The organism is Paraburkholderia atlantica (assembly GCF_000092885.1).
Lineage (GTDB): Bacteria > Pseudomonadota > Gammaproteobacteria > Burkholderiales > Burkholderiaceae > Paraburkholderia > Paraburkholderia atlantica.
Map to the genome: position 1 here is coordinate 1 of NC_014118.1, position 227151 is coordinate 227151.

211 protein-coding genes and 5 pseudogenes (1 of these 216 only partly in view) are annotated in these 227151 nt (G+C 63.9%); 128 read left to right on the forward strand and 88 right to left on the reverse strand.

Annotated features, from left to right (window positions below; translation table 11 throughout):
- The first annotated feature begins 432 nt into the window (after positions 1–432).
- On the forward strand, positions 433–990 hold the full coding sequence (locus BC1002_RS15975; protein WP_238537977.1) for a hypothetical protein: 558 nt from the start codon (positions 433–435) through the stop codon (positions 988–990).
- 182 nt (positions 991–1172) lie between these two features.
- On the opposite strand, the gene BC1002_RS15980 is transcribed toward BC1002_RS15975, so the two are convergent.
- Positions 1173–3554 (reverse strand): TonB-dependent receptor, encoded by a 2382-nt coding sequence (locus tag BC1002_RS15980; RefSeq protein WP_013091036.1) that lies wholly within the window; start codon positions 3552–3554, stop codon positions 1173–1175.
- Between the two features lie 179 nt (positions 3555–3733).
- On the opposite strand from BC1002_RS15980, the gene BC1002_RS15985 reads away from it, so the two are divergent.
- On the forward strand, positions 3734–4732 hold the full coding sequence (locus BC1002_RS15985; RefSeq protein ID WP_013091037.1) for a histidine kinase: 999 nt from the start codon (positions 3734–3736) through the stop codon (positions 4730–4732).
- On the opposite strand, the gene BC1002_RS15990 is transcribed toward BC1002_RS15985, so the two are convergent.
- From BC1002_RS15990 to BC1002_RS16045, 12 genes are all read right to left on the reverse strand, one after another.
- Positions 4702–5364: a response regulator gene (locus BC1002_RS15990; protein ID WP_013091038.1), complete on the reverse strand. Its 663-nt coding sequence runs from the start codon at positions 5362–5364 to the stop codon at positions 4702–4704. The genes BC1002_RS15985 and BC1002_RS15990 overlap by 31 nt on opposite strands.
- On the reverse strand, positions 5361–6599 hold the full coding sequence (gene pqqE, locus BC1002_RS15995) for a pyrroloquinoline quinone biosynthesis protein PqqE (RefSeq protein WP_013091039.1): 1239 nt from the start codon (positions 6597–6599) through the stop codon (positions 5361–5363). The genes BC1002_RS15990 and pqqE overlap by 4 nt, the downstream gene beginning before the upstream one ends.
- A gap of 4 nt (positions 6600–6603) precedes the next feature.
- Positions 6604–6882 carry a pyrroloquinoline quinone biosynthesis peptide chaperone PqqD gene (gene pqqD / locus BC1002_RS16000; RefSeq protein ID WP_013091040.1) on the reverse strand — a complete coding sequence of 93 codons (279 nt, stop codon included), beginning with the start codon at positions 6880–6882 and terminating at the stop codon, positions 6604–6606.
- The gene (gene pqqC / locus BC1002_RS16005) at positions 6879–7637 is read right to left on the reverse strand and encodes a pyrroloquinoline-quinone synthase PqqC (RefSeq protein ID WP_013091041.1); all 759 of its coding nucleotides are present in this window, start codon (positions 7635–7637) and stop codon (positions 6879–6881) included. The genes pqqD and pqqC overlap by 4 nt, the downstream gene beginning before the upstream one ends.
- A 76-nt stretch (positions 7638–7713) precedes the next feature.
- Positions 7714–8628, reverse strand: a complete 915-nt coding sequence (gene pqqB, locus BC1002_RS16010; protein ID WP_013091042.1) for a pyrroloquinoline quinone biosynthesis protein PqqB — start codon at positions 8626–8628, stop codon at positions 7714–7716.
- Positions 8625–9662 (reverse strand): alpha/beta fold hydrolase, encoded by a 1038-nt coding sequence (locus BC1002_RS16015; RefSeq protein ID WP_013091043.1) that lies wholly within the window; start codon positions 9660–9662, stop codon positions 8625–8627. Before BC1002_RS16015 ends, pqqB begins: the two co-directional genes overlap by 4 nt.
- A complete protein-coding gene (locus tag BC1002_RS16020) occupies positions 9659–10243 on the reverse strand; it encodes a cytochrome b (protein ID WP_420798762.1) in 585 nt (194 codons plus the stop codon). The genes BC1002_RS16015 and BC1002_RS16020 overlap by 4 nt, the downstream gene beginning before the upstream one ends.
- Positions 10244–10324: 81 nt before the next feature.
- On the reverse strand, positions 10325–11161 hold the full coding sequence (locus BC1002_RS16025; protein ID WP_013091045.1) for a formylmethanofuran dehydrogenase subunit C: 837 nt from the start codon (positions 11159–11161) through the stop codon (positions 10325–10327).
- The gene (gene fhcD, locus BC1002_RS16030) at positions 11158–12129 is read right to left on the reverse strand and encodes a formylmethanofuran--tetrahydromethanopterin N-formyltransferase (protein ID WP_013091046.1); all 972 of its coding nucleotides are present in this window, start codon (positions 12127–12129) and stop codon (positions 11158–11160) included. Before fhcD ends, BC1002_RS16025 begins: the two co-directional genes overlap by 4 nt.
- 10 nt (positions 12130–12139) lie before the next feature.
- Positions 12140–13864: a formylmethanofuran dehydrogenase subunit A gene (locus tag BC1002_RS16035; protein WP_013091047.1), complete on the reverse strand. Its 1725-nt coding sequence runs from the start codon at positions 13862–13864 to the stop codon at positions 12140–12142.
- Positions 13861–15240: a molybdopterin-binding domain-containing protein gene (locus BC1002_RS16040; protein ID WP_013091048.1), complete on the reverse strand. Its 1380-nt coding sequence runs from the start codon at positions 15238–15240 to the stop codon at positions 13861–13863. Before BC1002_RS16040 ends, BC1002_RS16035 begins: the two co-directional genes overlap by 4 nt.
- 296 nt (positions 15241–15536) lie before the next feature.
- Positions 15537–16286: a HisA/HisF-related TIM barrel protein gene (locus BC1002_RS16045; RefSeq protein ID WP_013091049.1), complete on the reverse strand. Its 750-nt coding sequence runs from the start codon at positions 16284–16286 to the stop codon at positions 15537–15539.
- A gap of 16 nt (positions 16287–16302) precedes the next feature.
- On the opposite strand from BC1002_RS16045, the gene BC1002_RS16050 reads away from it, so the two are divergent.
- The 3 genes from BC1002_RS16050 to BC1002_RS16060 all read left to right on the forward strand — a co-directional run bounded on the left by BC1002_RS16050 (position 16303) and on the right by BC1002_RS16060 (position 19187).
- A complete protein-coding gene (locus tag BC1002_RS16050) occupies positions 16303–17346 on the forward strand; it encodes an ATP-grasp domain-containing protein (RefSeq protein WP_013091050.1) in 1044 nt (347 codons plus the stop codon).
- Entirely contained in the window at positions 17343–18452 is a 1110-nt protein-coding gene (locus tag BC1002_RS16055; RefSeq protein WP_013091051.1) for a hydantoinase/oxoprolinase family protein, read from the forward strand. Before BC1002_RS16050 ends, BC1002_RS16055 begins: the two co-directional genes overlap by 4 nt.
- A gap of 144 nt (positions 18453–18596) precedes the next feature.
- Positions 18597–19187, forward strand: a complete 591-nt coding sequence (locus tag BC1002_RS16060) for an amino acid kinase family protein (RefSeq protein ID WP_013091052.1) — start codon at positions 18597–18599, stop codon at positions 19185–19187.
- A 7-nt stretch (positions 19188–19194) separates the two neighbouring features.
- Here BC1002_RS16060 and BC1002_RS16065 read toward each other — a convergent pair whose 3' ends face one another.
- The 3 genes from BC1002_RS16065 to pqqA all read right to left on the reverse strand — a co-directional run bounded on the left by BC1002_RS16065 (position 19195) and on the right by pqqA (position 20810).
- Entirely contained in the window at positions 19195–19938 is a 744-nt protein-coding gene (locus BC1002_RS16065) for a (5-formylfuran-3-yl)methyl phosphate synthase (RefSeq protein ID WP_013091053.1), read from the reverse strand.
- Positions 19939–19961: 23 nt separating this feature from the next.
- Positions 19962–20561: a DUF447 domain-containing protein gene (locus BC1002_RS16070; protein WP_013091054.1), complete on the reverse strand. Its 600-nt coding sequence runs from the start codon at positions 20559–20561 to the stop codon at positions 19962–19964.
- Between the two features lie 105 nt (positions 20562–20666).
- Entirely contained in the window at positions 20667–20810 is a 144-nt protein-coding gene (gene pqqA, locus BC1002_RS39730) for a pyrroloquinoline quinone precursor peptide PqqA (RefSeq protein ID WP_063822910.1), read from the reverse strand.
- Between the two features lie 420 nt (positions 20811–21230).
- Here pqqA and BC1002_RS16075 point away from each other — a divergent pair, with 420 nt between their 5' ends.
- The 8 genes from BC1002_RS16075 to rpe all read left to right on the forward strand — a co-directional run bounded on the left by BC1002_RS16075 (position 21231) and on the right by rpe (position 30319).
- Positions 21231–22730, forward strand: coding sequence for a form I ribulose bisphosphate carboxylase large subunit (locus BC1002_RS16075; protein ID WP_013091055.1), 1500 nt, complete (start codon positions 21231–21233; stop codon positions 22728–22730).
- A 116-nt stretch (positions 22731–22846) separates the two neighbouring features.
- Positions 22847–23275: a ribulose bisphosphate carboxylase small subunit gene (locus BC1002_RS16080; RefSeq protein ID WP_013091056.1), complete on the forward strand. Its 429-nt coding sequence runs from the start codon at positions 22847–22849 to the stop codon at positions 23273–23275.
- 61 nt (positions 23276–23336) lie between these two features.
- Positions 23337–24332 carry a CbbX protein gene (cbbX, locus tag BC1002_RS16085; protein ID WP_013091057.1) on the forward strand — a complete coding sequence of 332 codons (996 nt, stop codon included), beginning with the start codon at positions 23337–23339 and terminating at the stop codon, positions 24330–24332.
- Between the two features lie 27 nt (positions 24333–24359).
- The gene (locus BC1002_RS16090; protein ID WP_013091058.1) at positions 24360–25463 is read left to right on the forward strand and encodes a class 1 fructose-bisphosphatase; all 1104 of its coding nucleotides are present in this window, start codon (positions 24360–24362) and stop codon (positions 25461–25463) included.
- 66 nt (positions 25464–25529) lie between these two features.
- Positions 25530–26402, forward strand: coding sequence for a phosphoribulokinase (locus tag BC1002_RS16095; RefSeq protein WP_013091059.1), 873 nt, complete (start codon positions 25530–25532; stop codon positions 26400–26402).
- Between the two features lie 56 nt (positions 26403–26458).
- Entirely contained in the window at positions 26459–28507 is a 2049-nt protein-coding gene (gene tkt / locus BC1002_RS16100; protein ID WP_013091060.1) for a transketolase, read from the forward strand.
- Between the two features lie 44 nt (positions 28508–28551).
- On the forward strand, positions 28552–29589 hold the full coding sequence (fba, locus tag BC1002_RS16105; protein ID WP_013091061.1) for a class II fructose-bisphosphate aldolase: 1038 nt from the start codon (positions 28552–28554) through the stop codon (positions 29587–29589).
- A 22-nt stretch (positions 29590–29611) separates the two neighbouring features.
- Positions 29612–30319: a ribulose-phosphate 3-epimerase gene (gene rpe / locus BC1002_RS16110; RefSeq protein WP_013091062.1), complete on the forward strand. Its 708-nt coding sequence runs from the start codon at positions 29612–29614 to the stop codon at positions 30317–30319.
- A gap of 13 nt (positions 30320–30332) precedes the next feature.
- Here rpe and BC1002_RS16115 read toward each other — a convergent pair whose 3' ends face one another.
- The 3 genes from BC1002_RS16115 to BC1002_RS16125 are packed head-to-tail and all read right to left on the reverse strand — an operon-like array spanning position 30333 to position 34374.
- Positions 30333–31715 carry a DUF6513 domain-containing protein gene (locus BC1002_RS16115; RefSeq protein WP_013091063.1) on the reverse strand — a complete coding sequence of 461 codons (1383 nt, stop codon included), beginning with the start codon at positions 31713–31715 and terminating at the stop codon, positions 30333–30335.
- Positions 31694–32314, reverse strand: coding sequence for a flavoprotein (locus BC1002_RS16120; RefSeq protein WP_013091064.1), 621 nt, complete (start codon positions 32312–32314; stop codon positions 31694–31696). Before BC1002_RS16120 ends, BC1002_RS16115 begins: the two co-directional genes overlap by 22 nt.
- The gene (locus BC1002_RS16125; RefSeq protein WP_013091065.1) at positions 32311–34374 is read right to left on the reverse strand and encodes a sigma-54-dependent Fis family transcriptional regulator; all 2064 of its coding nucleotides are present in this window, start codon (positions 34372–34374) and stop codon (positions 32311–32313) included. Before BC1002_RS16125 ends, BC1002_RS16120 begins: the two co-directional genes overlap by 4 nt.
- Before the next feature lie 387 nt (positions 34375–34761).
- On the opposite strand from BC1002_RS16125, the gene BC1002_RS16130 reads away from it, so the two are divergent.
- Positions 34762–35268: a dihydroneopterin aldolase gene (locus BC1002_RS16130; RefSeq protein WP_013091066.1), complete on the forward strand. Its 507-nt coding sequence runs from the start codon at positions 34762–34764 to the stop codon at positions 35266–35268.
- A 47-nt stretch (positions 35269–35315) separates the two neighbouring features.
- Here the strand turns inward: BC1002_RS16130 and BC1002_RS16135 are convergent, their stop codons facing one another.
- From BC1002_RS16135 to BC1002_RS16175, 9 genes are all read right to left on the reverse strand, one after another.
- Positions 35316–35693 (reverse strand): hypothetical protein, encoded by a 378-nt coding sequence (locus BC1002_RS16135; RefSeq protein ID WP_013091067.1) that lies wholly within the window; start codon positions 35691–35693, stop codon positions 35316–35318.
- Positions 35694–35830: 137 nt separating this feature from the next.
- Positions 35831–36340 carry a formaldehyde-activating enzyme gene (fae, locus tag BC1002_RS16140; protein ID WP_013091068.1) on the reverse strand — a complete coding sequence of 170 codons (510 nt, stop codon included), beginning with the start codon at positions 36338–36340 and terminating at the stop codon, positions 35831–35833.
- Between the two features lie 184 nt (positions 36341–36524).
- Positions 36525–37427: a triphosphoribosyl-dephospho-CoA synthase gene (locus tag BC1002_RS16145; protein WP_013091069.1), complete on the reverse strand. Its 903-nt coding sequence runs from the start codon at positions 37425–37427 to the stop codon at positions 36525–36527.
- Between the two features lie 5 nt (positions 37428–37432).
- Complete coding sequence (locus BC1002_RS16150) at positions 37433–38431, reverse strand: ATP-grasp domain-containing protein (RefSeq protein ID WP_013091070.1); 999 nt, start codon at positions 38429–38431, stop codon at positions 37433–37435.
- Positions 38428–39465, reverse strand: a complete 1038-nt coding sequence (gene mch, locus BC1002_RS16155) for a methenyltetrahydromethanopterin cyclohydrolase (protein ID WP_013091071.1) — start codon at positions 39463–39465, stop codon at positions 38428–38430. Before mch ends, BC1002_RS16150 begins: the two co-directional genes overlap by 4 nt.
- On the reverse strand, positions 39431–40651 hold the full coding sequence (locus BC1002_RS16160) for an ATP-grasp domain-containing protein (RefSeq protein ID WP_013091072.1): 1221 nt from the start codon (positions 40649–40651) through the stop codon (positions 39431–39433). The genes mch and BC1002_RS16160 overlap by 35 nt, the downstream gene beginning before the upstream one ends.
- 11 nt (positions 40652–40662) lie before the next feature.
- On the reverse strand, positions 40663–41589 hold the full coding sequence (locus BC1002_RS16165; protein ID WP_013091073.1) for an NAD(P)-dependent methylenetetrahydromethanopterin dehydrogenase: 927 nt from the start codon (positions 41587–41589) through the stop codon (positions 40663–40665).
- A gap of 103 nt (positions 41590–41692) precedes the next feature.
- Entirely contained in the window at positions 41693–42718 is a 1026-nt protein-coding gene (locus tag BC1002_RS16170) for a beta-ribofuranosylaminobenzene 5'-phosphate synthase family protein (protein ID WP_013091074.1), read from the reverse strand.
- Positions 42719–43003: 285 nt separating this feature from the next.
- Positions 43004–43402 carry a 4a-hydroxytetrahydrobiopterin dehydratase gene (locus BC1002_RS16175; protein WP_013091075.1) on the reverse strand — a complete coding sequence of 133 codons (399 nt, stop codon included), beginning with the start codon at positions 43400–43402 and terminating at the stop codon, positions 43004–43006.
- 418 nt (positions 43403–43820) lie between these two features.
- Between BC1002_RS16175 and BC1002_RS16180 the strand changes: the two genes are divergently transcribed.
- From BC1002_RS16180 to BC1002_RS16235, 12 genes are all read left to right on the forward strand, one after another.
- A complete protein-coding gene (locus tag BC1002_RS16180) occupies positions 43821–45638 on the forward strand; it encodes a methanol/ethanol family PQQ-dependent dehydrogenase (RefSeq protein WP_013091076.1) in 1818 nt (605 codons plus the stop codon).
- 164 nt (positions 45639–45802) lie between these two features.
- Positions 45803–46222, forward strand: a complete 420-nt coding sequence (locus BC1002_RS16185) for a c-type cytochrome (RefSeq protein WP_013091077.1) — start codon at positions 45803–45805, stop codon at positions 46220–46222.
- A 31-nt stretch (positions 46223–46253) separates the two neighbouring features.
- Positions 46254–47165, forward strand: a complete 912-nt coding sequence (locus tag BC1002_RS16190; RefSeq protein ID WP_013091078.1) for a substrate-binding domain-containing protein — start codon at positions 46254–46256, stop codon at positions 47163–47165.
- Entirely contained in the window at positions 47162–47938 is a 777-nt protein-coding gene (locus tag BC1002_RS16195; RefSeq protein ID WP_013091079.1) for a hypothetical protein, read from the forward strand. The genes BC1002_RS16190 and BC1002_RS16195 overlap by 4 nt, the downstream gene beginning before the upstream one ends.
- Before the next feature lie 7 nt (positions 47939–47945).
- A complete protein-coding gene (locus tag BC1002_RS16200) occupies positions 47946–48950 on the forward strand; it encodes a LysR family transcriptional regulator (RefSeq protein WP_013091080.1) in 1005 nt (334 codons plus the stop codon).
- 266 nt (positions 48951–49216) lie between these two features.
- On the forward strand, positions 49217–50239 hold the full coding sequence (locus BC1002_RS16205) for an AAA family ATPase (RefSeq protein WP_013091081.1): 1023 nt from the start codon (positions 49217–49219) through the stop codon (positions 50237–50239).
- A gap of 20 nt (positions 50240–50259) precedes the next feature.
- Complete coding sequence (locus tag BC1002_RS16210) at positions 50260–51171, forward strand: DUF58 domain-containing protein (protein WP_013091082.1); 912 nt, start codon at positions 50260–50262, stop codon at positions 51169–51171.
- Positions 51168–52091, forward strand: a complete 924-nt coding sequence (locus BC1002_RS16215) for a hypothetical protein (RefSeq protein ID WP_013091083.1) — start codon at positions 51168–51170, stop codon at positions 52089–52091. The genes BC1002_RS16210 and BC1002_RS16215 overlap by 4 nt, the downstream gene beginning before the upstream one ends.
- A complete protein-coding gene (locus tag BC1002_RS16220; protein ID WP_013091084.1) occupies positions 52088–53074 on the forward strand; it encodes a vWA domain-containing protein in 987 nt (328 codons plus the stop codon). Before BC1002_RS16215 ends, BC1002_RS16220 begins: the two co-directional genes overlap by 4 nt.
- The gene (locus BC1002_RS16225) at positions 53071–53616 is read left to right on the forward strand and encodes a hypothetical protein (RefSeq protein ID WP_013091085.1); all 546 of its coding nucleotides are present in this window, start codon (positions 53071–53073) and stop codon (positions 53614–53616) included. Before BC1002_RS16220 ends, BC1002_RS16225 begins: the two co-directional genes overlap by 4 nt.
- Positions 53613–54608: a vWA domain-containing protein gene (locus BC1002_RS16230; RefSeq protein ID WP_013091086.1), complete on the forward strand. Its 996-nt coding sequence runs from the start codon at positions 53613–53615 to the stop codon at positions 54606–54608. The genes BC1002_RS16225 and BC1002_RS16230 overlap by 4 nt, the downstream gene beginning before the upstream one ends.
- 321 nt (positions 54609–54929) lie before the next feature.
- Complete coding sequence (locus tag BC1002_RS16235) at positions 54930–55469, forward strand: hypothetical protein (protein WP_238537978.1); 540 nt, start codon at positions 54930–54932, stop codon at positions 55467–55469.
- A 32-nt stretch (positions 55470–55501) separates the two neighbouring features.
- Here the strand turns inward: BC1002_RS16235 and BC1002_RS16240 are convergent, their stop codons facing one another.
- Positions 55502–56476, reverse strand: coding sequence for a GlxA family transcriptional regulator (locus tag BC1002_RS16240; protein WP_013091088.1), 975 nt, complete (start codon positions 56474–56476; stop codon positions 55502–55504).
- A 502-nt stretch (positions 56477–56978) separates the two neighbouring features.
- On the opposite strand from BC1002_RS16240, the gene BC1002_RS16245 reads away from it, so the two are divergent.
- From BC1002_RS16245 to BC1002_RS16255, 3 genes are all read left to right on the forward strand, one after another.
- On the forward strand, positions 56979–57401 hold the full coding sequence (locus BC1002_RS16245) for a hypothetical protein (protein ID WP_013091089.1): 423 nt from the start codon (positions 56979–56981) through the stop codon (positions 57399–57401).
- A gap of 39 nt (positions 57402–57440) precedes the next feature.
- The gene (locus BC1002_RS37725) at positions 57441–58391 is read left to right on the forward strand and encodes a M35 family metalloendopeptidase (RefSeq protein WP_013091090.1); all 951 of its coding nucleotides are present in this window, start codon (positions 57441–57443) and stop codon (positions 58389–58391) included.
- A 206-nt stretch (positions 58392–58597) separates the two neighbouring features.
- Positions 58598–59053, forward strand: a complete 456-nt coding sequence (locus BC1002_RS16255; RefSeq protein WP_041734867.1) for a hypothetical protein — start codon at positions 58598–58600, stop codon at positions 59051–59053.
- Between the two features lie 460 nt (positions 59054–59513).
- On the opposite strand, the gene BC1002_RS16260 is transcribed toward BC1002_RS16255, so the two are convergent.
- From BC1002_RS16260 to BC1002_RS39735, 3 genes and pseudogenes are all read right to left on the reverse strand, one after another.
- Positions 59514–60245 (reverse strand): hypothetical protein, encoded by a 732-nt coding sequence (locus BC1002_RS16260; protein ID WP_013091092.1) that lies wholly within the window; start codon positions 60243–60245, stop codon positions 59514–59516.
- Positions 60246–60353: 108 nt separating this feature from the next.
- Positions 60354–60854 carry a hypothetical protein gene (locus BC1002_RS16265; protein WP_238537979.1) on the reverse strand — a complete coding sequence of 167 codons (501 nt, stop codon included), beginning with the start codon at positions 60852–60854 and terminating at the stop codon, positions 60354–60356.
- Positions 60851–61300: pseudogene (locus tag BC1002_RS39735) on the reverse strand (hypothetical protein). Before BC1002_RS39735 ends, BC1002_RS16265 begins: the two are co-directional and overlap by 4 nt.
- 465 nt (positions 61301–61765) lie before the next feature.
- Between BC1002_RS39735 and BC1002_RS37730 the strand changes: the two are divergent.
- From BC1002_RS37730 to BC1002_RS16285, 3 genes are all read left to right on the forward strand, one after another.
- Entirely contained in the window at positions 61766–62050 is a 285-nt protein-coding gene (locus BC1002_RS37730) for a hypothetical protein (protein ID WP_157874702.1), read from the forward strand.
- Between the two features lie 313 nt (positions 62051–62363).
- The gene (locus BC1002_RS16280; protein ID WP_013091094.1) at positions 62364–63041 is read left to right on the forward strand and encodes a DJ-1/PfpI family protein; all 678 of its coding nucleotides are present in this window, start codon (positions 62364–62366) and stop codon (positions 63039–63041) included.
- 107 nt (positions 63042–63148) lie between these two features.
- Positions 63149–63589: a zinc-finger-containing protein gene (locus tag BC1002_RS16285; protein WP_013091095.1), complete on the forward strand. Its 441-nt coding sequence runs from the start codon at positions 63149–63151 to the stop codon at positions 63587–63589.
- Positions 63590–63608: 19 nt separating this feature from the next.
- Here the strand turns inward: BC1002_RS16285 and BC1002_RS16290 are convergent, their stop codons facing one another.
- From BC1002_RS16290 to BC1002_RS16300, 3 genes are read right to left on the reverse strand one after another with little or no spacing between them, the layout of a single operon-like run.
- Positions 63609–64346 (reverse strand): ABC transporter ATP-binding protein, encoded by a 738-nt coding sequence (locus BC1002_RS16290; RefSeq protein ID WP_013091096.1) that lies wholly within the window; start codon positions 64344–64346, stop codon positions 63609–63611.
- Positions 64343–65209, reverse strand: coding sequence for an ABC transporter permease (locus BC1002_RS16295; protein WP_013091097.1), 867 nt, complete (start codon positions 65207–65209; stop codon positions 64343–64345). Before BC1002_RS16295 ends, BC1002_RS16290 begins: the two co-directional genes overlap by 4 nt.
- Before the next feature lie 28 nt (positions 65210–65237).
- Positions 65238–66308 (reverse strand): aliphatic sulfonate ABC transporter substrate-binding protein, encoded by a 1071-nt coding sequence (locus BC1002_RS16300; protein ID WP_013091098.1) that lies wholly within the window; start codon positions 66306–66308, stop codon positions 65238–65240.
- A 237-nt stretch (positions 66309–66545) separates the two neighbouring features.
- On the opposite strand from BC1002_RS16300, the gene tauA reads away from it, so the two are divergent.
- The 9 genes from tauA to BC1002_RS16345 all read left to right on the forward strand — a co-directional run bounded on the left by tauA (position 66546) and on the right by BC1002_RS16345 (position 75645).
- Positions 66546–67595: a taurine ABC transporter substrate-binding protein gene (gene tauA / locus BC1002_RS16305; protein WP_013091099.1), complete on the forward strand. Its 1050-nt coding sequence runs from the start codon at positions 66546–66548 to the stop codon at positions 67593–67595.
- A complete protein-coding gene (locus BC1002_RS16310; RefSeq protein WP_013091100.1) occupies positions 67592–68371 on the forward strand; it encodes a taurine ABC transporter ATP-binding protein in 780 nt (259 codons plus the stop codon). The genes tauA and BC1002_RS16310 overlap by 4 nt, the downstream gene beginning before the upstream one ends.
- Positions 68371–69255: an ABC transporter permease subunit gene (locus tag BC1002_RS16315; protein ID WP_013091101.1), complete on the forward strand. Its 885-nt coding sequence runs from the start codon at positions 68371–68373 to the stop codon at positions 69253–69255. The genes BC1002_RS16310 and BC1002_RS16315 overlap by 1 nt, the downstream gene beginning before the upstream one ends.
- Positions 69256–69403: 148 nt before the next feature.
- Positions 69404–70222, forward strand: coding sequence for an ABC transporter substrate-binding protein (locus tag BC1002_RS16320; RefSeq protein ID WP_013091102.1), 819 nt, complete (start codon positions 69404–69406; stop codon positions 70220–70222).
- Positions 70223–70311: 89 nt separating this feature from the next.
- The gene (locus BC1002_RS16325; RefSeq protein ID WP_013091103.1) at positions 70312–71058 is read left to right on the forward strand and encodes an amino acid ABC transporter permease; all 747 of its coding nucleotides are present in this window, start codon (positions 70312–70314) and stop codon (positions 71056–71058) included.
- Complete coding sequence (locus BC1002_RS16330) at positions 71058–71795, forward strand: amino acid ABC transporter permease (protein ID WP_013091104.1); 738 nt, start codon at positions 71058–71060, stop codon at positions 71793–71795. Before BC1002_RS16325 ends, BC1002_RS16330 begins: the two co-directional genes overlap by 1 nt.
- Before the next feature lie 40 nt (positions 71796–71835).
- Entirely contained in the window at positions 71836–72852 is a 1017-nt protein-coding gene (locus BC1002_RS16335) for a succinylglutamate desuccinylase/aspartoacylase family protein (protein WP_013091105.1), read from the forward strand.
- Positions 72853–73133: 281 nt separating this feature from the next.
- Positions 73134–74555 (forward strand): MmgE/PrpD family protein, encoded by a 1422-nt coding sequence (locus BC1002_RS16340; protein ID WP_013091106.1) that lies wholly within the window; start codon positions 73134–73136, stop codon positions 74553–74555.
- A gap of 283 nt (positions 74556–74838) precedes the next feature.
- On the forward strand, positions 74839–75645 hold the full coding sequence (locus BC1002_RS16345; RefSeq protein WP_013091107.1) for an HAD family hydrolase: 807 nt from the start codon (positions 74839–74841) through the stop codon (positions 75643–75645).
- Between the two features lie 203 nt (positions 75646–75848).
- Here BC1002_RS16345 and BC1002_RS16350 read toward each other — a convergent pair whose 3' ends face one another.
- Positions 75849–76868 carry a zinc-dependent alcohol dehydrogenase family protein gene (locus BC1002_RS16350; protein WP_013091108.1) on the reverse strand — a complete coding sequence of 340 codons (1020 nt, stop codon included), beginning with the start codon at positions 76866–76868 and terminating at the stop codon, positions 75849–75851.
- 123 nt (positions 76869–76991) lie between these two features.
- Between BC1002_RS16350 and BC1002_RS16355 the strand changes: the two genes are divergently transcribed.
- On the forward strand, positions 76992–77900 hold the full coding sequence (locus BC1002_RS16355; protein ID WP_013091109.1) for a LysR family transcriptional regulator: 909 nt from the start codon (positions 76992–76994) through the stop codon (positions 77898–77900).
- Between the two features lie 145 nt (positions 77901–78045).
- Here BC1002_RS16355 and BC1002_RS16360 read toward each other — a convergent pair whose 3' ends face one another.
- Positions 78046–79338: an MFS transporter gene (locus BC1002_RS16360; RefSeq protein ID WP_176136613.1), complete on the reverse strand. Its 1293-nt coding sequence runs from the start codon at positions 79336–79338 to the stop codon at positions 78046–78048.
- A gap of 180 nt (positions 79339–79518) precedes the next feature.
- Between BC1002_RS16360 and BC1002_RS16365 the strand changes: the two genes are divergently transcribed.
- From BC1002_RS16365 to BC1002_RS16375, 3 genes are all read left to right on the forward strand, one after another.
- Entirely contained in the window at positions 79519–80241 is a 723-nt protein-coding gene (locus BC1002_RS16365; RefSeq protein ID WP_013091111.1) for a GntR family transcriptional regulator, read from the forward strand.
- Positions 80242–80302: 61 nt separating this feature from the next.
- A complete protein-coding gene (locus BC1002_RS16370; protein ID WP_013091112.1) occupies positions 80303–81595 on the forward strand; it encodes an MFS transporter in 1293 nt (430 codons plus the stop codon).
- A gap of 51 nt (positions 81596–81646) precedes the next feature.
- The gene (locus tag BC1002_RS16375; RefSeq protein WP_013091113.1) at positions 81647–82522 is read left to right on the forward strand and encodes an amidohydrolase family protein; all 876 of its coding nucleotides are present in this window, start codon (positions 81647–81649) and stop codon (positions 82520–82522) included.
- Between the two features lie 104 nt (positions 82523–82626).
- Here BC1002_RS16375 and BC1002_RS16380 read toward each other — a convergent pair whose 3' ends face one another.
- Entirely contained in the window at positions 82627–83544 is a 918-nt protein-coding gene (locus BC1002_RS16380) for a LysR family transcriptional regulator (RefSeq protein ID WP_013091114.1), read from the reverse strand.
- 92 nt (positions 83545–83636) lie between these two features.
- Between BC1002_RS16380 and BC1002_RS16385 the strand changes: the two genes are divergently transcribed.
- Positions 83637–85058 (forward strand): carboxymuconolactone decarboxylase family protein, encoded by a 1422-nt coding sequence (locus tag BC1002_RS16385; RefSeq protein WP_013091115.1) that lies wholly within the window; start codon positions 83637–83639, stop codon positions 85056–85058.
- 137 nt (positions 85059–85195) lie between these two features.
- On the opposite strand, the gene BC1002_RS16390 is transcribed toward BC1002_RS16385, so the two are convergent.
- Entirely contained in the window at positions 85196–85984 is a 789-nt protein-coding gene (locus tag BC1002_RS16390) for a hypothetical protein (protein WP_041735261.1), read from the reverse strand.
- A gap of 217 nt (positions 85985–86201) precedes the next feature.
- Complete coding sequence (locus BC1002_RS16395) at positions 86202–88181, reverse strand: PhoX family protein (RefSeq protein WP_041734873.1); 1980 nt, start codon at positions 88179–88181, stop codon at positions 86202–86204.
- Between the two features lie 350 nt (positions 88182–88531).
- On the opposite strand from BC1002_RS16395, the gene BC1002_RS16400 reads away from it, so the two are divergent.
- The 14 genes from BC1002_RS16400 to BC1002_RS16465 all read left to right on the forward strand — a co-directional run bounded on the left by BC1002_RS16400 (position 88532) and on the right by BC1002_RS16465 (position 102518).
- Positions 88532–89083 carry a GNAT family N-acetyltransferase gene (locus BC1002_RS16400; protein WP_013091118.1) on the forward strand — a complete coding sequence of 184 codons (552 nt, stop codon included), beginning with the start codon at positions 88532–88534 and terminating at the stop codon, positions 89081–89083.
- Between the two features lie 40 nt (positions 89084–89123).
- Entirely contained in the window at positions 89124–90053 is a 930-nt protein-coding gene (locus BC1002_RS16405; protein ID WP_013091119.1) for an ABC transporter substrate-binding protein, read from the forward strand.
- A 43-nt stretch (positions 90054–90096) separates the two neighbouring features.
- Positions 90097–91098: an MsnO8 family LLM class oxidoreductase gene (locus BC1002_RS16410; protein ID WP_013091120.1), complete on the forward strand. Its 1002-nt coding sequence runs from the start codon at positions 90097–90099 to the stop codon at positions 91096–91098.
- A gap of 38 nt (positions 91099–91136) precedes the next feature.
- Entirely contained in the window at positions 91137–92516 is a 1380-nt protein-coding gene (locus BC1002_RS16415) for an LLM class flavin-dependent oxidoreductase (RefSeq protein WP_013091121.1), read from the forward strand.
- A 19-nt stretch (positions 92517–92535) separates the two neighbouring features.
- Positions 92536–94344 (forward strand): amino acid ABC transporter permease/ATP-binding protein, encoded by a 1809-nt coding sequence (locus BC1002_RS39380; protein WP_013091122.1) that lies wholly within the window; start codon positions 92536–92538, stop codon positions 94342–94344.
- A 19-nt stretch (positions 94345–94363) separates the two neighbouring features.
- Positions 94364–95317, forward strand: a complete 954-nt coding sequence (locus BC1002_RS16430; RefSeq protein ID WP_013091123.1) for an ABC transporter substrate-binding protein — start codon at positions 94364–94366, stop codon at positions 95315–95317.
- A 152-nt stretch (positions 95318–95469) separates the two neighbouring features.
- Positions 95470–96366, forward strand: coding sequence for a TauD/TfdA dioxygenase family protein (locus BC1002_RS16435; protein ID WP_013091124.1), 897 nt, complete (start codon positions 95470–95472; stop codon positions 96364–96366).
- A 55-nt stretch (positions 96367–96421) separates the two neighbouring features.
- On the forward strand, positions 96422–97465 hold the full coding sequence (locus tag BC1002_RS16440; RefSeq protein ID WP_013091125.1) for an ABC transporter substrate-binding protein: 1044 nt from the start codon (positions 96422–96424) through the stop codon (positions 97463–97465).
- Positions 97466–97550: 85 nt separating this feature from the next.
- Positions 97551–98381 carry an ABC transporter ATP-binding protein gene (locus BC1002_RS16445; protein ID WP_013091126.1) on the forward strand — a complete coding sequence of 277 codons (831 nt, stop codon included), beginning with the start codon at positions 97551–97553 and terminating at the stop codon, positions 98379–98381.
- Positions 98378–99256 (forward strand): ABC transporter permease, encoded by an 879-nt coding sequence (locus tag BC1002_RS16450; RefSeq protein WP_013091127.1) that lies wholly within the window; start codon positions 98378–98380, stop codon positions 99254–99256. Before BC1002_RS16445 ends, BC1002_RS16450 begins: the two co-directional genes overlap by 4 nt.
- Positions 99257–99470: 214 nt before the next feature.
- On the forward strand, positions 99471–100877 hold the full coding sequence (locus BC1002_RS16455) for a selenium-binding protein SBP56-related protein (RefSeq protein ID WP_013091128.1): 1407 nt from the start codon (positions 99471–99473) through the stop codon (positions 100875–100877).
- Positions 100878–100885: 8 nt separating this feature from the next.
- The gene (locus tag BC1002_RS16460) at positions 100886–101557 is read left to right on the forward strand and encodes a hypothetical protein (protein WP_013091129.1); all 672 of its coding nucleotides are present in this window, start codon (positions 100886–100888) and stop codon (positions 101555–101557) included.
- Positions 101558–101672: 115 nt separating this feature from the next.
- Complete coding sequence (locus BC1002_RS38455; protein WP_013091130.1) at positions 101673–101825, forward strand: hypothetical protein; 153 nt, start codon at positions 101673–101675, stop codon at positions 101823–101825.
- A gap of 30 nt (positions 101826–101855) precedes the next feature.
- A complete protein-coding gene (locus BC1002_RS16465; RefSeq protein ID WP_013091131.1) occupies positions 101856–102518 on the forward strand; it encodes a UdgX family uracil-DNA binding protein in 663 nt (220 codons plus the stop codon).
- On the opposite strand, the gene BC1002_RS16470 is transcribed toward BC1002_RS16465, so the two are convergent.
- Complete coding sequence (locus tag BC1002_RS16470; protein ID WP_013091132.1) at positions 102510–103421, reverse strand: DUF72 domain-containing protein; 912 nt, start codon at positions 103419–103421, stop codon at positions 102510–102512. The two genes, BC1002_RS16465 and BC1002_RS16470, sit on opposite strands and share 9 nt — an antisense overlap.
- Positions 103422–103479: 58 nt before the next feature.
- Positions 103480–103713: a DUF2795 domain-containing protein gene (locus BC1002_RS36335; protein ID WP_013091133.1), complete on the reverse strand. Its 234-nt coding sequence runs from the start codon at positions 103711–103713 to the stop codon at positions 103480–103482.
- A 148-nt stretch (positions 103714–103861) separates the two neighbouring features.
- On the opposite strand from BC1002_RS36335, the gene BC1002_RS16480 reads away from it, so the two are divergent.
- Entirely contained in the window at positions 103862–104800 is a 939-nt protein-coding gene (locus BC1002_RS16480) for an NADP-dependent oxidoreductase (protein ID WP_013091134.1), read from the forward strand.
- A gap of 24 nt (positions 104801–104824) precedes the next feature.
- Here the strand turns inward: BC1002_RS16480 and BC1002_RS16485 are convergent, their stop codons facing one another.
- Positions 104825–105325, reverse strand: coding sequence for a MarR family winged helix-turn-helix transcriptional regulator (locus BC1002_RS16485; RefSeq protein WP_013091135.1), 501 nt, complete (start codon positions 105323–105325; stop codon positions 104825–104827).
- 187 nt (positions 105326–105512) lie between these two features.
- Between BC1002_RS16485 and BC1002_RS16490 the strand changes: the two genes are divergently transcribed.
- Positions 105513–106613: an aromatic ring-hydroxylating oxygenase subunit alpha gene (locus BC1002_RS16490; protein WP_013091136.1), complete on the forward strand. Its 1101-nt coding sequence runs from the start codon at positions 105513–105515 to the stop codon at positions 106611–106613.
- Positions 106610–107575 (forward strand): PDR/VanB family oxidoreductase, encoded by a 966-nt coding sequence (locus BC1002_RS16495; RefSeq protein WP_013091137.1) that lies wholly within the window; start codon positions 106610–106612, stop codon positions 107573–107575. Before BC1002_RS16490 ends, BC1002_RS16495 begins: the two co-directional genes overlap by 4 nt.
- 195 nt (positions 107576–107770) lie before the next feature.
- Here BC1002_RS16495 and BC1002_RS16500 read toward each other — a convergent pair whose 3' ends face one another.
- Positions 107771–108040 (reverse strand): hypothetical protein, encoded by a 270-nt coding sequence (locus BC1002_RS16500; RefSeq protein ID WP_013091138.1) that lies wholly within the window; start codon positions 108038–108040, stop codon positions 107771–107773.
- Positions 108037–108573 carry a DUF2778 domain-containing protein gene (locus tag BC1002_RS36340; RefSeq protein ID WP_337999506.1) on the reverse strand — a complete coding sequence of 179 codons (537 nt, stop codon included), beginning with the start codon at positions 108571–108573 and terminating at the stop codon, positions 108037–108039. The genes BC1002_RS16500 and BC1002_RS36340 overlap by 4 nt, the downstream gene beginning before the upstream one ends.
- Before the next feature lie 203 nt (positions 108574–108776).
- On the opposite strand from BC1002_RS36340, the gene coxB reads away from it, so the two are divergent.
- Genes coxB through BC1002_RS16525 form a run of 5 tightly spaced genes read left to right on the forward strand, consistent with a single transcriptional unit; the run spans position 108777 to position 114290 of the window.
- Positions 108777–109880, forward strand: a complete 1104-nt coding sequence (gene coxB / locus BC1002_RS16505) for a cytochrome c oxidase subunit II (RefSeq protein ID WP_013091140.1) — start codon at positions 108777–108779, stop codon at positions 109878–109880.
- Between the two features lie 28 nt (positions 109881–109908).
- Positions 109909–111906: a cytochrome c oxidase subunit I gene (gene ctaD / locus BC1002_RS16510; protein WP_013091141.1), complete on the forward strand. Its 1998-nt coding sequence runs from the start codon at positions 109909–109911 to the stop codon at positions 111904–111906.
- Between the two features lies 1 nt (position 111907).
- A complete protein-coding gene (locus BC1002_RS16515) occupies positions 111908–112549 on the forward strand; it encodes a cytochrome c oxidase subunit 3 (protein WP_013091142.1) in 642 nt (213 codons plus the stop codon).
- Positions 112546–112962 carry a hypothetical protein gene (locus BC1002_RS16520; RefSeq protein WP_013091143.1) on the forward strand — a complete coding sequence of 139 codons (417 nt, stop codon included), beginning with the start codon at positions 112546–112548 and terminating at the stop codon, positions 112960–112962. The genes BC1002_RS16515 and BC1002_RS16520 overlap by 4 nt, the downstream gene beginning before the upstream one ends.
- Positions 112962–114290, forward strand: coding sequence for a cytochrome c (locus tag BC1002_RS16525; RefSeq protein ID WP_013091144.1), 1329 nt, complete (start codon positions 112962–112964; stop codon positions 114288–114290). The genes BC1002_RS16520 and BC1002_RS16525 overlap by 1 nt, the downstream gene beginning before the upstream one ends.
- Before the next feature lie 16 nt (positions 114291–114306).
- Here BC1002_RS16525 and BC1002_RS16530 read toward each other — a convergent pair whose 3' ends face one another.
- Together BC1002_RS16530 and BC1002_RS16535 are read right to left on the reverse strand one after the other, a co-directional pair.
- Positions 114307–114789, reverse strand: a complete 483-nt coding sequence (locus BC1002_RS16530) for a Fis family transcriptional regulator (protein ID WP_238537981.1) — start codon at positions 114787–114789, stop codon at positions 114307–114309.
- Between the two features lie 107 nt (positions 114790–114896).
- Positions 114897–115637 (reverse strand): 3-ketoacyl-ACP reductase, encoded by a 741-nt coding sequence (locus BC1002_RS16535; protein ID WP_013091146.1) that lies wholly within the window; start codon positions 115635–115637, stop codon positions 114897–114899.
- Positions 115638–116013: 376 nt separating this feature from the next.
- On the opposite strand from BC1002_RS16535, the gene BC1002_RS16540 reads away from it, so the two are divergent.
- Together BC1002_RS16540 and BC1002_RS16545 are read left to right on the forward strand one after the other, a co-directional pair.
- A complete protein-coding gene (locus BC1002_RS16540; RefSeq protein WP_013091147.1) occupies positions 116014–117705 on the forward strand; it encodes a Na/Pi cotransporter family protein in 1692 nt (563 codons plus the stop codon).
- Between the two features lie 272 nt (positions 117706–117977).
- The gene (locus tag BC1002_RS16545; protein WP_013091148.1) at positions 117978–118250 is read left to right on the forward strand and encodes a hypothetical protein; all 273 of its coding nucleotides are present in this window, start codon (positions 117978–117980) and stop codon (positions 118248–118250) included.
- Between the two features lie 248 nt (positions 118251–118498).
- Here the strand turns inward: BC1002_RS16545 and BC1002_RS16550 are convergent, their stop codons facing one another.
- The 4 genes and pseudogenes from BC1002_RS16550 to BC1002_RS16565 form a co-directional block, all read right to left on the reverse strand.
- Entirely contained in the window at positions 118499–118900 is a 402-nt protein-coding gene (locus BC1002_RS16550) for a DUF3597 domain-containing protein (protein ID WP_013091149.1), read from the reverse strand.
- A gap of 114 nt (positions 118901–119014) precedes the next feature.
- Positions 119015–119604: pseudogene (locus tag BC1002_RS16555) on the reverse strand (isocitrate lyase/PEP mutase family protein).
- 47 nt (positions 119605–119651) lie between these two features.
- Positions 119652–121058: pseudogene (locus tag BC1002_RS16560) on the reverse strand (MFS transporter).
- On the reverse strand, positions 121043–121381 hold the full coding sequence (locus BC1002_RS16565) for an FCD domain-containing protein (RefSeq protein WP_420798788.1): 339 nt from the start codon (positions 121379–121381) through the stop codon (positions 121043–121045). The pseudogene BC1002_RS16560 and the gene BC1002_RS16565 overlap by 16 nt, the downstream one beginning before the upstream one ends.
- 565 nt (positions 121382–121946) lie before the next feature.
- Here BC1002_RS16565 and BC1002_RS16570 point away from each other — a divergent pair.
- The 4 genes from BC1002_RS16570 to BC1002_RS16585 all read left to right on the forward strand — a co-directional run bounded on the left by BC1002_RS16570 (position 121947) and on the right by BC1002_RS16585 (position 125807).
- Positions 121947–123302, forward strand: a complete 1356-nt coding sequence (locus tag BC1002_RS16570; RefSeq protein WP_013091151.1) for an MFS transporter — start codon at positions 121947–121949, stop codon at positions 123300–123302.
- Between the two features lie 71 nt (positions 123303–123373).
- Complete coding sequence (locus BC1002_RS16575; RefSeq protein ID WP_013091152.1) at positions 123374–124399, forward strand: amidohydrolase family protein; 1026 nt, start codon at positions 123374–123376, stop codon at positions 124397–124399.
- 2 nt (positions 124400–124401) lie between these two features.
- Positions 124402–125085, forward strand: coding sequence for a 4-carboxy-4-hydroxy-2-oxoadipate aldolase/oxaloacetate decarboxylase (gene ligK / locus BC1002_RS16580; RefSeq protein WP_013091153.1), 684 nt, complete (start codon positions 124402–124404; stop codon positions 125083–125085).
- A gap of 5 nt (positions 125086–125090) precedes the next feature.
- Entirely contained in the window at positions 125091–125807 is a 717-nt protein-coding gene (locus tag BC1002_RS16585; protein ID WP_013091154.1) for a substrate-binding domain-containing protein, read from the forward strand.
- Between the two features lie 34 nt (positions 125808–125841).
- On the opposite strand, the gene BC1002_RS16590 is transcribed toward BC1002_RS16585, so the two are convergent.
- Positions 125842–126858, reverse strand: a complete 1017-nt coding sequence (locus BC1002_RS16590) for an ATP-grasp fold amidoligase family protein (protein ID WP_013091155.1) — start codon at positions 126856–126858, stop codon at positions 125842–125844.
- 59 nt (positions 126859–126917) lie between these two features.
- Positions 126918–127850, reverse strand: a complete 933-nt coding sequence (locus BC1002_RS16595; RefSeq protein WP_176107584.1) for a helix-turn-helix domain-containing protein — start codon at positions 127848–127850, stop codon at positions 126918–126920.
- A gap of 809 nt (positions 127851–128659) precedes the next feature.
- Here BC1002_RS16595 and BC1002_RS16600 point away from each other — a divergent pair.
- The 6 genes from BC1002_RS16600 (at position 128660) to BC1002_RS16625 (ending at position 137285) form a co-directional block, all read left to right on the forward strand.
- The gene (locus BC1002_RS16600; protein ID WP_013091157.1) at positions 128660–130981 is read left to right on the forward strand and encodes a polysaccharide biosynthesis tyrosine autokinase; all 2322 of its coding nucleotides are present in this window, start codon (positions 128660–128662) and stop codon (positions 130979–130981) included.
- A gap of 59 nt (positions 130982–131040) precedes the next feature.
- A complete protein-coding gene (locus tag BC1002_RS16605; protein WP_013091158.1) occupies positions 131041–132156 on the forward strand; it encodes a glycosyltransferase family 4 protein in 1116 nt (371 codons plus the stop codon).
- Between the two features lie 6 nt (positions 132157–132162).
- On the forward strand, positions 132163–133632 hold the full coding sequence (locus tag BC1002_RS16610) for a hypothetical protein (protein ID WP_013091159.1): 1470 nt from the start codon (positions 132163–132165) through the stop codon (positions 133630–133632).
- 69 nt (positions 133633–133701) lie between these two features.
- On the forward strand, positions 133702–134712 hold the full coding sequence (locus tag BC1002_RS16615) for a glycosyltransferase family 2 protein (RefSeq protein WP_013091160.1): 1011 nt from the start codon (positions 133702–133704) through the stop codon (positions 134710–134712).
- Positions 134713–134728: 16 nt separating this feature from the next.
- Positions 134729–136045, forward strand: a complete 1317-nt coding sequence (locus BC1002_RS16620) for a lipopolysaccharide biosynthesis protein (protein ID WP_013091161.1) — start codon at positions 134729–134731, stop codon at positions 136043–136045.
- A 49-nt stretch (positions 136046–136094) separates the two neighbouring features.
- Complete coding sequence (locus BC1002_RS16625; protein WP_013091162.1) at positions 136095–137285, forward strand: glycosyltransferase family 4 protein; 1191 nt, start codon at positions 136095–136097, stop codon at positions 137283–137285.
- On the opposite strand, the gene BC1002_RS16630 is transcribed toward BC1002_RS16625, so the two are convergent.
- A complete protein-coding gene (locus tag BC1002_RS16630; protein WP_013091163.1) occupies positions 137261–138568 on the reverse strand; it encodes an O-antigen ligase family protein in 1308 nt (435 codons plus the stop codon). The two genes, BC1002_RS16625 and BC1002_RS16630, sit on opposite strands and share 25 nt — an antisense overlap.
- Before the next feature lie 631 nt (positions 138569–139199).
- On the opposite strand from BC1002_RS16630, the gene BC1002_RS16635 reads away from it, so the two are divergent.
- From BC1002_RS16635 to BC1002_RS16650, 4 genes are read left to right on the forward strand one after another with little or no spacing between them, the layout of a single operon-like run.
- The gene (locus BC1002_RS16635; RefSeq protein ID WP_013091164.1) at positions 139200–140720 is read left to right on the forward strand and encodes a mannose-1-phosphate guanylyltransferase/mannose-6-phosphate isomerase; all 1521 of its coding nucleotides are present in this window, start codon (positions 139200–139202) and stop codon (positions 140718–140720) included.
- Positions 140721–140761: 41 nt separating this feature from the next.
- On the forward strand, positions 140762–142144 hold the full coding sequence (locus tag BC1002_RS16640) for an undecaprenyl-phosphate glucose phosphotransferase (protein WP_013091165.1): 1383 nt from the start codon (positions 140762–140764) through the stop codon (positions 142142–142144).
- Between the two features lie 2 nt (positions 142145–142146).
- On the forward strand, positions 142147–143232 hold the full coding sequence (locus BC1002_RS16645) for a sugar-transfer associated ATP-grasp domain-containing protein (protein WP_013091166.1): 1086 nt from the start codon (positions 142147–142149) through the stop codon (positions 143230–143232).
- A gap of 35 nt (positions 143233–143267) precedes the next feature.
- Positions 143268–143603, forward strand: coding sequence for a hypothetical protein (locus BC1002_RS16650; RefSeq protein ID WP_013091167.1), 336 nt, complete (start codon positions 143268–143270; stop codon positions 143601–143603).
- 22 nt (positions 143604–143625) lie between these two features.
- Here BC1002_RS16650 and BC1002_RS16655 read toward each other — a convergent pair whose 3' ends face one another.
- The 4 genes and pseudogenes from BC1002_RS16655 to BC1002_RS36350 form a co-directional block, all read right to left on the reverse strand.
- Entirely contained in the window at positions 143626–144039 is a 414-nt protein-coding gene (locus tag BC1002_RS16655; RefSeq protein WP_013091168.1) for a hypothetical protein, read from the reverse strand.
- 19 nt (positions 144040–144058) lie between these two features.
- Positions 144059–144234, reverse strand: a pseudogene (locus BC1002_RS37735) (RraA family protein); the annotation flags it as partial.
- Between the two features lie 24 nt (positions 144235–144258).
- On the reverse strand, positions 144259–144591 hold the full coding sequence (locus BC1002_RS16665; RefSeq protein ID WP_013091169.1) for a hypothetical protein: 333 nt from the start codon (positions 144589–144591) through the stop codon (positions 144259–144261).
- A 165-nt stretch (positions 144592–144756) separates the two neighbouring features.
- The gene (locus BC1002_RS36350) at positions 144757–145071 is read right to left on the reverse strand and encodes an Lrp/AsnC ligand binding domain-containing protein (RefSeq protein WP_083788736.1); all 315 of its coding nucleotides are present in this window, start codon (positions 145069–145071) and stop codon (positions 144757–144759) included.
- On the opposite strand from BC1002_RS36350, the gene BC1002_RS38895 reads away from it, so the two are divergent.
- Positions 144953–145363 (forward strand): LysE family translocator, encoded by a 411-nt coding sequence (locus tag BC1002_RS38895; protein ID WP_238537982.1) that lies wholly within the window; start codon positions 144953–144955, stop codon positions 145361–145363. The genes BC1002_RS36350 and BC1002_RS38895 overlap by 119 nt on opposite strands.
- Positions 145364–145483: 120 nt before the next feature.
- Here the strand turns inward: BC1002_RS38895 and BC1002_RS16680 are convergent, their stop codons facing one another.
- The 3 genes from BC1002_RS16680 to BC1002_RS16690 form a co-directional block, all read right to left on the reverse strand.
- The gene (locus BC1002_RS16680; RefSeq protein WP_013091170.1) at positions 145484–146842 is read right to left on the reverse strand and encodes an MFS transporter; all 1359 of its coding nucleotides are present in this window, start codon (positions 146840–146842) and stop codon (positions 145484–145486) included.
- Positions 146843–147214: 372 nt separating this feature from the next.
- Positions 147215–148201, reverse strand: coding sequence for a M14 family metallopeptidase (locus BC1002_RS16685; RefSeq protein WP_013091171.1), 987 nt, complete (start codon positions 148199–148201; stop codon positions 147215–147217).
- Between the two features lie 204 nt (positions 148202–148405).
- On the reverse strand, positions 148406–149488 hold the full coding sequence (locus BC1002_RS16690) for a tartrate dehydrogenase (RefSeq protein ID WP_013091172.1): 1083 nt from the start codon (positions 149486–149488) through the stop codon (positions 148406–148408).
- A 244-nt stretch (positions 149489–149732) separates the two neighbouring features.
- Between BC1002_RS16690 and BC1002_RS16695 the strand changes: the two genes are divergently transcribed.
- The 4 genes from BC1002_RS16695 (at position 149733) to BC1002_RS16710 (ending at position 152716) form a co-directional block, all read left to right on the forward strand.
- On the forward strand, positions 149733–150503 hold the full coding sequence (locus BC1002_RS16695; RefSeq protein WP_013091173.1) for a hypothetical protein: 771 nt from the start codon (positions 149733–149735) through the stop codon (positions 150501–150503).
- Entirely contained in the window at positions 150500–150982 is a 483-nt protein-coding gene (locus BC1002_RS16700; RefSeq protein WP_013091174.1) for a hypothetical protein, read from the forward strand. Before BC1002_RS16695 ends, BC1002_RS16700 begins: the two co-directional genes overlap by 4 nt.
- 923 nt (positions 150983–151905) lie before the next feature.
- On the forward strand, positions 151906–152292 hold the full coding sequence (locus BC1002_RS39740) for a glycoside hydrolase family protein (RefSeq protein ID WP_420798763.1): 387 nt from the start codon (positions 151906–151908) through the stop codon (positions 152290–152292).
- Positions 152240–152716 carry a hypothetical protein gene (locus tag BC1002_RS16710; protein ID WP_013091175.1) on the forward strand — a complete coding sequence of 159 codons (477 nt, stop codon included), beginning with the start codon at positions 152240–152242 and terminating at the stop codon, positions 152714–152716. The genes BC1002_RS39740 and BC1002_RS16710 overlap by 53 nt, the downstream gene beginning before the upstream one ends.
- A 33-nt stretch (positions 152717–152749) precedes the next feature.
- On the opposite strand, the gene prpR is transcribed toward BC1002_RS16710, so the two are convergent.
- Positions 152750–154708, reverse strand: coding sequence for a propionate catabolism operon regulatory protein PrpR (prpR, locus tag BC1002_RS16715; protein WP_013091176.1), 1959 nt, complete (start codon positions 154706–154708; stop codon positions 152750–152752).
- Positions 154709–154952: 244 nt separating this feature from the next.
- Here prpR and prpC point away from each other — a divergent pair, with 244 nt between their 5' ends.
- The 5 genes from prpC to BC1002_RS16740 all read left to right on the forward strand — a co-directional run bounded on the left by prpC (position 154953) and on the right by BC1002_RS16740 (position 161868).
- A complete protein-coding gene (gene prpC, locus BC1002_RS16720) occupies positions 154953–156122 on the forward strand; it encodes a bifunctional 2-methylcitrate synthase/citrate synthase (RefSeq protein WP_013091177.1) in 1170 nt (389 codons plus the stop codon).
- Positions 156123–156304: 182 nt separating this feature from the next.
- On the forward strand, positions 156305–158902 hold the full coding sequence (gene acnD / locus BC1002_RS16725; protein ID WP_013091178.1) for a Fe/S-dependent 2-methylisocitrate dehydratase AcnD: 2598 nt from the start codon (positions 156305–156307) through the stop codon (positions 158900–158902).
- 109 nt (positions 158903–159011) lie between these two features.
- Entirely contained in the window at positions 159012–160196 is a 1185-nt protein-coding gene (prpF, locus tag BC1002_RS16730; protein ID WP_013091179.1) for a 2-methylaconitate cis-trans isomerase PrpF, read from the forward strand.
- A 10-nt stretch (positions 160197–160206) separates the two neighbouring features.
- Complete coding sequence (locus BC1002_RS16735; protein WP_013091180.1) at positions 160207–160416, forward strand: hypothetical protein; 210 nt, start codon at positions 160207–160209, stop codon at positions 160414–160416.
- Between the two features lie 210 nt (positions 160417–160626).
- Complete coding sequence (locus BC1002_RS16740) at positions 160627–161868, forward strand: MFS transporter (protein ID WP_013091181.1); 1242 nt, start codon at positions 160627–160629, stop codon at positions 161866–161868.
- Between the two features lie 13 nt (positions 161869–161881).
- On the opposite strand, the gene copM is transcribed toward BC1002_RS16740, so the two are convergent.
- Positions 161882–162277, reverse strand: coding sequence for a CopM family metallochaperone (gene copM, locus BC1002_RS16745; protein ID WP_013091182.1), 396 nt, complete (start codon positions 162275–162277; stop codon positions 161882–161884).
- A 191-nt stretch (positions 162278–162468) separates the two neighbouring features.
- On the opposite strand from copM, the gene hmuQ reads away from it, so the two are divergent.
- Both hmuQ and BC1002_RS16755 read left to right on the forward strand, forming a co-directional pair.
- Positions 162469–162783: a heme-degrading protein HmuQ gene (gene hmuQ / locus BC1002_RS16750; protein ID WP_013091183.1), complete on the forward strand. Its 315-nt coding sequence runs from the start codon at positions 162469–162471 to the stop codon at positions 162781–162783.
- Positions 162784–162881: 98 nt separating this feature from the next.
- Positions 162882–163889, forward strand: coding sequence for a zinc-dependent alcohol dehydrogenase family protein (locus tag BC1002_RS16755; RefSeq protein ID WP_013091184.1), 1008 nt, complete (start codon positions 162882–162884; stop codon positions 163887–163889).
- 50 nt (positions 163890–163939) lie between these two features.
- On the opposite strand, the gene BC1002_RS16760 is transcribed toward BC1002_RS16755, so the two are convergent.
- Complete coding sequence (locus BC1002_RS16760) at positions 163940–164563, reverse strand: ABC transporter ATP-binding protein (protein ID WP_013091185.1); 624 nt, start codon at positions 164561–164563, stop codon at positions 163940–163942.
- A 106-nt stretch (positions 164564–164669) separates the two neighbouring features.
- Positions 164670–165518, reverse strand: a complete 849-nt coding sequence (locus tag BC1002_RS16765) for a shikimate dehydrogenase family protein (RefSeq protein WP_013091186.1) — start codon at positions 165516–165518, stop codon at positions 164670–164672.
- Positions 165519–165726: 208 nt separating this feature from the next.
- Here BC1002_RS16765 and BC1002_RS16770 point away from each other — a divergent pair, with 208 nt between their 5' ends.
- The 8 genes from BC1002_RS16770 (at position 165727) to BC1002_RS16805 (ending at position 176445) form a co-directional block, all read left to right on the forward strand.
- Positions 165727–167514, forward strand: a complete 1788-nt coding sequence (locus tag BC1002_RS16770) for an FAD-dependent oxidoreductase (protein WP_013091187.1) — start codon at positions 165727–165729, stop codon at positions 167512–167514.
- A gap of 99 nt (positions 167515–167613) precedes the next feature.
- Entirely contained in the window at positions 167614–169401 is a 1788-nt protein-coding gene (locus BC1002_RS16775; RefSeq protein ID WP_041735276.1) for an FAD-dependent oxidoreductase, read from the forward strand.
- Positions 169401–170012 (forward strand): NIPSNAP family protein, encoded by a 612-nt coding sequence (locus tag BC1002_RS16780; protein ID WP_013091189.1) that lies wholly within the window; start codon positions 169401–169403, stop codon positions 170010–170012. The genes BC1002_RS16775 and BC1002_RS16780 overlap by 1 nt, the downstream gene beginning before the upstream one ends.
- Positions 170013–170027: 15 nt before the next feature.
- A complete protein-coding gene (locus tag BC1002_RS16785; protein ID WP_013091190.1) occupies positions 170028–170879 on the forward strand; it encodes a sugar phosphate isomerase/epimerase family protein in 852 nt (283 codons plus the stop codon).
- 115 nt (positions 170880–170994) lie between these two features.
- The gene (locus BC1002_RS16790) at positions 170995–172392 is read left to right on the forward strand and encodes an MFS transporter (RefSeq protein WP_013091191.1); all 1398 of its coding nucleotides are present in this window, start codon (positions 170995–170997) and stop codon (positions 172390–172392) included.
- An 89-nt stretch (positions 172393–172481) separates the two neighbouring features.
- On the forward strand, positions 172482–173336 hold the full coding sequence (locus BC1002_RS16795; protein WP_013091192.1) for an IclR family transcriptional regulator: 855 nt from the start codon (positions 172482–172484) through the stop codon (positions 173334–173336).
- A 363-nt stretch (positions 173337–173699) separates the two neighbouring features.
- Entirely contained in the window at positions 173700–173909 is a 210-nt protein-coding gene (locus tag BC1002_RS16800; protein ID WP_157874706.1) for a hypothetical protein, read from the forward strand.
- Positions 173910–174546: 637 nt separating this feature from the next.
- Positions 174547–176445, forward strand: a complete 1899-nt coding sequence (locus tag BC1002_RS16805) for an ATP-dependent metallopeptidase FtsH/Yme1/Tma family protein (protein ID WP_013091194.1) — start codon at positions 174547–174549, stop codon at positions 176443–176445.
- Positions 176446–176461: 16 nt separating this feature from the next.
- On the opposite strand, the gene BC1002_RS16810 is transcribed toward BC1002_RS16805, so the two are convergent.
- Complete coding sequence (locus BC1002_RS16810; RefSeq protein WP_013091195.1) at positions 176462–176722, reverse strand: hypothetical protein; 261 nt, start codon at positions 176720–176722, stop codon at positions 176462–176464.
- An 89-nt stretch (positions 176723–176811) separates the two neighbouring features.
- Entirely contained in the window at positions 176812–177957 is a 1146-nt protein-coding gene (locus BC1002_RS16815; RefSeq protein WP_013091196.1) for an acyltransferase family protein, read from the reverse strand.
- Between the two features lie 329 nt (positions 177958–178286).
- Here BC1002_RS16815 and BC1002_RS16820 point away from each other — a divergent pair, with 329 nt between their 5' ends.
- Together BC1002_RS16820 and BC1002_RS16825 are read left to right on the forward strand one after the other, a co-directional pair.
- Positions 178287–179402: an OpgC domain-containing protein gene (locus tag BC1002_RS16820; RefSeq protein WP_013091197.1), complete on the forward strand. Its 1116-nt coding sequence runs from the start codon at positions 178287–178289 to the stop codon at positions 179400–179402.
- Between the two features lie 35 nt (positions 179403–179437).
- Positions 179438–181093 (forward strand): tannase/feruloyl esterase family alpha/beta hydrolase, encoded by a 1656-nt coding sequence (locus tag BC1002_RS16825; protein ID WP_420798789.1) that lies wholly within the window; start codon positions 179438–179440, stop codon positions 181091–181093.
- A 100-nt stretch (positions 181094–181193) separates the two neighbouring features.
- On the opposite strand, the gene BC1002_RS16830 is transcribed toward BC1002_RS16825, so the two are convergent.
- Positions 181194–181652 carry a hypothetical protein gene (locus tag BC1002_RS16830; protein ID WP_013091199.1) on the reverse strand — a complete coding sequence of 153 codons (459 nt, stop codon included), beginning with the start codon at positions 181650–181652 and terminating at the stop codon, positions 181194–181196.
- 61 nt (positions 181653–181713) lie between these two features.
- Positions 181714–181995, reverse strand: a complete 282-nt coding sequence (locus BC1002_RS16835; protein WP_041734884.1) for a hypothetical protein — start codon at positions 181993–181995, stop codon at positions 181714–181716.
- Positions 181996–182003: 8 nt separating this feature from the next.
- Between BC1002_RS16835 and BC1002_RS16840 the strand changes: the two genes are divergently transcribed.
- From BC1002_RS16840 to BC1002_RS16850, 3 genes are all read left to right on the forward strand, one after another.
- Positions 182004–183935 carry a hybrid sensor histidine kinase/response regulator gene (locus BC1002_RS16840; protein WP_013091200.1) on the forward strand — a complete coding sequence of 644 codons (1932 nt, stop codon included), beginning with the start codon at positions 182004–182006 and terminating at the stop codon, positions 183933–183935.
- A gap of 218 nt (positions 183936–184153) precedes the next feature.
- A complete protein-coding gene (locus BC1002_RS16845) occupies positions 184154–185080 on the forward strand; it encodes an ABC transporter ATP-binding protein (RefSeq protein ID WP_013091201.1) in 927 nt (308 codons plus the stop codon).
- Positions 185077–185838 carry an ABC transporter permease gene (locus BC1002_RS16850; protein WP_013091202.1) on the forward strand — a complete coding sequence of 254 codons (762 nt, stop codon included), beginning with the start codon at positions 185077–185079 and terminating at the stop codon, positions 185836–185838. Before BC1002_RS16845 ends, BC1002_RS16850 begins: the two co-directional genes overlap by 4 nt.
- A gap of 84 nt (positions 185839–185922) precedes the next feature.
- On the opposite strand, the gene BC1002_RS16855 is transcribed toward BC1002_RS16850, so the two are convergent.
- On the reverse strand, positions 185923–186924 hold the full coding sequence (locus BC1002_RS16855; protein ID WP_013091203.1) for a helix-turn-helix transcriptional regulator: 1002 nt from the start codon (positions 186922–186924) through the stop codon (positions 185923–185925).
- A gap of 182 nt (positions 186925–187106) precedes the next feature.
- Here BC1002_RS16855 and BC1002_RS16860 point away from each other — a divergent pair, with 182 nt between their 5' ends.
- From BC1002_RS16860 to BC1002_RS16870, 3 genes are all read left to right on the forward strand, one after another.
- Complete coding sequence (locus BC1002_RS16860; protein WP_013091204.1) at positions 187107–188018, forward strand: helix-turn-helix domain-containing protein; 912 nt, start codon at positions 187107–187109, stop codon at positions 188016–188018.
- Between the two features lie 278 nt (positions 188019–188296).
- A complete protein-coding gene (locus BC1002_RS16865) occupies positions 188297–188722 on the forward strand; it encodes a DUF3830 family protein (protein WP_013091205.1) in 426 nt (141 codons plus the stop codon).
- 121 nt (positions 188723–188843) lie between these two features.
- Positions 188844–189878: an SGNH/GDSL hydrolase family protein gene (locus BC1002_RS16870; RefSeq protein ID WP_013091206.1), complete on the forward strand. Its 1035-nt coding sequence runs from the start codon at positions 188844–188846 to the stop codon at positions 189876–189878.
- A gap of 75 nt (positions 189879–189953) precedes the next feature.
- On the opposite strand, the gene BC1002_RS16875 is transcribed toward BC1002_RS16870, so the two are convergent.
- The 3 genes and pseudogenes from BC1002_RS16875 to BC1002_RS16885 all read right to left on the reverse strand — a co-directional run bounded on the left by BC1002_RS16875 (position 189954) and on the right by BC1002_RS16885 (position 193070).
- On the reverse strand, positions 189954–190082 hold the full coding sequence (locus tag BC1002_RS16875; protein WP_013091207.1) for an MFS transporter small subunit: 129 nt from the start codon (positions 190080–190082) through the stop codon (positions 189954–189956).
- A 10-nt stretch (positions 190083–190092) separates the two neighbouring features.
- Positions 190093–191496 carry an L-lactate MFS transporter gene (locus tag BC1002_RS16880; RefSeq protein WP_013091208.1) on the reverse strand — a complete coding sequence of 468 codons (1404 nt, stop codon included), beginning with the start codon at positions 191494–191496 and terminating at the stop codon, positions 190093–190095.
- 412 nt (positions 191497–191908) lie between these two features.
- Positions 191909–193070 (reverse strand): annotated as a pseudogene (locus BC1002_RS16885) (MFS transporter).
- Between the two features lie 278 nt (positions 193071–193348).
- On the opposite strand from BC1002_RS16885, the gene BC1002_RS16890 reads away from it, so the two are divergent.
- The 6 genes from BC1002_RS16890 to BC1002_RS16915 all read left to right on the forward strand — a co-directional run bounded on the left by BC1002_RS16890 (position 193349) and on the right by BC1002_RS16915 (position 199497).
- Positions 193349–193603, forward strand: coding sequence for a hypothetical protein (locus tag BC1002_RS16890; protein ID WP_420798769.1), 255 nt, complete (start codon positions 193349–193351; stop codon positions 193601–193603).
- Complete coding sequence (locus tag BC1002_RS16895) at positions 193581–194300, forward strand: GntR family transcriptional regulator (protein ID WP_013091210.1); 720 nt, start codon at positions 193581–193583, stop codon at positions 194298–194300. The genes BC1002_RS16890 and BC1002_RS16895 overlap by 23 nt, the downstream gene beginning before the upstream one ends.
- Positions 194301–194740: 440 nt before the next feature.
- Positions 194741–196501 carry a thiamine pyrophosphate-binding protein gene (locus BC1002_RS16900; RefSeq protein WP_013091211.1) on the forward strand — a complete coding sequence of 587 codons (1761 nt, stop codon included), beginning with the start codon at positions 194741–194743 and terminating at the stop codon, positions 196499–196501.
- A gap of 24 nt (positions 196502–196525) precedes the next feature.
- Positions 196526–197773 (forward strand): formyl-CoA transferase, encoded by a 1248-nt coding sequence (gene frc, locus BC1002_RS16905; protein WP_013091212.1) that lies wholly within the window; start codon positions 196526–196528, stop codon positions 197771–197773.
- A gap of 9 nt (positions 197774–197782) precedes the next feature.
- Complete coding sequence (locus BC1002_RS16910) at positions 197783–198598, forward strand: fumarylacetoacetate hydrolase family protein (RefSeq protein ID WP_013091213.1); 816 nt, start codon at positions 197783–197785, stop codon at positions 198596–198598.
- A 53-nt stretch (positions 198599–198651) separates the two neighbouring features.
- Entirely contained in the window at positions 198652–199497 is an 846-nt protein-coding gene (locus BC1002_RS16915) for an NAD(P)(+) transhydrogenase (Re/Si-specific) subunit beta (protein ID WP_013091214.1), read from the forward strand.
- Between the two features lie 90 nt (positions 199498–199587).
- Here the strand turns inward: BC1002_RS16915 and BC1002_RS16920 are convergent, their stop codons facing one another.
- Together BC1002_RS16920 and BC1002_RS16925 are read right to left on the reverse strand one after the other, a co-directional pair.
- A complete protein-coding gene (locus BC1002_RS16920) occupies positions 199588–199908 on the reverse strand; it encodes an HAD family hydrolase (protein ID WP_013091215.1) in 321 nt (106 codons plus the stop codon).
- Between the two features lie 96 nt (positions 199909–200004).
- The gene (locus BC1002_RS16925; protein WP_013091216.1) at positions 200005–200952 is read right to left on the reverse strand and encodes a LysR family transcriptional regulator; all 948 of its coding nucleotides are present in this window, start codon (positions 200950–200952) and stop codon (positions 200005–200007) included.
- Positions 200953–201319: 367 nt separating this feature from the next.
- Here BC1002_RS16925 and oxlT point away from each other — a divergent pair, with 367 nt between their 5' ends.
- The 3 genes from oxlT (at position 201320) to BC1002_RS16940 (ending at position 205233) form a co-directional block, all read left to right on the forward strand.
- Positions 201320–202669, forward strand: coding sequence for an oxalate/formate MFS antiporter (gene oxlT / locus BC1002_RS16930; protein ID WP_013091217.1), 1350 nt, complete (start codon positions 201320–201322; stop codon positions 202667–202669).
- A 30-nt stretch (positions 202670–202699) separates the two neighbouring features.
- Positions 202700–203689, forward strand: coding sequence for a LysR family transcriptional regulator (locus BC1002_RS16935; protein ID WP_013091218.1), 990 nt, complete (start codon positions 202700–202702; stop codon positions 203687–203689).
- 92 nt (positions 203690–203781) lie between these two features.
- On the forward strand, positions 203782–205233 hold the full coding sequence (locus BC1002_RS16940; RefSeq protein WP_013091219.1) for an aldehyde dehydrogenase family protein: 1452 nt from the start codon (positions 203782–203784) through the stop codon (positions 205231–205233).
- 84 nt (positions 205234–205317) lie between these two features.
- On the opposite strand, the gene BC1002_RS16945 is transcribed toward BC1002_RS16940, so the two are convergent.
- The 4 genes from BC1002_RS16945 to BC1002_RS16960 all read right to left on the reverse strand — a co-directional run bounded on the left by BC1002_RS16945 (position 205318) and on the right by BC1002_RS16960 (position 208640).
- Positions 205318–206295 carry a 2-dehydropantoate 2-reductase gene (locus BC1002_RS16945; RefSeq protein WP_013091220.1) on the reverse strand — a complete coding sequence of 326 codons (978 nt, stop codon included), beginning with the start codon at positions 206293–206295 and terminating at the stop codon, positions 205318–205320.
- Between the two features lie 127 nt (positions 206296–206422).
- Positions 206423–207073: a LysE family translocator gene (locus BC1002_RS16950; RefSeq protein ID WP_013091221.1), complete on the reverse strand. Its 651-nt coding sequence runs from the start codon at positions 207071–207073 to the stop codon at positions 206423–206425.
- Positions 207074–207181: 108 nt separating this feature from the next.
- Positions 207182–207730, reverse strand: coding sequence for a hypothetical protein (locus BC1002_RS16955; protein WP_013091222.1), 549 nt, complete (start codon positions 207728–207730; stop codon positions 207182–207184).
- A 268-nt stretch (positions 207731–207998) separates the two neighbouring features.
- Complete coding sequence (locus BC1002_RS16960) at positions 207999–208640, reverse strand: IMPACT family protein (protein WP_013091223.1); 642 nt, start codon at positions 208638–208640, stop codon at positions 207999–208001.
- A 114-nt stretch (positions 208641–208754) separates the two neighbouring features.
- On the opposite strand from BC1002_RS16960, the gene BC1002_RS16965 reads away from it, so the two are divergent.
- Positions 208755–209381, forward strand: a complete 627-nt coding sequence (locus tag BC1002_RS16965; RefSeq protein ID WP_013091224.1) for a LysE family translocator — start codon at positions 208755–208757, stop codon at positions 209379–209381.
- Positions 209382–209410: 29 nt separating this feature from the next.
- Positions 209411–210040, forward strand: a complete 630-nt coding sequence (locus BC1002_RS16970; protein ID WP_013091225.1) for a 2-hydroxychromene-2-carboxylate isomerase — start codon at positions 209411–209413, stop codon at positions 210038–210040.
- 16 nt (positions 210041–210056) lie between these two features.
- On the opposite strand, the gene BC1002_RS36360 is transcribed toward BC1002_RS16970, so the two are convergent.
- Positions 210057–210311 carry a DUF2866 domain-containing protein gene (locus BC1002_RS36360; protein WP_013091226.1) on the reverse strand — a complete coding sequence of 85 codons (255 nt, stop codon included), beginning with the start codon at positions 210309–210311 and terminating at the stop codon, positions 210057–210059.
- A gap of 345 nt (positions 210312–210656) precedes the next feature.
- Between BC1002_RS36360 and BC1002_RS16975 the strand changes: the two genes are divergently transcribed.
- Positions 210657–211772, forward strand: a complete 1116-nt coding sequence (locus BC1002_RS16975) for a GGDEF domain-containing protein (RefSeq protein ID WP_013091227.1) — start codon at positions 210657–210659, stop codon at positions 211770–211772.
- 27 nt (positions 211773–211799) lie between these two features.
- On the opposite strand, the gene BC1002_RS16980 is transcribed toward BC1002_RS16975, so the two are convergent.
- Both BC1002_RS16980 and BC1002_RS16985 read right to left on the reverse strand, forming a co-directional pair.
- Positions 211800–213539: a peptidoglycan D,D-transpeptidase FtsI family protein gene (locus BC1002_RS16980; protein ID WP_013091228.1), complete on the reverse strand. Its 1740-nt coding sequence runs from the start codon at positions 213537–213539 to the stop codon at positions 211800–211802.
- A 322-nt stretch (positions 213540–213861) separates the two neighbouring features.
- Positions 213862–215403, reverse strand: a complete 1542-nt coding sequence (locus BC1002_RS16985; protein WP_013091229.1) for a methyl-accepting chemotaxis protein — start codon at positions 215401–215403, stop codon at positions 213862–213864.
- A gap of 551 nt (positions 215404–215954) precedes the next feature.
- On the opposite strand from BC1002_RS16985, the gene aepX reads away from it, so the two are divergent.
- Genes aepX through BC1002_RS17000 form a run of 3 tightly spaced genes read left to right on the forward strand, consistent with a single transcriptional unit; the run spans position 215955 to position 219933 of the window.
- The gene (aepX, locus tag BC1002_RS16990) at positions 215955–217682 is read left to right on the forward strand and encodes a phosphoenolpyruvate mutase (RefSeq protein WP_013091230.1); all 1728 of its coding nucleotides are present in this window, start codon (positions 215955–215957) and stop codon (positions 217680–217682) included.
- Positions 217679–218842, forward strand: coding sequence for a phosphonopyruvate decarboxylase (gene aepY, locus BC1002_RS16995; protein ID WP_013091231.1), 1164 nt, complete (start codon positions 217679–217681; stop codon positions 218840–218842). The genes aepX and aepY overlap by 4 nt, the downstream gene beginning before the upstream one ends.
- 23 nt (positions 218843–218865) lie before the next feature.
- A complete protein-coding gene (locus BC1002_RS17000; RefSeq protein WP_013091232.1) occupies positions 218866–219933 on the forward strand; it encodes a 2-aminoethylphosphonate aminotransferase in 1068 nt (355 codons plus the stop codon).
- 41 nt (positions 219934–219974) lie between these two features.
- On the opposite strand, the gene BC1002_RS38460 is transcribed toward BC1002_RS17000, so the two are convergent.
- Positions 219975–220127, reverse strand: coding sequence for a hypothetical protein (locus BC1002_RS38460; RefSeq protein ID WP_008921009.1), 153 nt, complete (start codon positions 220125–220127; stop codon positions 219975–219977).
- Positions 220128–220254: 127 nt separating this feature from the next.
- Positions 220255–220962, reverse strand: a complete 708-nt coding sequence (locus BC1002_RS17005) for a PIG-L family deacetylase (RefSeq protein ID WP_013091233.1) — start codon at positions 220960–220962, stop codon at positions 220255–220257.
- A 392-nt stretch (positions 220963–221354) separates the two neighbouring features.
- Between BC1002_RS17005 and BC1002_RS17010 the strand changes: the two genes are divergently transcribed.
- Complete coding sequence (locus BC1002_RS17010; protein WP_013091234.1) at positions 221355–222998, forward strand: fatty acid--CoA ligase; 1644 nt, start codon at positions 221355–221357, stop codon at positions 222996–222998.
- A gap of 195 nt (positions 222999–223193) precedes the next feature.
- Here the strand turns inward: BC1002_RS17010 and BC1002_RS17015 are convergent, their stop codons facing one another.
- The 4 genes from BC1002_RS17015 to BC1002_RS17030 form a co-directional block, all read right to left on the reverse strand.
- Positions 223194–223781, reverse strand: coding sequence for a nucleotidyltransferase family protein (locus BC1002_RS17015; protein ID WP_013091235.1), 588 nt, complete (start codon positions 223779–223781; stop codon positions 223194–223196).
- A gap of 132 nt (positions 223782–223913) precedes the next feature.
- Positions 223914–226127 (reverse strand): xanthine dehydrogenase family protein molybdopterin-binding subunit, encoded by a 2214-nt coding sequence (locus tag BC1002_RS17020; RefSeq protein ID WP_013091236.1) that lies wholly within the window; start codon positions 226125–226127, stop codon positions 223914–223916.
- Positions 226124–227125, reverse strand: a complete 1002-nt coding sequence (locus BC1002_RS17025) for an FAD binding domain-containing protein (protein WP_013091237.1) — start codon at positions 227123–227125, stop codon at positions 226124–226126. Before BC1002_RS17025 ends, BC1002_RS17020 begins: the two co-directional genes overlap by 4 nt.
- Positions 227126–227136: 11 nt before the next feature.
- A protein-coding gene (locus BC1002_RS17030) for a 2Fe-2S iron-sulfur cluster-binding protein (RefSeq protein WP_041734892.1) crosses the window boundary here: on the reverse strand, positions 227137–227151 show its 3' end. Its footprint extends 702 nt past the window's final position; the window shows 15 of its 717 coding nt (coding positions 703–717); the start codon falls outside the window, past its right edge; its stop codon occupies positions 227137–227139.

Below are 227151 nucleotides of genomic sequence, written 5' to 3' on the forward strand. Positions count from 1 at the left end.
TTGGAACGGCGATAACGAACACAAATCCGGATTCATGCGTGGCAGTCCAATCGGGCAGACTCTGCAAACCTTGGCATGTTAGTCCGGAAGGATTGTCCTTTACTGCCGTATGGGAGTCCGGTGTATTAAATGGCGTATACCAGGGGCACCAAGTTACAGAAGGGTTCATCTTAAAAGCCTATTTGGATAACGTTGGAATTCCCACGGTTGGATGCGGACATCGCATTATTGTGGCTGATCATATTGAGGTTGGACAGGTAATTAGCCTCGAGCGTGCGAGAGAATTTAGACGGCGCAATGTCGCTGAGGTCGAAAGACGACTTAATTCCGGTATTCATGTTCCCCTGTTTCAATATGAATACGATGCACTTGTCAGCATTGTATATAACAGCGGGCCGGGTCGCGGTGCGGACGGGATTATCGGAAAAATTAATGCAGGAAATTATCGGAACATGCATGATTTTATCCTTACGTATCGAATTGGAGGCAATCGCGGCGTTAGAAATCGCCGAGTTGGCGAGGCTCGCTTATTTTCGTCGGGGGTTTACGATGCGTCGCACTAAGATTGGGTTTTTCTGTTTAATCGCAGGAATGCTATTTCCTATTTTTGCGACAGCAAAATCAAATTATGATTTTTCGGTGACAATTTCAAATTCTGATTGTCTGCAACACTTGGGAGGCGGCTATGGAGACGTTGAATGCTATTCAGAATTGCAAAAAAAACTGGTGGCCGATAGCCAAATCTTATATAAAAAGCTGCGTGCAACCATACCAAAAGGCAATATTCATGCGAAATTGCTGGACGAATACATGGCAACGCAGAATGCATCTGTCAAGTATTGCGAATTGCCGCGCAATGCGGGGGCGGAGTGGGAAACGGAGCACGGGGGCTCGATGTTTCCTGCCTTGCAGGCGGAGTGCATTTACAATCTGCGCAAGACACAAAACGAATTCTTAAAGGGCTTGCTTGACATGGCGGACGGAAAATAACGAATGCCTGGTGGGATCAGAGGCAGGACTGCAGCATTACCCTATTTCAAAAAGGCGCAGGCGAACTGGTTGCTTGATAGCGAAGACGACTGGTCCGCGCCTCTTTGCCGGCATTGCGCTCGTGCAGAACCCTCAAGCGACCGCAAGACCGAAGCCATCCGATCGCACCACGCAATCCACCACTACTCCCACGCATATCTCATCCCCACCCAAAACCCCCTCGGCGCCCCCGGCCCGACGAACTGCTCGTTGACTGGACTCGCGCCATTGAACGTATTCCCCGGCCCGGTAAAGAAGTTCGCCCCCAGCGCGCCGAAGCTCGCATAACGCTTATCGAGCAGGTTCGACACCGATGCGAACACCTGCAACTGTTTCGTCACCTGATACGAGGTGTCCATATCGATCAGCAGATAGCCGGAGATCTTGCCGTTCACGTCCTGGTTGTTTTCGTCGCCCTGCGCGTAGATGCTGCCGCGCCACGTCAAGTTCGTGCCGATTCGCCATTTCGAGGTGGCCGCGTAGTCGAGCCGCAGTTTGACGGTCGTCGCCGGAATGCTCGGGATGTGGTCGCCCGGATGCACGGTGATGTTGCCGTTCGCGTCGGCGCTCGAATTGCTGGGGCTGCTTTCGACCCATGTCGACTGGTAGGTCGCGTTGACGTAGCTATAGCTGCCGGTCACGGTGAGCGGACCATATTTCGTCTGCCCGGCCAGTTCGACCCCTTGCCGGCGCGTGCGCCCGACGTTCTGGAAAAAGCCCTGCGAACTGCCCGCGCCGTTGCTGCTGATGAACTGGATGTCGTTGTCGAGCGTCGTGCTGTAAGCGGCGGCGCTCCATGTCGTGTTGCCGCCGATCCTGCCGCGCGCCCCGACTTCATAAGTCTTCGAAATGACCGGCTGCAATGGCGGATCGGAGATGAAGTCGTTCGGCAGCGAACATGGCGCGTTCGGATCGGCGCAGGCCAGCTCGATCGCGGTCGGCGAGCGCATGCCCTCGTTGTAGGTCGCATAGGCGGTGAAGGCCGGCGTCGGATTCCAGTTGATGCCGACCGCCGGATTGAAGCGCGAGAACGTATGGTGGCCGTTGAGCTGCGGCTGCGTGCCGGATTCGTCGCCGATCGTCGCATCGGCCCAGTTGTAGCGGCCCGACAGCGTCAGCGACCACTGCGGCGTCAGCGACAGCGTGTCCGTCAGATAGATGCCGTAGTTCGTGTTGTGCGTGTTCGCGTTGGTCTGCGGTTCGAAATTGCCGATGCCGACCGTCGCGCGCGAATCGGTGAACGCCGCATCCTGGGACGACTGCGTGAAGTGCGAATTGGCGGCATCGACGGCCATGCCCGCGATGAACTGGTTCTTCATGCCGCCGAGCTTGCCGAGCAGCGTCAGTTGCAAGCTCGCGCCGTAGCTGTCTGTCGACACCACCGACTGGAGGTTGGTCGCCTGCAACGTATCGACGTCGCCATCCCCCTCGATCTCGCCGAAGTTTTCGTTGACGTTACTGCTGGTGTTCGAATTGCGAAAGTGCCGGTAATACGCGTTGCCGCTCAGCTCGACGTTGTCGTTGAAGTAATGATCGCCCGACAGCGTCAGGTAGCCGACGCTGTTCTGATTCCGGTCGGGATACGTGTACGGTTGCTTGGGATTGTTGAGGAACGAGCGCGGAATGGTTTGCACGCCGTGCAGATCGTTGTCCGCGCCACCCGCCGACAACGACAGAGTGGTATCGGCGTCGGTATAGCGCAGCTTACCGAACGCCTGACGGATGCGGCTTTCGTTCTGCTCGGCCCAGCCGTTGTCGTTCGCGGCGTTGGCGGTGAAGTAGTAATCGAGGTTCTGGCCGATCGTGCCGCCCTGTTCGATCTGCGCGGCCTTGCGTCCCCACGAGCCGCCCTGTATTTCTGCCTCACCGACCGGATTGTCCTTGCCGTTTTTCGTCGTGATCGCCAGTGCGCCGCCGAGCGTGTTGAAACCGAAGGTCGGATTGGAGCCGGGAATCAACTGCATTGTGTCGATCGCCTGTTGCGGTATCAGGTCCCAGTTCACGACGTCGCCGAACGGCTCGTTCACGCGCACGCCGTCGACGAATACCGACAAGCCCTGCGGCGTGCCCAGCAGCGGTGATGCGGTGAAGCCGCGATAGAACAGGTTCATCTGATACGGATTGCCCTGCGCGTCGGAGATCGTGACGCTAGGCAGATTCGCCGCGAGGAAATCGGTAAGCGTCTGGCGCCCCTGCCGTTGGATATCGGCCGCGTGTACGGTCTGCACGTTGGCCGGCACCTGCGTAAGCGGCGTGCCGATGCCCAGCAATGGCGTGGTACCTACGACGACGATCGGCGCGAGTGTCGTAGTGGGTGTCGTGTTGCTGTTGGCGCTGTCGTCGGGCGCCCTGGAAGGGGCAGCGGAAGACGCCGAAGCCGGCGCCGACGCCGCGACCGGCGGCTCGGCTTGCGCCTGCGCCCACACGCTCGTGGACAAACCGGCGAGCGCCCCGCCGACGCAGAAGGTGATGCCGGCGCGCCGCTGAAGCCGGCGTTGGCGGCGTGCTTGAGATCGCATGCTCATCGTTGTTGTCTCCTGCCGGCTTGTTATGCGCGCGCGTCGCGCGTTGTTTGACGTTGTTGTAAAGCTTCGCATGCGCGTCTGTAAGCCGCGCGGGAGCTTTTCCCGATCTGCCTGGGAAGCGTTCCCAAACTCGCGCAAAACCCGCTGCGCGTGCTGGCGCTGAGTAGAATGCAAGCGTCATGTCAAGCGAACCGATCCATTCCTCCTCTGCTGGCCGCGCACCGCCATCGTCACCGATATGGCGCGACCTCGGCTGGGTCGTCGCCGTGACCGCGCTAGCTGCGGCGCTCGGCGCCGCCTTCGATCTGAGCGAGAAGATCTATCGGTTCACGCGCGGCGTGGAGCGCTTCCAGCTCGACGAGTTGCCGGGCACGTTGTTCGTGCTGTCCATCGCGCTCGCGTGGTTCGCATGGCGACGCTATAGCGATGCGCGCCGCGAAGCGCGCCATCGCCGCATGCTCGAGGAACAGGCCGAACAGCTGCTCGCCGACAACCGGCGCCTCGCCAGTCAGGCGCTGCAGGCGCAGGAACTCGAGCGCCGCCATATGGCGCGCGAGCTGCACGACGAGCTGGGTCAATACCTGAACGCGATGTCGCTCGACGCGGTGCGCATCCGCGATCTATCGGGCGAGCGCGAGCCGGAGATTCATCGCATCGCGCTCGGGCTGATACAGAGTGCGACGCATGTGTATCGCGAGATCGGCGGCATGATTCGCCGCCTGCGGCCGATCGGTCTCGACGAGTTCGGCTTGCCGACCGCGCTCGAACATTGCGTCGACGGCTGGCGCGAGCGCTTGCCCGAGGCGTCGTTCTCGGTCACGATCGAAGGGGATTTCAGCGGCCTCAGCGATGCGCTGACGATCACGCTATATCGGCTCGTGCAGGAAGGGCTGACGAACGTGTCGAAGTTCGCGCGCCGCTCGCGCGTCGAACTGTTCATGGTGCGTGCGCCGCGCGAACACGACGGCACGCAGATCGACGAGATCGTCGTCACGATGGCCGACGACGGCCCCGGCACCGATCTGACCGGGCCGCGCAGCGGACTCGGGCTGATCGGCATGCGCGAGCGCGTCGAGGCGCTCGGCGGCGAGTTTCACGTCGCGAGCGAGCCGCAGCGCGGTTTTCTGTTCTGCGCGCGCTTATCCGCTCATGCGGGGCTGGCCGAGCCCGTGAACTGAAGTCCGAGGCGGCTCGCCATCTGCGCGAGCTGCACGCCGTTGTCGGCACCGAACTTCTGCCGGATCACCGATTGATGGTTCGCCACCGTCTTCTGGCTCAAGCCGAGCTTTTCGGCGATGCTCGGCAGCGTATAGCCCTGCACGAGCAGCCGCAGCACCTCGAACTCGCGCGCGGACAACTGACGCCCAGGCGGCCCTTCGTTGAACGCGGTGCGCAGCGCAAGCGCCTGCGAGATGTCCGGACTCAAATAACCAGCACGCCGGGCAATCGAGCGCACCGCTTCGACCAGCACATCGGGCGCGCTCGCCTTGGTCACGTAGCCGAGCGCGCCCGCGTCGAGCGCGCGCCGTACGAAAATCGATTCCTCGTGCACGCTGAAGATCAGCACGCGCGCATCCGGCTCGCGCGCGAGCATGCGCCGCATCGCTTCGATGCCGCTCGCGCCCGGCAGCGACACATCCATCACGACCACGTCGGGCCGCAAAGCGCAAAAACGCTGGTAGGCCTGCGCGGCGTCGGCCGCTTCGCCGCACACCTCGACGTCGTCGTTCAGTTCGAGCAGACGCCGGTAGCCTTCGCGCACGACCGCATGATCGTCGACGAGCAGAACCGAGATGGTGTCGGCACTCATGATTGGGCTCCGGGTGATGCTCGATTGTCGCCGGCGGCGCCGGGCTCGCGGGCAGCCGCCGCGAGCTTGCGCGAGTTGGCGTCGTTGCGGAACAGGATCGGCTGTTCGCGGGCCGCTACTGTCGCCTCGGTTTGCGACGCCGCTTGCCGCACGATCTTGACCACGTTCTCGTGAAACGGCGATTTGTCGCAAACGGGGTCGGCGTTGGCCGCGTCGCCGGTCAGCAGAAAGGCCTGGCAGCGGCAGCCGCCGAGGTCGTGCTCCTTCTCGTCGCAGCTGCGGCACGGCTCCTTCATCCACTGCAAACCGCGGAAGCGATTAAATGCGTCGCTTTCGTACCAGATCTCGTGCAACGGCATGTCCTTCACGTTCGGCAGCGTCAGGCCGGGCAGGCCGCGCGCCGCGTGACACGGCAGCGCGGCGCCGTCGGGCGCGACGCCGAGGAACACTGCGCCCCAGCCGTTCATGCAGCGTTTCGGACGCCGCTCGAAGTAGTCGGGCACGACGAAGAAGATCTTGCACCGCTCGCCATGAGTCCGGCGATAGCGCGCGACCACCGCTTCGGCTTCTTCGAGCTGCTCGCGCGTCGGCATCAGTTGCGCCTGGTTCTCGCGCGCCCAGCCGTAGTACTGCGTGTTGGCCAGCTCCAGATATTCGGCGCCGAGAGCCAGTGCCATCTCGATGATCTTGTCGACGTGCGGCAGGTTGTAGCGATGCAGCACGCAGTTCATCACCATCGGAAAGCCGTGCCGTTTGAGCGCGGCGGCGACGCGCTGTTTCAGCTCGAATGTGCGCGTGCTGCTCAGGAAGTCGTTCAGCTGCTGCGTCGAGTCCTGGAACGACAACTGGATGTGATCGAGCCCGGCGGCCTTCAGGTCGCCGAGGCGTTGATCGGTGAGACCGACGCCCGACGTGATCAGGTTCGTGTAAAAACCGAGCCTGTGCGCTTCTTCGACCAGCACTTCGACGTCGTCGCGCACCAGCGGCTCGCCGCCCGAAAAGCCGAGTTGCACCGCGCCGAGCGCGCGCGCCTCGCGCAGCACGTCGAGCCATTGGCCGGTGGTCAGTTCGCGGTTGTGATCGGTGTAGTCGAGCGGGTTGTAGCAGAACGCGCAATGCAGCGGACAGCGATAGGTCAGCTCCGCGAGCAGCCACAGCGGCGGCGGCACCGCGGCGGCCGTGCTGGTTTGCGGTTGCGCGCCGGATTGAGAGCCTGGTTGAGAAAGATCAGTCATCGCGCTACTCCAGCCAGCCGCGCCCATGCGCGTCGGCGATGAAGGCCCGCACCTCGTTGCCGATGCCGGTCGCGTTGAACGCCTGTTCCAGTTCGGCGATCAGCGTATCGATGTCGCGTGTGCCGTCGCAGCGCTTGAGGATCTCTCCCGCGCTTTGGTTGAGTTTCACCATGCCCTCCGGGTACAGCAGCACGTGCGCGTTCTGCGCGGGCTCCCATTGCAGACGGAATGGCTTCGCGATTGCGAGCGGCGTGGCGGGTTGGGCGCGGGTCGTGTCGTTCATTGCGGAAACGCCTTCTCGATCGAGTCGAGCATGGTCCACAGAATGTCGAGCTTGAACTGCAGGATTTCGAGCGCCCGTTCCTGCTGATCGCGTCGCGTGAAATGCGCGAGCGTGACTTCGAGTCCGTGTTGCACGTCGCGCTGTGCTAGCGAAATGCGCGAACGGAAGTACGCGAGACCCTCGGGTTCGATCCACGGATAGTGCTCGGGCCAGCTCGCGAGCCGGTCGCGATGCACCTGCGGCGCGAACATTTCGGTCAGCGACGAGCACACCGCTTCCTGCCACGGTGCACGGCGTGCGAAATTCACGTAGGCATCGACGGCGAAGCGCACCCCGGGCGTCACATGTTCGAGCGACCACAACTCGTCGCGCGTGAGGCCGACCGCATCCCCGAGACGCGCCCAGGTTTCGATGCCGCCTTCCGAGCCCTCGTAGCCGTCGTGATCGAGAATGCGCAACACCCAGCGGCGGCGCGTCGCGCGGTCCGGACAGTTCGACAGCACAGCCGCATCCTTCAGCGGGATGTTGATCTGATAGTAGAAGCGGTTCGCGACCCAGCCGCGGATTTGCTCGCGCGAGCAGCCGCCGCTATTCATCTTCACGTTGAACGGATGGTGGATGTGATACGCGGTGCCCTTCGCGCGCAACTGCGCCTCGAATTCCTCACGGCTCCAGGCGGGCCGGTCGATGACCTGGGTTCCCGCTGCACTTGCATCGCGTGTTGGTGTCGTGTCCTGAATGTCTTTCGCGTTCATGCCGTCCGTCTCCGTTTTATCGTCGTTCACAGCCGCGCCTGGCTACCTCATCTCTGCGCACTCTTTACTGCGCACTTCAAAGCTCGAAGCTCATTCCGTCGTACGCGACCTCGATTCCATGCTCGCCTAGCATGCGCCGCTCGGGGCCGTCTTCGATCAGGATCGGATTCGTGTTGTTGATATGGATCAGCACTTTGCGCTTCGCGTTGAGCGAGTCGAGCGTTTCGATCATGCCACCCGCGCCGCTCTGCGGCAGATGGCCCATATCCGCCGAGGTCTTCTTCGACAGGCCGAGGCGGATCATTTCGTCGCCGGTCCACAGCGTGCCGTCGACGAGCAGCAGATCGGCCTCGCGCATCGCCGCCAGCACGTGCGGCTCGATCACGCCGAGCCCCGGCGCGTAGAACACGCGCTGGCCCGATTGCAGATTCGTCAGCACGAGCCCGATGTTGTCGCCGCGCTCGGGCGCCTCGCGATGCGGCGAGTACGGCGGCGCCTTGCTCGATAGCGGCAGCGCGTCGATGCGGATGCCGGGCAGCGCGTCGACGGCGAGCGGCGCGCCGTCGAGCGCGATACGGCGATGCTCGACACCGCAGTAGTGCGACAGGATCGGCGCGACCGGAAAGCCGGAGCGCAGGTCTTGCCAGACCGCATCGGTTGCGTACAGCGGCAGCGGCGTGTCGCGTTCGCGCAGCATCAGAAGGCCGGTCACGTGGTCGATCTGCGCGTCGATCACGAGTACCGCGGCGATGCCGCTGTCGCGCGCGCGCCGTGCCGGCTGAAGCTCGGGATGCGCGGCGATCTGCGCGAGCAGATCGGGCGACGCATTGACGAGCAGCCAGTCCTCGCCGTTCGCGCTGACCGCGATCGACGACTGCGTGCGGCGCGTCGCCTTCACCGTGCCGCGCCGCACGCCGTCGCAATTGCGGCAATTGCAGTTCCACTGCGGAAAGCCGCCGCCCGCCGACGAGCCGAGTACCTTGATCTTCATGCCGCGTGACGCATGCTGCTGCGCTCCTCGTCGATGGTGGGAGTGAACATCGCGGCGAGCACCTGCGCGACGCGCGCATGCAGCGCGGGGTCGCTCGCCAGATGACCGGCCGCGCTTACGGACTCGACGCGCGCGGAAGGAACCGCGCGCGATAGACGCCGCAGATTGCCGTGCGGACACACCGGATCGCGCGCGCCATGCACGGCGGCGATCGGCACGCCGGCCGCCGCCGCGCGGCGCGCGAGCGACAGCAAACGCGTTTCGCCGAGCCAGCAGCGATGCGCGAGGTAGTGCGCCTGAATCCGGTATTTGCCGATCAGCTTGCGGGCGTGGCGTTGGGATTCGTGTGTATTTCGCTGGACCCCGCGTTGTTGCGCCGCGGAGCCTCGCGGCGATGCACTCGCCAGCACCGCGTTTTCATAGCCGCGCCAGGCCAGTGCGAGCGAACGTTGCCGCGCTTCGTTCGCGCCGTATTGCAAGCCGGAGCCGCATCGCGCGGCCAGCGTCGCGGGCTGCTCGCAGCGGGCAGCGGCACGCAGTCTCGACCACGCACGCGGCGCACGCTTGCGCGACGCGATGAACAAACCGCGTACTTCGCGCGCGGAAGTCAGGAACAGGCCGCGCACCACGACGCCCGTGACCGACTGCGGACACTGTCCCGCATACGCGAGCGCGAGCGCCGCGCCCCACGATCCGCCGAGCACGCCCCAGCGCGCGAAACCGAGCCGCGCGCGAATCGCTTCGAGGTCGGCGATCAGATAGTCGGTGCGGTTGTGGCGCACGCTGCCGTGCGGCGTCGACGCACCGGTGCCGCGCTGGTCGATCAGCACGACGCGAAAACGCCGCAGATCGAAGAGACGCAGCACGCCGGGCTGACTGCCGCTGCCCGGGCCGCCGTGCAGCACCGCGACCGGCACGCCGTCGCGCGCGCCGGCGAGCGCATACCACACCCGATGACCATCGCGCGTGCGCAGCGTATGGACTTCGAGCGCAGCGGCTGCCTGCGTGTGGTGCGACGAGCTTCGCATCGTCATGGCAGCATCCTCGCGAGCAGGTTGTCGCGATCGATCCACTGATGCTTGAATGCGCCCGCCACGTGCAGCACGATCAACGCGATCAGCGCATAGCCGATCGCCTGGTGAAGGCCGAAGAACAGCTCGCGCAGATGCGCGTCGTCCCAGCCCCACTTCGGCAGCAGGATGCCCCAGAAGCGCGTGCCGTAGCGGTTGAACGACGAGCCGAGATACCCGGCGAGCGGCATCGCCACCATACACACGTATAAAAGACCCTGCGTAGTGCGCGCGGCGGCGCGTTGCCACGTTGGCATCGGCGGCAGGGGAGGCCGGTGAAGGACTACCCGCGCGACGATGCGCAAAAGCACCAGCAGGAAAACCGTCAGTCCGAGCGACTTGTGCAGATTGATCAGCGTCGCTTTGACAGGCAAGCCCTTCGGCAATCCGACCATATAGAGGCCGAGCGCCAGCAGACCGATGATGCCGAGCGCGATCAGCCAGTGCAGCGCCATCAGCAGCCCGGCATAGCGCGGGCCGCCGGCGCTGGCAGTTGCGTTGACGTCGATATCAGGCTTCGCGTTTCGAGAATCCGCTGTCGTCATGCCCTGTCTCCATGCAACATCGTGGCGGGACGTTTCTTTTTTGCCGAACACCGTCTCAGTCCTGGCTGACATAGCGCTGCCTCATCCGGCGATGAGTATTTCGCCGCGGCCGTCGACCGCGAGGTCGCCCGTAAAGCGAACCGGCAGACGGTCCGCGCGCCACTGCGAAAACGGCGCGATTTCGGCCGCGAGGCTGCGTATGAGCAATGACCAGAATACGTCGAAACCGTGTCCGCCGCCGGTGAACGTCGGGGGTGGCAAACCCTCGGGTCGTTGCCCGAGCAGCAGCGTGCCGCGCCTCATCGCATAGGCATAGTGTGCGCCCAGTTGCCCCGCCACGCCGACGGTCCCCGCCACCAGCCGCGACGCCGCGAAGTCGCCCGCGTTGCCGCCGACCAGCACGAGGCCGCGGCGCATCCGGTCGGCGAGCCGCGCGCCCGCGTTGCCATGGATCGTCAGCGTTCCGCCGCTCATGCCTTCCATGTCGCCCGTCAGTGCGCCGGCGGCGAAGTCGCCGCTGTCGCCGCGCACCGTCACGCGTCCGCCGCGCATTTCGCAACCTGTGAAGTGCCGCGCGTCGCCGTCGATTTCAAGCAAGCCGCCGCTCATCCTGAAGCCGCTGTAGTCGCCGACCGCGCCGCGCGCGACGAGCCGTCCGCCGTCCATCTGCGCGCCGAGCCGGTCGAGCCACCGCGCGGCGCCGTCGATCAGCAGCGTGGCCATGTCGTCGCCGGACGCGGGCGCGTCGTCGCGCGATACCTCGAAAACGTCGCCGACCACGCAGCGCTCGTTGCCGGCCGGCAGCACGATGCGCTCGACCTCGGCCACGCTCATGCTGGCCAGCGCCGCCGGCGACAGCGCGGCCGCATCGACGCGAAAGCCGGGCGGTGTCTTCACGCGCAACGTGGTCGTGCTCATGCGCGTCCCCCGTTGAGTCCTGCGGCCAGTTCGTGCAGATGAAAGTGGTACGGCCCGAGCTTGCCGCCGTAGTTGCCCGCCGAAATGCGCAGCACGCCGGCCGCGCGCCCGAGTCCGGTCGCCGCGCCGATACCGGCCGTCATCGCCGCGCCGACGTCGGCGTCGGTCAGACCGTCGATGACGATCTCCAGCACGCGGCCCACGTCCGCGCTCAACTCGCTGCGCGATGCGAGGCCGATCAGGCTCGGACAGAACGCATCGTTGGTCGACGCGGTCGCGCCCGCGTATTTCGAGCCGATCTTCGAGCCCGACCGCACGATGCCGCCGGGAAACGGCATGATCACGTTCGGTAGCCGGCGCATCGCGGCGACCGCGGCTTCGGCGGCGGCGAGCGCGGCGCCCTGGTCGCGCGCGAGCAGCAGCAGGTTGCCGCCGCCGACGGCCTTGACCGTCGCCGCCGTGTCTTCGCAGACGAACTCGCCGTCCATCACCGGCACGCGCCAGTAACGCGTGGGGCCGTTTCCTGTGTCGATCATCTTGGCGATCTGCCAGCCGTCGCCGAAAAAGCGCAGCCCGCTGCCGAGCGGCGCCGGGTCCGACAGCGGCGCGCGGCTCGTGGCCGGATCGATGCCGCTGTAGACGGCCGTGCTCGGACAGGTGAGCACGCACTGGCCGACACGCCGCCCGATCTGCTTCGCCAGTTCCTTCGTCGACACCGCGAACAGCAGCACCGCGACGCCGGGCCGGCCGTCGGGCGTTGCCTCCGGCGCGAGCGTGCGTTCGATGCCCGCCTCGCAGCCGCAGCCGATCACCGAGGTCGCGAAGCCCGACAGCGAGTTCGCCGCGTGCATCGCCCAGGTCGGCGTGTGCGCGGTGATCACGAGCCGGGTCGCTTTCATCGGAAAGGCTTCGGCGAAGGTCGCGTCGATCGCGGTGCCGTTGATTTCGAGCGGGGCGGGAGCGTTCATCGTGGCCGCGTCAGGTTAGGCATTCGACGGGCAACAGCCGTCCGCCGCGGCAGCAGCGGCAGGCTTCGTCGTCGCTGATTGCGGCGTGCGCGAAGTTGCTCGCGAGATTCGCGTCGCTATACGCGCGCAGCGTTCTCTCGATACCGCGATCGAACTCCGGCGCGACGAAATGGATACCGCCCGTCGGCGTCGCGACCAGCGTGCCGTCGCGCGCGACCAGTTCGCCGTCCTTGAACACATAGGCGGGCGACGTGAACATCCGCTCGCGGTCCGGCTCGTCGCGATAGACGGCGATGTCCGCCGCCGCGCCCGCGCCGAGATGGCCGCGATCGCGCAGACCGAGCAGCCGTGCCGGACCGGCGCGCGTGATGATCGCGATCTCGTACAGTGAAAATTCGCGCTTGAGTTCCGGCAGCGCGCTGGCGACTTGCGCTTCGGGATGCAGCTTCGCAAGCTGCTCATCGCGAAACGTTTTGTCCATCAGCAGGCGGATCAGATGCGGATAGCTGGTGAACGGTCCGCCGTTCGGATGATCGGTGGTCATCGCGACGCGCCACGGGTCGTCGACGAGCAGGAAGATTTCGAGGCCGATGATCCATTGCAGCGCATTCACGTAGCTCTGTTCGCGATAGCGGAACGGCAGGACGCCGCAACCCGCATCGCACTCGATATCGCCGACCACCCACTTGTGCGGCCGCGCGAGCGGCGCGTTGCGGAACTGCATCATCGTGTCACCGGAGGCCGTGACGGTCTGTCCGAAGATGATCTGACCGACGTCGATCGACACGTTCGGCCGCGCGTTCACGGCCTCGGCGATTTGCCGCGCGCCCGACGAAAACTTGCGTGAACCTTCGGTGCCATAGCTGTGAAACTGGATATGCGTCAGATGGATCGGCAGGCCATCGGCGGCGTCCATCGTCGCGATCGTCGATGCGAGGTTGCCGGGCACGCCGAGGTTGCTGGTGTGCACATGCAGCGGATGCGGCACGCGCAGCTCGGTCAGCGCGCGCGTCAGCGTGCGCAGCACCTCGCGTGGCGTGATGCCGTAGTGCGCGTGCGGTTCGTCGACGTCGAGCGAGCGCTGGTTGAACTTGAACGCCGAGATGCCGCCCGGGTTCACCACCTTGACGCCGAGCGCCTTGCTTGCGTTGATGGTCCAGCCGACGTAGTCGCGCAGTCGCTCGAAGTCGTCGCGCGCGGCGAGCATTTGCAGGAACAGTTCGTCGTTGCCGAGCATTACGTACGCGCCGTGATCGATGATCGGCGTGTCGCCCATTTCGAGGTGCGTGTGGCGCGCGTTCGACGGCATCATCGCCGGTTCGAACGCGGCCGTGTAGCCCATTTCGGCGTAGCGGTAGCCGGTCGCGAGCGTGCCCGGCGTGCAGACGCCGCACGAAGGCAGACGCAGATAGCGGCCGTTGTCGTCGCGCGCGGCTTCGTAGGCGGCCTCGCGGGGCGCAACGGCGCCCGGCGCAACGGCGCCCGGCGCGTCGGCGCGATGGTCCTCGGGCAGCAGCAGGCGCGACAGATTGGTCTTGCCGCCGCCGATATGCGAATGCAGATCGATGCCGCCCGCCATCACGATCATGCAGGTCGCGTCGTATTCGCGATCGACGGGTGTGGTGGCCGGCACGTCGACGATGCGGCCGTCACGGAACGTCAGGTCGCGGCGCTCGCCGTTGACGTTGTTGATCGGGTCGAACAGCGTGCCGCCTTTGAGCCGGACGAGAGTCATGGCTGATCCTCGCGCGGATTCAATCGTTCGCTCAGTCGTTCGTTCAACTGCGCGGCAAGCGACGCCACCGTCTCCAGCGCAGCGCCACGCGCGGCGGCGAGCGGCATCACGGCCGTACCGTCGACGCGAAACAGATGCCCACCGCTATCGATGCCCGGTGTCGCGACTGGCACGAACACGGTGTTGGCACCGCGTGCCTTGGCTGCATCAGCGAGCGCCGGATGACCGAGCACGATCAGCGGAAGCGCGGGATCGAGCGACGCGGGCCATGCGTGCGGCGCGAAGCTTGCGATCCACACCAGCGCATCGACTTCGCGTTCGGCAAGCAGCCGCGCCGTCCGATAGCGGTACGGATCGTGATCGAGCGGCGCGGCGCCGGTGACGCGCGCCGGCATCGACACGCGCGTGCGCAGCGGCAAGCCGGACAGCCACGTGACGGTCTGATTGACCGTCAAAGCGCCGTCATCGCCGCCGAGCGCGAGACATGCCGCGCGCGTCGTGCGATTCACGGCCTTGACGATCCGGTTCAGCGCTTCGATCAGCAGCGCCGCGTGCGGCGCGGGCAGCGCGGCCGGTTCGTAGACGACCACCGTGTAGCGCGCGCTGGCGATGCGTGCGTGCAGCGACGCGAGGGCGGTTGCCACGTTGGCCTGGCTGCCAGCGCCGTGACTTAGCGCGGCCGCGTCGCGTCCTTCCGCGAGCGCCGACCACAGCGCGAGCGTGTCATAGGGATCGGCGTCGCGCAGCAGCGGGTCGATGCGCGTTTGCGGCAAGCCGGCCGCCGCCGGGTCCGCGTCGCAGCCGACGAAGACCAGCTCGCGCGCGAGTTCGGTGCCGCCCAGCGCGCGCGTGTAGAAGCGCGGGTAGCGCCGCGACGGCTGACAGCCGAAGAACACCAGCAGGTCGGCGCGCGCGCGCACTTCGGAAAGCGTCGTGAAGAACGCGCCGCGATCCTGCAACGCGAGCGTCGCGGGTGTCAGCGCATCGCCGTGCAGATGATCGAGGATCGCGCCGCAGGCGGCGGCGAGCGGATACAGCGCGCGGGTGCCGGCGACGTCGGTCGCGAGGCCGCCGAACAGCGGACGGCGCGCGTTCGCGAGCCACTGTGCGGCGCTGGTCAGCGCGGCATCGTGGTCCGCTTCGCTGCCGTCGACCACGCATCTGCATTGCGCATCCGCCGCGCCGTACCGGGTGAGCGCGTGAGCGAGCCGCGAGCATTCGGTGTCCGGTACTTCGAGCGTGCCGTCGTCGTGGGAAGCGGCGACAAGGTCGTCGCACAGCAATGGACAGAACGGACAGATCCAGTCGCGTGTGAGCGCCGCGGCGCGCGTTGCGCTCGAGCTTGGGGTCGATGGATCGATGGCGGAGCTATGCATGGGCCAGGTTTTAGCAAGCTCCATGCCGATTTTTCGACGACGCTTCGGCGAGCAAGCGTCGCGCGGAAGCAGGCCGCGCTTACGGTCGCACAGCTTTGCATTCGGCGGATCGACATGCGCGACGCCCTGGCGACAAGCGTGCCCGATCGTGCGTCGGCGGGCGGGTTCAGAGACCTGCTGCGCCATACAAAATGTGTGCCGTTCTGGAGCAGAGTGTCACACGCAAACTGTCCGGCTTATGTTGCGTTTACAGACAGCGCTGTCAGAACGCGTGGCATGGAAATTGTATGGAAGGCCTACGCTGAATCGGAAGGCGCGCAGTCGATCTGCCGATCGTGCAGCGCGGACGCCACCAGCCAGGCGCTGGCGCCGGTGCCGGCCGCAGCGGCCAGATCGTCGCGATTGCGGATGCCGCCCGCGCCGATCAGCGTGGTATGCGCGGCGGCTTGCGCGCGCAGGCGCTCGAATGTCGCGAGATCGGGGCCGGCGTAGCTGCCGACCTGGTCGAGCGTCATCGCGATCACGCGCGACGGCCACCATGCCGACGAGCGATCGAGCGCCGTCGCGGCGAGCAGTTCGCCGGCGCGATGATCGAGCGATAGGATCGGCGCGAGGCCGGCGCGCTGCGCCGCGTGCAGGGCATGGATTTCGCGAAGCGTCTCCGAGCCGAAGACCGGCACGAGGGTCGCCAGGTTTGAATTGGCAGCAGGGCGGTCGAGTTGATCAACAGCAGCGTCGATGCGCTCGAACAGCGCGCGCATCGATGCGTAGTCCGCGAAACCCGCGTCGAGCCACAGTTCGATGCCGGGCAGCGCGGCGCGCAACGCGGCGAGCGTCGAAGCATGCGCGCCGCGCTGCAGGATGGCGCCGAGATCGGCGATATAGAGCGTGCGCGCGCCGCTGGCTTCGAGTAGCGCGTGGGCGGTAGCAAGTGGGTCACTCGTCGCGACGAGGCGGGACTGGATGGGCCGATAGGCGCTCCGCTCGCCGCGCACCGCGCGGACGACCTGGCCGTCGAGCAGATCGAGAACAGGTATTACCTGCATAGAGGGGCGCTTTCCTTTGACCAAGATCTTTGTTTATGAGTATCTCACCGGCGGCGGCATCGACCCCGAGTTCGCCGGCGCGGGCAGTCTCGCCGATTTGAGCGCGCTGATCATCGAAGGACGCGTGATGCGCGACGCGCTGGTCGCCGCTTTGCGTGAACTGGACGGCGTGCAGGTCACGTTCGCGACCTCGCGCTTCGAAACACCAGCCGCGGGCGACGCTCATTGTATGGCCGCGCCCGGCGAATCGATGACGGCGTTCGTCGCGCGCGCGGCGCGCCAGCATGACTACGCGTGGGTGGTCGCACCGGAATGTGACGGCCTGCTGCTGCGCTTTCACGATGCGGTCGGCACTGTCCGGTGGCTCGGCTGCGCGAAGGAAGCGATCCGCGTCGCGTCGAGCAAGAGCGCGACCGCGGCGTGTCTTGCCGCGCATGGCATCGCGACGACGCCGGCACTCGAACCCGGCGGCCCAGCCGCGCAGCACGACGGCCGCTGGGTCGTCAAACCGGACGACGGCGCGGGCGGCCTCGACACGATCGTCTACGAACGCTTCGCCGATGCTTGCGCCGACTACGACGCGCGCGCGGCGGCCGGGCGCAATCCGGTGCTGCAGGCATGGGTCGACGGCGAGCCGTTGAGCCTGTCGCTGATCTGCCGCGGCGACGCGACCAAGCTCCTCAGCATCAACCGTCAGCAGATCGGGCTGAGCGGCGGCGACGCGTCGGGCGAGGTTGCGCGGATCGTCGAGTTCGACGGGGTGCTGGTCGATCAGATCGACCAGCACAGCGACATGGGCCGCGCGCTGGACACGCTCGCGCATCGCGTCGCGCGGGCCATCCCGGGTTTGCGCGGCTTCGTCGGCATCGATGTCGTATGGCATCCACAGCGAGGGCCGGTCGTGATCGAGGTGAATCCGCGTTTGACGGTCGCCTATGCGGGCCTGTCGGCGGTGCGCGGCAGCGGCCTGACGCGCGCGCTGCTGGCCGCGCATGGCGTGCGACTCGAGCGCTGCGGCGCGGCGCGCGCCAATCCGCCGACGTACGAGGTGCGCCCTTGAGCCCCGCCCGCGCGAACCCGGCGGTGCGGTTCGGCTGGGACGTCGGCGGCGCGCACGTGAAGGTGTCGCTCGTCGACGACAGCGACGCGGTGCTCGACGTCGTGCAATGGCCGTGTCCGCTGTGGCAGGGCCTCGACCATCTGCACCGCACGATCGACCTCGTGTTCGAGCGCTGGCCACAGGCGCGCACGGACGCCGCGCAGCATGCGGTGACGATGACCGGCGAGATGGTCGACCTGTTCGCGGACCGCGCCGAAGGCGTGCGCGCGATCGTGGCCGCGCTCGCTCAGCGGCTCGGTTCGTCACTGCGCTTTTACGCCGGCGACGCCGGCTGGCTCGCCGCCGGCGACTGCGCGGCCGGCTGGCGCCACGTCGCGTCGGCCAACTGGCTCGCGACCGCGAGCTGGGTCGCTACCCGCATGCCGAACGCGCTGCTGATCGACATCGGCAGCACCACCACCGACATCATTCCGATCGTCGACGGCCGCGTCGTCGCGCGTGCCGCGACCGATGCGGGCCGGCTCGCGAGCGGCGAACTCGTGTATCACGGCGTCGTGCGCACGCCGTTGTGCGGCGTCGCGCATCGGATCGAATTCGGCGGCGCGATGCGGAACGTGATGAACGAATGGTTCGCGACCACCGCCGACGTCTACCGGCTGACGGGCGAACTGGACCCGCTGCACGACGTCCAGCCGAGCGCCGACCAGGGGCCGAAGACGCAGGCGGCGAGTCGCGCGCGGCTCGCGCGCATGATCGGGCACGACGCGCACGACGCGTCGGACCTCGAATGGCTGCACTTTGCGCGGCGCTGGCGCGCGCTGCAGGTGCGCGAAATCGGCGCAAACCTGATGCGCGTGATCGCCGCGCAGCCGGCGCTCGCGGCGGCGCCGCTGGTGGGCGCGGGTTGCGGCCGCTTCCTCGTCGCCGCATTGGCGCGCGACGAAGCGCGCGGCTATATCGACTTCGGCGCATTGGCGGGCGTGCCCGATGCTAGCGCGGCGTGGGCGGCGACCTGCGCGCCGAGCGTGGCGGTCGCGCTGCTCGCGGCGCGCGAACCGCGAGCGCAGCGGCGAAGCGCGCGTGGCGTGGCCGCGCGCGCGGCATGAGCTGACCGGCGCGGCGCCGGCGCACGAGTAGCGCAAAGCAGGACAGTGGGGACGATTGGGCGAGCGGGACAAGTTCGGTGATGAACGAGGCTGCGAAACGACGCGACTCGGCCGGGCACTCAACTGGACGCGAGGACAACAGTCATGTGGGTGGTCAAGATCGGAGGCAGTCTGAGTCACGACCCGGCACTGCGCCACTGGCTCAGCGAGCTATGCGAAGTCGGCGGCGGACGCGTGGTGATCGTGCCCGGCGGCGGCGATTTCGCGGACAAGGTGCGCCAGTACCAGGGCGAGTGGAACTTCGACGATCTGGCCGCGCACAACATGTGTCTGCTCGCGATGACGCAATACGCGCTGCTGATGCAGGGCGTGTCGCCCGAACTGGTGATCGCGTCGAGCGAGGCGAAAATCCGGCGCACGTTGCGCGACGGCCACGTCGCCGTGTGGGTGCCGACCGCGCTGATGCGCGACACGCCCGACACGATGAGCAACTGGGACACGACCTCCGACAGCCTCGCCGCCTGGCTATCGACGATGCTCAACGCGGAGCGGCTGATCGTCGTCAAATCCTGTCCGATCGCCGCCGACGATCCGCTCGAAACGCTGGCCGCGTCGGGCGTAGTCGACCGCAAGTTCGTCGACTACGTGACGGATGCCAACTATGTGGTCGAACTGCTCGACAAGAGCAACGTCGCGCTGATGCGCGACCGTTTGCTGAATATTCCGGTGATGTGAGCGGCGGCTATAGCCGCGTCGCGCCCGTCGAATCCGGCAGCGGCGCGCCGCCATCGACGCGTATTTCCCCAGCCGGCCGATGCAACGCGCTCGCCCATTGCGCGACGCGCTCGGGGTCGAGCCGCGAGCGGCGCCCGTCGGCGCACAGCGCGGTGCGAAAACCGGCCACGTCGGGCGCCAGCGCACGGATCTGCGGCAGTTGCGCCCAGCCGAGCGCACCGGCGATGCCTACCATCGCGCCGCGTTGACGCGCGAGCCGCAACCAGCGCGCGAGCGAGTCGACATCGACGTGATCGAACAGCGTGCCGCCGTCCTTGCTCGCGGTATCGAACATCAGGCCGGCAAAGCCGAGCGCCGCGGTGTGGCTGACCAGTTCGTCGTCCATGCCGCCGTCGCACAGCAGCACCGGCACGACGGTGGCCGGCAGATTCGCGAGCTGCTCGATGCAGCGGCGCGCGGCCGGTCCGCGCGCGACGCCGACCTTCACGTAGTCGACGCCGGCGTCGCTGACGTCGATCACGCGCGCGGCGATCTCGTCGAACGCGTCGGCCGGCACGTCGCCGATCGCTGCGCTGATCGGCTTGACCGGATAGCGGGCGCGCAGCTGTCGCGCGATGTTCGTAATGGCGCCGATCGACAGGCCGCCGAGCGCGCCGTCGTCAGGTTCCTTCAGGTCGATCAGCTCGGCGCCGGCGCGTGCGGCGTCGAATGCTTCCTCATCCGAGCGGACGCTCGCAAGCAATGCGGTCATCAGGGTTCTCCCGGCAAACGGGTTCAGTGATGGGCGGACGTGACGGCCTGTCGGGCCGCCTCTTCCAGAGTCGCGCGGTATCGCGCGACCGCGGCGACGAGCCAGCCCCAGGCGGTGCGCTCGTTGTCGCCGGCGGTTTTGTCGATCGCGATCTGCAGATAGGCCATTTCGCGATCGACCTTGTCGGCCGGCAGCATGAAGAGCCGGCTTACCAGAATGGCGCCTTCCACGACCGCCGACTGCGCGCGATTGAAGCCCGCGAACGGCGCGTGGTTTTCGCGGTGCACGCATTTCATCACCAGCACCGGGCGCTCTTTGTCGTCGCGCAGTTCGTCGAGTTCGAGCTCGGCGTGGGCCAGCGATTCGGTCAGACGCACGCTCGCGACACGGCTTGCGGCCACGGTCGGCCAATCGGTCGCGCAGTGCGTGACGCAGCCCGCGAAGACGCGTACGTCGGTGGTGAAATTGAGCACGGCAGAGCGCGTCGCGACGATATTGTCGAGCGTGACCGACGGCCGGAAAGGCGAAAGGATGATGCGCTCACCCTCGTAGCGCGCGCCCATCGGCGCGATATGAGGACGGCCATCGCACGCTGCCGTGGTGACGATCGTTTCGTGGATCATGGTTGGGAACGTTTGTCCCGACAGCGCCGGAAGGCCGGCCGTCAGCAGAGGTCAAACACACACGGGAACCGCAAAGGGGCCGCGGCGTGCGGCCCGGTTGCGGGCTTAACGCGTAGCGACATACATCACGATTTCAAAACCGAGGCGTACGTCGGTGTAGCTCGGAGTCGTCCATTGCATATGTGCTTCCTCCTTCGGTTGAAACTGCGGTTGGAACTGCGTTACGCCGCCGGCACGGCGAAAGTTCATGCCCAATGTCGGCGGCAGCCGGCATCACGCAATCTCCATGCCCGTGCGTGTACCGGCCGGCCAGGCGGGCGTGCATTCGAGGGCTAATACAGCGCTCAGCGAATTGCGCCACGCCATGGCGCTCGCGCGGGTTGCCAGACGCAAGCGTCCGCGCGGTGTGGCGAAAACGAAGCAAAGTGTTCCATCGCGATTCGCTGATCCGATTGCGCTGTCACGCCGTACCCGCGTCGCACACTAGCCAATTCTGCTCCGATTGCCGTTTCATGGCGTGAAAAAGAAACTAACGATGTGATAGCGATAATCGATCCATTAAGTCTGCCAAATAAAATCGTGAATTCCCCTTGGGCGTGTCCGTGCCTACAGTGCAACTCAAGCGCTTCGTTCTTCCGGCAGTGCGCTTGCCACTTTCGAGGACAGGTCATGAACGATTTCAGTCAACCGCCGATCCAGCCTGAACATCAAGCGCGCGATCCGCACAATCCGCGCGAGCGGTACGCGGCAGGCGTGATGAAATACCGCGAGATGGGTTACTGGCAACCGGACTACGAACCGAAAGAGACCGACGTGATCGCGCTCTTTCGCATCACGCCGCAGCCCGGTGTCGAACCCGAGGAAGCCGCGGCCGCGGTGGCCGGCGAATCGTCGACCGCGACGTGGACGGTGGTGTGGACCGACCGGCTGACCGCCTGCGACATGTATCGCGCGAAGGCGTATCGCGTCGAGCCGGTGCCGGCGTCGCGCGCCGACGAGCCTCAGTATTTCGCGTACATCGCGTACGAACTCGATCTGTTCGAAGAGGGCTCGGTCGCGAACCTGACCGCGTCGATCATCGGCAACGTGTTCGGCTTCAAGCCGCTGAAGGCGTTGCGGCTCGAAGACATGCGCATTCCAGTCGCGTATCTGAAGACGTTTCAGGGACCGCCGACCGGTATCGTCGTCGAGCGCGAACGGCTCGACAAGTATGGGCGGCCGTTGCTCGGCGCCACGGTCAAGCCGAAGCTCGGCCTGTCGGGCAAGAACTATGGGCGGGTGGTCTATGAGGGCCTGCGCGGCGGCCTCGATTTCCTGAAAGACGACGAGAACATCAACTCGCAGGCCTTCATGCATTGGCGCGACCGCTTCCTGTTCGCGATGGAAGCGGTGAGCCGCGCGCAGGCGGAAACCGGCGAGGTCAAAGGCCACTACATGAACGTGACGGCCGGCACGATGGAGGACATGTACGAGCGCGCCGAATTCGCGAAGGAGCTCGGCTCGTGCATCGTGATGATCGATCTCGTGATCGGCTGGACCGCGATCCAGTCGATGTCGCGCTGGGCCCGCAAGCACGACATGATCCTGCACCTGCATCGCGCGGGGCATGGCACCTACACGCGGCAACGCAACCACGGCATCTCGTTTCGCGTGATCGCCAAATGGCTGCGCATGGCGGGCGTCGATCATGCGCATGCGGGCACCGCGGTCGGCAAGCTCGAGGGCGATCCGCTGTCGGTGCAGGGCTACTACAACGTGTGCCGCGACGCGCACAACGCGGTCGACCTGTCGCGCGGCCTGTTCTTCGATCAACCGTGGGCCGGCTTGCGCAAGGTGATGCCGGTCGCCTCGGGCGGGATTCACGCGGGGCAAATGCACCAACTGCTCGACCTGTTCGGCGACGACGCGATCCTGCAGTTCGGCGGCGGCACGATCGGCCATCCGGCCGGCATCCAGGCCGGCGCGACCGCGAACCGCGTCGCGCTCGAAGCGATGGTCAAGGCGCGCAACGAGGGCCGCGACATTCTGCGGGAAGGGCCCGACGTGCTCGAAGCCGCCGCGCGCTGGTGCACGCCGCTCAAGCAGGCGCTCGATACGTGGCGCGACGTGACCTTCAACTACGCGTCGACCGATACGCCCGATTTCGCCGCCACGCCGACTGCGGCTTAAGAGAGCCGACTTTACCCGCGAGCGCTTCACGAGCGCATCCGCAACGCGGTGCCACGGCACCGCGCGGGGCACCGTTGACGCCGTTCTGAACGCGACATTCATCAACGAGGTTCGTCATGCGTATTACTCAAGGAACGTTTTCTTTTCTGCCCGAGCTGACCGACGAGGAAATCGGCCTGCAAATCGACTATGCGCTGCGCCAGGGCTGGGCCTGTTCGGTCGAATTCACCGACGACCCGCATCCGCGCAACACGTACTGGGAAATGTGGGGCCTGCCGATGTTCGACCTGCACGACGCGGCGGGCGTCTTGCAAGAGGTTCGGGCCTGCCGCGAGGCGCGGCCGCAGCACTACATCAAGGTCAACGCATTCGATTCGGTGCGCACCTTCGAGACGATGCGCCTGTCGTTCATCGTCAACCGGCCGGACGTGGAGCCGGGCTTCCGGCTGCTGCGCCAGGACGCGCAGGGGCGCACGCAGCGCTACAGCATGGCGGGCTATGCGTGCGATCGGCCAGCGGGCGAGCGTTACGGCGCGACGGGCTGAGCCGTTGAGCGCGCACGAGGGTGCAAGCCAGGCACACGACAACCCGCAGCAAGGAGGAGCAATGACTGACGCCGCCATCGTGGACGCACTGCCCGCGTCCACCGCGCACAGCGACGACGCCACGCCCCACATCGACCTCGCGGCGCTGTACCGCGACTCGGGCATCGGCGACGTGCTCGGCGAACTCGATCGCGATCTGGTCGGGCTCGCACCCGTGAAGACGCGTATTCGCGAGGTCGCCGCGCATCTGCTGGTCGAACGCGCGCGGGCGTCGCTGGGTCTCGCGGGCGGCGCGCCGACCTTGCACATGTGCTTCTCCGGCAACCCCGGCACCGGCAAGACGACGGTCGCGCTGCGCATGGCCGAGGTGCTGCACCGGCTCGGCTACATCCGCCGCAATCATCTGGTGTCGGTCACGCGCGACGATCTGGTCGGTCAGTACATCGGTCACACCGCGCCGAAAACGCGCGATGTGCTGAAGCGCGCGATGGGCGGCGTGCTGTTCATCGACGAAGCGTATTACCTGTATCGCCCGGAGAACGAGCGCGACTACGGGCAGGAAGCGATCGAAATCCTGCTGCAGACGATGGAGAACCAGCGCAGCGACCTGGTCGTGATTCTGGCCGGCTACGCGTCGCGGATGGAAGTGTTCTTCGAGAGCAATCCGGGTTTCCGCTCGCGCATCGCCCATCACATTACCTTTCCCGATTACGAGGAAACCGAACTGCTCGAAATCGCCGAGCGGATGCTCGGCACCATGCATTACCGCTTCGATGCCGCGTCGCGCCGCGCGTTCGCCGACTATCTGGCACGCCGCATCCGTCAACCGAATTTTGCCAACGCGCGCTCGGTGCGCAATGCGCTCGACCGCGCGCGGCTGCGCCAGGCGAACCGCCTGTTCGCGAGCGCGTTGCAAGGCGGCGAGCCGATCGACGCCGCCACGCTGACGCTGATCGACGCCGCCGACGTGCGCGCGAGCCGCGTATTCGACGAGCCCATGCAGCCGTCCTCGCCACCGCCTTCCACCGCGCGCGCCGTTACACCGCCGCCGGGCTGAATCACGACACCATCGAAGGAGAACGCCATGCAGGACGGACGCACGACACTTTCGAAGTTCCTGATCGACACGCTCGATCGCCCGCCGTGTACGGACAACGCGCGGGACACGGCGGGACTCTCCGCGCTCCTGATCGACGTGGCGGCCGCCATCAAATCGATCTCCGCGATGCTGACCAAGGGCGCGCTGGGCGGCAACTACGGTTCCGCGCAAACGCTGAACACGCACGGCGAGGAGCAGAAGAAGCTCGACGTCTCGACCAACGACATCTTCGTGCAGCAATGCGAGTGGGACGGCTTGCTGGCGGCGATGGTGTCCGAGGAAATGGAGCACGTGTACCCGATTCCGCCCGAGTATCCGCGTGGCGAGTATCTGCTGGCGTTCGATCCGCTCGACGGCTCGTCGAATATCGACATCAACGGCGTGGTCGGCTCGATCTTCTCGGTGCTGCGCACCCGCGACCCGGCGGAGGATGCCAGCAGCGAAGCCGCGTTCCTGCGGCCGGGCTGCGAACAGGTCGCGGCCGGCTACGCCGTGTACGGACCGTCGACGATGCTGGTGCTGTCGGTCGGCAACGGCACGCATGGTTTCACGCTGGAGCGCGACATCGGCAACTTCGTGCTCACGCATTCGAACATCCGGATTCCGGAAGAAACCGGCGAGTTCGCGATCAACGCATCGAACGAGCGCTTCTGGGAGCCGCCCGTGCGCCGCTACGTGCAGGAGTGCAAGGACGGCCGCAGCGGCTGCCGCGCGCGCGACTTCAACATGCGCTGGATCGCATCGATGGTCGCGGAAGTGCATCGCATCCTGATGCGCGGCGGCGTGTTCATGTATCCGCGTGATTCGAAAACACCCGCGATGGAAGGGCGCCTGCGGTTGCTCTACGAAGCGAACCCGATGAGCTTTCTGGTCGAGCAGGCGGGCGGCCTCGCGATCACCGGACGCGAACGCATTCTCGACGTCGCGCCGCGCGCGCTGCATGGCCGCGTGCCGGTGATTCTCGGCTCGAAGAATGAGGTCGAGCGCATTGCGCGCTATCACGGCGAATACGACCGCGGCGAGGACAAACCGTTCTCGTCGCCGCTGTTCGGCACGCGCTCGCTGTTCCTGCCGGATTTCACGGCGTGATCAGCGACTGAGCGCAGGTGCGTACAGCGCACGGCACCAGAAATACCGTCATCCGGAGACAAACGCATGTCAGTCAAACATCCGATCATCGCGGTGACCGGCTCGAGCGGCGCGGGCACCACCACCGTCATGAAGAGCTTCATGCATATCTTCAGACGCGAGCACATCAATGCGCAGATCGTCGAAGGCGATGCGTTCCATCGCTACGACCGCAACGGCATGCGCGCGGCGATGCAGGAGCGCGAACGCGACGGTGTGCCGAATTTCAGCCACTTCGGACCGGAAGCGAATCTGCTCGAAGAACTCGAAACGCTGTTCACGCGTTACGGCGAAAACGGCAGCGGGCAGTTTCGCCACTACGTGCACGACGCGGCCGAAGAGTTGCTCTACAAGCAGGACGGCGGCACCTTCACGCCGTGGGAGGACGTCGCGGCCAATACCGACCTGATGTTCTACGAAGGGCTGCATGGCGCGGCCGTGACTGACAAGGTCAACATCGCGCGGCATGCGGATCTGCTGATCGGCGTCGTGCCGATCATCAACCTCGAATGGATCCAGAAGCTGCACCGCGACCAGACGATGCGCGGCTACACGCACGAAGCGGTGGTCGACACGATCCTGCGGCGCATGCCCGACTACGTGAACTACATCTGCCCGCAGTTCTCGCGCACGCATGTGAACTTCCAGCGGGTGCCGACCGTGGACACGTCGAATCCGTTCACCGCGCGCGAGATTCCGCAGCCCGACGAGAGCTTCGTGGTGATCCGCTTCGCGCGGCCGAAGGGCATCGACTTCCAGTATCTGCTGACGATGCTGCACGACTCGTTCATGTCGCGCCCGAACGTGATCGTCGTGCCGGGCGGCAAGATGGGACTCGCGATGCAGCTGATCTTCACGCCGATGATCCTGCAACTGATCGACCGACGCTCGCGCGCTTGACGTTCTTCGAAGCGCACCCGGCCCCTGCAGACGTTCATTTCGCAAGGAGAATTTCGATGAGTGCAGTCGCGCACCCGCTTGACGCACCCGCCACGCGCCCGATGGCCGACGCGCTGCGCATGCTCGCGATCGACGCGGTGGAAGCCGCGAAGTCGGGACACCCCGGCATGCCGCTGGGCATGGCCGAGATCGCGGTGGCATTGTGGGACCGGCATCTGAAGCACAGCCCACGCAATCCCGCGTGGCCCGACCGCGACCGGTTCGTTTTGTCGAACGGACATGGTTCGATGCTGCTGTATGGACTGCTGCATCTGACCGGCTATGACCTGCCGATCGACGAACTGAAACGCTTTCGCCAGTTGCACAGCAAAACGCCGGGGCATCCCGAGGTGGGCGTCACACCCGGCGTCGAGACGACCACCGGGCCGCTCGGCCAGGGGCTCGCGAACGGCGTCGGCATGGCGCTCGCCGAAGCGTTGCTCGCGCGCGAGTTCAACCGGCCCGGGCATCGAATCGTCGATCACCGCACCTACGTGTTCGCCGGCGACGGCTGCCTGATGGAGGGCATCTCGCACGAAGCGGCGTCGCTCGCGGGCACGCTGAAGCTCGACAAGCTGACGGTGCTGTACGACGACAACGGCATCTCGATCGACGGCCACGTCGCGCAATGGTTCGCCGACGACACGCCCGCGCGCTTCGCCGCCTACGGCTGGCATGTGGTGCGCGAGGTGGACGGCCACGACGTCGATGCCGTCGATCGCGCATTGCACGCGGCGCGCGCGACCGGACGGCCGACGCTGATCTGCTGCCGCACGGTGATCGGCCACGGCGCGCCGAAGGCTGGCACGCACGACGTGCATGGCGCGCCGCTCGGCGCCGACGAGGTGGAACGCACAGGCCGCGCGCTCGGCTGGCCGCATCCGCCATTCGAGATTCCCGACGAGATTCGCGCGAACTTCGACGCGAGCGCGCGTGGTGCCGCCGCGGAAGCCCAATGGCGCGCGCGTTTCGATGCATATCGCCAGCACTATCCGGTGGAGGCCGCCGAATTCGAGCGGCGTGTGCAGGGCCGCTTGCCCCCGCATTGGTACGACACGGTTCGCGCGCTGCTGCGCGATGCGGATTGCGCGGCTGAATCGATCGCGACACGCAAGGCTTCGCAAAAGGCGATCGGCGCGCTCGCGCGCAGCCTGCCGGAACTGCTCGGCGGCTCGGCCGACCTGACCGGTTCGAACCTGACGGACTGGCCGGGCACGGTCGACGTGCGCAGCGACGAAAACGGCTTACGCGGCGGCAACTACGTGCACTACGGCGTGCGCGAGTTCGGCATGAGCGCGGTGATGAACGGCATCGCGCTACATCGCGGCTATCTGCCGTTCGGCGGCACGTTCCTGACCTTCTCCGACTATGCGCGCAATGCGTTGCGAATGGCCGCACTGATGAAGACGCGCTCGGTCTTCGTGTTCACACACGACTCGATCGGCCTCGGCGAAGACGGACCCACACATCAGGCGGTCGAACACGCGGCGAGCCTCCGGCTGATTCCGGGGCTCGACGTGTGGCGTCCGTGCGATACCGTCGAGACCGCGCAGGCGTGGGTCAGCGCGGTGGAGCGTGAGGGACCGTCGTGCCTGTTGCTGAGCCGGCAGAACCTGCGCTTCGTCACGCGCTCTGCAGTACAGATCGCCGCGATTGCGCGGGGCGGGTACGTGTTGCGCGACTGGCCCGATGAAGAAGGGCAACAGCAACCGGCGCGTGTCGTTCTGATCGCCACCGGCTCGGAAGTGTCGCTCGCGCTCGACGCGATCGCGCCGCTCGCGGCGGCCGGCATCGCCACGCGCATCGTATCGATGCCATCGACCACCGCGTTCGACCGGCAACCGCGCGCCTGGCGCGACGCGGTGCTGCCGCCGGGTGTGCCGCGTGTCGCGATCGAGGCGGGCGTGCGCGCGTTCTGGCGGCAATACGTCGGGCTCGACGGCGGCGTGGTCGGCATCGATACGTTCGGCGAATCGGCCCCCGCCGCCGCGTTGTTCGAGCACTTCGGACTGAACGCTCAGGCGGTGATCGACGCAGCGCGACGCGTCGCGGACCGCGCGCGTTGAGCACGCCGCTCGACAAGATTTCATTTCATATCGAGGAGCACGCAATGGCCTTCATCACCCTGCGGCAACTGCTGGATCACGCGGCCGAACACGACTACGGCGTGCCCGCGTTCAACGTCAACAACATGGAGCAGATTCACGCGATCATGCGCGCGGCCGAGGCCACCGATAGCCCGGTGATCCTGCAGGCGTCGGCTGGGGCGCGCAAGTACGCGGGTGAGCCGTATCTGCGCCATCTGGTGCTCGCCGCGCTAGAAGCGCATCCGGACATCCCGCTGGTGCTGCATCAGGATCACGGCGCGAGCCCCGCGGTGTGTCAGCAGGCGATCCGCTCGGGCTTCACGTCGGTGATGATGGACGGCTCGCTGCTGCCCGACCAGAAAACGCCCGCCGCGTACGACTACAACGTCGAAGTCAGCCGGCGCGTGGTCGATGCTGCGCATGCGGTCGGTGTGTCGGTGGAGGGGGAGCTGGGCTGTCTCGGCTCGCTGGAAACCGGCACGGCAGGCGAAGAGGACGGCGTCGGCGCGGAAGGCAAGCTGACGCGCGAGCACCTGCTGACCGACCCGGACGAAGCGCGGCGCTTCGTCGAGGCGACCGGCGTCGATGCGCTCGCGATCGCGATCGGTACTTCGCACGGCGCGTACAAGTTCAGCCGCGAGCCGACTGGCGACATCCTCGCGATCGACCGGATCGCCTCCATTCATTCGCGGATTCCCGACACGCATCTGGTGATGCACGGTTCGTCCTCGGTGCCACAGGAATGGCTCGCGGTGATCCGGGAGTACGGCGGCGAAATTCCGACCACCTACGGCGTGCCCGTCGACGAAATCCGCCGCGGCATCGCGCACGGCGTGCGCAAGGTCAATATCGACACCGACATCCGTCTCGCGATGAGCGGCGCGATGCGTAAATCGCTCGCCAATGCGCGCTCGGAGTTCGATCCGCGCGCGGCCCTGAAGGCCGCCACCGCCGCGGCTAGCGCGATCTGCATCGAGCGTTTCGAGGCGTTCGGTTGCGCGGGGCAGGCGGCGCGCATCAAGCCGTTGCCGCTCGACACGATGGCGAGCCGCTATCACTGACGCTACTGGTACGGAGAACGCAATGCGCGAATTCCTGATTGCTCCGTCGCTGCTGTCGGCGGATTTTGCCCGGCTCGCCGACGAGATACGCGACGTGACCGTGGCCGGTGCGGACTGGATTCATCTGGACGTGATGGACAACCACTACGTGCCGAACCTGACCGTAGGGCCACTCGTGTGCTCGGCGATCCGGCCGTACACGTCGCTGCCGTTCGACGTGCATCTGATGACCACGCCGGTCGATCCGCTGGTGTCGGCGTTTGCCGAGGCCGGCGCGAACCTGATCAGTTTTCATCCGGAGGCGACGCTGCACGTGCATCGGACCATCGAGTTGATCCGCTCGCACGGCGCACGCGCTGGGCTCGCGCTGAATCCGGCGACGCCGCTCACGGTACTCGATCATGTGCTGGAGATGCTCGACGTCGTGCTGGTGATGTCGGTGAATCCGGGCTTCGGCGGCCAGGCGTTCATTACCGAAACGCTCGATAAGCTGCGGCTGCTGCGCGAGCGCGTCGAGACGACGATGCAGCGCACCGGGCGGCCGTTGCTGATCGAGGTGGACGGCGGCGTGAAGGCGTCGAACATCGCGCGTGTCGCCACCGCGGGCGCGGATGTGTTCGTCGCGGGATCGGCCGTGTTCGGCGCGAGCGATCGCGCGCAGGCGATTCGCGGCATGCGCGGCGAACTGGCTACCGTCGACGAACACGCGGGTGTGGCCGCCATGCAGTGACGGCGCGGCGGGTTCAGCGCTTCTTCATCGTCTCGCCCGGTCCGCACCAGACGCTGAGATCTTCTTCAGGCCGGTCGACCGCGCAGCCCCAGTCGAGCGGCTGATCCTGATCGAAGCGCTTGCCGAGCCGCCACGCGATTTCCGCGCGGGCAAGCTGCACGCCCATATAGAACGCGTGGCCGCCGTCGGTTTCGAGGTTCAGCTGTGGGTACAGCGCGAACGGATCGTCGCCGCGTCGATGGCCGTCGCGGTTGTACACGTGAATGCCGTCGGCGCTGATCTGCACGCGGAAATTCGGATCACGCACGGCGCGCGCGAATTCGTCGATTTCTTCGGCGCTGTACGGAAACGGCCTTTTCGCATGGACCGTTGCGAGTTCGGTGCTGATGCCCTTGGGCAGCACTTGCGCATCGCGTGCGGCATGCATCACGCGGCGCGCGACATCGGCTTCGCGCAGCGCGCGCCGCGCGTGCAGGCTCACCGACGTCGTCAGCACCGCGCCAACGCGCAATTCCGCCGCCATGCCGAGCAGCACCGCATTGATGCCGCTCGTGTCGGCCTCGGTCAACTCCGTCACGTTGCCGATGCCCATCATGATCGCGATGTCGGGATAGCGCTCGCGCAAACGCACATAGCGCGCAATCGACGTGGCCAGCCCGAACGGAATCGGATCGAGAATAGGATCGGCGAGAAACGCGCGGCCGCGCGCGGAGAGCGCTTCAATCGCGGCGTCGAGCGAGGCTGTGTCAGCGGGTTCACGCGCGACGAGGATCGGCGTCGACGGCACTTCATCGGCGATCCATAGCGTGTCGAGATTCAGGCTCATCAGATAGTCGGCGCCGGCGCGGCCGCCGCGCAGCAGTTCGTCGTTACGCATCGAATCGACGCTGACGCGATAGCCCTCGGCCTTCAGCCGGCGCACCGCGTCTTCGAGATGCGGAAACGGCGTATCCGGCAGACAGCCGATGTCGATCACGTCCGCGCCCTGGGCCGCATACTCGCGCGCCCTTGCCGCGATGCCGTCGAGGTCGAGCCTCGGCGCATCGACGATCTCCGCGAAAATCTCAGTGTCGTAGCGGCTCAGGTCGAACGGCTTCGCCTTGTGGCCGAAAAACTGCGGCAAATCCTTGACCTCCTCGGGACCGCGTTCGAACGGCACGCCGAAGTGCGCGCTCAGCGCGTCGAGATCGCCGCGGCAACGGCCCGGCACGATCACGCGATGCGCGGCGAGCGGCGTGGGCAAGCGGCGCTGGATCATGTCAGCGGTCATCAACGCGGCGACTTGCAGGCCGATTTCGCGCACCTCCCAACTGAACGGCGTCGGCGCCATGCCGTCGAGCACGCGCCGCAGGCTCGGTTCGGCAAGCCGGCCGGTCAGGAAGAGGATGTGGTCCATGCGAGATCGAGGGTCGCGAGGCGATTGGCGAGCGCCGCTTCGAGTTCGTCGAGCGAGCGCGCGAGCGTCGTGTATTCGAAGCGTGCCAGACGCTCGACGTTGTCGAGTTCGATCGCCCGTGGCCGCAGTTCGACCCATTCGTCCGGGCTATGCGTGATCACGCTCGGTTCGGTGTCGCACGCAAAGACGATGCCGGGGATGCATTGCTTGCCGGCCTGCGCGTACATGTTGGTCGGCAGAGTGTCGGAGATGCCGTACGCGCATTTGGCGACCGTGTTGCTGGTGGCGGGCGCGATCACGACCGTGTGATAGACGCCGTGATACAGCATGCCAACCGGCACGCCGCTCGCGCTGTTGTCGCGCAGCACGCGGAACTGTTCGCGCAGCTTGTCGAGCGACCAGCCGTACAGCGGCAGCACTTCCTCGGCCGCCGCCGACAGAAACAGATCGACGCGCGGCAAGCGCCGCGCGAGCGCGATCGACTCTTCGAGCATGTGACCGGAGCCGGTCACGCACCACGCGAAGCGCGCATCCGGCTTGAAGGCGGTGAGATCGCGGGCGGCCTTGGGCGCTGACTCGTTGGCGGACGACTGGGTCATGCGTCGAGATCGAGCGGCATGCCGTCCGGCGGCGAGCCTTCGTGCGACAGCCGGATATGCAGCCGGCGCATCTTGCGGTACAGCGTGTTGCGGCTGATGCCGAGCGCCTTCGCGACGTTGCTGACGTTCCAGCGATGCTCGTCGAGCAGTGACAACACCGTTTCGCGCTCGTTCAGCTGGATCGCGTTCAGCGAAGAAATGTCCGCTTCGTCGGCGAGCTGCCCGTCCATGTCCGCGTTCGCGAGGCGCAGCGCGGTCGGCAGGTCGACCGCCGACGTGCGTTGCGTGACCTCGGGCGGCAGATGCTCGCAGCGGATCGGCTCGCCGTCGGACAGCGCGATGGCCATCTGCAACACGTGACGCAGCTGACGGATATTGCCGGGCCACGCGTAGGTCAGTAGCGCGTATTCGGCTTCCGGCGTCAGCTCGGGCGGATCGTCGGTTTCGTTGGCGAGCAGATGATGGATCAGCGGCAGTTTGTCGACGCGCTCGCGCAGCGCCGGCAGATTCAGCTCGACGCCCTTGAGCCGGTAGTACAGGTCCTCGCGGAACTGACCGCTCTGCACGAGTTCGAGCAGATTGCGGTGGCTCGCGCTGATCAGCTGGAAATTCACCTTGACGGTGGTCTCGGCGCCGAGCGGCGTGACCTCGTGTTCCTCGATCACGCGCAGCAGACGCGCCTGCAGCACGAGCGGCATGTCGCCGATCTCGTCGAGGAACAGCGTGCCGCCGTTGGCCTGCACGATCTTGCCGCGCCGTCCTTCGCGCTGCGCGCCGGTAAATGCGCCCGCGCGATAGCCGAACAGCTCGCTCTCGATCAGGTTCTCCGGCAGCGACGCGCAGTTCACCGGCACAAATGGACCGTCGGCGTGCGGGCTGATGCTGTGCAGCGCCTGCGCGAAGACTTCCTTGCCGGTGCCGGTCTGGCCGCGCAGCACGATCGGAATCTTGCGCTGGATCACGCGCGCGGCCAGTTGGATCTGCGAGGCCATGCGCGGGTCGCCGAATTCGAGGTGCGCGATTTCGTCGAGCTTCGGCACCGGTGCGTGTTTGTCGTGTTTCTCGTGTTTTTCGGCGGTGCTGCTGCGGATCGCGGAGTCGGTGACGATCACGCGCGTCACGCGCCCGGTGCCGTTCTGCGGCGTCTGCGCGACGAGGAAAAAGCGGTTCGTCGCATTCGCGCTGTAGACGGTGACCGGATGGAACGAGCCGCGAATGCTGCGCGCAATCATGTCTTCGAGCGACGCGTTGAACGCTTCCTCGATGCGCCGACCGCGCAGCTCGCTCAGCGAGCGGAAGCCGAGCTGGAACAGCGCGCTGCGGTTCGCGGCGAGCACGGTGCTGTCGTCGCCGACCGCGAGCTTGCCGCCGTGCAGCGTACCGACGAATTCCGGGCGGCTGTGGAAATGGATCATGTTGGCGTGCCGGTAGCGCGCATCGAGCAGACGGTTTTCGATCATCTGCCGCGACATGCCGACCAGCACCAGCGAATGCTGCTGCAGCAGCTTCGAGCGACTCGTGACGTCGAGCACACCGGCGATTTCGCCGCCGTCGTCGAAGATCGGCGCGGCCGAGCAGGTCAGCGACGTATAGCGCGGATAAAAATGCTCGTGCTGACAGACGGCGATGCAGTCGCGCTCCGCGAGGCAGGTGCCCATGCCGTTGGTGCCGGCTTCGCGTTCGCTCCACAGCGCGCCGACGCGAAAGCCGTCGACGGCGACCGCCTCGGCGAACGGCACGGACGACACCTGATGCACGATCACGCCGCCCGAATCGACGAGCACGACCGCGAGCTCGGGATCGGCCAGTTGCTGATAGAGCGTCGTCATCTCGAGCTTCGAACACGCGATCAGATCACCGAGCGCCTCGCGGCGCGCGCTGAGTTCGTATTCGGTGAGCACCGGCGGCGGCACGAAACGCGCGGGGTCCAGCTGGAATTCGTTGATGCAGCGCGTCCACGACTGAGCTACGGGTTCGCTTGTCGGGCGCGTGGTCAACTGATGGTTGACCACGTTCAGAACTTCCCGGACGTGCGTACTGCTGTCAGCGAGCAACGACATGGGATTCGTCTCCGTTGCGTCATTTCGGAAGCGTGACTGCTTTGCACGCTGCGAATGGCGCTTTATCAAGCCTGTCTGCCCTTGGTGCGGCGGATTCTTGGTCCGTCTGCTCCCTCGCGACCGGCCCTGCTACGAGGCGGGTATTTAAAACTGTACGCCCGATGCAAGATTGGTTCAACAGAAAGTGACTGTGGGTTTACCTCACCGTGCCCGGAACTTGCTTTTCTCGATGCGCGATGCGTTGTACGTTTTGCAGATTGCATGCCTGTCGCAGCTTCGGAACAGAGTGTGCCGCGCATCGCTCAGTTCTGCTGCTCAACTGTTGCACCGTTTGCTCTCTTCATCAAAGCTTGTTCAATCTTGGGCCGCGCCGCGGCGGAGACCATCATGGATCGTATCGATACTGTTCGCCTTGCCGCATTTTCCAGCCTCGGCGCCGATCCCGGCTCGCAAGCCGGCGCGTTGCCCGAGCGCCTCGACATCGTGTTCATCGAGAACTTCATCGGCCAGACGGTCATCGGTATCGACAGCAGCGAGTTGCATGTTGCGCAACCGGTGCGCGTGAATCTGGCGATCGGCGTGCCCGCGATCCGCGCGTGCGCGACGGACCGGATCGAAGATACGGTCAACTATGCGGCCGTGCGCGAGGCGCTGCTCGAGCTATTCGCGTCGCATCGCGTGCGGCTGCTGGAGGCGCTTGCCGAGACGATCGCGCAACTGCTGATCGCCGACTTCGGCGCGCACTGGGTGCGCGTGTCGCTCGCGAAGCCGGCCAAGTTCGCGGACCTCGCGGCTGTCGGCGTACAGATCGAGCGGCGTCGCGGCGATGGCCCGGCTACCTCCGTGGGTCTCGCGTGTTACGCGTCGCTGGGCGAGGGGCTGGTGCCGAATTGAGAGGGAGAGCCGAGCGGGCCGGACGCCCGGCCCGTCTCGACCCGTAGTTATTTCGCCACGGTCGACGTTTTCTGCGGACCGAGTCCGCACGCCTGATACGCGCTCGTTTGCAGCGCGCGGAATTTTTTCGTTTGAGCCTTGGCGTGATCGACGCGGAATTCCGCGCCGCCTTCGCCGCCGAGCGTCGCGTACTTCGAGAAGGTCGACTGGTCGACGAATTCGTCGTACGGCAACGACGCGGCCATCTTGTCGATCACGCACGAGCACTTGTAGACGTTCGCGAAATCATGGCCGTTATCGTCCATGCAGCTCAGCACGTATTCGACGCGGCCCTCGGTCGGATAGTTATAGCCGGCCGCCCACGCGAGCGGCGCGGCGAGCATCAGCGTGGTAAAGGCGAGAAGCGCGCGACATCTAGTAGTCATTGAATGCCTCTGCGAGAGCATTGAACCCGCTTCGCGAACCGCTGCGCGAGGTGCATGCCTTGCGGCCGCGAGGCGACGGGATGCGCGAGGAGGCGGGGCCGCCGACGGCGCCGCGTCTCCTGCGCTGGCATGCGCCGTCAGTTCGGCGCGAACGGATGCGCGACGCTGCCTTTCTTCGCCACCACCTCGGACGCGGTCGGCTCGCCGCTGACCGCGCGCTTGATGGCCTCGCGCGTCGCCTGATAGTTGAACTGCTGGATCTTCTTGTCGTCCTCCGCCTGCCAGTGGATGAAGACGCCGACGCAGAGGAACAGATCGTCGGCTTCTTCCTGCGGGATCGTGCCGTCCTCGACACTGTCGGCCACCGCGAGCGCGACCGCGTGCTGCGCCGGGCCGAACATCTGCACGGCCTGCTTGGCGCCTTTGATCGTCACCTTGTTGAACAGGATCGTATTGGGCTTCGTGATGAGATTCGGCGCGACGACGGCGAGCAGCGACGTGAAGCCGTCCTTGTTGTTGGTGAGGGCGTTGCAGAACGCGGTTTCCGCAGCCGAACCTCGCGGTCCGATCAGCAAGTCGATATGCGCGACCTCGTTGCCGTCGCCGACTAGCGACTCCCCGATCATGACGCGGTTGATCTTGGCCATTCTGTTCCTCCAATGAGTAGGTATGGACCTGCTGACGAGGCGCCGCCCGCGATCGTGTCCAGATCAGCATCGCGAGAGCGGTGCGGGATTGCACGGCGGTACTAACTAACAGGTTCCGTGCCAGTTGTGGCACCCGGCATGCTGACGCGCCTCATCGGATCGGTTCAGTCCAGACGATTCAGGGTTAACCGCGACCTTGGACGCAGCGCGCAACAAATAGCGTGGCCACCGCGAGGTCCCCGCTGGTGCCGGGATTGATTGCGCGGGCTTTCAATTCGACATCCCAGGCATCGAGTTGCGGATCGCTTGCCGAGCGGCGCGCGGCGGGTCGCGTTTGGCGCCAGCGTGCGTGCTGTTCGCGTGCCACGAGCGTGACACTCTGCGCCAGTGCGAGGCCGTGCTTGCGCACAATGTGAGAGTCGGGCCAGCCGCCGAGGAATGCCAGAAACACGTTGAGCATCGCGATTTCGCCTCGATTGACGGGCGCGGGTTCGGGCGCTGGGGTCGAGGCTTCGAAGCAGGCCGCGAGGCCGGTGTCGAACAGGTCCGCGAAACCGTTCGCGTACTGCCGCGCGATGCTGTCGCGCTCGCTGGCGAGCCGCATCGCGTCGCGCAGGCCTATCGTCGGCGGCGCGTGGACCGATTGCTCGGGCGCGTCGCCGAGGCCGCCGGGATTGGCGAGCGCGATCGCGCGATAGGCGAGCCGCGCGTCTTCGACGTCGAGCCGGCTCAGCACGTCGCCGACGGCCGCGCGCCACGCTTGCGCCGTCAGCGGCCGTTCGCCGGTTTCGTCGAGGGTCGCGGCGAGCGGCGCGAGCAGCAGCACGATGCCGAGATTCGTGTTGCAGCCGACCGCCGCGCGCGTGCGCGTGACCGCGTCGAGAATGCGCTGTCCGACACGGGCGCCGCGTGCGAACAGCGCGTCGAGCGACGCGTCCGCGCTGGCGAGGAACTGCGCCGCGTGCATGCCGTGGCCGGGGCTTTGGATGCTGACGTTGCCGGGTTTCGGCGTGGTGACGTCGAGCGCGCAGGCTTCGAGGAAGGCCGCGCGCGCGTGCTCGACGGAGATTGGATGAGTGCCGGGCATCGCGCTTAAGCCCGGCGCTGCGGAGACGGCTCAGGCAACCCGGCGCTAGCGGCTTGCTCGTCTTGTCGGTTCGCGCGCCGTTGCGCCGCGAGCTTGCGATCGAGCAGGTCGTCGACCAGCGCCGCCGCGACATCGAGCGGCACGACCGACTGCAAACCGCGCCACGCGGCCACGCCGTTGACTTCGAGCACGAGCGGCAGCGCGGCGTCGTCGGGATTCGGGATCAGGTCCACGCCCGCGTAGTCGAGGCCGAGCGCGGCGGTGGCGCGCACGGCGGTCTGCGCGAGCGGGACCGTCAGCTCGGCGGCCTCGCAGCGCGCGCCTTGCGCGACGTTGTGAATCCAGCCCTTGCCGCCGCTGCGCCGCATCGCCGCGACCGCCTTGCCGCCGATCACGAGCACGCGCCAATCGAAACCGGGCCCGCTGCTCGCGACGAAGCGCTGCAGATACGCAACCTGCCGATAACGCGCGAGCGACGGCAGCGGCGCGAGCAGCCCGCCGCGCGCGCCGAGCCGTTTGAGCCCGTGGCCTTGCGAGCCGAACAGCGGCTTGAGCACGACCTGGCGGCCGGCGGCCGCTTCGCGCATCAGTACGCGTTGCGCGAATGCGGCGGACTCGACGGCCCACGTGGCCGGTGTCGGCACGCCCGCGCGATGCAGCAGGAAGCTCGTCATCGATTTGTCGACGCTGCGCTCGATCGCGCGGGCGTCGTTGTAGACCGGCACGCCTGATTCACGCAGCGCGTGCAGGATGCCGAGCCGCAGCGTCACCTGCTCGAAGGTGCCGCCGGCGATGCCGCGCACGAACACCGCATCCGGCAGCGTGCGGCCGAAGCCCGGGATCACGAGGCCGTGCGGCAGCCACGTGGTGTCGATGCGGCAATCCGCGAGATCGACGCAACGCGCTTCGGCGCCGCGCGCACGGAACGCTTTTTTCAGCCGGCCAGTGTGCCAGCCGGTTTCGTCGCTCATGATCGCGATGCGCAGACCCGATGTGATCATCATCGCGCGACCGGCTCGCCGCCCCACTGTTTGCGCAGCAGGCCGCCGTCGAGTCTGCCGCCGTGGTAGGTCGCGCCGCTTTCGAGGCTGCTGACCCACACCTCGGCGGGCGCGAACAGCGCCGGGTCGATCTGGTAGAAGTCGAAGTTGACGGCCGTGAAAACGTCCGCGAACGGCCGGCCGTAGTCGCGCGAATTGGCGGAGGGCAGGGTGTCGGCGAGACGTCGCGCGATCTCGTCGTGCTGGACGGTCAGATGCACGCGGCCGCCGTACAGGATCGCGTCGTTGGTGCGGCCCATCGCCTGAATGCCGTCGGGCGCGGGCGGCGGCAGCGGCGCCGAGCCCGTGCCTGCGACGATCTCATCGAGCGGCACGCCGAGCACGTGCACCTTGTGCAGCGCCACTTCGACGACGCGGGCCACGACCTGTACCGTTCCCGCGACAGAGTGTGTCGGCGTGACGATCAGCGTCAGGTGTTCGGGCGCGAGGCCGCAATCGTGCAGCACCTTGTCGATCACGACCTGTGGCGGCAGCCGGTCCACTTCGAGCACCAGCGCGCCGCGCTCGTGGCGGTCGCGATAGCCGAGCTCGTCGAATAACGGCTCCTTGACCGCGAGCGCACGCGCGGGCCCCGAGCCCAGCGAAAAGAACTTCTTGCCGCCGGTCTGCTCCTTGGTCGCCGACAGGCTCCAGCCCGCGTACTGGCTGCCGAGGCAGGCCAGCACCGGCGCCGAGGTGCTGACTTCGAGCATCGTCGGCCACAGCGGCGCGGCGTCGAAGTTCCCGCGTACCGCGACGCTGCCGAGACCACCCATGCAGATGCGCGCGATCAGCACGCCGGCGTCGAGGCTGCCGCGTGCGTCGACGCCGGCGTCGGCGATCATGGTGCCGGCGGGCGTGCGTGTGAGCGCGACGCCGAGCTGTGCCGCCTGATCGACGAGCCGTGTGACGAGGCGCTCTGAAAGCGCATTCACGCTCGGCGGCGCGGCGGGCGGGGGGGGCTCAGTGGGCGTGGAGGCAGGCATGGTCGGGTTCATCGCAGGTTTCGATTCGTTGGACGACGCGTTCGTGCTGCGCGTCGAGCGCGGTGCGCACCCCGTCCACCGACGCCGCTCGCACGAGCAGCGTGCAGACCGGCTGCCCGACGTCGATACGGGTGCCCGGCATCGGCACGTCGCGGCATTGCGGATCGCGCAGGCAGGCGTCGGAGAAGGCCGCGGAGACGTTGAACGGCCGCTGCGCGAACAGCACCCGCTGGCCGGCGCGCCAGCGCGGCGCGCGGGCCAGCGCGAGGCTCGCGGCCGACGGCGCGCGGCCGTGGCGGCACGCGTCGAGGTGGCAGGCGAGCAGGCCGGCTGGCCACGCATCGGGCGACGCGGTTTCGTAGAGCGCCATCGTCGACGAAGGGCGCGGGTTGATTTCGAGCACGTCGAACGAGGCGCCGTCCGACAGGAAATCGCAGCTGTTGATACCGACGAGGCCGGTGTTTGCGCAAAGCGCATCGAGCGCTTGCTGCACGTGCGCGACGAACGCCGGCGACAGGTCGATCGGCCCGAACGAGCCCGCATGCACGAAGCGCAGATCGCCGATCGCGCAGGTGAGTTGCTCGGCGAAACCGATCAGATGCGCGCCGCCGTGCGCGCCGATGAACAGCGCCGACAGCGAGCGGCCTTGGCCAAGGCGCTGGAAGTAGCCGTGCGCGGAGGCGCTCGTCAAGTCGAACGAGTCGGCCGCCTGGATATGCGTACCGCCGCAACCATCCGCCTGCTTGAACAGCCAGCCCCCGGCCGTCGCGGGCCGTTCGAACGACACAGCCGGATGCCCGATCCGCAACGCGTCGAGCAGCGCGAAGAAACGCCGCGGCTCGCGTACGGCCGCGACCGCGTCGGCATCGTTGCCGAGGAAGCGCGGCAAGCCGGGCTCCCGGCACAAGTCAGGCATCAAAGCTTCGAGCCCGCTGCCGCCGATCCAGCCAAGCAGACGAGGTAAGCGCGCGACCCGCGCAAGCGCATCGACGAGCCGCGCCCGGTCGATCCCGAGCGCGCCATCACTGCGGCCGATGTCGAACCATAGCTCTGCGGCCTCGCGCGTGTCGCAGTCGCCGAAGATATCGAGCGCGGCGACATGCAGACCGGCGCGCGCCGCGGACTGCGCGAGCAGGCGCGCGGACTGCCCGACGACCGCGACGATGGGCGCATGCATGAGCGGCCGGTGCGGCTTCATGACGACCGCTCTCAGCCGAGACCGGCCGCGACCGCGCGGGCCTCGTCGTAGGCTTCCGGGAAGCCCAGGTAGACCGGCTTGCCGCCCGTGCGCATGCGCATGAACAGGCGATGCTCGACCTGATACTTGACGTTGCCGATCGCCAGCGCGCCGATGCCGACCGCGCCCGCGTTCGGCACGCCGTCGATCGGCTTGCCGTCGTTCATCACGTTCACGCCGGCGATGCCTTCCGGCGGCACCGCGTTGACGTCGGCGGCGACGAGCAGGCGCTTTGCATGCTCGAGGTCGTCGCGGCCGACCACCTGCACGCCCGCGACCGCGGTGGCGAGCACGATTTCCGCGTCGGCAAGCGCGCCGCGCAGTTCCTCGGGCGTCGCGGTGCCGATGCCGCTGGTGACGATGCCGAAGCGCTCGTTCAGTTCGGCCGACGCGCCGAGCGCACGACTGCGGTCGGTGTGGCTCGCGATCGTCACGTCGGCGCCGCGCGACGCGGCGATCGCCGCCGCGATGCGTCCGACCGCGCCGGCTCCGCCGAGAATCAGCACGCGCTTGCCGCCCAGCTCCACGCCGTGCTGCTTGCCCAGATGCCGCTCGACCAGTGCGACCAGCGCGGCCGCGGTCGTGTACGAACCGCTCGGATCGGCGAATACGGAGACCTCGAATGGCGGGACCATCGCCTTGCGCGCGGTGTCGAGCATGTCGACGGCCTGCATCACGTCGCGCCCGCCGATGAAGATGCCGGTGCGCGACACCCCTTTCGGGCCGCGCGAGAAGATCGCGTCCTGCGTGAGGTTCGCGACCATGCCGGCCTCGACGTTGCAATACGGCACGATGACCTGGTAGCCGGCGTCGGCGGCCATGTTGACGTCGAACGGACTCATCTGCGGCGTGGCCGTGAACATGTGCAGGATGTAGGGCCTTTCAATGGTTTCTGACATGGCAGGGGCTCGTTTTAGTGGCAATCTCGGGGACGGCGCAGGGCAAGGCCGCGCCGCGCGTGGCAGCGCCTGAGGTAAGCGGCGGCCTCGGCGGGGCCGCGCATCATGCGGCGTCGATGTGCGGCGCGCGCGCCTCGGCGCCGCTGATCGCCGCGCCGCTATTGCGGCCCGCGACGACGCTGCATTCGATATGCGGCAGCGCGCTTGCGACGGCGCGCGCGGTCGCGAGCGCGCGCTCGGCCTCGCGTGCGCTCGCGAGCACCGCGAAGCCTGTCGGGCCCCATGAGGTCTGGCCGATGCCGGCGGTGCGTTCGGCGGCGACCGCGCGCAGCACGCGCTCGACGTCGGGACTCGCGAACACGCCGCCTTGCGCGCTCGCGAAGTATTCGCCGATGGTCTGCTGCAGTTCGGTGAGGCCGTGCGCGAACGGCGCGAAGTTATGTTCGGCGGCGCCGGGCAGGATCTGCATCAGCACCAGATGGCACAGATGCGCGGCGAGCCGCTGCGGAAACGGCGCGAGCGATGCGAGCGCGCTGCGTTCGTCGGCGCCGTGCAAGCCCTCGCGGCTGTTGTCGCTGACGAGCAGCACGCGCCACGGCTGCGGAAACGGCTGGCGCGACAGCAGCGGCGGCATGCTCTGGCGCAGATCGCCGGGCGGGCCGCCATCGAGCAGCAGGCCGCCGCACTCGAAGCCGAGTATGCCGATGCCGGAGCGCGCGCCGCGCCCGAGCAGGCTGGCGATCTCGGCGCTCGTCGCCGGCTGGCCGATGAGGCGCGTGAACGCGGTGCCGACCGCGAGCGCCAGCTGTGTGCCTGAGCCGAGGCCGGTATGCGCGCGTGGCGCCTCCAGCACGTCGATCGCGAGGCTCGCCGGTCCGTAGGCAGCCTGCAGCCGCGCGAGACTCAGCGCGATCCGCTCGCGCTCGGCCTCGCTCGCCAAGCCGCCGATCTGCTCGCGCTCGGCGAGCCGCGCCTGAATTCGCGTGCCGTGCGTATCGATGACGAGCCCCAGGCTGCCGAACGCGCGCCCGAGCGACGCGTTCGGATCGAGAAAGCCCAGATGCAGCCGCGCGGGCGCATCGATCGTGATGGGGGAGCGTGGCGGCAGGCGGCGGAGCTGAAGCGGCATCTCGAGTGTCCTCAGGTGTCCTTGCGGGTGCGCGAAACCGGGTTCGGCCGCGGGGTTGTGCGCGACGCGTCGTATCGCGTCGCGGGTTCAAGCGACAGTGCGCCCGGCGACGTCAAGCGAAAGCCGTACCAGGCGCGCGCAACGGCCGCCGCAGCGGATTCGGCCCACTGGAACATCTGAATGGGGCGCGCCCCGCGCCACCCCGTTTCGCCCCCGCATGGACGCTGTGTGACGCCGAAGGCGCACTGTGTCACGCGCTGTTTCATCCGGCGGCAGGCGCGCGCGTCAACTGCCTTGCGCGGGTTTCGGCGCGTCGTACTTGATATAGCGGAAGCGCTGATCGTCGGCCGGCGTGCCTTCTAGCGGGCCCTCCTCGAGGGCGGGCTGCCAGTGGACCACCGATTCGATCTTCGTCGCGAGCGCAAAGTCCTTGTCGGTGATGCCCTTGGCGGTGTGCGTTTTGAGCTTCACGATCACGAACGCGTACGAGACCGTCAGATCGGGGTGGTGCCACGCGGCTTCCGCGAGGTGCCCGACGGCGTTGACCACCATCAGCGTTCCCTTCCAGCCCTCGGTGCGGTATTTGCGCCGCAGCCAGCCATCTTCCAGATACCAGTGCTGCAGCGGACCGACGAGGCGCTGCTGGATCTCTTCGTCGGTATAGACATGCTCGGTGTTTGCCATGGCGGTTAGCTCCTGGAATGCGCGAATCGTTCGCCGAACGAAGCTTCGTTGCAAGTGACAGGTCCGTGCTGCGGCGCGTGATTCGCAAAGGACACGATTCGTATCACGCAAGTGACACAGTATGTGCCGCATCGCGTGACGCAACCCCTTCAGCTTACCGCCGTGCAAGCATCGGCGTGCAACGCCCGAGTGCCGCGACAGGTCGCGCGTGCCGGGTCGGCGGGCCGGCGCACGCAAGAGCGGCAACGTTGCCGCTATTCCGGCATGGAATATGCGTTGGCCGTTCATGCGTCGCGAAGCCCGACATCGAATCGGGATAGCGCGTTAATCGTTACCTGCAATCGAGAAGGCGCGCACGATGCGATGAGGTAGCGTGGGTCATTCGTGAGTTGAACAGCAGGACAATTCTGGAGGAGACATGAACTTACGCACTGTAGTTCTTGGGCTCGCGATCCTCGCATCCGCAGCCTTTAGCTCTCTGGCTGCGCAGGCCGATTCGCAGCTCGACGGACTGATGAAAAACCCAGCCAACTGGGCGGCCCAGGCGGGCGATTATGCGAATCACCGCTACAGCCCGCTCAAGCAGATCAACGAGAACAACGTCGGCAAACTGCAGGTCGCATGGACCATGTCGACCGGCGTGCTACGCGGCCATGAAGGCGCGCCGCTCGTGATCGGCGACACGATGTATATCCACTCCCCGTTTCCGAACAAAGTTATTGCAGTCAACCTGAAGGATCAGACGTTCCTCTGGCAGTATCAGCCGAAGCAGGATGAACAGGTCGTCTCCGTGATGTGCTGCGACACCGTCAACCGCGGTCTTGCATACGGCGACGGCAAGATCTTCCTGCAGCAGGCCGACACCAAGCTCGTCGCGCTGAACGCGAAGACGGGCGAGGTGGTGTGGACCGCGCAGAACGGCAATCCGAAAGCCGGTGAAACCAACACCAACGCGCCGCACGTATTCGGCGACAAGGTGCTGACCGGTATCTCGGGCGGCGAGTTCGGCGTGCGCGGGCGTCTGATCGCGTACGACATCAAGACCGGCAAACAGGTCTGGACTGCGTACAGCACGGGCCCCGACAACGAAATGCTGCTCGACCCGCAAAAGACGATGACGTACTCGAACGGCCAGATGGTGCCGGTGGGCGCGGATTCGTCGGTGAAGTCCTGGAAGGGCGATCAGTGGAAGCTCGGCGGCGGCACCACGTGGGGCTGGTATGCGTGGGACCCGAAACTCAACCTTGTTTACTACGGTACTGGCAATCCGGGCACATGGAACCCGACGCAACGTCCGGGCGACAACAAATGGTCGATGTCGATCTTCGCGCGCGACCTGAATACCGGCACGGCCAAATGGGTGTACCAGATGACGCCCCACGACGAATGGGACTATGACGGCGTCAACGAAATGATCCTGTCCGACCTGACGATCAACGGCAAGAAGGTGCCCGCGATCGTGCACTTCGACCGTAACGGCTTCGGCTACACGCTGAACCGCGAAACCGGACAGCTGCTGGTCGCGCAGAAGTACGACCCGGCGGTGAACTGGGCCGATCGTGTCGATCTGCAAAGCGGCCTGCCGATTCGCAACGCGGCGTACTCGACGCAGGCGGCCGGGTCCGACCACAACGTGAAGGGCATCTGCCCGGCGGCACTCGGTTCGAAGGACCAGCAACCGGCGGCGTTCGATCCGAAGACGAGCTTGTTCCTCGTGCCGACCAACCACGTCTGTATGGACTATGAGCCGTTCGATGTCGACTACGTGTCGGGACAGCCGTATGTCGGCGCCACGCTGTCGATGTATCCGGGCCCGAACGAGGGCAACGCGATGGGCAACTTCATCGCGTGGGATGCGAGCAAGGGCAAGATCGTCTACTCGAAGCCGGAGAAGTTCTCGGTGTGGTCGGGTGTGCTCGCGACCGGCGGCGGCATCGCGTTCTACGGCACGCTGGAAGGCTACCTGAAGGCGGTTCGCATCTCGGACGGCAAGGAACTGTGGCGCTTCAAGACGCCGTCGGGGATCATCGGCAACGTCTTCACGTATGAGTATCAGGGCAAGCAGTACGTCGGCGTGTACTCGGGCATCGGCGGCTGGGCCGGCATCGGCATGGCGGCGGGTCTCGAGAAGCCGACCGAAGGTCTGGGCGCGGTCGGCGGCTATAAAGATCTCGCGAAGTACACCGCGCTCGGCGGCACGCTGTTCGTGTTCGCTATTCCCAACGAAAAGAGCTGAACGAACGGCTGAAATGAAAGGCTGAACGAGCGGGGCGGCTTGAACTGGCACAGCCGCCCCGTCAGCCTCGCGCAAGCATTGAATTACCCCCAAGATCGCGCCGTTGGTAGATGCGTCGATGAAACGCATCGGGGCGCGGCTTTTTCCCAGATGGAGACATGTGCATGAAAGGCCGATCTATCCTGTTGCTCACCGCGTTGCCCGTAGCGCTCGTCATGCTGCCCGTCGGATACGCGCAGAACAATCCTTCGATTGCGCAGGTCGCGTACAAGGTAGTCGACGGTAACAAGGTCGACAGTAATACGCTGCAGGGCTGGAAGACGTGGCGCGCGCTCGCTTGCGAACGCTGCCACGGCGCGCAGCAGCAGGGCATGGTCGGGCCGTCGCTGATCGACGCGTTCAAGACGCTGGACAAGAATGAGTTTCATCGCACGGTGTTCGGCGGCCGGGTGGATAAGGGTATGCCCGATTTCAGCGCGAGCCAGATGATGCAGAAGAACTGGGAAAATCTCTATGCGTATCTGAAAGGACGCTCCGATGGGCAGATCAAGCCGGGCGATCTGCATGCCATCGACTCGAATTAACGCCGCGCCGTCATTCTTCCGGAGGCTCACGATGCGTGATAAGAGAAGCATGTCCGTGCATGTCAGCGTGATCGCGGCCGCATTGTGTGGCGCGGCGCTCGCGAGCGCCGCGGTCCGGGCGGATGGCCCCGCGCTTCCGAACAACGACGGCGCGGACGGCGTGCTCAGGGTATGCGCGGACCCGAACAACATGCCGTTGTCGAACGACAAGGGCGAGGGCTATGAGAACCGCATCGCGGCCCAGATGGCGAGCGACTTCGGCTACAAACTCGAATACACGTACTTTCCGCAGCGCATGGGCTTCGTGCGCCACACGTTGCGTGAGAAGGCGGAGGGCAGCGAGCGCTATCGCTGCGACCTGATCATCGGCGTGCCGAAGGGCTATGACATGACGTCGACGACGCAGCCGTATCTGCGCTCGACCTACGCGATGGTGCTGCCGAACCGCCCCGAGTTCGCGAGCATCAAAACGCCCGACGACCTGCTGAAACTGCCGCCCGATCAGCTGCACAAGCTGCGTTTCGGGATCTTTTCGCAAACCCCGGCGGTGGACTGGCTGCTCGGCCACAACCTGATCGACCAGGCGGTGTCGTATCAGGTGCAAAGCGGCGATCCCGGCGTATACCCTGGCCAGATGATCGAACACGACCTGGCCGCGGGCAACGTCGACGTGGTGTTCCTGTGGGGGCCGATTGCCGGCTACTTCGCGAAGCGCGCAGGCGACTCGGTCAGGCTCGTGCCGTTCCCGCCGCAGCCCGGCATCCGCTTCGACTACACGATTTCGATGGGCGTGCGCTACGGCGAGAAGGACTGGAAGGACAAGGTGGATCAATGGATCGGCGCGAATCACGACAAGATCGACAGCATCCTCGCGACCTACCAGGTGCCGATGCTCAAACCGGTCGACGCGCCGGCGGGCAAGCCTGGCGACGCATCGCAATGACGCGCGCCCGCGGCGCGTGGCTGCGCGTGGCACGCGCCGCGCTGATGGGGACGCTGTGCGTGCTGTGCCTCGCGCCGGCAGCGACCCGTGCGGCCAGCCCGGCGAGCGCCGCGTCGGCGCCGGGCGGCGACGATATCACGGCCGCGGAGCGGCTGATCTTTCTGACCGATCATCTGCACGGCGTCGCCGCGCAGACCGAGCTCGACTACGCGCTGATCGATTCCGGGCAGCCGTCGCGCAGCGCCGATGTCGTCAAGGTGCTGGTGCAGAGCGAGAACAACGCGAAGGGCGACGCGCAGGTGTCCGACCACAGCGGCAGCGTGAACCTGCCGATCGGCGGATTGCAGTGCAATCCGGCGATCATTTATTTCCTCGAACGCGACATCGCGGAGATGCAGGGTCTCACCGGCGGCCAGCGCCGCTATTTCCAGCAGCGTCTGCGTCTCGCCCTCGCCGCGGGGCCGCAGATCGAGAGCGTGCCGAGCGAGGTCGGCGGCAAGCCGGTCAACGCGCGGCGCATCGTCGTGCAGCCTTATCTGAACGATCCGAACGCGGCGCGCTTCGCGCAATACACGGGCAAGCGCTACACCTTCCTGCTCGCCGACGGCGTGCCGGGCCAGGTCCTGCAGATTCGCACCGACGTGCCGGGCCCCAACAACGACTTCGCGCATCCGGCGCATTCGGAGTCGTTGAGCTTTCAATCCGCACTGAACAAGTTGCCATCGGGCAAGGTGCCGGCGAAGCCGTCGAATGCACCGCGGGCGAGCCGTTGAGTTTTCGATGCAGAACGCGAGTTTCGCGACGAACCGGGTCAAGCTGAATTTCGTTCGCACGCTGACCCTGCGGCAGTTGCAGATCTTCGTCGTCGCGAGCCGCTATACGAGTTTCGCGCGCGCGGCCGAGGAGCTGCATCTGACGCAGCCGGCTGTGTCGATGCAGATTCATCAGCTCGAGGAGGCGGTCGGCCTGCGGCTGTTCGAGCGCGTCGCGCGCAAGCTCACGCTGACCGAAGCGGGCGAGGTGCTGACCCATCACGCGAGCCGCATTCTCGGCGAAATCAAGGACACCGAAGACGCGATGATGTCGCTGAAGCAGGCCGACAGCGGCTCGATCAACGTCGGCATCGTCAGTTCGGCGACCTACTTCGCACCGAAACTGCTGGCGATGTACTCGCATCTGTACCCGAAGGTCGACGTGCATTTCTCGGTCGGCAATCGCGACGCGTTGCTGCGTCTGTTGCAGGACAACGCGATCGATCTCGCGATCATGGGCCGTCCGCCGCCTGAACTCGATACGACGGCCGAGCCGCTCGCGAGTCATCCCCAGGTGGTGATCGCGCCAGTGCATCATCCGTTGTGCGGCGCGCGCCGCTTCGATCTGCAGGAGTTGAGCAACGACACCTTTCTGCTGCGCGAGCCGGGCTCAGGGACGCGCATGGCCGCCGAGGCGATGTTCCGTCAGCATCTGTTCACTCCCGCGAAAACCGTCACGCTCGGCAGCAACGAAACGATCAAGCAGGCGGTGATGGCCGGCATGGGCGTGAGCCTGATCTCGCTGCATACGTTGCAGCTGGAGTTGCGCACCGGCGAGATCGCGCTGCTCGACGTGAACGGCACGCCGATCGTACGAACTTGGCAGATCGTGCATCTGCGCACCAAGCAGCTTTCGCCGACCAGCGTGATGTTCCGGCAGTTCCTGCTCGAACATGCGGCGGTGCATCTGGAGCAGGAATATGCGCAGTTTGCGGGGGTGTTTGCGAAACGGCAGATCGGGGCGCAGCGGTAGCGTGATGCGTGCGTTGCGTGCGGCGCGGCGCAAGCGCGCTCGTCGGCTTGCTGATTAACGGCGCGTGATAGACGGCATCGATGGCACAGTCTGTACCCGGCTGTCGTGACAGGCTGCCAACTTTTCGCATTCGATTTAACTGTTGCGTCCCGCGCGCGCGATCGGCATAAACCGTGCTTGAACGGAAGGCTGGCGAGTCTTGAAGCGCGTCGACGTTCGGGCGTCGCGCAAAAAAACGCCAGCCACCACGGAAGGGGATCGCAGCGATGGTTTCTGGCGAGCAGCTTCAGGACTGGCGTTCTCACGCCCAGCAGATCGAAAACGAAGTGGCGAGGGTCGTCGTCGGTCAGCAGCAAACGCTGAGGCTCATCAACGTCGCGCTGTTCGCACGCGGCCACGTGCTGCTCGAAGGCGGCGTCGGGGTCGGCAAGACGACCGTGTTGCGGGCGTTCGCGCGCGTGGTCGGCGGCGACTTCGAGCGCGTCGAAGGCACGATCGATCTGATGCCGGGCGACCTCGTCTATCACACCTACGTCGATGCCGACGGCAAGCCGCGCATCGAGCCCGGCCCGCTGCTGCGCCATGGCGAACAGCTGACCACCTTCTTCTTCAACGAGATCAATCGCGCGCGCCCGCAGGTGCAATCGCTGTTGTTGCGCGCGATGGCCGAGCGTTCGGTGTGGGCGTTCGGCCGCGAGCATCGCTTTCCGCATATGACCGTGTATGCCGACCGCAACAAGGTCGAGAAGGAAGAGACCTTCGAGCTCGCTTCGGCGGCGCGCGACCGCTTCCTGTTCGAACTGAACATGCCGACGCCGACCGACGAGGAGGCGCGGCGCAGCCTCGTGTTCGACACGAGGTTCCATGACGTCGACGGCCTGCTCGCGCAACTGACACCGTCGATCGTGCCGTGGGAACAATTGAACCGGATCGGCGCGGCGATCCAGCAGGGCGTGCAGGCCAGCGAGACGATCGAGCGCTACGTGCACGACATCTGGCAGGCGACGGAAACGCCGGCGCGCTTCGGCATCGCGCTCGACGGCGTCGACATGGAGCAGCTGATTCTCGCCGGCGCGAGTCCGCGCGGCATGAGCGCGCTGTTGCGGGCCGCGCGCGTGGTCGCGTGGTTCGCGGGACGCACGCATCTGCTGCCGGAGGACATCCACGAAGTGCTGCTGCCGGCGCTCGGTCATCGCGTGTTCTTCACGCCGATCTACGAGCTGCGCCGCCAGGAGCTGGCCGAGGCGCTGATCTCGCGGATCGTCGCGAACGTCGCGGTGCCTCGCTGAACGCCGGCGCGCGCACCACGATGAACGGCACCGCGGAATTCCACTATCGTCTGCCGATGCGCGCGGCCGGTGCGCGGCCCGGCTCGCATCCGGGCTCCAGCTTCGGCTCGGGCCAGCAGTTTGCGATGCACGGCCGGCTGTTCGACTATCCGGACCCGCGCCGGCTCGATCTGCGTGCGAGCTTGCGCGCGGCGCGCGACGAGTGGCTGGTGCGCGTGCATTTGCAGCGCGTCGCGGTGTCCGTGTTCGTGATCGTCGACGTGTCGGCGTCGATGCAGTTCGGTACGCATAAAACGAAGCTGCAGGTCGTCGCTGATTTCGTCGAAGCGCTCGGCCATAGCGCGTTCCGGGTCGGCGACCGGCTCGGCATGCTCGCTTTCGATAGCGGCGAACGCGACGATCTGTTCATGCCGGCGCGCACGGGACGGGGCACCGGCTCGCTGCTCGCGAGCATGCTGCGCGAAGGCGTCAGTGATATCGCTGATCATCAGGCGAATGGTCAGGCCGGTCGTCACGCCGACCGTCAGGCTGAACGCGGGTCCGTCGAAGGATTGCGGCGTTGTGCGATCCGTATCGCCGGACGCCAGGCGCTCGTGTTCGTCGTGTCCGATTTCCACTGGCCTCTCGCGCGATTGTCGCCGGTGCTCGACATGCTGGTGCATGCGTGCGTGGTGCCGATGGTCGTATGGGATGCGGCCGAGACCACACCGCCGCAGCACGCGTCGCTGCTGGCCGTCAACGATGCGGAGTCCGGCGAGGAGCGTCGCGTGTGGCTCTCGCGCGGCGCGCGCGAGCGCTGGCGCGCAGGCGTCGCGCGCCGTCGCGACGAACTCGCCGCGGTGTTCGGCGCGCGCGGCATCCAGCCGTTCTATGTCGAAGGCGCGTTCGATCCGGAAGCGATGTCGCGCTACTTTCTGGAGCTGACGGTATGAGCGCGCGCGAGGTGCGCGGTGTCTGCGCGTGTCGGGCGGCGCTGTGCGTGCTGATCGCGTCGCTAGGCGGCGCCGCGTGCGCGACGGCCAGCGCCGCCGAAGTGGCCGCGCTCGTTCAGGAGCCGCGCGCGTTCGGCTATGTGCTCGGCGATGTGCTGACGCAGCGCGTGCTGCTGGAGGCCGACGGTCGCGACGTCGGCGCGGTCACGCCGCCTTCGGTCGGACGCACGGGCGTGTGGCTCGAACGCCGGCCCGTGACGCTCGAAACCGATACGAACGGCCGTAAGTGGATGGTGATCGGGTATCAGGTCATCAATGCGCCACAGACGCTCACGCAGATCACGTTGCCCGCGTTGACGCTGACGTCGGCGGCGGGCACGCAGTTGCAGATCGCCGAATGGCCGGCGAGCATCGGACCGTTGACGCCGCAAACCGCGTTCGCCGCAGGCGACTTGCAGCCGCTGCGGCCCGACCGACAGGCGCCGATGCTGGCCACGTCCGGCTGGCGCCGGCAGATCGCGTGGGCGCTCGGCCTGCTGTTCGCGACGCTGCTCGTTTGGGCGAGCTGGTGGTGGGCGCGCAACCGGCGCGAGGCGGCGCGGCTGCCGTTCGCGCGGGCGTGGCGGCAGATGCAACGGCTGCCGGAGGCGCCCGGCGCTTCGTCGAACGATGCGTGGGTCTGCCTGCATCGCGCGCTGAACGAAACCGCCGGCGAGGTCGTGCATGCGGCTTCGCTATCCGCGTTGCTGGCGCGTGCGCCGTATCTGCAACCGCTGCGCGCGCAGCTCGAACGTTTCTATCTGGCGTCGGCCGAGCGCTTTTTCGCGCCGGCGCCGCACGCCGTCGAGAATCCCGGCGAGCTTTCGTTGCACGCGCTGTGCCGTGCGTTGTATCGAGCGGAGAGGCGCCATCAGCGATGACCATGAACCTCGACTTCGCCCTTCCGTGGATGCTGGTGCTGCTGCCGCTCGCCGCGCTGCCGCTGCTGCGGCGGCGCAGCGACACGCTGGTGTTTTCGAGCGTCGCGTGGCTACCCGCCGACGACCTCGGGCGCGTGGCGGGCTGGCTCGTCCGCGGCGGCGCGGCGCTGGCGATCGCCGCAATCGTCGTCGGGCTGGCGGGGCCGGGGCGCTCGCAATTGCAGGTGCTGCGCACCGGCAGCGGCGCACAGATCCTGATCCTGATGGACCGCAGCCAGAGCATGGATGAGCCGATGGGCAGCAAGGGCGTCGAGTCGCCGCGCGGCGACTCCAAGAACCACGTGGCGCGCGAAGCGCTGACGCGGTTCGTCGGGCAGCGGCCGAACGACCGGCTCGCGTTCATGATGTTCGGCACCAACCCCGTGCTGGCGATGCCGTTCACGTACAACCATCGTGTGATCGAGGCTGCGGTCGCGGCCACGGCGATTGGCCGCGGCATGCCGGACACCGAGCTCGATCGCGGCATGCTGGCGGCGATCGCGCAGTTCGACGGGCGCCTGTCGTCGGGCCGCCGCGCGATCGTGCTGGTCTCCGACGGCGGCGCGTTGCTCGACGAAAGGATGCAACGGCGCATCGAAGAGGGACTGCGCCGCGACCGGATCGCGCTGTACTTCATCTACCTGCGCAGCAGCGTCTTCAGTCCCGATCTGAACGCGACGCAGCCGGCCAGCGGAAGCTCGGCCGAAGCGCAGCTGCATCGCTTCTTTCTGACGCTGAAGACGCCTTACAGGCTGTTTCAGGCGGAAGACCCGAAGGCGATGATGGCGGCAATCGCGGAGATCAACCGGCAACAGAACGCGACGACGACGTTCTTCGAGCATCTGCCTCGCCAGGACCTGAGTCCGTATTGTTTCGCGCTCGCGCTGTTCTGTGCGGCGCTGCTGGTGCTATTGCACCAGTTGCAGGTCAGGAGCTGGGCATGAAGCGCACGCTGATCCACACGCTGTTCGGCACCGTGGCGATCTGTTGCGCCGCGTGGGCCGCGTATGGCTTCGTTCGTCTGCAGCACGCGGAGCGCGTCAATCAGGCCATTGTCGCGACGAACGCCGCCGCGCGTGAGCAGCAAGCCGGCGGCGACGCGCGCGAGGTTCAGCTGGCCCGCGCGATAGCGCTGTCGAAAGCGGGCGCCTACGACGCGGCCGCGCGGCTCTATAACGGTCTGCTCCCCGAGGGCGGCCCGCCTGATGAAGTCGGCCGCGCCGCGCTGTTCGATCTCGGCAACCTGTACCTGCGCGAAGGCAGCGGCGACAACGCGCAGACAGTCAGGTCTCTCGCGATGATCGGCGAGGCCAAGGCGCGCTACCGGCTCGCGCTGCGCGCGGCGCCCGACGATTGGGACGCGCGCTACAACCTCGAACGCGCGCTGTGGCTCGCGCCGGAAACTCCGTCCGCGCTCGCCGGACCCGATGTGAAAGAGCAGCACAATGTCACAGTGCGCGACGCGCGCAGCCAGGACCTGCCATGAGCGGCGTTCAGCGCGAGCGCGGCTTCGCAAAGTGGCGTCACGCGTTGACGCCGCTCGCGCTCGTCGCGTTGATCGCGGCGGTCGCAATGCCGGACGTTACTTTGCCGCGCAACACGTTTAACTACATCGTCACGTTCGACATCACGCAAAGCATGGATGTCGAGGACATGGTGCTCGACGGCGCGCCGGTCAGCCGGCTCAAATTCGCGCAGGCCGCGATGCGCGACGCGCTCGGGCGTGTGCCGTGCGGCTCGAAGGTCGGCTGGAGCGTCTTTACCGGGCAGCGGGTGTTGCTGTTGATGGCGCCGGTCGAAGTCTGCGGCAACTACGACGCGCTGCTGGTGTCGCTCGACGGCATCGACGGGCGTATGCGCTGGACCAACTGGAGCCGCATCGCCGAAGGCGGTGTGTATTCGGCCGTGCGCGTCGCGCAGGACGTCGGCGGCGGCGCGGCGATCGCGTTCGTCACCGATGGGCAGGAGGCGCCGCCGTTGTTGGCGTCGCGACCGCTGATGGAGGGCATCAATGCGGCGCGGATCAGCGGCTGGCTGATCGGCGTCGGCGGCGACCAGCCCGCGGCCATTCCGAAGACCGATGCCAACGGCAACCGGATCGGCGTCTGGCAGGCCGACGACGTGATCCAGGTGCCGCCTACACCAGGCTCCGGTGTGGCGGCGCAAACGCACGAGGAGTTGTCCGAATTGCGCGGTGAGTACCTGGCGTCGGTGGCTCGGCAGACTGGCCTCGACTACCGGCGTCTGCTGAACGTGACGTCGTTCGGCGATGCGCTGCTCGAAACGCGCTTCGCCCGCCGCGAACCGGTGCCGACCGATCTGCGCGGGTGCCCCGCGTTGCTCGCGTTGCTGCTGCTCGTCGCGCGCTTCATGCCCGACGCCGTTCTCGCATGGCCGCGCGCCTGGCGAAAGCGCATTCAAACGATCGCTTTGCGCATCGCGCCGGCATTCAATGGCCGGCCGACACGCGCCGACTGACTACCGCGAGCGCGACCGTTGACGCTGCAACGGTTGAAGATGCAGGTATTCGATCGAACCGCATGATCGCTTGCGAAACCTCGCAAGAGTTGCCGGGATTGTTCGACTCAGGACGCTTGCGCCAGAAGCTTTTGCCGGTCTTCGCCACACGCGCGAGATAGCTCACACATTGACCTACCGGTACGCAAATCACTGACTACAATGTCTGAATGCAAGCGACGCTGCCTGGCGCGCGGTTCGAGTGACGCGCCGTGTCATGTGACGTTTCAATTCCTTCACGGAGGCATGCCGATGACGTGCCAAAACGAGAGGATTGTCGGAGTGGTACTCGTCTTGATGAGCGGCTACGCGTTTGCGGGAGGCCCCTTCGGCGATGTGCCGCAAGCGATGATGGTCGCCAACATCGTCGCGTCACCCGTCGAAGTCGTGCCGCCCATTCCCGAGCCTCGGCGCTACTTCGAGCAACAGCGGCAGCAGCGTTATGCGATGGAGTATCAAGGGGATCGGGGCAAGCCGTTCTACGCGCAAATGGAGAATTACTATAGCGTGGACCTTGCGCGCGATGTCCAGCTCGGCACCGCGAAGGCCTTGGTGTCGTCCGGACCGGCGTTCGCACCGGTGTCCGAACCGGGCGCAAATGCTGGCGTGCAGAGTGCTTCCAATTCTCTGCGTATGGGTCCATCTACCGCGCCGCAAATATCCATCGTTCAGATGAACAGTTCGGTGTTGTCGATTGGCCAGTCACCGCAGCGACGCTTGTCCTTGACGGTCGACAACTGGGTGTTCTCCGGCACCGCGCGCGTCGCGATACTGCATTCCCACGATACGGGCGCGACGCTGATCGTCAAACGCCGCTACTGAGTGATGTCGAGCGGGTGCGTCGGCCGCGCATGTCACGTCGACGAAAAGCGCTCGCGATACACCTGCGGCGGCACGCGCAGCTGACGCACGAAGCTGCAGCGCATCGTTTCCTCGCTGCCGAATCCACATCGCAGCGCGATCCGTTTGATCGACAAGGATGTTTCGCTCAGCAAGCGTTGTGCCGCCTCGATGCGTAGCTGCTCGACCGCGCGCGCTGGCGTGCGGCCCGTTTGCGCCTTGTAGTGGCGCATGAAGCTGCGCTCGCTCATATGCAGCCGTTGCGCGAGCGCGGGCACCGACAGGTCGGCTGCGAGGTGCGACGTCATCCATGCATGCAATTCGCCGAAACGGTCGTCGGCATGTTGCAGCGACAGCGCCGCGCTGAATTGCGACTGACCACCCGGGCGCTTCAAAAACACGACGAGTTCGCGCGCGACGTCGAGCGCCAATGCGCGCCCGTGATCGTCTTCGAGCATCGCTAGCGCGAGGTCGATGCCGGCGGTGACGCCCGCCGAGGTCCAGATATCGCCGTCGCGAATGAAGATCGGATCGGCTTCGACTTGCAGTTGCGGATAGGCCTGCGCGAGTTCGTCGCAACGCGCCCAATGCGTGGCGACGCGCCGGCCGTCGAGCAAGCCCGCCTCGGCGAGCAGGAACGCGCCCGAGCAGACCGACGCGACGCGTCTGCAATGCGGCGCGTGTCGTTGCGTCCAGCGGATCAGGCGTCGATCGGCCGATGCCTCGCGAACGCCCCGGCCGCCCGGAACGATCAGCGTATCGAGCGGCGTTTTCACCGAGCGCAGTGAGGCGGCCAGCACCATTAGTCCCGACGACGATATGACGGGCCCGGCTGAGGCCGCCACGACGCGGGGCGCGTAAAGCTCGTCGAGCCCGCGCTGCGCGACGAGTTCATTGGCGGACGCAAATACCTGCAGCGGACCGCTGATGTCGAGCAGTTGCATGTTCGGGAAGGCGAGCAGCACGATGGGGCGGGGAGCGCTGGACATGTAGGAATGGGTGGCAGGAATCAAGGGGGAAACGGCAGTCTTGCCAAACACTACGCGCAAAGAATCGATCCGTCCAGCTGGCCTGCGTCTGATCGCAATAGACAACGACCCACGGGGAGGGAGTCGCAAGGTCTAGTGACCGCTGCGATCAGCAACTGTTCACGGCGCTTGCGCTCGACGCAAGGGGCTACGCCAGCGCCAACTGTCACCGGAAGACGCGGCAGCGATTCTCGCTGACTCTACGGAAGGCGTAAACGCGAAACTGGCGGCTATGGATGCTTCATGGACGCAACACTAACCAGTTTCGATCCCTGACGATAAAGGCGGCTCAGTGCCGCTTTTTTTTTGTCCCGCACTAGCAGGAATATGCAATAGAAATTGAGATAACCGACACCATCGTAAATAGTTGTCAAAACGGGCTTATCCCGAATTAATGCGATTGACCGTGGTCCGTTTCGATGGTTAGTTCGCGAGGAATCGCGTGAAACTCTTGAGGAGAGTAATGGAGCAACTGAACCAGCAAAGCAGTGGGACAGATTCGACAGTCGAGGAAGAATGCGACCTTTGCCGTATCACCTATTCGATCTACTCAAAGTTCCCGCCGATGCCGCACGCACAGGCCCTGAACGCCGAAACCGGCGAGTTCTTTCCGTTTGACAGGGTTCGCAAGATGAAATCCGGTTACGCCATGGCCGAAGCCCTGGGTTACGGATGGGCATGCAATTGTCGCGGACGCCCCCCCAAACGGTTCAATGAGCAGTTCGAGCTAAGAGAATCCACCGGCAAGCGACTGGCGGGGGTGCGTTACAGGATTCGCGTCGGTTCAAGGGTCATCGCGAAAGGTGTCACCGATTCCCAAGGGCGCACCCAGCGTGTTTCGACAGATAGCGCAAACCAGGTTTCCATCGAAGTTGCCGGGCAATAGCGGTAGACAGCAGGTAAGTCTTTTACCACCGGTGAACACATGACAAATGAATTTCTGAACAAGAATAGCCAATACTTCAAGACCGACGAGAATGAAGAATGGACCGAGGTCGGCACAGCCCTTACCAATACCACTCACGGGTCGATATCCAATGTCGTAATCAACACGACGCCTATCTGTCCAAATATGAGCAATAAAGAATTTAGAGGGTTAATAATACGTTTGCGAGATACAGCGTTAACTCTCATAAAGGAGCGCACTGCAGATGTTGCACGTTGGGATATGTCAGCACAGGATCGCGCAAAATTTTGGTTTGGCCGGAGCGATCAATATACCCGCGATAAATTGAATATCGGCCTGCCAAGGCTTGCAGCCGCGATGCGAGAACTGCAACCTGAGAAAATAATTCGTTGGGACAAACAGAAGGTTGTACAGCTTTCCTGTGCGATAGTTCCCGATAGGGGCACGAACGATGCTGCTGCCAAATCGAATTCAATCAAAAGAAGATCTGGTGATCCCATGAAGAAATTCGCCTTCGCCGTCCTTTCGGCTTTTTGGTTCGCCGCTTCTCAGCAGGCGGCTGCATGTACTATTTCGGAAGATTTGACAGAAAGTGTTCCGCTTAACTTTCAGGGAATTCCTAATTCCTATCGTCTTAAAATGGTGGACTTAGTATCAAATGCGCGCAGGTGGCCCGATGTTGAAATTCAAGCTCAAATCGTCACAAACGCTTACGTCGGCGAAAAGAACGCAGAAGAATTAGCAAAGTCGAGGGGGCAACAGTTGAAAGAAATCCTAATTCAACTTGGAGTGAAGTCGCAATATATATATGTCGACACCCATCTGGAAGAGTCGCCCTATCCGCAAGACAACAGCGGATTCAATGGATACCTACAGCTAAGCGTTGGTCTCATGCCGCTTTGCAAGGGCGGCTGCGAACGACTATGCGACGATCCGCGCATAACGCCGACGAGCAAGACCGTCAAATAGAAATTCGCCCCGCTTCGGCGGGGCTTTTACCTTCGGCGCGTCGACGCAGCAGATCGTGCGCAGTTGTTTTTTGTCAAGACGGACAGCACGACGGAGCGGGCAGCGCTGGACATGTGACAAGGCGTGGCAGGAATCAAGGGGACAATGGCAGTCTCGCCAAAGACTACGCGCATGGAATCGATCCGTCCAGCTGGAAGAAATGACAGATGGCGTGTTTCGAATTTTCCTTCGACAAGGTATCCCTAGATATCGCGCGTATAGCCTGCCTGCTCGACATTGACGCCCATCGCGAAGCCGCCCGCCGCCTGGATGCTCGAAAGCGGACCGATCACAAGGTCGCCGTCCGTTCGCGCTCGGCGTCAGCACGAGGCGAATACCTCGTGTATCTCGTCAGCACTGGCATTTTCGCGGATGACGGTCAGCCGCCGCTGGCCGAATACACGGTGGCCGATGACACGATGCCGCGTTTCCGTCCCAAGGCGTTCATTGCGCAGAACGGCGACGCGGGCGCGGAGGTGTCGAATGCCCAGGCGCTATGGGAATGCAACCGGCGCATCGGGCGCGGTAATGTTCTGAGCGTCACGGCCATGTCATGGCGCGACAGTGACGGCGTGCTCTATAGGCCTAACACGGGCGGCGCTCGTTGCCACAACTCAAGGTGAGTGACGGCCCAAATAGACGATTGGCGAGCTCACCTACCGGCGCGACATGCGACAGGCAGGGGCAGCAACTTCAACACCCCCGTTCTCACATGTCCAGCGCTCCCCGCTCCATCGTGCTGCTCGCCTTGACGAAAAACAACACATATATATCGCCCTTTGACTAGCTAACCCAATCATTCCGATCCGTCCCGAGCGGTCGGTGTGGAACTAACGCAGGTTCTGTCCATTCCTGTGGCAGTCGCGGACGAAGGTCGCGACCAGGCCATCGAGCAGGGACCGATATGGCGCTGCAATCGACTCGATCCTGGCCCCGCTTCGGCGAGGCCCTGATCGGATTTTCTGCAACAGTGCTGGCATGCCATCGTAGGATGCTCACATCATCTGCAAGTGACAGTCCTCAGATCGGCAACCCGGTACCGGCTCTGTAAGTAAGCCGGCGTGAGGGGAGATGGTCGGTCGCTTAGTCCTTGTCCTCAACCGAAAATTGAAACGGTATCTCTGGCTGCGCAAATCTAAGCCGAAGTTGCTTTAAAGCTGAGACCGGGACAAATCGCCGATTCTCAAACGTGTAGTACGACACTAACAAGCCAACGCGGGATTCTTGAGCATCATCGAAAACGTAACCGTTCTTCGGAAAGGCAAGCTTGCCGTCCTTCGTCGCGACTACGGCCCGACATGACGAAAGTAAACTCGGCAGATGCAGAAACGTTGGCTTGCGAGCCAGAGGGTTCACCAGGAGGGCGATCTGCCTGTATCGACTTGCGGCTTCGCCCGAACCGCTGCTGTGCCCTTCCACGCACAGTAGGGGCGGATGGGTCTTGGTTCGCGGTGCAATGAATACATTGGCTGACTGCGGAAAGATTTCCGACACATGCTCTCCGGGAAATGTCGTAGCGTCCGCAAAGCGATAGGATTTGCCGTTGACTGTCAGGCGATTTCCCCAGAGTTCAATATTCAGCGTTTTCCGTTCCAGTTTGGCTTGAAGCTTGGTAAAAGTGCCTGGCTGGCCTGAGTAGGAATAGACTACGCCGGTGTTTTGGTTGGTCGGGTCACCGGTTTCCTTGATCGGGTCGGCAAACACTGCCCCCGGTTGAGCAACGTAGAAGGTTTCGTAGCTGTCGTAAGACTGAGCAGCATATACGCTGCTAGACAGGACGACCAAAGCCGCCACCCGTATCGTTGTGATTTTCATCGGTATGCTTTCGCGCCTGTCGCTTTCAAGTAGTCGGGGTTAAGCGTCCAGAAAATCGTGCTTCCGTGGGCAGCAGTGGAAATCCACACCGAGTCGTAACGACCTCGTTCAGCCCCATCGACGATTTTTCCGGTCTTCTTGTTCAGAACTTGCCATCGCATGATGAACAAGCGTTTCTTCTCCTGCACCTCGAAATGTTGTGGGACGGATCGCCCCACTTGAAACCGACTTGGACCTTTGGACGAGTCGCGTAGTCGGTCTGGAAGTCGAGGCCGTCCCCCCAAACGCGCCGTTAGCCGGGTCCGGTCCTTCGTTTTCCAACGCTTTTCGAGCCCATTCGACGGCGAGCTTCATGCCAAAATCGGCATCGAGTTTTTCGTCGGAAGTGGACATTAGTTTATTGAAGCGCTGATTCGAACCATTCCACGCGTAAGCATAGTTCGGGTCCACTGTGCGCAATTCAGACACCGTTTTCCCGCCCCATGCCCGGCACCTGTTGGCGACCGCAAACGCGATTCCTCCGATTTCGTTCGAATAATTCGCCGTGGATGCCTCTCCGTAGGCGATCGCCGCCAGCAATCGCAGATCCATACTGATCGGATCACTCATCGCACATCCCCCGCACGCCAGACCACGACGGTCAGATTCGGATGGTCCTTCACTGGAAATGAACGCGTTTTACCATCTGCAAGCGGCGCGTCCCTAACGAGCGTGCGTCCGTCGCTCACTAGCTCGTAGGTCATGCCTTCAACGGGAACCCCAGTCTTCGCGTCAACAAGCTCGAAATATTGCTCGAGTTCCTCAAACTTAGGCGCTGCCTTGCGTCCGCGACAGCTGCACGCCTATGCGTAACCCAGCGCTTCGGCCATGTCGTAACCGGATTTCAGCTTACGAACCCTGTCAAACGGAAAGAACTCGCCGGTTTCGGCGTTCAGGGCCTGTGCGTGCGGCATCGGCGGGAAATTTGAGTAGATCGAATAGGTGATACGGCAAAGATCACATTCTTCCTCCACTGTCCAATCCGTCCCACTGCTTTGCTGTTTCAGTTGCTCCATTACGCTCCTCAAGAGTTTTCAGGCGAAACCTCGCGAATTAATCATCGAAACGGACCGCGGTCAACCGCTTTAATTCGGGATAAGCCCCCTTTGACAACTATTTACGACTGTGTCGAATATCTCGATTTCTATTGCACTTCCCGCCGATGCCTGACGCTCAGGCCCTGAACGCCGAAACCGGCGAGTTCTTTCCGTTTGACAGGGTTCGTAAGATGAAATCCGGCTACGCCATGGCCGAAGCCCTGGGTTACGCATGGGCGTCGAATGTCGCGGACGCTCACAAACCCCGCCGCAAAACCTGGATAACGCGCAAGCGTTCGAGTACACACCGCATGCGAAAAATGGTGACGCGGTAGAACTGGCGGGCAGCCAGGGAACGCCACGCAACAATCAGGCGAAAAATAGACAGACCGATGATGTCGCCAGAATCTTGCTTAACTCCCGGTCAATCCCGGCAGCTACACGATGAAATTTCAGGCCAAGGCCTCGGCTTTCATGAAATCATGGAGCGGGCAAAAGACATGTTCAACCTGTGGTAACGCACGCCGTATAGGAAGGGATGATTCGATGATTGATACTCGAAGCGAAATTGAGCGGCGTCTGTCAGTGCTACGAGGCTTGGAACTGAGCGGATTTAACCATGCCGCTGACATGCTGACGCTGAGCTTTGGTCCGTTGCGGCAAGTTACTAACTTTAAAGGGACGGTGAAATATGTGGGTGCGTGGTCCTTGCAGCAGTTGAGGCAGTGACAGCGGACGAGGCCGGCAAGGGCATCCGTAGCCTTATCGCTTCGGTCGAAAATGGGAAAGGCTTCCGTTAAGCGGCGCTCTGGACGGATCGAGGCTTACTGGGGCCAGTTAGTCAAGCGTGGATATATATGCGTCGTTTTTCGGCAGGCGAGCAGCACGATAGAACGCGGAGCGCTGAACATGCGACAAGGCGTGGCAGAAATCAAGGGAACAATGGCAGTCTTGCCAAACACTACGCGCATAGAATCGATCCGTCCAGCTGGAAGAAATGACAGATGGCGTATTTCGATTCCTCCTTCGACAAGGTATCCCTATGAGCCTCCAAATCGGTTTTCTGGTGTTCCCGAAAGTACAGCAGCTCGATCTGACCGGCCCGCATGACGTGCTCGCATCGTTGCCGGACGCCACGATGCATCTGGTCTGGAAGACGCGGGAGCCGGTGGTGTCGAGCAACGGCCTCGTGCTGACGCCGAGCGCGACGTACGAAAGCTGCCCGCCGCTCGACGTGATCTGTGTGCCAGGCGGAAGCGGCGTGACCGCGCTGTTGCAAGACGAGCAAACGATCGACTTCGTTCGCCGCCAGGCCGCGAGCGCTCGCTACGTGACGTCGGTCTGCACCGGCGCGTTGCTGCTGGGTGCGGCCGGTCTGCTGCGCGGGCGGCGCGCGACGACTCACTGGGCGTTTCACTCGTTGCTGGAACCGCTCGGCGCGATTCCGACGCATGCGCGTGTGGTCCGCGACGGCAATCTGATTACCGGCGGCGGCGTGACGGCGGGCATCGATTTCGGGCTGACCGTGGCTGCCGAACTGGCGGGCGTCGAAGAGGCGCAGGCGATCCAGCTCGAACTCGAATACGCGCCAGCGCCGCCGTTCGACGCGGGCGATCCGGCGATGGCGCCGCAAGCGGTGGTGGAGTTGGTCCGGCAGAGGTCGGCGGAAACTTTGGCGTCGCGGCGTCGCGTCGTGATGGAGCTCGCGGAGAGAAGCTAAGTCTTGCTTGCGGGTGCGAGCATTCCATTAAACTGTGAGCTTCCACCCGTTTTCGCCAGTCGGATCGATGCGATGAAGTACCGCGATTTGTCCCGGGAGCACTCCCCATGCGCGTAGGCAAGCCCGTCAAGGCACTGCCGCAGCCGTCATGCGACTACTGCGGCAACCGCGCGTTGCTCGCGCGTTACGGCGACGAGTCCTACCCGTATCGCAGCGATCAAGGCCCGTTGTGGATCTGCACCGGCTGTCAGGCGTGGATCGGCGTGTATTCGCGCAGCAAACACAACCTGCCGCTCGGCCGCCTCGCCGACACGACGTTGCGCGAGTCGAAGAGCAAGCTGCACGACGCGCTCGAACCGCTCGTTGCCGCGAAGGTGCGCCGCGACGGCGTCAACGCATTCGAAGCCCGCGCGAAAGCGATCCGGTGGGTCGCGACCGAGCTTGGCTTCGATCCGGTTCCGGCGAGCATTCACGCGTTCACGCCCGAGCAGTGCGAACAGGCGCTGCGTTATGTCGAGGCGTTTGTCGAAGCTCGGCGTGCGAGATAGCGTGATTTTCCGCAGCCCGCTACATCTCCAGCAAAACATCGCGCAGCGCATCCAACGACGCATCGCGCGGATTCCTCGGCCGTTGTAACGCAATCGGCAGTTCACGCGCGATGCGGCTCGGGCTACCAACGCCCGCCGGAGACAACAACAGCACGCGATCTGACAGACTCAATGCTTCGTCGAGATCGTGCGTGACGAGCAGCACCGTCGTGCCGCGCGCGTGCTTCAACGCGAGCAGCAACTGCTGCAGTCGCGCCCGCGTGATCGCATCGACGGCGCTGAACGGTTCGTCGAGCAGCAGCAGTTCCGGCTCGTTGAACAGCCCGCGCGCGAGCGCGACGCGCTGCGCCATACCGCCGGACAGTTGCTTCGGCAGCGCGTCGCGCACGCCAGCGAGACCCACCTCGGCGAGCAACGCATCGACGCGCGGATCGTCTCCCGCGTGCGGCCCCGCGGCAAAGGCGATGTTCTCGGCCACGCTGAGCCACGGCAGCAGGCGCGGTTCCTGAAAGATCATGCCGACGCGCGGCGACGGCGCGAGCAAGGGCACGCCGTCGATCAGCACGGTACCCGTCGCTATGCGATCGAGTCCCGCCACCGCGCGCAGCAGTGTGCTTTTACCGCAGCCGCTAGGACCGACCAGACTGACGATCTCGCCGCGCGACAGCGCGAACGATACCTTGTCGAACACGTTACGCTCGCCAAAGCGCCGCGTCAGTCCACGTACTTCGAGTAACGGAGCAAGTTCCCGATTCATCGCGCGGCCTCCGACACCTGATGCGCATCGCGCCACGACAGCGCGCGTACCTCGATCGCTTTCAGCATGCCGTCGCTCAGTTTGCCGAGCAGCGCGAGCAACAGGATCGCGCCGAACACCAGATCGGGGCGGCCGGTTTCGCGTCCATCGCTGAGTAGATAGCCGAGCCCGCGCGTCGCCGCGATCAGTTCGGCAGCCACCATGAACATCCACGCGAGGCTCAGTCCGGTGCGCAGTCCGGTGAAAATCTGCGGCATCGACGCGGGCAGCAGTATGCGCGTGAACAGCGCGCGTCGACTCAGCCGGTTCAACTCGCCAAATTCGATCAGCTTGCGGTCGACGCCGCGAATTCCCGCCACCACGCTCAACTGCACCGGAAAAAATGCGCCGATCGCGATCAGCGTGATCTTCGGCGCTTCGTCGATGCCCATCCATAGCAGCAGGATCGGCACCCACGCAAGCGACGGAATCGCGCGCAAGGCCTGAAACGCGGGGTCGAGCAAGGCATCGACGCGCCGGCTGAGGCCCATCGCCGCGCCGATCAGCAGCGCGAGCGCGGCGCCGATCGCAAAGCCGCCGTACACGCGGATCACGCTCGCGCCAACATGGCGCGCGAGCCGCGCCGCGCCGAGATCCCATAGCGTCTGCGCGATCGCGCTCGGCGCGGGGACCAGATGCATCGGCAGAATCGACGCGCGCACCAGCAGCTCGATGACAGCCAGAAACGCGACCGGCAGCGCGAGACCGGCATAGCGCCACAGTCGTAACGGGTCGATCGCGCGCGGCGGTTGCGCGAGTTCGCTACACGACGGACAGGACGAATCCCTCCGTGCGAGCGTGAAAAAGTTCTTCGCGGCGCTCATTGGCAGGCTCGGGTCTGATGCGTGTGTTTCATTTCGTGCCGTTGCTCGCCGTCGCAATCACCGGCTGCGCGACTTTGGCGTCGACCAGCGCATCGATGATCGCGTTCAGATCGGTGCCGCTCTTCACGAGTTGCTCGTCGACCAGAATCGGCGCAGCGGTTTTGAGCGCGGCAATCTGCCGGGCGCCCGGCTGAGGCTGGCTGAAATCGTTGCGGCTCAATTGCAGTTTCGCGACCGGCAGCGATACCTTGGATTCTTCCGCGACGATCCTGGCGGTGTCGTCAGGGTGAGCGGCGATCCAGACGCGGGCTTTTTCATAGACCTTCAGCACTCGCGCGAGCGCGTCCTGATGGTCGCGGATGAAGTCCTCGCGCGCATTCAGGAAGCCCCACGTGTTGAAGTCGACGTTGCGATACAACAGCCGCGCGCCATCGTCGATCTGCGCGGCCGCCATGTGCGGATCGAGCCCGGCCCACGCGTCCACCTGGCCGTTGGCGAGCGCGGTGCGGCCATCGGGATGCTGCAGGTTGACGATCTCGACGTCGTCGCGAGACAGCCCCGCCGTATGCAGTGCGCGCAACGTGAACAGGAACGGATCGGTGCCTTTGGTGGCCGCGATCTTTTTGCCCTTCAGATCGGCGACGGTTTTGATCGGCGAGTCCTTGCGTACGACGAGCGCGGTCCACTCGGGCCGCGAATAGATATACACGGCGCGAATCGGATTGCCGTTCGCTTTGCCGAGCACGGCGGCGAGGCCCGCCGTCGAGCCGATGTCGATCGCGCCGCTGTTCAGGTATTCGAGCGCGCGGTTGCTGCCGAGGCTCAGTACCCACTTCACCTGCGTGTGGTCGGCGGCGAACTCCTGTTCGAGCCAGCCGTTGCGCTTGATCACGAGGCTTTCCGGCGAATAGTACGCATAGTCGAGTTTCAGCTCGTCGAGCGGCGCGGCGTGGGCGGTGTGGGCTGCGCCGAAGATCCCGAGTGCGAGCGCGGCCGCGGCGGTCTTCAGCCAAGCGCGTCTGCTGCGGTTGCGTTCGCCGACGGTGGCGATTGCGTTGCGCGCTGTCGTGAAGAATGAAAAGCCCCGGATCGGTTTCATCGATTGTCCTTGTGGTCGCGTGTGGTGGTGGTCGTTCAATGTAACCAGAACGGTGGCGCGAGCGAACCAACAAATGCTCAGAATCAAAGCAGTTTTGGCGCTATGGCGGATAGTCGCGACGCAATAGCAATGCTGCGTTCCAGTGATTTGCTATGCATGATTCGTTGGAACCGCGCCGGTCGAAAATGCCTATAGTCGAAACCTTCTTCGTATCCCAAACCCACCCGAAGGCTTCCGATGAATCACTCTCTCCGTCTGGTGCGACGTGCGTTGCGCGCCGCTGCCTTCGTCGCGGCGTCGGCCGGCATTGCCTCGTTTTCGCCGTTCGCTTCGTCCGCGCACGCGCAAAGCCGCGAAGTCGTGATCGGCTATCAGGACATGGTCGTGCCGTGGCGTTACGCGCAAGCCACCGGCGCCGTCGAAAAAGCGACCGGCTACAAGGTCACCTATCGCAAGCTCGGCAGCGGCGCGGATGTGGTGCGCGCGCTGGCGTCGGGCTCGATCCAGCTGGGCGAGGCGGGTTCGAGCCCGATCGCGGCGGGTCTGTCGCAAGGCGTCGACCTGTCGCTGTTCTGGATTCTCGACAACATCAACGACGCGGAAGCGCTGGTCGCGCGCGACGGTTCGGGTGTCACGAAGATCGCTGACCTGAAGGGCAAGACGATCGGCGTGCCGTATGTGTCGACGTCGCATTTTCATGCGCTAGTCGCATTGCAGCAGGCGGGCGTCGATCCGTCGTCGGTGAAGATCCTGAACCTGCGTCCGCCTGAGGTCGCCGCCGCCTGGCAGCGCGGCAATATCGATGCGACCTATATCTGGGACCCCGTGCTCGCGAAGGTCAAGCAGAACGGCAAGGTGCTGATCACGTCGGGCGAAGTCGCGAAGGGAAGCGGCAAGGCAACCTTCGACGGCTTTATCGCGACGCGGCAGTTCGAGCGCGACAACGCGGCCTTCATGGCGGGTCTCGTCAAGGTGCTCGCCGACACGGACGCGCTGTATCGCGATCACAAGGCCGACTGGACCGCAACTTCGCAGCAGGTGCAGGCGGTTGCGCAGGAGTCGGGCGCGGCACCGGCCGACGTGCCCGCGAGCCTCGCGCTGTACGCGTTCCCGAGCGCCGCGGAGCAGGCGTCGCCGACCTGGCTCGGCGGCGGCAAGCAGTCGGGTGCGGCGCAATCGCTCGCGGCCACGGCGGCGTTCCTGAAGACGCAGGGCACGATCCAGAACGTGTTGCCCGATTACTCGGCGGCCGTGAATCCGCGCTTCGTGCAACAGGTCTCGCGATGAGCATGCTCGACATCCGCGGACTGCGCGTGACCTACGCCGGTGCGAGCGAGCCGGCGCTCGCGGGTGTCGATCTGTGCATCGAGCGCGGTGAGTTCGTGGTCGCGCTCGGGGCGTCGGGTTGTGGCAAAACCACGTTGCTGAACTGCATCGCCGGCTTCGTCGATCCGAGCGAGGGCGAGGTGCGGCTCAACGGCACGCCCATCGACGGACCGGGTGCCGAGCGCGGCGTCGTGTTCCAGAAGCATGCGCTGATGCCGTGGCTCGACGTGCTCGACAACGTCGCGCTCGGCTTGCGGTTTCGCGGCATCGCGCGTGCGCAGCGACACGAGATCGCGCGGCGCACGCTGGCGCTGGTCGGGCTCGAACGGCATGCGAACGCGAAGATCCATGCGCTGTCGGGCGGCATGCAGCAGCGCGTGGGCATTGCGCGCGCGTTGGCGAGCGATCCACAGATCTTGCTGATGGACGAGCCGATGGGCGCGCTCGATGCGCTGACGCGCGAGACGGTGCAGGAACTCGTGCTCGACGTGTGGGCGCGCACGCACAAGACGGTGTTCTTCATCACGCACAGCGTCGAAGAAGCGCTGTTTCTCGCGACGCGTCTGGTGCTGATGACGCCGGGCCCTGGTCGCATCGCCGAAGTCCATGAACTGCCGTTCGCGCGTGAATATCTGGCGACTCGCGATGCGCGCGCGGTCAAGTCGTCGCCGGCTTTCATCGAGTGGCGCGAGCGCCTGACGCGGCGACTGCACGATACATTGCGGGAGGCCGCCTGATGAGCGTGATCGAATCGTCGCAACAACACGCGCCGACACGTCCGGACACCGCGCGTGACTCGACCCGGGCGCGCAGCGCGGCGCACGGCCGCAGACCTTATCGCGGTATGCCGGGCGAAGGCCCGACCGCGTGGCTCAGTGTAATCTGCGTTGCGGCGTTTGCGCTGCTGTGGTGGGTTGCGACTCATCTGCACTGGATACCACCGCTGTTCCTACCCGCACCGGACGCGGTTTGGCATGCGTTCGTCGATGCATGGCACGGCCGCATCCAGGGCGGCTTGCCATTGTCCGAGCATCTGCTGTGGAGCGCGATCCGCGTGTTCGGCGCGTTCGCGCTCGCGAGCATCACCGCGATACCGGTCGGCATTCTGATGGGCGTGAGCCGCGTCGCGCGCGGACTGCTCGATCCGCCGCTGGAGTTCTACCGCCCGCTGCCGCCGCTCGCGTATCTGCCGCTCGTCGTGATCTGGTTCGGTATCGACGAGACCGCGAAGATCGTCGTGATCTGGCTCGCGTGTTTCGCGCCGATCGCGATGGCCGCACGTGCCGGCGTGCGCAGCGCGAGCGTCGAGCAGGTCAACGCAGCGTGGTCGCTCGGCGCGAATTTCCGCCAGGTGGTATTGCACGTGGTGTTGCCTGCGGCGTTGCCCGAAATCCTGACCGGCCTGCGCATCGCGATCGGCTTCGGCTGGACCACGCTGGTCGCGGCCGAAATGGTCGCCGCCACTGCCGGACTCGGTCAGATGGTGCTCAACGCGTCGAGCTTCCTGCGCACCGACGTGGTCGTGATGGGGATCGTGCTGATCGGTCTGATCGCATGGCTGTTCGATCTCGGCATGCGCGCGCTCGAACGCAGGCTCGTGCCTTGGAAAGGCAAGCAGTAAGCACCTGCCGCATATCTGATTCGCCGCTTAGCTCGTGACGATTCGTTGGTTCGCCATCGCGCGGCGCGTTGTTACAGTCTGCGGGTCGTTGTCGTGAGGCAGTCGTGAATCACGTCGTACATAAAACATCCAATACAAAGGCCTAACCATGAAAATCAAATTCGTTGGCGCAGCAGTGATGGGGTTGCTGCTCGCGATTTCGGGCGCCGCGCACGCCGATCGTCTCGACGACATCAAGAAGGCGGGCGTGCTGCGCGTCGCCACCTTCGACAGCAACGCTCCTTTCGGTTTCGCCGATCCGAAGACCAATCAGATCGTCGGGCTCGACGTCGACTATGCGCGTGCGGTCGCGAACAAGCTCGGCGTGAAGCTCGAAATCCAGCCGACCAATCCGGCGAACCGCATCGCGTTCCTGAAGTCGGGCAAGGTCGACCTCGTGTTCGCGAACTTCACGATTACCGACGAGCGCAAGAAGGAAGTCGATTTCAGCACGCCGTACTTCGCGTCGGGTACGCAGTTCATCGCGAAGAAGGGCGTACTGACGTCGCCGCAGCAGGTGAACGGCCTGCGCGTGGGTGCCGACAAGGGCACGACCAACGAACAGCAGGTGCGCGCGCAATTCCCCAACGCGACGATCGTCGCCTACGACGACACGCCGTTCGCGTTCGCCGCGCTGCGCGCCGGCAACGTGCAGGCGATCACGCAGGACGGCCCGAAGCTCGTCGCGCTGCTCGCGAACGTGCCCGACAAGGCGAACTACGAGATCCCGCCGTTCACGATCTCGAACGACTATGAAGGTGTCGGCGTGCCGAAGGGCGAGACGCGTCTGTTGAGCGTCGTCGACGATACGCTGAAGGGCCTCGAAGCGAACGGCAGCGCAGCGAAGATCTACGACCACTGGTTCGGACCGGAGAGCCGGGCGCCGTTGCCGCGTCTGTTCAAGATCGGCGATCCGCAGAAGAGCTGATCCGACGGAAACTTTAGAGCCGGCCTGCCGTGTGAAAACGGCGGGCCGCTTTTCATTGCATAACGAAAGCGCTTGAGTAGAAGGGCAGAATGAACGGCTGGCTGGAACCGAAGTACCTTGGGTGGATCGCGCATGGCTTTCTGATGACGCTGGTGTTGTCGGCCTGCGCGGGCGCGGCGGCGACGCTCGCCGGTTTCGGGCTCGCGCTCGCGCGCAATGCGCGCAACGGCATGCTCGCGCGTGCGGCCGCGCTCTACGTACTGGCGTTTCGCAATTCGCCGTTGCTCGTGCAATTGCTGTTCTGGTATTTCGGCGCTGCGACGCTGTTGCCGCAGCCGTGGATGGAATGGCTCAATGCGTCGCACACGGTGTCGCTATCTGGCTGGACGATTGCGTGGCCGTCGTTCGAATTCGTCGCGGGCTGGGTCGGGCTCACGTGCTATACGACCGCGTTTGTCGGCGAGGAATTTCGCGCCGGTATGCGCGGCGTCAACGACGCGCAGCATCAGGCCGCCGCGGCGCTGGGGCTCACGCCGCTCGCGGCGTTCCGTTACGTAATCCTGCCGCAGGCGATCCGGATAGCGACACCGCCGCTCGCGGGGCAATACATGAACCTCGTGAAGAACTCGTCGCTGGCGATGACGATCGGGCTCGCGGAACTGTCGTATGTATCGCGGCAGGTCGATACGGAAACCTTCAAGACGTTTCAGGCATTCGGCGCGGCGACGGTGCTCTATATCGCGATCATCGCGGTCATCGAAGCGGTGTTGCTGGTGTGGAAAAGGAGCGCCGCGCCGCACAGCGGCGCCCGGCGGCTCTGGCAAGGAGGGCATTGATGAGCGAGCTCGAATGGCTGCCGACGCTGCGCTATCTGCTGCTCGGCACCTTCCCCGATGGGCCACTCGGCGGCGCCGCGCTGACGGTCGTGATGTCGATGGTCTCGGCGTTGCTGTCGGCTTTGGTCGGTCTCGCTGGCGGCATTGCATTGTCGATGACGCGCGGCGCCGCGCATCTCGCGCTCACTGCCCTGGTCGGCTTCTTTCGTGCGATCCCGGTGCTGATGCTGATCTTCTGGACCTTCTTCCTCATGCCGATACTGTTGCATATCGACGTGCCCGGCCTCGCAACCGTGGTTTGTGCGCTCGCGCTGATCGGCGGCGCGTATCTGTCGCATTCGGTGCAGGCAGGCATCGCGGCGGTTGGCGCCGGACAGGCGCAAGCGGCGGCGTCGCTCGGCATGACGCGCTGGCAGGCGCTGCGATATGTGCAATTGCCGCAGGCGATACGGATCATGATGCCGTCGTTCGTCAATCAGTGGGTCACGCTGATCAAGGACACGTCGCTCGCTTATATCGTCGGCGTGCCCGAGTTTACGTTTCTCGCCAATCAGGTCAATAATCGGCTGATGGTGTACCCGGTGCAGATTTTTCTATTCGTTGGCGTCGTTTATCTGCTGCTTTGTTCGACGCTGCAGTACGGTGCGACGTGGCTGCTGAAGCACCGCTTTCGTGCGGGCCATTCGGCGGCGAACAGCGAAACGAAGATCAAATGGCAGTTTCCATTTGGCGTCTAGCTGCAACGGCTAGAAGGTGGCTACTTCCGCGAGCGAAGCAATGAGTTCAACCCTTACGCCGAGCAACCCGATTCGCAGTGAAATCAATCTGGATGCGCAGGGCAAGCATGCCGGCTATCTGCGGCTGCCGCATTCCGTGCATCGGTCCGCGTATGGATGGCTGCCGATCCCGATCGCTTCGATCCGCAATGGCACGGGTCCGGTCGTGCCGATCATGGCCGGCAATCACGGCGACGAGTATGAAGGACAGATCCTCGTGTCGACGCTGATCCGCGAAATCGACGCGGCTCAGGTTGCTGGTCAACTGATCCTGTTGCCGCAAGCGAACGCGCCAGCGGCCGAGGCGGGTCTTCGCACGTCGCCGCTCGACGACGGCAATCTCAACCGCGCGTTTCCAGGCAATCCGCAAGGTTCTCCGACGCAAGTGATCGCGCATTACATCGAGCATGTGCTGCTCGCGCGCGCGGATTATCTGATCGATCTTCATTCCGGCGGCAGTTCGCTGCTCTATCGTGGCAACAACATGCTCGCGATCGATGCGCGTGACGAGGGCGAGAATGAGCGGCTGCAACGCGCACTACGCGCGTTCGGGTTGCCGAATGCGTTTTTGCATGCGGAAAACCCGGTGCATGCGGCGACGGCTGCGCGCAGGCAAGGGGCGCTGTCGATCACGGCTGAACTGGGCGGTGGGGGAACCGTCGATGCGGCGTTACTCCGCGAAGCGCGCCAAGGCCTGCTGCATTTTCTCGGCGCGATCGGCGCATTGAGCGGTCCGCTCGTGCCCGAGGCGCCGCCTGCCGATACACGTTTTCTTCGCGTCGCGGGCGCCCGTCACTATGTGTACGCATACGATAACGGTCTGTTCGAGCCGCTGGTCAAACTCGGCGATCGGGTAGTCGCAGGGCAGCCCGCGGCGCGCGTCCATTTCCCAGACACGCCGCTCAAGGAACCGGTGACCTGTCATTTCGCGAGCGATGGCGAGGTCGTTTGCAAGCGCGTGCCGGCGCTCGTCAGGCGAGGGGATTGCCTATTTCATCTCGCGGGAGAAGTGGTCTGATGAAGCGGGTGGGGGCGCGCCTGGATTTGCCGAGTTCGTGAAGGCCAGGTCTCGAATCATGCGATCGCTGCCTGAAGGCCCACGATTTTCATGCGACGAATCAAAAAATATCGGTTCTTCGCGGATTTCCGGGGAGACCGATTGCGGACAGGCTGTAGTCGGCCAGGAAGTGTCAGTTCAGCGGCAACCCTGCTCCGGATGAGGCACTAGCTATAATGCAGCAGCGACTCGTTACCATGTCCCGATAGCCCGCGGTATGCGGTAGTGGGAGGTAATAATTCATGGCGACTCCAACCCCCAAGCCCGACGTGCAATCAACCGTCGCGCAGACGTTCGCCCGCTTCTGCACCAGCCTCGAATTTGAGGCGCTGCCACCTCTCGTGGTCGAGCGCGCCAAGCATTTCTTTATCGACTACATTGCCATTGCGCTGCGCGGTTCCATTCTGGATTCAAGCCGACCCATGCGCATGTTGGCTGCCGCACGGCCGATCCCCGGTGGGGCCACGCTGCTCGGCCGCCCCGACCCGGTGCACGCGGCGTGGGCCGCGCTGGCAAACGGAATGGCCGCGCACAGCATGGAACTGGATGACACATTCCTTCCAGGCTCGATTCACAACGAGTCGTTCGTCTTTTCGTCCGCATTGGCGTTGGCGGAAGAACGGGGCGCTAGCGGAAAACGCTTCATTACCGCCGTCGTCGCTGGGTTCGAGGTTGCCTGCCGCGTCGCCGCCGCTCTTAAGCCGGCAGTGACTAACGCGCGCGGCTTCCATCCTACCGGCACCACGGGCGCGCTGGGCGCCGCCGCTACCTCTGCCACGCTCCTCGGGCTGGATGCAGCGCAGGTTACAAATGCACTCGGAGTCGCATGCAGCCAGGCGGCGGGGTTGCTCGAATTCGTCACTGACGGGGCCTGGACCAAGCGCTTTCATGGCGGCTGGGCCTCGCATGCCGGCATGATCGCCGCGGAACTGGCGCAGCACGGAATCACGGCGCCGCCTACTTCGATCGAAGGCAAATATGGCTACCTGCATGCTTATTCCGGCGATCCGTTGCCGCAGGCGCTGGCTGTGGGCGAAGGCGAGATGCTTGCCATCGCGCAGACGGCGCTAAAGTACTATCCCTGCAACTACTATATCCAGTCGATCAACGATTCCGTGCTGCAGCTTGCCGTGCGTGCGGACCTTACTCTTGAAGCCATCGAAAGCATCGTCGTTCATACGGTGCAGGCGGCAATGCCGCTGGTATGCGAGCCAATCGAACAGAAGCGTCGCCCGAGGCTGATGATTGACGCGCAGTTCAGCGTGCCGTTCAACGTCGCACTCGGTCTAGTCAAGAGACGTGTCTCTTTCGTGGATTTCACGCCGGCAGAATTCACCAACCCGGCGATCGAGCGGCTGATGGATAGGGTAACGTGCTGCGTCGATCCGGGGCTGGACGCACAATATCCAGCGGCGTGGCCTGCACGCGTTGAGATCACACTTGTCGACGGCCGCACGCTCGCAGTTGCCACCCAGTATGCCAAGGGCGATCCGCGGAATCCGTTGAACCTGGACGAGGTGATTGCCAAGCACCGCAGCATCGTCGCTGGTGTTGTAGACGAGAGCACCGACGACGCGATCCTCGATTTCATTCTGCGTCTTGAGACAAAATCGGATTTCAGCGAGCTGACCCGCGTCTTGAAGAGGTTCGTGCTGCCACGTTAAAGGATCACGAAGAGACGGCCGTTGGATTTGAAAGCGCTCGGTGCCTCGAGTTGAATGACGGGATGGGGTCGTGCGGAGTCGGTCGCGTGAGGCAGAGGTCGGCCAACAAGGGGCGCAGGCTTGTGCGCCCACCGACGTCTGGTTCGAAGGCGTTACCGGACACAGCAAAGGTCAACCCAATGGCCCGCTATCAACAAATAGCGATAAGCATTTGCACAATTCGTCAAAACGGCTATCCGATAGCCCCTCATAATTTGCGGCTGTCCTATGCTAAGTGCTCACCATGCAACCCCTTTCCCAGGCAGCAGCAAATCAATTTTCGACAGTCCGATTCGTGCTAACGGACATGGACGAGACGTTGACCTATCAGGGCCGCCTGCCTGCCTCGACGTACGCTGCGCTGGCACAACTGGAAGCCAGCGGCATTCGCGTGGTGCCGGTCACCGCGGCCCCTGCCGGATGGTGCGACCAGATGGCTCGCATGTGGCCCGTCGATGGTGTCATTGCCGAAAACGGCGGCTTGTTTTTGCGGCGGAGTTCGGACGGGCACCGCGTCGAACGACACTACTGGCATTCGCCCGATAGCATTGAACACGTACGCGAACAACTGAAGTACATTGCACAGGTCGTCGAAAAGGCGGTGCCTCAGGCACAAGAGGCTGATGATCAAGTGTTTCGTTTGACGAGCCTCGCATATCGCCGTACAAGAACCGACGCCGATCACCACATCGTCGATGCGCTCAGACAGGCGGGAGCAGATGCGACGATAAATAACCTTTGGGTTCTCGGCTGGATTGGGGGCTACGACAAGTTGACCATGTCATTGCGAGTACTAGCCAGCACATATGGCATTGACATTGGAGCAGCCCGCGAGTTAGTCGCCTATTCCGGAGACTCCACCAACGACGCGCCGATGTTTGAGTTTTTCAAACACACCGCGGGAGTGAGCACGGTGATCGATTACCTACCGCAATTGCCGACTCCCCCTCGATGGATTACGCGCAGTCCAGGGGGAGCCGGTTTCGTGGAATTCGCGAACGCCATTCTCCAGTCAGGTGCAACAAGCGCTCGCGACGCGTCCGCTCTGTAGGCGTCGAACGGCTGCTCTTAGACTTGCAGCCGACCTTTCCGGCGAACCGGGCGATGGACCGCTCAGGGTCGTACTGGGCCTTTCGAAGCGCTCCACACACCGGCCATTCAGCGTCGATCACTGCCGCCCACTTGGTTCGACAACATCCCCAGGCCTCATGCCCGCGTATCCAGACATCGCCGAACCCTCATCAGTACAGGGGTTCAGGCGTCTATCCGGACCACCACCTTACCGAAGTGCTGTCCGGACTCAAGATGCCTGTACGCGGCGGGCGCGTCGTCAAAGCCAAAGACGTGATCGACCACCGGCCGGATTCGATGCGCGGACACGAGCCTGACAACCTCGTCGAGCATCGAGCGGCTGCCCACCATGATTCCATGCAACCGCTTGATGCCCCCGATCACCGGCAGGAGTCCAAGCTCCGGTCCACTAAAGCCGCTCACACCACCGATGACCGACACGAGGCCGCCCATTTTCGTCGCGGCCACCGAGCGCGGCAGTGTGTCCCGTCCACCGATCTCCAGCACGATATCCGCGCCTACCCCATCGGTCAGCCGGAGAACCTCGTTCTGCCATTCCGGCCTGGCGCGGTAGTTGATCGTCTCATCGGCGCCGAGTTTCCGCGCGCGTTCCAGTTTTTCATCGCTCGACGACGTGATGATCGTGCGCAGACCCGCCGCGCGCGCCAGCTGCAGCGCGAAGATCGACACCCCGCCTGTGCCGAGCAGCACCACCGTGGAACCGGGTTTCGCGTCGCCGTCCACGAATAGCGCGTTCCATGCGGTGACGCCGACGCACGACAACGTGGAGGCTTCTTCATAACCCAGGTGTGCCGGGATCGCCGCAAGAGCCGTTTCGTCGACGAGGAACCGCTCGGCCAGCACACCGTTGACTTTGGCGCCTGGTGAACTGTCGACTTTCCACGGTGCCGGAGCGCCGTCGATCCAACGCGGGAAATATGTGTTGACCACGCGATCGCCCGATTTGAAGCGGCTCACGTCGCGGCCGGTCTCGACGACTTCGCCCGCGCCATCGCACAGCGGGATCAGCGGCGCATCGCCAATGCCGAGATAGTCACCGCGGGCGAACATCAGGTCCCGATAGTTCAGCGACGCCGCGTGAACCTTGACAACGACCTCGGTCGGCCCCGGCGATCGCATGGTCGCGTCGCTGCGCTTCAGGCCGGAGATACCGGCGCCGGGTTTCAGTTTCCATGCGTTCATAGCAACTCCTCATCGGGTAGAAGCACCTATGTTAGTGTTGCGGGAAAGGACGCATTGACGAGATTTTGACGACTTATCGTCGCCTGGCAGGAAACATAAACCGCGGTATCGGGAGCTCGCACGATGGACGATCGGCTAAGAGGCATTGCGGAATTTGTGGATGTCGTGGATGCCGGCACCTTCGCCGCAGCGGGCGAACGCCTTGGTGTCACGCGCTCGGCGATCGCGAAGATTGTCGCGAGGCTCGAGCAGCGTCTCGGAGTGAGACTGCTGCAGCGAACCACCCGCCATCTGAGCCTAACCGACGAAGGGCATGCATACTATGAGCAGTGCCGACGCGTGATGGCCGAACTCGGCGCGGTCGAGGCGACGCTGGAGGCGGGCCGCCGCGATCCGTCCGGGCGGCTACGCATCACCGCGCCGGTGCTGTTCGGCAGGCAGTGCGTCGCACCCGTGATGCTGAAGCTGGTCGAGCGCCATCCGTTGCTCGACGTCGAGATGTCGTTCAGCGATCGCGTTTCGGACCTGGTCGAGGACGGCTTCGATATCGCCGTGCGGATTGGACCGCTGCCAGACCATGCAACCCTTGTCGGGCGCCGGCTCGGCGTTCAGCGGATGGGCATTTGCGCGTCTCCGGCCTGGCTCGATCGACACGGGCGGCCGTCGGGCCTCGCCGAACTCGGCTCGCACGTCAGCATCGCTTACGGCCGCGGTGGACAGAGCACACCATGGCGAGTGCTCGGTGCCGACGGCGAGGTGCAGGAGTGCCGACTGTCCGCGCGCCTGCGTTATGACGACCTCCAGGCCATCGCCGACGCAGCGGCTGCGGGCGCAGGCCTCGCCTGGTTACCATGCTGGCTCGTGGCGCCCTATCTGCGCGACGGCCGGCTGTCGCTCGTGATGGATAGCAACAGCGTGCAGGGCGCCGAGGTTCACGTCATCCGCCCGCAATCGCGACATCTGCCCTCGAAGGTACGCGTCGCAATCGACGCGCTTGTAGACGAGATACCACGAGTGCTTGCCCGGGTCTGAGCCGTAGACCGCATTGAATCTGTCAACGTTGCGACGATAAATGTGTCAATGCGCGTGCTCGCCCATCCGCAACGCGCAAAACCCACCGTCGACGCTATAAGCGACGCACGCCATGCCACCATCCAGCACGTGCGTCGCAAGATAATTACTGCCGCGCCGCTATCCGCACGCGCTCGCCCGCTTTGGTTCGCGCCGACGCGATCGACATGCCCAGGCCGAGCAACGTCAGGCAGACGACGGGCACGAGCATCGGAGCGCTTGCGTTGCCCGCGACCTTTCCTATGTAAGGCATCAGGTTCTGCGCGAAGAAGCCTCCGAGATTGCCAATCGAATTGATCGCCGCGATGCTGGCTGCAGCGCGGGCGCCCGTGAAGTATCGCGGGGGCAGCGACCAGAAGCATGGATAGAGCAGGGGAATGCATGCGCCGCCCAGCACGAGCGCGGCAAATTGCAGCGGCAGACCCGGCAGCACGAGACTTAGCGCGAAGCCGATCACGCCGACGCCCGCAACCAACGCCATCGAACTGAGCACCACACCCTCGCGTTTCAGCTTCGCGGGCAGCCACAGCAGAAGCAGCGCGGAGAGCATCCACGGAATCATGTTGAGCAGGCCATTGAGCGACGAATGCGAGACGCCGCCGCTTTTCAGCAGCGTGGGCAACCAGTAGGTCACGCCGTAGAGCGAGGTGGACATCAGCATGTAGCCGCACGCGAACATCAGCACACGTTTGTCGACGAGCGCCCGCCACGGATGCCCGGCGGCCGCTTGCGCCGGCGCCTCGCGCCGTAGCGCCGCGATCATCAGGGCCTTTTCTTCGTTCGACAGGAACGGGGCGCGTTCGACGGACTCGGGCAGAAAGCGCAACGCAACGAGTGCGACGAGGACAGCAGGTATCCCGGTTGCCACGAACACCCATTGCCAACCGGCGAGACCCAGATTGCCGTCCAGCGACAACAGCAAGCCGCCCGCGAGTGAGCCGAGCATGTTGGCGAGCGCGCTGCCGAGCGTGAAGAAGCCGAGCATGCGTGTGCGATGACTCTGCGGAAACCAGAGCGTCAAATAGAAGATCACGCCCGGATAGAAGCCAGCTTCGGCGACGCCCAGTGCGAACCGGAACACATAGAAAAGTCCCGTTGAATGTGTGAATGCCATCGCCACGGTAATGGCGCCCCAGGTCGCCATGATGCGTGCGAGCCAAAGGCGAGCGCCGAAACGATGCAGCGCAAGCGTGCTCGGCACCTCGAACAGCAGATAGCCGATAAAGAAGAGCGACGCGCCCAGACCATATGACGCTTCCGACATTCGCAGCGCGTGCACCATCTGCAGCTTGGCAAAGCCGACGTTCTGCCGGTCGATAAAGGCGATCAGGAACATCACGATCAACAGCGGCATGAGCCGCCAGGCGACCTTTTTCACGACAGCCTGCTCGGCACTCATGGTTCGGTTCACGATCAATCTCCGTTCAAAATTCATATATATGTTCAGGTGGAACTGTTTTCTCGACAATGGGTACAAACCCGCTGGAAGCTAAATCTGAAGGCATGTATAGGGTTATCACCGATCTACCGTCGGCCTTGATCATGAAATCATATAGATGAATTGAACTGAGAGACTACGATGCCTGCCGATGAACGGTTGCCCCGCTACCAGCGTTTGCGCGACGAAATGGTCGCTCTGATCGCGGCCCGCCATTGGCGGCCGGGTGAAGCGATCCCTACCGAGCAGGCGCTCGCCAAAAGCTACGACGTGGCGGTCGGGACGGTCCGCAAGGCTGTCGATCTGCTCGTCGCGGAAGGGCTGCTGGAACGTTTTCAGGGCAGAGGGACGTTCGTGCGCCGCGCGAGCTTCGACAGCTCCCTGTTTCGTTTCTTCCGCTTCCAGACACGGCAAGGCGAACGACGCATTCCAGAGAGCCGCATCTTGCGACGCGAGGTCGTCGATGCGCCGTCGGCTGTCGCCGCGATCTTGCAGATTTCGAGTAGCGCGCGCGTGATCCAGATGACTCGCCTGCGGCTGATCGACGACGTGCCGATGCTCGCCGAAGAAATCTGGCTGCCCTATGTCCGTTTTGCGGCGTTTGCGCAGATGGACCTGAATGAAGTCGGTGACTTGCTGTATCCCGTGTACGAGGCGCAATGCAATCAGGTCGTGGCGTCCGCCACGGAAACACTGACCGTCGAAGCCATTGGCCCGTTGCATGCTCGACTGTTGCGCATCGAGCCGGGTACGCCCGCCGTCGTCATCGAGCGTCTTGCATACGGCTACGACAGACAGCCGCTCGAATGGCGCCGCTCACGCGGGCCTGCCAGCGAATTCATCTATCAGGCCGAGATCCGCTAGCGATCGCGCGCCCTCACAAACACGTTGTTCCCACGCAGGAACGACGACGTTGGAGACTGGAATGTTCAAGTGGTTCAGCCAGATTTCAGGCAATGAACGCCGGACGTTTTGGGCGTGCTTCGGCGGATGGGCCCTTGATTCGCTCGATGTGCAGATGTTCAGCCTCGTGATTCCGGCGATCATCGCCGAGTGGTCGATCAGCCGCACGCAAGCGGGGCTCGTCAGCGGCGTCACGCTGGTGGCGTCGGCGCTGGGTGGCTGGATTGCGGGCATGATGTCGGACCGGCTGGGGCGCGTAAAGACGCTGCAATGGACCGTCGCGTGTTTTTCCGTGTTCACGTTCCTGTGCGCGTTCGCGCAGAACTATCCGCAGTTCCTCGTGCTGAAGACACTGCAGGGGTTCGGCTTCGGCGGAGAATGGGCGGCGGGCGCCGTGCTGATGGCCGAGACCATCCGCAATGAGCATCGCGGCAAGGCGATGGGCAGCGTACAGAGCGCATGGGCGGTCGGCTGGGGCGCAGCGGTGCTGCTGTATGCACTGATGTTCTCGCTGCTGCCTGCGGATACTGCGTGGCGCGTGATGTTTGGGGTTGGCATCGTTCCGGCGCTTCTGATTCTGTACGTCCGACGCGGCGTGCAGGAGCCTGCCGCGCCGGCCCGCGCAGCGCGCAATGCGCGGGCGCGTCAGCAGCCGACGCCTGGCCTTGTCGTCGGCATCTTTTCTCCGCAAGTGCTGCGCATGACGCTGCTCGGCGCACTGCTCGGCGTTGGTGCGCATGGCGGCTACTACGCGCTGATGACCTGGCTGCCGACGTTTCTGAAAAGCGAGCGCCATCTGTCGGTCTTGAGTACGGGCGGCTACCTCGCCGTCGTGATCGTCGCGTTCTTTTGCGGGTGCCTCGTGAGTGCGCAGCTGCTGGATCGCATCGGACGCCGCAAGACCATACTCACGTTTGCGATCTGCTGCGTGATAACGGTGATCGCCTATCTGTTCCTACCGCTCGGCAATACCGCGATGCTGTTCTTCGGCTTTCCGCTAGGCTTTTTTGCAGCGGGGATTCCGGCAAGCATGGGCGCGCTGTTCAACGAGCTGTATCCGCGCGGGATGCGTGGCACTGGCGTCGGGTTTTGCTACAACTTCGGCCGCGTCGTGTCGGCGGGATTTCCGGTGCTCGTCGGGCACATGTCCGCGACCATGTCGCTTGGAACGGCGATCGGCATCGATGCGGGACTCGCATACGCAATTGTCGTCCTGTCCGTGCTGATGTTGCCCGAGACACGCGGCCGCATGCTGGACGAAGCCACGCTCGAGCCCGAACACGCAGGCGCGCTTTCTCACGCGCAGAGGCATTGACGCGCGAGACACTCGCCGTAACCGCGCAAGAATGGTGATGAAGGAACGTCCATGATGGAGAAGTCGGGGATAGAGGCGAGCCACCGGCAGGCTGTGCATCGTCCAGCCCACATTGCATCTGTCGATACTCATGCTCATGTATTCGAGCGCAGCCTGCCGCTCGCCGAAAAGCGTCGCTACGTGCCCGACTACGACGCCACGCTCGACGCATACCTTGCCCAACTCGACACGCACGGCGTATCGCACGGCGTGCTTGTGCAGCCCAGCTTTCTCGGCACCGATTGCAGCTATATGCTCGATGCGTTGCGCCGCGCGCCGCAGCAGCTACGCGGTGTCGCGGTGATCGAGCGTGATTGTCGGATCGACACACTGACGGAGATGGCGAATGCGGGCATTGCAGGGATTCGGCTGAACCTGATCGGACATCCCGATCAGCCGCTCGACAGATGGGTGAGCGCGCAAACGCTCGCCCATGTCCGCGATCTGAAATGGCATGTCGAAGTGCATGCGGAAGCTGCGCGGCTGCAGGGCATCGTCGAGCCGCTTCTGGACGCGGGCATGAATGTCGTCGTCGATCACTTCGGCAGGCCCGATCCGGAGATCGGTGTAAGAGACGTAGGCTTTCGCCGTCTTCTTGAACTGGCTGACACGCAGCGTGTGTGGGTGAAGATATCGGCCGCGTACCGGAATCGACGGCAGCTTCGCCCGGATGACCATGATGCGCGGGAGGCATTTCATTTTCTGAAAGCGGCCTTCGGCGTGCATCGCCTTATGTGGGGCAGCGACTGGCCGCATACGCAGTTTGAAGCAGACGAGGATTTTACTCACGCGCTCGAACTTCTGCGCGTGCTTCTCCCGGTTGACGAAGAGCGCACGGTTGTCCTGGCAGACACGCCTGCAAGACTTTACAGGTTCGATATCGCGTGATCCACATGGCGCATCGCAAGGGCAGGACTGGCTAAACGGGTTGCCGAGCCGCACAGCGGCAACCAGGTTTCAGTGCGGCCCATAAGCGGACGAATGTGACGTGGCTATTCCATGCCCCGAGGCAGCAACGCCGTTTTGCGCCGCGCGATGCGTAACAACGCATCCAACTCTGGCCCGTGTTGCGCATCCCTGTAGGCGAGGCCAAATCCGATCCAGAATTCCCTTTCCTTGAGTGGCCTGAAAGTCGCACCGGCGCGCCGCATCTTCGTCATCGACTTAGGTATGAAGCCGATGCCCCGTCCGTTTGCCACTTCGGCCAGCAGGAGGTGGTGATCCGCGGGTTCCAACAGTCTGCGGCTCGGCGCATGTCCGAGCTTCGCGAACACTTCCTCGTAGTAATCGAAGAATCCGGGATTTGTTCGGCGCTGCGGCCAGAACACGGGTTGGTCATTCAACTGCGCGATCGACAGGACTTTGTGCCGCGCGAGCGGATGCCGTGCAGGGATTACCGCGACCAGCGGCTCTTTGTGCAGCGGTTCAACCACCAGCTCCCCTGTTGCGCTGGGCAGTCCGATCAAGGCGACATCGAGCGCGCCACGCCGCAGGCGACGGATGAGCTCGATGGAAATGGCGGCAACGAAGACCAGCGACCCGCCACGAACCGCTTTCTTGAAGGCAGGCTCGAGGGAGGGAAATATCTCCGGGTCGAAGACCTTGGAATAACCGACCCTGAGCTGCCGGGGCCTTCCCGTTGAATGCCGTCGTGCGGTTTCGATCGCCTCTGCGGCCTGAAGCAGCGTCTTCCTGGCCCCCTTCAGGAAGGCGCGGCCCGCCGTCGTAAGTTCCGCGCCCGCCGAATCGCGAGTGAGCAGTGTCACCCCGAGTTCGCTCTCGAGCTGTTTGATCTGGCGGCTTAAAGGCGGCTGTGACATGTGCAGTCGTTCGGCCGCGGCGCGGAACGTGCCTTCCTCCGCCACTGAAACGAAGCACTCCAGCTGGCGTAGATCGATTCGTAGTCTCATGCAGAAAAGGTATCACGAATTTGGTCTTGGCCTGTTGCATCTTCCTGCCCGTATGCTCCGTTCCGCTGACTTCGAGAAGGAGCAAATCAGACATGGATACGTGCAAGCGCAGAGGCATTCTGCAGAGGAACACAGCAGCCAGAACGCTGGCAGCCGCCGCTTTCGCACCGATTGAAGCGGGTCGACAAATCACCGATGGCAAAGCACAGATGAACGGATCTACGGCTCAGACAGGCATGACGGCCCTCTTGGGCGCATCCGCTGGCGAAACCAGTGCAGAACGTTTTACCCGCGGTATCGAGGTGCTGAAGAGGATCGGTGGCACGGGCTACGATATCCCTGTTAACCGTCTGGCGCAGGTTGCCCCGGATTTGGCACGACTCACGGTCGAATTTGGCTATGGAGACATCCTGTCGCGGCCGGGGCTCGACCTGGGCCTTCGCCAGATCGCCACCGTTGCCGCGCTGATGGCCCATGGCAGCGTGCAACCGCAACTGAAGTATCACATGACCGGCTTCCTCAATGCCGGCGGCGAGCCCGCGGAACTGGTCGAAATGCTGTTCCTGGCGATTGCCATCCTTGGGTTTCCGGTCTCGATCAACGCAGTAGGTATCGTTCGCGAGATCTTTCGGGAGCGCGGTCTGGCTTTCGATCCGATCGCCCCGGTGTCCGACGATGGCACTGCGCGATATCAGCGGGGTCTCGAGGTACTCGACGGCTTGATGGCCAATCCGGAGAAGTACGTGGAAAAGCTGGCAAGCACTTCACCCGAGCTCGCCCGCTGGTCGGTCGAGTTCGCGTTCGGTGAGATCTTCGTTCGCGAAGGACTCGATCCAAAGGCAAGACAGATCGCGAGCATCTCGATGCTTGCGGCAGCCGGCAATCGCTGCGATCTGCTCCGCCTTCATATCGAAGCTGGGCTCGAGTCGGGCCTGTCCCGCGCCGAGATCACCGAAGCCCTGATGCAACTGGCCGTGTATGCCGGGTTCCCGAGCGCTCTCAATGCCTTTGGCGTTGCGGACGCCGTCTTCACCAAGCCGGAGCAGAAAGAGAAAGAAGGGGCAGGCGGCCGGGTAAGCGCGAATGCCATCGTCTCCGAAACTCGCAAGGCTCGCAGCGAACGCGGATTGGCGACACTCGCCAGGACTTCTGCCCAGGCGGGCGAGGCCGTGGTCAACAGCTTCAACGACCTGGCTCCGGATATCGGCCGCGCGATCGTCGAGCACTCCTACGGCGACATCTTTAGCCGTGCCGGGCTCGACGCGAAGACGCGCGAGCTTGCCGCATGCTCGGCGCTCGCCGCGGTGGGAAGCAAAGCGACGGAGACGCCGCTGCGGGTCCATGCGAATGCGGCGCTGACGGCGGGCGCGACGCAGGCGGAAATCGTCGAAACGCTGCTAAACGTCCTTCCGTATCGCGGATATCCCGCAGTCGAGGAAAGCATGCGTGTCGTCGGCGAGGAATTCAGAAAGCGCAGCGATCACGCCCAAAAAGCGGCGGGAGAACGGCAATGAATGCCACACGCTTTCGGACACGCGGCCGGCCCGACTGCGGCACCATCGGTGGCGCTATCTCACGCTAACTTTCAATGCCGCTACTCCCAGGTGGCGGCGTCTGCCGCGCGAAAAACAATTCACGGTTCTTTACTTCTTTACTTCGACAGATGCAGCTTCTTCGATAGCACGATACCCCGCTGTGGGCTCACGAGCCAGATGGCGTGAATGTTGGTGTAGAGGGTCGAGGTTCTTGTTGTGATGTCTGTGGGCTCGTCGTTGGTGGGATCGCTATGTTCGCGTCGGTCGGTCAGGTAAGGCGGCGCCATGCTACACATCAGCACAATCGCGAAGTCTCCATTCGCTTCGTGGAACGCCGTCTGCGAGAGTGTCACGCGTCCGCGAACCCTGGTTTTGCTCCGTTCGCCCGACTTGAGCTCAATCAGATCGATATGTTGGATGTACCCCTTGGCCTTCGCCTCTGGCGCCACCACGAGCCCTCGACCGCGTTGTCCGGTGATGGTTTTCTTGAGTAGGATCGCTCCCGGATTGTCGTCATCGGACAGATCGATGTCTACCGTCAACAGGTGCGTCTTTGACTGATATCGTATTCCGTAGGGTGCAGGTACGACGAAAGCCAGGTCGCGCCCGAGACTGGCTTTCGTCGAGTCGAGCCCGCTTGGCGCCTTAGGGACAGGGACGTGGATCAGCTTCCTGATGCGATCGCTCAACGAAGGCGAGTTGGCATTCAAGCTCTGGCCCGCCAAAGCGTCCCTGATGGCAACCGGGTCGTCGCCGACGAAAGGCCGAGTCGACAGGACATCTGCAGAGGCAGAAATTTCAGGCTCAGTCGTATTGGGAACAGCGGCCGAGTCTGCCGACATCTCGGCGTGCGCCAGCAGCGACATGCAAACCAGGGCGCAAGCGACATTCGAACGGACCAGCATAGATTTAAGATCAGCCACGACACTCCTCCAGGATCATGGCAGTCTATCGCAAAGCCTTGCATGGCCAACTCGACCGGCTTTCCATGTGCGACAGCGCATTGACTGCTACCTGCCTTCGCATGCAGAGCGGACGCGAACTCGGACTTCATCCGCTCGGCCCGACGAGTAAAGCTGCCCGCTAACCAAACCTTTGGGGAAATCCCCGTGAACCTCGCCGTCACACCAGCTTGATCGATGTCGGGTCTGCCGTCAGATAACCGACCGCTGAGCCGAAGCGATTCCGGTAGTTCGCGCGTACGAGCGGATCGAGCGTGGCCTGCACTTTCGAGTGCAGGGAAGTCCAGTCGCCCGCATGCTGGAAATTGCTCATGATGTAGGTCCAGCCATTGATTTCATCGACGGCATGCAGGCCTGTCGACTCCGCACCTGCCGGACACGACAGCACGCGCGACAACGCCTTCGTGTCGACGTTATAAGCCCACAGGAAATTGTTGACATGCATGCCGCTGTCCTCACCGATGAACAGAGTACGCAGCTTTTCCGAGAACTTCAGGTTGTCCGGATTCGCGATCTTCTCCGGATTCGCGGTATTGCCGAGACCGTCCGCACTCGCCAGGTCTTCGCCAACCAGTTCAGCCGGCGCGCTCATATCGATGGGAACCCATTCGCTGTCAATCGCGGCGCCCTCGAGATCGCGCTGCCCGCCCTTCATATTCAGCGCGTAGACGGCGCCCGATGTAATGGCCTTGTCGAGCGCGACATCGGTCGAATGGTCATTGCCCCGCACCATCGACGCCGTAATCTGCGACATGGCCGAATAGAGAATCTTGTCTTTCGCGTTGACCGTCGTACCTTCGAGTTTCGTGAAACCCATGCTCGCGCCGCGCAGTGCGGCGTAGCGGTGCGTCTCAAGAAATGCGGCGGCTTTCTCCATGCCAGGCTTCAGGCGGACCCAGTTGAATTTGCCTCCGAAGTGAATCCGGGTGAACGTCGGATCGGTCGGCGGGTTCTTCTCGTCGGTGACGACGTCCATGATGTCCGTGATCGTCAGCGTATCGGCGAGCGCCTCGATTTGATCGCTGGTCGCGTGACCGATTTTGAGCCACGTCAGCGTCGCGGCGCCGGCACCGGCCGACGAGCTTTGCGCCCACTTTGCGACATACAGCGTGCCCGCCGACAGGTCGGCTTGTTTGTCCGCGATGAACATGAACAGGCCGCCGTTGGTCGCGTCGTCGCCCATCAGCACGGTGCGCTTATCGGGCATCACCTGAATCAACTCATGCGAGATGCGGCCGAGGCAGTAATGCTTCTTGACCGTCCCCGTGCCATCAGGATGCACGGTCACTTCCGGCAGATGGCCATAGTGATACGGCCGCGCCGCTGATGCACTGCCGTACAGATTCCGGCTGTACGCCTGGAACTGCGTGTTCGTCGCGATCGTCGCGGCATCCGGCTCGTACTCTTCGCTCGACAGATGCGTATTCCACGGCGACAGGCTCGCGCCGCACGTGATCCACAATCCATGCGCGCCCGATGTATCGACGTTCGAATAGCTGACCAGCGTGAGCTTGCCGGTCGTCGGGTCCTGATCGAGCGTCAGCACGGCAATCGGCGACGGCAGCTTGCCGTACATGTCGCCCGCGGCTGTTTCCGTCTGGTCGCGCGTCGCGTATTCGAACTGCACGACGGCGAACACCGCGTTCCCCTTGACGCCCTTCACCACCGGCTTGTCGAGCCGTATCAGCGAGGTGCCGTCCGGGCAGTCGGAGAAGAACTGGCGCTCCTTGCCCGGTACCGATGTGTCCATGATCGGCTGGTTGTTGATGTCGAAATACCCGCCTGCCACGATCACGCCGCCCGTCGTGTTGACGACCGTGTCGCCCGTCACGAAGAACGGCTGATACGCGAGTTTGTAGGTACGGCTGCTGCCGTCGCTGTACCGCGTGGTCAGCGTCGATCCGACCGTGGTCGCCGCCATCGCAGCAGGATTCGCCAGCGAGGGCGCTGCCATCCCGGCGAACGACGCTGCCGTGAAGGTCGCTGCCGTGGGGGCGGGCGTGTTGCCCGCTGCAAGGTCGCTACTGCCGCCGCAGCCCCCGAGAATCGTTGTCGCGGCGGACGCACCGAGGGGCAGCATCGGCGCGCCTGCGATGATCCTGAGAGCCCTGCGGCGTGAGTAGTCGAATGATTGCACCATGTTCTCCTGGTTCCTTGTTGTGGGGATGTACCGGGGACTCAGGATCGGGATGACCATGGCGCGCCGGATTGACGCGTTACTTTATGGAATGAATATGAAACGTATTTGACAGCAGCCTGTAATGTGTTCGGCGGACCGTGCTGACGTAGGTCGCCGGTATCCTTCGCGCGTACGTTTTTATGCATCTCAACGTAACATGGGCGTTGCGCTACGCAATTGCAGCGCGTTTGCCGCGATCGCAGCCAATCGCGAGACCAGATAAAGATAGAGAAATTGCTTGGTTAGCCGCAAAGCGGCTGCACGCTATCGTATGAGCTCCTGACTATCCGACGACCTCGTGTCGATCGTTCATGAGCACTCTCGTCGTTGACACCACGCCGCTCGATCCCCGTTCGCAACCACTGCTCGACGCGCTGCTGCACGAATACGCGAGCCGCTACGAAGATTATCGAAAGGACGGCGGTGCGGCCGCCGCGCAAGAGATGGCGCGCTATCCGGCCGACCTGTTCGCACCGCCGCACGGCGCATTCATTCTGCTGGTCCGCGACGGCGAGACCATCGGCGGCGGCGCGTTCAAGCGCTACGACGCGCGTACGGCGGAACTCAAACGCATCTGGACGCGTGACGATCTGCGCCGCCAGGGACTCGCGCGACAGGTCGTGCAGGAACTGGAAGCGCGTGCGCTCGCGCAGGGCTATTCGCGCATCTATCTGACTACCGGCTTCAAACAGCCGGAAGCATGGGCGCTGTACGAACGAACCGGCTATACGAAGTTGTTCGATACCGCGTTGCCTCCCGAAGTGCACGTGCATCTTCGCTTCGGCAAGAACCTGCTCGCGCCGCAACGCCTCGACACGCTCGACGACCTGCGCGCGAAAGACGCCGATCTGGCTGCCCGATAAACGGCGCACTCTTATCTCCTCACACTTCAACGGATATCACATGAAGACAGGTCTACAGTTGTCGTCGCTCGTGTTGGTGGTCATGTTTTACGTCGGCGGCAACGCGTTCGCCGCGACGGGCTTCGATCTGAGTCCCGACCAGCACGGCCGCGTCCGTGCCGAACAGGATGCGGCCGCGACGAAGGCGGTGCCCGCCAACTTCCCATTCGTCGCGAAAGACGAGCTGACCGTCGGCATCGTCGTCGCGCATCCGCCGATCAGCACCTATGCAACCGATGCGAAGACCGTGGTCGGCTTCGATCCCGATCTCGCGCAACTCGTCGCGGACAGCCTCGGCCGCAAGCTCAATGTCGTGATCCTCGCGTGGCCGGATTGGCCGCTGGCGCTCGCGTCCGGCAAGGTCGACGCGGTGATTTCGAACGTGACCGTGACCGAGGAGCGCAAGGTGAAGTTCGACTTCTCGACCTACCGGCGCGACGAGGTCGGCTTCTTCGTGAAGACCGATAGCCCGATCAAATCGATCCGCGAACCCAAGGATGTCGCGGGCCTGCGCGTGATTACCGACGCCGGCACGAATCAGGAAAAGATCCTGCTCGAATGGGACAAGCAGAACGTCGCACATGGATTGAAGCCGATCCAGGTGCAGTACTACGACGACGATGCGGTCAAATCGGTGGCGCTGCAATCGGGGCGTGCCGACGCGATCTTCAGCGTCAACGCGGCGCTGCTCTACGACTCTGCTACGCATGGCAAGACGCGCCAGGTGGGCACGGTCAGCGGCGGCTGGCCGCGTACCGCCGAAGTCGCGGTGACGACGCGCCGCGGCAGCGGTCTCGCCGCGCCGGTAACGATCGCGCTGAACGATCTGATCGGCAAAGGCCAGTATCGCGCGGTGCTCGAGCGCTGGAATCTCGGCTCCGAAGCGATCGACAAGGCCGCGACCAATCCGCCGGGATTGCCGAAATCCTGAGTGCGTCAGCGCCTTTGATCTTTCTTCGTCGATCTGCCATCCCATGACCTTTTCGCTATCGCTGCTGGATAAAAGCCCGATTGCCGCCGGTGCGAGCGCGGCCGAGGCGTTGCGCTTCACAGTGTCGCTCGCGAAGCGCGCCGAAGCGCTCGGCTTCAAACGCTTCTGGATCGCCGAGCATCACGGCGCATCCAACCTCGCGAGTTCGGCGCCGGAGATCGTCGTCTCCCATGTGCTCGCGCATACGTCGCGGATTCGCGTCGGCTCGGGCGGTGTGATGTTGCAGCACTACAGCCCGTTCAAGGTCGCCGAGACGTTCAGGCTGCTCGCGGCGCTCGCGCCCGGGCGCGTCGATTTCGGCATCGGCAAGGCGCCCGGCGGACTGCCGCAGACCACCCGCGCGCTGCAATGGCTGCACGACAAGAAGAACAAGCCCGGCTTCAACACGCAGCTTGCGCAACTCGATGCGTTTCTCGGCGCGGGCGTCGAACCGGACCATGCGCTCGCGGGCGCGTTCGCGTTTCCGGCTCCGCCCGCGCTGCCGGAGCGCATTTTGCTCGGCGGCAGTCCGGATAGCGCGGCGCTTGCGGCAAAGCAGGGCTGGCAGTTCTGCTACGCCGGACACTTCAACGGCGACGAGGCGAACATCGAGCGCACCGTGCAGACCTACCGCGCTGCGAGCGGCCGCGCGCCACTGCTCGCGCTGTACGCGGTCGCCGCGGCGACGCGCGACGAAGCCGAGCGGCTCACCGGGCCGCTGCGCATCTTCAGGCTGCAACTGGCCAGCGGCCAAAGCCTGAATCTGGCGACGGCCGAAGCCGCGGAAGAATACGCGCGCCAGGCGGGCGCGAGCGGCTACACGATCGAAGAGCGCCATCCGCACGTCGTCAAGGGCACGGCCGACGATGTACGCGACCAGCTCGACGCCTTGAGCCGCCGCTACGGCATCGACGAATTCGTCATCGATTCGCCGTTGCAACACTATCCGGCGCGCCTGCGCTCGGTCGAGCTGCTCGGCAGCACGATCGAGCCGGCCTACGCGTGATCTTTCCAACGAACACTCAACGATTGGCGGACTATCCGATGAGCCATCGCAAACTCAATTTCGGCATCATGCTGCAGGGCGCCGGCAGCCATATGAATTCGTGGAAGCATCCGGCCGGGCCCGCCGATGCGAGCGTGAACCTGAACTTCTTCGTCGATACGGTGCGCAAAGCCGAGGCACACGGCATCGCGTTCGCGTTCGTCGCCGATGGTCTGTATATCAACGAGAAATCGGTTCCGCACTTTCTGAACCGCTTCGAACCGGTCTCGATCCTGTCGGCGCTCGCGACGGTCACGTCGAAGATCGGACTAGCGGGCACCGTGTCGACGTCGTACAGCGATCCATTCACCGTCGCGCGCCAGTTCGCTTCGCTCGATCTGATCAGCGGCGGGCGCGCGGGCTGGAACGTCGTCACGACGCCGCTCGAAGGCACCGCGAAGAACTACGGCGGCTCGCATCCCGAACATGCGCTGCGCTACGAGATCGCCGACGAATACCTGAGCGTCGCGCAAGGCCTGTGGGATAGCTGGGACGACGACGCGTTCGTGCGCGACCGTGAGCGTGGTGTGTTCTTCGAGCGCGACAAGCTGCATACGCTCGACCACGAGGGCAAGTTCTTCCAGGTGGCGGGGCCGCTCAATATCCAGCGCTCGGCGCAGGGTCAGCCGGTGATTTTCCAGGCGGGCTCGTCGGACGCCGGCATCGCGCTCGCCGGCAAATACGCGGACGCGGTATTTACGCATTCGGTGTCGATCGAAGAAACGCGCGCGTTCGCGCAGCGCGTGAAAGACAGCGCGGTCGAACATGGCAGAAGCCGCGACGACGTGAAGATCTTCCCCGGCATCAGCCCGATCGTCGGCGCGACAGTCGAGGAAGCGGAAGCGAAATACCGCGCGATTCGTGAGCTTTTGACGATCGACGAAGCGCTCGCCTATCTCGGCCGCTATTTCGATCATCACGACTTCACGCAGTATCCGCTCGACGAACCGTTCCCCGAGCTAGGGGAGATCGGCCGTAACAGTTTCCGTTCGACCACCGACCGCATCAAGGCGGAAGCGCGCAGGAAGGGCTCGACATTGCGCGAGGTCGCGCTCGAAGTCGCGACGCCGCGCACGCATTTTCTCGGCACGCCCGCGCAAATCGCGGACGAGCTGATCCGTTGGCTCGACGCCGGCGCGGCCGACGGTTTCATCCTCGGCTTCGCGGTGCAAGCGCAGGGGCTCGACGATTTCGTGCGCTACGTGCTCCCCGAACTCGAACGACGCGGGCGCTACGAGCGCACGTTGACGGGTTCGACGTTGCGCGACCATCTCGGTTTACCACGCAAGGCAAGCCGCTATGCGGCGGCGGCGGAGTTGGCAGACCCGGCAGACCCGGCAGACCCGGCCGACACGGCCAACGCGGCTGCCGTGGCCTGAGAGCGCGGAGCAGACGACGATGAACGACACCGCTGAACTCGCGAATCCGCAACTCGCCGCCGCGCACGCCGACGCGTTGCGCGAGCGCGCCGACTATCGCATCGTGCCCGCGAAGAACCGCGCGCGCCTCGCCGGTACCGTGGCGGCCGTGCTACTGATTGGCATCGTGCTCGAATCGGTATTGGGCAATCCGCGCTGGGGCTGGAATGTCTTCGCGGAATGGTTTCTGTCCGAGCCGGTATTGTCCGGGCTCGGCCGCACGCTGTTGTTGACCGCGCTCGGCGCGGCGTTCGGCTTTGCGCTCGGCGTCCCGATCGCGCTCGCGCGCGTGTCGCGTTCGCCGCTGCTCGCGGGCTGCGCGTGGGCGTTCGTGTGGCTGTTTCGCTCGATTCCGCTGATCGTGCTGCTGTTGATCCTGAACAATCTCGGCTATCTGTACGAGACGGTGCATCTAGGCTTGCCGTTCACGAGTGTCGTCGTTCTCGATGTGCCGACCACCGAGCTGATCAGCCCGTTTCTCGCTGCGGTGCTCGGCCTGACGCTCAATCACGCGGCGTTTTCGGCGGAAGTGATTCGCGGCGGCATTCAGTCGGTCGACCACGGTCAGCTCGAAGCGGCCGCCGCGCTCGGCTTGCCGCGCGAGCGCCAGGCCCGGCGCATCGTGCTGCCGCAGGCGATGCGTGCGATTGTGCCGACCGCGTTCAACGATCTGATCGCGCTCGCGAAGGGCTCGTCGATGGTCTATGTGCTCGCGATGCCGGAGCTGTTCTACACGGTGCAGATCATCTATCGACGCAATCTCGAAGTGATTCCGCTGCTGATGGTCGCGACGGTCTGGTATCTGATCATTCTGACCGTGCTGTCGGCGATACAGGTTTATGTGGAGCGGCATTTCTCGCGCGGCGTGAAGCGTAGCGCGGTGCCGTCCGCTTTCGGCGCGCTGCTGAAAAGCATGGGCATTGCGCGCGGTGGCGACGTTGCGCACGTCGAGCCGTTTGGAGATGCAAAAGACAATGCACGTGCAGGCGCCTCCGCCTCCCTGGATCAACGCTGGGCCGATCAACGCGACGGCGCACGCATCACGATCCAGCAAGTATCGAAGAGCTTCGGCACGCTGAAGGTGCTCGACAACGTGTCGCTGACGATGCGCCCCGGCAGCGTCACCGTGATTCTCGGTCAATCGGGCTCCGGCAAATCGACGTTGCTGCGCACGATCAATCATCTGGAGCGCGTGGACGGTGGCCTGATCGATATCGACGGCGAGCTGATCGGCTATCGACGCGACGGCGATACGCTGTACGAGCTCAAGGAGAAAGAGGTCCTGCGACGCCGCGTCGAGGTCGGCATGGTGTTTCAGAGCTTCAATCTGTTCCCGCATCTGACCGTGCTGGAAAACATCATCGAGGCGCCGGTCGCGTTGGGACGTCTGTCGCGCGCGGAAGCGGAGAGCCTTGCGCTCAGTCTGCTTGCGCGTGTCGGTCTCGAAGCGAAGGCGCATGCGTGGCCGCGTCAGTTGTCGGGCGGGCAGCAGCAGCGCGTGGCGATTGCGCGCGCGCTGGCGCTGAAACCGAAGGTGCTGCTGTTCGACGAGCCGACCTCGGCGCTCGATCCCGAACTCGTCAACGAAGTGCTCGACGTGATCAAGGCGCTCGCGCGTTCCGGCACGACGATGGTGATCGTCACGCACGAGATCGGCTTTGCGCGCGAAGTGGCTGACACGATCGTGTTCATGGATCGCGGACGCGTGATCGAGTCGGGCCCGCCCGCGCAAGTATTGAACGAACCGCGCCATGCGCGCACGCGCGAGTTTCTGTCACGCGTCCTGTGAATGCAGACTGATCCTCTCAATGACCAATCGACGACAATTCATTCTCGCCGGTACGGCGCTCGGCGCGCTGCTCGTGCGCAACGCGCTCGACGTAGCAAACGCGGCGCAGGCGCCGCACGGCACGGTGGACCTGAGCCCGGAACAGCCGGGCCGCATTCGCGTGCCGAAGAATCCGGCAGCGATCGCGGCTATCGGCAACCACTATCGCTTTGCGAACGACGGCAACTTCACGGTCGCGATTTCGCCGCACCTTCCGCCGACCGCGACCTATGCGGCCGATGCGCGTACCGTAGTCGGCTCAGATGCCGACTATGCGCAACTGATCGCCGATTCGCTTGAATTGAAGCTGAACCTCGTACCGATCGCATGGGCCGACTGGCCGCTCGGCCTCACCTCGGGCAAGTACGACGCGGTGATCTCGAACGTCGGCGTGACCGAGCAGCGCAAGGAGAAGTTCGATTTCACGACCTACCGGCAAGGTCTGCACGGCTTCTATGTGAAAACCGCGAGTCCGATCAGGAAGATCGCGCAGCCGCAGGATATTGCGGGCCTCCGGCTGATTACGACCTCGGGCACGAACCAGGAAAAGATCATCCTCGAATGGAACCGGCAGAACATCGCGAAGGGTTTGAAGCCGGTCGAGTTCCAGTACTTCGACGATGACGCCGCGAGCCGCATCGCGTTGCTGTCGGGCCGCGCCGACGTCGTATTCAACCCGAACGCGCCGCTTGCCTACGATGCGGCCACTACCGGCGCGATCCGCGAGGTGGGTACGCTGAACGCCGGCTGGCCGGCGCGCGCGGATGTGGCGATCGCCACACGCAAGGGCAGCGGCTTGATGGATGCGCTGACGGTCGCGACGAACGGACTGATCGCGAATGGCGTCTATCAGCGGTCGCTCGCGCACTGGGGTATCGAGTCGGAAGCGTTGCCGCGCTCCGAAAGCAATCCGCCGGGTTTGCCGAAGTTCTGATGCGTCGAAGGACATTGCAGCATCGGGTTTATCACTCCAGCAGATAACCGTATCGGATTTGCTTCGTTGGCATTGCGCGCGCGGGCCGGTACATTCGTCGCACTGACCGCGCCGTTCGGCGCCCGCTGAATAGTTTCGACGAAGAGACGCCTGTGACGACTACCGCCGCTGCTTTTACCGCTCCCGCTATCCCGACGCAATCCTTCGAGATTCGCGCGTTCGATGCGCCGCTCGGCGCCGAAGTGCTCGGCCTCGATCTCGGCCAGCCGCTCGGCGACGACGATTTCGCGCGCATCCACCGCGCGCATCTGGACCACCACGTCCTCGTGTTTCGCGACCAGCGCATCACGCCGGAGCAGCAGATCGCGTTCAGCCGCCGCTTCGGTCCGCTGCAGATTCACGTGCTGCATCAGTTTGGCCTGGCAGGTTATCCCGAGGTGCTGGTCGTATCGAACGTGATCGAGAACGGCAAGCCGGTCGGCCTCGGCGACGCCGGCCACTACTGGCACTCGGACCTGTCGTACAAGGAAAAGCCGAGCCTCGGCTCGTTGCTGCACGCGCAGGAGCTGCCGGCCGAAGGCGGCGATACGCTGTTCGCGAACATGCATCTGGCGTGGGATACGTTGCCCGCGCGTCTGCGCAGCGCGGTGGAAGGGCGCAGCGCGGAGCACACGTATCTGGCGAAATACGCGGAGCTGCAGAAGCGCAGCCCGTGGCGGCCGAATCTGTCGGCCGAGCAGATCGCGCAGGTGAAGCCGGTCGTGCATCCGATCGTGCGCACGCATCCGGAGACAGGGCGCAAGGCTTTGTTCGTCAGCGAGCACTTCACGACGCGCGTGATCGGTTTGCCGGAAGACGAGAGCCGCGCGTTGCTCGACGAACTGTTCGCGCACAGCGTGCGGCCCGAACATCTGTATCGGCATCGATGGGCCGAACACGACATGGTGTTCTGGGACAACCGCTCGTTGATGCACCTCGCCGCCGGCACGCCCGACCACCTGCGCCGCAAGCTGTATCGCACGACGATCGAGGGCGACGTGCCACGCTGAGCGACGCTTTCCATCACAACGACACCGATCACACCGCACGCCGACTGGAGTTTCAATGCTGAGCCGATTTCGTCCGACCGCCGCACGGCCGTCGTCTTTCCGCCGTTTGACGGCACTACTGCTGAGTCTGTCGATGGGCGCCGTCGTCAGCGCTCCCGCGCATGCCGAGGGCGAGATTCGCGTGGCCGAGCAGTTCGGTATCGTGTATCTGCTGCTGAACGTGGCGCGCGATCAGCATTTCATCGAAAGCGAAGGGCGCAAGCAGGGCCTCGACATCAAGGTCGACTGGGTCAAGCTGTCGGGCGGCGCGGCGGTCAACGACGCGTTGCTGTCGGGCGCGGTCGATATCGCCGGCGCGGGCGTCGGCCCGCTGCTGACGATCTGGGATCGCACGCACGGCAAGCAGAACGTGAAGGGCGTCGCGTCGCTCGGCAATCTGCCGTACTACCTGGTCAGCAACAATCCCGACGTGAAGACGATCGCGGACTTCACGCAGAAGGACCGCATCGCGCTGCCGGCGGTCAACGTGTCGGTGCAATCGCGCGTGCTGCAATACGCGGCCGCGAAGCGCTGGGGCGACAAGGAATACGACCGGCTCGACAAGTACACGCAGGCGTTGCCGCATCCGGACGCGGCCGCGGCGATCATCGCGGGTGGCACTGAAATCACCGGGCATTTCGGCAATCCGCCGTTCCAGGAGCAGGAACTGGCCGGCAATCCGAAGGCGCATATCGTGCTCAATTCGTACGATGTACTCGGCGGCCCGAGTTCGGCGACGGTTCTCTATGCGACCGAAAAATTCCGCCATGACAACCCGAAGACGTATCGCGCGTTCGTCGATGCGCTCGCCGATGCGGCGAAGTACATCAACGCCAATCCGCAGGGCGCGGCCGATATCTATATTCGCACCAATCAGTCGAAGATCGATCGCGAATTGCTCGTGAAAATCATCACGAACCCGCAGGTCCAGTTCAAGATCGTGCCGCAGAACACGCTCGGGCTCGCGCAGTTCATGCATCGCGTCGGCGCGATCAGGAACGAGCCGTCGTCGTGGAAGGACTATTTCTTCGACGATCCGGCGACGGCGGCGGGGAGCTGAGCATGACGTCTCGCGCATTCGTGGCGCTGCGCGGTACGCGGCAACACTGGCCGGTTGAGCCGGTTTACTCGCAGGGAGCGCTTTGATGGTGGCCAATCCCACGCTTCTGTTTCCACACGACGCCGACCGGAGCGCCGCGGCAACCAGCGGCAAGCTGCTCGCAGTCGAGAACGTGAACCTCGAATACCGCACGCGCGAGCGGATCGTGCGCGCGACTCACGACGTCAGCTTCGACGTCTACGGCGGCGACCGCTTCGTGCTGCTCGGGCCGTCCGGTTGCGGCAAGTCGACACTGCTGAAGGCGGTAGCCGGTTTCATCGAGCCGAGCGCGGGCAGCATTTCGCTCGACGGTCAGCGCGTGCGCGGACCGGGCGCCGATCGCATCGTCGTGTTTCAGGAGTTCGATCAGTTGCCACCGTGGAAGACGGTCGTGCAGAACGTCGCGTTTCCGTTGCGCGTCGCGAAGAAGCTTTCGAAGGCCGAAGCTCATGAACGCTCGCTGCATTACCTCGACAAGGTGGGCCTCGCAGCGTTCGCGGATGCGTATCCGCATACGTTGTCGGGCGGCATGAAGCAGCGCGTCGCGATCGCGCGTGCGCTCGCGATGCAGCCGCGCGTACTGCTGATGGACGAACCGTTCGCCGCGCTCGACGCGCTGACGCGCCGCAAGATGCAGGAAGAACTGCTGCGGCTATGGGAAGAAGTGAACTTCACGCTGTTGTTCGTCACGCATTCGATCGAAGAGGCGCTGGTCGTCGGCAACCGGATTCTGCTGCTGTCGCCGCATCCGGGCCGTGTGCGCGCGGAGCTGAACAGCCACCAATATTCGCAGGACAGCTTCGGTCGCGCCGATTTTCAGCGCAGCGTCGCGCGGATTCATCACCTGCTGTTCGAACAGACGGAGGCCGTGCAATGAGTACGCCTGTCACGTTGCTGCCGCCGGTGCGCGACGAATACGAACGTCCGCTCGAAGCACCCGGCGATCTCGCGATCGAAGCGCCGTTGCCCGCGGCCGGGCGGATCTTCGCGCACGGCTGGCTGCGCAAGTCACTGATCGCGCTCGTGCTGATCGCCGCGTGGGAAATCGCCGCGCGCGTGATCAACAACGATCTGCTGCTGCCGACCTTCGGCGCGACCCTGAGCGCATTCGTGCAAGGCGTGTGCTCCGGCGAACTGCTCGCGAAGACCGCGGTATCGATGTCCGTGCTGCTGCGCGGCTATCTGCTCGGCGCCGGGTTTGCATTCATGCTGACATCGCTCGCGGTGTCGACGCGCGTGGGCCGCGATCTGCTGTCGATGCTGACCGCGATGTTCAACCCGCTGCCGTCCATCGCGTTGCTGCCGCTCGCGTTGCTGTGGTTCGGGCTCGGCACCGGCAGCCTGCTGTTCGTGCTCGTGCATGCGGTGCTATGGCCGCTCGCGCTCAATACCTATTCGGGCTTTCAGTCGGTGCCCGCGACGCTGAAGATGACCGGACGCAATTACGGTCTGACGGGCCTGCGTCATGTGCTGTTGATCCTCGTGCCGGCGGCGCTGCCGTCGATCCTGGCCGGCCTGCGCGTGGGCTGGGCGTTTGCGTGGCGCACGCTGATCGCCGCGGAGCTCGTGTTCGGCGCGAGTTCGGGCAGCGGCGGACTCGGCTGGTACATCTTCCAGAATCGCAACGAGCTATACACGGATCGCGTTTTCGCGGGGCTCGCGGCCGTGATCGTGATCGGTCTGCTGGTCGAGCATCTCGTGTTCGATACGCTCGAACGCGTGACCGTGCGGCGCTGGGGCGTGCAGCAGTAGCGCGTTCCATCGGAGCGAATCCGCGCTTCGCGGCGTCGGCGCGAGCGCTTGCGGCGCGGTGCGCCTGGTCGTCGGATCGCACCCTGCGTTCGGGTGCAAATATCCGGTTGCGTCCGTCGCTGTCGTGAACTACAAATGTAAGGTTACGCGCTGGCTCGATTTTTGGCGGGCCGGGCTTCCGTTCAGAACCGTTCAGAACGACAGGAGTGCCGTCATGGGAATGCGCCCCGATCCTACCTTTCATGCATCGCCGAAGCTCGCGATGGATGCGCCGGCGGAAGAATACGCGTACACGGTGCTGTTGAGTCCGGATTCCTCGCAGCCCGACGCGCTTGCCGTGATCGACGTGAAGCCCGGTTCGGCGAGCTATAGCCAGGTGGTGCACACGGTGCCGATGCCTAACAAGGGCGACGAATTCCACCACTTCGGCTGGAACGCGTGTTCGTCCGCGTTGTCGCCATTGACGGGCCACGCATTTCTCGAGCGACGCTATCTGATCATTCCGGGCATGCGCTCGTCGCGCATCTATATCGTCGATACGAAACCGCATCCCACCCAGGCGAAGATTCACAAGATCATCGAGCCGGAGGAAATCTTCCGCAAGACCGGCTATTCGCGTCCGCACACCGTGCATTGCGGACCGGAGGGCATCTACGTGAGCACGCTCGGCGGTGGCGGCAAGGACGGCACCGACGGGCCGCCCGGAATCTTCATCATGGATTGCCAAACGTTCGAGGTGCTGGGACGCTGGGAAATCGAGCGCGGCGCGCAGGAAAAGCACTACGACTTCTGGTGGAATCTGCCGCGCGATTACATGGTGTCGACCGAATGGGCGTTGCCGCCGCAATTCGAAAACGGCATCGTGCCTGAAGACCTGCTTTCGAACAAATACGGCCACCGCGTGCACTTCTGGGATCTGCGCGCAAGACGCAACGTGCAGACGCTCGATCTCGGCGCGAACCATCAGATGGCGCTCGAAGTGCGGCCCGCGCACGATCCGAGCCGCGAGTACGGATTTATCGGCGTCGTGGTCGACACCACCAATCTGGAAGGATCGATCTGGACCTGGTGGCGCGAAGGCGGCCACTTCCACATCGAAAAGACCGCGACCATTCCGCCGGAGCCCGCGCACGCCGACGAATTGCCGCCGTTGCTGCAAGGTTTCGGCGCGGTGCCGCCGCTCGTCACCGATATCGATCTTTCGATCGACGATAAATTCCTCTACGTCTCGTGCTGGGGTACCGGCGAGATGCGCCAGTACGACGTGACCGAACCGCGCAAGCCGAAATTGACCGGCTCGGTGCGCATCGGTGGGATCGAACGTTGTACGCCGCATCCGAGCGGCAAGGCTTTCGCCGGTGGTCCGCAGATGGTCGAGATCAGCCGCGATGGCAAGCGCGTCTACTGGACCAACTCGCTCTATTCGACGTGGGACGACCAGTTCTATCCGGATGGCGTGCCCGGCGTGCAAGTGATGGCGCATGCCGATCCCAATGGCGGTCTCAAGCTCGCCGAAGATTACTTCGTCGAATTTCCCGCCGGCTATCGCGCGCACCAGATCCGTCTCGAAGGCGGCGACTGCTCGACCGATTCTTTCTGCTATCCGTCGGTGGGCGTTTGAGCGGCGCGGTGTCGCCGCAAGCGGCACTGTGGCTCGCCGTCGTCGCTAGCGGCGTGTATCACGGACTCAATCCGGCGATGGGGTGGCCGCTCGCGGTGTCGAACGCGCTGATGCAGCGGCGCTCGCAAGCGCTGGTCGTCGCGCTTCTCTATCTCGCGGCCGGGCACGCGCTCGCGATACTGCTGATGATGCTGCCGTTTGCGATGCTATCGAGCGTGCTCGCCTGGCAGCGTCAGATGCAGATCGGCGCGAGCGTGCTGGTGATCGGCTTCGGTCTGGTGCTGCTGATGCGCCGCCGTCATCCGCGCGTGCTGGCGAGAATTCCGCCGTCGCGGCTCGCGCTGTGGTCGTTCGCGGTGGCGATCGCGCACGGGGCCGGCTTGATGCTGGTGCCGATCTATCTCGGTCTGTGCCGCGCCGACGCGATGGACAGCGCGCACAAAGCCGCCCAGGCGCTGATCGAAACGAGTCTGCGCATGGCGCTGTCGGTCTCCGCGGTGCATGCGGCCACGATGACGGTGGCCGGCGGCGTGCTCGCGTGGCTCGTTTATCGCTACCTCGGGCTCAGGTTCGTGTCGCGCAGCTGGTTCAATCTCGATGCGGTGTGGGCGTCCAGTCTGATTCTGGTGGGGGGCGTGTCGCTGGGGTTGAATGCGACGGCAACGGGCGTTTCCGGGTGATTTTGGCGAGGCCGACGAGGTCGCGGGCACAGCGTATGCTGCGCAGTCTCGGTGCAGGAACGCCATTCCGTGCGGGTCCTGATTTTTCCTCTCGTCATTTACACCGGAGAAGATCATGCCGCTGAAGAAAGGTACGTCGAAAGAGACCGTGTCGCACAACATCAAGACCGAGTCGAAGCATGGCAAGCCGCACAAGCAGGCTGTCGCGATCGCATTGAATCAGGCGCGCAAGTCGGGCGGGAAAATTCCGAAGAAGAGCGAGAAATAGGCTGCTGCTTCAGCACGCACGGTCGCACCCATGACCGACAGGCCGCAGAAAAAGCGCGCGCGTGGCGACGCGCAATCGGAGCCAGCGGATGTCGAACCCGATCAACATCCGGCGAAGCTCGGCGATTGCCGTCGTTGCGCGCTCTGGCGCAACGCGACTCAGGCCGTGCCCGGCGAAGGGCAGCGGCACGCGTCGATCGTGCTGGTCGGCGAGCAGCCCGGTGACATGGAAGATCTGCAGGGCAAGCCCTTCGTCGGGCCGGCCGGCGCGTTGCTCGACAGAGCGCTAGAAGAAGCCGGCGTCAAGCGTAACGACGTCTACGTGACGAATGCGGTCAAGCATTTCAAGTGGATTGCGCGCGGCAAGCGTCGCTTGCACAAAACGCCCGCTCAGCGCGAAGTCGATGCATGCAGCTACTGGCTCGAGCAGGAACTCGACATGCCGGATGTGCGGGTGGTCGTGGCACTCGGCGCGACTGCGTTGAAAGCGGTTGTCGACGATCCGCACGCGCGTTTGCAGGATGCGTTCGATAAAACGCTCGAACGCGGCGAGCAACGTGTGGTCGCGACGTATCATCCGTCGTTTGCGCTGCGCGCGCCGGACCCTGAAACGCGTCGCGAGGTGTACCAGCGAATCGTCGCGGCGCTGCGCACCGCACAGAAGCTGGCCCACGGCGGCAAGCGATCAGGGTAACGCCGGCGCGTGCGTCGCTTGCAACCTGAGGTTTTTCATCAGCCGTTGCGCGTCGAACGGCGCTCGCGCTTTCACATCGTTGTCGAAGTAGCAGTAGACGTCTCGCGCGGCTCGGCGACGCGGCGCGAGTTGCGGCGCGATCAATCGCGCGTCGGCCGGTTGTGAGCCGCCGCGCCATGCATCGATTCGCTCGGCCCATCGTTGTAGAGCTTCGTCCCCATATGAACCCGAGTATTTGGCTTCGCTGCCGTGCAGCCGGATGTAGACGAAGTCCGCTGTCAGATCTTCGGCGACGGGCCACGGTTCGGTGGAATCGGAAACGACGAGTGCGACGCCGTATTGCCGCAGCAGCGTCACGAACGCGGGGTCGACAAAGCTCGCGTGGCGCACTTCGACCGCGTGACGCAACATCCGATTGCGATCGATGTCGACGTAGGGCGTTTTGACACGTTCATCGTGTTGCCTGGCGAGCGCCATTGCGCTCGCGGTATCAGGCGGCAACTCGCGCAGAAAGCGCTCCATTGCGTCGGGCTCGAATCGGAACGACGGCGGAAATTGCCACAGGATCGGACCGAGCTTTTCGTTCAACGCGAGTAGACCCTGCGCGAAGAAGTTCGCGATGCCGGCGCGCGCGCTCGCATCGCGAAACCGCAGCATATGAGTCAGATAACGCGCGCCTTTGATGCCAAACACGAAGCCGTCAGGCGTTTGCGCATACCAGCGTTGCCAGCTATCGAGCGATTGAAGGCTGTAATGCGTGCCGTTGATTTCGATCGTGCCGAATAACGCCGATGCGTACTGTAATTCCGCCGCATGTTTCAGATGCTCGGGGTAAAAGCTGCCGCGCCATCCTTGGTAGCGCCAGCCGGAAATGCCGATACGCGCGTCGCCGGTCTTCTTCATTCGCGAAAGCCTGGTGGATGATCTTTTGAAGTGCTCTCCATGATGCTCTGCCGGGGAGTCATTGAATACGCGCGATTTCCTTCGCGACCGCGGCTGGGCTGTCGAAATTGTGATCGGGCAGACGGTCTACCAGATCGACGATGTCGGTATTCGCGTGATTCTTGCGTGCTTGAGCGACAAGCTTTTCGCGTGTGGTCGGGTAATTCACGCCACTGAGTGCTTTTTCGATGTCAGCGGGATTCGGCTGGCCGGGATGACGATGATCCTGGGAATGAGCGGGGTGCTGTGACATGGTTCCTCCTTGAATGAGTACATCACGACTGCGCGCCTATCGGTACGTGTCGCATATGTCGTGCCGCGGCTCGCGGGCTCGCTGAGGAACGCGGCTTGCGCGCAGCGGGAAACGCAGCGCCACGCGACCTTTCAAGGAGAAGGCCATCATGAGCACGATGCTCGCTTATCGCATTCACAGCTTCGGCGGTCCCGAGGTGTTCAAGGCCGAGAGGATCGAGGTCCCCGAGCCAGGCGCCGGCGAAGTGCTGGTGCGCGTGCGCTCGGCCGGCGTCAATCCTGTCGACCTGAAAACCCGCTCGGGGCAGTACCCGTTGATCCGCGAAGAACAACTGCCCTTTACGCTGGGGCGTGATTTTTCCGGTGTGGTCGAACGGGTCGGCGAGGGCGCCGCGCAATGGCGCGCGGGCGAGCAGGTATATGGCTTCGTTGGCCAGGGGCAGGGTGCGTACGCGGAATTCGTCCTCGTGCCCGCGAGTGCGCTAGCGCGTGCGCCCGAAAAACTGGACGCGGGGACCGCGGGCGCCGTGCCGCTCGCCGCGCTGACCGCGTGGCAGGGCCTGTTCGATCATGGCTGCCTCGAAGCGGGCGGCCGCGTGCTGATTCATGCCGGCGCGGGCGGCGTGGGGCATTTTGCCGTGCAGTTCGCCAGGCAGAAGGGCGCGCAAGTGTACGCGACGGCGTCTGGCGACGGCATCGAGTTCGTGCGCTCGCTCGGTGCGGATCGGGTGATCGACTATCACGCGCAGCGCTTCGAAGACGTCGCGCGAGATATGGACCTCGTGTTCGATCTGATCGGCGGCGATACACAGCGCCGCTCGTGGTCGGCGGTCGCGACCGGCGGCGCGCTGATCTCGACGCTCAACGAGCCGTCGCAGACCGAGGCGTCGAGCCACGGCGCGCGGGCCGCGCGTTATACCGCGCGGCCCGACGGACGGCAATTGACGGAGATCGCGTCGTTGATCAATAACGGCAGCGTGCGTGTCGCGGTCGCCGAACGGTTCTCGTTCGATGCGACGGCCAAGGCGCTGGAACGGCTCGCCAAAGGCCACGTGCGCGGCAAGATCGTGGTGGACATCGCGCCGTAGCGCGGAGAGCGAGGACGCTGCGTGCTAGCTCGGCGTCGCGTCGTCGCTCGCACTGCGCAGTGGCGCGCGGCTCTGATCGTTATTCAGATGCACGAACTTTCTCAACAGCCTCAATAGCTCGCGCGCATCGTCGTCTCCCATCCCGTCGAGCAGACCGTGATTGAGCGCGTTGACGCCGGGGATCAATTCATCGAGCAACTGCTCTCCAGCCGGCGTCAACAACAGACGACGCTGGCGGCGCGGCAGAACTTCGCGCACGATCCAGCCTTTCGCTTCGAGCCGCACCGCGATGTCGGCGGTGGTCGACGTGTCGAGGCCGACTCGCTGCGCCAGCGTGACCTGATCGAGTCCGGGCAATTCCTGCAGCATTCTGAGCACCGCATATTGCACGGGCGTCACCTCACGCCCGATCAGATCATGAAACATGGACACGGAAATCTGATGCGCGCGTCGGATCAGATGGCCGGGCTGGTCGTACAGATCAATGCTGATCGCGGAAGTGCTGGTTTCGGTTGAAGTGACCATATTCGTTCTGAAGACCTCGCGCCTTTTCGTAGCGAATGGAAAGGGCAATTTGGCCTTCGTGTTACCTGATTGAAAGTTCGTCTAGGGGAAAACCTTCATTTAATCATTAAAGGCGCATTGAGTACACTGAATCTCAATGAGTGAACTGAATGAAGTGCGCGAACTAACAACAAGGAGTGAGACTGACATGTTTCCTAAGAATGCCTGGTACGTCGCATGTATGCCCGATGAAGTCGCGGATAAGCCGCTCGGCCGGCAGATCTGCGGCGAGCCGATGGTTTTCTATCGCAACGCGGAAGGCGCCGTGGTGGCGCTCGAAGACTTCTGTCCGCATCGCGGCGCGCCGCTGTCGCTTGGTTTCGTGCGCGACGGCACGCTCGTGTGCGGCTATCACGGTCTCGAAATGGGCTGTCAGGGCAAGGCGACCGGCATGCCGGGGCAACGCGTCAACGGTTTTCCATCGATTCGCAGTTTTCCGGTGATCGAGCGCTACGGCTTCGTCTGGGTGTGGCCCGGCGATGCGGCGAAGGCCGATGCCGCCAAGCTGCATCATCTGGAGTGGGCCGAGAGTGCTGAGTGGGCGTATGGCGGCGGTCTTTATCACATCCGCTGCGATTACCGGCTGATGATCGACAACCTGATGGATCTGACGCACGAGACCTATGTGCACGCGAACAGCATCGGGCAAAAGGAAATCGACGAAGCCGCGCCAAAGACGGTGGCCGAAGGCGATACCGTGCGCACGAGCCGTTTCATGGAGAACGTAGCGGCACCGCCGTTCTGGAAGATGGCGTTGCGCGGCAATGGTCTCGCCGACGACGTGCCCGTCGACCGTTGGCAGATCTGCCACTTCACGCCGCCGAGTCACGTGCTGATCGAGGTCGGCGTCGCGCATGCCGGACATGGCGGCTACCACGCGCCGGCTGATAAGAAGGCGTCGTCGATCGTGGTGGATTTCATCACGCCGGAAACGGAAACGTCGATCTGGTATTTCTGGGGCATGGCGCGTAATTTCCGTCCCGATGATGCCGCGCTGACCGCAAGCATCCGCGAAGGGCAGGGCAAGATCTTCAGCGAAGATCTGGAGATGCTCGAACGTCAGCAGCAGAACCTGCTGCGCTGGCCCGAGCGCAATCTGCTGAAACTCAATATCGACGCGGGCGGCGTGATGTCCCGTCGCGTGATCGATCGGCTCGTCGCGCAGGAACGCGCGGAGACGGGCGCACCGCAGGCTGGCGCGCCCCGTGCTGAAGTGACGCGTGTAATTCCGGTGCGGACAGCAACATGAATCAACCCGTGCTGAATGTGGTGGTCGCGCGCCGGCGCGACGAAGCGCTCGGTATCGCGAGCTTCGAACTCGCGAGCGAAAACGGTCAGGCGTTGCCCGCTTTCGACGCCGGCTCGCACGTCGACGTGCATTTGCCCAATGGGCTCGTGCGTCAGTACTCGTTGTGCAACGATCCGCGCGAAACGCATCGCTATCTGATCGCGGTGCTGCGCGATGAAGCGGGACGCGGTGGATCGAAAGCGGTGCACGATTTGCTTCGCGAGGGCGATCGCCTGCAGATCAGCGCGCCCCGCAATCATTTCGCGCTCGCCGACGACGCGGCACATCATCTGCTGCTGGCGGGCGGGATCGGCGTCACGCCGATTCTATGCATGGCCGAGCGGCTTGCCGCCACGGGCGCTTCGTTCGACATGCACTATTGCACGCGTTCGAAGCAACGCACGGCGTTCGTCGAGCGTCTTGCGCAGGCGGGTTTTGCGAATTCGGTCCAGCTTCATCACGATGACCATTCTGGCGGCTCGACGTTCGATATCGAGCAGACGCTGAGCGATGCGCCAGCGGGCACGCATCTGTATGTGTGCGGTCCGCGCGGCTTCATGGACCTCGTGCTCGAGACCGCGCGCGCGAACGGCTGGGCGGAAAACAGGCTGCATTACGAGTTTTTCGGCGCCGCCGCGAATCAGCCGGCGACGGGCGGCAGCTTCCAGGTGCGTATCGCGAGCAGCGGCGCGACGATCGACGTGCCACCCGAATGCACGGTCGTGCAGGCGCTGGCCGCGCATGGCGTCGAAGTGATCACGTCGTGCGAGCAGGGAGTGTGCGGTACCTGCCTGACGCGAATTCTGTCCGGCGAGCCGGATCACCAGGATTCCTATCTGACCGACGAGGAACGCGCGGCGAACGATCAGTTCCTGCCGTGCTGCTCGCGCGCGAAATCGCCGCTGCTGGTGCTCGATCTGTGATCTTCCGCGGATGACGGGCGGGTCGCCCGTCATACCGCTTATTTCCCTTTCCCCTCGGAGTCCGACGAACTAACCGTGCGCACACTCAATGCCGGGTCGCGTCCGATCGCTTCTTCGGAAAATGCCGGCCGGGGGACGTTGAGCGGTGGTGGGCGTGGGCGCAATCGCGAGCTTGGCGGGTAGTTGAAAGGTGGGTCATGGTTTTCGCTGACTACGCTTCTTGCTTCGCCAGACAAGCACAATTGCTGCGGCGAAACCTAGCACGATTCCCGCCGACGACATGAGGAAGGCCAGGTCGGATTCTTGATATGCCGTCTTGACCCCGTACATACGAACCGCCAATTTCCATACCGGATTCGAAAAGTTCAAGGGCGCTTCTGGATTCAACATCCACCACAGCGCATTGGCAAAAATTGCGAGTAGTAAGTTGAAGCCGACCGCGAGGCAGATTAGGAGTTTTTTCATCTCACAATCACTTCGCCGTACGCTTTAAGTTCAGATCCAGGAACGGATACTTTCGGCGTGCTGGTAAATATTGAACGGATATGATGCCAGTCTGCGAGTCGGTCGATAGTAATGCAGCCCTCGCTCTTCCCCAATCTTCCCTTTGGATGCAATCTGAATCGGCCGCGAATGATGCCGTCGCATAAGACTTTATCGTCGTCAATGTCGCCGTCAATAGCGTGGAGCGCGAACCATTCGCTCTTGTGATTGCCATTCAGGTCAAGCCGATCTTTCCATGGTCCGAGAAGGCCCCCGGATCTTCGGTCAAAAATATAATATCTGCCGACGGGAATGGCGCCATATCTCGGCGTGCACGTTCCAGCCGCCTTATTGATATAACTCCCCTGCCCAGAGTACGCGGGAAACGATAGGGCGCCAATCCGAAATTCGCTCATTGGCTTACCATTCAATTCGAACTTGCATTGAAACATCAGTCCTCCAGATCGACCGATAACAGTGAATTCGTAAATAATCACGTTATGCCGAGCCGGCATTCTAAAGGCGCTTTTTTTTGAGAAAACAACTATTAAAATAAATTTTTCACGGCAACAGTTCCCGCCTACACAGCAGCTCGCCTGACCGAGCGAATCCACCCGGCTACTGACCTGCTCCCGCGAGCGCGAGCCCCCGCTTGCGTCCTCGGCACACGCGGCCTGATTTTTGCTGACCTGCTTGGGCGTCGCCTCGTTCGCAGGGGATGGCGCGCATTAAACGGTCATCACTATCAGCGGGGTCCCCAGTGGCAGCAGCGGAAGCATCCGGAGAGTCAGGCAGGCGCATCAGGCGCGGCCGCGTCACGCTGTTACCGGCGCTGGCTATCGGCTCCACGAACTCCGCGCACGCAAACCCGGTGGCACCGCTGAACTATTTCCTGCACGCGGCCGGACCGGCGGCCCGTCCGACGCTTTACCTCGGCTGGGTTTTCACCGCGATCGTCACGCTGGTCACGCTGATCGTTGCTGGCCTGTTGATCGGCGCGATGGTCCGCAAGCGTCCCGCGGCGCAGCCGGATGCGCTGAGCGCCGAGCCCGGCGGCATCCGCTGGGTGTTCATCGGTACCGCGGTGTCGTCGGTCGTGCTGCTGGCGATGCTGGTCTATGCACTGATCACGCTCGAATCGGTGGCGTCTCCCGCGTCGTCTCCGCAACTGACGATCACCGTGACCGCTTACGACTGGTGGTGGAAAGCCGATTACAGCGATGATCCGAACCCGGCCCGCAACTTCAGTACCGCGAACGAGATCCACATTCCGGTCGGTGAACCGGTGAAGATCCAGCTCAAAAGCGCGGACGTCGTGCACGCGTTCTGGGTACCGCAACTCGCGGGCAAGACGCAGACGATTCCAGGCCAAACCAACGAGCAGTGGATTCAGGCGGACCATCCCGGCATTTATCGTGGGCAGTGCTCGCAGTTCTGCGGCGCGCAGCACGCGCATATGGCGTTCGAAGTGATCGCACAGGACGCCGCCGCCTTCAACGCGTGGCGCGACGCCCAGGGACGCGCGGCCAGCGTGCCCACCGGCGACGCGGCGGTCGCGGCCGGTCAGCATCTGTTCGAAGAGCGCTGCGCGGGTTGTCACACGATTCGCGGCACCAAGGCCACCGGCCTGCAGGCGCCCGATCTGACGCATCTCGGCTCGCGCCGCACGATCGCGGCAGGCACGCTCAGCAACACGCCCGACCACCTGCTCGACTGGATCGAGCACGCGCAACGGATCAAACCCGATGGATTGATGCCCAGTATCGCGCTGACCACTAGCGAGGCCGCCGCGTTGTCGGCGTATCTGGCGACGCTGCATTGAAGCGCATCGCACTCGAGGAGCCTGTTCAATGTCCGATCAACCAGCTTCCGCTTCACCGCCCGCATTGACTCGCACGCCGCGGCGCGGCCGCGTCGAGCCCGGCAGCGAGCAGGAAAAGCGGCTGCGCGAAATCTGGGAGTCGCGGCCCGGCTGGCGCGGCTGGTTCTCGACGGTCGATCACAAGACCATCGGCCTGCGCTACCTGGTGAGCGCATTCGTCTTTTTGCTGATGGGCGGCGTCGAGGCGCTGATCATGCGCGTTCAACTGGCGCGTCCCGACGCAACGGTGCTCACGCCCGAACAGTACAACCAGCTGTTCACGATGCACGGACTGACGATGATCTTTCTGTACGCGCTGCCCGTTCTGTCCGGCTTCTCGAACTACCTCTGGCCGCTCGTGCTCGGCGCGCGCGACATGGCTTTTCCGCGCCTGAACGCGCTGTCGTACTGGGTGTTCCTGTTCGCCGGCATCTTCCTGTATGCGAGTTTTCCGACCGGCCAGGCCCCCGACGCCGGCTGGTTCAACTACGTGCCGCTGTCCGGTCTCGAGTACAGCCCCGGCCCGAACATCGACGTGTATGCGCTCGGCATGGTGCTGCTCGGCATTTCGACGACGGTCGGCTCGATGAACTTCGTCGTCACGCTGCTGAGGATGCGCGCGCCGGGCATGTCGCTCGATCGCGTACCGGTGCTCGTATGGGGCACGCTGACCGCGTCGGGCGGCAATCTGTTGGCGGTGCCTTCGGTGAGCCTCGCCTTTCTGATGCTGTGGATGGACCGCCGCATCGGCACGCATTTTTTCGACGTGCTCAATAGCGGGCGGCCGCTGCTGTGGCAGCACCTGTTCTGGATTTTCGCGCACCCGTGGGTCTACGTGGTCGTGCTGCCGGCGATGGGCATCGTGTCGGATGCGTTGCCGGTTTTTTGCCGCCGGCCGCTGGTCGGTTATGGGCCGGTCGCGTTGGCGACGGTCGCGACGATGGTGATCGGCTTTGCGGTGTGGATTCACCATATGTTCGCGACCGGTATCCCCGCGCTCGCGCTGTCGTTCTTCGGCTCGGCCAGCATGGTCATCGCGGTGCCGAGCGCGGTCGCGACGTTCGCGTGGGTCGCGACGATCTGGACCGGCCGCCCGGTGTATCGCGTGCCGTTCCTGTTTTTCGCGGGCTTCGTGCTGCTGTTCGTGATCGGCGGCGTGTCTGGCGTGATGACGGCCGCGGTGCCGTTCGACTGGCAACTCACCGACACGTACTTCGTTGTCGCGCATCTGCACTACGTGCTGCTCGGCATCAACGTGTTTCCGGTGATCGGCGGCATCTACTTCTGGTTTCCGAAATTCACCGGCCGTATGACGAACGAGCGTCTCGGCAAGCTCGCGTTCTGGGTGCTGTTCATCGGCTTCAACGTCGCGTTCTTTCCGATGCATATCGCCGGACTGCTCGGCATGCCGCGCCGCATGTACACGTATCCCGCCGACATGGGATGGAACACGGTGAACCTCGTCACGTCGCTCGGTTCGTTCCTGTTTGCGGCCGGCGTGCTGCTGTTTCTGATCGATATCGCCGTGAGCCTGAAGCGCGGCAAGCTCGCCGGCAACAATCCGTGGGATGCGCCGACGCTCGAATGGTCGGTCAGCTCGCCGCCGCCGCCGTACAACTTCGCGGTGGTGCCGACGCTCGCGAGCCGGCATCCATTGTGGGAGGGGCGCGTCGAAGAGCCGGGCGAGGCGGTTCAAGCGCGCTCGCAACTCGACGAAGGCTATCTGCTCGCGCAAGGCCGCGAAGCGTTGGGCACGACGGCGCTGGAGGCGAGTCCCGACGTGATCCTGAAGATGCCGGAAGACTCGTACGCGCCGTTCTGGCTCGCGGTCTTTGCCGCGCTACTGTTCGCGGGGCTCGCGTTGACCGCCTGGGTTTTCGTGGGCGCGATGCTGGCCGGCTGCGCGGTGTCGATCATCACGTGGCTGTGGCCCGAGCGCGCGCTGATCCAGCGCGAACCGGTCGCGGTCGAGGATGCGGGAGGCTGACATGAGCGATGCATTGAATTTCGATCGAGCGTCGAGCGAACCGGACGAGACCGCGCGTGCGTTGCCGGTTGGCAGTGCGGGCGAGCGATCGAGCGGCTGGTGGGGCTGCTGCACGCTGATCGCGACCGAAGGCGCGCTGTTCGGCTATCTGATCTTCTCGTATCTGTATCTGGCGTCGCAGAGCCAGCAGCCTTGGCCGCCCGAGGGATTGCCGAAGCTCGGGCTTGGCAGCGCGAATACCGTCATTCTGCTGTCGAGCAGCGTGTTCGTCTGGTTCTGCGAGCGCTGCGTGCGCCGGCGGCGGTTGCGGCTGGGTGTCGCGTCGATGGCGGTGAGCATCGTGCTGGGCTGCATCTTCATGGGCATTCAGTTGCGCGAATGGCACAACCACCCCTATGGCCTGACCTCGCATCTGTATGGCTCGCTGTACTTCACGATTACCGGCTTTCACATGGCGCACGTGCTGGTCGGGATCGTCGTGCTGACCTTGCTGGCGATCTGGACCGCGCTCGGCTATTTCGACGACAAGCGCTGCGCGGCGCTGTCGATCGGCGGGCTGTATTGGCACTTCGTCGATATGGTGTGGCTGTTCATTTTCAGCACGCTGTATCTGACGCCGTATCTGTTCCGGGAGTGGTCATGACGACGGTGCCCCGAGACTCGCACATCTCGATGCGCTACGTGCTGATCGGTCTGCTCGCGGCGCCGTTCGCGTGGCTGTTGCAGATGATGCTCGCGGAAACGCTCGCCGCGCAGGCCTGCTATCCGCACAACCATCCGCTCGGCGCGCCGCTGGTGTCGTGGATGCGTCCGGCGATCGTCGCGCTCGGCGCGGTGTGTATGATCGCGGGCGCGTTCGGCACGTGGGTCGCGTGGCGCAATCTGCGCCGCGTCGCGCCGCTGAAACCCGGTGCGCTGAACGGCGAGCGCCGCACGCGTGCCGAACTCGACTGGTTTCTGACGCACGTCGCGGTGATGACTAGCATGCTATTTCTGTTCGCATTGATCGCCACGGATGTCGCGGTCGCGATCGTGTCGCCGTGCAGGTGGTGGTGATGACGCGCGACGTTCCCAACACGGTCAGATACGCCATCGCGGCCGCATGTGCGCTGACGATAGCAGCGACGGCAAACGCCACCAGCGCCTCCACCGACGCCGCGCAGATCGCACGCGGCGCATATCTCGCCAAAGCCGCCGATTGCGCCGGTTGCCACACCGCCGCGCCGCGCGTCCCGCATCCGGGCGCGACGCCTGAAGCTACGTCGCCGTTTGCCGGCGGGCTCAGCATGGGATCGCCGTTCGGCACGATCTATACGTCGAACATCACGCCGGACCCGCAATACGGCATCGGCCGTTATAGCTATGACGACTTCGCGCGCGCGTTGCGCGAGGGCATCGCGCCCGGGGGCAAGCGGCTTTATCCGGCGATGCCGTACCCGTCGTTCGCGAAGATCACCGATGACGACATGCACGCGCTCTACGCTTACTTCATGCACGGCGTGCAACCGGTCGCGGTGCCGGCCCCGCAAACGCGCTTGCCGTTTCCATTCAATCAGCGTTGGGCATTGATGTTCTGGGACTGGGCGTTCGCGCCCAAAGGCCAGTTCAAGGCCGATGCGAAACATGATGCGCAGTGGAATCGCGGTGCGTATCTGGTGCAATCGCTTGGCCATTGCGGTGCCTGCCACACGCCGCGCGGGCCCGCCTACGAAGAGCGCGGCTATGACGAGTCCGCGTCGGCCTATCTGACGGGCGGCACCAACGACCACTGGTTCGCGCCGAACCTGAGCGCCGACCCGGGCTCGGGGCTCGGCCGCAGTTCCGCGACCGACATCGTCGACTTCCTTCGAAAGGGCCACGGCGGCGGACTGATTACGTTCGGCAGCATGGTGCAGGTCGTCGAAGACAGCACGCAGTACCTGAACGACGACGATGTCGCGGCGATCGCCGCGTATCTGAAGAGCTTGCCGCCGAGCGCGCCGAGCGGCTATTTCAACGCACGCTCCAGCGCCGCCCAGCAAACCGTGCAGGCGCTGAGAACCGGCGATGTCGAAAGACCCGGCGCGGGCATCTATGCGTCGTATTGCGCGCGCTGTCATCAGATGGACGGGGCAGGGGTGCCGCACAAGTATCCGCGGCTCGCGGGCAACCCTGCGGTGCTGTCGGCATCGAGCGCGTCACTGGTGCGGTTGCTGGTCGAGGGCGGCGGCAGTCCGCATACCGAGTCGGGACCGGAGCCGCACAAGATGCCGTCTTTCGCCGGCAAGCTGACGGACACCGAAATGGCCCGCGTGCTCACGTTTGTTCGGACCACATGGGGAAATACGGCCGGACCGGTCACGCGAAACGATGTATCGAATGTGCGCGGCGCATTGCACAAGTAAATGGCAGCTCGCGTCGTTATGCGGGGTTCTCGTCGCCGTTGCCGTTGCGGTCGCAGTGGCCATTGGCGGTGCTGAACAGCGTCTTCAGCTTCGCGTTGACCGCGATCAACTCCCCAACTGGCGTCACCGCGAGTTGCTGATCGAAGAGCGTGAGGACCTGACCGAGCAGCGCGAAGGCGTCGTGGTCGACCACGCAGATGCCGGTTTCGAGTCCCGCCTGGCGGCAGCGCAGAATCACGCCCTCCGCGTCGCGAAACAACTCGGGTACGGCCGGACCATAGCCGCGCTGATTCAGCAGCATCGCCATATAGATGGCCTGCGCCATGCTGCCTACGTGATATTGATTGGCGACGCCGCTGCGTAATGCTTCGAGCGTCATGTGATAGTCGAGCGAGATTTCGCCTGCTTTGGCAGGCACGATCGGGCGCAGCATCGCCTTCGGGCGGGTGCGCGGCGACTTCGCGGGTGCAGCGCGAGTAAGGCTCGCTTTTCTGGTCATATGCTCACTGAGGCGGCCGGCTCGCGCCGGGCCGCTACACCATCACGGAACCTGACAACGTCTATAACGCAAAACGGCGGCGCCGCATACACGCGGCGCCGTTCCCGTTAGCCCATATGCAGACCGCCGTTCAGCGAGAAATCCGCCCCGGTCGCAAAGCCCGCTTCGTCCGACGCGATCCACGCGACGATCGACGCAATTTCGTCCGGTGTACCGAGACGCCGTACCGGAATCGTCGCGACGATTTTCTCCAGCACCTCCGGACGGATAGCCTTGACCATGTCGGTGCCGATGTAGCCCGGCGACACGGTGTTGACCGTCACGTTCTTGGTGGCCACTTCCTGCGCGAGCGCCATCGTGAAGCCGTGAATACCGGCCTTGGCCGTGGAGTAGTTGGTCTGCCCGAACTGGCCTTTCTGGCCGTTGACCGACGAGATGTTGATAATGCGCCCAAAGCCCCGGTCGACCATGCCCTCGATGACCTGTTTGGTCACGTTGAACAGGCTCGTGAGATTGGTGTCGATCACCGCTTGCCAGTCTTCGTACGTCATCTTGCGGAACATGCCGTCGCGCGTAATGCCCGCGTTGTTGACGAGCACGTCGACTTCACCCACTTCCTTCCTGACCTTTTCGAACGCTTTCGCGGTGGACTCCCAATCCGCGACGTTGCCTTCCGATGCGATGAAGTTAAAGCCAAGCGCTTTCTGATCTTCCAGCCATCGGGCTTTGCGCGTCGAGTTCGGTCCGCAGCCCGCGATGACGGTGTAGTTCTCTTTGTGCAAGCGCTGGCAGATGGCGGTTCCGATACCACCCATGCCGCCGGTTACGTATGCAACACGATTTGCCATAAGTCCTCCTTCTTGTTTGGGGTGGGTTGAGCAAGTTTGATTGGAGGATGGACCTATTATTGGCAGCGGCAATCGGCCGGGACGATGGGCATTTTCACCTACGGGTTAACTGCCAAACCGGTTGCTGGAAACGTTGTTTGACGAAGCAATGAATTACGTTAATTGACGGTTGAATGCTTTGCGAACTCTGGGGTCCCGATGCTGCCGGCGGCTTTCCCGTCCTTGCCTGCGCGCCAGCTTCCTCATACCCTTAGCGTTAGCCTTAAGTAGCTGCCCCGGAAACAGCGCGGCAGACCGCCGCCACGGTCGTCGATCCGGGCCGCGAAGCCGTCCCTTGCTCCCGCATCTATTCGTGTGATCATCAGAGGCACATCGGATGACTGATTATCTTGCTGACATCGATCCCGACAAGTTGAACATCCTTGGGATCTTCGGGCTGTTGATCGGCGGCCTCGCGCTGTTTCTTCTCGGGCTCGAGTTCTTGACTGGCGGGCTTAAGGCGATCGCGGGATCGAAGTTGCAGTCGTTGATCGGCGTGCTGACCGCGAACCGGTTTCGCGGCGTGTTGGCGGGTGCCATCGTGACCGCGCTGCTGAACTCGTCGACCATCACGACGGTGCTGATGGTCGGCTTCGTGTCCGCCGGCCTGATGACACTTGCCCAGTCGGTGCCGATGATCATGGGCGCGAACATCGGCTCGACCATCACCGCGCAGATCATCGCCTTCGACGTTTCGCGTCTGACGCCCTACATGCTGTCGATCGGCTTCGCACTGCACGCGTTTGCCCCGCGCGAGGTGCTGCGGCAGATCGGCCGCGTCGTGCTGGGGCTAGGGCTGCTGTTCATGGGCATCCAGCTGATGGGCGAATCCACGCATCCGTTGCGCACGTACCAGCCGTTCATCGACGCGATGCAGGACATGCGCAATCCGTTCGTCGGTGTCATCGTGGGGGCGGTCTTCACCGCTATCGTGCAAAGCTCGGCGGCGACGCTCGCGGTCGTAATTGCGCTGAGCGGGCAGGGTCTGATGCCGCTCGAAGCCGCTATCACGCTGATTCTCGGCGCGAATGTCGGCACCTGCGGCACGGCATTGCTCGCCTCGATCGGCAAGCCACCGGAGGCGGTGCAGGTCGGCATCGTGCATCTGGTGTTCAATGTGCTCGGCGTCGTGATCGCGCTCTTCCTAATTCCTCAGATGGCGGAATTCGTGCGCTGGATATCGCCGTCGCATCCGGACTTGCAGGGCCTCGAGCGCCTCGCGGCCGAGGCGCCGCGCCAGGTAGCCAATGTGCATACTTTGTTCAGCGTCGCAAATACGCTGCTATTGATCTGGTTTACCGGTCCGATCGCGCGGTTCGCGCAACTGGTCGTGCCGGAGCGCGCGAAGCCCGCCAAGCCCGCGGGCGATCCGCAGTATCTCGACGAGTCGGTGTTGACGGTGCCGGCGCTTGGATTGCAGCGCGTGCGTATCGAGCTGACCCGGCTCGGCATGCAGGTGCTCGAAGTCGTGCAACGCGGGTCCCAGATGGTGTCGACGGGCACGATGGAAGAGATCAATCAGATGCTCGATAAGGACAAGGAAAGCGACCGGCTCTCCTTCGAGATTCTTCAATATATCGGCCGCCTGTCGAAGGGGGAGCACTCGGAGGAGGAAGGTCAGCAGATGGTCGGCTATACGCAGGTCACGAGCCACCTCGAAAGCATCAGCGGCATTGTCGGCACGACGCTGCTGAGCGTCGCGCAGCAGCGAATGACGCAGCAGATCGACCTGTTGCGCTTGCGCGATGCGGCGACCACGCAGTTTTCCGAGGCGGTGATCCGCAATCTCGAGCAGGCGATCCGCACGATCGAGGCGCCCGATCCGGAGGAGGTCGCGAAGGTCATCGACGCGAAGGCCGGCATCGAGAAACTCGCCGCGACCGCGCGTCAGGTCGTGCTCGCGAAGCTTCAGTTGGCCGACAAGGCGGACGTCGTCACGTTCCGGCTCGCGATGGATCTGATCGAGCAGGGCCGACAGATCGCGCAGTTTGCGCGGGCCATTGCGAAAAACGTGGCGGCGCTTCAATAGATGCAATAGGGATCGAATATTCGCGCGGAACTGATCGCCAGCACACGTAGGTGCGGGTTGCACGACGGTTAAACTTGTGGCGTGTCATCCTCGTGACACGCTTTCAAAGAGAGTGGGATTGCCCGCCTTTGCTGTGCGGGCTTTTTTCTTGTCGCGCGGGTTGTGGTATCAGTAGTGAAGCGTGCAACGCCTGTAACGATTTAACACACGCCGCGTCCATAATTTGATAGCCTTTGCCGCAGCAGAGCATCGAACTCAAGGAGGGATTCACCATGATAAGGTGGCTTGCTAACTGGGCTTCACAACATGCTCCTACTCCCGAGAAACAGGCCGAACGCGCGCTGAACAACTTGCGCATGGAACTGTTTCAGGCCGAACAGCTCGTGCTCGACGCACAGCTGCGTGCCGACTACTATCGGGCTCGCCTGACCTTCCTCGAAGAAGTCACGAGAAAGGGAATCGAACAGGTATCGGACGAACGCAAGGCTCCTCTAGAGCCACCCCAGCCGTTGCGGCCGGGACTCAAGCTCACCGCGGCGCAATAGCCGCGTGTATTCCATCGCAATGTGTTCGGTCAACCGCGTTTCAATCCGTGCGCTGACGGCAATCGTGTTGCCCAGGGCGCGTACAGTGCGCGTTCTTGCCAGCCGATTGCGCGAGCATTGATTGCCGCGCGGAGAAGGTTCGAGTTGCCCGGTCGTGCTTCGACCGGGCAACTTCATCTGAGCGATTGATTGTTACTGCAGGACTTCCACTGCGCTTCGCTTTCTGCGAAACGCCTCCGTTGTCGTGCTTAACTTGCCAGATCGGGCGGCAGCTTGCCGCCGTTTGCCACGAGCGCCTGCATCACCTGCTTGTGCAGCCAGATGTTCATGCTCGCCGAGTCGTTCATGTCCCCGCTGTACTTCAATTCCTGCGCAAGCTGCTTGCGGTGTTCGAGACTGCTGTCGACGCCGAGTGCCTTCATCGTGTCGACAATCGAAGTACGCCAGTTCAACTTTTGTCCGCTTTCGCTGACGAGTTGATCCATCACGGCAGCCACGTCGACGTCGGACAGCGGCGCGGGTGCGGCCGGCGCGTTGGGCGTTGCTGCTGATGCGGCGGTCGGGTCGGGGGTGGGTTCCGTCGCGGGGGGAGGTTGGTCCGGCTTCGCTTTGCCGAACAGCTTGTGCACGATGTCACCAAAAATACTCATTTCCGAATTCTCCGCGGTTGAATGACGAATGCGAGTGGGGGTGCTCGCGGGACATGCCCCCGATATGCTACGCGTCTAGCACGCTGAAAAACGTAATATTTTGTCAGCCCGTCGTCATTCGGCGTGCTCACGGTCGAACTGCCATACCGCCGGGAAGCCCATCAGATTGCACATTTCGGAGAACGGATACATGGTGTTTTCCGCGTGCATGGTGCCGCGCTGCGCCTTGATCTGGCCGTAGATATCGTGCAGTGCTTTCGCGACCGCGAGAAAGCCCAAAGCCGGATAAATCGCATTCGAAAAACCGAGATTCTGCAATTCGGTGGGCATGAGCTGCGGTGTGCGGCCACCTTCGACGATGTTCACGAGCAGAGGCTTATCGAACGTGCGTGCGATCGTCTCCAACTCTTCGAGCGTTTCCGGCGATTCGATGAACAACACATCGGCGCCCGCTTTGGCGAACGCATCGCCTCGTCGCAACGCTTCGTCGAGTCCGAGCGAACCATGTCGGTATAAGTGGCGAGGCCCGCATCGGGCAGACCGAGGTAAGACGCGACCGTGCCGAAGCCCGTGATGTACAGGCAATCGAATTGCATCGGGTCGGTCATCTTCGCGGAGATCAGATCGAAGATGCCGGTCGCGGTGATGATTTCCGGTTGTGCGAGACGTGCCTTCAATTGCTGACGTTTGTGCTGTGCGTTCATGCTATTTCCGTTTGATGACGATGAATGTGCGCCGATTCGAAGTTGGCTCATTGACGCGGTTCGCGCGCGACCGATGCGCCGGCGAGCGCGGTGTCAATATCGTCCGTGGGTGGCGGCGCGATGTCTTCGAGCGAGCGCTGATTCGTTTCGATGCCGAACACCGCGAGAATCGCGGCCATCGCGACGAGCACGCCGACGATCACCGACAGCACGTCGCGCACACCGAACGCCGCATACATGACGACCACGAGTTGCGGCGCGAGAATGCCGGCGATGCGGCCCGCGCAACCCGCGATGCCGTTCGCGCGCATGCTGTTTTCAGTGGCGAACAGTTCGGGGACGTAAGTCGCGATGCCGAGCGCGACCATCAGATAGGTGAGCGTGAAAAGCAGCAAGCCGAGCACGGTGGCGGTCGCGACGTTCGTCGAGTGTCCGTACAGCCAGCCGACCACGGCGGCGCTCACCGCGACCGCAATGAGCCCATTCTTACGGCCGATCCGGTCCGCGATCAGCACTCCGAGGAAGGCGCCGGCGGGACCGCCGAGCGACATCAGCATCGTATAACCGAGCGACGACGCCATGCCAAGACCTTGCTTGATCAGGAAGGTCGGCACCCAGACGATGAAGCCGTAAATCACGACGTTGACGGCGATCTGCACGCAGATCGCGAGCAGCGTGCGGCGAATCTGCGGCCCCTTTGAACAATTCGAAGAGCGTGGTGGAGCGCGGTGCGGCACAGGCCGATTCGAACGAAGGCGTGAAGGGCGGCAATGGCTGACCCTTTGCCGATTCGGCTTCCGCCGCGCGAAGAATCGCATCGGCTTCGGCGTAGCGGCCCTTCGATTCGAGCCAGCGCGGCGACTCCGGCATCTTCTTGCGCATCACCCAGACGATCAACGCGCCGATGCCGACGATCGCAAACATCGCTCGCCGTGGACCGACGGAATGATCAGATAGCCGATGAGCGTCGAGAAGAACAGCGCGGAGTTCGTGATCAGCGACAGGTACGCGGACCACTTGCCGCGCACGGCCGGCGGAATGAACTCGCCGACCGATCCATAGCCAACGACGATTTCCGCGCCGAGCCCGAGGCCCATGAAGAAACGGCAGACGATCAGCCACGTCATGTTCGGCGCGAGCGCGCCGGCGAACGACGCGAGACCGAAGATCGCGAGATTGAATTGATAGGTGAACTTGCGGCCTTTTGCATCGCCAAGCAAACCCGCCGTGAATGCGCCCAATAACATACCGACGAATGTCGACGATAGAAACGCCGCATTCAATCGCATCGTCGACCAACCGCTCTTCGCGAGCGCGCCGAGCACGCCGCCGGCGAGGTAGATATCGAACGAATCGAGAAACATGCCTCCGCCGATCAGCCAGAGGATGCGCCGGTGAAAACCGGAGAGGGGCAATCTGTCCAGTCTTGGACCAGCGTTCACGGTACTCGGCATTTCACGTCTCCTGCGTCGTTATGGGACGGCTGTTCGTGTGGTGCTTCGATGCGTGGGCTACGGCCGGCTACGACGAAGGGTGCTCCCCTTTGATAACGGTCGAGCACCGCTTTCTCGGCGGCGAGGATATGACAACGGGTGATCGCCTCGGCCCAGGCCGCATTGCGATTTTCTAGTGCCTGCACGATTTCGAAGTGCTGGCGCGCGCTGCTCGCGCGGTGTTCGTCGTTATAGGAGTCGAAGGTCCACTTGATCAGCGGCGTTTCTTTCATCGACGTCAACGAACGATCGAGGCGCGCATTGCCCGCCGCGACCGTGATGATCGAATGGAACTCGCCATTGGCGGCGAACCTTAAACCGGGTCTTGCACAGCGCTCATTGAGTACGAACCGGTCCGCGAGGCCGGCTGATCCCGAAGCGGGATGGCCTTGGCGCGGTCATGCCGGTTTTTTATTGAGCCCTTTTCGCGGAGTAGATCCGCCACCAGCGCGGTGCATTCACGTCGATCGCAAAAGCGGGGCGTCTCGCTGCCGTTGTATGCGAGTTCGTTCCCGCATCATCTGTTTTGTTTATCAGTTGCTGCACCAACTGGCGTTCGGCAGGGCCGCTTCGAGGGGCGTGGGACCTGGGTTGAACGCCTGTCCGGCGCGGCTTTGCACGAATCGGACGAGCTCCGACGATGCTATGCGGAACGCTGAATATGCGGATACTCGCTCCGACCATATGGTTAACCCGCGCTTTGGCCCACGAAGGACGAACCGTACCGTCACGCCAGTTGTTTGAGTATGCCGTGTAGGGGCCCCATCGCCACCATGGTTACGACGTACTTTGCGAAGCAACCCGCGTCGAGCGCGTGATGAGGCCAGTGAAGGAGACAGGAGAGTTTTGATGAGTACTACCAGCGGTAACAGAATTGATATCAAGAAGTTCATCGATGAACGGCCGATTTCACCCTACCAGTGGCTGCTGGTAGTGCTGTGCTTTCTGATCGTGACCGCCGACGGCATGGACGTCGCGATCATGGGTTTCGTCGCGCCTTCCATCATTCATGATTGGGGTATTTCGCGTCCCGAATTCGGTCTCGTGATGAGCGCGGCGCCGATCGGTCTCGTGATTGGCGCATTGTTCGCGGGTCCTGCATCGGACCGCATCGGCCGCAAGTGGGTGCTGATTACGTCGGTGTTTCTGTTCGGCGTGTTCACGATTGCGACTGCATTCACGCAATCGCCGTTCTCGATGGCGGCACTGCGTCTGTTGAGCGGTGTCGGCCTCGGCGCCGCCATGCCGAACTCGACGACGCTGCTGTCCGAGTACGCACCGCAACGCAAGCGCGCGCTGCTGATCACCGTGATGTTCACGGGCTTCAATCTCGGCTCGGCTTTGATCGGCTTCGCGGCCGGCTGGCTGATTCCGGTTCACGGCTGGCGCTCGGTGCTGATTTTCGGCGGCGCTCTGCCGCTCGTGCTGATCCCGTTCCAGATCTGGCTGCTGCCTGAGTCGGCCCGTCTGCTCGCGGTGCGCGGCGCGCCTGCACAGCGTATCGGCAAGGTGCTCGGCCGTGTGTGCGGCGTGCGTTTCGCCGGCAATGAAGTGTTCGTGTCGAACGAACCGCCGCTGCCGACGCGCAAGCCGATCGGCGTGCTGTTCTCGCAAGGCTATGGCTCGATGACGATCGCGCTGTGGGTCACGTATTTCATGGGCCTGCTCGTGATCTATCTGCTGACCGGCTGGCTGCCGACGCTGATGAAGGATGCGGGTCTGTCGGTCACGACCGCGGCCAACGTCACGGCGATGTTCCAGATCGGCGGCACGATCGGCGCGGTCCTGGTCGGCTGGATCATGGACAAGGCGCGTCCGGCGCCGGTCATCAGCGCCGCGTATATCGGCGGTGCAGTGTGCGTGCTCGGGCTCGGCTACATCGGCGCGATGTCGTCGTCGCTCGCATTGCTGGTGTTTGCCGCGGGCTTCTGCATGAGCGGCGCGCAAACGGGTCTGAACGCATTTGCGCCCGGCCGCTACCCGACCGTTGCGCGTGCGACCGGCGTGAGCTGGATGCTCGGCATGGGGCGCTTCGGCAGCATCTTCGGTTCGGCGATCGGCGGCGCGCTGCTCGGCTTCGGCTGGCAGTTCGGCGCGATCCTCGCAATGCTTGCGATCCCGGCTACGCTGGCCGCTATCGCCATCCTGGTGAGCCAGCGCGTGGGCAGCACCGAAACGGCGGCGCAGCCGAATACCGCGCATTGACGCACGCAGTGACGTGGCGCGCGTGCGGTTCGCGCGCGCCGCTGGTTAAATTCATCTACTGAGGAATCACGGTGATCATCGACATTCACGGCCACTACACCACCGCGCCCAAAGCGTTGGAGACGTGGCGTAACCGCCAGATCGCTGGCATCAAGAGTCCGTCCGAGATGCCGGCGGTGTCGGAATTGCAGATCAGCGACGACGAGCTGCGGGAGTCGATCGAAAACAACCAGTTGAAACTGATGCGCGAGCGCGGCCTCGATCTGACGATCTTCAGTCCGCGTGCGAGCTTCATGGCGCACCACATCGGCGACTTCGAAGTGTCCAGCACCTGGGCCGCGATCTGCAATGAACTGTGCTATCGCGTGAACCAGCTGTTTCCCGAGAACTTCGTGCCGGCCGCGATGCTGCCGCAAAGTCCGGGTGTCGATCCGGCCACCTGTATTCCTGAACTCGTCAAATGCGTCGAGCAGTACGGCAACGTCGCGATCAATCTGAATCCCGATCCCTCGGGCGGCCGCTGGACCAGCCCGCCGCTGTCGGACCGCTCGTGGTATCCGATCTACGAGAAGATGGTCGAGTACGACATTCCCGCGATGATTCACGTGAGCACGAGCTGCAACGCTTGCTTTCACACCACCGGTTCGCACTACCTGAATGCGGATACCACCGCGTTCATGCAATGCCTGACCTCGGACCTGTTCCGCGATTTCCCGACGCTGCGTTTCGTGATTCCGCACGGCGGCGGCGCGGTGCCGTATCACTGGGGCCGTTTCCGCGGTCTCGCGCAGGAAATGAAGAAGCCGTTGCTGAAGGACCATCTGTTGAACAACGTGTTTTTCGACACCTGTGTCTATCATCAGCCGGGTATCGATCTGCTTACGCGCGTGATTCCCGTGGACAACATCCTGTTCGCGAGCGAGATGATCGGCGCGGTGCGTGGCATCGATCCGGAAACCGGTCACTATTTCGATGACACGAAGCGCTACGTTGAAGCCGCGGATATGAACCCGCAGCAGCGCTACAAGATCTACGAAGGCAACGCACGGCGCGTCTATCCGCGTCTCGATGCCTTGCTGAAAACGAAGGGGCTGTAATCATGTACGAAATCGGAGTCGTCTATCGCAACATCCAGCGCGCGGATGCGGACGTGGCCGCCAAACTCGGCGCGCTCGGTTCGGCCACCGTGCATGAGGCCATGGGCCGAACGGGCCTGCTCCAGCCGTATGTGCGTCCGATCTATACCGGCGCACGGGCGAGCGGCACGGCTGTCACGGTGCTGCTGCAACCGGGCGACAACTGGATGCTGCACGTCGCGGCCGAACAGATCCGGCCGGGTGACGTCGTCGTCGCGGGCGTCACCGCGGAGAGCACCGACGGCTACTTCGGCGATCTGCTTGCAACGAGCTTCCAGGCGCGCGGCGCGCATGCGCTGATCATCGACGCCGGTGTGCGCGACGTCAGCGTGCTGACCGAAATGAAGTTCCCGGTCTGGAGCAAGGCGATTTCCGCGAAGGGTACGGTCAAGGCGACGCTCGGCTCGGTGAACATTCCGGTCGTGTGCGCGGGCGCACTGGTCACGCCGGGCGACGTCGTCGTTGCCGATGACGATGGCGTAGTCGTGGTGCCGGCGGCCGTCGCGCAAGCGGTGCTCGACAAGGCCGCGGCGCGCGAGGCGAACGAAGCCGAGAAGCGCGCGAAACTTGCCTCCGGTGTGCTCGGTCTCGACATGTACAACATGCGCGGGCCGCTCGAGCAGGCCGGACTGCGTTACAAGGACTGACGGGCGTGGTCGCCGAGATCAACGGTCAAGCCGCGCGCGCGCCGATCACCGGCATTTCGTCGATGGCGACACGCCAGGTGCTCGCCGAACTCGCTGCGTCGTACGAGCGGCGCACGGGGCAGAGCGTCGCGATCGAATCGGTCGGCGGCGTCGATGCGGCGCGCCGCGTCGAGAATGACGAAGTCTTCGATATCGTCGTGCTCGCCGCGGACGCGATCGAGCGGCTCGTGGTGACGGGCTACGTCGAGGCGGCGAGCCGCGTCGGGCTCGCCCGCTCGGGCATCGCGGTCGCGGTCGCGGCCGGAGCAACGCAGCCGGACATCGCGACCGAAGCGGCACTGCGCGACGCGATTCTCGGTGCGCGCAGCATCGGTTACTCGACCGGGCCGAGTGGCACGCATCTGCTAAAGCTGTTCGAACGCTGGGGCATTGCCGGGCAGATCGCTTCGCGTATCGTGAAGGCGCCGCCGGGAGTGCCGGTCGGCACGCTCGTCGCGCGCGGAGAAGTCGCGCTCGGCTTTCAGCAGATGAGCGAATTGATTCACGTGCCGGGCATCGACGTGCTCGGCGAGCTTCCTGCCGCCATCCAGTCCACCACGACTTTCACCGCCGCGGTCTGCACGGCGGCGCGCCACCGTGAAGCGGCGCGGGCGTTGTTGACGTTTCTGGCCTCGCGCGAGGCCGACGGCGCAAAACTGCAAAACGGCATGTTGCCGGCTTGATGGCGGAATCCAAACGCTGCGATTGAAAGCGGGTTCAAGCCATCAGCTTGCCCCACTCGTAATCGATACTGTCCGGCGTGAAGGGCAGCACACCCGCGCCGGGCGTAAATGTCAGCTCGCCGAAATAAACGCGGTCGTCCGGCGCATACAGGTCGACGCGCACATAGTCGAAGTCTTCGCACAGACGGGCCGCGATATCGAGCACGGCATCCAGATTCGGCGGGCGCGGACCGGGTGCCGCGCTGCGCTTGTAGTCGCCGATTGCGATATCGAGGTGATTCCAGTCGACGTCGTACACGTCGCCGTGCGTCGCGTTACCGAACCGGTCGGAGATCACGAGGATATAGATGATCGGACCCTCGGGCCGACCGCCGAAGCAGTGCATCTTGAGATCCGCCGGAATCTGGCCGCGCTGATCGAGCAGCAACTGCTCGAAGAAGATGCGCGGCTCGATCGAACGATAGTGCCGCTCCCGCCCCACGTAATAGAATTCGGTGCGCAACCACTGGTCGGCGAGCTTCTTCAGCTTCTCGAACGAGGTCTCCGATTTGTTTCTCACCACTTCGACGAAGCTGCTGCCGTGATTGGCTTTCATTACGAAAGCATCGGGTAGCGCGTCGAACACCTCGGGCGTGAATGCGTCGGGCGCTGAGATCAGCGGTATCAAATGCTTATCACCGATCTTCCGGGCAATATAGTTCCGCACCAGCAGCTTGTCGGTCAGGTCGATATAACGCGGATCAGGGCGAAGATTGCGTTGCAGGATCTTCTCATTGAACGTCACTGGACGAATCAGGTTCGGATAACGGCCAGTGCATTTGTGATGTAACAGGCTTAGGAAAACGGCATCCGGCAATAAGGTTTTCGCCGCTTCCTTGATCTTTCTGACAGTAGATGGCGCTTGTCCCTGCGCGGAATGCGCGCCTGCGTGCAGACCCGGCCGCTCGCCACGCGCCGCCACGGCACTGTCACCGGATTGTAGGGAGGCCATGTTTTCCGGCGCGACGGCCGCGTCCTCCGCGCCCAGTTCGCCGGTTTTGATGATCGTCATGTTCTAATCCCTTTGCGGTCGAGCCGACGAATCGTGCTCGGAGTAACAGGGAATTGAAATCAAAGCGTCAGTGGCGCTTGCCGCAACATCTCGGTCGCGGCGCTCCAGCTTTCTTCCGGTGTCAGCCAGCGTTCCTCCGCATCCACGTGCTGTTGCGCGCGGAATTGCGTCGGCGACATGCCATAGCGCTCCTTGAATAGCCGCCCGAGCCGATTGCCGTCGCCCATTCCGCAACGACGCGCGATCTTATCGACCGGCAAATCGGTGTTCTTCAGCATCGAGCGAACGATCTCGAAGCGTGTACGCAGCAGATATTCGAGTGGCGTCATGCCAAACTCGCATTTGAAACGGCGCTGAAAATTGCGTTTGCTCATCGCCACCGACTCGGCCGCCTGAGCAACCGAAATAGCCTTGCTGTAGTTCTCCTTGATCCAGCGCGCCGATTCGCGAATCTTTTCGGTCGTCGTCGTGATATTGACGTCGTCGAGCTCCGAACGGCTCTTCTCCGCGTAGCCCGTTTGCAGGATGCGGCCGATTTTGCGGGCCGTGTCGGTATTGATGTCGCGTTCGATCTGCGCGAGCGCGAGATCGGTCGGCGTCACATTGCTTTGCGTGCGCGCGGCGTCACCGCTGTCGTCGAACAGAAAAATCGGCACGATCGATTGCAGCGGATCGTTGCAGACGACCGCGAGATTCGCACCCTGTTGCATGCCGAAAGATGCGATCGATCCTTGCAGCGAGATCCACGACAGAAACCGATCGTTGGATTCCGCAACTTCGGTGACGTCGCGGCAGGCCACGAAGAACGCGTGGAAATCTGCAAGGCAATAGCGTTCGAGGCCTTGCGTCCAGATCGATATGCCGGACGAACTGGTCACCAGACCGCCGCCGTCGGATACCACGGTAAACCGGTATGGCGCCTCTTCGCCAGCCGTTCTCTTGAACTCATTGGCAAGCCGAAACGCGTCGCCGATCGCGCCGGTACTTGCCATGGAACAATCCTGAAAGACGAATAGACCAATGTGCTTCATCACGCGAGCTTCTCCAGTCAGGAAAATCTACGCATTGAGATTAGCGCATCGATTTGGGCGGGACGAGCTTGGCCGGCATGCGCGGGTGTTTTGGCGTAATCGTCAGAACTTGAGAAATTCTTACCTCACTATTCGCTGAATTGCGTGCTACTAATTAACGTTGCACGGAATTTTTTTCCAGATCAATTAGCGCGATTTTTGCAGGCGAGAAGCCAGGGCATCGTCGGAATGCGCCGAGTGGCGCGGATTCGGCACGTTTCGCGAGATAAGAACGGCATTTCTTGCACTCAAGCGATGCATTTGGCGTTCTGTCGCGATGTATGGGGCCTGTCGTATAACTCTGTTACAGCAATTGCAGATCGCAACAAGCCTTTCCAGCTTCTGTTTCATTTGTAAAAGGCTCCGCATTATCGGCCAATAGCACCCTACTTTGGGCCGCCGGCGAATGCCTCGTTCCTTTGCGGACTATGCTTCACCGCAACATCGAGAGAGAAATTGTCAATCGCGGATTACGTGAATGGCGGGCACCGCATTCCCTGATTCGTGAGAAGAACAATCGGCACTGCCGCGGTGGATAAGCAATAGGTGTGTAGCCTTCCGTGGTTCGAGAGGTCCCGAACACGGCTCCCCGACCTAACCCGACACAGCACGTCGCTTCGCCGTGCTGCCAGCCAATCGAGGGTCTATCCGGCCGGCGGCATAAATAGCGACGTGGCGACGCAAAGCGATCGCCGATCGCTTTGTTTCATCAACCTGCAAGGATCAGACCGGTGGATTACTATCCGCAAAATTCGCTCTATCCCGCTGTTGATACCGAGCGCAGACAACTCACTGCCAGCGGGATGCTCACGCTAATGCGTGACCACATCTGGGAGATCGTGGTGACGACGGTCGTCGTCCTCACGCTCGCGGTCGCGTATCTTCTGATTGCCACACCCATCTATTCCGCCGACGTAATCGTTCGTGTGGACCCACCCGAGCCAAATGCGCTCGGACTTGCGTTGCAGAACCAGGAATTGTTGCCGCCACCGACGCCGTCGTCGGTAACGGAAATGGCGGTCATGGAAAGCCGGTCGGTTTTGCAGCCAGTGATCGACCAGTTCCGTTTCGACATTTCGGTAAAGCCGCACAAGCTTCCGGTGCTCGGCGACATCGCCGAAAAATTTGCTACACCGGGACAGCCTTCCGCGCCGTGGCTCGGTCTGAAATCGTTTGCATGGGGCGGCGAGCGCGTGCAGATCGCCGCGCTCGACGTGCCACGCGATCTCGAAGAAGAGAAGCTCACGTTGACCGCGCTCGACAATGGCGCCTTCGAATTGCATGGCCCTTCCGGCGAGTTGCTGGCGAGCGGCACGGTCGGCATGCCGGTCAAGCAGAACGGCGTGTCGATGCTCGTGAAGGAACTCGCTGCGCGGCCGGGCACGAAATTCGAAGTGATCCGCTGGAATGAACTCGATGCGATCAAGCGCTTCGAGAATCTGATCAAGATCGGCGACAAGGTGAAAGACTCGGGGCTGCTGCAAATCCAGTACCGCGACAAGAGTCCGGACAAGGCCGCGGCCGTCGCCAATGCATTGGGACAGCAATACCTCGCATCCGCGGTGGCGAGCCGGCAGTCGAACGACACGCAGACGCTCGCGTTCATTAACGGCGAACTCCCGCGCCTACTCGGCGATCTGCGAAAAGCCGAGGAAGCGCTGAAGAACTTCCGTTCGAACTCGCAATCGATGCAGCCGACCAGCGAGGCGCAAGCCTATTTGCAGGGCGGCCTCGATCTCGACAAGCAGATCGCGACGTTGCAATTGCAGCGCACGCAAATGCTCGAGCGCTATACGCCGCAGAGCCGCTGGGTGCAGAACATCGACGAGCAACTGGCGCAATTGAAAGAAGCGAAAGCGAAATTCTCCGACCATTTCAACGGCATGCCGGCGTCGGAGCGCGCGAGCGTCGATCTGATCCGCGCGCAGAAGGTCGCGGAAACGGTGTATCTCGGCATGGTGCAGAAGGCAGAACAATTGCAGGTGCGCCGCGCCAGCACGACGGGCGGCGCGCATATTCTCGATCAGGCGATCAGGCCGCATATGCCGGTGATGCCGCAGCCGATTCTCGTGCTCGGCGGTGGATTGGTACTCGGTATCGTGTCCGGCGTCGTGTTGGTCTTCATGCGCCGCCACGTGATGATCGGCGTGACCGACCCGCGCTACGTCGAGCGCCAGATGAGCGTGCCGGTGTTTGGCGAGATTCTGTTCAGCCATCAGCAACTGCTGCTCGATCGCGATGCGACCGCGGGGCGCAAGTCTCTGCCGCCAGCGACCGGGCGTGCCCATCCGCCGCTGCAGAAGAGCCTGCACGAGATTCAGCTCGACACGGGCATTCAGAACAGGATTCTTGCCGCGCGCTTTCCGCACGACACGTCGGTCGAAGCGCTGCGCAGCGTACGGACTGCAGTCACGCGCGATCTCGCGCATGCACGCAACAACATCGTGATGATCATCGGCCCCACGCCGTCCGCCGGCAAGAGCTTCGTCGCCGCGAATCTGGCGATCCTGCACGCGGAAGTCGGCCAGCGCGTGGTGCTGATCGATGCCGATATGCGGCGCGGGCATCTCGCCTCGCTGTTCAACGAGAGCAATCGCGGCGGCCTCTCTGAAGTACTGGCCGAACGTCTGCCGCTGCGTAATGCGTTGCGCTCGACCCGTATCGACGGATTGACGTTCCTGTCGTGCGGCGTGCGCCCGGAGAATCCCGCCGCGCTGCTGATGAAGCCGCGCCTGAAGGATGTACTCGAACGGCTGTCGAGCCAGTTCGATCTGGTGATCATCGATACGCCGCCTTTCCTCGCGGTCACCGACGCCTCGATCGTCGCGAACGAGGCGGGCGCTTCGCTGCTCGTGCTGCGTTCGGGTATGCAAAGCGAGGAGGAGATCGCCGACACCATCAGAAAGGTGGAGCGCGCGGAAGGTCGCATCGCGGGCGCGGTGTTCAACGGCATTCCGCTGCGTCGAAGCAGGAAGAATTATGGTTACGAAACGAACTATGCCAGCGATTTCGGCGAGAACGACGCCGGGCAGCAAGCGCCGCGAGGCGCCTGAGCGTGTGGAGACCCCAACGCGGTAAAGCGCGTTCGCGATGGCGTAAAACGGAGAACCAGATGGCCTTTGCAATCAACGGAAAGTTTACTTCGCAGACCATCACAGGGGTTCAACGCGTGGCGTATGAGCTGACGAGGGCCATGCAGATGCGCGCCGCGCCCGGTGATGAACCGGAATTGTTCCTGCCACAAAACGCGGTCGAGCCCGGGGCGCTGCTCAAACCGCAACGGCGCTTTCCGTGGCTGCGTGGCACGTTGTGGGAGCAGATTACGCTGCCAATCGCGGCACGCGGCATCACGCTGCTGAGTCTGTGCAATACGAATCCGCTGTTCAAGCACAGTCAGGTCGTGATGGTGCACGACATGGCCGTCTTCGACGTGCCGCAAGGCTTTTCGAGGAAATTCCGGCTCTGGTATCGCATCGTTTTCACGCTATTGCCCCGCACGAATCCTATCGTTCTGACGGTGTCGACGTATTCGAAAATGCGCATCTGCCATCACCTGAAAATCGACGAATCGCGTGTGAAAGTGGTGGCGCCCGGCGCGGATCATCTCGACCGGATCGTAGCCGACCCGTCGGTGCTGCAACGGCTCGAATTGAACAAGGACGCCTATTGCGTGATTGTCGGCAGTCTCGACCCGCGCAAGAATCTGCGCGGCGTGCTCGATGCAATCGCGCGGCTCGGGCATCTGCGCGATGTGAAATTCGTCATCGTCGGAAAACAGTATCCGCGCATCTTCAGCAGTGCGGGCGTCGAGCATCCGCTGCATTCCCGGCAGGTGGTGTGGGCCGGATTCGTGTCCGACGAGGAGCTGAAGGGGCTATACGAGAACGCTGGATGCCTCGTGTTTCCGTCGTTGTACGAAGGCTTCGGCCTGCCGCCTCTTGAAGCGATGTATTGCGGCTGTCCGGTGATTGCGTCGGCGCGTACGTCGATACCGGAAGCGTGCGGGGATGCCGCGATGTACTGCGACGCGACTTCCGCGGACGACATTGCCGCAAAGATCGCGCAGATGATGAGCGACGCCGATCTTCGCCAGCAATACCGCAGCGCTGGGCTGCTGCATGCACGCGAGTTTCGCTGGGAGCGCGCGGCGCAACAGGTGCTCGAAATCCTCGATGTAAAGACCGGCGAGCGGGTGCCAGAACTGGCACCGCGCGCGTCAGCGAGCTAGCGATGGATGGGCACGAACATGGATCGCATGAAGACCCGTGCTGGCAGACGACGCACATTGCGCACACTGGCCGCGTTGGCGGCGGGTGCGGTCGCGCCGTTGTCGGATATCAGGCCCGCTCTCGCGTTGGTACCGGAGCCAGCGCCCGCGAACGCGCGCGCCCGCATGATGACGGATCTGATCGGCACCAACGGCTGGGCCGGATCGGCCGCCGACATCGAGATGTGGCGAGCGATGGGCATCAGCTGGGGCCGTGACTCGGTCGGCCCTGGTCAACCTGAGCGGCGCGGCGAGGCGATGCGCATCGACAAAACCAGCTCGGCGTTCGATGTCGATCTGCCGTCCAGGCTGCTGAGAAACGAACGCAATGGAATCGGTTCGCTGCTAATGCTCGGCTATACGCCGAGATGGAATGCGAGCGTGCCGGGCGAAAGCAATTCGGCACCCGTCGACGTGGATGCATGGAAGCAGTACGTCGACGCGGTGGTCCGCAAGTATTCGGCGCCGCCTTATAACCTGCGCTATTTCCAGATCTGGAACGAGGCGGCTGGAAGATTGTCCGGCGGCTTGCAGCAGTCGGTGTTCTGGCGCGGCCCGGGCTTCAGCAAGGACGAAAAACGCTCGAAACCGTATGAACGCGCGATGCAGGATTACGTCGAGCGGGTTCATATTCCGGCGGCCCGCATCATTCGCAGTTATCGCGCGTATGTGGTGTATGGCGGCTGGCCCGACCAGGGGGGGCTCGATAACTTCTACCGCTGGCTCGAATATCGCAGTCCGGCATTGAAAGAGCGCATGCTCGATTGGGTCGACTACATCGACACGCACTATTTGCCGGTAGGCGATATGGAATCGCTGTACCAGAAGTACGTGAAGAACGGTCCCGCGCGCGGCATCTGGCAAACGGAGATCGGCAACGAGTACATGAAAGACCCGCACTATTTGCCGCGCTATTTCTTCGACTTCGCGGTGTGGGCGCTCGGCAGGAATTGGGACGATCCGAACAAGTACCTGTCGATGATCTATCACTGGGAAGGCTATGAACCGTATCGTCTCACGCACCCCGGTCCGCCTGAACGAACCTACAACGTTTCCGGTCGAAGCTTGGTCGTGTTGCAAGAAACCGTGGGTGGGCATCTGGCCAGTTTTTCAAAGCCGCTGCAAGGCGGTCCGGGTGTTGCTGCAAATGCCTTGCTTTCCGGCAACGACCTCGTGATGCAGGTGAGCAGCAGCGCGGGCTGGCAGAACATTTCCATCGGCGGGCTGCAGGCGCTGCGCGCGCACGCGGTAAAGGCCGATTTCATCGATGCGCTGAGCGGCGAGGCGAGCGCACCGGGCAATGTTGCATTGAGTTGGGAAAACGATTCGATGAACGTGCGATTCAAGGTACCCGACAAGGTGAATGGTGCTGGTAACAATCCGCCCAAACATCTGGCTTATCTCGTGGTACGTAGTGCGGCGCCGGCGGTGGCATAGCGAGATTTCGCGAGCTTGACGGCCGCCGGGAGCCGGCGGACCGAACCTGACGGATAGCGTTGACACATCATGAAACAGGTCACCATTGCGATTTGCAATTACAACTACGAGCACTATCTTGCAGCGGCGATCGACTCGGCGCTCGCGCAGGACTATCCGGCGACTACGGTGATGATCGTCGACGATGGCTCGACCGACGGGTCACGCGCGATCATCGAAAGCTATGGGGAGCGCGTAGTGGCGCTGTGCAAGAAAAATGGCGGACAGGTGTCCGCCTACAACCATGCAATTGCGTCGCTCAGCACCGAGTTTGTGATCTTTCTCGATTCCGATGACGTGCTGTACCCATCCGCCGTCACCGAAGTCATGCGCTTTTTCGAGGACGGCGAGTGGGCCAAGGTGCAATTCCGGCTCGACGTGATGGACAGCGAAGGTGCATTGACGGGCGCCTACGTGCCGAATAGCGAGCCGCCCCCCGACTGCGGCAGTCTGCTGCGCGGCGGTTGGCTCTATCCGTCGCCGCCGGCGTCGGGCAATGCCTACCGGGTGAGTGCGCTCAAGCAGATCTTCCCGGTCCCCGAAGAGGGCGTGAATCGCTATGGCGCGGACTTTTACGCGATCTATGGCGTCGCGCTGGCTGGACCGATAGCGACCGTATCGAAGTCGCTAGGCGGCTACCGCGTGCATAACGCGGGCAGCGAAACGGTGTCGTTCGCGAACTCCGAACAACTGACGAAAGCGCCGCGCGCGTTCAACATGCGCTGGGCCATTTTGCGCAATATTGCAAAAGACCGGCTCGACATAGAATTACCGGCCACGTTTCTCGACTTCTCACACGAGAAAGCGACATTCTGCTCTTCCGTTTATCGCGCGACGCTCTTCAGGCGTTGGCGTTGGATGATCCGAGATTCACGCAACTATCTGCACACCATCATTGCAAATCCGTTCTGGAGCCTGAAGAAGAAGCTCGGCACGCTCGTACTGTCGAGCCTGTGTCTCGTGCCTTACTCGCCGCTGTCGGATTTCGCGGTGCGTTATATCGCGAATCCGCTTGCGCGCCGTCGCGTCGCAGGACGCTGAGGCGAAGGAGGACGGCATGGATAGACGAACGAGCACCAACTTAATCGTATTTGTGTACGTCGGCTATTTCATGAGGTACGTGTACCTCATGATCGTCGTGCCGTTTTATGGCCGGGTGCTTGGCGTGGCCGAATACGGCCGGGTACTCGCGTCGATGTCGCTGATGAACGTGATCTGGATGCTCGTCGGCTTCGGCTTCACCTTTGTCGGCATGCGTGAGGTGGCGAAAGCGCAGTCGACTCAGGAATGCAATGCGATCTACTCGCTGCATGTCAGCGCGCGGCTGGTACTCGCCGTGATAGGCGCGGGCATCGGCATCATTGCGACGTTCTGTTCTCCATTATTGGCGGAGCAGCCTCTGATCGGCATGCTCGCCACCTTGCTAGGCATCGTGTCGGCGTGCAATCTCGGCTGGCTGTTTCAGGGGCGGCAACAGATTCGCACGCCGGTCATGATCGAAGTGTTCGGCTTCGCGCTGAGTCTCGTGCTGGTGCTGACGCTCGTCAAAGGACCGAACGACGCCGTATGGGTGTTGGCGAGCCTGCTGATTGCAGGTGTGGTGTCGTTGGTCATTGCCTATGGTTTGACGACGTGGCAACTCGGTTGGCCGCGTCTGGCGTTTTCCGGCGTCCTGCCGCTCGTGCGCAGGTCGACGATGCTGTTCTGCTATTCGTCGGGCTCCGTCGTGCTGACGGCATCGTCGACGTATCTGCTGACCTTGTTCGCGACGCCGGCGGAGGTCGGCTATTTCGGCGCGGCCGAGCGTTTCGCTACGATTGGTCTGAGCCTGATGGCCCCCGCGGCGCAGGTCTTTATTCCGACGATAACCCGGCAGCTCGCGCAGGGCGACAAGGCGGGCGCGCACGTAACGACGCGACGCGGCGCCGTGTTGCTGTTCGGCTATGGCGTGCTCGTGCTGTGCGGCGCGTTGGCGCTTTCGCCGTTCGTGTTGCCGCTGATTCTCGGCGCCGCGTTCGAGCCGAGTGTGCACGTATTGCAGGTATTTGCATGGATGTTCCCGTTCGCGGCCTTCAATGAATTCGTCGCGATGTATGTGTTCGTACCGCGCAGGAAAGACCGGGTACTCGCGATTGCGGGCGTCGCCTCGGCGCTGGTCAATCTCGCGTCGGCGCTGGTTCTCGCGCCGCGTTTCGGCGCGATTGGCATGGCCTCTGCTCGGGTGATCGGCGAAGCGGCGCTGTCGGTGACGCTGCTCAGCGTGCTGATTCGCCTCGAGCTGGTCGGGGTGTTGCCCGGAGCCGAGCGGGCGCTCGCGCGGGTGCGGGTGGTGTGCGGGCTTCGTACGCAGGCAGGCGGCGCAAAGGACGATTGAGGTGGCGCGTGGGTGCGGGAGTTTGGGTGGATTGTCACAGGAGGTCGAAGTGAAAGTCGCTATTGTTCACGATTGGCTGGTAGTGTCCGGCGGCGCCGAGAAAGTATTGAAGAACATCATCGAGTGCTTCCCGGATGCGGACGTCTTTTCGATTGTCGATTTTCTCGAAGACCGCGAGTGCGTGAAGGGGAAGTCCGTCAATACGTCCTTCATCCAGAAGATGCCATTTGCGCGAAGACGATACCGCGCCTATCTACCGTTGATGCCGATTGCGATCGAGCAGGTGGATCTGTCCGGCTACGATCTCGTCATTTCGAGCTCGCACGCGGTCGCCAAAGGCGTGTTGACCGGGCCGAACCAGGTGCATATCAGCTACATTCATTCGCCGATCCGCTATGCGTGGGATCTGCAACATCAGTACCTGCGCGAATCCCATCTCGACCGGGGACTGCGCTCCGCGTTGGCGCGCGTGCTGCTTCACTACATTCGCGGCTGGGATTCGCGCTCCGCGAATGGCGTCGATCATCTCGTTGCCAATTCTCAGTTCATTGCGCGGCGGATCAGGAAGGCCTATCAGCGCGAAGCGACCGTGATTTATCCGCCGGTCGATCTGGCGAATATGTCCATTGGTACGGAGAAAGAGGATTTCTACGTGACGGCGTCGCGGATGGTGCCTTATAAGCGTATTGATCTGATCGTTCAGGCTTTTTCACAAACGCCTGAGCGCAAGCTGGTCGTGATCGGCGACGGTCCCGAGATGAAGAAGATCAAGGCGGTCGCCGGCGACAACGTGAAGATCCTTGGGCATCAGCCGTCCGACGTGCTGGTCGATCACCTGCGTCGCGCGCGTGCATTCGTGTTTGCGGCGGAAGAAGATTTCGGCATTTCCGTGGTCGAAGCGCAGGCATGCGGCACGCCGGTGATAGCCTTCGGCCGCGGCGGCGCGCTTGAATCGGTGGTGGGATTGCCGCTCGAGCGGCCCACCGGGGTATTCTTCGGCGAGCAAAGCACCGCGTCCCTGCTCGAAGCCGTTATCCGTTTCGAAAGCAACGCCGCCTTATTCGATGCACGGGCGTGCCGCAAGAATGCCGAGCGCTTTTCGTCGGAGAACTTCAAGAAGGCGCTGATGGGCTTCGTCGATGCGCGGCTCCCTTATGCGTGCGTCGAACAGTTTCTTCCGTATGCGCCGAGCCAGTCGCTGCCGGCCGAAGAACGTCATCTGGCCGACGTTGCGCCCTGAGTCGGGCGCCGGGGCACGGGCGGTGTAGCTCGCGCGCCCACGATGCCCGCCTTGCGCGCTCCGCGCGGGCCGGGCCTGAATGCGGTGGCCGCCAGCGGACGCGCGGCTAGCAGCAGCGAGATCACCAGAGAAAGAATCAATACATTCGACGGCGTGACCAGCCGATGCTCGGTTGCCGACATCACCAGCAGGCATACCGACGAAATCTCGACGAAGCGGAACGCCGCGAACTGGCGGCCCCCCTCGACCAACGCGGCATATGCCGCTCCCTGTTTGCTCCACTCGACCAGTTTCCAGAAGAACGCGAGGATCAGCGTCAAGCCCACGACGCCGAGCTCGGCGAGGATATTCAGGTACGAGTTGTGGGCGTGCGAGTCGCTGTGTTCGATCACGATGTCGGACGGCACCGCGAACAGATGGAAGTACGAGGAGAGGCTGCCGATATGGTCGTCGAAGGAGCCGAAGCCGAGACCGACCAGCGGGCTTTGCACGAAATACGCGAGCGCTCGCGGCCATAGCCACTCGTAGCGGATGTTGAGGTTGTTGACCTTGGCGTCGTTGGCATGAATCGCGAACGTATAGCCCATGTAGTCGACGTTCGGCTGCGTATGGTAGATCGCGATGGCGGCGGAGGCGAGCAGCAGCACGGCGATCAGCGTGCCGAGAATCCATCGCTTGCGGCCAAAGTACAGATAGGGCAGAACCGCCGCCGCGCCGAGCAGAGAACCGCGGCTATAGGTCGAAAACAGCATCAGCGCATTGCAGACGAGCAGCACGATCAGCAGCTTGCTGCGCTTCTGCAGGTAACAGGCCACGCCGAGACAGAACAGCATGGCCAGAAAGCCGCCGGCCGCGTTGCGGGCAATGAAGTAGCTGCCGAAGCTGTCGTTAGGGCGAGTGAAGATGCTGAACAGGCCGTTCTCTGCGATGAAGTACGCGTACATCGGCAGATTGATGACGACTGCGAAGATGAACAGCGTACGCAGTACCTTGTTCAGATCCCAGCGATGCGCATACACGCAGCCGGCAAAAATCGGCAGATAGGAGATGAAAAAATTGCCGTCGCGCCGATAGAAATCGAATTCGAGGAACGACTGCGGATCATAAAGCAGCGTCGAGATGATCGCGAGCACCGTGAAAGCGGTAAGCGGCGTGATGAACGAGGGATAAGTGCGGCCGTAAAAGCGCCATGCCAGCAATAGCAACGGGACGAAGCCGATCGCACTGATGGGCACGAAGTTCGTGACCGTCATGAAAAGTGCGAGTAGCGAAAGATAGGCCATTGCAACTCCAGAAAAACGGATGGCGCGCCGGTTGGGGTGTGCCCATGCGCTGGATGATGGCGAGATTGGGAACAGCGGAAAACTCACATGTGGCCGCGCGGGATCACACCGCTGTTTATCTTTGACAGGAATGCCACGGGACGTTCATTAAACGGTAGCACGTGTCGCTGCTTATTTCCATCGTGCGCCCTGCAATAGAAGTGCAAGCTCGTTCGCAAGATTGCGAAATCCAGTCCGCGAGCGCCGCCAAAACTTCCGCGCTTCGCGCCAGTTGCCCTGTGTCGCAAGGCGCTCTCACTATGATGAATTCATCGGGGCGCGACGTCGACCAGATCCGATGTACGTCGTCGCCACATTCGTTCTTTCGTTTCAATCGTTTTCCGGTCGTCGTTGTCGAGCAGACCGCTGCGATTCTGCCAGTCAGTTTCCGTACTTCCAGCACGAGCCGGATTCGCCGCCGGCGCGTGCATCTATCACTGCGAACTGAACTACTGGTTTAGTCCGTTTGACGCGGACGCCCTGTCGATAAATCACATCAGACGGTATTTGCGTGGATCGCGGCACACCGCGTTGTGCGGTGTCGTCCAGGAAGACGCGTTCCCGAGCCGGTTTCAATGCGAAGGAGTTTGCGATGGGTAAGGTTACCGCGGCAGCAGCCGCAACGGATGTCGAAACGATACGACAGGATTCTGGCGAGTCGGAGTTCCCGACGCTCGTGCAGGTGATTCTCGCCGGTGGTTCCGGCACCCGGTTGTGGCCGGTGTCGCGCGAACAGTTTCCCAAGCAACTGATCGACGTGATCGGCAAGCAGACTTTGCTGCAAGCGACCATGGGACGCATGGCGGGTTTCGACGCCGCATGGAACGTCGCGGCCGATCCGGTGATCGTCTGCGGCACCGAGCATTATTTCGCCACTTACGAACAGGCGCGCGAAATCGGCGTGAACGCGCGGATCGTGGTCGAGCCCGCGCGCCGCGACACGGCGCCGGCACTAACGCTTGCCGCGCTGACGGCATGCGCGGAAGACGAAGACGCGATCCTCGTCGCGATGCCAGCCGACCACGCGATCGCGAATCTGGAGGCGCTGCATCGCTCGCTCGGCATCGCCGCAACCCATGCGCGCAACGGCGCGATCGTCACGCTAGGTGTGCCCCCCGAACGGCCCGACACGGGCTTCGGTTATATCCGGCTCGGTGATGCGTTGCCAGACGGCGCGCGTCGCATCGAACGCTTCGTCGAGAAGCCCGCGGCGGAACTCGCGGCACAGTACGTCGCGTCGGGCAATTACTGGTGGAATAGCGGCATCTTCGTCGTGCGGGCGTCGGTTTGGCTCGCAATCATCGAGCAGTTTCAGCCGGACATGCACGCGGCCTGCGTTCAGGCGTATCGCGACGCGAAGAAGACTGAAGAATGCATCATGCCGGACGCCGACGGGTTTCTCGGTTCGCCGTCCGACTCGATCGACTATGCGGTGATGGAACAGCTCGGCAAACCGGAGTCGGCGTTTTCCGGCGTGGTGGTGCCGCTCGAAGCGGGCTGGTCCGATCTCGGCTCGTGGGATGCCGTGTGGCAGGCGATGGAGAAGGACGACTGCGGTAACGCGGCCAACGGCCGCGTGCTGTTCGAAGGGGCCACCGCGACCTATGCACGCTCGCAAGGAGGCAGGCTTCTCGCTTGCGTCGGCACCAACAACATGATCGTGATCGAAACCGACGACGCGGTGCTCGTCGCGGATCGCTCCCATGTGCAGGACATCAAGGGACTCGTGTCGCGGATCAGGGCCGAGAAGTCGCCGGAAGCCGATGCGCACAGAAAAGTCCGCCGCCCGTGGGGCTTTTATGACTCGATCGATCATGGCGAGCGCTTTCAGGTGAAGCGCATCGTCGTGATGCCGGGCGGCCGTCTGTCGTTGCAGATGCATCATCATCGCGCCGAGCATTGGGTGGTGGTGTGCGGCACCGCGCTCGTCACGCGTGGAGAAGAGCAGTTTCTGCTCGGCGAAAACGAATCGACCTATATCCCGCTGGGTGTCCGCCATCGGCTCGAAAATCCGGGCCGCGTACCGCTGCAGATCATCGAAGTACAGTCCGGCACTTATCTCGGCGAAGACGACATCGTGCGCTTCGACGACAAGTACGGGCGTTGTGGCTGATGCGACGAAGTCGACCTGATACGTCCTATGAGGGGGCTGTGATGCGATTGCTGACTGGTCTACTGGCGAGAGCGTTCGACGTCGCGATGATCGTGGCTGGGGCCTTCGCGGCCTCCCAGATACGCTTCGACGGCGGCTCGCAACGGAGCTTATATTTCGCGTTCGTCGCTTTTGCCGCGGCGTTTGCACTTGCGGTCTTTCCGTCGCTCGGCGTGTACCAGTCCTGGCGCGGCCGCTCGAAAAGAGTGCTCGCGAGCCAGGTGGCGCTCGGCTGGCTCGTCGTGCAGGCCTGCGCGATGGCGCTGATGTTCTCGCTGCACCGGATCGACTTCGTGTCGCGCCTCTGGTTCGTGTACTGGACCGGCATTTCGGGCGCCGCGATGATGTCCGGCCGGCTGGTCACGCATGCGCTGCTCGGCCGCATGCGCCATGCGGGGATGAACTTGCAGCAGGTCGCGGTGGCGGCGTGCGGCGATCATTGTGACGAAATCATTCGCAAGATCGAGATGTCGCCCGCGGCCGGCTTTCGCGCAAATGCGTTGTATAACCTGCACCCCGACTGCTGCGTTTCTCCGCACCCGTCGGTGCAGGTGTTCGAACAACAGGCGGCGTTCGCTCGCTACGTGCGCGAGCAGCAGATCGGCGAAGTGTGGCTGGCTCTGCCGCTCACCGAGGAGCGCGCTATTCTCAAGCTGGTGGCGGAGTTTCGCAACGACCTGATCAATGTGCGCTTCATGCCCGACGTGCGCTCGCTTGCGCTATTCGAAGGCAGCATGACCGAGTTGCTCGGCTTGCCGACGATCAATCTCGCCGCGTCGCCGCTGCCGCCCAAGGCGTTGGTGCAAAAAGACCTGTTCGACCGTCTGTTCGCGCTCGTCGCGTTGATCGCGATTTCGCCGATCCTGCTGGGTTGCGCGATTGCCGTCAAACTGAGCTCGCGCGGGCCGGTGTTCTTCAAGCAGCGCCGCAAAGGCGCCGACGGCCGCGTATTTACGATCTACAAGTTCCGCACGATGCGCTTGCACGAGCAGAAGCCGGGCATTCTCGAACAGGCGACGCGCGACGATCCACGCATTACGAGCGTCGGCGCGTTCCTGCGCCGCACGAGTCTCGACGAACTACCGCAGTTCTTCAACGTGCTGCGCGGCGATATGTCGGTGGTGGGGCCGCGTCCGCATGCGCTCGAACACGACGATCTCTATCAGAACATCGTGTCGGGCTATATCCATCGATATCGGATCAAACCCGGCATTACCGGCTGGGCGCAGATCAACGGGTATCGCGGCGAGACCGATCGCCTCGAAAAGATGGAAGGCCGGGTCGCACACGATCTGTACTACCTGCGCAACTGGTCGTTCTGGCTTGACATGAAGATCATTCTTGCCACGATTTTCAAGGGGCTTCATCATCCAAACGCGTACTAAGCATGATGCTATCCGGAGTTGAAAACGTTGTGAGACGATCAGCAAAGCGGGTCTCGCTTTACCGCTTTCACCATGATCATGGCTTGCAGGCGAGAAGAATATTGGAGCGACTCGAAAGCAAATACGGCAAGGCCGATCCGAACAACCTGCGGCTCGCGGACACCTATGCGCGAGACGTGTTCGGCGACCCGGTCTACGCGCCCTGGCTGCGCGTTTATACCGCGTTTTGCGGTACGTTCAAGGAAGGCTGGATTCCGGACAACTACTACGGCATCGTCGTCGTGCCGCATATGAAAGGCTGGTACGGCAAGATTTCGAGCCTTAAGCCGATTTCGCGGCTGATCTTCGACGGCGACGAATTGCCGGACCTGGCGTACTTTGCCAACGGGCTGTTCTTTACGGACAAAAGCGTCGTGGTACCCGAGCGCGACCTGAAGGACGTCGTGTTCGAGCATACCGAGCGCGTGGCATTCAAGCTCGACGGTTCCGGACAGGGCAATGGTGTCTACTTCTTCGACCGTGCGAACTTCGACCCAGCGGTCATAAGGTCGCTCGGCAATGGCGTGATTCAGACATTCATCGACCAGCACAGTCTGTTCACTGCGTTCGCTTCCAAACCGGTGGCGACATTGCGCTTCACGACCGTGGTGGACGACGCCGGCCGCATTTCTGTTCGGGCCTGCTATTTGCGGCTCGGCCGAGCCGAAGATACGCATGTGCTGGCGGATCGCGAAATATGCGTGTCGGTCAATCTCGAAACGGGCGAACTGTGCGACCAGGGGTATATGAGCGACTGGGGCGCGGTAGAAGCGCACCCGGACTCGGGCGTGCACTTTGCGGGCGTGAAGATTCCCTGTTTCGACAAATGCAAGGCGACCGTGCTGCGCCTGCACAGGAAGATTCCATTTGCGCGCTGCATCGGCTGGGATCTCACGGTCGACGCGAACGACCAGGTCAAGTTGATGGAGTGGAACGGCAAGCACAACGACGTCAAATTCAGCGAGGCGACGCAAGGCCCGTGCTTCGCGGATCTGAACTGGGAACGTCTCAGGGCCGAACCTGACTTTGGACGGCTGCCACCGGTCTGATCAGGCAGGACAATAAACGCAGCGGGAGACGCGACGTGAGCGAACAGTTATGGTGCGTCCACATCGAAGGGCTGAACGACTTCATTGCCTTCGATTCGGAGGAATCGGCGCGGCACGAGGCGTCGGCGATCAATGCGTATATCGATCGCGCCGACAGAAGCTCGCGTGCCGCGCGTTTGCGCGCGGTGGTGGTCGAATGGCCGTTCAGCGCCGACGGTCACGCCCGAGCGCTCGATACCGACTGGCACGATCTGCAGCGTATGCCGCATCGACAGCAGGCCGGAGCGCGTTCCGACAGCGTGCTGTCCAATCTCGCGCGGCGCGTCAAGGAAGTGCTGGGCGTAGCGCGCGCGGACAGGGACGATGCATGAGCCGTGGCGATGGCAAACCGCGTTATGCGGGCAGCGGCACGTCCTCGATCAGATCCGCGTTCAACGCGCGAATCCGGCGGTCGACAAAGTAACCGCCGCCTTCGACGTAGCGCAAGTACAGTCGCGCGCACATCGAGCATTGCCATACGCCGCAGCGGTTGTACGGGAAATAGCGCGGCGCGATCGGCGCATCGGCCGACCAGTAGCTCGTTTTGTTGGGCAGATATTCGCTGAAGGTCGGCTCGGGATCGTCTTCCGGCATCAGCGTGCCGATCTCCTCGAACAAGGTTTCGTCGAGTGAAAGCGGTTGCGATTGCCAGCCGTCGAGGAGAGTGCGCGTGCAATCGCAAGGCGCGGCGGCGGGTTGTTGTTCCAGGCGCCGCTGCGCCGCGCGCGCGAGGTCGAGAAGGGTTGCAGTGTTCAGGTAGTGCGCCATGTAGCTGATAGCAAAGGGTTCATGAGCCGGTCATCATCCGGTCGCGCTGCAGGTTGACCCAGCCGCGTTCGAACGTGCCGTTGGCAATCGACGCTAGCGCAGCCGCTTCCTTGGGCTGCAGACGCCGCGCGCATTCACCGGGAAATCGTGCTGCCGCAGCGTGCCGACGTCGCGAATCGCGCCATCGATCACGAGCGCGTCGCGGGCGGCTCGCCGGCATTACTGTGCCGGCGCTGCCTGCCCCTTGTGCTGGTTCGCGCACTCCGACGTGACCGCCATGCTCGCCTGATCGGGCGTCATGTGAGGGGCGTCGGGACGGTAGATCTTTTCGATGATCGCATTGACGGCCGCGCGGTCGGACGGGTCCTTGTAGTAGTGGGCGGCCTGATCGAGCGCCTGAGCTTTGGTCTTCTTGTGGGCGCGCCACGACGCGACCTGGCCGGCGATATCGCCGAGCGCGAAACATTGATTGCTGACGGTCTGCGCGACGGCCTGAGTGGCCGGCTGTGCGATGCACAGCGCGACGAGCGCGGATACGACTACGCGTTTCATTACCGGAATCCTGAGATGAGACGGCGGCGGCGCGGAAGCGGCGGTGGTCGCCGCGCCGGGCTGCGCGCGGGTAAATAGCTGCGTAGTGTATCGGGAAGTGGGCCGGGGTGCATTTTGTTGCGGTAGATCACAATGCCGCAGGCGAATCGGCGCGACCGTGATGCGTCACAGCGGCAGCGGCCGATCCTCGAAGATACTTTTCATGACCAGCGTCGACGACAGCCGCAGCACGCAGGGCAGCGTCAACAGATAGCGGTCGTAAAGCATCTGGAACGCCTTCAGATCGCGCGTGACGACGTGCAGCATGTAATCGGGATCGCCGAACAGACGCTCGGCCCGGGTGATCTCCGGAATGCTCTCCGTGTTGAGGTTTGTCGGGGCGGGCTGTCTGCTGTGGGTCGGCGGCACCATTCTTGCTCGCTCCGCGGTGCCGACGGTAGCCGCCGAGCGCGCACCTGAAGCGGCGTTGGACTGGTCCATCCGCGGCTTCGCGGTGAGCGGCCTCAATCCGAAAGCGCTGCTGCTGTTTCTCGCGTTGCTGCCGCAATTCACGCGTGCCACCGACGCGTGGTCGATTCCGGTGCAGATCGGCGCGTTGGGTTTGCTGCACATAGCCAATTGCGCGTTGGTTTATTCGGTCGTCGGACTCGGCTCGAAGGTGGTTTTGCGCACGCGTCCGAGTGTCGCGCGCAGGGTTAGCCAGGTTTCGGGCGCGGCGATGGTTCTGATTGCCGTGCTGCTGTGTGTCGAGCAACTCCTCTCGTTCAAATAAGCGCGAAATTCCACGCCTTCAGCCAAATAAAAAGCCGCCCTGCGACTCGCAGGGCGGCTTCTGGCTTACCAGTCGATCGAACCGTTACCGGTCCGCTAGCGGGCACATTTCATGGCACGCTCAATGGCCGAACGATTGCGTCTTCGACGCACCAGCTTCCGACGCTTGCGGGCGTGCCGCCTGCTTGATCAGCAGCGCGACACACGACAGCAGACCCGCAGCCGCGATCGTCGTGAAGATGCCGCCGAACGAGAAGTGGCGGCGCGTCAGCTCGGCCACGAGGAACGAGCCCGCGATGCCGCCGAAGCGGCCGACGCCGAGCATCCACGCGACGCCCGTGCCGCGGCCCGCGGTCGGGTAGAACGCGGCGGCGAGCGCCGGCATCGACGATTGCGCGGTATTCATCAGCACGCCGGCGATGAACACGATCAGCACGAGCGCGCCGACGTTGCCGGCCGCCTGACCGATGAAGTACACGCTAATGGCGGTCAGCGCATAGCAGGCCGCGATGACGCGGTTCGCGTTGAAGCGGTCCATCAGCACGCCGGCCAGCACCGCGCCGACGCCGCCCAACGGGAACAGCGCGGAGATCAGCGTCGCGCGTTGCGGCGTGAGGCCGGCGTCCTTCAGCAGGATCGGCATCCAGTTGATCGACGCGTAGAAGATCACGAGGCCCATGAAGTACGCGAGCCACAGCATCACCGAGCCGACGATGTACGAACGCGACAGCACGACGCCGAGACCCTTGCCGCCGGTTTGCGGCGCGGTTTCGGTCATCGTGAAGCCGACGGCCTGCACCGCGTCGCCGGAAATGCGCGCGAGCGCCGCGCGAATCCGATCGGCCGGCTTGTTGTTCGCGACCATGTAGCGGACCGACTCCGGCATCTTGGCGAGCAACAGCACCAGCAGCAACAGCGGCGTGACGCCGCCGAGGATCAGCACGCTGCGCCAGCCCAGATGCGGAATCATCCACGCGGCGAGGAAACCGCCGAACGCGGCGCCGAGCGGGAAGCCGCAGAACATCAGGTTGATCACGGTGGCGCGACGCCTGTCCGGGCAGTACTCGCCCATCATCGTGACCGCGTTCGGCATCGCGGCGCCGAGGCCGACGCCGGTGATGAAGCGCAGCACGGTCAGCTGGTCGATGCTGGTCGAGAATGCCGACGCGAGGCAGGCAAGGCCGAACAGCAGCACCGAGCCGATCAGCATCGAGCGACGCCCGAGGCGGTCGGACAGCGGGCCCGAGCCGAGCGCGCCGCACGCGAGGCCGAACAGCGCGGCGCTCAGCACCGGCGCGAGCGCGGGCTTCTCGATGCCCCATTCGGTGACCAGCGAAGGCGCGATGAATCCGATCGCAGCAGTGTCAAAACCGTCGAGCAGGACGATGATGAAGCACATGAAAAAGATCAGCCACTGGAACGGCGAAAACGGATGCTCGTTAATGAAGGTTTGAACGTTCACAGCGGGGCTGCGGTTCATGATGGTCTCCTGACAGCGAAAGGCCCGACACGACGAGCGATTCTTCTCAAACTGTACGCCGTCTGGCAACGGCGCACGCTGCCTGCAGCAGGCCAAATTGGCCATGCATCGGCAATGAATCATACCCGGACGGATCGGCTTGACGGAATCGCGCCGGGCGAGGAAAGTTGTTCGTACATAGAACGGTGATTCTCTACGCGAACGCGCGCCACTGTAAGGAATGAAATCAATCCGGTCAACGGGGGAATACCCGAGTTTCACGCGCGCCGATGCGTGAAACGCGGCGCGCGGCAAACGGGCCGGAGAAGGCGCCAGGCGAGCCAAGATCAACGCGCCGAAACGGGCGGCAAACGGCTTCGAGACAAGCGCCCGTCAGCCCGTCACCCCGGGACGGGCCACCGTCCGCTCGATTCGTCCCAGCCGCACGACGGTCACACCGGGGCGCAACTGCCGCAGCGATGGCATCACGAGCATGCAGTTGTCGTAGGGTGTGCGCACCTCTTCGCCGTTCGACCAGCCAATCACGGCGCCCGCCTTGGCGAAAACCTCGAGTCCGGTGTACGCCGCGGCGAAGCTGAAGTCCATGCTGGTCGCGACGACCGGCTGTGTCACGCGCACGATGTTCTGCTCGGGCGGCAACGGCGCGAGCCACCCCGGCGGCAGATCCGTTTCGTCGACCACGCCAGCCAGCAGCAGGAAGCGCGCGGTCGTATCGCGCGCGACCGCTACCGCACTGCGCTCCCAATGCTGGCCGCATTCGATCAGCAGCGCGTTCTTCGGGCTCGCGGCATCTCCGAACCCTTCATAGTCGCGCATGCGGCGGCCTTCGGGATGCCCTTCGTCGCAGATCACCGTGGCGGGCGTACCGAGCCGCACCGCGAGGTCGATGCCTTTTTCCAGCGGTCCCGCGACGATCAGCGGCTTGCACCGCTCGTGCATCGAATGCAGGTCGAGCAGCGCGTCGACCGAGTCGATCACCGGGCGCATTGCACGCGCGCGCTTCAGTTCGCTCGACGTGCGCGACGTGTCGTCGAGCACCGCCGCCGTCCACACGCGGTTGAAGTCCTGATCGACGAAGCGCGCGGCGTCCGGATTCTTGGGATCGAAGCGCCGGTACGCGGCGACGTTCGCGAACGACAGCGTGAGCTGCCCGCGTCGCGGCCGGAGCGCGCGACGCAGCAGCTCATCAACGATGATCGCGCCGCACACTTCATTGCCGTGCGTGAGCGCGTTGATCATCACGTGCGGGCCGGGCATGCCCGAATCGAACGTGTGGACGTATGCAATGCCCGACGACGATTGCTCGTGCTGCGCGATATCGGGGAATTCGACTTCGATCGGATAGGCTTCTCGGCTCATAGCGGCGTCCCAGGTGAATCGTGAACAGATATCAATGACGTGCGGATGCCCTCGTGGCGCAAGCGGGCGAATGGTCACTCTACGAGCGGCGCAATTCTCGATAACGGCGCATCTGCGCGTTGCGCCGTATTCACTTGATTGTGAATGATCGCTAGCCGGGCATTCGCTGAGCGCTCTGATCTTCTGCCCGGCGCGTTCTTTATATCACGCGAGTTTCGCCGCAATCGCCTTGCCGACTTCGCTCGTGCTTGCCTTGCCACCGAGGTCGCCGGTGTGCGGACCTTCGATCAACGTCGCCTCGATCGCTTTCAGGATCGCGTCGTGCGCGTCGCGTTCCTTGCCGCTCGAATGACCGAGGAAGTCGAGCATCATCGCGGCCGACCAGATCATCGCGATCGGATTCGCGATGTGCTTGCCGGCGATGTCGGGGGCCGACCCGTGCACCGGCTCGAACAGCGACGGAAACTTGCGGTCCGGATTCAGATTGCCCGATGGCGCGAGGCCGATCGTACCCGTGCACGCGGGGCCGAGATCGGACAGGATGTCGCCGAACAGATTGGTCGCGACGACCACGTCGAAACGGTCCGGGTTCAGCACGAAGCGAGCGCACAGGATGTCGATGTGCTGCTTGTCCCACGTGACGTCCGGATACTGCGCGGCGACGCCGGCCGCGCATTTGTCCCACCACGGCATGCTGATCGCGATGCCGTTGCTCTTCGTCGCGACGGTGATTTTCTTGCGCGCGCGGCGCTGCGCGAGATCGAACGCGAACTTCAGCACGCGCTCGCTGCCGTGCCGCGTGAACACCGACTCCTGCAGCACGAACTCGCGCTCGGTGCCTTCGAACATTACGCCGCCCACCGACGAATACTCGCCCTCGGTGTTCTCGCGCACGATCCAGAAATCGATGTCGCCGGCCTTGCGTCCCGCGAGCGGCGACGGTACGCCCGCAAATAGGCGCGCCGGACGCAGATTCACGTACTGGTCGAACTCGCGGCGAAACTTCAGCAGCGACCCCCACAGCGAGATGTGATCGGGCACGGTGTCGGGCCAGCCGACCGCGCCGAACAGGATCGCGTCGGCCGATTGCAGTTGGGCTTTCCAGTCGTCCGGCATCATCTTGCCGTGCTTCGCGTAATAGTCGCAGCTCGCCCACTCGATGTGCTGATACTCGAGTTCGATACCGAAGCGTTGCGTCGCGACTTCGAGTACCCGCAGCGCTTCGGGCATCACCTCGACGCCGATGCCGTCGCCGGGAATGACGGCAATCCGGTATTTGTTCGCCATGCTGGGCTCCTCCTTGGGAATTTGGTTTGGGGATTCGGTGACGGTTATTTTATTCGTGGTGCGTTTGTTCGTGCGGTTTGTCGTTACGGCGGAGGCGGCGATGGATGTGCATATTGATCCGATGACTTAAGAATTTGCGCGACGAGGCAGGCGCGGCACGCACCTCGTGCGAGGCTGAACGAGGGGTTTTTTGGGATGGTGTCTTGTTGCACAATCGGGCCTCCTTCATTGGCTGTGAGGCACGATGACTTCGCTTTCCCTGGGTTCGTACCATGAGGTCCGTGAAAGGCGGTACGGACGTTTCTTCTCGATCAGCCTTTATAGATCGTTCAACCTTCACATCAGGTCTCCCTGGCTGTTTGACGTGGACCGGTGGTTCCATTTTGCATTGCCGGCGAGCGTACCCCGCGAAGCACACGACGACATTGTGCAGGGCATGGAGGAAGCGCGAGCAGCGTGGCTGCGATATAGCCCATCCATGCTGCTGTCGCACCAGTCGTACGAGTTGCGGGATATGCTCGGCCGGAGCGACAACCGCTTTCATATGTACAGGATGAGAGACGATGAGGTTGCCAAAGCCCTGTACAACGAGGTGAAGGACGGTAGTCTGATCTTTGTCCCTGAGCGGGACGAGATGCGAAAGTGCGTGCAGGCGATACGGGAGCAGCCGGAAAGGGCTTCGCGGCCAGTCCCAGCGCGCCCGCAACCGACTAGCACCGAAATGGCAAGCTTGCTCTATGGCAAGAACCCGCGCGCGCCGCAGAATCTTAGCAATGCCCAGCCGTTCAACTATCAGCCCGACATGCCGGATGCCGACGCTATGCAGCTCGCCGGCGCCGATGGTCGGCCCGGTAACAATCAGGCACAGAACAAGCAATTTAAGGCGGTAGTCAAGGCACTTGGACTGAACAAGGATGAGGCACGCCGCCTTCACTACGATATCCAGGAAGATGATCTTGAGTATCACGGCATGGTGGAGCGCGCCCTGGACTTGTTTGGAGACAAATCGAAATGATCGATACGAAAGAGCAGGTAGCACGTCACCTTTCCACTTTGATCGGGCTTGACGTTAGCGGAGTGGCGCACGCGACTGACATGCTTACGTTACAGTTCGGGCCGCTTCGGGAGGTAAGGACAAGCAGAGGCACCATCAAGCATCTGGGCGATTGGGCGCTACATATTCAGTGTGACTGGCGCATCGAGCAAGGAAACGCGATTGTTACGTCTCACTCGGACTTTGCCGCATCTGAGGAGAGTACGAGAACAACAACACATCGAATCCGCGATCTCCTTGTGAATCAAGGCCCAACGGCTGTTTTGGATATCGAGGCGGGCGAGAACGGTAATGCCGTTATTTCACTGGCGAGAGGTATGCGTCTAGTAATTCTTGCGGATGCGATAGCTGACGATGAGGACTGGCGCCTGTTCCCGTCGAATCCCGATGCGAAGCACTTTGTGATCGAAGGTGGCAAGGTCGATCCCTCGTCCTTGTAGTGACTCGGCGGCGAGCGGCAGCAGGTCGTTCGGCGGCTCGCGCGGCGGCGGTAGCGCGATGCTAAGGATAGTTTCCGTAGCCGGTATTGACTCAGCGAAGTCGGAACTCCTACGGTCGCTCGACGGTGCATGTAGAACTTCGTGACGAATTTCACAAGGCCGAATGCTGGCGCAGCACGAAGGAGACCTTGACCTGTGCAACGCAGTGGCTGCCGCAGTGGGCGCTACACGAGGCATCGAGGTATGCAGAACCCAGGCATTCCAGAACTATCAACAATGCAGAGGAAATTGATGGCTACTCATCCGCCGTATTCTGTGGTTCTAACCTATACAGAGGACCGTCAACGGCTCGCGGTGCAAACCGTTGACGCAGCCAGCCTTGCTCCGTTGCTTGCCGGGAAATCGGAATGCCGATCCTTCTCGAGGAATGTGATTTCAAACTCGACGAAGAATTTTCGCGGAGGCTCGGTGTCGCACTACTAAACGTGATTGCGCTCGGTCAGTCTGACATCAAGCTGTGCATGGATTCTCACTCCGGGGGACACGAATTACGATCTCGCGCGCGCGATGCTTTCTAAAAGCGAGCAATTTTCGGAGACGCCCGGGTCGCAAGTAGCACTAGTCCTCGCAACTGCCGGCGCTGAGCTGGCTGTGGAATTCGAGACGCTCGAGATCGACGCTGAGTAGGCGATTCGTGCGACGCCAACGCAAGTCGTCAAAAAGCGCAATGCGTGATGCATCAAGGGGCCGCATGATGTTCGGGCAGCCGATTGCGCGGGAGATGACGCCACGGCAGCAGATATGCCGCGCGCAAACGACGCAATGAAGATGAGCCCAGAAGGTTACGCTGCACTGAGGGTCAACGAGGGCGTGGTCATGCGCTATTACAACGATGCGCCCATCAACGGAACTGCACATGGGGCGTGGGAACTCTGGCGCACTTCGGACCCTGCACATCTGCAGAGTTGCAGCGCGCGGTCTTACCTGAGCAGGTGAACGCTATCTTGACGGCGCGCGTTCACGACGCCGAGCGGCTCGTCAGGGCCACGGTCACAGAGTACGCACTGACTCAAGCGCAGTTCGACGCGGCAGTCTCTTTCGCATACAACTCGACGAATCGGAATACACGAGAGGCGTTGGACCTTGCAAATCGGGGCGATATGGATGCGGTTGCGCAGCATATGTCTCTCAACGTGATGGTAACCCCACGCGATCGGCGGGGGCGCCCGATTGGCTCGCCGCGCAGGAGCCAGGGTCTTGCGAATCGACGAGTGCGGGAATCGGCGCCCGTCAGGAAGCAACGGCCGTGATGCTCAAACCACTGTACTTGGCGTTAGCAATTTGCCTGACTACCACCACCTGCTTCGCGGCCGGCCCCACGACCACCCGTCATCATTCAACGGAAAATGGACCGTTACCGATGTGGTCGGATACAGCGACGTTTCCGGTGGCATACCCGAGGCAAAAAGACTGCTCGGCAAGGTGCTGAGCTTATCGACCGATCAGATCGAATTCGCCGGCGAGCGCTGTCGTCCGCACGGCGGTTTCAGTCTCCGCTCCGTCGATACCGGGCCGAAGCTCAAGGACTATTACGGTATCAACCTCGACGATACGGGCTTGCCCCGGAAGACCCTACTGCTGGACAGCGACAATTGCGCGGCCGTATTCCGCATGGATGCGCATCGCGTCGTATTCGGCTGGAACGGCGTGATCGTGCGGGCAGTGCAGCCGTAGCTCCGGCGCACCGTTGGCAACCACGCCCCACACCTACCGCCCGCCATTCAACTTACGCCACAACGTCGTCTTGCTGATCCCCAACGCGGCGCAAGCCGCATCGCGATCGCCTTCGTGAGCCGCGAGCACCGCGCGGATTTCATCGGCCTCGACATGACGGCTGCGCTCGCGCAGCGTCAGCGCCGCCGGCTTCGCGCGCGTGATGGGCTCGACGATTTCCGGCGCGATCACGCGCAGCATGTCGCGCGTGACGAGCGCCGCGCTTTCATCCGTGTCCGCGTCGCTATCCGCGAGTTCAACCACGATCCGCTCGATCACGTTCTGCAACTCGCGTACATTGCCGGGCCACGCATAGCGCCGCAACGCCGCCCCCAAACCCTCGAGCATGCACGAGGCGGTCTGCGCGTCGGGCACGCGCGCCGCGAGCCTCGGCTCGCGCGCGGCCGCCTGGCGCAACAGTTCGGCGGCGAGCGGCAGCAGGTCGTTCGGCCGCTCGCGCAGCGGCGGTAGCGCGATGCTGAGGATGTTGAGCCGGTAGTACAGATCGGCGCGGAAACTGCCGGCCGCGACGGCGTCGGTCAGCGCGCGATGCGTCGCCGCGACCACGCGGATATCGACGCGCATCGGCTCCGTCGACCCGAGCCGCACCACCTCGCGCTCCTGCAACACGCGCAATAGACGGCTCTGCAACGGCAACGGCATCTCGCCGATCTCGTCGAGAAACAGCGTGCCGCGATGCGCGACCTCGATCAGCCCCGCCTTGCCGCCCTTGCGCGCGCCGGTGAACGCGCCTTCCTCGTAGCCGAACAGCTCGCTTTCGAGCAGCGCCTCCGGAAACGCGCCGCAATTGATCGCGACGAACGCGAAGTCGCGCCGCGCGCTCAGCTGATGCATGCTCTGCGCGACCATCTCCTTGCCGGTGCCGCTCTCGCCGAGAATCAGCACGGTCGCGTCCGACCTCGCATAACGCGCGACCAGCGCGCGCACCCGTTCGATCGATTCCGACGCGCCGACGATATCGTCGAGCCGGTAGCGCGCGGTGAACTGCTGCACGCGTTGACGCGCGCGCAGCGTGCGGTCGAGCCGCTCGACCGCGCGCGATTCCTGAAACGTCAGCACGGTGCCCGGCGCCGCGCCGCTGCTCGCGAGCGGCCCGCGATGCACGACGTAGCTAGCGCCGCGCACGGTGCAGAAGCTGTCGCCCTCCGCGTCGGGCAGACTGCCCGCGAGGTCCGGCGCGAGTTCGAGCAGCGCGCGGCCGACGGCCTTCGCGGCATCGATGCCGAGCACGCTCGCGAGCCGCTGGTTCATCAGTTCGACGCGGCCTTGCGCATCGAGCGCGACCACGCCGTCGCGCAGATGCTGTAGCAACGTGTCGAGCCGCTGACGCCGCACGGTTTCGCGGCGCGTCGCCTGCGCGACTTCGAGCGCGGTGTCGAAGCCGGCCCGCACCGACGCGCGCGAGTACAGAAACACCGCGTCCATGCCCGCGTTGGCGGCGAGATCGGTGACCATGCCCGGGCCGACCACGACGTCGATGCCGCGATCGCTGAGATCGAGCACGACACTCTCGGCGTCCTGCGCGGACTGATACGACGCGAACGTGACGTCGAGCGCGTACGCGGCGGTGAAACGGCGCACTTCGTCGGGGGTGTCGCCGTGCGTGACGAGCGCGACGCGCGCGCCTTCGCGACGCGCTCGCGCGAGCGCATGCATCACGTCGTAGCCGGTCGGACTGATGCGCACGACCGGCACCGACACGCGCGTCTTCAGATACGCGCCATTCGAGCCGCCCGCTAGCACGACGTCGGGACGCGCGGCGCCCGCGCCTTCGATCTCGCGCACCGCGTCCTCGAACGCATGCGACACGATGCGGACATCCGCGCGATCCACGTATTCGCCGGCGATGTCGAAGAACAGATCGCGCAGGCGGCTGATGCTGAGCGCCCAGACGCGCGGACGCTGCGGCGGTTCGTAAAGAGAAGTGCTCAAGGTGGACGGCTCGCGGCGGCGGGTTGGTTCGGAGGCTCCATTATGCGAGCATTCGTTCCCAATTTGAAATTCGCAGTTTCATTAATGAAATCGAGCGTGCGGCGGGTCCGCGAGATTGGTTCGGCAGACCAGCGCCAAATCAGGCACTTAGGCGGCGACATGCAGCCTGGCCCGTTACTTGCGTTCTAGGCAGCCCAGTCGAAACAATGACCCAAATTCCAATCCTTTCCCGGAGACAATCCAAATGAGCGAAGCAGACAACAGCACCCCGAACACAGGCGCTTTCAAACCGAAGAAATCCGTCGCGCTGTCGGGCGTGACCGCGGGCAACACCGCGCTGTGCACGGTCGGCAAGACCGGCAACGATCTGCACTATCGCGGCTACGACATTCTCGACATTGCCGAGGCGTGCGAATTCGAAGAGGTCGCCTACCTGCTGGTCCACGGCAAGCTGCCCACGCAGGCCGAACTGACCGCCTACAAGACCAGGCTGAAGTCGATGCGCGGCCTGCCCGCCAACGTGAAGGCCGCGCTCGAATGGATTCCGGCCGCCGCGCATCCGATGGACGTGATGCGCACCGGCGTGTCGGTGCTCGGCACGGTGCTGCCGGAGAAGGACGATCACAACCTGCCCGGTGCGCGCGACATCGCCGACAAGCTGATGGCCTCGCTCGGCTCGATGCTGCTGTACTGGTATCACTACTCGCACAACGGCAAGCGCATCGAGGTCGAAACCGACGACGATTCGATCGGCGGCCATTTCCTGCATCTGCTGCATGGCGTCGAGCCGTCGAAGGCGTGGGTCGATGCGATGCACGTGTCGCTGAACCTGTACGCGGAGCACGAGTTCAATGCGTCGACGTTCACGGGCCGCGTGATCGCGGGCACGGGCTCGGACATGTACTCGGCGATCACCGGCGCGATCGGCGCGCTGCGCGGCCCGAAGCACGGCGGCGCCAACGAAGCCGCGTTCGAAATCCAGTCGCGCTACCAGACGCCCGACGAAGCCGAAGCCGACATCCGCCGCCGCGTCGAGAACAAGGAAGTCGTGATCGGCTTCGGCCACCCGGTGTACACGATCTCGGACCCGCGCAACAAGGTCATCAAGGAAGTCGCGAAGAAGCTGTCGAAGGAAGCGGGCAACACGAAACTGTTCTCTATCGCCGAACGGCTCGAATCGGTGATGTGGGAAGCGAAGAAGATGTTCCCGAACCTCGACTGGTTCAGCGCGGTGTCGTACCACATGATGGGCGTGCCGACCGCGATGTTCACGCCGCTGTTCGTGATCTCGCGTACGGCAGGCTGGAGCGCGCACATCATCGAGCAGCGCATCGACAACAAGATCATCCGGCCGAGCGCGAATTACACCGGTCCCGACGACCTGCCGTTCGTGCCGCTGGCGAAGCGCGTTTGACGTGAGCCAGGAGCGGCACGCATCGCGCGGCCGCTCCAGTGGAAGCATCGAACAATCGCAATTCAGCACCCGTCAGCAGCGAGCTAAACTACCTGCACTGCCCGTCCGGCCGCGCGAGCGACGCGCTCCCGGACGTCGCCGGCACATCGTCCGGCGGCCGATAACCGTCCTGTCCCTACGCCATGAATACTGCCAACCGCAAACGCCTTCCGGGCACCGAACTCGACTTCTTCGATACGCGTGCCGCGGTCGACGCGATCGAGCCCGGCGCCTACGACAAGCTGCCGTACACGTCGCGTGTGCTCGCCGAGAACCTGGTGCGCCGCTGCGATCCGGTGACGCTGACCGCTTCGCTGAAACAGATCATCGAGCGCAAACGCGAGCTCGATTTCCCGTGGTTTCCGGCCCGCGTCGTGTGCCACGACATTCTGGGTCAGACCGCGCTCGTCGATCTGGCGGGTCTGCGCGATGCGATCGCCGCACAAGGCGGTGATCCGTCGCTCGTGAATCCGGTGGTGCCGACGCAGCTGGTCGTCGATCACTCGCTCGCCGTTGAGTGCGGCGGTTTCGATCCGGACGCGTTCGCGAAGAATCGCGCGATCGAAGACCGGCGCAACGAAGACCGCTTCGACTTCATCAACTGGACCAAGCGCGCGTTCCGCAACGTCGATGTGATTCCGCCGGGCAACGGCATCCTGCATCAGATCAACCTCGAACGCATGAGCCCGGTCGTGCAGGTGAAGGACGGCGTCGCGTTTCCCGACACGCTGGTCGGCACCGACTCGCATACGCCGATGGTCGATGCGCTCGGCGTGATCGCGATCGGCGTCGGTGGTCTCGAAGCGGAGAGCGTGATGCTCGGCCGCGCGTCGTACATGCGGCTGCCCGATATCGTCGGCGTCGAGCTGAGCGGCAAGCCGGGCGAGGGCATCACCGCGACCGACGTGGTGCTTTCGTTGACCGAGTTTTTGCGCAAGCAGAAGGTGGTCGGCGCATACCTGGAGTTTTACGGCGAGGGCGCGGCGAACCTGACTCTGGGCGATCGCGCGACGATCGCGAACATGGCGCCCGAGTTCGGCGCGACCGCCGCAATGTTCTACATCGACGAGCAGACCATTCGCTATCTGAAGCTGACCGGCCGCGACGACGAACTCGTCAAACTCGTCGAAACGTACGCAAAGCACACGGGCCTGTGGGCCGATACGCTGAAGCGCGCCGAGTACGAGCGCGTGCTGAAGTTCGATCTGTCTACCGTGGTGCGCACGCTCGCGGGGCCGTCGAATCCGCATCGCCGCTTGCCGGTGTCGGAGCTGGCCGCGCGCGGCGTGAGCGGCAAGGTGGAGAACGAGCCAGGACTGATGCCGGACGGCGCGGTGATCATCGCCGCGATCACGAGCTGCACCAACACGAACAATCCGCGCAACATGATCGCGGCGGGCCTCGTCGCACGCAATGCGAACCGGCGCGGACTCGTGCGCAAGCCGTGGGTCAAGAGCTCGCTCGCACCGGGCTCGAAGGCGGTCACGCTGTATCTGGAAGAGGCAGGGCTGCTGCCGGAACTCGAACAGCTCGGCTTCGGCGTGGTCGCCTATGCGTGCACGTCGTGCAACGGCATGTCAGGTGCGTTGGACCCGGTGATCCAGAAGGAAGTCATCGAGCGCGACCTGTATGCGACCGCCGTGCTGTCGGGCAACCGCAACTTCGACGGCCGCATCCATCCGTACGCGAAGCAGGCGTTTCTCGCATCGCCGCCGCTGGTGGTCGCTTATGCGATCGCGGGCACGATCCGCTTCGACATCGAAAAGGACGTGCTCGGCGTCGATGCCGACGGTCATGCGGTCACGCTGAAAGATCTGTGGCCGTCGGATGCGGAGATCGATGCGATCGTCGCCGCGAGCGTGAAGCCGGAGCAATTCCGCAAGGTGTATGAACCGATGTTCGCGCTGTCCGCCGACACCGGCGCGAAGGCCGACCCGCTGTACGACTGGCGCGCGCAAAGCACCTATATTCGCCGTCCGCCGTACTGGGAAGGGGCGCTCGCCGGCGAGCGCACGCTGCAGGGCATGCGCGCGTTGGCCGTGCTCGGCGACAACATCACGACGGACCACCTTTCGCCGTCGAACGCAATTCTGCCGGACAGCGCGGCCGGCGAGTACCTGACGAAGATGGGCCTGCCCGAAGAGGACTTCAATTCGTACGCGACGCACCGCGGCGATCACCTGACCGCGCAGCGCGCGACCTTCGCGAACCCGACGCTGAAGAACGAGATGGTGCTGGAGAACGGCCAGGTGAAGGCCGGTTCGCTCGCGCGCATTGAGCCCGAGGGCAAGGTCACGCGCATGTGGGAAGCGATCGAAACGTATATGGAACGCAAGCAGCCGCTGATCGTGATCGCGGGCGCCGACTATGGTCAGGGTTCGTCGCGCGACTGGGCCGCGAAGGGCGTGCGGCTCGCGGGCACCGAAGCAATCGTCGCGGAAGGCTTCGAGCGGATTCACCGCACGAACCTGGTCGGCATGGGGGTGTTGCCGCTCGAATTCAAGCCGGGCGTGAATCGCCTGACGCTCGGCATCGACGGCACCGAGACCTTCGACGTGATCGGCGAGCGCAAGCCGCGCGCCGATCTGACGCTGGTGATTCATCGCCGCAACGGCGAGCGTGTCGAAGTGCCGGTGACGTGCCGGCTCGATACGGCCGAAGAAGTGTCGATCTACGAAGCCGGCGGCGTGCTGCAGCGTTTCGCGCAGGACTTTCTCGAGTCGACCAGGGCGGCGGCTTGATGGCTTGAAGCGCTCTTTGCACTGAATGTCACAGCAGAACGGGGCGATGCGGCTTGATATGCCGCATCGCCCTTCCTCATCACAGAACATGTCACCTCAGGACACTTTCATGCACTCACCCCAGATCAGGATTCCGGCCACCTATATGCGCGGCGGCACCAGCAAGGGCGTGTTTTTCCGTCTGCAGGATCTGCCCGATGATGCACAACGGCCGGGCGCCGCGCGCGACGCGCTGCTGATGCGCGTGATCGGCAGTCCCGATCCGTACGGTAAGCAGATCGACGGCATGGGCGGCGCGACGTCGAGCACCAGCAAGACCGTGATCATTTCGCGTAGCAGCCGGCCCGATCACGACGTCGACTATCTGTTCGGTCAGGTGTCGATCGACAAGGCGTTCGTCGATTGGAGCGGCAATTGCGGCAACCTGTCGGCCGCGGTGGGACCGTTCGCGATCAGCGCGGGCCTCGTCGATGCGAGCCGCGTGCCGCGTGACGGCGTCGCGATCGTGCGGATCTGGCAGGCCAACATCGGCAAGACGATCATCGCGCATGTGCCGATGACCGATGGCGCGGTGCAGGAAACAGGCGACTTCGAGCTCGACGGCGTGACTTTCCCGGCCGCCGAAGTGCCGCTCGAATTCATGAACCCGGCCGCCGACGAAGAAGGCGCGGGCGGCGCGATGTTCCCGACCGGCAACCTCGTCGACGACCTCGAAGTGCCCGGCGTCGGCACGCTGAAGGCAACGATGATCAACGCGGGCATCCCGACGATCTTCGTCGACGCCGAAGCGATCGGCTACAAGGGCACCGAGTTGCAGGACGCGATCAATAGCGACGCGAAGGCGCTCGCGATGTTCGAGACGATTCGCGCGCACGGTGCGCTGCGCATGGGCCTGATCAAGAATCTCGACGAGATCGCGACGCGGCAGCACACGCCGAAGGTCGCGTTCGTCGCGAAGCCGGTCGATTACGTGGCGTCGAGCGGCAAGCCGGTGCGCGCGGGCGACGTCGATCTGCTGGTGCGCGCGATGTCGATGGGCAAGCTGCATCACGCGATGATGGGCACGGCGGCAGTCGCGATCGGCACTGCCGCGGCGATCGCCGGCACGCTCGTCAATCAGGCGGCGGGTGGCGGCGAGCGCGAGTCGGTGCGCTTCGGGCATCCGTCGGGCACGTTGCGCGTCGGCGCGCAGGCGAGCCTGAACGACGGCGAGTGGGTCGTCACGAAGGCGATGATGAGCCGCAGCGCGCGTGTGTTGATGGAAGGTTGGGTCAGAGTGCCGCAGCGGGGCTGAGGCGGCGCCGATGTCGGCCAATGGCAGCGGCACGGAAGGCTATGCGGAGCAGGCCGAAGCGGTGATCGAACGATGGCGCACGCTGTCGTTCGCCGACCGGCATCGGCCGATTCTCGACTGGATACCGCGGGCGCCGTCGCGCATCGTCGATATCGGCGCGGGCATCGGCACGGATGCGGCCGCGCTCGCGGCGCTGGGACAACTCGCGAGCAAGGCCTGACGCTCGTGCGCGAGTTGCGCACGTCATCCGTTCAACAGGTCAACCGCGATAACGGCGTGACGTGGACGCGGCTCGTGTTCCGCTAACTCCCCGATCCAGCCGCGCCACAGCCGCCGCTGCGAATCGACGCGTCGTCTACAATGGCCGCTCGAGACGCCGCTCCCATAACGACTCCCAGCGGCCGACTCAGACCGACGCAGAGGAGGCTCGATGCAGAACAGGCTGGACGCCGACGCAACCAATTCGGCCGACGCGGCGCGCGACAACGCGCGTGCCAAACGCGCGGTGCTCGTGATCGCGATTGCCCAATTGCTCGGCACCTCGTTGTGGTTCAGCGCTAACGGCGCGATGCGCGATCTGCAGACCGCGTGGCAACTGAGCGCGTCGGGTATCGGCTGGCTGACGAATGCGGTGCAGGCCGGCTTTATCGTCGGGACCTTGCTGTCGGCGACCACCGGACTCGCGGATCGCTTGTCGGCGAGCAAGGTATTCGCCGTCTGCGGCGTGCTCGGCGCGACCTTGAATGCGCTGTTCGCGCTGTGCAGCAGCGGGCTCGCGTCGGCGCTCGTGTTTCGCTTCGGCGTGGGCGTCGCCCTCGCGGGCATCTATCCGCTCGGCATGAAACTGCTCGTGACGTGGGACCCGCGCCGCGCCGCGCAGACGCTTGCGTTGCTCGTCGCGATGCTGACGCTCGGCACGGCGTCGGTTCATGCGATTCGCGCGTTGCTGTCGGGCGTGCCGTGGCAAACCGTGGTGCTTACTTCGTCGGGGCTCGCGGTGATCGGCGCGCTGCTGGTGTTCTTGCTCGGCGAGGGGCCGCACGCGCGGCGCTCGGGCAACCGGCGCTTCGGTTTGTCGGCGGGCGTCGGGCAGGTCGTGCGCATCAGCGAGTTTCGCTCGGCCGCCCTCGGCTATTTCGGTCACATGTGGGAGTTGTACGCGTTCTGGACGCTGACGCCGCTGCTCGTGCAGCGCGCGTTCGTGAGCGGCGCGCCGGCGACGCCGGGCACCGTCGCGTTGTGGTCGTTCCTGATCATCGCGATCGGCGCGCTCGGCTGCCTGTTCGGCGGCAGGCTCAGCCAGGCGGTCGGCAGCGCGCGCACCGCCGCTCTCGCGCTGACGATATCGGGCACGCTGTGCGCGATTTATCCGCTGACCACCGGGTTCGGCACTGCCGCACAGCTTGCGCTGCTACTCGTGTGGGGCATCAGCGTGATCGCCGATTCGCCTCAGTTTTCGGCGCTGTCCGTGAAGGCCTGTCCCGCCGACAAGATCGGCGGCGCGCTGACGCTGCAGAACAGCTTCGGCTTTTTCCTGTCGGCGTGCTCGATCCTATGGTCGACGAGCGTGTTTCACGTGCTCGACGTGCGCGTCGCGTGGCTGCTGCTGCCGGGGCCGATCATCGGTCTGATCGCGATGTCGCCGCTGCTGCGCAAGCATCCACGCTGGTGACGCCCGCGGCGCATTACTCGCCGCCGTGCTTTTCCTGCCAGCGCCGCATGAACGCGATCTCGTCATGCTGCGCCTTGATGATGTTGCGCGCGAGTTTCTTGATCTCGGGGTCTTTGCCGTATTTCAACTCCGCCTGCGCCATCTCGATCGCGCCCTGGTGATGCGGAATCATGTGCGCGACGAAATCCCGGTCGGCGTCACCGGTGTAGTGGGGGGCGCTCATGTCATGCATCATGCGTTCGTCGGCGGCCTTGAAGGCTTGTGTCGATGCGCCCGCGTCCGCATGCGCCGAATGCGCCATGTCCATGCCGGGCATGCCCTGATGTTGCGCGTGAGCGGGCAGGGCCGCCGCCGCGAATGCCAAACCGCCGAACACACAGATAGCGCGCACCGAACGAAGGTTTTTCATATTCGATTTCCGTTGTTGAAGAGAGTGGCGAGGTGATCCGCGCGATTCTGACGGTCACATCGGACATCGTGGGGCTTCCCACCGTGGTAAGGTCAAGCGAAGGCAAAGCAATGCACGCCTATAATGAAACGCCACCGGATGACCAACCCCAGCATCATTGGCAGCATCACTCACTCAACGAGGCTGACAGCATGTACATCGCGATGAACCGTTTCAAAGTGGCTCCCGGCTCAGAGGACGCCTTCGAACATCTGTGGACCACGCGCGACACCCATCTGAAAGAAGTGCCGGGCTTCGTGGAATTCCATTTGCTGAAGGGACCGCGTAAGGACGATCACGTGCTCTATTCTAGCCATACGATCTGGCGCGATCAGCCATCGTTCGAGGCATGGACCAGGTCCGACGCGTTTCGCGCGGCGCATCGCAGTGCCGGTAACGAAAACCGCGTGCTGTATCTCGGCCACCCGGAATTCGAAGGCTTCGAGGTCATCCAGACCGTCAAATAGCGCAGTGCTCGCGCGGCCATGGCGCATGCGCGTCCGATACGTAGCACGCGTGGGCATCATGATGCTCACGAATGCGCACCACTCACCAAGGAACGAATATGAAAGCCGTCAGAATCGGTTCGCCTGCCACCGTCGATAGCCTGCAGGTCGTCGATCTGCCCGATCCCGGTCAGCCCGGGGCCGGGCAGATCCGCGTGCGCATTCGCGCAAGCTCGTTGAACTACCACGACTACGGCGTCGTCAGCGGCAATCTGCCGGCCGAAGCGGGCCGCATTCCGATGGCCGATGGCGCGGGCGTCGTCGAAGCGGTCGGCGCGGGCGTGCGCGAGTTCAAGGCCGGCGATCATGTCGTGTCGTGTTTCTTCCCGCACTGGGAAAACGGCTCGCCCGCAGTCGGCGATTTTTCGACCACCCCCGGCGACGGCGTCGACGGTTACGCGCGCGAAGTCGTCGTGCTGCCGAGCCACTACTTCACGCACGCGCCGGCCGGCTATAGCCACGCCGAAGCGGCGACGTTGACCACGGCGGGGCTGACCGCGTGGCGCGCGCTGGTCGTCGATGGTCAGTTGAAGGCGGGCAGCAGCGTGCTGGTGCTCGGCACCGGCGGCGTGTCGATCTTCGGCTTGCAGATGGCGAAGGCGATGGGGGCGTCGGTGATCGCGACGTCGTCGTCGAATGCGAAGCTCGCGAAGTTGCGCGAACTCGGTGCCGACCATACGATCAACTATCGCGACAATCCCGAGTGGGGCAAAGAAGTGCGTCACATCACGAACGGGCGCGGCGTCGATCACGTGATCGAAGTGGGCGGTCCAGGCACGCTGCCGCAGTCGATCACCGCATGCCGCATCGGCGGACACATCGCGCTGATCGGCGTGTTGACCGGCCGCTCTGGTCAGGTGCCGACCGCGCATCTGATGGCACGGCAACAGCGTCTGCAAGGTCTGATCGTCGGCAGCCGGCAGGATCAGATCGACATGGTGCGCGCGCTGGAGACGACCGGCATCAAGCCGGTGATCGACAGCACGTTCGAGCTGGCCAAGCTCGCCGATGCGTTCCGGCACGAGGCCTCCGGTGCGCACTTCGGCAAGATTTGCGTGGCGATCTGAGGATCGAATGCTCGCGCTCGGCCAGGCATGGCGCGCGCGAGCGTTCTAGCTCAAGGGTGCCTCGCGAGGTCCGCGAAGCAGATACGCGTCGCCTCGCAGGCCTGCGTGAACCCTTCGTCGTAACTCGTGAAAAACACCGTGCGCGTCGTGCCGAGCGTTTTGAACAACTCGGCGAGCACCGCGCGCGCGGACGCGTCGAGTCCGCCGGCAGGTTCGTCGGCGATCAGCACGCGAGTGTCGCCGAGCGCGGCCGCCGTCAGAAACACCTTTTTGCGGCTGCCATACGACATCTGCTCGAAGCGTTTGTCCAGATGCGGCGCGAGGCCGAAGCGTTCAGCGAGCGCGAGCACGTCGTCGGTCAGCGCGGTGTGTCGCGCCGACGCGATCTGCCGCAGATAATCACGGCCGGTCTGATCGGGCCAGTTCATGCTGTCTTCCGGCACGTACGTGAGCAGCGCTTGCGCGGCATGCGGCGCGGTGCGCAGCGGGTGTCCGCCGAGCCATACGGCGCCGCTGTCGGCTTCGAGCGCGCCGGCGAGGATCGCGAGCAACGTCGATTTGCCGCTGCCGGATTCATCGTTTAACGCGACGCAGCCGGACGTTGCGTCGAAGTGCAGTCCTTCGAACAGGACGCGGTCGCTATAGCGCTTGCTGAGGTTGTCGAATCGAAGCATGGGTTGGCGCGCAAAGGGCGATGTGAGCGCGGCGCAGGATTGCGCCGCATTTCGTGCGGGTAATTTCGCGCCAGTGTAGCAGCGCACGCCTGCTTCTTTTACGCCGTTACGCAGACGGCGATGCCTCCAGCAAAAACTCCACCATCCGATCGCACACGCGTTCGAACATCTGCGTGCCCGTCACGGTCGGGCAGCCGCGCGCGCGTGCGGCTTCGATCAGCGGCGTAAGCGGCGGTTTCGTTACGACGTCGCCGACGAAAGTCGTGGTCGGCAAGCGCGCGACGTCGATCGGCAACGGATCGCCCGCGCGCATGCCGAGCGGCGACGCGTTGACGACCACGTCGTACCTGGTCGATTCCAGTTCGGCCGCCGCGCCGCGCGCCGCGCCTCGGCCGAGCGCATTGAGCCGCGCGGTCAGCGAACCGGTGCGTTCGACGTCGTTGTCGCGCACGTCGAGCAAGCCGACGCAGCTCTGAATCAGCGCATGGCCGATCGCCGAGCCCGCGCCGCCGGCGCCGACCAGCAGCGCGCGTTTGCCCTGGAGCACGCAGCCCGCGGCGACCAGCGCCGCGACGAAGCCGGTGCCGTCGAACATGCCGCCATGCCAGCCGCCATCGGCGTTGCGGCGCAGCGTGTTGACGGCGCCGAGGAACGCGGCTTCCTCGGCGAGCGTCGCGCAATAGCTCGCGGCACTGAATTTGTGGGGCACTGTGATGATCACGCCGTCGACGTTGCGCATCGGCGCGACGCCCGCGAAAAACGCGGGCAGGTCCGCCGGCGCGACATGCGCGGGCACCACCAGCGCATCGCGGCCGGCGGAACGCAACGCGGCGGTCACGCCCGACGGCGAACGCACCTGCGCAATCGGATCGCCGACGATGAAATACACGCGCGTCGCGCCGCTCAGACCCGCGTCGAGCGACGCCGTGAACGAAGAGTTTCCAGCCGGCTGCATAGTCGAATCTCCTGAAAATGGGTGCCCGTTCGCATCGTGCCCGATGCCGGGCGTCATGTGTTGCCTGTTGTCGAGGGTGTTCAGAAAACTTTGCTTTTTCGCAATACTGGAATAGTATTCCAACAACAAAGCAAATTCTAGATATTGCGAAAAATCCGGAACCGCCGTCGCGACCGGATGCAACGCACGAGCACACGAGGAGCAGCAGATGGTGGAGACATTGAGCGATTTGCAGCAGAACGAAGCCTTCGACGTCGTGGTAATCGGCGCGGGCGGAGCGGGCATGTCGGCCGCGCTGTTCGCGGCGATCGACGGCGCGCGCGTGCTGCTGGTCGAAAGCACCGAATACGTGGGCGGCACGACCGCGTACTCGGCGGGCACCACGTGGATACCGAACTCGCCGCACGGCCCGTCGATCAATCCCGACGACAGCAGCGCCAACGCCGAGGGCTTTTTGCGCCGCGCGGTCGGCGAGCGCAGCAGTGAGGCGCTGCGTCGTGCGTTCCTGCAGGCGGGGCCGCGGGCGGTCGCGCTGATCGAGGCGAATTCGGACGTCAAGTATCGGGCGCGACCGTTTCATCCGGACTATCTGTCGGAGCTCGAAGGCTCGACGCTGCGCGGCCGCGCGCTCGAACCGCTCGCGTTCGACGGCCGCAAGCTCGGCCGTCACTTCGCGCTGATCCGTCCGCCGATCCCCGAGTTCACGGTGCTCGGCGGCATGATGGTCGATCGCGACGACGTCGGGCACCTGCTGAACATGACGAAGTCGTTCCGGTCGCTGCGCCACGCGGTGAAATTGCTCGCACGGCATGCGTGCGACCGCATCAGTTGGCCGCGCGGCACGCGTCTTGTGATGGGCAATGCGTTGATCGGCCGGCTGCTTTCGTCGCTGCTCGCGCGCGACGTCACGGTGCTCGTGAGCACGAAGCTCGAAGCGTTGCGCACGAACGCGAGCGGCGCGATCGACGGCATCACGCTGAGCCAGAACGGTCAGCGTCGGCAAATCTCGGTCACAGGTGGCGTGATTCTCGCGAGCGGCGGTTTCAACCGGAATCCGCAACGGCGTCGCGCGATGCTGCCGGGTGCGGACCTCACGTGGTGTCCGGGCGCGCCGGGCCATACCGGCAGCGCACAGGATCTCGCGCTCGCGGCGGGCGCGCGTTACGGGGAGGGCGCGCTCAGCAATGCGTTCTGGGCGCCGGTATCGATACGCCAGCGAGCGGACGGCACGACCGCGGTGTTCCCGCACTTCATCATGGATCGCGGCAAGCCCGGCATGATCGTCGTCAATCAGCAAGGACGGCGCTTTCTGAACGAAAACACGTCGTACCACCTGTTCGGCATCGCGATGCAGGAAGCGCATCGCAAGTCCCCATCGGTGCCCGCCTATCTCGTCACCGACGCGGATGGCCTGCGCAAATACGGGCTCGGCATGGTGCGGCCGGGCGGCAAGGGCCTCGCGCCGTTTCTCGCGGACGGCTATCTGACGCAAGCCGCGACGCTCGACGAACTCGCCGCCCAACTCGACATCGACGCGGCCGGTCTCGCCGACAGCGTCGCGCGGATCAACGACTACGCGAAGACCGGCGTCGACCCGGAGTTCCAACGCGGCATGACGGACTACCAGCGCGCCAACGGCGACGCAAACTGGCCCGGCCCCAATCCATGCCTCGGTCCGATCGTGCGCGCGCCGTTTTACGCGGTGCGGCTCTATCCCGGCGATATCGGAGCCGCGACCGGCCTCGTCAGCGACGACAAGGCCCGCGTGGTGAATCGCGACGATCAGCCGATCGGCGGCCTGTACGCCTGCGGCAACGACATGCAATCGGTGATGGGCGGTGTCTACCCGGCGCCCGGCATCACGCTTGGGCCGGGGCTCGCGTTCGCGTATCTGGCGGCGCGCGACGCGGCGACGCGCGCCAAAGCCGCGCGCAGCGATGCGGCGTCGTTCGTTGCGCGCGGCAAGACTGAGGCCGCGAACGAAAAGATCGTCTGACGAACCAGGGGCACGCCTGGTTCGAACGAAGTTAAGAAATGCAATGGTATTCAACAAATGCGACAGCACGGATTTTCCCAACCGACGAAACGAATGGCGATGATGCGCGAACCGATCCTCGAATGCGATGTACTGGTGCTGGGTTCCGGCGCGGCGGGACTGTCTGCCGCGGTGACGGCAGCCACGCGAGGTCTGCGCGTGATGGTGGCCGAGAAGGCCGACGTGTTCGGCGGCACGAGCGCATGGTCGGGCGGCTGGATGTGGATTCCGCGCAATCCGCTCGCGACGCGCGCGGGCATCGTCGAAGAATCCGAAGCATCGCGCACCTATCTGCGCAACGAGCTCGGCGCGCACTACGACCCCGACAAGGTCGACGCGCTGCTCGAACACGGTCCGGAGATGATCGAGTTTTTCGAGCGCGAGACGGCAGTGCGTTTTATCGACGGCAACCGCATTCCCGACTTTCATACGACGCCGGGTGCAATGACGGGTGGCCGCTCGGTCTGCGCGATGCCGTTCGATGGCCGCGAGCTCGGTGCGCTGATCGATCGCTTGCGTCCCGCGCTCGACGTCGTGACGCTGAAGGGCATGGCGATCGCGTCGGGTCAGGATCTCGCGCATTTCTTCAACGCGACGCGCTCGCCGCGCTCGGCCGTGCATGTGCTGCGTCGGCTCGCCGCGTTCGCGACAGACAAGTTCCGCTATGGCCGCTCGATGCATCTGGTCAACGGCAATGCGTTGGTCGCGCGTCTGCTGAAATCGGCGCATGACCGCGCGGTCGATTTGCGTACCAACGCGAAAGCGGTCGCATTGCTGCGCGAAGGCGGGGCCGCGGGCGGGCGTGTCACCGGGGCGCGCGTCGAGATCGACGGTGTCGCTCACGAGGTGCGGGCGGCGCGCGGCGTCGTGCTCGCGTGCGGTGGTTATCCGCATGATGTCGCGCGGCGCGCGCAAACCTTCGCGTATACGCCGTCGGGTCGCGAGCACTGGTCCGCCGCACCACTGACTAATACCGGCGACGGCATTCGTCTCGGCGAAGCGGTCGGCGCGCATTTCGACGCGTCGCTGGAAACACCGGCGGCATGGGCACCGGTGTCGTTGGTGCCGCGCAAGAGCGGCGAGGACGCGGTCGCGTTTCCGCATCTGATCGAGCGCGCGAAGCCGGGCGTGATCGCGGTCACACGCGAGGGTCGGCGCTTCGTCAACGAGGCGTCGTCGTATCACGACTTCATCAATGCGCTGATCGGCACGGCGCCGGCAGGCGAAGAAGTCTGCGCATGGCTGATCTGCGATCACCGCTTCCAGCGCCGTTACGGGCTCGGCTTTTCGAAGCCGTTTCCATTCCCGACCGCGCCATATCTGCGCTCCGGTTATCTGCGTCGCGCGAACAGCCTCGCCGAACTCGCAAGCCAGTGCGGCATCGATCCGCAGGGACTTCAAACGACGGTCGCCGCCTACAACAGCTACGCGAAGGACGGCTTCGATCCGCAGTTCCACAAAGGCTCGACGCCCTACAACCGCGTGCAGGGCGATGCACGGCACAAGCCGAACCCCTGCAACGCGCCGCTCGAACACGGTCCGTTCTATGCGGTGAAGCTGCTGCCCGGCAGCCTCGGCACGTTCGCGGGCCTCGCCACCGATGCCGCCGCCCGCGTGCTCGACGATGCGGGCCGGCCCGTGCCGGGTCTGTACGCGGTCGGCAACGACAGCGCGAGCATGATGGGCGGCTGCTATCCAAGCGGCGGCATCACGCTCGGACCCGCGATGACTTTCGGGTATCTGGCGGGGCTGTCGCTCGCCGGCGCGCCGCAGGCCGATGGTACGGTCCGTGCCGCGCGCACCGAACCCACTCCGAATTCCTCCATCCCGTCACAAGGACGCATCTGATGACTCTCTACGACCTCGTTACGCTCACCGTCAAGATCGGCGCCAACGCGCAGGTGTTCGAAAACATCCAGGCCCGCGGCGACGCGCCAGGCTCGAAGCTGCTCGGCTGCTGGTACTCCGATATCGGCACGCTCGGACAGGTGCTGGTGCTGCGCGGCTTCGATTCCGAAGCGTCGCTGATCGCCGAGCGCAAGCGTATGCTGCTCGAAGGCAATCCGTTCGGCTGCGGCGAATTCATCACCGACGTGAAGATCGACAGCTATGCGCTGTTCCCCTTTCTGCCGCCGATCGAGCCGGCCGTGCATGGCGGCATCTACGAGATGCGCGTGTACGGGACCAAGCTCGCGAGCCTGCAGCACACGATCGACGCTTGGGAAGAGGCGGTGCCCGAGCGCACACGGCGCTCGCCGCTCGTCGGCGCGATGTATGCGCTCGACGGCGCCGTGCCGCGCTTCCTGAACATCTGGCCGTATGCGAGCGTCGACGAACGTTCGCGGGTTCGCGCCGAAGCAGTGAAGGACGGCATCTGGCCGCCGAAGGGCGGCCCGGCCCATCTAACGACGATGGAGTCGACGATCTGTGTGCCGGCGCCGTTTTCGCCGCTGCGCTGAACTCGAGGAGGCCACATGACCCAGCCCAACTCGCGCGCGCTGTCGCTATCGGCATTGACGGTGCTCGAACTGAGCCCGCCGCAGATGGTCGAGTGCGCCGCGCAAGCCGGCTACGACTACGTCGGCCTGCGCCTCGTGCCCGCCACCGATCACGAAGTGCGCCACGACATCATTAGCCCGGGCGCATTGAAGCGCGAAACGCTCGCGCGTGTGCGCGACACCGGCGTCAAGGTGCTCGACGTCGAAATTCTCCGCCTGAAGCCGGACACCGACGTGCACGCATGGCTGCCGATGCTCGACACCGCCGCCGAACTAGGCGCGCGCTACGTGCTGGTCGCGGGCAACGATCCCGACGAAGCGCGCACCGCCGAGCGGCTCGCACAGTTATGCGAGCTGGCCGAACCGCGCGGCCTCGCGCCATCGCTCGAACCGATGCCGTGGACCGAAGTGAAGGACGTCACGCAAGGCGCGCGCATCGCGAAGGCGGCCGCGCGGCGCAACACCGGGCTGATCGTCGATCCGATTCACTTCGATCGCGCGGGGACGTCGACGGATACGTTGCGCGCGTTGCCGCGCGAGTACTTCGGCTACGTGCAGTTCTGCGACGCGCCGGCCGAACGGCCGACCGATCTCGACACGCTGCTGTTCCAGGCGCGTTGCGAGCGCCTGATTCCGGGCGAGGGCGGTCTCGATCTCGCCGGCATTCTGCGCGCGCTGCCCGACGATCTGCCGATCAGCCTCGAAGTACCGATGCAGCAATGGGCGCAAACCGCGTCCGCGCTCGAACGCGCACGCAAGCTGCGCGAGGCGACGCTCGCTCTGCTCGAACGGACTTACACGGCGACGCCGTCATCCATCACATCATGACGTAAGTACGAACCGCAGTTTCCCCCGGCTGGTCCTTCAAGAAAGCGCACGGCAAAGAGGCGCGAGGGACCGGCTTGCGCAATCGATCACGATAAAAGTTCTGGAGACAGCAGGCATGGAACCTTCAAACAAGGCGCCGCGGCACGGCACGTCCGCGTCGCGCGCACTCGACGTGCAGCAGTGGCTCGACGAGCGCCGTATCGGGCGCTTTCAGATTCTCGTATTGCTGATGTGCATGTTCATCGTCACGCTCGATGGGCTCGATACCGTGATGGTCGGCTTTATCGCGCCGGCGTTGTCGAGCGCGTGGGCGATTCCGCGCGATGCGCTCGGCCCGGTGATGAGCGGCGGGCTGCTCGGCCTCGCGTTCGGCGCACTGTGCGCGGGGCCGCTCGCGGACCGCTTCGGCCGCAAGACTGTGATGACCTCCGCGGTGCTGTTCTTCGGCGTATGGAGCTTTGGCGCCGCGTTCGCGACGAACATCGGCGAGCTGACCGTGCTGCGTTTTCTGACCGGCCTCGGCCTCGGTGCATCGATGCCGAACGCGGCAACGTTGATGGCCGAATACGCGCCGCAGCGCTGCCGCGCGTTGACGGTGACGACCGTGTTCTGCGGCTTCACGCTGGGCGCGGCCGGCGGCGGCTTCATCAGCGCATGGCTGATCGCCGCGTACGGCTGGCAATCTGTGCTGATTCTCGGCGGCGTGCTGCCGGTGCTGTATGTGCCGTTGATGGTTCGCTGGCTGCCCGAATCGGCGCGCTTTCTCGCACTGACGGAGACGCGGCGCGAGCGGCTCGTCGCGGTGCTGAACCGCATCGAGCGCGGGATCGCCGATCACGCGACGCGCTTCGTCGTGCCCGCCGTCGCGCAGCAAGCATCGAACAGCGAGCGCAGTCCGGTGCGGCTGATCCTGTCGCGCGATTACGCGTTCGGCACCGTGATGCTGTGGATCTGCTATTTCGCGGGGCTGCTGACGGTGTACCTGCTCGGTAGCTGGCTGCCGACGCTGATTCGCGGTGCGGGCTTCACGCTCGGCGAGGCGGCGCTGGTCGGCGCGCTGTTCCAGGCGGGCGGCACGATCGGCTCGCTCGCGATCGGCTGGCTGATGGACCGCTTCGACGCGCACCGCGCGCTCGGCGCGACCGTGTTCGCGGGCGGCGTGCTCGCCTGGGCGATGGGGCTGCCGGGCCACGGCCTCACGATGATGGCCGTGCTCGCGTTCTTCATGGGCTATTGCATGAACGGCTCGAACACTGGGTTCTGCGCGCTGGCCGCAAGCTCGTATCCGACGCCGATGCGCGCGACCGGCACCAGTTGGATGCTCGGCATCGGCCGCTTCGGCGGGATCGCGGGCGCGATGCTCGGCGCCGGCATGCTGCACGCGAACTGGGGCTTCAGTCAGGTGTTCACGTCGCTGGCCTTGCCCGCGGCGGTCGGCGCGGCGGCGGTGCTGCTGAAGGGCGCGCGGCATCGCGGGCCGCTGCTGCGGGTGAGCGCGGGCATCGGGCATTGACGGCGCCGGGAACCGGCGCCCGCCCCGCCCTTGAATTCCGATGTGGAATCATGTTCTCATGTGGGATTCGAATCGAATGAGAGCGGATCATGGCGGGGAATCTCGAGCGGGCGCTGGCCATCATCGAATTGCTGGCGAAGCAGGGCGGCAGCATGCAGCTGGCCGCGATCGCCGACACGCTGAATATTCCGCGCAGCGGCACGCATCGGCTGCTCGCGGAACTGAGCGACGAAGGCTACGTGCGGCAGGATGAGCACGGCGAGTACGTGCTTGCGCTAAAGCTGGTGTCGCTCGGACTGATGTGGCTTTCCACGGCCGGGGTGCTCGATATTTCGCAGCCGGTGCTGGATCGGCTCGCGAGCGCGTCGGGTGAACTCGCGCGCCTGGGCGTGATCGAGGATGATCACATCACGTTCGTCGGCAAGGCGCAGGGCGCGCGCTCCGGGCTGCGCTACGACCCGGACATGGGCAGCAGTCCGCCGCTGCATTGCACCGCCAGCGGCCAGGCATGGCTCGCATCCATGAGCGACGAGGAAGCGCTCGAACTCGTGTCGCGCCAGGGCGGCATCGGCAAGGCGGGGCCGCGCGGGCCGAAGGCGCCGAAGACGATCCAGCAGTTTTTGCAGGACCTGGCCGGTGCGCGCAAGCGCGGCTACGGCATCGCGAGCGAAACCTACGAGGCGGGCATGACGTCGATGGCGGCGGCGATCCGCCATCCGGTGACGGGGCTGGTGGTCGGCACCGTCAGCCTCGCGGGGCCGACGAGCCGCCTGCCGGACGCGCGGCTGAAAGAACTCGCGCCGGCGCTGCTCGAAGCCGCGTCGGACATGAGCACGGCGACCCTCAGCTCGCCGTATTTCAAGCGCGCGCCGCGCGTCGCGCCGCCGGTGGAGGTCGTGCGGCCGGTCGAGCCAAAGCGCAAGGGGCGGCCGCGCGCGGCTTGAGCGCTGCCGATCCCAATCCATCCGCGAGTTCCGCGATCTGAAGCGGCGGGCAGCGCACCAGCTCGTCCGCCGCTTCGCGCAACCGGGCAATCCCGCGCGACTAGTCGTTTCAGCAGGCAAAGACGGCCATACCGGTCGGCTTTTTGCACGCCCGCGCCCAATTTTGAGACGCATGGTCAAGCCACGCCAATAAACTGCGCTAACGTCACGTTCAGATTGCAGATTGCTTTCGATTTGAGCAATCGATGCAGCAAGGTCATCGGGCCAACAGGCAGGACGCGGGGAGCGAAGATGAGCCTTACGGGCAGGCAAACAGCCGCGCAACGCGGCGGGCGGCTTCCGGCGAGATTCGCGGATAGCCATTTGCAGCATCTCGAGAGTGTGCTCGGCTACGCGACGCGCAAGCGCGCGACGCGATCCGGTGAACTCGACCGCGTCTATTGGGAGCGGCGCATTCGCGCGCTCGAAGATACACATCATTTGATCGACAGTCAGCGCACGCGCATCGCGAAGCTGCGCGACATGTTGCGCTTGCAGACGCACGCTAGCGTCGCGCGGCGCACGGCGGCCTGAAATGTCGGGGTTGTCCGCGAGGACCGAAAGAAGTGCAGTGGAGGAGAGAACCGTCGACGCCGCTCGGCGCCGACGTCAAAAAAGCAGAACCTGAGAGAAAGGTGGCGATGACGCGAATGGGCCCGCAGAGGCCCGTCGCGCATCCGCCCGGTATGGCCGCCGAATTCAAAATCCCGATTTAATCGCGCGCCATTTTTCAGATCAATTATCTCTTTCTAAACAATCGCCCTGTGGCCAGTAAATCTGACTGATTTTAATTGGGGTGCGGTTAGATTAGCCATTTAAAAACACGCGCGGCTTTTTACGCTGATAAACTGTGCGCCGGAGCCAATGCGGCGACGCCTTTCGCGCGTTCGCCGCATCCCACTTCCGGCATGTCGACGGCCGGATAGGCGGTAAAAATAGGCCTTTTCCGCGAATTTGACAGACGCGTACCCCGGCAACTGCCTTCGGCGAACGCGGCTCACCGGGACGCCCATCTCGGCGTCCTTCTGGATTGTCCTTTAAGCCACGCGCCCCTGTGGCGCTTCGCCTCAGCCGATTTTCCGAAGACTCCAACTTTCGCTTTCGACAGGTAATTTTGACGGACAGCTTGATTAAGTAAGGGCTGGTTCAAGTCCTCATTTGGAAATAACTCATGAAGCCGGGAAATACTTCGCTTGGGAAAAAGCGCGCACGCAAATTTGCGGTGGCGGCGGTGGCGGTGCTGATCGCGGTGCTGGTCGGTTGGAGCGTCTGGTATTTCCAGCATCGCGCCGAGCCGCAGGCGCCCGCGCTGAGCGGCATAGCCAGCCAGATGCGTGACGATGCCTCCGCGTGGACGCATCAAGAAAAAGATGCGTCGACGATGCTGCGCGACATTCACGATGCGAATGTCGCGGCGATCGGCGTGAGTCCCAGCGCGATTCTGGTGTCGCTGCGCGACGGCTCGAAGTACTTCGTCACCGATCACAACGCCACCTTCTCGCACGCGCTGTTGCTGGGCGAGCGCTCCGACGCCGCCGCGTATCAGCTCGTATGGCTGCCCGACGTCGACATCCACAGCGACGGCGCGCGCTGGACGCAACTGTTCGACCAGTTCCGGGACGCGCTGAGCGTGCTGCTGCCGCTCGCGCTGATCGGCGGCATGGCGTGGTTCATGCGGCGCGAGATGAAGGGCGGCGCGACGCTGCTCAGCGAAACGCCGACGCTGCGTTTCGACGATGTGATCGGCGCGAACGAGGCGAAGGCCGCGCTCGCCGACATCCGTGGTTACCTGTCCGATCCGAAGCAGTTCTCGTCGCTGGGCGTGCGCGCGCCGTGCGGCATCCTGATGGTCGGCGCGCCCGGCGTTGGCAAGACGCGGCTCGCTCAGGCGCTGGCCGGCGAATGCGGCGCGAACTTCATTTCGATCACCGGCAGCTACTTCAGCGCGAAGTACTACGGCGTCGGCATCCAGAAGGTGCGGCACCTGTTCGAACTCGCGCGCAAGAACGCACCGACGGTCATCTTCATCGACGAAGCAGACGGTCTCGCGAAGCGCACCGATACCGGCGGTGGCCCGGTCGAAGCCGAAAGCAACCGGATCATCAACCAGCTGCTCGCGGAGATGGACGGCTTCGAATCGAACGAGGGCGTGATCGTCGTGGCCGCGACCAACCATCCCGACAATCTCGACGAAGCGTTGCGCCGCCCCGGCCGTTTTGATCGCACGGTGCAGGTGCGTCTGCCGGATCGCGAAGACCGCGCGAAGATTTTCCGTTTCTACGCGCAGCGGCTGAAGTCGAAAGCGGCGGATATCGATTACGACCAGCTCGCGCGCTTGACGACTGGACTGTCGCCGGCCACCGTCGCGATGGTCGTGAATCAGGCGGGGCTGATTGCGCGCAAGGCGGGCGATAACGAAATCGCCGCGAAGCACTTCATGGAAGCGATCAAGATCGCGCGCATCGGCGACGTGAGCGGCGCCGAGCGCGCGCTCACCGAGGACGAGCGCAAGCGCATCGCGGTGCATGAGGCGGGTCACGGTCTGGTCGCCGCGCTGCTCGGCACCGGCGTGCTCGAGGAAGTGACGATCCTGCCGCGCGGCGGCGCGCTCGGTGTTGCGCTGATCACCAAAGCGCAGGACAAGCACCTGTACCGCGAAACGGAGATCCGCAACGAAATCCAGGTGCTGCTCGGCGGACGCAACGCGGAGATTCTGATGTTCTCGGAAGCATCGAGCGGTGCCGCGTCGGACTTGCAGGAGGCCTCGCGTATCAGCCTCGACATGGTGTCGAAGTTCGGCTTCAACAGCGACGGCGATCTGTTCAGTCTCGCGGCGCTGCCGTCGCAGTACGCGGGCCTGCAGATGAAGAGCGCAATCGGGCATGCGAACGTGCTGCTCAAGGAGCTCAACGAACTTTGCTACGGGCTGTTGCACGCGTACGAGCCGGTACTGCGCGACATTTCAGAGCAGTTGCTCGAGCACGAGACCGTGCCCGGCGATACCGTCTATCGGCTGATTGCCGAGCACAAGAGCACGTTGAAGATCGTGCATGAGCCCGCGGCGGCCTGACGGTCGCTCCGAAGCGCTACGCAAAGTCGGACGGTCCGGGATCGGGCACGCCCGGCGGCGCCCCGGTATCACCCAACGGGTCGCCGCTTCCTGTGCCGGGCTTGTTCGGCTCCGGTGCGGGGGTTTCGCCTTTTTTCGGCAGAGGCTGGTCGAGGCCCGGTTCGACCGGAGTGGGGATTGCATCGCCGATCGGCTTCGAGACCTCGGCGGGTGGACTGCCGGGAGCCTCGTCCGCCGGGCGATCAGGCTCGCTCGGGGAGTTCGCGGTGTTCGACACAATGCTCTCCAGTTTGCTGAAGGTGAACCCTCGAGCAGCAAAGCGCGTGCCACGCTCCCGTGGCGCGCACGTTTAAAGCAGGCGTTCTTCTATCGTTTGGCCGGTTCGCTCCCGCGGAGTGCACCGGGTGAAGAGCGGGCGGGTGAGGCCGAATCATGGTGTGATCCACGTAGACGCAACATCGGCGCCTCGATCAGCCGCCACGACAGCAACGCAATGCCTAGCGAAATCGCAAACGATGCGACGACGCCAAGCATATGTGCCCACATCGGCACGGTGCCGCCGAACAACGCTTCGGCGTGACGGTTGCGGGTCAGATCGGGGATCAGGTTGTGATACAGATAAAAGCCGTAACTGATACGCCCAAGACCGGCGAGCCAAGGGGTCTGCAGCAGAGCCATCACGGCAGCATTGCGGCAACACGCAATCGAAGCCACTAGCGCCGCGATACATAGCCCGTACGTTGCGCTGATCGCGGTAAACAGCAACGGATCATCGAGCATGTTCCATCTCGGCTCGGCCGCGCACAAACCGATCACGGCGAGACTCAGCGCGAACAGCGTCAGGCCATGACCCAGCCAGGCACGCACCCGGCCGCGATCGTCCGCGATCACCAGACCACCGATACCGCCTAACGCGAGCAGCCAGACATTGCTCAACGGGTGCGTATAGATCGTGATCTGATCCCAATGCGCGGCGCGCATCGCGAACAACGCAGCAAGGCCGAGGGCCACGATCGCCCAACATGCCGCTCGATGTCGCCGCGTGGCGAGCAGCAGCAAAAGCGGCGCAACCACGAGATAGAACTGCTCCTCGATCGCGAGGCTCCACAAGTGCGAATAGCGGCCCGGCCAGTAGCGCAGCACCGAGCCGATCCAGAAATTAGATAGATACGCGAAATGAAACGGCATGCCGCTCGCGAGTTCCGGATTCGCGAGGTCGAATGCCATCAGCGCGCACATTACGACGAGCATCAGGTAATAGATCGGAAAGATGCGCACGGTACGGCGCAACAGAAAGCGTCCGAGTTCGACACCGAAACGGCTGTCGCGCGATTCGATGCGCGCGCGCTGCGACGACAGGATGCCGATGATCAGAAAGCCGCTCAGCGCAAAGAAGATCCACACGCCGAGATGCCCGATTTCGCCGATGTCGCCGAATAAACGATGCTGCAGAAATACCATTAGCACGGCGATGGCGCGCAACCCGTCGAATCCGGCAATTCTGTTTTTCATAAACCTCTATTCGCAAAGCGGCTGAAAAGCACGAAAACATCGTACGGGGAAAAAATGCGAAAAAAATCGCAGCGCGCGTTCGATGGTTTTTTTTCGAGGCTTGCGTCCGCCAGTCAATGCAGGCGTCCCTGTTTCGTGCATGAAAAGCCGCAAAACTTTCCGCGCGTTCGTTAACGACGCACCGAGTATTACCAGTCGCCAACGACTCGATTTCAGACAGGCGATGCGGGGGAACGAATAAGCGTTTCGTAGTTCGCACGACATTGGCCGCTGAAGCGTGGCCCTTCACGTTCTTGCGTGCCGCCGGCGCGCATTCTTCGAGAAGACGAATGGAAACATCTGGCCGTGGTCGTGGACGATCGGTCGAAGTCGATTTCTTTCGCGGTGTCGTGTTGATCGTCATCGTGCTCGATCACATTCCCGGCAGCGCGCTATCGCATCTGATGCTGCACGCGTACGCGTTGTGCGATTCAGCCGAGGTGTTCGTATTTCTCGGCGGCTATGCATCGGCGGCGGCGTATACAGCGGTGCTTGCGCATCGCGGCGAACACGCGGCGCAACTGCGTTTCGTCAAACGCTGCTGGGAGATCTATCGCGCGTATCTGTTGACGGCGATGCTGATGCTCGTGTCCGGCGCGGTTCTCGCACGGCTCGATCTGAATCGGGCGATGGTAGAAATGACCGGCTGGCCACCGTTCGCGCTGCAGCCGTGGCGTCAGGCATTCGATATCGCGCTGTTACGACGGCAGCCGTATCTGTCCAGCGTGCTGCCGATGTATGTGCTGTTCGCGCTATGTGTGCCGGTGATGGTGCCGCTCGCGCGCCGCTCGGTATCGCTCGCGCTTGCCGTGAGCCTTGCGGTGTGGGCCGTCGCGCGGCCGCTTGCCGCGTTATTCAGCATTGACGATGTCGCCGACTGGGCTTTTAATCCGTTTGCCTGGCAGCTGATGTTCGTGCTTGGCATGCTATGTCGTGTGCAGCCGATCAGCGAACGTTTTCATGCGAGCTGCGCCGCGCAGTGGCTCACGCGCGTGGCGGTCGTCGCAGTGCTTGCCTTCGCGATCGTCAAACTTTTCGTGCTGACGCAGCCTTTGCCCGGCACGCACAAACAGAATCTTTCAGTGGAACGTGTGATCAATTTCATCGTCATCGCGTGGCTCGCCGCCCAGTTCGTGCGGACGGGCAGCGTCGCGTGGCTCGCGAAGCAGCTGCCCGCCGTGGTGACGGTCGGGCGCGCCGGGCTTGTGTGCTTTGTCACCGGCACGCTGGTGTCGTTGATCATCGACACGGCGACGCCGCACACGTTTCATGGTTTTAGCGCGGTGCTGGTCGGGCTCGGCGGCGACCTCGCGGCGATCGGCGCGCTGCTGATGATCGCGCGCGGCTGGAGCGGCTGGAAGGGGCAGCAGCCGCGCGCGCAGGCGAAGGGCGCGGGTTGCGGATGACACGACGCGAGCGCCGTGTGCGCATCACGACTACGATGCGCACCACGCGCAAGCTCGTTGGACTCGCAACCGTGGTGAGCGTCGTCTTGCTCGCGTGGCTCGCGATACATCGCACGGCCGCGCAGGCCGAAGAAGCACCGTTCGCGATGCACTGCGCGGAGTTCGCGGGCGCGGTGCTGTCGCCCGAACTGATCGAGATGCCGACGGCCGGCGCGCTAATCGAAAGCGCGGCGATGATCGGCGCGACCGCGCAGGGCAATCAGCAAGGCGGCGAGTATTGCCGCATCACGGGCCGCATCAAGGCACTGAATCCGACGACACCCGACATCCGCTTCGATCTGAATCTGCCGCGCCGCTGGAATGGCCGCGCGTTGCAGATCGGCGGCGGCGGGTACAACGGCGTGGTCGTCAGCGGCACCGGTGTGATGCCGTTCTCGCCGGATCGCGCGCCGCTCGCGCAAGGCTATGCGACGTTCGGCGATGACTCGGGGCATGTCGGCGATTCGTCGCTCGCGGAGTTCGGTTTCGTCGATGAAGCGGTGACGAATTTCGGCTACGCGCATCTGAAGAAAACCCACGATGTCGCGCTCGCGTTGATCGCGAACGCGTACGGCAGGCCGCCGCAGCGCATGTATTTTGCCGGCGGCTCGACGGGTGGCCGCGAAGGCTATACGGTAATGCAGCGTTTTCCCGACGACTACGACGGTGTGATCGCCAATTCGCCCGCGTTGAATTTTTCCGGCGTGCGGCTGATCGGCGTGAAGCTCGGTCAGGCCGAGTACGCCACGCCGGGCGGCTTCGTGCCGCCGGCGCTGCTCGAAAGCGTCTATCAACGCACACTCGAGGTATGCGACCGGCTCGATGGCACGGCGGATGGCATCGTCAGTGACGTCGAAGCCTGCCGCGCGCACCAGGCGCAAATCATCGATTCGCTGCGCTGCGCGCTAAGACCTTCATCACACGATGCGTGTCTGACCGACGCGCAATTGGCCACCTTGCTGGTGATGCGCGATGGGCTGTCGCTGCCGTATCGGCTCGCGTGGGGCGTAAGCGGCTATCGCGGCTACAACGTGTTCCAGGGCACGCAACTGACCGGTGCGCTCGGGCTTGCGCATCAATCGGGGCGTCAGCCGGCGCCGACGTTCTATGCGAACGGCTACCTGTTCACGCAAGGCGACGGCTATCTGCGCTATTTCGTCGCGCGCGACGCGAACTTCGATTCGTTGACGTTCGATCCGCAACGGCCCGGCAAATATCGCTCGCAACTAGTCGCGCTGTCGGCCACGATCGGCTCGATGAACCCGGACCTGTCGCGCTATATCGCCCACGGCGGCAAGCTGATCACGCTGCAAGGCCTCGCCGACGAAGTGATCAGCCCGAACCAGACGATCGCGTATCACGACGCGCTGGTCGCGCGTTTCGGCAAGGACGAGGTCGATCGTTTCATGCGGCTCTACATGGTGCCGGGGTTTCAGCATGGCAACGGCGTGTTCATTCCCTCGGTCGATCTGCTCGGCGCGCTCGACGCGTGGGTCACGCGCGGCGTCGCGCCCGAAACGCTGACGGCCACCGATCTCGCCGCGGCGACGAATGGACGTTCGCGGCCGCTGTGCCGCTATCCCGGGTTTCCGCGTTTTATCGGCAAAGGCAATGTAAATCTGGCGAGTAGTTTTGTCTGTGCGCAGCCTTGAGGTGTGAGTCGTCGCAGCGCCTGCGTGGACGAGCGAGCCGCGCAAAAAAACGGCGACGCGGCAACTCGATGCCGCGTCGCCCGGTGAAGCTCAACGGCCGTTACTGCCCGTTCTGCATCCTGCCGTTGTTCATGTCGTTACCGGTTCCGCTGCGCATGCCGTTGTTCATGTTGTTGCCCATGCCGCCTGTCGAACCACCGGTCGCCGGGCTATTCGGGCTCGCGCCCGTGCCGGTGCCCATCCCGCCGCCGGTGCCCGTCACACCCGGCGAACCATAGCCGGAGCCGGTGTTGCCCGGCGTGCGGACCGAGCCCGGGCCAACGCCCGGAGTGGCCGTACCGCCCGCGCCGCCCGTCGTGCCGCCGCCGGCGCCGATCCCCGTGCCGGTGCCCCCCGCGCCACCGCCACCGCCGCTCATGCCGCCGGCAGCACCGCCGCCCGCGCCTCCCGCACTACCGCCGGCGCCCGCGCCGGCAGCACCGCCCGCCTGCGCGTAGACGCCACCCGACAACGCCATCACGAGCGCGGAAGCAAAGATCGTCCTGGTCATGCGTTTCATGATTCATCTCCACGAAAAGGGTTGGTGTCATGTGAACCTCGCAAGGGGTGTGCCTCGGGGTTCATCGGCCGATGATCGACGAGACCGCCGCAATGGCGCGCGTGCTCGACGCTGAAACGGTGAGCCGGCGAGCGAACTCGCGCGCAACACGCTGACGTATGGCCGCGGCGGCGACGTCTACTCCTGCACGGTGCAACGCAATGGCCGCATCGGTCCGCGGCTCGCCTTCATCGAACAGGGTCCGGGAATTGCTGATCTTCAGGAGGCGTTGACCGACGGTTTCACGAGCCGCAACGGATTGGGCGTGGGTCTGGGCGGCGCGCGGGCATTCTCCTACGGACACGCCTTTTCATGACCGATGCGAACGCGAATCTGATCCTCAACGTCGACGACAACGAAGGCGCTCGTTACGCGAAAACGCGCATCCTGTCGCGCGCGGGCTTCATCGTGATCGAGGCCGGCAACGGCGCGCAAGCGATCGAGCGCGCGCGCATTTCGCAGCCGGACCTCGTGCTGCTCGACGTCAACCTGCCCGATCTGAACGGCTTCGAAGTGTGCCGCCGCATCAAGGCCGCGCCGGAGACCTCGGGCGTGCTCGTGATCCACACGTCGGCGGCGGCGGTGCAGAGCATGGACCGGGTACGCGGCCTCGAAGGCGGCGCGGACAGCTATTTGACCGAACCGATCGAGCCGGCCGAGTTGATCGCGCAGGTGCGCGCGCTGCTGCGCGTGCGCCGCGCGGAGGGCGCGTTGCGCGAGAGCGAAGAACGCTTCCGGCAGATGGCCGAGAACATCGACGACGTGTTCTGGATGCTCGACCCATCGAGCGCGCAGTTGCTGTATGTGAGCCCCGCGTATCGGCGTCTGTGGGGCGATGCGGCGCACCAGCCGACGCCGACCGGGCGCCACTGGGCCAACCACATTGATCCGCAGGACGAGGCCGCGGTCGAGACCGCGTATCGCGCGCTCGCCACCGGTGTCGCGTACGAGATCGAATACCGGATCGTGCGGCCCGACGGCGAGACGCGCTGGGCCGTCGAGCGCGGCTTTCCGGTGCGCGACGCGCGCGGGCACATCTACCGGCTCGCCGGCATCGTCAACGATATTTCGGATCGCAAGGCCAACGAGATGGCGTTGCGCGACGCCGATCGCCGCAAGGACGAGTTCCTCGCGATGCTTGCGCATGAGCTGCGCAATCCGCTCGCGCCGATCCGCAACGCGATCGAACTGCTCGACCCGAGTCGTGCGCCATCGCAGCAAAGCTTCGAGGCGATGCGCGCGGTGATCGGGCGACAGGTCAAGCATCTGAGCCGGCTCGTCGACGATCTGCTGGACGTCGCGCGCATCACGCAGGGCAAGATTACGCTGCGCCACGAAATCGTCGAGCTGGCCGCCGCGCTCGAAGCAGCGATCGAAACCGTGCGGCCTGCGTTGAATCGCAAGGGCCATACGCTCACCACCGATCTGCCCGCCGAGCCGCTGTTCGTTGTCGGCGACGGCGTACGGATCGCGCAGGTGCTCGGCAACGTCTTGTCGAATGCGGCGAAGTACACGCCGCAGCGCGGCGACATCCGCATCGAAGTCCGCGAAGCGGGCGATGACGTGCTGATCAGCGTACGCGACAACGGCGTGGGCATCGACGCCGAAACGATCCCGCACATCTTCGATCTGTTCGTGCAATCGGAAATCTCGATCGAACGTTCCGAAGGCGGCCTCGGCATCGGCCTGCCGCTCGCGCGTACGCTGGTCGAGTTGCACGGCGGCGGGATCGAGGCGTTTTCGGCGGGACCGGGGCGCGGCAGCGAGTTCGTCGTGCGATTGCCGCTGACGCGGTTGGCCGACGCCGAGCAAGCGTCGACGGCCGCGCCCGAAGCCGTGCCGAATAACTGCGGCGAGGCGCTGCGTGTGCTGCTGGTCGACGACAGCGTCGATGCGGCGCTCGCGTTGTCGCTGGTGCTGCAGGCGGACGGGTACGACGTGCGCGTCGCGCACGAAGCCAACACCGCGCTCGAACTGGCCGCGCACTTCCAGCCGCAGATCGTGCTGCTCGACCACGGCCTGCCCGGCATGGACGGCTTCCAGCTCGCGCAGGAGATGCGCCGCCGTCCGATCACCGTCGACGCGCTGCTGATCGCCGTGACCGGCTATGGCCAGGCCACCGACCGGCAGCACTCGCGCGAGGCCGGCTTCGATCATCATCTGGTGAAGCCGGTGTCGGTCGAGGACATCCAGAAAGTGATCGCAAGCCGCTTTCGGGGCGCGCAACACAGCGCGTCGGCGTAAAAGACCGCGGACGCGCGTCGCGCGCGCCGGATGACCGCGCCGGGCCTCGGTCTGCATCGGAACCCATCAGTAAGCCGAACCATCTCGCGCCGCGGCGAATGCGCGGCGGCGTCTCCGTGCTCTGCACGCTTTCTCACTTTCCATTACATTGCGGATGCGGCGCGTCCGTTCGCGCCGGTTTCCGTCATTCAACAGCGGTGTCTGCCATCATCGAGTCCATGCAGCCAATCGTTTCGGTCACGAATCTGTCGAAAACCTATGCCAGCGGTTTTCGGGCACTGAAGAACATCAATCTGGCGATCCACCGTGGAGAAATCTTCGCGCTGCTCGGGCCCAACGGCGCGGGCAAGACCACGCTGATCAGCATCGTCTGCGGCATCGTCAATGCGAGCGAAGGCAGCGTGACAGTGGACGGCCACGACATCGGCGCGAACTATCGCGCGGCCCGTTCGCTGATCGGCCTCGTGCCGCAGGAGCTGACCACCGACGCGTTCGAGACCGTCTGGGCCACGGTGTCGTTCAGCCGCGGTCTGTTCGGCAAGCCGAAGAACCCCGCTTACATCGAGAAAGTGTTGCGCGACCTGTCGCTCTGGGAGAAGCGCAACAACAAGATCGTCACGCTGTCGGGCGGCATGAAGCGGCGGGTGCTGATCGCCAAAGCGCTGTCGCACGAGCCGCGCGTGCTGTTTCTCGACGAACCGACCGCCGGCGTCGACGTCGAGTTGCGCCGCGACATGTGGAAGCTCGTGCGCTCGCTCGCGGCGAGCGGCGTGACGATCATCCTGACCACGCATTACATCGACGAAGCCGAGGAGATGGCCGATCGCATCGGCGTGATCAATGCGGGCGAGATCATGCTGGTCGAAGAGAAGACCGAGCTGATGCGCAAGCTCGGCACGAAGCAGTTGACGCTGCAACTGGAGTACCCGCTCGACGATGTGCCGGCTGCGCTCGCCGGCTACGGGCTCGCGGTCGCGAACGGCGGCAACGAGCTGATCTATACCTATGAAGGCGAGGGCGGCCGCACCGACATCATCGCATTGCTGAAATCGCTCGACGATGCCGGCATCCGCTTCAAGGACCTGCACACCACGCAGAGTTCGCTCGAAGACATTTTCGTCAGCCTGCTGCGGGGGAACCCATGAACATCTACGCAATGCGCGCGATCTACAAGTTCGAAATGGCGCGCACGTGGCGCACGCTGATGCAAAGCATCATCGCGCCGGTGATTTCCACGTCGCTGTACTTCGTCGTGTTCGGATCGGCGATCGGGTCGCGTATCAAGGAAGTGGAAGGCATCAGCTATGGCGCGTTCATCGTGCCGGGGCTGATCATGCTGTCGCTGCTGTCGCAAAGCATCGCGAACGCGTCGTTCGGGATTTACTTTCCGCGGTTCACCGGCACCATCTACGAGTTGCTGTCGGCGCCCGTGTCGTATCTGGAGATCGTCGTCAGCTATGTGGGCGCGGCGGCCACCAAGTCGATCCTGCTCGGGCTCATCATTCTCGCGACCGCCGCGCTGTTCGTGCCGTTGCAGATCATGCATCCGTTCTGGATGGTGCTGTTTCTGGTGCTGACGGCGGTCACCTTCAGTCTGCTCGGCTTCATCATCGGCATTTGGGCCGACAGTTTCGAGAAGCTGCAACTGGTGCCGCTGTTGATCGTCACGCCGCTCACGTTTCTCGGCGGCGCGTTCTATTCGGTCGACATGCTGCCGCCGTTCTGGCGCGCCGTCACGCTGTTCAATCCGATCGTTTATCTGGTCAGCGGGTTTCGCTGGAGCTTCTTCGAGTTGGGCGACGTCGGCGTCGGCCTGAGTCTAGGCATGACGCTGCTGTTCCTCGCGGTGTTCCTCGTGATCGTCGGCTGGATCTTCAGGACCGGCTATCGGTTGAAAAGTTAGCCGTCATGTCCTCGGCTGAAATGCGGAGAGGGCGCGACAGCGAAAAGCCGTCGCGCCCTCTTCATCGATACGCGGTGACGCCGACTACGACAGATACGCCTGCGCGACATTGATCAGCTGCACGCGGTTGCGCACGTTGAACAACTGGCGCAAGCGCCGCAGATGATAGTCGACGTTATGCGGCGACAGCCCGAGGAAATACGCGATCTCCTTGTCCCGCTGCCCCTGCACGACCGCCTTCAGCACCGCATGCTGCAGCTTGCTCAGCGCGATGCGCTGCTGCTGCGCGGGCGCGATGCCGATCACGCTTTTCGCGTGGGTCCAGATGAACTCGTGAATCGAGTGCGCGAACATCAGCGTTTCCGCGACGATCGATTCGGTCATCCAGCGCGGATTGCCGATCTCCGAGTTGAAGCACAGGCTCGCGCTCAGCTCCGGCTCCGGCAGCGGCATCTGCGTGAGAATGCCGCTCTTGCGCCCGGCCGCTTCCAGCATGTCGATCAAAGCGCCGAGCCGCTCGCTGCGCAACTGCGCGCGCGGCAGATCGGCGCGCAGATCGGCGGTATTCCACAGAAACGGCATGCCGGTCGGCGACGCGTGCGCGACGCGCGGATCGAGTTCGAAATAACGCTCGCGGAAATAGCGCGTGAGCCATGCCTGCGACTCGTAGCTCGTCAACACGAACATCGTCTTGTGATGCGACGACGTGCGCGTGGCCGTATAGCTGAACGAGTCGAAACCCAGCTGCCTGATGCGCTGGCGCACGAACTCCATGCGGTCCTGCGCGCTGCCGAACCGTCCGAGCGGACTGATCAGCGGGGCTGAGCGGCGCGCCGCAGGCGACGGCGTGCCGATCTCCTCCTCGGTAAACAGAGTCAGAAAGCCACTGCGCCCAGCGCCATTCGCGGCGCGGGGAGACATCTTCACTGCTTCAGCCGCGTGGGCTGATTTCGCGGCGTGCCGCGCGCCGGCCGGGTAAGCCGGTTGGGCGGATGCCGCTCTCGGGTGTGCTGCCGACGCGTGCCCGGCTTCGCCTTGCGGCGAGCCGTTCAGCCATTGCGGCAGCGTATCGCATTCATGTTCCATGAAACGGTAGCTCCGGCGTTCTAAACGCGTGAAATACGACAACCTCAATGATTAGCGATTTCGTGAAATGTCGGTAGCCGGTTCCTTGCTATCATTTTTGTGATCTTGCGCTGACAGTGGACCGGCAATACAGGTACGGCGGCGCTTCTCCTTCCATACGGCACCTCCTTCGAAGGGATGTGATGGCACGAATTCCCAAGCTCACCACGACGCTCGCTTACGACCGCTACATGGCCGGCCAGCGACTCGTGTCGAGCGTGGATCGCGAGTGGCGGCATCTGGTGCTGCGCTCGTATCTCGAGCCGGTGCGGCAAGACCTGCTCGAAGCGCCCGGTTTGCGCGACTTCACGCTGATGACGCTCGCGAGCGGCGCCGAGCATCTCGAACGCAACCTCGGCGGAGCTTGGGAAAGCGCCGATATGCGCGTGAACGACCTGTGGTTCGTGCCGCCCACGCCGATCTCGTGGCGCTGGCATTCGATCAGCGACGAGCCGTTGTCTACCTTGCACGTGCACATCGAGCGCGAGTTGATCGACAGCGTCGCGCAACAGATGGGGCTCGACGCGTCGCGTGAACTGTCGCTCGGCCACGCGATGCGCTTCAACGATCCGCTGATCGCCGCGATGCTTGCCGCACTGCATCGCGCCGCCCGCGATCCCGCCGATTCGCGTCTGTATGTCGATACGCTGGTTCACGCGCTCGCCGCGCACCTGCTGCAACACTATTCGAGCGGCAACGACGCGCGGCGCGACAGCGCGACGGGGCCCGGACGGCTGGTGCCGCGCCGCATCCGCCGGGTGACCGACTACATCCGCGCCAATCTCGCCGAAGATCTGGCGATCGCCGAACTGGCCGAGCAGGCCGGCCTAAGCAGTTTTCATTTTGCTCGGGTGTTTCGCCGCGAGACCGGGGAGACGCCGCATCAGTTCGTCACGCGCTTACGGCTCGAGGAAGCGGCGAGGCTGCTGCGCGCCACGGATCGAACCGTGCTGCAAATCGCGCTCGAAGTCGGCTTCGAGAATGCCAGTCACTTCTCCGTGCAGTTCAAGCGTGGCTATGGCGCGACGCCGCTCGCCTACCGGCTGCGCGGTTGAGCTGGACGAGCCGTAACGGCATGTCTTTCTCCAGTCGGAATCACGCACCTGCGCAGTGTGCGTTGCATTGCGCGGCTTGCAAACTACGAACATTCGTGGCGGCGCGCGCCGCAAACTGGCATGGCATATCGCGCAAGGCTTTGCAGCTCGGCCCGCCACCCGCGATCGCAGGTGGTCTAACTGGACTGACCGCGGCGCGGATAACTGTACCTGTCGAAGCCTTGCATCGGACGACAGAATCGAAGCACCTTTCAAATTTGCCCACCGGATAACGCGCCATGACCCGACTCAAGATGACCGCCTGCGGCCACACCTTCATCGCCGAAACGCATCCCGATGCGCCGCAGACCGTGGCCGCGTTCCTGAAGCTGCTGCCCTACCGGCAGAAGCTGATCCACGTGCGCTGGAGCGGCGAGGGCTGCTGGGTGCCGCTCGGCGAATTCAAGCTCGAGAACGACGGCGTCGCGGTCGGCTTCGAAAATCACACGAGCCATCCATCGGTGGGCGACATCCTGTTCTATCCGGGCGGCTATAGCGAGACCGAGATCATCCTCGCGTATGGCTCGTGCTGCTTCGCGAGCAAGATGGGGCAGCTCGCGGGCAATCATTTTCTGACGATCGTCGAAGGCAAGGAAAAACTGCGCGAACTCGGCACGAAGGTGCTGTGGGAAGGCGCGCAGGAGGTGGTGTTCGACCGGCTTTGAGGGGGCCGCACTTCCTTGCTGGGCATACGCGATGCTTGTTTGAAGAGCCGCGTGCGGGCAGGTTCCGGCCGCGCTGTTCAGGCACGCGGCACCGTCTGGCCGGCCCGGCGAGGAGGAGCAAATGCGACGCATAAATGACAAGGTCCGCGCTGTAGTTTTTGCCATGTCGATCGTGCTGCTATCGGCATGCGGCGGGGGCGGCAGCGGCAGCAGCGGGTCGAATAGCGGCGGCAGCACGGCGGCCGGGCCGGCCGGCGGCGTCAAGCTGCAGGTGGTGTCGTTCGGCGACAGCCTGTCGGACGTCGGGACCTATGCGCCGCTCGCGAGGGCGGTGGGCGGCGGGCGTTTCACGACCAATCCCGGTCAGGTGTGGGCCCAGAACGTCGCGCAATACTACGGCGATACGCTTAGCGCCGCGTTCATGATCGATTTCACGCATAAGCTGAGCGCGCAGAGCGGCCTCGGTTATGCGGAAGGCGGCTCGACCGTGGCGACACCGGCGAACCAGTACGACTACCTGAGCGATGTGATCGGCAACATCGAAATGCCTGTGAATCAGCAGCTGTCGAGCTATCTGAGCGCTCACGGCAGCTTCAACGCCAATCAGCTCGTGCTCGTGTGGGTGGGCTCGAACGACGTGCTGCGTGCCGGCAATCTGCCCGCCGCTGCGCCGGTCGTGCAGGCGGCGGCCACGACGCTCGCCCAGCTCGTCGGGCAGATCGTGCAGAACGGCGGCGTGCATGTGGTGGTGATCAATCTGCCGAATATCGGGCTGTCGCCGAAGGGACTCACTTCGCCCGATGGTGGCGCGAACCTCACGCAGTTGTCGCAGCTATTCAACGCTACGTTGAATAGCGCGCTGCAAACCGATGGGCTGCAATCGAAGGTGATCGAGGTCGATTCGTACACGTGGACGAATCAGGTGATCGGAAACTTTCAGGCGAACGGTTTTACCGTGTCGAATACGGGGCAGGCCTGCGACCCGAAGAAAACGCCCGATGACACCGCGCTGCTATGCTCGCCCGCAACTTATGTCAGCGCCAATGCGGATCAGACTTACATGTTCGCCGATGATCTGCATCCGACCACGCATATGCATGCATTGTTTGCGCAGTTCGTCGAGCAGCAGATCGCGCACAGTGGGTTGGGGCGGTAAGGGGGACACCGCGGCGCGGCCTGCTTTCGGCACCCCGGCCCTCAACAAGGCCGGGGTCCGCATCACATCACATCGTCACTTGAACAACTTCGTCGCCTGCGTCAGCGTATTGATCACTCCCCACGCAAGCGGGATCATCACATACAGCCAGAACACCGCGAGCATCAACTTGTTGGTCGGATGTACGGTTTGAACGGTCGACATACGGATCTCCTCAAGCGCCCTTGGCGACTTGTGCATCGGTCATGTGGTGCTTCTCGTCCACGCGCTTGACCAACAGGTTGCAGATAAAGCCGATCACGAGCAGCACGGCCATGATGTGTACGGTCATCGTGTACGCGTCCGCTTTCGCTACGCCGTTCGCGACTTCATATGCGCGGATGTAGTTGACGAGCACCGGACCCGCGACGCCTGCCGCGGCCCACGCGGTCAACAGACGTCCATGAATGCCGCCGACGAAGGTCGTGCCGAACATGTCGGCGAGATAGGCCGGCACCGTTGCGAAGCCGCCGCCGTACATCGACAGGATGATGCAGTACGTCAGCACGAACAGCGCGATCTGTCCGTTCGCGGCAAAGCTCGGCACGAGGTAGTAGAGCACCGCGCCGAGCGCGAAGAAGATGTAGTAGGTGTTCTTGCGGCCGATCCAGTCCGACGCCGACGCCCACACGAAACGCCCACCCATGTTGAACAGCGACAAGAGCCCGACGAAGCCGGCTGCCGCAGCGGCTGTCACCGTGTTCTTGAAGCTCTCCTGGATCATCACCGAGGCCTGGCCGAGAATGCCGATGCCGGCCGTCACGTTCAGGAACAGCACGAGCCAGATCAGATAGAACTGCGGTGTCTTCAGCGCCTGGTCGATATGCACGTGATTGCTCGTGATCAGCCGGTGCTGCGTCGCTGCGGGCGGCGTCCAGCCAGCCGGCTTCCAGTCCGCCGGCGGCACGCGGATCGCGAGCGCGCCGATCGTCATCGAGATGAAATAGACGATGCCGAGCACGATGAAGGTTTCCGCGACGCCAATGCTGGTCGCGCTTTGAAAGTGTTTCATCAGTGCGACCGACAACGGCGCTGCGATCATCGCGCCGCCGCCGAAGCCCATGATCGCCATGCCGGTCGCCATACCGCGGCGGTCCGGAAACCAGCGGATCAGCGTCGACACCGGCGACACATAACCGAGCCCCAGCCCGATCCCGCCGATGACGCCGTAGCCGAGATACAGCAGCGCGATCTGATGCAGGTACACGCCGAGCGCGGACACGAGGAAGCCGCCGCCGAAACAGCACGCGGCCGTGAACATCGTGCGGCGCGGACCGACGTGTTCGAGCCATTTGCCGGCGAATGCCGCCGACAAACCGAGGAACACGATCGCAAGCGAAAAGATCCAGCCGAGCGCGGTCAGCGACCAGTCATCGGGCGCGGACTGCGTGATGCCGATTACCTTGGTCAGCGGTCCGTTGAAGACCGAGAACGCGTAGGCCTGGCCGATGCACAGATGCACGGCGAGCGCGGCGGGAGGCACCATCCAGCGCGAGAAACCGGGCTGCGCGATGGTGGCCTGTTTTGAAAAGAATGGGGCTGAACCTTGTTGGCTGCCCGGCTCGCTGATACTACTCATAAGTGGGTCTCCTTACAGTCGTTCTGTTTATCGGCGTTTCGTGCATTAACCTGAGGCGGCGGAGTGTAACTTGCGCAGGCCGTCCCGTCATCGCTATATGCACTTTTATTTCATATGGCCGGTCCAATGCACCCGCAAATCATGCCTGGCTCGACAATAGGACGTGGACGATGCCTTCGCAATATGAAGCGCGCGGACATAAGGTTTGATCCTGGTCGGACGCGGGCATTCTTCACGAGATCGCGAACGTCGTGGGACGGGCCGAACTGGCTGCTGCGAATTTTCGACTAGAAGCACTATGCAAGGGCAGCAATAAACAAGCGCGCACGTCACGAGGCAAAAAAGAAAACGGGCCGGCGCGGCTTGTTTGCCGCGTCGGCCCGTCTTGTATCGATGGCGAGTTTCGCCGGTATCAATCGATCGTGCGGCCGGTCTTCATGCGTGCTGCAACGAGTACCGAAATCAGGCAGCCGATCGCCAGATATGCGGCCACTGGATGCCACGAGCCGCCCGCGAAGCTGACCAGCGCGACCGCGATGAACGGCGTGAAGCCGCCGCCGACCACGCTCGCCACCTGATAGCCGACACCCGCGCCGCTATAGCGGTACTCGGTGCCGAACAGCTCGGTGAACATCGGCTGCTGCACGCTGACGACCATGTCGTGCGCGATGTTGGCAAGCATCACCGCGAACACGACGATCCATACGGTCGAACGCGTACATCGTGAACAGCTCGGCGAGCCGCAGCGCGATGATCAGCAGGAAGGCCTTCGGATGGCGCAGCAGCGCTTCGACGATCGGCAGGCGCACGCGGCGCTCGCCATGCTTGCCGACTTTCTCGACGAACTCCTGCGACTCCTCCATGCTCGAGCGGATCCACAACGCAATCAGCACCAGCACGACGCTGAACAGGAACGGCAGACGCCAGCCCCAGCTCAGGAACGCGGCGTTGTCCATCGAGCGGCTGATCAGCGCGACGAGACCCGTCGACAGCACGAGCCCGACGCCGTAGCCGACCTGCACGCCGCTGCTGTAGAAGGCCTTCTTTTTCTCGGGCGCGCTTTCGACCGCCATCAACGCCGCGCCGCCCCATTCGCCGCCGACCGCGAAGCCCTGGATTGCGCGCAGCGTGACGAGCAGCACCGGCGCCAGCCAGCCGATCGTCGAAAACGCCGGCAGCAGACCGATCGCGGCCGTCGACAGACCCATCATCATCACGGTGAGCACCAGCATGCGCTTGCGTCCGAGCCGGTCGCCGTAGTGGCCGAACACGAAACCGCCGAGCGGGCGGAACAGGAAGCCGACGCCGAAGGTCGCGAATGCGGCGAGCGTGCCCATCGCCGGGCCGACGTTCGGGAAGAATTCGGCGTTGAACACGAGCGCGGCGACGATGCCGTACAGCAGGAAGTCGTACCAGTCGACCACGGCGCCGACAAAGCTGCCGAGTGCGGCTTTGCGGGCCTGACTGCGCGCATTGCGGTGAGTGGCCAATGCGGCCTGCGGGTGGGTGGTGCTCGTCGAGTCTCCTTCGACATGACATGGGCTTGAGTCGAGCGCGCCGCGCCGGCAAGGCATTCGACGGAATCGCTCCGCGGCAGGATGTCCGGAAGGTTAATGACGCGCCCCCGAATTCACAATCTGCGCAATGTTGAAAATGCGCGATGATCGCACGCGGCTGCGCGAATAGCGCGCGTTTTGCGTGTTTACACCAAGCGCCCATGGGGGCCATCGGGGGCAACGGTGTGGGCGAACCACGCATCCCTATGGCGTGCTAACGTGAAGCAATCTTAGAAACAACAGGTGTTGATATACTACATACCGAATATTGAAAAATGCGGCGTTGCAGCATACAATTGAGGAATTACCTTCTCAATCGTTCGGAGTTGCACGTGGAATTCGTACCTCTCGCGCTGTTCGCCATTGCTGTCTTAGGGTTGGGCTGTGCCGCCACCGTTTTGCTGACCGACTGGATTCCCGATTCGATCGGAGCGCTTGCATCGCAACATGGCCGCTTCGTGGGCCAGGGCGAGCAGCGCGGCAAAGCAGTGGCGCCGAATCGCGCGCGTGTACAAGCAGAGGCGATGAATGTCGTCAGAACTTCCAACTGAAACAGTGGCCACCCCGTTGACCCTGTCGTTGCAGCCTATCGGCGCGAGCGCGAGCTTGCGCGATCAGGCGTATGCGATGCTGCGTCAGGCAATCGCCGACGCGGATATCTACCAGAATCGCGAAGAAATCCGTCTCGACGAGCGCGTGCTCAGCGAATCGCTCGGCGTGAGCCGCACGCCGGTGCGTGAGGCAATGACGCTGCTCGAGCAGGAGGGCTTCCTGCGCATGGTGCCGCGGCGCGGCATCTACATCGTGCGCAAGAGCAAGCGCGAAATCGTCGAGATGATCCAGATGTGGGCCGCGCTCGAAAGCATGGCCGCGCGCCTCGCCACGCTGCATGCGACCGACGAGGAAATCGGCCGCCTGCGCCATATGTTCGACAATTTCCGCGACACGACGCCGGCCGAGCATATCGCCGAGTATTCGGATGCGAACATCGCGTTTCATCAGGCGATCGTCGAGTTGTCGAAGTCGCAGATCATTCTCGACACGATCAAGAACATCTTCATCCACGTGCGTGCGATCCGGCGCATGACCATCTCGCAGAGCGACCGGGCCGCGCGCTCGATCGTCGATCATCTGCGCATCATCGAGGCGCTCGAGAAGCGCGATACCGAACTCGCCGAGCGGCTCACGCGTCAGCATTCGCTCGATCTCGCGGCGTTCGTCGAAGCCAATTGCGATTTTCTCGATTGATGGCGGCGTAGACGCCTGATTAGCTGCTGATTTGGAAAAGCCCGCGCTGCGCAAGCACTGCGGGCTTTTTTACGTGCGCGCACCTCCAGCGAGCGTTGGCGAACAACACGGAGGTTACCGCCGCACTGCGGGGTAAACCGTGCTTGACGGTCTTGAAAATATGGTATGTGATATATCAACAACGACGGCCGCGTTCCGCGACCCAGTGTTTTCCCTTGAAACAACCGCCACAAAGCCTTGCAGATTCAGCGCAAAGCTACGGCTGACAAGCTTGAACAGGACGAACTTCGCGCCGTTTCCGTCTCGAATTGGCCTTGAACGAATGTGATATATCACATACGGTATCTTCGAAGCCGTGAGACGTCGGTGCAGCCGGACGTATATCGAAGCGGACGCGTCCGTCGATAACCGTTGCACATCCGATAGATGAGGAGATGACTATGTCTGCAGTTGTTTCATCCCTGAGTCCGGCCACGACCACGACCGCCGACGACACGCTGAAGCAGAAGACCCGCGACGCGGGCGTCGTGTCGGGCGGCCATCTGGTTGCGAAGGCGCTGAAAAACGAGGGGATCGACACGATCTTCACGCTGTGCGGCGGGCACATCATCGATATCTACGACGGCTGCGTCGACGAAGGCATCCGCATCATCGACGTGCGCCACGAGCAGGTCGCCGCGCATGCGGCCGACGGCTACGCGCGCCAGACCGGCAAGCTCGGCTGCGTGGTGACGACCGCCGGCCCCGGCTGCACGAACGCGGTGACCGGCATCGCGACCGCATTCCGTTCGGAAAGCCCGATCCTGCACATCGGCGGACAAGGCGCGCTGACCCAGCACAAGATGGGATCGCTGCAGGATCTGCCGCACGTCGACATCATGGCGCCGATCACCAAGTTCGCCGCGAGCGTATCGAGCACCGAGCGCGTCGCCGACATGATCTCGATGGCCGCGCGCGAATGCTTCAACGGCGCCCCCGGTCCCGCCTACCTGGAAATTCCGCGCGACGTGCTCGACCGCGAAGTCGACGCGACGCGCGCGATCGTGCCGCGGCCGGGCCACTATCGCGCGTCGACGAAATCGATCGGCGATCCGCGTGACATCGAGAAACTCGCCGACATCCTCGTCGATGCCGAACGCCCCGCGATCCTGTACGGCCAGCAGGTGTGGACCGCGCGCGGTCACGACCAGGCGATCGCGCTGCTGCGCGGCATCGAGATTCCCGGCTATTTCAACGGCGCGAGCCGTGGGCTGCTGCCGCCGGGCGATCCGCATCATTTCGATCGCACGCGGTCGCAGGCCTTCGCGAATGCCGACGTGCTGATCGTGGTCGGCACGCCGTTCGATTTCCGCATGGGCTACGGCCGACGCATCAGCAAGGAATTGACGCTGGTGCAGATCGATATGGACTATCGAACCGTCGGCAAGAATCGCGATATCGATCTGGGCCTCGTCGGCGATCCGGGCGCGATTCTCGCCGCGGTGCTGCAAGCCGCGAGCGGTCGTATCAAGGACGACAAGCGTCAGGCGCGCCGCAAATGGATGGCGCAGTTGCGCGACGCCGAAGCGACCGCGACCGAAAAACTGCTGCCGCTGTTCCGCTCGAATAGCACGCCGATTCATCCGTATCGCGTCGCGTACGAACTCAACGAATTCCTGTCCGACGACACCGTGTATATCGGCGACGGCGGCGACGTCGTGACGATCTCCGCGCAAGCGGTGCGGCCGCGCCGGCCGGGACAGTGGATGGACCCCGGCGCGCTCGGCTCGCTCGGCGTCGGCACCGGCTTCGCGCTCGCGGCGAAACTTGCACATCCGCACAAGGAAGTGCTCTGCTATTACGGCGACGGCTCGTTCGGCATGACCGCGTTCGACATGGAAACCGCGAACCGCTTCGGCGCGCCGTATCTCGCGGTGATCGGCAACAACTCGGCGATGAACCAGATCCGCTACGGCCAGCTCGCCAAATACGGCGAGGAACGCGGCAACGTCGGGAATCTGCTCGGCGACGTGCCGTTCAGCAAATTCGCCGAAATGCTCGGCGGCTATGGCGAGGAAGTGCGCGATCCCGCTCAGATCGCGAGCGCGCTACAGCGTGCGCGCGAAGCGATTCATCGCACCGGCCGCTCGGCGGTCGTCAACATCTGGGTCGACCCCCGTGAATACGCACCGGGCACGAAGAACCAGACCATGTACAAATAACCTTCATCGTTCAGGAGATACGACATGGCCAAGGCACTCGACGGTGTGCGCATCCTCGATTTCACGCATGTGCAATCGGGGCCGACCTGCACGCAATTGCTCGCATGGTTCGGCGCGGACGTGATCAAGGTGGAGCGGGCAGGCGCGGGCGACATCACGCGCGAGCAACTGCGCGATATTCCCGACGTGGATAGCCTGTACTTCACGATGCTCAATCACAACAAGCGCTCGGTCACGATCGACACCAAGCATCCGGAAGGCAAGCAGGTGCTCGAAGCGCTGATCCAGAAATGCGACGTACTGGTCGAAAACTTCGCACCGGGCGCGCTCGACCGCATGGGCTTCACGTGGGAGCGGATTCAGGAATTGAATCCGCGCATGATCGTCGCATCGGTGAAGGGCTTCGGTCCCGGTCCTTACGAGGACTGCAAAGTCTATGAGAATGTCGCGCAATGCGCGGGCGGCGCGGCGTCGACCACCGGCTTCGACGACGGCCCGCCGGTCGTGACCGGCGCGCAGATCGGCGACAGCGGCACGGGGCTGCATCTCGCGCTCGGCATCGTCACCGCGCTCTATCAACGCACGCATACCGGACGCGGCCAGCGCGTGCTCGCCGCGATGCAGGACGGCGTGCTGAATCTGTGCCGCGTCAAACTGCGCGATCAGCAGCGTCTCGACCGCACCGGCGTGATGAAAGAGTATCCGCAATACCCGAACGGCACGTTCGGCGACGCGGTGCCGCGCGCGGGCAATGCGTCGGGCGGCGGGCAGCCGGGTTGGATTCTGAAGTGCAAGGGATGGGAGGCGGACCCCAACGCATACATCTACTTCATCACGCAGGCGCCCGTGTGGGCGAAGATCTGCAACGTGATCGGCAAGGAGGAGTGGGCCACCCACCCCGACTATGCGACAGCGCCCGCGCGCCTGCCGCGACTGAAGGAGATCTTCGCCGAAATCGAACGCTGGACGATGACGAAGACCAAGTTCGAGGCGATGCAGATCCTGAACAAATACGACATTCCGTGCGGCCCGATCCTGTCGATGAAGGAAATTGCCGAAGAACCGTCGCTGCGCAAAACCGGCACGATCGTCGAAGTCGATCATCCGCAGCGCGGCAAGTATCTGACCGTGGGCAATCCGATCAAGCTGTCCGACAGCCCGACCGACGTCAAACGCTCGCCGCTGCTTGGCGAACATACCGACGAAGTGATGGCCGAACTCGGTTATTCGGCCGAGCAGATCACGGCGCTGCGCACCGCCGGCGCAATCTAGGAGCGACGCATGCAGACGTGGATGCGGTTCATGTCGGGCGACGGCGGCATCGTGTTCGGCCGTGTCGAAGGCGCCTACCTGCACGAGTACGAAAGTCTCGCGCAGCCGGTGCCGACCGGCGCGGTTCTGTCGCTGCGCGCACTGACGCCTCTGGCGCCGTGTGCGCCGGGCAAGATAGTCGCGCTGTGGAATAACTATCACGCGCTCGCGGCGAAGCTCGACAAACCCGTGCCCACGCATCCGCTGTTTCTTATGAAGCCGGCGGCGTCGGTGATCGGCGCGGGCGAGCCGATCCGCCGGCCGCGTCACTACGCGGGCAAGATCGTCTACGAGGGCGAGCTCGGTATCGTGATCGGCCAGCGTTGCCGCGATCTCGATGTGCAGCAGGCGGAGGCGGCAATTTTCGGCTACACGCTCGTCAACGACGTCACCGCTGCCGACTTGCTCAACGAGAATCCGCATTTTCCGCAGTGGTGCCGCGCGAAAAGCTTCGATACGTTCTGTTGTCTGGGTCCGGCCATCGTTTCCGGTTTCGACTGGCGGGCGGCGCGCCTGCTGACGACGCTCGACGACGTCGAGCGTCAAAATTATCCGCTCGCCGATATGGTCTTTTCGCCGGCCGAGCAGGTGAGTCTGATTTCGCAGGATCTGACGCTCGAACCCGGCGACGTGATCGCGTGTGGCACCTCGCTGGGCGTGGGTTCGATCAAGGACGGCGCAACGGTGTCGATCACGATCGATGGGATCGGCACGCTGACCAATACCTTGAGCGCGGCGCAACGCGACGAGCCACGGCGATTGGGCGATACCGCGAACATGAGTTGACGAGGTCAGGGACCTCGGGCTCTTGCCTTTCATCGCATCACGGAGGATCACGCATGCCGCAAGCCTGTGGGAGTGCCGTGTTGATGGATCTGTTGCTGCTGCTTGCGGTGACTGTCGCGATGGCGTTGGTCCCCGTGCTGACGGTGGCAGTGACCGCGCTCACGCGACGACGGCTCGGCGGGCAATCGGCGCATCGGCACGCCTGCGTGCGCGAACGAGATCCGACACGCAGGCCCCGGATGCTTGCATTGCTCGGCAGCGGCATCGGTTTGGTGGTCGCGTCGATAGGCTTTACGCGTTACCTGTTGGCCGCGGCGCGCGAAAACACCGAACGCATCGAACTATTTTCGGCCGTCTTGATCGGCGCGCTGATCTTCGCGGCCTGCGCGATCGCGTTCTGCAAGCTGCGCGGCGTATTGCAACTCGAGGCGGCCGCGCTGCCGGGCCATCACGTGGTCAATCTGTTTGCGCTGCTGTTATGCGGCTGGCTCGGTTACAGCTTCGTCACCGAACAGGCACAGCCATTCGGACTCGCGGCATTGCTCGCGACGGGCGCCCTGGCGTTGGCAATGGGCGTGCATCTGATGCTGAGTCGCGAGTATCGGGGTAATCCCGCTCACGCCGCGCATCACGACAGTTGTGCACCGCGCATGCGTGCGTTCGCCGCGCGTAGCGATGGCCTGGCGCTCGGCAAGCCGGGCCTGCTCGCGAACATCGAGTGGCATGGTGGAGAAGAGCAGACCTGGGCGCTTCGCGATGTCGCGCCGGCGCTGATGCGTTTGAGCGCCTATGCAGATCGTCGGAATGGGCGCGACGGTAGACGAAGCAATGGGCGCCCGCGCGACTGTTCATGCAAATGTACGCACAAGCGGCCGGCTCATTTCACTACGCGCCGCTAATCGACGATGCAGACGCCCCTGATAAACCTGATTGCCAATAGCGAAGACGGCGGGACGATGACCCCGCCGCCCGAATCTTGTTCGATGCTTCTATTCACCAACGGCCGCGGCGAATTCGCTGTAGTACTGCATCTTCCTGTGCAGAATGAGTTGAGCGAGAAAGTCGGCATCGTACGCGCGATGCAGATGGCTGTGATAGCGCTCGATATAAGCGGTGATTCGCGCCAACTCGCCATTGAACTCTTTCAGCATGTCGAGCGTCGCGCGGTCCCAGCGAAACCGCAGTCCGAGATCGCTGAACGCGGCATTGTAGGCGCTCAGATGCGCATCGTCGGGATGGTTTTCGTGATCCACCGCCGCTGCGCGAGCGTTGCGTGTACTGATACGGGACTCAACAGGAGCGTGGTTCATGATCGGCCTCCTCGGCTCGCAAGTGAAAGAACTCGCTTGCAGCATAGAAGTCGCGATCGATTTGCAATAGTTAAAGTTTTATTGGCTTTCCATAGCTTAAGGCTTATGCACGCTCAGTTCCTTCACGCGCGTGATCTTTTCGATCAGACTGGCGCCTTCCTCCATCAGGAAGCGTTTGAAGGCGACGGCCACCGGCGGCAGACGCTTGTTTTTCCGATGCACGACATACCAGTTGAGCATCACCGGAAAGCTCTCGACGTCGAGCACGACCAGATGACCCAACTGCAATTCGAGGCTGATCGTATGGGCGGACAGAAACGCGATGCCCATTCCGGCAATGACCGCCTGCTTGATCGTCTCGGTGCTCTTGATCTCCATTGCGATCTTCAGATTGGACAGACGGCCGGCAAAACCTTCTTCCATCGAATTCCATGTATCCGAGCCGCGTTCGCGCACGATGAACGCTTCGTTCGCGAGCTGACTGAAGCGGATATTGCGCTTGTGCGCAAGCGGATGAGTGGGCGCCGCGACGATCACGTACGGATGCGGCGCGAACGGTTCATTGGTCGCGTCGGTTTCGTGCGGCGGACGCACCATGACCGCGAGGTCGGTTTGATTGGTCGCCAGTTGATGCAGCAGTTCTTCGCGGTTGTGCACCGCCAGATTCAGATCCACACCCGAATAGCGACGCGTGAATTCGGCGAGAAGGCGCGGAAAGAAATAGTCGCCGGCACTGATCACGGCGACATTCAGCTTGCCGCCGGAGACGCCCTTCAACTGACTCATCGCTTCGTCGACTTCATGGAACTGCTGCATGATCGCGCGGCTGTAGTGGAGCATTTCAGTGCCGGCCGGCGTCAGATAGATCTTTTTGCCGAGTTGCTCGAACAGAGGCAGCCCCGCATGTTCTTCGAGTTGCCGGACCTGAGTGGAAACGGCCGGCTGAGTCAGATGCAATTCCTCCGCGGCGCGCGAAAAACTCAGGTGGCGCGCCACCGTTTCAAAGACCTTCAGTTGCCGCAGAGTTGCATTGCGCATCGTCATGGTCGATGTATAAGGAAACGTGAATCAACATAATAACAAACTTTAATTATGAGTAATTCAGCAATGACCCTAGCATGAAACCTATAACAAGCCGAATAGCCACTGTAATACGCGGGTTAACGCATAGATATGTTGTGTGGCGGACGCAATAGCAGGGAATAGGCTGTAATGCTTACCGGCTGAAGCGTGGTTCTGGTCGGAATAAAGCAAGAACTATCATCGAAAAACGAGTTCGGGGGAAAAGCATTAAAGGATCGATTTCGAATTTTCCCGAATAGCGAAGTTCTCGGGCCATAACGATAAGGCGGGACGCATCCAGCACGGCGCGTAAGCCGGCTGCACTAAATAAATAGTGGAGACAAGGCTCATGAACGATATCACCCAGCAATCGACGACCGGTATGTCATGGCGTAACCGATGGTCGCAACTCGTCATCGGCATGATCTGCATGGCGCTGGTGGCGAATCTGCAATATGCGTGGACGTTATTCGTGGCTCCTATGCATGCGCGGCATCACTGGAGCGAGGCGTCGATCCAGCTCGCGTTCTCGATCTTCATTCTGACCGAGACGTGGCTCGTGCCGTTCGAGGGCTGGCTCGTCGATCGATTCGGGCCACGCCCGGTGGTGGCGGGCGGCGCGATCTGCGCGGGTTTGTCGTGGATTCTCAATTCGTATGCGACGACGCTCGGCATGTTGTATTTCGCCGCGGTGATTGGCGGTATAGGCGCGGGCGGTGTGTACGGAACCTGTGTCGGCAATGCGCTCAAATGGTTTCCCGACCGGCGCGGCCTCGCCGCGGGCTTGACGGCCGCGGGCTTTGGCGCGGGCGCGGCGCTGACGGTGATACCGATTGCAAACATGATTACGAGCCGCGGCTATGAAGCGACGTTCCTGTTCTTCGGCATCGTGCAGGGCGTCAGCATTTTGCTGCTCGCGATGCTCCTGACGCGGCCGATCTTGCGGCAGGCAGGGGTACGCAAGAGCCGCTTCGCGGTGTCAAAAGTCGATTTCACGTCGCGCCAGATGATCAAAACGCCAGTTTTCTGGGTGATCTACGCGTCGTTCGTCGCGGTCGCGGCGGGTGGTTTGATGGCGACCGCACAGATCGGCCCGATCGCGAAAGACTGGGGCTTAGCCCGCATTCCGATGTCGGTCTTCGGCGCGACGTTGCCGCTGCTGACCCTTACGTTGTCGATCGACAATATCTTCAACGGCTTGACGCGTCCGCTATGCGGCTTCATCTCCGACAAGATCGGCCGTGAAAACACGATGTTCGTGATCTTCATCGGCGAGGGGCTCGCGTTGCTCGGCATGATGCAGTTCGGCAGCAATCCGTATGCCTTTATGGTCTTTGCCGCGCTGATCTTCCTGTTCTGGGGCGAGATCTTCTCGATCTTCCCGGCGACTTGCGCGGATACGTTCGGCAGCAAGTACGCGGCCGCCAATGCTGGCACGTTGTACACCGCGAAGGGTACGGCCTCGTTGCTGGTGCCGATCGCATCGGTGCTCGCGGCAACGGGAGGCTGGAACCTCGTCTTCATCGTTTCCGCCGTCATCACGATCGCAGCCGGTATTTCCGCGAAGTTCATCCTCGAGCCGATGCGCACGCGTTGGATCGAATCGCACGATGAACCTCAGGGCGCGCTGGCCGTCGCGGGTCATGGCAATGGCAATGCGTCGAGAATGAGTCACTGGCCCGAACAGTCTGGCGAATAAAGTGAGCGTCGCGCGCCCGGAACCGACGCCATGAATGTTTCGTTGCAGCAGCTCAAGGTATTCGTCGCGGTCGCGCGTGAGCGCAGTTTCACGCGCGCGGCGCGTGAGTTCGATCTGACGCAGTCGGCCATCAGCCGGTGTGTGCGTGAACTGGAAGACGCGGTCGAATTGAAGCTGTTCGATCGCACGACACGCCAGGTCGAATTGACGAATGCGGGTGCGAGCCTCGAGAGAAGAATCGGCCGGCTGCTCGATGAAATCGAATTGACGCTGCTCGAAGAGCGCGCTGCTTACGATGGACACACGGGCGTCGTGTTATTCGCGAGTAATCCGGTGTTGTCATCCGGCTGGGTGTCGCGAGCCTTGGCGCAATGCGCGTCGGTATTTCCCGAGCTGGTCGTGTCGGTCAAGGATCAGCCTCAATGCAGCGTATTGGCCAGTGTCGAGCAGGGCGAGGTGGATTTCGGCGCGGTCTGTGTGACTGCACCCGTCGATAGTCCGCTATTACATGCTCAGGTGCTTTTCACTACGCCACTGCATGCGGTGCTTCCCTCCGTGCATCCGCTAGCCCAGCACGACAGCATCGGATGGCACGCGTTGCGCGAATCTCCGCTGATCACGCTGAATGCCGATACCGGCGTGCGCGCCGCGCTCGAACCGGTACTCGCCGCGAACGAATTGAAGCGCCGGCCGATGCAGCAACTCGGACACGTTGCGGCGGTAGCGCGCATGGTCGAATTGGGATTGGGTGTCGGCGTATTGCCTGTCGATGCGCATTGGCCTTCGCCGGGCGCTTCGTTGGTGAGTCGCCCGCTGGTCCCCGAAACGACATTGACGACGGTACTCGTGCACCGCAGAAACCGCTCGCTTCGTCCCAATGCGGCTGCTGCGTGGGCGCAGTTCGTCGCATCGACGACCGATCATTCGCGGAGCGCGGGCGAAATGCCTGCCGCAGTCGCTGCCGCGACGCAAAGCTTCAGCTGGCAGTCCGTGCGGCAAAGCCTGTTGCCAGAACCTTAGATAGGGGCCGACCGAAATGCTCGCGCAATGCGCGACATTCGATCGATGCGCCGTCAGTCAGCCACATAACGTCCTACTCAAGGAGCTTCATGATGGATATCCAGTCCGACCTCAGGCAACATGATCTGTTGATCGACGGCAAGCGCATGCCGCCAGGCACCGGGGAATATTCCGTCGATATCAACCCCGCGACCGAGGAGTCGATCGCGCTGGTCGCGCAAGGCAGCTCCGCCGACGTCGATGCCGCGGTGCGCGCGGCGCGCAGCGCATTGAAAGTATGGAATTCGATTCGGGCCGCCGAACGCGGCCGCATCCTTCAACGTCTCGCGGGCCTGATGCGCGAGAACATGGAAGAACTCGCCGCGCTCGAAAGTCTCGATTGCGGCAAGCCGATTGCCGCGGTGATGCGTCAGGACGTGCCCGCCGCGATCGATACCGTCGAATACTACGCAGGCTGGTGCGACAAGATCAACGGCCAGGTGGTGCCGACGCGTCCCGATGCATTGACCTATACGCTGCGCGAGCCGGTCGGCGTGGTCGCTGCGATCGTGCCGTGGAATTTTCCGCTGATGATCGGCATGTGGAAGATCGCGCCCGCGCTCGCTTGCGGTTGCACGCTGATCGTCAAGCCTGCCGAGATCACGCCGCTCACCGCGTTGCGCATCGGCGAGCTGGCGCTCGAAGCGGGTGTGCCGCCGGGCGTGCTCAATATCGTCACCGGCAAGGGCAGTGTGGTTGGCGACGCGCTGGTGTCGCATCCCGGTATCGACAAGGTCACGTTCACCGGTTCGCCTTCGGTCGGACGAGGCATCCTGCAGGGCGCGGCGGGCAACTTCAAACGCGTGACGCTGGAGCTCGGCGGCAAGTCGGCCAACGTGATCTTTGCCGACGCGAATCTCGACAATGCGGTGCGCGCCGCGGCGTCCGGCGTGTTCTTCAATACGGGGCAAGTGTGCTCCGCCGGGTCGCGGATACTCGCGCATCGTGACGTGTATGACGAAGTGGTCGAGCGGCTGGCCACGCGCGCAAAGTCGATCAAGGTCGGCGATCCGTCGCTGCGCGAAACGTCGATGGGACCGCTGATTTCAGCCGCGCAGATGAAGACCGTATTGAGCTACGTCGACACGGGTCGCTCGGAAGGCGCGTCGCTCGTGACCGGCGGCGCGCGAGTCGGCGATCGCGGCTTTTTCGTCGAGCCGACCGTGTTCGCGAATGTCGAGCACGAGATGCGCATTTCGCAGGAGGAGATCTTCGGGCCGGTGGCAAGCGTGATCCGTTTCAACGACGAAGCGGACGCGATCCGAATCGCCAATGGCACATCGTATAGTCTCGCGGCCGGCGTGTGGAGCGCTGACCTTAGCCGCGTGCATCGCGTGGCGCGCGACTTGAAGGCCGGCACGGTGTGGATCAATACCTACGGCTATACGGACGTGCGTTTGCCGTGGGGTGGTGCTGGCGATTCGGGCTTCGGTCGCGAGCATGGCGATCTCGCGATCGAGAATTTCACTGAACCCAAAGCGGTGTGGGTGGCGATCGATCAATAACGTCTAGTGCAAAAAAGGATCGGATGCATGGCATCCGATCCTTGGGTCGTGTTGCAAAACGAGAAGGAGTTGATGAGTACCTGGTCAATTACCTTGTAATGCCATCTTCTCGCGCAATTTGATCAGTGCGAGCACGACGTCGATGGTGGGTGTCGGTTCGGCAACGAGTCGCCCCATTTCCTGCACGACGGTCAGCAAAGGATCGATTTCCATCGGCCTGCGGTTCTCGAGATCGACGAGCGTCGATGTTTTGTGCGCACCAACCGCGCCCGCGCCATCAATACGCCTTTCCACATCGACACGAAAGTGCACGCCAAACTGCTCGGCGATTCGCTTCGCTTCGAGCATCATCGTGCGCGAAACCGCGCGCGTGCCCGGGTCGCTCGTCAGGACATCGAGCGTTGCATGCGTCAATGCGCTAATCGGGTTGAAGCACAGATTGCCCCAGAGTTTCAGCCAGATTTCGTCGCGAATGTTGTCGCGAATCGGCGCTTCGAAGCCGGCTGCCTGCATGATCTCGTGCAATTGCTGAATGCGCGGGGTGCGTTCGCCACTCGGTTCGCCGATCGGGAACTTCTTGCCGTACACGTGTTTGATCACCCCCGGTTCGACGATTTCCGCCGCCGGGTAGAGTACGCAGCCAATCGCGCGCTCGGGACCGAGCTTGGTCCATTGCGAACCGTCGGGGTCGACGCTCGCGAGGCGAGTACCGGCAAAGCGTCCGCCATGCTGATAGAAGTACCAATATGGAATGCCGTTGACGCCGGTAACGATCGCCGTGTGCTTGCCGAGCAGTGGTTGCATCGAGTCGACCACGCCTGGCAGCGAATGCGCCTTCAGCGTGACGATGACGACGTCCTGGACGCCGAGTTCGCTTGGGTCGGAGGTGCAGCGCACCGGCGCGCTGAATGTTTCGCCATCCATGATGAGGCGCGCGCCGTGTTCACGCATGGCCGCCAGATGCGGGCCGCGCGCAATGAAGCTGACGTCCGCGCCGGCGCGCGCCAATTGCACGCCCAATAAACCGCCAATCGCTCCCGCTCCGAAGATGCAGATCTTCATGATGTCGCTCCGTGACGATGAAAAAGCCGTTCGCCGAATGCCGCATTGCACCACTTCGCGGCCGGTCACGGTTCGAGCATAAGGTGGAGCAACGAAAGCTGATAGTTAAAGTTTCTCCGTCGATGTATTAGCTATTCGTTATGCAAAAGCCCACACCTCGGGCGCGCCGCACCAGCAGAAAACTCACGCCGATCGCCGCGAGAAAGCCGCCGCAGCAGCGATTGAACCAGCGGCGGATCTTCGCGCGCATCAGCCATTTGCCGAGATACATGCCGGCCCATGAGTACAAGGCAATCGCGACCCATTCGAGTACCAGAAAGCTCGCACCGAGCGCGGCGAATTGCGGCAGTATCGGCTGCGCGACGTCGACGAATTGCGGCAGAAACGCGGTAAAAACCAGAATCGCCTTCGGATTTCCTGCCGCCACGAAAAACTCCTGCCGTGCGATGCGTGTGAGCGCGGGCTCCTGGGGTTGCGACGTATCGATAGCGGGAGCGTCGCTGCGCCACAACTGGATCGCGAGCCAGATCAGATACGCGGCGCCTGCGAGTTTGATCGTCAGAAAGATCCACTCGGACGCATGCAGCACCACGGCGAGACCGGTGGCGGCGAGCGCGAGCATCATCGCGAAGGCGAGCAGCCGGCCGCTGCCGCCGACGAATGCCTTGATGAAGCCATGCCGCGCGGCGACGTTGATCGAAAGCAGGTTATTGGGCCCGGGTGCGAGATTGATGGCAAAGCAGGCGGGCAAGAAGAATAGCCAGGCGGTAAGGGACATGACGGCTGCATTCCGAACGGGAGATCATGATGCATCGCGCGGAGGATCGCCCGCGATGCGTTACCGGGATTGTAGCGAAACCGCGCCGCGCTTCCGCCGGCCGGGTGTCTAGTTCACCGCCTTGATAAAGCCAGGATCGCCGATCAACGTATCGACGCTGAGCTTGACCGTGTCTTCGATCGCGATCGTATTGCCGGTGAATTTCGGCGACTTCTGCTTCACGGTGCGCGTGGTCGTGTACATGACCTTCTGGGACGCCGCATCGATGACCACGTAGTGCATCTTCAGCGTCCATATTGCTGGCGAGCGCTTATCGTCCACCGTGAAGGTTTCGATGCTGCCGCTGAGCACGCGTTTGTTGTCGTCGATACGGAAGCCGGCCACCCGCAGGCTGTTCGCGACGCCGTTGCGCACGACGAGGCTGACGTCGTCCTTCAGCACGAGCCCGGTCATCCCGGTATTTTCGATGCGGTTCGGCGAGACATGACCGTCGCGGGCGGGCAGATACGCGAAGTCGCTTGCAGGGGCGACGCTGAGCGAGCCGGTGCCGTGGGTCTTCGGGTGTGTCGCGCTGGCGCTGCTGTTCAGGCCGAACCACGACCACGAGCACGCGGACAGCAGCGTGGGCAGCAGCACGGCGCCGCAGCCCTTGAGCACGACGGATCTCAACGGCGAACGCGCAGCAGCCCTGCGGGAGAAAGCGGCGGTCGAGGTCAGAGGAGTTGCCCTTTTAAGTGAGTCAGCCCGATGAAGAACAGCATAGTAGCAGCGAACCGGACCGTCGCACCTTCAAACGGGCTCCGGGCGTTCCTTGCCGATCCGGGCAGCGAGCCTCGCAAATGGGCTGGCTAGCCCGGCCATCATAACGGGCCGCGGCAGCGATGGACATCGGGGCTACGCCCGAAGGGCGTTCGCCGGCAGCCGCTCAGAAAAAGCCCGCCTTTCCCTGCGTGATATCGGTCAGCGTTGCCCTGGCGGCGTCGAGCGCATTGGCGGGCACGCGCATCGTCATCTTCACCAGCATGCCGTAGGCGCTGTCCACCAGCGCATAGCCTTCGGCGTCCATCCATCGGCGGACTTTGGCTTCGTCGGCATAACTGACCTCGACGCCTAGCGAGACCTGGGCAATCCTCTCGACGCGCGGCGCGTCGAGCAGCGCGGACGCGATCGCGTCGGTGTATGCGCGCACCAGCCCCCCCGCGCCGAGCTTCACGCCGCCGTAATAGCGCACGACGGCCGCGAGCACGCCATCCAGATCGTGATGCCGCAGCACTTCGAGAATCGGCCGACCGGCGGTGCCGGACGGTTCGCCATCGTCGGACATTCCGGACTGGCCGCCTGCGAGCAACGCCCAGCACACATGCGTCGCGGCTGGATGCTCGTCGCGCAGACGCTGCAATTCGGCCATCGCGGCATCGCGAGCGGCGACCGGGAGCGCATACGCGATGAAGCGGCTCTTGCGAATCTCGAGTTCCGCGCTCAGCGGCGCGGGCAGGGTATAGGTGGGCAAGGCGGAAACGTCGGTGGATGACAAGAAGCACGCGGTACGCGGCGCGATGTCCGACATGGTAACGGATCGTCCAGGCGAGCGAGGCGCCTAGGGCAGGTTCGCGGCTTCGACTACAATGGTCCGCGGAACGCGCGCCCGTCATCTCGATGCCGCGCATCGCGAGGAGACGACATGCTTGACCTATCCACGTTGGGGACTTTCGTTGCCGTCGTGCTCGGGCTTTTTCTGATTCCAGGCCCGGCCGTGCTGCTGGTTTTGACTCGCACGATGCACGGTGGACGCAAGGCCGGCATTCTGACCGGTCTCGGTATCGCAGCCGGCGATTTCGTGCATACGCTGGGCGCCGCCGTCGGCCTCTCCGCGCTGCTGATGACGTCCGCGCTCGCCTTCAATGCGGTGAAATTCGTCGGTGCCGCGTATCTGGTCTATCTGGGTATTCGCGCGTTGCGTGAAAAGCAGGCGAGTGCGCATCTGCCGGTCGTCGCGCCGGTGTCGGGTTCGAAGGCGTTCTTGCAGGCGATTCCCGCCGAAGTGCTGAACCCGAAGACCGCGCTGTTTTTTCTCGCGTTTCTGCCGCAATTCGTACGCCCCGAACATGGCTCGACGTTTCTGCAGTTTGCGACGCTCGGGCTGATTTTCGTTGCGATGAGCGCGCTTTATACGACGCTGATCGTTCTGACGATGCGGCCGTTGGGCAAACTCGTGAAGCGTTTGACGTGGTTGACGCGCTGGCAGAACAAGCTGATCGGCGTGCTGTTCATTTCGCTCGGCCTGCGCGTGGCGGTGCAAACCCGCTGAGCCTGGAAGCACGAGTTCAGGAGACAGCAATGAATGAAAACCCAAGCTCGACGGCGCGCGCGATCGAGTTCTGGTTCGACTTCGGCAGCAATTACAGCTATCTGAGCATGATGCGGATCGAAGCGTTGGCGGCCGCGCGCAGAGTGACGATCGTCTGGCGGCCGTTCCTGCTTGGTCCGGTATTTCGCCAGCTCGGTTTCGACAATTCGCCCTTCGTATTGCAGAAAGAAAAAGGCGCGTACGTGTGGAAAGACATGGAGCGTCAATGCCGCAAATACGGCATTGCGCTCACGCGTCCCAGCACGTTTCCGCGCGCGGCGCTTCTCGCGATGCGCGTCGCGCTGCTAGGTGCGAACGAGCCGTGGATCGGTGTCTGGTGCCGCAAGATCATGCAGTTGAATTTCGTCGACGACCGCGATATCGGCTCGATCGATGTCGTCAGCGAAGCGCTCGACTCGCTTGGCTTACCGGTGCAGAGCGTGATCGACGCCGCGCAAAGCGACGCGAACAAGCTCCGCTTGCGCGAGCAGACCGAACTGGCCATCAACAAGGGGATCTTCGGTGCGCCGACGTTCTTTGTCGGCGGTGAGATGTTCTGGGGAAATGACAGGCTGGAGGACGCGTTCGACTACTGCGACGCGATCGCGGCGCGCCATTGAACGTCGAACGGGGAGCTCAATCAGCCTGCTGACAGAAGCGCCGGCCCGGTACATGAGAGACCACGGCCTGGGCGATTTCGAGTGGAGTACTTTCGGCGGGAACGACGCGACGGCTCGATTCGGGCTCGTGCTTCATCGTCCATTCGACGAGCCGGTATGAACGGCCCCAAGGCTGTTGCAGCGGATCGGAGACCTTGCAGGAATGAATCTGGCGAGTCCATTGATGGCCGGGCATCGCACGCAGGTGTTCGACTACCATCTCTTCAACCATGATTTACCTCCTTCTTCTTGTGCGCGGGATCATTCTCGGCCGCGTTTTTGGCACCCTTCAAGAAAAAACGCCGCCGATGTTCTGGCGGCTCAACAGGGGATGAAGTACATACTTGCAGCGAACAATTAAGCGAAACTTAAGAACCGCAATCATTACGCGAGCGGATCTCGCAGCGTGTAAGCGAGTGCAAGCGAATGCAAGCGAGCGTTGACAACAGTAGACGCGCACGCTCGCGTGCCGGCCGAAGCGTCGCGAGCCTGCCCTCAAGACCCAGGCGGATCGGCCGTTATCAGTAGAGTTGGGGCGTCGACCCCGTTCTGCCTTCAGGGCCGCCTTGCTGATACCGTGACGAAACTCGCCCAAACGCCGCTTTCCGAGCGCCTTCGCTCGCTCGTCGACACCGTGCAGCACAACGAGCGCACGTTGCGGCGCTTCCAGAACGTCGAGTTGCGTTTGATCGGCGCGCCGGATTTCGCGTCGTTTCTCGATACATTGTTTAGCCATCTGCCGCGGGAGTTCGCTCTCGCGAACGTGGTGCTGTGGCTCGACGACCGTGCGCCGATGCTGCTCGAGCTGCTCCAGCCGGACAACCTGCACGCGCTCGAGCATGCGCAGCTGAAGACCTCGCGCGAGGGCGGTCTCATCGCGCGGTCTTTGTGCGAGGACGATCGGCCGTGGCTCGGCCGCCCCGCCGAACTCGCCGACGACGCGCGCCGCGCATTCTTCGGCGCCGCGCCGGCCCATGTGCCGGCCAGCGCGATTCTGCTGCCGCTCGCCGCGGGCAAGAGCGTCAGCGGTTATCTATGCCTCGGCAGTGACGACCCCGCGCGCTTCGGCGCGGGCATGGCCACCGACATCCTGGAGCGCTTCGCCAGCATCGTCACCGCGAGTCTCGACAACGTCGCGCATCGCGAGCGGCTCAAGCAGCTCGGCATGACCGATTCGCTGACCGGCCTCGCGAATCGCCGCTATTTCGACGAGCGGCTGCGCGAAGAGTTGATGCGGGCGGTCCGTTATCGCGCGCCGGTCGCGTGTCTGTTCATCGATATCGACGGTTTCAAAAGCATCAACGATAGCCACGGCCATCAGATCGGCGACCGCGCGCTCGCGGCGGTGGCGGCCTGCGTGCGACAGCAGGTGCGGCTTGGCGACACCGTCGCGCGCTATGGCGGCGAGGAATTCGCCGCGCTGCTGCAAGGCGATCGCAGCGACGCGCTAACGGTCGCCGAGCGCGTGCGGCTGGCGGTCGAGAATCTCGACGTGCGTGACGAGCACGGCGAGCGCATTGCGCTGTCGGTGTCGATCGGCGTGGCCGCGCGCGTGGTCGCTGGCAGCCCGGCCGACGCGATGTCGCTCGGTCAGGCGATGATGGACGAGGCCGATCGCGCGATGTATCAGGCCAAGCGCAACGGCCGCAATCGCATCGAGGCGCAGGCCGATGCGCTCGATGAGCAGGGCTGATCGACCGGCATCAACGCTGACTACGCGTCACACCCCGGCCGCATCCGGCGGCACCCCGAGCAGCTGCAATGCGCCGCCCATCACGCCGCTGAACACCGGTCCGGCGACCGTACCGCCATAGAACGCCTTGCCGGCCGGGTCGTCGATCATCACGGCGACGATCAGGTGCGGATTGCTCATCGGCGCCATGCCGACGAACAGCGCGCGGTAGCGATTCGGCGCGTAGCCCGCGCCGATCTGCTTGCGCGCGGTGCCGGTCTTGCCGCCGACGCGATAGCCCGCGACGCTCGCGGCGCGGCCGGTGCCGCCTTCGCCCGTGGCCATTTCGAGCATGTTGCGGATCGCGCGCGCGGTGCCCGGCGTCGTGACCGGTTCGCTGCGAGCGGCGAACGACGTCGGGTCGTCCGCATCGAGCGGCTGCCGCAGCAGGCTCACGCGCCGCAGCGCGCCGTCGCCGGCATAGGCGGTGTAGACCTGCGCGATTTGCAACAGCGACACCGACAGCCCGTAGCCGTACGCCATCGTGGCCTGCTCGATCGGGCGCCAGCGGTTGTATGGCCGCAGCTTGCCGGCGGCCACGCCCGGGAAGGGCAGCTCGGGCTTCACGCCGAGACCGTATTGCTGGTACTTGGTCCAGATCGTCTCGGCCGGCAGGTTCAGCGCGAGTTTCGCGAGCGCGATATTGCTCGACTTCTGCACCGCCTCGGCAACCGTCATCGCGCCGTGATTCGACGTGTCGTGAATCACGGCCGGGCCGATCCGATACCAGCCGGGCGCCGTATCGATGATGCTTTGCGGCCGCACCTTGCCTTCGTCGATCGATAGCGCAACGACGAGCGGCTTGATCGTCGAGCCCGGCTCGAACGTGTCGATCACCGCGCGGTTGCGCAGCTGCCGGCCGGACAGGTGCGTGCGATCGTTCGGATCGAAGCTCGGGTAGTTGGCGAGCGCGAGGATCTCGCCGTTGCGCGCATCGAGCACGACCACGCTGCCCGCTTCGGCGCGGTGCTCCGCGATCGCGGCTTTGAGTTGCGTGTATGCGAGTTGCTGGATGCGCCGGTCGATCGTCAGCTGGATCGTCGCGCCGTTGCGCGCGGGCACGAGCGGCCGTGTCTCCGAGATCACGCGGCCGAGCCGGTCGCGGATCACCTCGCGCTGGCCCGGCACGCCTTGCAGTTGCGCGTCGGCGGAGAGCTCGACGCCTTCCTGACCGTTGTCCTCGATGTCGGTAAAGCCGACCACGTGCGCGGCCGACTCGCCTTCCGGATAAAAGCGTTTGGTGTCAGCCACCTGTATGATGCCCGCGAGCCCGAGGCGCGACAGATGCTCGGCGGTGTCGGCATCGACCTGGCGTTTCAGCAGCACGAAGCTGCGCTCGCCGTTCAGACGCCGGCGCAGGTCCGCGGGCGGCAGATCGAGCAGCTTCGCGAGCGGCGCGAACGCGCTTTCGTCGACGAGCTTCGGCGAGGCCCAGATTTCGTACGTCGCGAGACTGACCGCGAGCATCGAACCATTGCGATCGACGATCCCGCCGCGCGTCGCGTCGAGTTCGAGCAGGCGCTGATAGCGCTTCTGCCCCTGGTCGACGTAGAAATCCTGATTCACGACCTGCACCCAGAACGCGCGGGCTGCGAGCGTCGCGAACGCGCCGAACACCAGCAGCACGATGAACTTCGAGCGCCACGCGGGCAGTCGCGCATCGAGCAGCGGGTTCTTCGCGGCTAACGCATAGGGATCGGGTGACGGAGGTTTTTTCTGGCGGATCATGGCGGCGGGCAGCGGCGTTACGTACCTTCGATTGAACAGGGCCGCCAAAACCACTAGGCCTGGCGGCAAGGACTGTCGCTGGGCCGAGTGTAAACAAAACGTAATTTAAATGCGAGGAGTGTGAAAGACTCGGCGTTTGCCTTGGAGCAACCGCGAGCCGAGCCGAAGCTTAAAAACGAATCAGCCGCGCGGACTTGAAAATCCGCGCGGCTGATTCGGTCGATTGATGCGTCGACTCCGACGCGGCGTGTTGATGAGGCGCTCCCTGCCTGTGGAGCGCCTTCTTTTTAGGCGCGCCCGTGGCGGGCGCGGCGCGGGAACGTCAAGCCGGCAACGCGAAACTCGCAATCGCGTCGCGCAACACGCCGACCTGGTCCTTCAGCGAATGCGCGGCGGCCGCGGCCTCTTCGACCAGCGCCGCATTCTGCTGCGTGACCTGATCCATCTCGCCGACCGCTCGATTGACCTGCTCGATGCCCGCGCTCTGCTCGCGCGACGCGTGGCTGATTTCTTCGAGAATTTCGTTGACGCGCCGCACCGACTGCACGATCTCGCCCATGGTTGCGCCCGCGTTGGCGACCAGCGACGCGCCGGTCTCGACGGTATCGGTCGAGGTTTCGATCAGCGCCTTGATCTCCTTGGCGGCCGTCGCCGAGCGCTGCGCGAGGCTGCGCACTTCGGCCGCGACCACCGCGAAGCCGCGACCCTGTTCGCCGGCGCGGGCCGCCTCGACGGCCGCGTTCAGCGCGAGGATGTTGGTTTGGAACGCAATGCCGTCGATCACACCGATGATGTCGCCGATCTGCCGCGAGCTTGCGGTGATCTCGCCCATCGTGCGCACCACGTCGTCGACCACGCGGCTGCCGCGCGTCGCGACGTTCGCGGCATCGCTCGCGAGTTGCGCGGCCTGGCTCGCGCTGTCCGCATTCTGCTTCACGTTGACCGTCATCTGATCCATGCTCGACGCGGTTTGCACGAGCGCCGCCGCCTGCTCCTCGGTGCGCTGCGACAGGTCGGTATTGCCCGCGGCAATCTCGTTCGCGCCGACGTTGATGTTCTCGGTGCCCTGGCGCACGCGCGAGACCGTTTCGACGAGTCCCGCCTGCATCGTGCGCAGCGCGTGCAGCAAGCTACCGTTGTCGTGCGGAGCGATCGGCACCGGCGTCGCGAGATTGCCTTGCGCCATCAGCCGCGCATGCTTGACCGCCGCTTCGAGCTCGCCGCCGAGCGAGCGGCGGATGCTGCGCAGCACGACCAGCATCACGGCCGTGGAGAGCGCACCGAGCGCGACCGTGATCGCGAGCCAGCGCAGCAGGTTGCGATAGAACGCGCTTTGCAAGTCGTCCATGTACATGCCGGTCACGAGGTACATGTCCCATGGCGCGAAGTGCATCGAGTAGCTGGTCTTCGCGACTGGCTGCTCGCTGCCCGGCTTGGCCCACAGATAGTCGACGAAGCCGCCGCCGTCGTGATTGCCCGCGTTGACGATATCGACGAACAGATGATTGCCGGCCGGATCGGTGAACTGCGCGAGGTTCTTGCCGACCAGTTCGGGCTTGAACGGATGCATCAGCATGACCGGCTGCGAGTCGTTGATCGACAGGTAGCCGTCCTTGCCGTAGCGCATCGCGCCGAGCGTCGCGAGCGCCTGTTTTTTCGCCTCGTCCTCGGATAGCGCATGCTGCTGCGCGAGCGCGTAGTAATGGGCGGTGACGTGGTTCGCCTCTTCGATCAGCGAGCGCAATTGCTCGCGTCGGTCCGAGATCATCGACGCGCGGTTCTGCCACGCGCCGAACGCGCCGATCAGGATCAGGCCAACCCACAGCACGGCGATCATCGACGTTAGTTTTCGGTTCAGAGTCATAGCGAGGGGAATGTACTTTTTGGCCAGTAGGGTCTAGTGAATCGCGGTCTATGCCGCTCGCTGTGTTAACGGCGCGAGATGACGTTGGTCGAGGCAGGGGAAACCCGCTGTTTTACATCGCTATTCGTCTGATTAATAAGTGGATTTATTCAGCGTTTTAGCAGCGCCGACGCGCGCGCAATTCGAAAAAGACATTTGCGCGTTATTCGGAAATCTGAATTAACTGGCGATTTTCGGTAAAGCGCAAACGATTGAAAACTCCGCACGAAAATCGACATTAAAACGGCCGGCGCTAAGCTCCGGATAATCTACCGAGCACGATCCAGCAAGGATCGCATCAACATTCCACAAAACGCCAATCAAATGCAAAAATCCCATCAAATGGTGATCGATGCAAAAAACGACACATTTTTCCACTTAAGCGCAACCACGAAAAACCGCTGAGACTTTCAAAAGACTCGCAATAAAAAATTCCGCTATAGTCGCCCTTTTCCGATTGCCAGCCGGGCGTAGAAGAACGTCAATCAGCCCGCCACCAGGAGTCCCGAAGAATGAATGCACGCGAACCCGCTTTCGTTTCCCAGTCCCGCAGCGCGCGCCTGCGCCAGATGCTCGTCAGCAGTGAACTCGAATTCATGATGGAGGCGCATAACGGCCTGTCCGCGCGCATCGTTCGCGAAGCTGGGTTCAAGGCGATATGGGGCTCGGGTCTTGCGATCTCCGCGCAGTTCGGCGTACGCGACAACAACGAGGCGAGCTGGACGCAGGTCGTCGATACGCTCGAATTCATGGCCGACGCGAGCGATCTGCCGATCCTGCTCGACGGCGACACCGGCTACGGCAACTTCAACAATGTGCGCCGCCTCGTGCGCAAGCTGGAACAGCGCGGCATCGCGGGCGTGTGCATCGAGGACAAGCAGTTTCCGAAGACCAACAGCTTCATCAATGGCGAGGCGCAGCCGCTTGCCGATATCGACGAATTCTGCGGCAAGATCAAGGCCGGCAAGGACTCGCAGAACGACGAGCATTTCTCGATCGTCGCGCGTGTCGAGGCGCTGATCGCGGGCTGGGGCATGGACGAAGCGCTGCGCCGGGCGGAAGCGTATCGACGGGCCGGCGCGGATGCGATCCTGATTCACAGCAAGCTGTCGCGTCCCGACGAGATTCTCGAATTCGCGCGCGAATGGGCCGGCCGCGCGCCGCTCGTGATCGTGCCGACCAAGTACTACAGCACGCCGACCGAGGTGTTCCGCGAAGCGGGCATCAGCACCGTGATCTGGGCAAACCATCTGATCCGCGCGGCGACCTCGGCGATGCAGGCCGTCGCGAAGGAAATCCATGCGAGCGAGACCCTCGTCAACGTCGAGGACAGCATCGCCGCGGTCAACGAAATCTTCCGTTTGCAGGACGCCGACGAATATTCGGAGGCCGAAGACCGCTATCTGTCGGGCGGTCGCGCAGCCGGCTCGGCCGTCGTGCTCGCCGCGAGCCGCGGCAAGGGCCTTGAAGCGGTGACCGAGGACCGTCCGAAGGTGATGCTGCCGATCGCCGGCAAACCGCTGCTGCGGTGGCTCGTCGATGCGTTCAAGAAGCAGGGCGTCAACGACATCACCGTGGTCGGCGGCTATCGCGCCGACGCGATCGATACCGCGGGCATCCGCCTCGTCGTCAACGAGCAGCACGCGCAGACCGGCGAGCTCGCGTCGCTCGTATGCGCACTCGATAAACTGACCGGCGACACCGTCGTTTCGTACGGCGACCTGCTGTTTCGCAGCTACATCCTGCGCGATCTGGTGGAAAGCGAGGCGGCCTTCAGCGTGGTCGTCGATTCGTCGCTGACCGATACGGAGAACGCGAGCGTGCGAGATTTCGCGTGGTGCTCGGCCGCCGACGACCGTGGTCTGTTCGGCAACAAGATCGTGCTGCGGCATGTCGCGAGCGGGCGGGAGCAGTCGTCGGCGGCGAGCGCCGCGCAGGTGCCGCATGGCCGCTGGGTGGGTCTGCTGAATGTGCGCGGCGCAGGTCTTGAACGCCTGCAAGCGGTGATGCGCGAGTTGCAGACGCGCGACGATTTCGCGTCGCTCGACATGCCCGCGCTGCTGAACGCGCTGATCGAAGCGGGCGAGTCGATCGAGGTGCAATACGTGCACGGCCACTGGCGCGGCGTCAACGATCTCGACGATTTCCGCCGCGCGGGCGACTTCGCGCACGCGCAGGCGCCGTTCGCGACGGCCGTCGGCGGCGCAACGGCGAACGATGCACACGGAGGCGCGCAATGATCGAAGCAGCACAGTTCGTCGAGGCGGCGCGCGAGCGCGGTTTCGACTGGTATGCGGGCGTGCCGTGCTCGTATCTGACGCCGTTCATCAACTACGTGCTGCAGGACGAATCGCTGCACTACGTGTCGGCGGCCAACGAGGGCGACGCGGTCGCGCTGATCGCCGGCGTCACGCTCGGCGCGAAGAACGGCCGGCGCGGCATCACGATGATGCAGAACTCCGGGCTCGGCAACGCGGTCAGCCCGCTGACCTCGCTGACGTGGACCTTCCGTCTGCCGCAACTGCTGATCGTCACGTGGCGCGGCCAGCCGGGCGTCGCCGACGAGCCGCAGCACGCGCTGATGGGCCCGATCACGCCGGCAATGCTCGACACGATGGAAATTCCGTGGGAAACGTTCCCGACCGAGGCCGAAGCGATCGGTCCGGCTCTCGATCGCGCGATCGCGCATATGGACGCAACCGGCCGTCCGTACGCGCTCGTGATGCAGAAGGGCAGCGTCGCCCCTTATGAACTGAAGGACGGCGGCGCGCCCGCGCGGCGCACGCCGGTCGAGCCGCGCGCTCAGTTCCGCGGCGTCGCCGCGAACGAACTCCCAACGCGCCACGACGCGCTGCAAAAGGTCATCGCGCATACGCCGCCCGACTCGACGGTGGTGCTCGCGTCGACCGGCTTTTGCGGCCGCGAACTCTATGCGATTGACGATCGTGCGAACCAGTTGTACATGGTCGGCTCGATGGGCTGCGTGACGCCATTCGCGCTCGGCCTCGCGCTCGCGCGTCCCGATCTGCGCGTGGTCGCGCTCGACGGCGACGGCGCCGCACTGATGCGCATGGGCGTGTTCGCGACGCTCGGCGCGTACGGTCCGTCGAACCTCACGCACGTGCTGCTCGATAACGGCGCGCACGATTCGACCGGCGGCCAGGCGACGGTGTCGTCGCAGGTGTCGTTCGCGGGCGTCGCGGCCGCGTGCGGTTACGCGTCGGCCGTCGAGAGCGACGATCCGTCCGTCATCGACGAACTGTTCGCGGCGCCGCCGCTCGAGGGCCCTCGCTTCGCGCGCCTGACGATCCGCCGCGGCACGCCCGACGGCCTGCCGCGCCCGACCATTACGCCGCCCGATGTGAAGGCGCGCCTGATGCGCCACATCGGCGCGATCTGAACCCCATGCCAACAGGAGCGCCGATGCTGCTGCTCAACCCCGGCCCGGTGACGCTCACCGAACGTGTCCGCAACAGCCTGTTGCAGACGGACTTGTGCCATCGCGAGAGCGAATTTTTCGATCTGCAGGAAGAGGCGCGCACGCGTCTCGTCGACGTGTACGGGCTCGACCCGAACGAGTGGCAGGCAGTGCTGATGACCGGTTCCGGCACGGCCGCCGTCGAAAGCATGACGGCCGCACTGGTGCCGCACAACGGCAAGCTGCTGGTCGTCGAAAACGGCGTGTACGGCGAGCGCATCACGCAGATCGCCGCGCAATATGGCATCGCGCACGAAGCGCTGAAGCACGACTGGATGGCCACGCCCGATCTCGCGAAGATCGCCGAACGCCTTGACGCCGACCAGTCGTTCACGCACGTCGCGGTGATTCATCATGAAACGACCACGGGCCGTCTGAACGACATCGCGGCGCTCGGCGCGTTGTGCCGCGAGCGCGGCCTGCGTCTGCTGGTGGACGGTGTCAGCAGCTTCGGCGCCGAAGCGATCGATTTCGCGGACGCGAGCCTCGACGCGCTCGCGGCGACTGCCAACAAGTGCCTGCATGGCGTGCCGGGCGCGTCGTTCGTGCTGGTGCGGCGCGCGGCGCTGGCACGCGCGGCGAGCCGCACGTACTACCTCGATCTAGCTCGCCTCGCGCGTTTGCAGGATCAGCGCAACACGCCGTTTACGCCGTCGGTGCACGCGTATTACGCGCTGGTCGAGGCGTTGCGCGAGCTCGCCGACGAAGGCGGCTGGCGCGCGCGTCATGCGCGCTATGCGGCGCTTGCCGAGCAGGTGCGCGCGGGGCTGGCCGCGCGCGGCATCGGCAGTGTGTTGCCGGCCGGGGAGTCGTCGGTGGTGTTGCGCGCGTACCGCTTGCCCAACGGTATCGCGTATCCGCAACTGCACGATGCGCTGAAGGCGCGCGGCTTCGTGATCTATGCGGGGCAGGGTGGACTGTCGGCGGAGCTGTTCCGCATCTCGACGATGGGCAACATTCACGCGGCCGATATCGACCGCCTGCTGCAGGGCTTCAGCGACTTGGCAGGTTGACGCTGCGTCGAGCGGCGGGTCGCGAGCGCGCCGCTGGCGGCCTACACCGGGTCCTTGTCCGGCGGCCCGTCAGGCCGCTGCGGCTCCTCGACATGATGCCCCGGCGACGGCGGCACCAGCGGGTCGGCTTCCGGGTCGCGGTTCGGATCGGCGTTCGGGTCGGGAATCGGGCTGGTGTGCATGTCGTAGCTCATTGCGTCACCCTTGCGGTTGAAATGCGCGGGTCCGGCGTGGGCGGTGGTTACCGCCGATGCCCGCCGCCGCGTCGGTTATCTGTATTCAAGCGTAGGCGCTCGCCGCGCTTCCTGCTCGCTCCTTTTGCTATTTTCTCGCGCGCTTGCGGCCGACGCTGAGCTGCCAGTAGCGCTCGGTCGCGAACACGTCTTCGTAATTGCCGGGGCCGAACGCCCGCAACTGACTCGCGTATGCGTTGACCGCCTCGCGTTTCAGATGCGCGCGGCGCTGCACGTCGATCGTGTGGCCCGCGCTCGGCGTTGCCGGCGTCGCGACGATGCCGCGCTGCGCGAGATCGGCGAGCCGCGCCTGCACCGCGCCCGGTGTGAGCCGGTGAATCGCTTCCTCGTAACCGAACCAGTCCAGATGCGTGAGGCGCGGCAGGATTTCGCAGCACGCTTCAAATACCCGCGCATGATCCTCGTGATGCAGGCCGAGCGGCATCAGCAGTGTATTCGCGGTCGTGCGGTAAATCGTTTCCTCTAGCGCCGCCGCCATCTGGCTGATCGACGGCGAGTCGGCATACTGGCTGTCGCGAAACGGCATGCGCAGCGGAATCGCGTCGAGCACTTCGAGCGCGCGGTTGTCTTCGACCGTGCGTTCGCGGACCGCTTCATGGGCGTTCGCAAAGCCCGCTTTTTGATCCCACTCGGTGTGCATGTCGTGTTCGGGCGGCGCGGCGAACACGGTGCACACGGCGGCGTCGGGATGGGCGGCGAGCAAGGCGCCGCAACTGAAGACGGCGTCGTCGAAATGGGGCGAGACGATGAAAAGGCGTGGGGTGGTTTCGCTCATGGGCTTGCGTCTTGGGGGTTCGAGGCGGGGCGGATGAGGCGTCGAGGCTGTCGGTCGTCAAGGCGCCGCATGCGAAAAAAACGTGGCGTCACCTCAGCTTAGGCGTAATCGGCGCCGCTTGCGCGCGAAACTTGCAATGCGCAAATCGCGTGCCCGGAGGACCTCGGATCGACATCTCAATCTGTCCATCCCAGCGACGGTCATGGCTTTTCGGCTCGTCGCGAGTCGCTGTCATGGCCCTTGAAGCACACGTGTCTTGTGTACTTCGCGAATTCTCCGAACCCTGTTCTCCGGCCTCCCCCGTTCAGGGGATTGTCCCCCCGCGCAATCGCGCCGATCATTGGCCCGTTCGGGAAGGCCATCCATCCAGTTCGGGACTCAAGGAGACTCAGATGCGCGATAACGCCACGGCCGCCGCGCCCTCGGCCTACGCCTATCCATTGCTGATCAAGCAGCTGCTGCACACACCGTTCGTTCAGGCGCCGGACCAGCAGATCGTGTATCGCGGTCAACACCGCATGACCTATACGACGCTGCGCGAGCGCATCGCGCGGCTCGCCAATGGGCTTTCCCGGCTCGGCGCGCGGCACGGCAGCACGGTCGCGGTGATGGACTGGGACAGTCATCGTTACCTCGAATGCTATTTCGCGGTGCCGATGATGGGTGCCGTGCTGCAGACGGTCAACGTGCGCCTCTCGCCGGATGAGATCGCTTACACGATCAACCATGCCGGCGCGGAGATCCTGTTCGTCCACACCGATTTTCTGCCGCTCGTGGAGGCGATCAAGGGACAGCTCGAAACGGTGCGCACCTTCGTCTGGATCGACGAGCAAGGCAGCGAAGCCGCGGCGCACTCGATTCCGTTCTCGGCGGAATACGAAGCGATGCTCGAAGAAAGTTCGGATCGCTACGAGTTCCCCGACTTCGACGAGAACACGCGTGCGACGACCTTTTACACGACCGGCACGACCGGTCTGCCCAAGGGCGTCTACTTTTCGCATCGCCAGCTGGTGCTGCACACCATCACCGGCATGGCGGCGTTGGCGAGCCCCGAGTCCGGGCAGCGCTTTCACCGCGGCGATGTCTACATGCCGCTCACGCCGATGTTTCACGTGCACGCGTGGGGCATGCCCTACATCGCCACCATGCTCGGCGTGAAGCAGGTCTACCCGGGCCGCTATCTGCCGGACCGGCTCGTGAAGCTGGTGCGCGACGAAGGCGTGACGTTCTCGCACTGCGTGAGCACGATCCTGCACATGATCCTCGGCTGCGAACAGGCGCGTTCCGTCGACTTCAGCAAGTGGAAGATCGTGATCGGCGGCGGCGCGCTCACGCACGGACTCGCGCGTGCCGCGCTCGAACGCGGCATTGACATCTTTGCCGGCTACGGCATGTCCGAAACGTGTCCGTTGCTAAGTCTCGCGCAACTGCCGCCGGGCGCCGAGGCGCTCGACGCGGACGAGCAGTTGCGGCTGCGCTGCACGACCGGACGGCCGATTCCGCTCGTGGATCTGCGCATCGTCGATCAAAGCATGGAGGAGGCGGCCCACGACGGTAGCGCGTACGGAGAAATCGTCGTGCGCGCGCCGTGGCTCACGCAAGGCTATCTGAACAATCCCGAAGCGTCCGTGCAGCTCTGGAGCGGCGGCTACCTGCACACGCAGGACATCGCGACGATCAGCCCGAGCGGCAGCATCCAGATCACCGACCGTCTGAAGGACGTGATCAAGTCGGGCGGCGAATGGATTTCATCGCTGGAAATCGAGAGTCTGATCTCGCTGTATCCGGGCGTATCGGAAGTCGCGGTCATCGGCATCAGCGACGAGAAATGGGGCGAGCGGCCGGTCGCGCTGGTGGTGCTCAGCGAAGGCGCCGCGGTCAGCGAGGACGACATCAAGCGTCACGTGCTGACGTTCAGTGAGTCGGGGCGGATCTCGAAGTATGCGGTGCCGCAGATCGTCAGGTTCGTCGACGCGCTTGAAAAGACCAGCGTCGGCAAGCTGAACAAGAAGTGGCTGCGCGCGCAGTTCGCCTGAAGCGTCACAACGTCTTGCCGAAGCCCCCGCAACGGTTCGGGGACTTCGCTCGACGATGCAGCCGTTCGGCGACCCAGCGGCTTCATGCCTTATCAGTGTCCCTTCCCTTGTCCGTCAACATCGTTCGATGTTGTCGCGATCCTCGATTTCGACCGGCTGCGGGCAGACCAGTCTCGGCGAGGCTGAGGTTAGCCGCTAGAGCGTGCGCAAATCGTCCGGCGTATCCACGTCGCGCAGAATGCCGGGATCGTCGACGTCGATGCGCGTCAGCGCTCGTGACTTGAGCAGCGCCTTCGCGCCGGTGTCGCCGTCCAGCGCGAGCAGCGCGTCGCGGTGCTCGCTGCCGAAGCCGACCGGATGGCCGCGCTGGCCCTCGTAGAACGGCGCGACGAGTGGCGCGCCGTTGTCGAGTGCGCGGGCTACCGCTTCGATCGTCGGAATTGCGATGCGCGGCATATCGGCGAGCGCGACGATCCAGCCTTCGGCGTCGTCGCTCGCTTCGATGCCGGCGGCGAGGCTCGCGCCCATGCCGCGCTCGGCGCTCGCCGCGAACACGACATCGCAGCCGGCATCGTTCAGTACGCGGGCGAGCGCGTCGGAGCCCGGCCGCACCACGGCGAGCACGCGCGTGACGACCTGCAGCAGCCGATGCGCGGCTTCATGCGCGACCAGCGTGCCGTCGGGCATCTGTGCGAGCAGTTTGTTGTGCAGCCCGTGCGGATCGAAGCGCGAGCCGAAACCGGCGGCGAGCAACACACCAGTGGCGAGCGAGGCGTAGGCCATCGGCGGATACCGGTAGAGAGGAATGCCCCGATTGTGCGATGCAACGGGGCGGCAGGCAAGCGCGGCAAGGCAAGCCCGATGCCCACCGCCCGCCGCTTTCGCCGTCGCACCATGTCCGGCGCTGCCGCTGGTTCAGGTCCTCACCACCTTGTCCAGCGTGATCGGCAGATCGCGCACCCGCACGCCGGTCGCGTTGTACACCGCGTTCGCGATCGCGGCCACCACGGCCGTGATGCCGATCTCGCCGATCCCGCGCACGCCGAGCGAGTTGATGTACGGATCGGGCCGGTCGATGAACGTAATGTCGATCGTGCCGATATCGGCGTTCACCGGCACGTGATACTCGGCGAGGTTCGCGTTCGTGAAGCGTCCGAAGCGCTCATCGAGCGTGCTTTCCTCCTGCATCGCCGCGCCGATGCCCCACACGATGCCGCCCATCATCTGGCTGCGCGCGGTCTTGTGGTTCAGCACCCGGCCGACGTCGTACACCGCGACCACGCGCGGCACGCGGATCGTGCCCAACTCGGCATCGACATGGACTTCGACGAACACCGCGCCGAACGAGTGGAACGAGTATTTCTGCTTCTCGTCGCCGGGCTTCACGGTGGCGGTTGCCTCGATCGGCTTGCCGCCCGCGCGCGCGATGATCGCGGCGGCAGGATCACGCTTGCCCGGTTGCGAGCGGCTCACGACCCAGCCGCTTTCGACGATGACGTCGTCGAGCGGCAAGCCATGCACCGGGGAGGCCGCATCGGCGAGCGCCAGCGCGATCAGCTGGCTGCGCGCCTGGCTCGCCGCGTCGCGTACCGCGGGCGACACGCTGGCCGCCGACTGCGAGCCGCCCGACACCGGCGCGCGCGGCAGCGACGAATCGCCGAGCGCGAAGTGGATCTGCTCGGGCGTGAAGCCGAGCGCATCGGCGGCGACCTGGGTCATCACCGTATAGGTGCCGGTGCCGATATCCTGCGTGCCCGATGCGACCACCGCGGTGCCGTCCGGCAGAATCTGCGCGAGCGCCGACGCCTCGCTGCGATTGGCCGGATAGGTCGCGGTCGCCATGCCCATGCCGATCAGCGTGTTGCCGTTGCGCATCGAACGTGGCGTTTGCGAGCGGCGGGACCAGCCGAACTTCTCGGCGCCGATCTGATAGCACTCGCGCAGCGACTTGCCCGACCACGGCTTGTGCTCCTGCGGATCGCTGTCCGCGTAGTTCTTCAGGCGCAGCGCGAGCGGGTCCATCTTCAGCGCGACGGCGAGTTCGTCCATCGCCGATTCGAGCGCGAACGAGCCGGTGGTTTCGCCCGGCGCGCGCATGAAGGTCGGCGTGCCGACATTGAGCTGCACGAGCCGGTGCGTCGTCACCTGGTTGGGCACCGCGTACAGCATGCGCGTGACCATGCAGCAGGTCTCGGTCCAGTCTTCGATCATCGACGTGTTCGAGATGCTGTCGTGGCGCATCGCGCTCAGCGTGCCGTCATGCCGCGCGGCGATCACGAAGTGCTGCTCGGTGCGCGGCCGCGCGCCGACCGGGCCGAACATCTGCGGCCGTTCGAGCACGAGCCGCACCGGCCGCCCGGTTTGCCGCGCGGCCATCGCGCACAGCGACACGTGCGACCACGACGAGCCCTTGCAGCCGAAGCCGCCGCCGATCAGCGGCGATATCACGCGCACGTCGGACACCGGGATCGCGAACGTCTTCGCGAGCACCTGGGCGGTGCCGCTCACGCCTTGGGTCGAGTCGTAGACCGTCAACTGCGGGCCGTCCCAGTGCGCCATCGTCGCGTGCGGCTCCATCGGGTTGTGATGCTCGATCGGCGTCGTGTAGGTGGCCTCGATATGCACGTCGCCGCTTTGCATGCCGTCTTCGAAACTGCCGCGCTGCGTGTCGGTCTGGCGGCCTTGCGGCTTGTCCGGCGCATGCGCGTGCGGCTTCGCCTGCTCGAAGTCGAGCGCCGCAGCGCCCGGCTGATAGACGATGCGCAGCTGGCGCGCGGCATCGGTCGCATGTTCGAGCGTATCGGCGACGACCACCGCGACCGGCTCGTTGCTGTAGTGCACCTCGTTGTCTTGCAGAAGCGACAGGTGCCGGCCGGCCGGAGGCGAGAGCGCGGGCTTGCCACCGTTCGGCAGGCGCGGCGCGTTCTGGTAGGTCATCACGAGCAGCACGCCGGGCACGGCTTCGGCGCGGCTCGCATCGATCGACGAAATCGTGCCGGCCGGGATCGTGCTCGTCACGAGCACCGCATGCGCGAGGCGTGCACCGGGGAATTCGGCTGCATAACGGGCGTCGCCGGTCACCTTCAGCAGTCCATCGACGCGATCGAGCGGTTGTCCGATCAGATTCATGCGACACCTCCCGCGTTGCCGGCGGCCTGGTTGACCGCGCGCACGATCGCGCGCTGCGCGAGCTGGACCTTGAAGGCGTTGTCGTGGCGCGGCTGCGCGCCGCTCAACGCGGCCGCGGCGGCGTTCTTCAGCGTGGCCTGGCTGAGCGGCTGGCCGCTCAGCATGTGTTCTGCCACGTTCGCGCGCCACGGTTTGTGCGCGACGCCGCCGAGCGCGATGCGCGCGCTCTGCACGCGTTCGCCGTCCATCTGCAAAGCGGCCGCGACCGATACGAGCGCGAATGCGTAGCTCGCGCGGTCACGCACCTTCAGATAGTGCGAATGCGCGCTGAACAGCGGCGGCGGCAAATCCACTGCGGTGATCAGCTCGCCGGGCTGCAGCGTGGTATCGACGTCGGGCCGGTCGCCCGGCAGCCGATGGAAGTCGGCGAACGCGATCGTGCGCTCGCCGCCCGGGCCGTTCACGCGCACCAGCGCATCGAGCGCGGCCAGCGCGACGCTCATGTCCGACGGGTTGACCGCGATGCATTGCGGGCTCGCGCCGAGGATCGCGTGCGCGCGGTTATGGCCGTCGAGCGCGGCGCAGCCGCTGCCGGGCAGGCGCTTGTTGCAATGCGTAAAAGCGGTGTCGTAGAAGTAGCCGCAGCGGGTGCGTTGCAGCAGATTGCCGCCGACCGTCGCCATGTTGCGCAACTGCGGCGACGCGCCCGCGAGCAGCGCTTGCGACAGCAGCGGGTACTGCTCGCGCACCAGCGCGTGATTGGCCGCGTCGCTATTGCGCACCAGCGCGCCGATGCGCAGGCCGCCGCCGGGCAGCGTCGTCACCGAGTCGAGGCCGCCGATGTGCGTGATGTCGATGAGCCGCACCGGCCGCGCGACGCCGCCCTTCATCAGATCGAGCAGATTCGTGCCGCCGCCGATGAACACCGCGCCGGGCTGTTGCGCGGCGCGCACCGCGCTGGCGACGTCACCGGCGCGTTCGTAGGAGATCGCATCCATGTCGGTCTCCGTCAGGCGTGCTCGTG

Coding starts and splice junctions, on each gene's coding strand:
- BC1002_RS16495 (WP_013091137.1), top strand. CDS start 106,610: ATGAATCAACCCGTGCTGAATGTGGTGGTCGCGCGCCGGCGCGACGAA.
- ligK (WP_013091153.1), top strand. CDS start 124,402: ATGTACGAAATCGGAGTCGTCTATCGCAACATCCAGCGCGCGGATGCG.
- BC1002_RS16830 (WP_013091199.1), bottom strand. CDS start 181,652: ATGAAACGCATGACCAGGACGATCTTTGCTTCCGCGCTCGTGATGGCG.
- BC1002_RS15975 (WP_238537977.1), top strand. CDS start 433: ATGCAGGAAATTATCGGAACATGCATGATTTTATCCTTACGTATCGAA.
- BC1002_RS16180 (WP_013091076.1), top strand. CDS start 43,821: ATGAACTTACGCACTGTAGTTCTTGGGCTCGCGATCCTCGCATCCGCA.
- BC1002_RS16190 (WP_013091078.1), top strand. CDS start 46,254: ATGCGTGATAAGAGAAGCATGTCCGTGCATGTCAGCGTGATCGCGGCC.
- BC1002_RS16410 (WP_013091120.1), top strand. CDS start 90,097: ATGACCTTTTCGCTATCGCTGCTGGATAAAAGCCCGATTGCCGCCGGT.
- aepY (WP_013091231.1), top strand. CDS start 217,679: ATGATCGAAGCAGCACAGTTCGTCGAGGCGGCGCGCGAGCGCGGTTTC.
- pqqD (WP_013091040.1), bottom strand. CDS start 6,882: ATGAACGACACGACCCGCGCCCAACCCGCCACGCCGCTCGCAATCGCG.
- BC1002_RS16185 (WP_013091077.1), top strand. CDS start 45,803: ATGAAAGGCCGATCTATCCTGTTGCTCACCGCGTTGCCCGTAGCGCTC.
- BC1002_RS16225 (WP_013091085.1), top strand. CDS start 53,071: ATGAAGCGCACGCTGATCCACACGCTGTTCGGCACCGTGGCGATCTGT.
- BC1002_RS16865 (WP_013091205.1), top strand. CDS start 188,297: ATGACCCGACTCAAGATGACCGCCTGCGGCCACACCTTCATCGCCGAA.
- prpF (WP_013091179.1), top strand. CDS start 159,012: ATGCACTCACCCCAGATCAGGATTCCGGCCACCTATATGCGCGGCGGC.
- BC1002_RS16590 (WP_013091155.1), bottom strand. CDS start 126,858: ATGACGATCATCAAAACCGGCGAACTGGGCGCGGAGGACGCGGCCGTC.
- BC1002_RS39380 (WP_013091122.1), top strand. CDS start 92,536: ATGAACGACACCGCTGAACTCGCGAATCCGCAACTCGCCGCCGCGCAC.
- fhcD (WP_013091046.1), bottom strand. CDS start 12,129: ATGAACGCTCCCGCCCCGCTCGAAATCAACGGCACCGCGATCGACGCG.
- BC1002_RS16535 (WP_013091146.1), bottom strand. CDS start 115,637: ATGGCAAATCGTGTTGCATACGTAACCGGCGGCATGGGTGGTATCGGA.
- BC1002_RS16680 (WP_013091170.1), bottom strand. CDS start 146,842: ATGAACCGCAGCCCCGCTGTGAACGTTCAAACCTTCATTAACGAGCAT.
- oxlT (WP_013091217.1), top strand. CDS start 201,320: ATGAACGATATCACCCAGCAATCGACGACCGGTATGTCATGGCGTAAC.
- BC1002_RS38460 (WP_008921009.1), bottom strand. CDS start 220,127: ATGAGCTACGACATGCACACCAGCCCGATTCCCGACCCGAACGCCGAT.
- BC1002_RS37730 (WP_157874702.1), top strand. CDS start 61,766: ATGAAATTTCAGGCCAAGGCCTCGGCTTTCATGAAATCATGGAGCGGG.
- prpC (WP_013091177.1), top strand. CDS start 154,953: ATGAGCGAAGCAGACAACAGCACCCCGAACACAGGCGCTTTCAAACCG.
- BC1002_RS16080 (WP_013091056.1), top strand. CDS start 22,847: ATGCGTATTACTCAAGGAACGTTTTCTTTTCTGCCCGAGCTGACCGAC.
- BC1002_RS16520 (WP_013091143.1), top strand. CDS start 112,546: ATGACGACGGTGCCCCGAGACTCGCACATCTCGATGCGCTACGTGCTG.
- BC1002_RS16690 (WP_013091172.1), bottom strand. CDS start 149,488: ATGGCGAACAAATACCGGATTGCCGTCATTCCCGGCGACGGCATCGGC.
- BC1002_RS16215 (WP_013091083.1), top strand. CDS start 51,168: ATGAGCGCGCGCGAGGTGCGCGGTGTCTGCGCGTGTCGGGCGGCGCTG.
- BC1002_RS16065 (WP_013091053.1), bottom strand. CDS start 19,938: ATGACCGCATTGCTTGCGAGCGTCCGCTCGGATGAGGAAGCATTCGAC.
- BC1002_RS16240 (WP_013091088.1), bottom strand. CDS start 56,476: ATGTCCAGCGCTCCCCGCCCCATCGTGCTGCTCGCCTTCCCGAACATG.
- BC1002_RS16910 (WP_013091213.1), top strand. CDS start 197,783: ATGCAGACGTGGATGCGGTTCATGTCGGGCGACGGCGGCATCGTGTTC.
- BC1002_RS16515 (WP_013091142.1), top strand. CDS start 111,908: ATGAGCGATGCATTGAATTTCGATCGAGCGTCGAGCGAACCGGACGAG.
- BC1002_RS16740 (WP_013091181.1), top strand. CDS start 160,627: ATGCAGAACAGGCTGGACGCCGACGCAACCAATTCGGCCGACGCGGCG.
- BC1002_RS16405 (WP_013091119.1), top strand. CDS start 89,124: ATGAAGACAGGTCTACAGTTGTCGTCGCTCGTGTTGGTGGTCATGTTT.
- BC1002_RS16895 (WP_013091210.1), top strand. CDS start 193,581: ATGTCGTCAGAACTTCCAACTGAAACAGTGGCCACCCCGTTGACCCTG.
- BC1002_RS16855 (WP_013091203.1), bottom strand. CDS start 186,924: ATGGAACATGAATGCGATACGCTGCCGCAATGGCTGAACGGCTCGCCG.
- BC1002_RS16900 (WP_013091211.1), top strand. CDS start 194,741: ATGTCTGCAGTTGTTTCATCCCTGAGTCCGGCCACGACCACGACCGCC.
- BC1002_RS16165 (WP_013091073.1), bottom strand. CDS start 41,589: ATGTCAGAAACCATTGAAAGGCCCTACATCCTGCACATGTTCACGGCC.
- BC1002_RS16785 (WP_013091190.1), top strand. CDS start 170,028: ATGACCCAGCCCAACTCGCGCGCGCTGTCGCTATCGGCATTGACGGTG.
- BC1002_RS16360 (WP_176136613.1), bottom strand. CDS start 79,338: ATGAGTGCCGAGCAGGCTGTCGTGAAAAAGGTCGCCTGGCGGCTCATG.
- BC1002_RS17020 (WP_013091236.1), bottom strand. CDS start 226,127: ATGAATCTGATCGGACAACCGCTCGATCGCGTCGATGGACTGCTGAAG.
- BC1002_RS16015 (WP_013091043.1), bottom strand. CDS start 9,662: ATGACGATGCGAAGCTCGTCGCACCACACGCAGGCAGCCGCTGCGCTC.
- BC1002_RS16700 (WP_013091174.1), top strand. CDS start 150,500: ATGATCGATACGAAAGAGCAGGTAGCACGTCACCTTTCCACTTTGATC.
- acnD (WP_013091178.1), top strand. CDS start 156,305: ATGAATACTGCCAACCGCAAACGCCTTCCGGGCACCGAACTCGACTTC.
- BC1002_RS16150 (WP_013091070.1), bottom strand. CDS start 38,431: ATGATGATCACATCGGGTCTGCGCATCGCGATCATGAGCGACGAAACC.
- BC1002_RS16945 (WP_013091220.1), bottom strand. CDS start 206,295: ATGAAGATCTGCATCTTCGGAGCGGGAGCGATTGGCGGTTTATTGGGC.
- BC1002_RS16595 (WP_176107584.1), bottom strand. CDS start 127,850: ATGGCAAGTACCGGCGCGATCGGCGACGCGTTTCGGCTTGCCAATGAG.
- BC1002_RS16330 (WP_013091104.1), top strand. CDS start 71,058: ATGAGCGAGCTCGAATGGCTGCCGACGCTGCGCTATCTGCTGCTCGGC.
- BC1002_RS16350 (WP_013091108.1), bottom strand. CDS start 76,868: ATGAACGCATGGAAACTGAAACCCGGCGCCGGTATCTCCGGCCTGAAG.
- rpe (WP_013091062.1), top strand. CDS start 29,612: ATGCGCGAATTCCTGATTGCTCCGTCGCTGCTGTCGGCGGATTTTGCC.
- BC1002_RS16090 (WP_013091058.1), top strand. CDS start 24,360: ATGCAGGACGGACGCACGACACTTTCGAAGTTCCTGATCGACACGCTC.
- BC1002_RS16790 (WP_013091191.1), top strand. CDS start 170,995: ATGGAACCTTCAAACAAGGCGCCGCGGCACGGCACGTCCGCGTCGCGC.
- BC1002_RS16045 (WP_013091049.1), bottom strand. CDS start 16,286: ATGCAGGTAATACCTGTTCTCGATCTGCTCGACGGCCAGGTCGTCCGC.
- BC1002_RS16320 (WP_013091102.1), top strand. CDS start 69,404: ATGAAAATCAAATTCGTTGGCGCAGCAGTGATGGGGTTGCTGCTCGCG.
- BC1002_RS16355 (WP_013091109.1), top strand. CDS start 76,992: ATGGACGATCGGCTAAGAGGCATTGCGGAATTTGTGGATGTCGTGGAT.
- BC1002_RS16695 (WP_013091173.1), top strand. CDS start 149,733: ATGACTTCGCTTTCCCTGGGTTCGTACCATGAGGTCCGTGAAAGGCGG.
- BC1002_RS16455 (WP_013091128.1), top strand. CDS start 99,471: ATGGGAATGCGCCCCGATCCTACCTTTCATGCATCGCCGAAGCTCGCG.
- BC1002_RS16950 (WP_013091221.1), bottom strand. CDS start 207,073: ATGTCCCTTACCGCCTGGCTATTCTTCTTGCCCGCCTGCTTTGCCATC.
- BC1002_RS16285 (WP_013091095.1), top strand. CDS start 63,149: ATGCGCGTAGGCAAGCCCGTCAAGGCACTGCCGCAGCCGTCATGCGAC.
- BC1002_RS16970 (WP_013091225.1), top strand. CDS start 209,411: ATGAATGAAAACCCAAGCTCGACGGCGCGCGCGATCGAGTTCTGGTTC.
- BC1002_RS16610 (WP_013091159.1), top strand. CDS start 132,163: ATGGGCACGAACATGGATCGCATGAAGACCCGTGCTGGCAGACGACGC.
- BC1002_RS16465 (WP_013091131.1), top strand. CDS start 101,856: ATGACCGACAGGCCGCAGAAAAAGCGCGCGCGTGGCGACGCGCAATCG.
- BC1002_RS16620 (WP_013091161.1), top strand. CDS start 134,729: ATGGATAGACGAACGAGCACCAACTTAATCGTATTTGTGTACGTCGGC.
- BC1002_RS16280 (WP_013091094.1), top strand. CDS start 62,364: ATGAGCCTCCAAATCGGTTTTCTGGTGTTCCCGAAAGTACAGCAGCTC.
- coxB (WP_013091140.1), top strand. CDS start 108,777: ATGGCGCGCATTAAACGGTCATCACTATCAGCGGGGTCCCCAGTGGCA.
- BC1002_RS16365 (WP_013091111.1), top strand. CDS start 79,519: ATGCCTGCCGATGAACGGTTGCCCCGCTACCAGCGTTTGCGCGACGAA.
- BC1002_RS37725 (WP_013091090.1), top strand. CDS start 57,441: ATGACAAATGAATTTCTGAACAAGAATAGCCAATACTTCAAGACCGAC.
- BC1002_RS16380 (WP_013091114.1), bottom strand. CDS start 83,544: ATGAGACTACGAATCGATCTACGCCAGCTGGAGTGCTTCGTTTCAGTG.
- BC1002_RS16395 (WP_041734873.1), bottom strand. CDS start 88,181: ATGGTGCAATCATTCGACTACTCACGCCGCAGGGCTCTCAGGATCATC.
- BC1002_RS16125 (WP_013091065.1), bottom strand. CDS start 34,374: ATGTCGTTGCTCGCTGACAGCAGTACGCACGTCCGGGAAGTTCTGAAC.
- pqqB (WP_013091042.1), bottom strand. CDS start 8,628: ATGAAGATCAAGGTACTCGGCTCGTCGGCGGGCGGCGGCTTTCCGCAG.
- BC1002_RS16130 (WP_013091066.1), top strand. CDS start 34,762: ATGGATCGTATCGATACTGTTCGCCTTGCCGCATTTTCCAGCCTCGGC.
- BC1002_RS16070 (WP_013091054.1), bottom strand. CDS start 20,561: ATGATCCACGAAACGATCGTCACCACGGCAGCGTGCGATGGCCGTCCT.
- tkt (WP_013091060.1), top strand. CDS start 26,459: ATGAGTGCAGTCGCGCACCCGCTTGACGCACCCGCCACGCGCCCGATG.
- BC1002_RS16370 (WP_013091112.1), top strand. CDS start 80,303: ATGTTCAAGTGGTTCAGCCAGATTTCAGGCAATGAACGCCGGACGTTT.
- frc (WP_013091212.1), top strand. CDS start 196,526: ATGGCCAAGGCACTCGACGGTGTGCGCATCCTCGATTTCACGCATGTG.
- BC1002_RS16430 (WP_013091123.1), top strand. CDS start 94,364: ATGACCAATCGACGACAATTCATTCTCGCCGGTACGGCGCTCGGCGCG.
- mch (WP_013091071.1), bottom strand. CDS start 39,465: ATGAACCCGACCATGCCTGCCTCCACGCCCACTGAGCCCCCCCCGCCC.
- BC1002_RS16630 (WP_013091163.1), bottom strand. CDS start 138,568: ATGGCCTATCTTTCGCTACTCGCACTTTTCATGACGGTCACGAACTTC.
- aepX (WP_013091230.1), top strand. CDS start 215,955: ATGAATGCACGCGAACCCGCTTTCGTTTCCCAGTCCCGCAGCGCGCGC.
- BC1002_RS16260 (WP_013091092.1), bottom strand. CDS start 60,245: ATGAAAATCACAACGATACGGGTGGCGGCTTTGGTCGTCCTGTCTAGC.
- BC1002_RS16170 (WP_013091074.1), bottom strand. CDS start 42,718: ATGCCGCTTCAGCTCCGCCGCCTGCCGCCACGCTCCCCCATCACGATC.
- BC1002_RS36335 (WP_013091133.1), bottom strand. CDS start 103,713: ATGTCACAGCACCCCGCTCATTCCCAGGATCATCGTCATCCCGGCCAG.
- BC1002_RS16985 (WP_013091229.1), bottom strand. CDS start 215,403: ATGACTCTGAACCGAAAACTAACGTCGATGATCGCCGTGCTGTGGGTT.
- BC1002_RS16315 (WP_013091101.1), top strand. CDS start 68,371: ATGAGCGTGATCGAATCGTCGCAACAACACGCGCCGACACGTCCGGAC.
- BC1002_RS16200 (WP_013091080.1), top strand. CDS start 47,946: ATGCAGAACGCGAGTTTCGCGACGAACCGGGTCAAGCTGAATTTCGTT.
- BC1002_RS16265 (WP_238537979.1), bottom strand. CDS start 60,854: ATGAGTGATCCGATCAGTATGGATCTGCGATTGCTGGCGGCGATCGCC.
- BC1002_RS16845 (WP_013091201.1), top strand. CDS start 184,154: ATGCAGCCAATCGTTTCGGTCACGAATCTGTCGAAAACCTATGCCAGC.
- BC1002_RS16570 (WP_013091151.1), top strand. CDS start 121,947: ATGAGTACTACCAGCGGTAACAGAATTGATATCAAGAAGTTCATCGAT.
- BC1002_RS16655 (WP_013091168.1), bottom strand. CDS start 144,039: ATGGCGCACTACCTGAACACTGCAACCCTTCTCGACCTCGCGCGCGCG.
- BC1002_RS16665 (WP_013091169.1), bottom strand. CDS start 144,591: ATGAAACGCGTAGTCGTATCCGCGCTCGTCGCGCTGTGCATCGCACAG.
- BC1002_RS16920 (WP_013091215.1), bottom strand. CDS start 199,908: ATGAACCACGCTCCTGTTGAGTCCCGTATCAGTACACGCAACGCTCGC.
- BC1002_RS16525 (WP_013091144.1), top strand. CDS start 112,962: ATGACGCGCGACGTTCCCAACACGGTCAGATACGCCATCGCGGCCGCA.
- BC1002_RS36350 (WP_083788736.1), bottom strand. CDS start 145,071: ATGGACCAGTCCAACGCCGCTTCAGGTGCGCGCTCGGCGGCTACCGTC.
- BC1002_RS16325 (WP_013091103.1), top strand. CDS start 70,312: ATGAACGGCTGGCTGGAACCGAAGTACCTTGGGTGGATCGCGCATGGC.
- BC1002_RS16735 (WP_013091180.1), top strand. CDS start 160,207: ATGTCGGCCAATGGCAGCGGCACGGAAGGCTATGCGGAGCAGGCCGAA.
- hmuQ (WP_013091183.1), top strand. CDS start 162,469: ATGTACATCGCGATGAACCGTTTCAAAGTGGCTCCCGGCTCAGAGGAC.
- BC1002_RS16880 (WP_013091208.1), bottom strand. CDS start 191,496: ATGAGTAGTATCAGCGAGCCGGGCAGCCAACAAGGTTCAGCCCCATTC.
- BC1002_RS16075 (WP_013091055.1), top strand. CDS start 21,231: ATGAACGATTTCAGTCAACCGCCGATCCAGCCTGAACATCAAGCGCGC.
- BC1002_RS16255 (WP_041734867.1), top strand. CDS start 58,598: ATGGCGTGTTTCGAATTTTCCTTCGACAAGGTATCCCTAGATATCGCG.
- BC1002_RS16965 (WP_013091224.1), top strand. CDS start 208,755: ATGCTTGACCTATCCACGTTGGGGACTTTCGTTGCCGTCGTGCTCGGG.
- BC1002_RS16640 (WP_013091165.1), top strand. CDS start 140,762: ATGCGATTGCTGACTGGTCTACTGGCGAGAGCGTTCGACGTCGCGATG.
- BC1002_RS16115 (WP_013091063.1), bottom strand. CDS start 31,715: ATGGACCACATCCTCTTCCTGACCGGCCGGCTTGCCGAACCGAGCCTG.
- BC1002_RS16300 (WP_013091098.1), bottom strand. CDS start 66,308: ATGAAACCGATCCGGGGCTTTTCATTCTTCACGACAGCGCGCAACGCA.
- BC1002_RS16765 (WP_013091186.1), bottom strand. CDS start 165,518: ATGCAGCCGGCTGGAAACTCTTCGTTCACGGCGTCGCTCGACGCGGGT.
- copM (WP_013091182.1), bottom strand. CDS start 162,277: ATGAAAAACCTTCGTTCGGTGCGCGCTATCTGTGTGTTCGGCGGTTTG.
- BC1002_RS16545 (WP_013091148.1), top strand. CDS start 117,978: ATGATAAGGTGGCTTGCTAACTGGGCTTCACAACATGCTCCTACTCCC.
- BC1002_RS16220 (WP_013091084.1), top strand. CDS start 52,088: ATGACCATGAACCTCGACTTCGCCCTTCCGTGGATGCTGGTGCTGCTG.
- BC1002_RS38455 (WP_013091130.1), top strand. CDS start 101,673: ATGCCGCTGAAGAAAGGTACGTCGAAAGAGACCGTGTCGCACAACATC.
- BC1002_RS16775 (WP_041735276.1), top strand. CDS start 167,614: ATGATGCGCGAACCGATCCTCGAATGCGATGTACTGGTGCTGGGTTCC.
- BC1002_RS15990 (WP_013091038.1), bottom strand. CDS start 5,364: ATGAGTGCCGACACCATCTCGGTTCTGCTCGTCGACGATCATGCGGTC.
- BC1002_RS16770 (WP_013091187.1), top strand. CDS start 165,727: ATGGTGGAGACATTGAGCGATTTGCAGCAGAACGAAGCCTTCGACGTC.
- BC1002_RS17005 (WP_013091233.1), bottom strand. CDS start 220,962: ATGAGCGAAACCACCCCACGCCTTTTCATCGTCTCGCCCCATTTCGAC.
- BC1002_RS16645 (WP_013091166.1), top strand. CDS start 142,147: ATGATGCTATCCGGAGTTGAAAACGTTGTGAGACGATCAGCAAAGCGG.
- BC1002_RS16025 (WP_013091045.1), bottom strand. CDS start 11,161: ATGAGCACGACCACGTTGCGCGTGAAGACACCGCCCGGCTTTCGCGTC.
- pqqC (WP_013091041.1), bottom strand. CDS start 7,637: ATGAACGCGAAAGACATTCAGGACACGACACCAACACGCGATGCAAGT.
- BC1002_RS17010 (WP_013091234.1), top strand. CDS start 221,355: ATGCGCGATAACGCCACGGCCGCCGCGCCCTCGGCCTACGCCTATCCA.
- BC1002_RS16820 (WP_013091197.1), top strand. CDS start 178,287: ATGGAAACATCTGGCCGTGGTCGTGGACGATCGGTCGAAGTCGATTTC.
- BC1002_RS16400 (WP_013091118.1), top strand. CDS start 88,532: ATGAGCACTCTCGTCGTTGACACCACGCCGCTCGATCCCCGTTCGCAA.
- ctaD (WP_013091141.1), top strand. CDS start 109,909: ATGTCCGATCAACCAGCTTCCGCTTCACCGCCCGCATTGACTCGCACG.
- pqqA (WP_063822910.1), bottom strand. CDS start 20,810: ATGAACTTTCGCCGTGCCGGCGGCGTAACGCAGTTCCAACCGCAGTTT.
- BC1002_RS16230 (WP_013091086.1), top strand. CDS start 53,613: ATGAGCGGCGTTCAGCGCGAGCGCGGCTTCGCAAAGTGGCGTCACGCG.
- BC1002_RS16210 (WP_013091082.1), top strand. CDS start 50,260: ATGAACGGCACCGCGGAATTCCACTATCGTCTGCCGATGCGCGCGGCC.
- BC1002_RS16345 (WP_013091107.1), top strand. CDS start 74,839: ATGCAACCCCTTTCCCAGGCAGCAGCAAATCAATTTTCGACAGTCCGA.
- BC1002_RS16095 (WP_013091059.1), top strand. CDS start 25,530: ATGTCAGTCAAACATCCGATCATCGCGGTGACCGGCTCGAGCGGCGCG.
- BC1002_RS16445 (WP_013091126.1), top strand. CDS start 97,551: ATGGTGGCCAATCCCACGCTTCTGTTTCCACACGACGCCGACCGGAGC.
- BC1002_RS16485 (WP_013091135.1), bottom strand. CDS start 105,325: ATGGTCACTTCAACCGAAACCAGCACTTCCGCGATCAGCATTGATCTG.
- BC1002_RS16840 (WP_013091200.1), top strand. CDS start 182,004: ATGACCGATGCGAACGCGAATCTGATCCTCAACGTCGACGACAACGAA.
- BC1002_RS15985 (WP_013091037.1), top strand. CDS start 3,734: ATGTCAAGCGAACCGATCCATTCCTCCTCTGCTGGCCGCGCACCGCCA.
- BC1002_RS16605 (WP_013091158.1), top strand. CDS start 131,041: ATGGCCTTTGCAATCAACGGAAAGTTTACTTCGCAGACCATCACAGGG.
- BC1002_RS16195 (WP_013091079.1), top strand. CDS start 47,162: ATGACGCGCGCCCGCGGCGCGTGGCTGCGCGTGGCACGCGCCGCGCTG.
- BC1002_RS16805 (WP_013091194.1), top strand. CDS start 174,547: ATGAAGCCGGGAAATACTTCGCTTGGGAAAAAGCGCGCACGCAAATTT.
- BC1002_RS16145 (WP_013091069.1), bottom strand. CDS start 37,427: ATGCCCGGCACTCATCCAATCTCCGTCGAGCACGCGCGCGCGGCCTTC.
- BC1002_RS16795 (WP_013091192.1), top strand. CDS start 172,482: ATGGCGGGGAATCTCGAGCGGGCGCTGGCCATCATCGAATTGCTGGCG.
- BC1002_RS16780 (WP_013091189.1), top strand. CDS start 169,401: ATGACTCTCTACGACCTCGTTACGCTCACCGTCAAGATCGGCGCCAAC.
- BC1002_RS16615 (WP_013091160.1), top strand. CDS start 133,702: ATGAAACAGGTCACCATTGCGATTTGCAATTACAACTACGAGCACTAT.
- BC1002_RS16530 (WP_238537981.1), bottom strand. CDS start 114,789: ATGACCAGAAAAGCGAGCCTTACTCGCGCTGCACCCGCGAAGTCGCCG.
- BC1002_RS16450 (WP_013091127.1), top strand. CDS start 98,378: ATGAGTACGCCTGTCACGTTGCTGCCGCCGGTGCGCGACGAATACGAA.
- BC1002_RS16440 (WP_013091125.1), top strand. CDS start 96,422: ATGCTGAGCCGATTTCGTCCGACCGCCGCACGGCCGTCGTCTTTCCGC.
- BC1002_RS16335 (WP_013091105.1), top strand. CDS start 71,836: ATGAGTTCAACCCTTACGCCGAGCAACCCGATTCGCAGTGAAATCAAT.
- BC1002_RS16385 (WP_013091115.1), top strand. CDS start 83,637: ATGGATACGTGCAAGCGCAGAGGCATTCTGCAGAGGAACACAGCAGCC.
- BC1002_RS16390 (WP_041735261.1), bottom strand. CDS start 85,984: ATGCTGGTCCGTTCGAATGTCGCTTGCGCCCTGGTTTGCATGTCGCTG.
- BC1002_RS16480 (WP_013091134.1), top strand. CDS start 103,862: ATGAGCACGATGCTCGCTTATCGCATTCACAGCTTCGGCGGTCCCGAG.
- BC1002_RS17000 (WP_013091232.1), top strand. CDS start 218,866: ATGCTGCTGCTCAACCCCGGCCCGGTGACGCTCACCGAACGTGTCCGC.
- BC1002_RS36340 (WP_337999506.1), bottom strand. CDS start 108,573: ATGCCGGCTCGGCATAACGTGATTATTTACGAATTCACTGTTATCGGT.
- BC1002_RS16875 (WP_013091207.1), bottom strand. CDS start 190,082: ATGTCGACCGTTCAAACCGTACATCCGACCAACAAGTTGATGCTCGCG.
- BC1002_RS16760 (WP_013091185.1), bottom strand. CDS start 164,563: ATGCTTCGATTCGACAACCTCAGCAAGCGCTATAGCGACCGCGTCCTG.
- BC1002_RS16490 (WP_013091136.1), top strand. CDS start 105,513: ATGTTTCCTAAGAATGCCTGGTACGTCGCATGTATGCCCGATGAAGTC.
- BC1002_RS16540 (WP_013091147.1), top strand. CDS start 116,014: ATGACTGATTATCTTGCTGACATCGATCCCGACAAGTTGAACATCCTT.
- BC1002_RS16755 (WP_013091184.1), top strand. CDS start 162,882: ATGAAAGCCGTCAGAATCGGTTCGCCTGCCACCGTCGATAGCCTGCAG.
- BC1002_RS16500 (WP_013091138.1), bottom strand. CDS start 108,040: ATGAAAAAACTCCTAATCTGCCTCGCGGTCGGCTTCAACTTACTACTC.
- BC1002_RS16925 (WP_013091216.1), bottom strand. CDS start 200,952: ATGACGATGCGCAATGCAACTCTGCGGCAACTGAAGGTCTTTGAAACG.
- BC1002_RS16685 (WP_013091171.1), bottom strand. CDS start 148,201: ATGAGCCGAGAAGCCTATCCGATCGAAGTCGAATTCCCCGATATCGCG.
- BC1002_RS16870 (WP_013091206.1), top strand. CDS start 188,844: ATGCGACGCATAAATGACAAGGTCCGCGCTGTAGTTTTTGCCATGTCG.
- BC1002_RS16205 (WP_013091081.1), top strand. CDS start 49,217: ATGGTTTCTGGCGAGCAGCTTCAGGACTGGCGTTCTCACGCCCAGCAG.
- BC1002_RS16940 (WP_013091219.1), top strand. CDS start 203,782: ATGGATATCCAGTCCGACCTCAGGCAACATGATCTGTTGATCGACGGC.
- BC1002_RS16915 (WP_013091214.1), top strand. CDS start 198,652: ATGCCGCAAGCCTGTGGGAGTGCCGTGTTGATGGATCTGTTGCTGCTG.
- BC1002_RS16550 (WP_013091149.1), bottom strand. CDS start 118,900: ATGAGTATTTTTGGTGACATCGTGCACAAGCTGTTCGGCAAAGCGAAG.
- BC1002_RS16860 (WP_013091204.1), top strand. CDS start 187,107: ATGGCACGAATTCCCAAGCTCACCACGACGCTCGCTTACGACCGCTAC.
- tauA (WP_013091099.1), top strand. CDS start 66,546: ATGAATCACTCTCTCCGTCTGGTGCGACGTGCGTTGCGCGCCGCTGCC.
- BC1002_RS16040 (WP_013091048.1), bottom strand. CDS start 15,240: ATGCATAGCTCCGCCATCGATCCATCGACCCCAAGCTCGAGCGCAACG.
- BC1002_RS16160 (WP_013091072.1), bottom strand. CDS start 40,651: ATGAAGCCGCACCGGCCGCTCATGCATGCGCCCATCGTCGCGGTCGTC.
- BC1002_RS16310 (WP_013091100.1), top strand. CDS start 67,592: ATGAGCATGCTCGACATCCGCGGACTGCGCGTGACCTACGCCGGTGCG.
- BC1002_RS16035 (WP_013091047.1), bottom strand. CDS start 13,864: ATGACTCTCGTCCGGCTCAAAGGCGGCACGCTGTTCGACCCGATCAAC.
- BC1002_RS16020 (WP_420798762.1), bottom strand. CDS start 10,243: ATGACGACAGCGGATTCTCGAAACGCGAAGCCTGATATCGACGTCAAC.
- BC1002_RS16635 (WP_013091164.1), top strand. CDS start 139,200: ATGGGTAAGGTTACCGCGGCAGCAGCCGCAACGGATGTCGAAACGATA.
- BC1002_RS16290 (WP_013091096.1), bottom strand. CDS start 64,346: ATGAATCGGGAACTTGCTCCGTTACTCGAAGTACGTGGACTGACGCGG.
- BC1002_RS16120 (WP_013091064.1), bottom strand. CDS start 32,314: ATGACCCAGTCGTCCGCCAACGAGTCAGCGCCCAAGGCCGCCCGCGAT.
- BC1002_RS16060 (WP_013091052.1), top strand. CDS start 18,597: ATGTGGGTGGTCAAGATCGGAGGCAGTCTGAGTCACGACCCGGCACTG.
- BC1002_RS16175 (WP_013091075.1), bottom strand. CDS start 43,402: ATGGCAAACACCGAGCATGTCTATACCGACGAAGAGATCCAGCAGCGC.
- pqqE (WP_013091039.1), bottom strand. CDS start 6,599: ATGACTGATCTTTCTCAACCAGGCTCTCAATCCGGCGCGCAACCGCAA.
- BC1002_RS16825 (WP_420798789.1), top strand. CDS start 179,438: ATGCGCACCACGCGCAAGCTCGTTGGACTCGCAACCGTGGTGAGCGTC.
- BC1002_RS16295 (WP_013091097.1), bottom strand. CDS start 65,209: ATGAGCGCCGCGAAGAACTTTTTCACGCTCGCACGGAGGGATTCGTCC.
- BC1002_RS16850 (WP_013091202.1), top strand. CDS start 185,077: ATGAACATCTACGCAATGCGCGCGATCTACAAGTTCGAAATGGCGCGC.
- BC1002_RS15980 (WP_013091036.1), bottom strand. CDS start 3,554: ATGAGCATGCGATCTCAAGCACGCCGCCAACGCCGGCTTCAGCGGCGC.
- BC1002_RS16415 (WP_013091121.1), top strand. CDS start 91,137: ATGAGCCATCGCAAACTCAATTTCGGCATCATGCTGCAGGGCGCCGGC.
- BC1002_RS16245 (WP_013091089.1), top strand. CDS start 56,979: ATGGAGCAACTGAACCAGCAAAGCAGTGGGACAGATTCGACAGTCGAG.
- BC1002_RS17025 (WP_013091237.1), bottom strand. CDS start 227,125: ATGGATGCGATCTCCTACGAACGCGCCGGTGACGTCGCCAGCGCGGTG.
- BC1002_RS36360 (WP_013091226.1), bottom strand. CDS start 210,311: ATGGTTGAAGAGATGGTAGTCGAACACCTGCGTGCGATGCCCGGCCAT.
- BC1002_RS16815 (WP_013091196.1), bottom strand. CDS start 177,957: ATGAAAAACAGAATTGCCGGATTCGACGGGTTGCGCGCCATCGCCGTG.
- BC1002_RS16960 (WP_013091223.1), bottom strand. CDS start 208,640: ATGTCGGACATCGCGCCGCGTACCGCGTGCTTCTTGTCATCCACCGAC.
- BC1002_RS16340 (WP_013091106.1), top strand. CDS start 73,134: ATGGCGACTCCAACCCCCAAGCCCGACGTGCAATCAACCGTCGCGCAG.
- BC1002_RS17015 (WP_013091235.1), bottom strand. CDS start 223,781: ATGGCCTACGCCTCGCTCGCCACTGGTGTGTTGCTCGCCGCCGGTTTC.
- BC1002_RS16470 (WP_013091132.1), bottom strand. CDS start 103,421: ATGAAGAAGACCGGCGACGCGCGTATCGGCATTTCCGGCTGGCGCTAC.
- fba (WP_013091061.1), top strand. CDS start 28,552: ATGGCCTTCATCACCCTGCGGCAACTGCTGGATCACGCGGCCGAACAC.
- cbbX (WP_013091057.1), top strand. CDS start 23,337: ATGACTGACGCCGCCATCGTGGACGCACTGCCCGCGTCCACCGCGCAC.
- BC1002_RS16135 (WP_013091067.1), bottom strand. CDS start 35,693: ATGACTACTAGATGTCGCGCGCTTCTCGCCTTTACCACGCTGATGCTC.
- BC1002_RS16375 (WP_013091113.1), top strand. CDS start 81,647: ATGATGGAGAAGTCGGGGATAGAGGCGAGCCACCGGCAGGCTGTGCAT.
- BC1002_RS16935 (WP_013091218.1), top strand. CDS start 202,700: ATGAATGTTTCGTTGCAGCAGCTCAAGGTATTCGTCGCGGTCGCGCGT.
- BC1002_RS16980 (WP_013091228.1), bottom strand. CDS start 213,539: ATGATCCGCCAGAAAAAACCTCCGTCACCCGATCCCTATGCGTTAGCC.
- fae (WP_013091068.1), bottom strand. CDS start 36,340: ATGGCCAAGATCAACCGCGTCATGATCGGGGAGTCGCTAGTCGGCGAC.